230 protein-coding genes, 1 tRNA gene, 1 pseudogene and 1 riboswitch (1 of these 233 running past the window's edge) are annotated in these 219257 nt (G+C 71.7%); of the genes and pseudogenes, 109 read left to right on the top strand and 123 right to left on the bottom strand.

Annotated features, from left to right (window positions below):
• A protein-coding gene (locus tag AC5WRL_RS08615) for a cytochrome P450 family protein (protein ID WP_496087760.1) crosses the window boundary here: on the top strand, window positions 1-525 show its final stretch. 735 nt of this gene lie to the left of the window's left edge; only the last 525 of its 1260 coding nucleotides appear in the window; the start codon falls outside the window, past its left edge; it ends in the stop codon at window positions 523-525.
• Between the two features lie 237 nt (window positions 526-762).
• Window positions 763-1881 (top strand): phosphoserine transaminase, encoded by a 1119-nt coding sequence (gene serC / locus AC5WRL_RS08610; RefSeq protein ID WP_496087759.1) that lies wholly within the window; start codon window positions 763-765, stop codon window positions 1879-1881.
• Between the two features lie 38 nt (window positions 1882-1919).
• Here the strand turns inward: serC and AC5WRL_RS08605 are convergent, their stop codons facing one another.
• Window positions 1920-2312 carry a hypothetical protein gene (locus tag AC5WRL_RS08605; RefSeq protein ID WP_496087758.1) on the bottom strand — a complete coding sequence of 131 codons (393 nt, stop codon included), beginning with the start codon at window positions 2310-2312 and terminating at the stop codon, window positions 1920-1922.
• Between the two features lie 480 nt (window positions 2313-2792).
• On the opposite strand from AC5WRL_RS08605, the gene AC5WRL_RS08600 reads away from it, so the two are divergent.
• The 4 genes from AC5WRL_RS08600 (at window position 2793) to AC5WRL_RS08585 (ending at window position 6534) form a co-directional block, all read left to right on the top strand.
• Complete coding sequence (locus AC5WRL_RS08600) at window positions 2793-3680, top strand: helix-turn-helix domain-containing protein (RefSeq protein ID WP_496087757.1); 888 nt, start codon at window positions 2793-2795, stop codon at window positions 3678-3680.
• A gap of 6 nt (window positions 3681-3686) precedes the next feature.
• Window positions 3687-3878 carry a DUF397 domain-containing protein gene (locus AC5WRL_RS08595; RefSeq protein ID WP_496087756.1) on the top strand — a complete coding sequence of 64 codons (192 nt, stop codon included), beginning with the start codon at window positions 3687-3689 and terminating at the stop codon, window positions 3876-3878.
• A complete protein-coding gene (locus tag AC5WRL_RS08590) occupies window positions 3875-4411 on the top strand; it encodes a UTRA domain-containing protein (protein WP_496087755.1) in 537 nt (178 codons plus the stop codon). The genes AC5WRL_RS08595 and AC5WRL_RS08590 overlap by 4 nt, the downstream gene beginning before the upstream one ends.
• Before the next feature lie 425 nt (window positions 4412-4836).
• Complete coding sequence (locus tag AC5WRL_RS08585; protein ID WP_496087754.1) at window positions 4837-6534, top strand: ATP-binding cassette domain-containing protein; 1698 nt, start codon at window positions 4837-4839, stop codon at window positions 6532-6534.
• A gap of 258 nt (window positions 6535-6792) precedes the next feature.
• Here AC5WRL_RS08585 and AC5WRL_RS08580 read toward each other — a convergent pair whose 3' ends face one another.
• The 4 genes from AC5WRL_RS08580 to AC5WRL_RS08565 are packed head-to-tail and all read right to left on the bottom strand — an operon-like array spanning window position 6793 to window position 9243.
• Window positions 6793-7200, bottom strand: a complete 408-nt coding sequence (locus tag AC5WRL_RS08580; RefSeq protein ID WP_496088000.1) for a lasso peptide biosynthesis B2 protein — start codon at window positions 7198-7200, stop codon at window positions 6793-6795.
• A 2-nt stretch (window positions 7201-7202) separates the two neighbouring features.
• Window positions 7203-7508, bottom strand: a complete 306-nt coding sequence (locus tag AC5WRL_RS08575) for a PqqD family protein (protein ID WP_496087753.1) — start codon at window positions 7506-7508, stop codon at window positions 7203-7205.
• A complete protein-coding gene (locus tag AC5WRL_RS08570) occupies window positions 7502-7948 on the bottom strand; it encodes an asparagine synthase-related protein (RefSeq protein ID WP_496087752.1) in 447 nt (148 codons plus the stop codon). Before AC5WRL_RS08570 ends, AC5WRL_RS08575 begins: the two co-directional genes overlap by 7 nt.
• Window positions 7915-9243: an asparagine synthase-related protein gene (locus AC5WRL_RS08565; protein WP_496087751.1), complete on the bottom strand. Its 1329-nt coding sequence runs from the start codon at window positions 9241-9243 to the stop codon at window positions 7915-7917. Before AC5WRL_RS08565 ends, AC5WRL_RS08570 begins: the two co-directional genes overlap by 34 nt.
• Window positions 9244-9718: 475 nt before the next feature.
• On the opposite strand from AC5WRL_RS08565, the gene AC5WRL_RS08560 reads away from it, so the two are divergent.
• The 3 genes from AC5WRL_RS08560 (at window position 9719) to AC5WRL_RS08550 (ending at window position 13408) form a co-directional block, all read left to right on the top strand.
• Entirely contained in the window at window positions 9719-11113 is a 1395-nt protein-coding gene (locus AC5WRL_RS08560; RefSeq protein WP_496087750.1) for an NsdA family TPR-like regulatory protein, read from the top strand.
• Between the two features lie 286 nt (window positions 11114-11399).
• A complete protein-coding gene (locus AC5WRL_RS08555) occupies window positions 11400-12527 on the top strand; it encodes an NAD(P)/FAD-dependent oxidoreductase (RefSeq protein ID WP_496087999.1) in 1128 nt (375 codons plus the stop codon).
• Window positions 12524-13408, top strand: coding sequence for an RNA polymerase sigma-70 factor (locus AC5WRL_RS08550; RefSeq protein ID WP_496087749.1), 885 nt, complete (start codon window positions 12524-12526; stop codon window positions 13406-13408). The genes AC5WRL_RS08555 and AC5WRL_RS08550 overlap by 4 nt, the downstream gene beginning before the upstream one ends.
• Before the next feature lie 52 nt (window positions 13409-13460).
• On the opposite strand, the gene gap is transcribed toward AC5WRL_RS08550, so the two are convergent.
• The 4 genes from gap to AC5WRL_RS08530 all read right to left on the bottom strand — a co-directional run bounded on the left by gap (window position 13461) and on the right by AC5WRL_RS08530 (window position 17309).
• Window positions 13461-14459: a type I glyceraldehyde-3-phosphate dehydrogenase gene (gene gap / locus AC5WRL_RS08545; RefSeq protein WP_496087748.1), complete on the bottom strand. Its 999-nt coding sequence runs from the start codon at window positions 14457-14459 to the stop codon at window positions 13461-13463.
• A gap of 94 nt (window positions 14460-14553) precedes the next feature.
• Window positions 14554-15510 carry a GlxA family transcriptional regulator gene (locus AC5WRL_RS08540; RefSeq protein ID WP_496087747.1) on the bottom strand — a complete coding sequence of 319 codons (957 nt, stop codon included), beginning with the start codon at window positions 15508-15510 and terminating at the stop codon, window positions 14554-14556.
• A gap of 27 nt (window positions 15511-15537) precedes the next feature.
• A complete protein-coding gene (locus tag AC5WRL_RS08535) occupies window positions 15538-16353 on the bottom strand; it encodes an ABC transporter permease (RefSeq protein ID WP_496087746.1) in 816 nt (271 codons plus the stop codon).
• Window positions 16350-17309: an ATP-binding cassette domain-containing protein gene (locus tag AC5WRL_RS08530; protein WP_496087745.1), complete on the bottom strand. Its 960-nt coding sequence runs from the start codon at window positions 17307-17309 to the stop codon at window positions 16350-16352. The genes AC5WRL_RS08535 and AC5WRL_RS08530 overlap by 4 nt, the downstream gene beginning before the upstream one ends.
• 84 nt (window positions 17310-17393) lie before the next feature.
• Between AC5WRL_RS08530 and AC5WRL_RS08525 the strand changes: the two genes are divergently transcribed.
• On the top strand, window positions 17394-18197 hold the full coding sequence (locus tag AC5WRL_RS08525) for a TetR/AcrR family transcriptional regulator (protein ID WP_496087744.1): 804 nt from the start codon (window positions 17394-17396) through the stop codon (window positions 18195-18197).
• On the opposite strand, the gene AC5WRL_RS08520 is transcribed toward AC5WRL_RS08525, so the two are convergent.
• Window positions 18172-19260 (bottom strand): hypothetical protein, encoded by a 1089-nt coding sequence (locus AC5WRL_RS08520; protein ID WP_496087743.1) that lies wholly within the window; start codon window positions 19258-19260, stop codon window positions 18172-18174. The genes AC5WRL_RS08525 and AC5WRL_RS08520 overlap by 26 nt on opposite strands.
• A 72-nt stretch (window positions 19261-19332) precedes the next feature.
• On the opposite strand from AC5WRL_RS08520, the gene AC5WRL_RS08515 reads away from it, so the two are divergent.
• Window positions 19333-20331 carry an aldo/keto reductase gene (locus AC5WRL_RS08515; RefSeq protein WP_496087742.1) on the top strand — a complete coding sequence of 333 codons (999 nt, stop codon included), beginning with the start codon at window positions 19333-19335 and terminating at the stop codon, window positions 20329-20331.
• A 121-nt stretch (window positions 20332-20452) separates the two neighbouring features.
• On the opposite strand, the gene thpR is transcribed toward AC5WRL_RS08515, so the two are convergent.
• The gene (thpR, locus tag AC5WRL_RS08510) at window positions 20453-21022 is read right to left on the bottom strand and encodes an RNA 2',3'-cyclic phosphodiesterase (RefSeq protein WP_496087741.1); all 570 of its coding nucleotides are present in this window, start codon (window positions 21020-21022) and stop codon (window positions 20453-20455) included.
• Window positions 21023-21056: 34 nt separating this feature from the next.
• Here thpR and AC5WRL_RS08505 point away from each other — a divergent pair, with 34 nt between their 5' ends.
• Window positions 21057-21560 carry a GNAT family N-acetyltransferase gene (locus AC5WRL_RS08505; protein ID WP_496087740.1) on the top strand — a complete coding sequence of 168 codons (504 nt, stop codon included), beginning with the start codon at window positions 21057-21059 and terminating at the stop codon, window positions 21558-21560.
• A gap of 43 nt (window positions 21561-21603) precedes the next feature.
• Here AC5WRL_RS08505 and AC5WRL_RS08500 read toward each other — a convergent pair whose 3' ends face one another.
• On the bottom strand, window positions 21604-22941 hold the full coding sequence (locus AC5WRL_RS08500) for an MFS transporter (protein WP_496087739.1): 1338 nt from the start codon (window positions 22939-22941) through the stop codon (window positions 21604-21606).
• Between the two features lie 96 nt (window positions 22942-23037).
• Window positions 23038-23490, bottom strand: coding sequence for a MarR family winged helix-turn-helix transcriptional regulator (locus AC5WRL_RS08495; RefSeq protein ID WP_496087738.1), 453 nt, complete (start codon window positions 23488-23490; stop codon window positions 23038-23040).
• Window positions 23491-23769: 279 nt separating this feature from the next.
• On the opposite strand from AC5WRL_RS08495, the gene AC5WRL_RS08490 reads away from it, so the two are divergent.
• Window positions 23770-24084 (top strand): DUF2530 domain-containing protein, encoded by a 315-nt coding sequence (locus AC5WRL_RS08490; RefSeq protein WP_496087737.1) that lies wholly within the window; start codon window positions 23770-23772, stop codon window positions 24082-24084.
• 12 nt (window positions 24085-24096) lie between these two features.
• The gene (locus AC5WRL_RS08485) at window positions 24097-26655 is read left to right on the top strand and encodes an HAD-IC family P-type ATPase (protein WP_496087736.1); all 2559 of its coding nucleotides are present in this window, start codon (window positions 24097-24099) and stop codon (window positions 26653-26655) included.
• 228 nt (window positions 26656-26883) lie between these two features.
• Here the strand turns inward: AC5WRL_RS08485 and AC5WRL_RS08480 are convergent, their stop codons facing one another.
• The 3 genes from AC5WRL_RS08480 to AC5WRL_RS08470 all read right to left on the bottom strand — a co-directional run bounded on the left by AC5WRL_RS08480 (window position 26884) and on the right by AC5WRL_RS08470 (window position 32340).
• Window positions 26884-27753 (bottom strand): endo alpha-1,4 polygalactosaminidase, encoded by an 870-nt coding sequence (locus tag AC5WRL_RS08480; protein WP_496087735.1) that lies wholly within the window; start codon window positions 27751-27753, stop codon window positions 26884-26886.
• Window positions 27753-30935, bottom strand: a complete 3183-nt coding sequence (locus AC5WRL_RS08475; protein ID WP_496087734.1) for a sacsin N-terminal ATP-binding-like domain-containing protein — start codon at window positions 30933-30935, stop codon at window positions 27753-27755. Before AC5WRL_RS08475 ends, AC5WRL_RS08480 begins: the two co-directional genes overlap by 1 nt.
• 610 nt (window positions 30936-31545) lie before the next feature.
• Window positions 31546-32340, bottom strand: a complete 795-nt coding sequence (locus tag AC5WRL_RS08470) for a DUF3027 domain-containing protein (protein ID WP_496087733.1) — start codon at window positions 32338-32340, stop codon at window positions 31546-31548.
• Between the two features lie 225 nt (window positions 32341-32565).
• Between AC5WRL_RS08470 and AC5WRL_RS08465 the strand changes: the two genes are divergently transcribed.
• Genes AC5WRL_RS08465 through AC5WRL_RS08450 form a run of 4 tightly spaced genes read left to right on the top strand, consistent with a single transcriptional unit; the run spans window position 32566 to window position 36233 of the window.
• Window positions 32566-33987, top strand: coding sequence for an MFS transporter (locus AC5WRL_RS08465; protein WP_496087732.1), 1422 nt, complete (start codon window positions 32566-32568; stop codon window positions 33985-33987).
• 26 nt (window positions 33988-34013) lie between these two features.
• Window positions 34014-34592 (top strand): DUF2771 domain-containing protein, encoded by a 579-nt coding sequence (locus AC5WRL_RS08460; protein WP_496087731.1) that lies wholly within the window; start codon window positions 34014-34016, stop codon window positions 34590-34592.
• Window positions 34593-34599: 7 nt separating this feature from the next.
• A complete protein-coding gene (locus AC5WRL_RS08455; protein WP_496087730.1) occupies window positions 34600-35373 on the top strand; it encodes a futalosine hydrolase in 774 nt (257 codons plus the stop codon).
• A complete protein-coding gene (locus AC5WRL_RS08450; RefSeq protein ID WP_496087729.1) occupies window positions 35370-36233 on the top strand; it encodes a 1,4-dihydroxy-6-naphtoate synthase in 864 nt (287 codons plus the stop codon). The genes AC5WRL_RS08455 and AC5WRL_RS08450 overlap by 4 nt, the downstream gene beginning before the upstream one ends.
• Before the next feature lie 22 nt (window positions 36234-36255).
• Here AC5WRL_RS08450 and AC5WRL_RS08445 read toward each other — a convergent pair whose 3' ends face one another.
• Window positions 36256-36639 (bottom strand): cold-shock protein, encoded by a 384-nt coding sequence (locus tag AC5WRL_RS08445; RefSeq protein WP_496087728.1) that lies wholly within the window; start codon window positions 36637-36639, stop codon window positions 36256-36258.
• 218 nt (window positions 36640-36857) lie between these two features.
• Between AC5WRL_RS08445 and AC5WRL_RS08440 the strand changes: the two genes are divergently transcribed.
• Window positions 36858-37133: a hypothetical protein gene (locus AC5WRL_RS08440; protein WP_496087727.1), complete on the top strand. Its 276-nt coding sequence runs from the start codon at window positions 36858-36860 to the stop codon at window positions 37131-37133.
• On the opposite strand, the gene AC5WRL_RS08435 is transcribed toward AC5WRL_RS08440, so the two are convergent.
• Window positions 37115-37726, bottom strand: coding sequence for an HAD family hydrolase (locus AC5WRL_RS08435; protein ID WP_496087726.1), 612 nt, complete (start codon window positions 37724-37726; stop codon window positions 37115-37117). The genes AC5WRL_RS08440 and AC5WRL_RS08435 overlap by 19 nt on opposite strands.
• A 77-nt stretch (window positions 37727-37803) precedes the next feature.
• Between AC5WRL_RS08435 and AC5WRL_RS08430 the strand changes: the two genes are divergently transcribed.
• Window positions 37804-39126: a Cmx/CmrA family chloramphenicol efflux MFS transporter gene (locus AC5WRL_RS08430; RefSeq protein ID WP_496087725.1), complete on the top strand. Its 1323-nt coding sequence runs from the start codon at window positions 37804-37806 to the stop codon at window positions 39124-39126.
• Here AC5WRL_RS08430 and AC5WRL_RS08425 read toward each other — a convergent pair.
• Window positions 39087-39698, bottom strand: a complete 612-nt coding sequence (locus AC5WRL_RS08425; RefSeq protein ID WP_496087724.1) for an HD domain-containing protein — start codon at window positions 39696-39698, stop codon at window positions 39087-39089. The two genes, AC5WRL_RS08430 and AC5WRL_RS08425, sit on opposite strands and share 40 nt — an antisense overlap.
• A 276-nt stretch (window positions 39699-39974) precedes the next feature.
• Between AC5WRL_RS08425 and AC5WRL_RS08420 the strand changes: the two genes are divergently transcribed.
• Entirely contained in the window at window positions 39975-40736 is a 762-nt protein-coding gene (locus AC5WRL_RS08420; RefSeq protein WP_496087723.1) for a copper homeostasis protein CutC, read from the top strand.
• A 32-nt stretch (window positions 40737-40768) separates the two neighbouring features.
• Window positions 40769-40936 carry a hypothetical protein gene (locus AC5WRL_RS08415; RefSeq protein ID WP_496087722.1) on the top strand — a complete coding sequence of 56 codons (168 nt, stop codon included), beginning with the start codon at window positions 40769-40771 and terminating at the stop codon, window positions 40934-40936.
• Between the two features lie 31 nt (window positions 40937-40967).
• On the opposite strand, the gene AC5WRL_RS08410 is transcribed toward AC5WRL_RS08415, so the two are convergent.
• Entirely contained in the window at window positions 40968-41612 is a 645-nt protein-coding gene (locus AC5WRL_RS08410; protein ID WP_496087721.1) for an NAD(P)-dependent oxidoreductase, read from the bottom strand.
• A 57-nt stretch (window positions 41613-41669) separates the two neighbouring features.
• On the opposite strand from AC5WRL_RS08410, the gene AC5WRL_RS08405 reads away from it, so the two are divergent.
• From AC5WRL_RS08405 to AC5WRL_RS08395, 3 genes are read left to right on the top strand one after another with little or no spacing between them, the layout of a single operon-like run.
• Window positions 41670-42068 (top strand): winged helix-turn-helix transcriptional regulator, encoded by a 399-nt coding sequence (locus AC5WRL_RS08405; RefSeq protein WP_496087720.1) that lies wholly within the window; start codon window positions 41670-41672, stop codon window positions 42066-42068.
• 53 nt (window positions 42069-42121) lie between these two features.
• Window positions 42122-42244, top strand: a complete 123-nt coding sequence (locus AC5WRL_RS08400; protein ID WP_496087719.1) for a hypothetical protein — start codon at window positions 42122-42124, stop codon at window positions 42242-42244.
• Window positions 42241-42510, top strand: coding sequence for a type II toxin-antitoxin system RelE family toxin (locus AC5WRL_RS08395; RefSeq protein WP_496087718.1), 270 nt, complete (start codon window positions 42241-42243; stop codon window positions 42508-42510). The genes AC5WRL_RS08400 and AC5WRL_RS08395 overlap by 4 nt, the downstream gene beginning before the upstream one ends.
• A 26-nt stretch (window positions 42511-42536) precedes the next feature.
• Here the strand turns inward: AC5WRL_RS08395 and AC5WRL_RS08390 are convergent, their stop codons facing one another.
• Window positions 42537-43088 carry a helix-turn-helix domain-containing protein gene (locus AC5WRL_RS08390; RefSeq protein ID WP_496087717.1) on the bottom strand — a complete coding sequence of 184 codons (552 nt, stop codon included), beginning with the start codon at window positions 43086-43088 and terminating at the stop codon, window positions 42537-42539.
• Window positions 43089-43172: 84 nt separating this feature from the next.
• On the opposite strand from AC5WRL_RS08390, the gene AC5WRL_RS08385 reads away from it, so the two are divergent.
• Both AC5WRL_RS08385 and AC5WRL_RS08380 read left to right on the top strand, forming a co-directional pair.
• The gene (locus tag AC5WRL_RS08385; RefSeq protein WP_496087716.1) at window positions 43173-43892 is read left to right on the top strand and encodes an AzlC family ABC transporter permease; all 720 of its coding nucleotides are present in this window, start codon (window positions 43173-43175) and stop codon (window positions 43890-43892) included.
• A 7-nt stretch (window positions 43893-43899) separates the two neighbouring features.
• A complete protein-coding gene (locus tag AC5WRL_RS08380; protein ID WP_496087715.1) occupies window positions 43900-44211 on the top strand; it encodes an AzlD domain-containing protein in 312 nt (103 codons plus the stop codon).
• Here AC5WRL_RS08380 and AC5WRL_RS08375 read toward each other — a convergent pair.
• From AC5WRL_RS08375 to AC5WRL_RS08365, 3 genes are all read right to left on the bottom strand, one after another.
• The gene (locus AC5WRL_RS08375) at window positions 44092-44556 is read right to left on the bottom strand and encodes a hypothetical protein (protein ID WP_496087714.1); all 465 of its coding nucleotides are present in this window, start codon (window positions 44554-44556) and stop codon (window positions 44092-44094) included. The genes AC5WRL_RS08380 and AC5WRL_RS08375 overlap by 120 nt on opposite strands.
• A gap of 44 nt (window positions 44557-44600) precedes the next feature.
• Window positions 44601-46679: a HelD family protein gene (locus AC5WRL_RS08370; RefSeq protein WP_496087713.1), complete on the bottom strand. Its 2079-nt coding sequence runs from the start codon at window positions 46677-46679 to the stop codon at window positions 44601-44603.
• Window positions 46680-47092: 413 nt separating this feature from the next.
• Window positions 47093-48751 (bottom strand): DNA repair helicase XPB, encoded by a 1659-nt coding sequence (locus tag AC5WRL_RS08365; protein WP_496087712.1) that lies wholly within the window; start codon window positions 48749-48751, stop codon window positions 47093-47095.
• A 147-nt stretch (window positions 48752-48898) separates the two neighbouring features.
• Between AC5WRL_RS08365 and AC5WRL_RS08360 the strand changes: the two genes are divergently transcribed.
• Entirely contained in the window at window positions 48899-50302 is a 1404-nt protein-coding gene (locus AC5WRL_RS08360; protein ID WP_496087711.1) for an AAA family ATPase, read from the top strand.
• A 99-nt stretch (window positions 50303-50401) separates the two neighbouring features.
• Here the strand turns inward: AC5WRL_RS08360 and AC5WRL_RS08355 are convergent, their stop codons facing one another.
• Both AC5WRL_RS08355 and AC5WRL_RS08350 read right to left on the bottom strand, forming a co-directional pair.
• Window positions 50402-51355: an aminoglycoside phosphotransferase family protein gene (locus AC5WRL_RS08355; RefSeq protein WP_496087710.1), complete on the bottom strand. Its 954-nt coding sequence runs from the start codon at window positions 51353-51355 to the stop codon at window positions 50402-50404.
• An 8-nt stretch (window positions 51356-51363) separates the two neighbouring features.
• Window positions 51364-53823 (bottom strand): helicase-associated domain-containing protein, encoded by a 2460-nt coding sequence (locus AC5WRL_RS08350; RefSeq protein WP_496087709.1) that lies wholly within the window; start codon window positions 53821-53823, stop codon window positions 51364-51366.
• 171 nt (window positions 53824-53994) lie between these two features.
• Here AC5WRL_RS08350 and AC5WRL_RS08345 point away from each other — a divergent pair, with 171 nt between their 5' ends.
• Together AC5WRL_RS08345 and AC5WRL_RS08340 are read left to right on the top strand one after the other, a co-directional pair.
• Entirely contained in the window at window positions 53995-54837 is an 843-nt protein-coding gene (locus AC5WRL_RS08345) for a helix-turn-helix domain-containing protein (protein WP_496087708.1), read from the top strand.
• Window positions 54834-55070 (top strand): DUF397 domain-containing protein, encoded by a 237-nt coding sequence (locus AC5WRL_RS08340; RefSeq protein ID WP_496087707.1) that lies wholly within the window; start codon window positions 54834-54836, stop codon window positions 55068-55070. Before AC5WRL_RS08345 ends, AC5WRL_RS08340 begins: the two co-directional genes overlap by 4 nt.
• Here the strand turns inward: AC5WRL_RS08340 and pstB (AC5WRL_RS08335) are convergent.
• From pstB (AC5WRL_RS08335) to pstB (AC5WRL_RS08310), 6 genes are all read right to left on the bottom strand, one after another.
• Complete coding sequence (gene pstB, locus AC5WRL_RS08335; RefSeq protein WP_496087706.1) at window positions 55051-55824, bottom strand: phosphate ABC transporter ATP-binding protein PstB; 774 nt, start codon at window positions 55822-55824, stop codon at window positions 55051-55053. The two genes, AC5WRL_RS08340 and pstB (AC5WRL_RS08335), sit on opposite strands and share 20 nt — an antisense overlap.
• Before the next feature lie 20 nt (window positions 55825-55844).
• A complete protein-coding gene (gene pstA / locus AC5WRL_RS08330) occupies window positions 55845-56789 on the bottom strand; it encodes a phosphate ABC transporter permease PstA (protein ID WP_496087705.1) in 945 nt (314 codons plus the stop codon).
• Window positions 56786-57769, bottom strand: a complete 984-nt coding sequence (gene pstC, locus AC5WRL_RS08325; RefSeq protein ID WP_496087704.1) for a phosphate ABC transporter permease subunit PstC — start codon at window positions 57767-57769, stop codon at window positions 56786-56788. Before pstC (AC5WRL_RS08325) ends, pstA (AC5WRL_RS08330) begins: the two co-directional genes overlap by 4 nt.
• 121 nt (window positions 57770-57890) lie before the next feature.
• Window positions 57891-58994, bottom strand: a complete 1104-nt coding sequence (gene pstS / locus AC5WRL_RS08320; RefSeq protein ID WP_496087703.1) for a phosphate ABC transporter substrate-binding protein PstS — start codon at window positions 58992-58994, stop codon at window positions 57891-57893.
• 177 nt (window positions 58995-59171) lie between these two features.
• Window positions 59172-59846, bottom strand: a complete 675-nt coding sequence (locus tag AC5WRL_RS08315) for a response regulator transcription factor (protein WP_496087998.1) — start codon at window positions 59844-59846, stop codon at window positions 59172-59174.
• Window positions 59847-59919: 73 nt separating this feature from the next.
• A complete protein-coding gene (gene pstB / locus AC5WRL_RS08310; protein ID WP_496087702.1) occupies window positions 59920-60696 on the bottom strand; it encodes a phosphate ABC transporter ATP-binding protein PstB in 777 nt (258 codons plus the stop codon).
• 170 nt (window positions 60697-60866) lie between these two features.
• Between pstB (AC5WRL_RS08310) and AC5WRL_RS08305 the strand changes: the two genes are divergently transcribed.
• A complete protein-coding gene (locus AC5WRL_RS08305) occupies window positions 60867-61892 on the top strand; it encodes a hypothetical protein (RefSeq protein ID WP_496087701.1) in 1026 nt (341 codons plus the stop codon).
• Window positions 61893-61938: 46 nt separating this feature from the next.
• Here AC5WRL_RS08305 and AC5WRL_RS08300 read toward each other — a convergent pair whose 3' ends face one another.
• A complete protein-coding gene (locus AC5WRL_RS08300) occupies window positions 61939-62607 on the bottom strand; it encodes a TetR/AcrR family transcriptional regulator (RefSeq protein WP_496087700.1) in 669 nt (222 codons plus the stop codon).
• Window positions 62608-62672: 65 nt separating this feature from the next.
• On the opposite strand from AC5WRL_RS08300, the gene AC5WRL_RS08295 reads away from it, so the two are divergent.
• A complete protein-coding gene (locus tag AC5WRL_RS08295) occupies window positions 62673-63293 on the top strand; it encodes a class I SAM-dependent methyltransferase (RefSeq protein ID WP_496087699.1) in 621 nt (206 codons plus the stop codon).
• Here AC5WRL_RS08295 and AC5WRL_RS08290 read toward each other — a convergent pair.
• Window positions 63268-63564, bottom strand: coding sequence for a DUF4031 domain-containing protein (locus AC5WRL_RS08290; protein ID WP_496087698.1), 297 nt, complete (start codon window positions 63562-63564; stop codon window positions 63268-63270). The two genes, AC5WRL_RS08295 and AC5WRL_RS08290, sit on opposite strands and share 26 nt — an antisense overlap.
• Window positions 63561-63932: a DUF8819 family protein gene (locus AC5WRL_RS08285; protein WP_496087697.1), complete on the bottom strand. Its 372-nt coding sequence runs from the start codon at window positions 63930-63932 to the stop codon at window positions 63561-63563. The genes AC5WRL_RS08290 and AC5WRL_RS08285 overlap by 4 nt, the downstream gene beginning before the upstream one ends.
• Window positions 63933-64007: 75 nt before the next feature.
• Here AC5WRL_RS08285 and AC5WRL_RS08280 point away from each other — a divergent pair, with 75 nt between their 5' ends.
• Complete coding sequence (locus tag AC5WRL_RS08280) at window positions 64008-64958, top strand: MurR/RpiR family transcriptional regulator (protein ID WP_496087696.1); 951 nt, start codon at window positions 64008-64010, stop codon at window positions 64956-64958.
• Window positions 64959-65040: 82 nt separating this feature from the next.
• A complete protein-coding gene (gene murQ, locus AC5WRL_RS08275; RefSeq protein WP_496087695.1) occupies window positions 65041-65976 on the top strand; it encodes an N-acetylmuramic acid 6-phosphate etherase in 936 nt (311 codons plus the stop codon).
• 9 nt (window positions 65977-65985) lie between these two features.
• On the opposite strand, the gene AC5WRL_RS08270 is transcribed toward murQ, so the two are convergent.
• A complete protein-coding gene (locus tag AC5WRL_RS08270) occupies window positions 65986-66639 on the bottom strand; it encodes a TetR/AcrR family transcriptional regulator (protein ID WP_496087694.1) in 654 nt (217 codons plus the stop codon).
• A gap of 122 nt (window positions 66640-66761) precedes the next feature.
• Here AC5WRL_RS08270 and AC5WRL_RS08265 point away from each other — a divergent pair, with 122 nt between their 5' ends.
• Window positions 66762-67157 (top strand): Dabb family protein, encoded by a 396-nt coding sequence (locus AC5WRL_RS08265; protein WP_496087693.1) that lies wholly within the window; start codon window positions 66762-66764, stop codon window positions 67155-67157.
• A 108-nt stretch (window positions 67158-67265) separates the two neighbouring features.
• On the opposite strand, the gene groL is transcribed toward AC5WRL_RS08265, so the two are convergent.
• The 4 genes from groL to thrC form a co-directional block, all read right to left on the bottom strand.
• Window positions 67266-68891, bottom strand: a complete 1626-nt coding sequence (gene groL, locus AC5WRL_RS08260; protein ID WP_496087692.1) for a chaperonin GroEL — start codon at window positions 68889-68891, stop codon at window positions 67266-67268.
• Between the two features lie 365 nt (window positions 68892-69256).
• Window positions 69257-69460 carry a cold-shock protein gene (locus AC5WRL_RS08255; RefSeq protein WP_362961383.1) on the bottom strand — a complete coding sequence of 68 codons (204 nt, stop codon included), beginning with the start codon at window positions 69458-69460 and terminating at the stop codon, window positions 69257-69259.
• Window positions 69461-69871: 411 nt separating this feature from the next.
• Window positions 69872-70150 (bottom strand): MoaD/ThiS family protein, encoded by a 279-nt coding sequence (locus tag AC5WRL_RS08250; RefSeq protein ID WP_496087691.1) that lies wholly within the window; start codon window positions 70148-70150, stop codon window positions 69872-69874.
• The gene (gene thrC / locus AC5WRL_RS08245; RefSeq protein WP_496087690.1) at window positions 70147-71457 is read right to left on the bottom strand and encodes a threonine synthase; all 1311 of its coding nucleotides are present in this window, start codon (window positions 71455-71457) and stop codon (window positions 70147-70149) included. The genes AC5WRL_RS08250 and thrC overlap by 4 nt, the downstream gene beginning before the upstream one ends.
• Before the next feature lie 16 nt (window positions 71458-71473).
• A riboswitch (SAM riboswitch) is annotated at window positions 71474-71613 on the bottom strand.
• A 264-nt stretch (window positions 71614-71877) separates the two neighbouring features.
• Here thrC and AC5WRL_RS08240 point away from each other — a divergent pair.
• Both AC5WRL_RS08240 and AC5WRL_RS08235 read left to right on the top strand, forming a co-directional pair.
• A complete protein-coding gene (locus AC5WRL_RS08240; RefSeq protein ID WP_496087689.1) occupies window positions 71878-72846 on the top strand; it encodes a glucosyl-3-phosphoglycerate synthase in 969 nt (322 codons plus the stop codon).
• Window positions 72847-73070: 224 nt separating this feature from the next.
• The gene (locus tag AC5WRL_RS08235) at window positions 73071-74567 is read left to right on the top strand and encodes an alpha,alpha-trehalose-phosphate synthase (UDP-forming) (RefSeq protein WP_496087688.1); all 1497 of its coding nucleotides are present in this window, start codon (window positions 73071-73073) and stop codon (window positions 74565-74567) included.
• 27 nt (window positions 74568-74594) lie between these two features.
• On the opposite strand, the gene AC5WRL_RS08230 is transcribed toward AC5WRL_RS08235, so the two are convergent.
• The 5 genes from AC5WRL_RS08230 to AC5WRL_RS08210 all read right to left on the bottom strand — a co-directional run bounded on the left by AC5WRL_RS08230 (window position 74595) and on the right by AC5WRL_RS08210 (window position 79202).
• Complete coding sequence (locus AC5WRL_RS08230) at window positions 74595-75890, bottom strand: serine hydrolase domain-containing protein (RefSeq protein ID WP_496087687.1); 1296 nt, start codon at window positions 75888-75890, stop codon at window positions 74595-74597.
• Between the two features lie 131 nt (window positions 75891-76021).
• Entirely contained in the window at window positions 76022-76900 is an 879-nt protein-coding gene (gene otsB, locus AC5WRL_RS08225; RefSeq protein ID WP_496087686.1) for a trehalose-phosphatase, read from the bottom strand.
• Between the two features lie 27 nt (window positions 76901-76927).
• The gene (locus AC5WRL_RS08220) at window positions 76928-77173 is read right to left on the bottom strand and encodes a DUF3263 domain-containing protein (RefSeq protein WP_496087997.1); all 246 of its coding nucleotides are present in this window, start codon (window positions 77171-77173) and stop codon (window positions 76928-76930) included.
• A gap of 56 nt (window positions 77174-77229) precedes the next feature.
• The gene (locus AC5WRL_RS08215) at window positions 77230-78501 is read right to left on the bottom strand and encodes an ABC transporter substrate-binding protein (RefSeq protein ID WP_496087685.1); all 1272 of its coding nucleotides are present in this window, start codon (window positions 78499-78501) and stop codon (window positions 77230-77232) included.
• Between the two features lie 227 nt (window positions 78502-78728).
• Complete coding sequence (locus AC5WRL_RS08210) at window positions 78729-79202, bottom strand: hypothetical protein (protein ID WP_496087684.1); 474 nt, start codon at window positions 79200-79202, stop codon at window positions 78729-78731.
• Window positions 79203-79341: 139 nt separating this feature from the next.
• Between AC5WRL_RS08210 and AC5WRL_RS08205 the strand changes: the two genes are divergently transcribed.
• Complete coding sequence (locus tag AC5WRL_RS08205) at window positions 79342-80343, top strand: ROK family protein (protein ID WP_496087683.1); 1002 nt, start codon at window positions 79342-79344, stop codon at window positions 80341-80343.
• Window positions 80327-81481, top strand: a complete 1155-nt coding sequence (gene nagA, locus AC5WRL_RS08200) for an N-acetylglucosamine-6-phosphate deacetylase (protein WP_496087682.1) — start codon at window positions 80327-80329, stop codon at window positions 81479-81481. Before AC5WRL_RS08205 ends, nagA begins: the two co-directional genes overlap by 17 nt.
• A gap of 109 nt (window positions 81482-81590) precedes the next feature.
• On the opposite strand, the gene AC5WRL_RS08195 is transcribed toward nagA, so the two are convergent.
• Window positions 81591-82571 (bottom strand): carbohydrate-binding protein, encoded by a 981-nt coding sequence (locus tag AC5WRL_RS08195; RefSeq protein ID WP_496087681.1) that lies wholly within the window; start codon window positions 82569-82571, stop codon window positions 81591-81593.
• 102 nt (window positions 82572-82673) lie between these two features.
• The gene (gene cdgB / locus AC5WRL_RS08190; RefSeq protein WP_496087680.1) at window positions 82674-84320 is read right to left on the bottom strand and encodes a diguanylate cyclase CdgB; all 1647 of its coding nucleotides are present in this window, start codon (window positions 84318-84320) and stop codon (window positions 82674-82676) included.
• A gap of 286 nt (window positions 84321-84606) precedes the next feature.
• Here cdgB and AC5WRL_RS08185 point away from each other — a divergent pair, with 286 nt between their 5' ends.
• Entirely contained in the window at window positions 84607-85107 is a 501-nt protein-coding gene (locus tag AC5WRL_RS08185; RefSeq protein ID WP_496087679.1) for a flavin reductase family protein, read from the top strand.
• 194 nt (window positions 85108-85301) lie between these two features.
• On the opposite strand, the gene arfB is transcribed toward AC5WRL_RS08185, so the two are convergent.
• Complete coding sequence (gene arfB / locus AC5WRL_RS08180) at window positions 85302-85745, bottom strand: alternative ribosome rescue aminoacyl-tRNA hydrolase ArfB (RefSeq protein WP_496087678.1); 444 nt, start codon at window positions 85743-85745, stop codon at window positions 85302-85304.
• A 145-nt stretch (window positions 85746-85890) separates the two neighbouring features.
• Here arfB and AC5WRL_RS08175 point away from each other — a divergent pair, with 145 nt between their 5' ends.
• Window positions 85891-86466 carry a TerD family protein gene (locus AC5WRL_RS08175; RefSeq protein WP_496087677.1) on the top strand — a complete coding sequence of 192 codons (576 nt, stop codon included), beginning with the start codon at window positions 85891-85893 and terminating at the stop codon, window positions 86464-86466.
• Window positions 86467-86574: 108 nt separating this feature from the next.
• Here the strand turns inward: AC5WRL_RS08175 and AC5WRL_RS08170 are convergent, their stop codons facing one another.
• Together AC5WRL_RS08170 and AC5WRL_RS08165 are read right to left on the bottom strand one after the other, a co-directional pair.
• On the bottom strand, window positions 86575-87249 hold the full coding sequence (locus AC5WRL_RS08170) for a Uma2 family endonuclease (protein WP_496087676.1): 675 nt from the start codon (window positions 87247-87249) through the stop codon (window positions 86575-86577).
• 88 nt (window positions 87250-87337) lie between these two features.
• Entirely contained in the window at window positions 87338-87943 is a 606-nt protein-coding gene (locus AC5WRL_RS08165) for a Uma2 family endonuclease (protein ID WP_496087675.1), read from the bottom strand.
• A gap of 143 nt (window positions 87944-88086) precedes the next feature.
• Between AC5WRL_RS08165 and AC5WRL_RS08160 the strand changes: the two genes are divergently transcribed.
• A complete protein-coding gene (locus AC5WRL_RS08160) occupies window positions 88087-89079 on the top strand; it encodes a zinc-binding dehydrogenase (protein ID WP_496087674.1) in 993 nt (330 codons plus the stop codon).
• A 25-nt stretch (window positions 89080-89104) separates the two neighbouring features.
• Here AC5WRL_RS08160 and AC5WRL_RS08155 read toward each other — a convergent pair whose 3' ends face one another.
• On the bottom strand, window positions 89105-89533 hold the full coding sequence (locus tag AC5WRL_RS08155) for a MarR family winged helix-turn-helix transcriptional regulator (protein WP_496087996.1): 429 nt from the start codon (window positions 89531-89533) through the stop codon (window positions 89105-89107).
• A gap of 169 nt (window positions 89534-89702) precedes the next feature.
• Between AC5WRL_RS08155 and AC5WRL_RS08150 the strand changes: the two genes are divergently transcribed.
• Entirely contained in the window at window positions 89703-90092 is a 390-nt protein-coding gene (locus AC5WRL_RS08150; protein ID WP_496087673.1) for a cupin domain-containing protein, read from the top strand.
• 31 nt (window positions 90093-90123) lie between these two features.
• Here AC5WRL_RS08150 and AC5WRL_RS08145 read toward each other — a convergent pair whose 3' ends face one another.
• The 3 genes from AC5WRL_RS08145 to AC5WRL_RS08135 form a co-directional block, all read right to left on the bottom strand.
• Window positions 90124-90369 carry a type II toxin-antitoxin system RelE family toxin gene (locus AC5WRL_RS08145; protein WP_496087672.1) on the bottom strand — a complete coding sequence of 82 codons (246 nt, stop codon included), beginning with the start codon at window positions 90367-90369 and terminating at the stop codon, window positions 90124-90126.
• The gene (locus AC5WRL_RS08140) at window positions 90366-90626 is read right to left on the bottom strand and encodes a type II toxin-antitoxin system Phd/YefM family antitoxin (RefSeq protein ID WP_496087671.1); all 261 of its coding nucleotides are present in this window, start codon (window positions 90624-90626) and stop codon (window positions 90366-90368) included. Before AC5WRL_RS08140 ends, AC5WRL_RS08145 begins: the two co-directional genes overlap by 4 nt.
• A gap of 80 nt (window positions 90627-90706) precedes the next feature.
• Complete coding sequence (locus tag AC5WRL_RS08135) at window positions 90707-92875, bottom strand: alpha-galactosidase (RefSeq protein WP_496087670.1); 2169 nt, start codon at window positions 92873-92875, stop codon at window positions 90707-90709.
• A gap of 70 nt (window positions 92876-92945) precedes the next feature.
• Here AC5WRL_RS08135 and AC5WRL_RS08130 point away from each other — a divergent pair, with 70 nt between their 5' ends.
• On the top strand, window positions 92946-93203 hold the full coding sequence (locus tag AC5WRL_RS08130) for a hypothetical protein (RefSeq protein WP_496087669.1): 258 nt from the start codon (window positions 92946-92948) through the stop codon (window positions 93201-93203).
• A gap of 4 nt (window positions 93204-93207) precedes the next feature.
• Here AC5WRL_RS08130 and AC5WRL_RS08125 read toward each other — a convergent pair whose 3' ends face one another.
• Window positions 93208-93702: a GNAT family N-acetyltransferase gene (locus AC5WRL_RS08125; RefSeq protein ID WP_496087668.1), complete on the bottom strand. Its 495-nt coding sequence runs from the start codon at window positions 93700-93702 to the stop codon at window positions 93208-93210.
• Window positions 93703-93775: 73 nt separating this feature from the next.
• Here AC5WRL_RS08125 and AC5WRL_RS08120 point away from each other — a divergent pair, with 73 nt between their 5' ends.
• Window positions 93776-94369, top strand: coding sequence for a TetR/AcrR family transcriptional regulator (locus AC5WRL_RS08120; protein WP_496087667.1), 594 nt, complete (start codon window positions 93776-93778; stop codon window positions 94367-94369).
• A gap of 7 nt (window positions 94370-94376) precedes the next feature.
• Here AC5WRL_RS08120 and AC5WRL_RS08115 read toward each other — a convergent pair whose 3' ends face one another.
• Together AC5WRL_RS08115 and AC5WRL_RS08110 are read right to left on the bottom strand one after the other, a co-directional pair.
• Entirely contained in the window at window positions 94377-94565 is a 189-nt protein-coding gene (locus AC5WRL_RS08115) for a DUF397 domain-containing protein (protein ID WP_496087666.1), read from the bottom strand.
• Window positions 94555-95391 (bottom strand): helix-turn-helix domain-containing protein, encoded by an 837-nt coding sequence (locus AC5WRL_RS08110; protein ID WP_496087665.1) that lies wholly within the window; start codon window positions 95389-95391, stop codon window positions 94555-94557. Before AC5WRL_RS08110 ends, AC5WRL_RS08115 begins: the two co-directional genes overlap by 11 nt.
• 117 nt (window positions 95392-95508) lie before the next feature.
• On the opposite strand from AC5WRL_RS08110, the gene AC5WRL_RS08105 reads away from it, so the two are divergent.
• The 3 genes from AC5WRL_RS08105 to AC5WRL_RS08095 are packed head-to-tail and all read left to right on the top strand — an operon-like array spanning window position 95509 to window position 96172.
• Complete coding sequence (locus AC5WRL_RS08105) at window positions 95509-95757, top strand: hypothetical protein (RefSeq protein WP_496087664.1); 249 nt, start codon at window positions 95509-95511, stop codon at window positions 95755-95757.
• On the top strand, window positions 95754-95936 hold the full coding sequence (locus AC5WRL_RS08100) for a hypothetical protein (protein ID WP_496087663.1): 183 nt from the start codon (window positions 95754-95756) through the stop codon (window positions 95934-95936). The genes AC5WRL_RS08105 and AC5WRL_RS08100 overlap by 4 nt, the downstream gene beginning before the upstream one ends.
• Window positions 95933-96172, top strand: coding sequence for a DUF7848 domain-containing protein (locus AC5WRL_RS08095; RefSeq protein WP_496087662.1), 240 nt, complete (start codon window positions 95933-95935; stop codon window positions 96170-96172). Before AC5WRL_RS08100 ends, AC5WRL_RS08095 begins: the two co-directional genes overlap by 4 nt.
• Before the next feature lie 41 nt (window positions 96173-96213).
• Here AC5WRL_RS08095 and AC5WRL_RS08090 read toward each other — a convergent pair.
• A tRNA-Thr gene (locus tag AC5WRL_RS08090) sits at window positions 96214-96290 on the bottom strand.
• A 179-nt stretch (window positions 96291-96469) separates the two neighbouring features.
• On the opposite strand from AC5WRL_RS08090, the gene AC5WRL_RS08085 reads away from it, so the two are divergent.
• Both AC5WRL_RS08085 and AC5WRL_RS08080 read left to right on the top strand, forming a co-directional pair.
• Entirely contained in the window at window positions 96470-97840 is a 1371-nt protein-coding gene (locus AC5WRL_RS08085) for an RNA-guided endonuclease InsQ/TnpB family protein (RefSeq protein WP_496087661.1), read from the top strand.
• Between the two features lie 288 nt (window positions 97841-98128).
• The gene (locus AC5WRL_RS08080; protein ID WP_496087660.1) at window positions 98129-98515 is read left to right on the top strand and encodes a twin-arginine translocation signal domain-containing protein; all 387 of its coding nucleotides are present in this window, start codon (window positions 98129-98131) and stop codon (window positions 98513-98515) included.
• Between the two features lie 71 nt (window positions 98516-98586).
• Here the strand turns inward: AC5WRL_RS08080 and AC5WRL_RS08075 are convergent, their stop codons facing one another.
• Complete coding sequence (locus AC5WRL_RS08075; protein WP_496087659.1) at window positions 98587-99111, bottom strand: NlpC/P60 family protein; 525 nt, start codon at window positions 99109-99111, stop codon at window positions 98587-98589.
• Window positions 99112-99193: 82 nt separating this feature from the next.
• Entirely contained in the window at window positions 99194-99682 is a 489-nt protein-coding gene (locus AC5WRL_RS08070; protein WP_496087658.1) for a MarR family winged helix-turn-helix transcriptional regulator, read from the bottom strand.
• A 144-nt stretch (window positions 99683-99826) separates the two neighbouring features.
• Between AC5WRL_RS08070 and AC5WRL_RS08065 the strand changes: the two genes are divergently transcribed.
• The 8 genes from AC5WRL_RS08065 to AC5WRL_RS08030 all read left to right on the top strand — a co-directional run bounded on the left by AC5WRL_RS08065 (window position 99827) and on the right by AC5WRL_RS08030 (window position 108314).
• The gene (locus tag AC5WRL_RS08065; protein ID WP_496087657.1) at window positions 99827-101257 is read left to right on the top strand and encodes an MFS transporter; all 1431 of its coding nucleotides are present in this window, start codon (window positions 99827-99829) and stop codon (window positions 101255-101257) included.
• Window positions 101254-102084 (top strand): NmrA family NAD(P)-binding protein, encoded by an 831-nt coding sequence (locus AC5WRL_RS08060; protein ID WP_496087656.1) that lies wholly within the window; start codon window positions 101254-101256, stop codon window positions 102082-102084. Before AC5WRL_RS08065 ends, AC5WRL_RS08060 begins: the two co-directional genes overlap by 4 nt.
• 91 nt (window positions 102085-102175) lie before the next feature.
• Window positions 102176-102835 carry a hypothetical protein gene (locus AC5WRL_RS08055; RefSeq protein WP_496087655.1) on the top strand — a complete coding sequence of 220 codons (660 nt, stop codon included), beginning with the start codon at window positions 102176-102178 and terminating at the stop codon, window positions 102833-102835.
• Between the two features lie 19 nt (window positions 102836-102854).
• Window positions 102855-103946: a hypothetical protein gene (locus AC5WRL_RS08050; RefSeq protein WP_496087654.1), complete on the top strand. Its 1092-nt coding sequence runs from the start codon at window positions 102855-102857 to the stop codon at window positions 103944-103946.
• A 187-nt stretch (window positions 103947-104133) separates the two neighbouring features.
• The gene (locus AC5WRL_RS08045; protein WP_496087653.1) at window positions 104134-105258 is read left to right on the top strand and encodes an ABC transporter ATP-binding protein; all 1125 of its coding nucleotides are present in this window, start codon (window positions 104134-104136) and stop codon (window positions 105256-105258) included.
• A 202-nt stretch (window positions 105259-105460) separates the two neighbouring features.
• Window positions 105461-105895 (top strand): hypothetical protein, encoded by a 435-nt coding sequence (locus AC5WRL_RS08040; protein WP_496087652.1) that lies wholly within the window; start codon window positions 105461-105463, stop codon window positions 105893-105895.
• Between the two features lie 44 nt (window positions 105896-105939).
• Window positions 105940-106662: a nucleotidyltransferase family protein gene (locus AC5WRL_RS08035; protein WP_496087651.1), complete on the top strand. Its 723-nt coding sequence runs from the start codon at window positions 105940-105942 to the stop codon at window positions 106660-106662.
• A 56-nt stretch (window positions 106663-106718) separates the two neighbouring features.
• Entirely contained in the window at window positions 106719-108314 is a 1596-nt protein-coding gene (locus AC5WRL_RS08030) for a HEAT repeat domain-containing protein (RefSeq protein WP_496087650.1), read from the top strand.
• A 225-nt stretch (window positions 108315-108539) separates the two neighbouring features.
• On the opposite strand, the gene AC5WRL_RS08025 is transcribed toward AC5WRL_RS08030, so the two are convergent.
• The 8 genes from AC5WRL_RS08025 to AC5WRL_RS07990 all read right to left on the bottom strand — a co-directional run bounded on the left by AC5WRL_RS08025 (window position 108540) and on the right by AC5WRL_RS07990 (window position 116351).
• Entirely contained in the window at window positions 108540-109505 is a 966-nt protein-coding gene (locus AC5WRL_RS08025) for an alpha/beta fold hydrolase (protein ID WP_496087649.1), read from the bottom strand.
• A gap of 242 nt (window positions 109506-109747) precedes the next feature.
• A complete protein-coding gene (locus tag AC5WRL_RS08020) occupies window positions 109748-111268 on the bottom strand; it encodes a DoxX family protein (RefSeq protein WP_496087648.1) in 1521 nt (506 codons plus the stop codon).
• A 116-nt stretch (window positions 111269-111384) separates the two neighbouring features.
• Window positions 111385-112323 (bottom strand): 23S rRNA (guanosine(2251)-2'-O)-methyltransferase RlmB, encoded by a 939-nt coding sequence (gene rlmB / locus AC5WRL_RS08015; RefSeq protein ID WP_496087647.1) that lies wholly within the window; start codon window positions 112321-112323, stop codon window positions 111385-111387.
• 50 nt (window positions 112324-112373) lie between these two features.
• Window positions 112374-113765: a cysteine--tRNA ligase gene (gene cysS / locus AC5WRL_RS08010; RefSeq protein ID WP_496087646.1), complete on the bottom strand. Its 1392-nt coding sequence runs from the start codon at window positions 113763-113765 to the stop codon at window positions 112374-112376.
• A gap of 86 nt (window positions 113766-113851) precedes the next feature.
• A complete protein-coding gene (locus tag AC5WRL_RS08005) occupies window positions 113852-114256 on the bottom strand; it encodes a PPOX class F420-dependent oxidoreductase (protein ID WP_496087645.1) in 405 nt (134 codons plus the stop codon).
• Window positions 114257-114346: 90 nt separating this feature from the next.
• Entirely contained in the window at window positions 114347-114859 is a 513-nt protein-coding gene (gene ispF / locus AC5WRL_RS08000; protein ID WP_496087644.1) for a 2-C-methyl-D-erythritol 2,4-cyclodiphosphate synthase, read from the bottom strand.
• Window positions 114849-115613, bottom strand: a complete 765-nt coding sequence (gene ispD, locus AC5WRL_RS07995) for a 2-C-methyl-D-erythritol 4-phosphate cytidylyltransferase (protein ID WP_496087995.1) — start codon at window positions 115611-115613, stop codon at window positions 114849-114851. The genes ispF and ispD overlap by 11 nt, the downstream gene beginning before the upstream one ends.
• Before the next feature lie 255 nt (window positions 115614-115868).
• Entirely contained in the window at window positions 115869-116351 is a 483-nt protein-coding gene (locus tag AC5WRL_RS07990; protein ID WP_030729628.1) for a CarD family transcriptional regulator, read from the bottom strand.
• Between the two features lie 494 nt (window positions 116352-116845).
• Here AC5WRL_RS07990 and AC5WRL_RS07985 point away from each other — a divergent pair, with 494 nt between their 5' ends.
• Complete coding sequence (locus tag AC5WRL_RS07985) at window positions 116846-117556, top strand: DUF461 domain-containing protein (RefSeq protein WP_496087643.1); 711 nt, start codon at window positions 116846-116848, stop codon at window positions 117554-117556.
• A gap of 84 nt (window positions 117557-117640) precedes the next feature.
• On the opposite strand, the gene phoP is transcribed toward AC5WRL_RS07985, so the two are convergent.
• Window positions 117641-118312 carry a two-component system response regulator PhoP gene (gene phoP / locus AC5WRL_RS07980; RefSeq protein WP_019431776.1) on the bottom strand — a complete coding sequence of 224 codons (672 nt, stop codon included), beginning with the start codon at window positions 118310-118312 and terminating at the stop codon, window positions 117641-117643.
• Between the two features lie 5 nt (window positions 118313-118317).
• Window positions 118318-119637, bottom strand: a complete 1320-nt coding sequence (phoR, locus tag AC5WRL_RS07975) for a two-component system sensor histidine kinase PhoR (protein ID WP_496087642.1) — start codon at window positions 119635-119637, stop codon at window positions 118318-118320.
• Between the two features lie 215 nt (window positions 119638-119852).
• On the opposite strand from phoR, the gene phoU reads away from it, so the two are divergent.
• Window positions 119853-120530, top strand: coding sequence for a phosphate signaling complex protein PhoU (phoU, locus tag AC5WRL_RS07970; protein WP_496087641.1), 678 nt, complete (start codon window positions 119853-119855; stop codon window positions 120528-120530).
• 597 nt (window positions 120531-121127) lie between these two features.
• On the opposite strand, the gene AC5WRL_RS07965 is transcribed toward phoU, so the two are convergent.
• Both AC5WRL_RS07965 and AC5WRL_RS07960 read right to left on the bottom strand, forming a co-directional pair.
• Complete coding sequence (locus AC5WRL_RS07965; protein ID WP_496087640.1) at window positions 121128-122513, bottom strand: sensor histidine kinase; 1386 nt, start codon at window positions 122511-122513, stop codon at window positions 121128-121130.
• Window positions 122514-122568: 55 nt separating this feature from the next.
• Complete coding sequence (locus tag AC5WRL_RS07960; protein ID WP_496087639.1) at window positions 122569-123333, bottom strand: phosphoglyceromutase; 765 nt, start codon at window positions 123331-123333, stop codon at window positions 122569-122571.
• An 82-nt stretch (window positions 123334-123415) separates the two neighbouring features.
• Between AC5WRL_RS07960 and AC5WRL_RS07955 the strand changes: the two genes are divergently transcribed.
• From AC5WRL_RS07955 to AC5WRL_RS07945, 3 genes are all read left to right on the top strand, one after another.
• Window positions 123416-126091, top strand: coding sequence for a SpoIIE family protein phosphatase (locus AC5WRL_RS07955; protein WP_496087638.1), 2676 nt, complete (start codon window positions 123416-123418; stop codon window positions 126089-126091).
• A gap of 21 nt (window positions 126092-126112) precedes the next feature.
• On the top strand, window positions 126113-126487 hold the full coding sequence (locus AC5WRL_RS07950; RefSeq protein WP_496087637.1) for an RNA-binding S4 domain-containing protein: 375 nt from the start codon (window positions 126113-126115) through the stop codon (window positions 126485-126487).
• Between the two features lie 227 nt (window positions 126488-126714).
• On the top strand, window positions 126715-126984 hold the full coding sequence (locus AC5WRL_RS07945; protein WP_496087636.1) for an XRE family transcriptional regulator: 270 nt from the start codon (window positions 126715-126717) through the stop codon (window positions 126982-126984).
• Between the two features lie 114 nt (window positions 126985-127098).
• On the opposite strand, the gene AC5WRL_RS07940 is transcribed toward AC5WRL_RS07945, so the two are convergent.
• On the bottom strand, window positions 127099-127755 hold the full coding sequence (locus tag AC5WRL_RS07940; protein ID WP_496087635.1) for a hydrolase: 657 nt from the start codon (window positions 127753-127755) through the stop codon (window positions 127099-127101).
• A 176-nt stretch (window positions 127756-127931) separates the two neighbouring features.
• Here AC5WRL_RS07940 and AC5WRL_RS07935 point away from each other — a divergent pair, with 176 nt between their 5' ends.
• Complete coding sequence (locus AC5WRL_RS07935) at window positions 127932-128396, top strand: MarR family winged helix-turn-helix transcriptional regulator (RefSeq protein ID WP_496087634.1); 465 nt, start codon at window positions 127932-127934, stop codon at window positions 128394-128396.
• A gap of 97 nt (window positions 128397-128493) precedes the next feature.
• Here AC5WRL_RS07935 and AC5WRL_RS07930 read toward each other — a convergent pair whose 3' ends face one another.
• From AC5WRL_RS07930 to mshA, 7 genes are all read right to left on the bottom strand, one after another.
• The gene (locus AC5WRL_RS07930) at window positions 128494-129117 is read right to left on the bottom strand and encodes a DUF5753 domain-containing protein (RefSeq protein ID WP_496087633.1); all 624 of its coding nucleotides are present in this window, start codon (window positions 129115-129117) and stop codon (window positions 128494-128496) included.
• A gap of 79 nt (window positions 129118-129196) precedes the next feature.
• Window positions 129197-130330, bottom strand: coding sequence for a methyltransferase domain-containing protein (locus tag AC5WRL_RS07925; RefSeq protein ID WP_496087632.1), 1134 nt, complete (start codon window positions 130328-130330; stop codon window positions 129197-129199).
• A 5-nt stretch (window positions 130331-130335) separates the two neighbouring features.
• Window positions 130336-130470: a hypothetical protein gene (locus AC5WRL_RS07920; protein ID WP_496087631.1), complete on the bottom strand. Its 135-nt coding sequence runs from the start codon at window positions 130468-130470 to the stop codon at window positions 130336-130338.
• 106 nt (window positions 130471-130576) lie between these two features.
• Window positions 130577-131425 (bottom strand): helix-turn-helix domain-containing protein, encoded by an 849-nt coding sequence (locus tag AC5WRL_RS07915; RefSeq protein WP_496087630.1) that lies wholly within the window; start codon window positions 131423-131425, stop codon window positions 130577-130579.
• Complete coding sequence (locus tag AC5WRL_RS07910) at window positions 131422-132162, bottom strand: DUF6879 family protein (RefSeq protein ID WP_496087629.1); 741 nt, start codon at window positions 132160-132162, stop codon at window positions 131422-131424. The genes AC5WRL_RS07915 and AC5WRL_RS07910 overlap by 4 nt, the downstream gene beginning before the upstream one ends.
• Window positions 132163-132328: 166 nt before the next feature.
• Window positions 132329-132808 carry a type III secretion system chaperone family protein gene (locus tag AC5WRL_RS07905; protein WP_496087628.1) on the bottom strand — a complete coding sequence of 160 codons (480 nt, stop codon included), beginning with the start codon at window positions 132806-132808 and terminating at the stop codon, window positions 132329-132331.
• Window positions 132801-134057, bottom strand: a complete 1257-nt coding sequence (gene mshA / locus AC5WRL_RS07900; RefSeq protein WP_496087994.1) for a D-inositol-3-phosphate glycosyltransferase — start codon at window positions 134055-134057, stop codon at window positions 132801-132803. Before mshA ends, AC5WRL_RS07905 begins: the two co-directional genes overlap by 8 nt.
• 138 nt (window positions 134058-134195) lie before the next feature.
• Here mshA and AC5WRL_RS07895 point away from each other — a divergent pair, with 138 nt between their 5' ends.
• Window positions 134196-134987, top strand: coding sequence for a class I SAM-dependent methyltransferase (locus tag AC5WRL_RS07895; protein WP_496087627.1), 792 nt, complete (start codon window positions 134196-134198; stop codon window positions 134985-134987).
• Window positions 134988-135086: 99 nt separating this feature from the next.
• Here AC5WRL_RS07895 and AC5WRL_RS07890 read toward each other — a convergent pair whose 3' ends face one another.
• The 4 genes from AC5WRL_RS07890 to mshD form a co-directional block, all read right to left on the bottom strand.
• Window positions 135087-136256 carry a hypothetical protein gene (locus tag AC5WRL_RS07890; RefSeq protein WP_496087626.1) on the bottom strand — a complete coding sequence of 390 codons (1170 nt, stop codon included), beginning with the start codon at window positions 136254-136256 and terminating at the stop codon, window positions 135087-135089.
• Between the two features lie 393 nt (window positions 136257-136649).
• Entirely contained in the window at window positions 136650-137096 is a 447-nt protein-coding gene (locus AC5WRL_RS07885) for an NUDIX hydrolase (RefSeq protein ID WP_496087625.1), read from the bottom strand.
• Window positions 137080-139413 (bottom strand): RNA degradosome polyphosphate kinase, encoded by a 2334-nt coding sequence (locus AC5WRL_RS07880; RefSeq protein WP_496087624.1) that lies wholly within the window; start codon window positions 139411-139413, stop codon window positions 137080-137082. The genes AC5WRL_RS07885 and AC5WRL_RS07880 overlap by 17 nt, the downstream gene beginning before the upstream one ends.
• A 72-nt stretch (window positions 139414-139485) precedes the next feature.
• Window positions 139486-140382 (bottom strand): mycothiol synthase, encoded by an 897-nt coding sequence (gene mshD, locus AC5WRL_RS07875; RefSeq protein ID WP_496087623.1) that lies wholly within the window; start codon window positions 140380-140382, stop codon window positions 139486-139488.
• Window positions 140383-140602: 220 nt separating this feature from the next.
• On the opposite strand from mshD, the gene AC5WRL_RS07870 reads away from it, so the two are divergent.
• Window positions 140603-142450: a bifunctional metallophosphatase/5'-nucleotidase gene (locus AC5WRL_RS07870; protein ID WP_496087622.1), complete on the top strand. Its 1848-nt coding sequence runs from the start codon at window positions 140603-140605 to the stop codon at window positions 142448-142450.
• Here AC5WRL_RS07870 and AC5WRL_RS07865 read toward each other — a convergent pair.
• Together AC5WRL_RS07865 and AC5WRL_RS07860 are read right to left on the bottom strand one after the other, a co-directional pair.
• Window positions 142440-143144 (bottom strand): 4'-phosphopantetheinyl transferase family protein, encoded by a 705-nt coding sequence (locus tag AC5WRL_RS07865; RefSeq protein WP_496087993.1) that lies wholly within the window; start codon window positions 143142-143144, stop codon window positions 142440-142442. The genes AC5WRL_RS07870 and AC5WRL_RS07865 overlap by 11 nt on opposite strands.
• A gap of 5 nt (window positions 143145-143149) precedes the next feature.
• Window positions 143150-143971 (bottom strand): metallophosphoesterase family protein, encoded by an 822-nt coding sequence (locus AC5WRL_RS07860; protein ID WP_496087621.1) that lies wholly within the window; start codon window positions 143969-143971, stop codon window positions 143150-143152.
• Window positions 143972-144042: 71 nt separating this feature from the next.
• Between AC5WRL_RS07860 and soxR the strand changes: the two genes are divergently transcribed.
• Complete coding sequence (soxR, locus tag AC5WRL_RS07855) at window positions 144043-144540, top strand: redox-sensitive transcriptional activator SoxR (protein WP_496087620.1); 498 nt, start codon at window positions 144043-144045, stop codon at window positions 144538-144540.
• 9 nt (window positions 144541-144549) lie between these two features.
• On the opposite strand, the gene AC5WRL_RS07850 is transcribed toward soxR, so the two are convergent.
• The 6 genes from AC5WRL_RS07850 to AC5WRL_RS07825 all read right to left on the bottom strand — a co-directional run bounded on the left by AC5WRL_RS07850 (window position 144550) and on the right by AC5WRL_RS07825 (window position 150352).
• On the bottom strand, window positions 144550-145974 hold the full coding sequence (locus tag AC5WRL_RS07850) for a HAMP domain-containing sensor histidine kinase (RefSeq protein ID WP_496087619.1): 1425 nt from the start codon (window positions 145972-145974) through the stop codon (window positions 144550-144552).
• A complete protein-coding gene (locus AC5WRL_RS07845; RefSeq protein ID WP_496087618.1) occupies window positions 145971-146717 on the bottom strand; it encodes a response regulator transcription factor in 747 nt (248 codons plus the stop codon). The genes AC5WRL_RS07850 and AC5WRL_RS07845 overlap by 4 nt, the downstream gene beginning before the upstream one ends.
• 16 nt (window positions 146718-146733) lie before the next feature.
• Window positions 146734-147747, bottom strand: coding sequence for a S1C family serine protease (locus AC5WRL_RS07840; RefSeq protein ID WP_496087617.1), 1014 nt, complete (start codon window positions 147745-147747; stop codon window positions 146734-146736).
• Window positions 147748-147811: 64 nt separating this feature from the next.
• Window positions 147812-148399, bottom strand: coding sequence for a Uma2 family endonuclease (locus AC5WRL_RS07835; RefSeq protein ID WP_496087616.1), 588 nt, complete (start codon window positions 148397-148399; stop codon window positions 147812-147814).
• Window positions 148400-148497: 98 nt separating this feature from the next.
• Window positions 148498-149535, bottom strand: a complete 1038-nt coding sequence (locus AC5WRL_RS07830) for a LacI family DNA-binding transcriptional regulator (RefSeq protein WP_496087615.1) — start codon at window positions 149533-149535, stop codon at window positions 148498-148500.
• Window positions 149536-149599: 64 nt separating this feature from the next.
• Window positions 149600-150352: a response regulator transcription factor gene (locus tag AC5WRL_RS07825; RefSeq protein WP_496087614.1), complete on the bottom strand. Its 753-nt coding sequence runs from the start codon at window positions 150350-150352 to the stop codon at window positions 149600-149602.
• 224 nt (window positions 150353-150576) lie between these two features.
• Here AC5WRL_RS07825 and AC5WRL_RS07820 point away from each other — a divergent pair, with 224 nt between their 5' ends.
• The 8 genes from AC5WRL_RS07820 to AC5WRL_RS07785 all read left to right on the top strand — a co-directional run bounded on the left by AC5WRL_RS07820 (window position 150577) and on the right by AC5WRL_RS07785 (window position 155991).
• The gene (locus AC5WRL_RS07820; RefSeq protein ID WP_496087613.1) at window positions 150577-150843 is read left to right on the top strand and encodes a MoaD/ThiS family protein; all 267 of its coding nucleotides are present in this window, start codon (window positions 150577-150579) and stop codon (window positions 150841-150843) included.
• A gap of 44 nt (window positions 150844-150887) precedes the next feature.
• A complete protein-coding gene (locus AC5WRL_RS07815) occupies window positions 150888-151697 on the top strand; it encodes a hypothetical protein (RefSeq protein ID WP_496087612.1) in 810 nt (269 codons plus the stop codon).
• A gap of 104 nt (window positions 151698-151801) precedes the next feature.
• Window positions 151802-152524 (top strand): LmeA family phospholipid-binding protein, encoded by a 723-nt coding sequence (locus AC5WRL_RS07810; protein ID WP_496087611.1) that lies wholly within the window; start codon window positions 151802-151804, stop codon window positions 152522-152524.
• A gap of 91 nt (window positions 152525-152615) precedes the next feature.
• A complete protein-coding gene (locus AC5WRL_RS07805; protein ID WP_496087610.1) occupies window positions 152616-152717 on the top strand; it encodes a putative leader peptide in 102 nt (33 codons plus the stop codon).
• A 147-nt stretch (window positions 152718-152864) separates the two neighbouring features.
• Window positions 152865-153704, top strand: a complete 840-nt coding sequence (locus AC5WRL_RS07800; RefSeq protein ID WP_496087609.1) for a sulfurtransferase — start codon at window positions 152865-152867, stop codon at window positions 153702-153704.
• Window positions 153705-153730: 26 nt separating this feature from the next.
• The gene (locus AC5WRL_RS07795; RefSeq protein WP_496087608.1) at window positions 153731-154018 is read left to right on the top strand and encodes a DUF1416 domain-containing protein; all 288 of its coding nucleotides are present in this window, start codon (window positions 153731-153733) and stop codon (window positions 154016-154018) included.
• Between the two features lie 519 nt (window positions 154019-154537).
• Window positions 154538-155101 carry a heme-binding beta-barrel domain-containing protein gene (locus AC5WRL_RS07790; protein ID WP_496087607.1) on the top strand — a complete coding sequence of 188 codons (564 nt, stop codon included), beginning with the start codon at window positions 154538-154540 and terminating at the stop codon, window positions 155099-155101.
• Window positions 155102-155286: 185 nt separating this feature from the next.
• Entirely contained in the window at window positions 155287-155991 is a 705-nt protein-coding gene (locus AC5WRL_RS07785) for a hypothetical protein (RefSeq protein WP_496087606.1), read from the top strand.
• Window positions 155992-156001: 10 nt separating this feature from the next.
• On the opposite strand, the gene AC5WRL_RS07780 is transcribed toward AC5WRL_RS07785, so the two are convergent.
• Complete coding sequence (locus AC5WRL_RS07780) at window positions 156002-156754, bottom strand: SDR family oxidoreductase (RefSeq protein WP_496087605.1); 753 nt, start codon at window positions 156752-156754, stop codon at window positions 156002-156004.
• A gap of 171 nt (window positions 156755-156925) precedes the next feature.
• Here AC5WRL_RS07780 and AC5WRL_RS07775 point away from each other — a divergent pair, with 171 nt between their 5' ends.
• Entirely contained in the window at window positions 156926-157396 is a 471-nt protein-coding gene (locus AC5WRL_RS07775; RefSeq protein WP_496087604.1) for a Fur family transcriptional regulator, read from the top strand.
• A gap of 9 nt (window positions 157397-157405) precedes the next feature.
• The gene (gene ygfZ / locus AC5WRL_RS07770; protein WP_496087603.1) at window positions 157406-158377 is read left to right on the top strand and encodes a CAF17-like 4Fe-4S cluster assembly/insertion protein YgfZ; all 972 of its coding nucleotides are present in this window, start codon (window positions 157406-157408) and stop codon (window positions 158375-158377) included.
• Window positions 158378-158382: 5 nt separating this feature from the next.
• Here ygfZ and AC5WRL_RS07765 read toward each other — a convergent pair whose 3' ends face one another.
• Entirely contained in the window at window positions 158383-159012 is a 630-nt protein-coding gene (locus AC5WRL_RS07765; protein WP_496087602.1) for a DUF4232 domain-containing protein, read from the bottom strand.
• Window positions 159012-159437: a D-aminoacyl-tRNA deacylase gene (gene dtd / locus AC5WRL_RS07760; RefSeq protein WP_496087992.1), complete on the bottom strand. Its 426-nt coding sequence runs from the start codon at window positions 159435-159437 to the stop codon at window positions 159012-159014. Before dtd ends, AC5WRL_RS07765 begins: the two co-directional genes overlap by 1 nt.
• Before the next feature lie 152 nt (window positions 159438-159589).
• Between dtd and AC5WRL_RS07755 the strand changes: the two genes are divergently transcribed.
• The 3 genes from AC5WRL_RS07755 to AC5WRL_RS07745 all read left to right on the top strand — a co-directional run bounded on the left by AC5WRL_RS07755 (window position 159590) and on the right by AC5WRL_RS07745 (window position 161950).
• Window positions 159590-160204 carry an RsiG family protein gene (locus AC5WRL_RS07755; protein WP_496087601.1) on the top strand — a complete coding sequence of 205 codons (615 nt, stop codon included), beginning with the start codon at window positions 159590-159592 and terminating at the stop codon, window positions 160202-160204.
• Window positions 160205-160332: 128 nt separating this feature from the next.
• Window positions 160333-160656, top strand: coding sequence for a hypothetical protein (locus AC5WRL_RS07750; protein WP_496087600.1), 324 nt, complete (start codon window positions 160333-160335; stop codon window positions 160654-160656).
• A gap of 46 nt (window positions 160657-160702) precedes the next feature.
• Window positions 160703-161950 (top strand): GNAT family N-acetyltransferase, encoded by a 1248-nt coding sequence (locus AC5WRL_RS07745; RefSeq protein ID WP_496087599.1) that lies wholly within the window; start codon window positions 160703-160705, stop codon window positions 161948-161950.
• Window positions 161951-161988: 38 nt separating this feature from the next.
• Here AC5WRL_RS07745 and AC5WRL_RS07740 read toward each other — a convergent pair whose 3' ends face one another.
• Window positions 161989-162174, bottom strand: a complete 186-nt coding sequence (locus tag AC5WRL_RS07740; RefSeq protein WP_496087598.1) for a hypothetical protein — start codon at window positions 162172-162174, stop codon at window positions 161989-161991.
• 164 nt (window positions 162175-162338) lie between these two features.
• Here AC5WRL_RS07740 and AC5WRL_RS07735 point away from each other — a divergent pair, with 164 nt between their 5' ends.
• From AC5WRL_RS07735 to AC5WRL_RS07725, 3 genes and pseudogenes are all read left to right on the top strand, one after another.
• Window positions 162339-163187 carry a winged helix-turn-helix domain-containing protein gene (locus AC5WRL_RS07735; protein ID WP_496087597.1) on the top strand — a complete coding sequence of 283 codons (849 nt, stop codon included), beginning with the start codon at window positions 162339-162341 and terminating at the stop codon, window positions 163185-163187.
• A complete protein-coding gene (locus AC5WRL_RS07730) occupies window positions 163188-163880 on the top strand; it encodes an HAD family hydrolase (protein ID WP_496087596.1) in 693 nt (230 codons plus the stop codon).
• 83 nt (window positions 163881-163963) lie between these two features.
• Window positions 163964-164707, top strand: a pseudogene (locus AC5WRL_RS07725) (aminoglycoside phosphotransferase family protein); the annotation flags it as partial.
• Window positions 164708-164996: 289 nt separating this feature from the next.
• Here the strand turns inward: AC5WRL_RS07725 and AC5WRL_RS07720 are convergent.
• From AC5WRL_RS07720 to AC5WRL_RS07705, 4 genes are all read right to left on the bottom strand, one after another.
• A complete protein-coding gene (locus tag AC5WRL_RS07720; protein WP_496087595.1) occupies window positions 164997-167165 on the bottom strand; it encodes an MMPL family transporter in 2169 nt (722 codons plus the stop codon).
• A 54-nt stretch (window positions 167166-167219) separates the two neighbouring features.
• Complete coding sequence (locus AC5WRL_RS07715; protein ID WP_496087594.1) at window positions 167220-167999, bottom strand: cytochrome d ubiquinol oxidase subunit II; 780 nt, start codon at window positions 167997-167999, stop codon at window positions 167220-167222.
• A gap of 118 nt (window positions 168000-168117) precedes the next feature.
• Complete coding sequence (locus AC5WRL_RS07710; RefSeq protein WP_496087593.1) at window positions 168118-168783, bottom strand: response regulator; 666 nt, start codon at window positions 168781-168783, stop codon at window positions 168118-168120.
• Window positions 168780-169982, bottom strand: coding sequence for a sensor histidine kinase (locus AC5WRL_RS07705; protein ID WP_496087592.1), 1203 nt, complete (start codon window positions 169980-169982; stop codon window positions 168780-168782). Before AC5WRL_RS07705 ends, AC5WRL_RS07710 begins: the two co-directional genes overlap by 4 nt.
• A gap of 68 nt (window positions 169983-170050) precedes the next feature.
• Here AC5WRL_RS07705 and AC5WRL_RS07700 point away from each other — a divergent pair, with 68 nt between their 5' ends.
• Entirely contained in the window at window positions 170051-170461 is a 411-nt protein-coding gene (locus tag AC5WRL_RS07700) for an ankyrin repeat domain-containing protein (RefSeq protein WP_496087591.1), read from the top strand.
• A gap of 4 nt (window positions 170462-170465) precedes the next feature.
• On the opposite strand, the gene AC5WRL_RS07695 is transcribed toward AC5WRL_RS07700, so the two are convergent.
• Window positions 170466-171305, bottom strand: a complete 840-nt coding sequence (locus tag AC5WRL_RS07695; RefSeq protein ID WP_496087590.1) for a MerR family transcriptional regulator — start codon at window positions 171303-171305, stop codon at window positions 170466-170468.
• A gap of 126 nt (window positions 171306-171431) precedes the next feature.
• On the opposite strand from AC5WRL_RS07695, the gene AC5WRL_RS07690 reads away from it, so the two are divergent.
• Window positions 171432-172034, top strand: coding sequence for a TetR/AcrR family transcriptional regulator (locus tag AC5WRL_RS07690; RefSeq protein ID WP_496087589.1), 603 nt, complete (start codon window positions 171432-171434; stop codon window positions 172032-172034).
• Between the two features lies 1 nt (window position 172035).
• On the opposite strand, the gene AC5WRL_RS07685 is transcribed toward AC5WRL_RS07690, so the two are convergent.
• Window positions 172036-174090, bottom strand: coding sequence for an NAD(+) synthase (locus AC5WRL_RS07685; RefSeq protein WP_496087588.1), 2055 nt, complete (start codon window positions 174088-174090; stop codon window positions 172036-172038).
• A gap of 174 nt (window positions 174091-174264) precedes the next feature.
• On the opposite strand from AC5WRL_RS07685, the gene AC5WRL_RS07680 reads away from it, so the two are divergent.
• The 8 genes from AC5WRL_RS07680 to AC5WRL_RS07645 all read left to right on the top strand — a co-directional run bounded on the left by AC5WRL_RS07680 (window position 174265) and on the right by AC5WRL_RS07645 (window position 187706).
• The gene (locus tag AC5WRL_RS07680) at window positions 174265-174645 is read left to right on the top strand and encodes a helix-turn-helix domain-containing protein (protein ID WP_496087587.1); all 381 of its coding nucleotides are present in this window, start codon (window positions 174265-174267) and stop codon (window positions 174643-174645) included.
• Window positions 174642-175019: a hypothetical protein gene (locus AC5WRL_RS07675; protein ID WP_496087586.1), complete on the top strand. Its 378-nt coding sequence runs from the start codon at window positions 174642-174644 to the stop codon at window positions 175017-175019. Before AC5WRL_RS07680 ends, AC5WRL_RS07675 begins: the two co-directional genes overlap by 4 nt.
• 83 nt (window positions 175020-175102) lie before the next feature.
• Entirely contained in the window at window positions 175103-175444 is a 342-nt protein-coding gene (locus AC5WRL_RS07670; protein ID WP_496087991.1) for a DUF2516 family protein, read from the top strand.
• Between the two features lie 104 nt (window positions 175445-175548).
• A complete protein-coding gene (locus AC5WRL_RS07665; RefSeq protein ID WP_496087585.1) occupies window positions 175549-176169 on the top strand; it encodes a DUF47 domain-containing protein in 621 nt (206 codons plus the stop codon).
• Between the two features lie 5 nt (window positions 176170-176174).
• Complete coding sequence (locus AC5WRL_RS07660; protein ID WP_496087584.1) at window positions 176175-177173, top strand: inorganic phosphate transporter; 999 nt, start codon at window positions 176175-176177, stop codon at window positions 177171-177173.
• A 226-nt stretch (window positions 177174-177399) separates the two neighbouring features.
• The gene (locus AC5WRL_RS07655) at window positions 177400-180675 is read left to right on the top strand and encodes a S8 family peptidase (protein WP_496087990.1); all 3276 of its coding nucleotides are present in this window, start codon (window positions 177400-177402) and stop codon (window positions 180673-180675) included.
• A gap of 277 nt (window positions 180676-180952) precedes the next feature.
• Window positions 180953-184264: a S8 family peptidase gene (locus AC5WRL_RS07650; RefSeq protein ID WP_496087583.1), complete on the top strand. Its 3312-nt coding sequence runs from the start codon at window positions 180953-180955 to the stop codon at window positions 184262-184264.
• A 118-nt stretch (window positions 184265-184382) separates the two neighbouring features.
• Window positions 184383-187706, top strand: coding sequence for a S8 family peptidase (locus AC5WRL_RS07645; RefSeq protein WP_496087582.1), 3324 nt, complete (start codon window positions 184383-184385; stop codon window positions 187704-187706).
• A gap of 74 nt (window positions 187707-187780) precedes the next feature.
• Here AC5WRL_RS07645 and pstB (AC5WRL_RS07640) read toward each other — a convergent pair whose 3' ends face one another.
• The 4 genes from pstB (AC5WRL_RS07640) to pstS (AC5WRL_RS07625) all read right to left on the bottom strand — a co-directional run bounded on the left by pstB (AC5WRL_RS07640) (window position 187781) and on the right by pstS (AC5WRL_RS07625) (window position 191939).
• The gene (gene pstB / locus AC5WRL_RS07640; protein WP_496087581.1) at window positions 187781-188557 is read right to left on the bottom strand and encodes a phosphate ABC transporter ATP-binding protein PstB; all 777 of its coding nucleotides are present in this window, start codon (window positions 188555-188557) and stop codon (window positions 187781-187783) included.
• Window positions 188558-188587: 30 nt separating this feature from the next.
• Window positions 188588-189670, bottom strand: a complete 1083-nt coding sequence (gene pstA / locus AC5WRL_RS07635; RefSeq protein ID WP_496087580.1) for a phosphate ABC transporter permease PstA — start codon at window positions 189668-189670, stop codon at window positions 188588-188590.
• Window positions 189671-189776: 106 nt separating this feature from the next.
• Window positions 189777-190730: a phosphate ABC transporter permease subunit PstC gene (pstC, locus tag AC5WRL_RS07630; RefSeq protein WP_496087579.1), complete on the bottom strand. Its 954-nt coding sequence runs from the start codon at window positions 190728-190730 to the stop codon at window positions 189777-189779.
• A 108-nt stretch (window positions 190731-190838) separates the two neighbouring features.
• Window positions 190839-191939, bottom strand: a complete 1101-nt coding sequence (pstS, locus tag AC5WRL_RS07625; protein ID WP_496087578.1) for a phosphate ABC transporter substrate-binding protein PstS — start codon at window positions 191937-191939, stop codon at window positions 190839-190841.
• Window positions 191940-192180: 241 nt separating this feature from the next.
• Between pstS (AC5WRL_RS07625) and AC5WRL_RS07620 the strand changes: the two genes are divergently transcribed.
• A complete protein-coding gene (locus tag AC5WRL_RS07620; protein ID WP_496087577.1) occupies window positions 192181-192522 on the top strand; it encodes a metal-sensitive transcriptional regulator in 342 nt (113 codons plus the stop codon).
• A 47-nt stretch (window positions 192523-192569) separates the two neighbouring features.
• Here the strand turns inward: AC5WRL_RS07620 and AC5WRL_RS07615 are convergent, their stop codons facing one another.
• On the bottom strand, window positions 192570-193370 hold the full coding sequence (locus AC5WRL_RS07615; protein WP_496087576.1) for a hypothetical protein: 801 nt from the start codon (window positions 193368-193370) through the stop codon (window positions 192570-192572).
• Window positions 193371-193413: 43 nt separating this feature from the next.
• Here AC5WRL_RS07615 and AC5WRL_RS07610 point away from each other — a divergent pair, with 43 nt between their 5' ends.
• Entirely contained in the window at window positions 193414-193587 is a 174-nt protein-coding gene (locus tag AC5WRL_RS07610) for a hypothetical protein (protein WP_496087575.1), read from the top strand.
• 63 nt (window positions 193588-193650) lie between these two features.
• Here the strand turns inward: AC5WRL_RS07610 and AC5WRL_RS07605 are convergent, their stop codons facing one another.
• Together AC5WRL_RS07605 and AC5WRL_RS07600 are read right to left on the bottom strand one after the other, a co-directional pair.
• On the bottom strand, window positions 193651-194397 hold the full coding sequence (locus tag AC5WRL_RS07605; RefSeq protein WP_496087574.1) for a phosphatase PAP2 family protein: 747 nt from the start codon (window positions 194395-194397) through the stop codon (window positions 193651-193653).
• Between the two features lie 171 nt (window positions 194398-194568).
• On the bottom strand, window positions 194569-195552 hold the full coding sequence (locus AC5WRL_RS07600; RefSeq protein WP_496087989.1) for a C40 family peptidase: 984 nt from the start codon (window positions 195550-195552) through the stop codon (window positions 194569-194571).
• A 151-nt stretch (window positions 195553-195703) separates the two neighbouring features.
• Between AC5WRL_RS07600 and AC5WRL_RS07595 the strand changes: the two genes are divergently transcribed.
• From AC5WRL_RS07595 to AC5WRL_RS07580, 4 genes are read left to right on the top strand one after another with little or no spacing between them, the layout of a single operon-like run.
• Window positions 195704-196012: a DUF8827 family protein gene (locus tag AC5WRL_RS07595; protein WP_019431847.1), complete on the top strand. Its 309-nt coding sequence runs from the start codon at window positions 195704-195706 to the stop codon at window positions 196010-196012.
• Window positions 196013-196017: 5 nt separating this feature from the next.
• Window positions 196018-197013: a Vgb family protein gene (locus tag AC5WRL_RS07590; RefSeq protein ID WP_496087573.1), complete on the top strand. Its 996-nt coding sequence runs from the start codon at window positions 196018-196020 to the stop codon at window positions 197011-197013.
• Window positions 197014-197066: 53 nt separating this feature from the next.
• Window positions 197067-197399 carry an alpha/beta hydrolase gene (locus AC5WRL_RS07585; RefSeq protein ID WP_496087572.1) on the top strand — a complete coding sequence of 111 codons (333 nt, stop codon included), beginning with the start codon at window positions 197067-197069 and terminating at the stop codon, window positions 197397-197399.
• 55 nt (window positions 197400-197454) lie between these two features.
• The gene (locus AC5WRL_RS07580) at window positions 197455-197991 is read left to right on the top strand and encodes a hypothetical protein (RefSeq protein WP_496087571.1); all 537 of its coding nucleotides are present in this window, start codon (window positions 197455-197457) and stop codon (window positions 197989-197991) included.
• A 19-nt stretch (window positions 197992-198010) separates the two neighbouring features.
• On the opposite strand, the gene AC5WRL_RS07575 is transcribed toward AC5WRL_RS07580, so the two are convergent.
• The 5 genes from AC5WRL_RS07575 to AC5WRL_RS07555 all read right to left on the bottom strand — a co-directional run bounded on the left by AC5WRL_RS07575 (window position 198011) and on the right by AC5WRL_RS07555 (window position 199918).
• Window positions 198011-198697: a pentapeptide repeat-containing protein gene (locus AC5WRL_RS07575; protein ID WP_496087570.1), complete on the bottom strand. Its 687-nt coding sequence runs from the start codon at window positions 198695-198697 to the stop codon at window positions 198011-198013.
• 38 nt (window positions 198698-198735) lie between these two features.
• Window positions 198736-198846, bottom strand: coding sequence for a multiple cyclophane-containing RiPP AmcA (gene amcA / locus AC5WRL_RS07570; protein WP_496087569.1), 111 nt, complete (start codon window positions 198844-198846; stop codon window positions 198736-198738).
• A 75-nt stretch (window positions 198847-198921) separates the two neighbouring features.
• Window positions 198922-199314: a hypothetical protein gene (locus AC5WRL_RS07565; RefSeq protein WP_496087568.1), complete on the bottom strand. Its 393-nt coding sequence runs from the start codon at window positions 199312-199314 to the stop codon at window positions 198922-198924.
• A 5-nt stretch (window positions 199315-199319) separates the two neighbouring features.
• Window positions 199320-199529, bottom strand: a complete 210-nt coding sequence (locus AC5WRL_RS07560; RefSeq protein ID WP_496087567.1) for a hypothetical protein — start codon at window positions 199527-199529, stop codon at window positions 199320-199322.
• Window positions 199526-199918: a hypothetical protein gene (locus AC5WRL_RS07555; protein ID WP_496087566.1), complete on the bottom strand. Its 393-nt coding sequence runs from the start codon at window positions 199916-199918 to the stop codon at window positions 199526-199528. The genes AC5WRL_RS07560 and AC5WRL_RS07555 overlap by 4 nt, the downstream gene beginning before the upstream one ends.
• Window positions 199919-200024: 106 nt before the next feature.
• On the opposite strand from AC5WRL_RS07555, the gene AC5WRL_RS07550 reads away from it, so the two are divergent.
• From AC5WRL_RS07550 to AC5WRL_RS07535, 4 genes are all read left to right on the top strand, one after another.
• Window positions 200025-200861 carry a helix-turn-helix domain-containing protein gene (locus AC5WRL_RS07550; protein ID WP_496087565.1) on the top strand — a complete coding sequence of 279 codons (837 nt, stop codon included), beginning with the start codon at window positions 200025-200027 and terminating at the stop codon, window positions 200859-200861.
• Complete coding sequence (locus AC5WRL_RS07545; protein ID WP_496087564.1) at window positions 200858-201049, top strand: DUF397 domain-containing protein; 192 nt, start codon at window positions 200858-200860, stop codon at window positions 201047-201049. Before AC5WRL_RS07550 ends, AC5WRL_RS07545 begins: the two co-directional genes overlap by 4 nt.
• Window positions 201050-201065: 16 nt before the next feature.
• Window positions 201066-201257 carry a DUF397 domain-containing protein gene (locus tag AC5WRL_RS07540; protein WP_496087563.1) on the top strand — a complete coding sequence of 64 codons (192 nt, stop codon included), beginning with the start codon at window positions 201066-201068 and terminating at the stop codon, window positions 201255-201257.
• A 366-nt stretch (window positions 201258-201623) separates the two neighbouring features.
• On the top strand, window positions 201624-201857 hold the full coding sequence (locus AC5WRL_RS07535; protein WP_496087562.1) for a DUF397 domain-containing protein: 234 nt from the start codon (window positions 201624-201626) through the stop codon (window positions 201855-201857).
• On the opposite strand, the gene mqnP is transcribed toward AC5WRL_RS07535, so the two are convergent.
• Window positions 201854-202771: a menaquinone biosynthesis prenyltransferase MqnP gene (gene mqnP, locus AC5WRL_RS07530; protein ID WP_496087988.1), complete on the bottom strand. Its 918-nt coding sequence runs from the start codon at window positions 202769-202771 to the stop codon at window positions 201854-201856. The genes AC5WRL_RS07535 and mqnP overlap by 4 nt on opposite strands.
• Before the next feature lie 5 nt (window positions 202772-202776).
• Window positions 202777-204228 (bottom strand): menaquinone biosynthesis decarboxylase, encoded by a 1452-nt coding sequence (locus AC5WRL_RS07525; protein WP_496087561.1) that lies wholly within the window; start codon window positions 204226-204228, stop codon window positions 202777-202779.
• An 85-nt stretch (window positions 204229-204313) separates the two neighbouring features.
• On the opposite strand from AC5WRL_RS07525, the gene AC5WRL_RS07520 reads away from it, so the two are divergent.
• Complete coding sequence (locus AC5WRL_RS07520) at window positions 204314-204757, top strand: PLD nuclease N-terminal domain-containing protein (RefSeq protein WP_496087560.1); 444 nt, start codon at window positions 204314-204316, stop codon at window positions 204755-204757.
• 22 nt (window positions 204758-204779) lie between these two features.
• Here the strand turns inward: AC5WRL_RS07520 and ccsB are convergent, their stop codons facing one another.
• From ccsB to hemL, 6 genes are all read right to left on the bottom strand, one after another.
• The gene (gene ccsB, locus AC5WRL_RS07515) at window positions 204780-205919 is read right to left on the bottom strand and encodes a c-type cytochrome biogenesis protein CcsB (RefSeq protein WP_496087559.1); all 1140 of its coding nucleotides are present in this window, start codon (window positions 205917-205919) and stop codon (window positions 204780-204782) included.
• On the bottom strand, window positions 205916-207694 hold the full coding sequence (gene resB, locus AC5WRL_RS07510) for a cytochrome c biogenesis protein ResB (protein ID WP_496087558.1): 1779 nt from the start codon (window positions 207692-207694) through the stop codon (window positions 205916-205918). Before resB ends, ccsB begins: the two co-directional genes overlap by 4 nt.
• A 5-nt stretch (window positions 207695-207699) precedes the next feature.
• Entirely contained in the window at window positions 207700-208470 is a 771-nt protein-coding gene (locus AC5WRL_RS07505) for a cytochrome c biogenesis CcdA family protein (protein WP_496087557.1), read from the bottom strand.
• A gap of 7 nt (window positions 208471-208477) precedes the next feature.
• Window positions 208478-209089, bottom strand: a complete 612-nt coding sequence (locus AC5WRL_RS07500) for a TlpA family protein disulfide reductase (protein ID WP_496087556.1) — start codon at window positions 209087-209089, stop codon at window positions 208478-208480.
• Between the two features lie 99 nt (window positions 209090-209188).
• Window positions 209189-209842 (bottom strand): histidine phosphatase family protein, encoded by a 654-nt coding sequence (locus AC5WRL_RS07495; protein ID WP_496087987.1) that lies wholly within the window; start codon window positions 209840-209842, stop codon window positions 209189-209191.
• 77 nt (window positions 209843-209919) lie between these two features.
• Window positions 209920-211263, bottom strand: a complete 1344-nt coding sequence (gene hemL / locus AC5WRL_RS07490) for a glutamate-1-semialdehyde 2,1-aminomutase (RefSeq protein ID WP_496087555.1) — start codon at window positions 211261-211263, stop codon at window positions 209920-209922.
• 120 nt (window positions 211264-211383) lie between these two features.
• Between hemL and AC5WRL_RS07485 the strand changes: the two genes are divergently transcribed.
• The 4 genes from AC5WRL_RS07485 to AC5WRL_RS07470 all read left to right on the top strand — a co-directional run bounded on the left by AC5WRL_RS07485 (window position 211384) and on the right by AC5WRL_RS07470 (window position 215191).
• Window positions 211384-211995: a hypothetical protein gene (locus tag AC5WRL_RS07485; RefSeq protein ID WP_496087554.1), complete on the top strand. Its 612-nt coding sequence runs from the start codon at window positions 211384-211386 to the stop codon at window positions 211993-211995.
• Window positions 211996-212107: 112 nt separating this feature from the next.
• Window positions 212108-212944 carry a hypothetical protein gene (locus AC5WRL_RS07480; RefSeq protein WP_496087553.1) on the top strand — a complete coding sequence of 279 codons (837 nt, stop codon included), beginning with the start codon at window positions 212108-212110 and terminating at the stop codon, window positions 212942-212944.
• An 82-nt stretch (window positions 212945-213026) separates the two neighbouring features.
• A complete protein-coding gene (locus AC5WRL_RS07475; RefSeq protein ID WP_496087552.1) occupies window positions 213027-213785 on the top strand; it encodes a DUF3558 domain-containing protein in 759 nt (252 codons plus the stop codon).
• Window positions 213786-213868: 83 nt separating this feature from the next.
• A complete protein-coding gene (locus tag AC5WRL_RS07470) occupies window positions 213869-215191 on the top strand; it encodes a DUF2637 domain-containing protein (protein ID WP_496087551.1) in 1323 nt (440 codons plus the stop codon).
• 59 nt (window positions 215192-215250) lie between these two features.
• Here AC5WRL_RS07470 and lysS read toward each other — a convergent pair whose 3' ends face one another.
• Entirely contained in the window at window positions 215251-216987 is a 1737-nt protein-coding gene (lysS, locus tag AC5WRL_RS07465) for a lysine--tRNA ligase (protein WP_496087550.1), read from the bottom strand.
• 121 nt (window positions 216988-217108) lie between these two features.
• Between lysS and argS the strand changes: the two genes are divergently transcribed.
• Window positions 217109-218872 (top strand): arginine--tRNA ligase, encoded by a 1764-nt coding sequence (argS, locus tag AC5WRL_RS07460; protein WP_496087549.1) that lies wholly within the window; start codon window positions 217109-217111, stop codon window positions 218870-218872.
• Window positions 218873-219257: the final 385 nt, after the last annotated feature.

Below are 219257 nucleotides of genomic sequence, written 5' to 3'. Positions count from 1 at the left end.
GTGATCATCGCCGCCGGGCACGAGACCACCATCTCGCTGCTGCTCCAGGCGGTGCGCGGGCTGCTCACCCACCCCGAGCAGCTGGCGCTGGCCGTCTCCGGCGAGATCGGCTGGGACGCGGTGGTGGAGGAGGCGCTGCGCTGGTCGCCGCCCATCACGCATGTACTCATGCGGTTCGCGGCCGAGGATGTGGAGATCGGCGGCACGGTGATCGAGAAGGGCGAGGGCCTGGTGCTCTCGCTCGGGCCGATGGGCATGGACGAGGCGCAGTTCGGGCCCACGGCACGCGAGTTCGACATCACGCGGGAGCAGCCGATCCGGCATCTGTCGTTCGGGCACGGCACGCATGTGTGCCCGGGCGCGCCGCTGTCGCGGCTTGAGGCGGAGCTGGCGCTGCCGGCGCTGTTCGAGCGGTTCCCGGACATGACGCTGGCGGTGCCGGCCGAGGAGCTGCGCAACAACCCGTCGGTGACGCAGAACGATCTGGCGGCGCTGCCGGTGCTGCTGTCGAAGCGGAGCGACTGAACCGATCGGGTCCGGCCCGGGACCGTCCCGGGTCCGGCCCGGGTCCGGCCCGGGTCCGGCCCGGGGTCGCCTCGGGGCCGTCAACCCGCCGCGTACCGCCCTCACCCCCGCGACCTGCGGCGGTGAGGGTGGAACGCGCGCGTACGAGGGCTCGCGGACCGTCCGCCTGATGAGGATTTCCGTCTCACCGGACGGACATGGTTCGGAGCCGCCCCCCGGACGGACTACGCTCCGTTCGTGGCCGACATCGAGATTCCCGCTGACATCAAGCCCGCCGACGGCCGGTTCGGCGCTGGCCCCTCAAAGGTGCGCACCGAGGCGCTGAACGCCCTGGCGGCGACCGGCAGCTCGCTGCTGGGCACCTCACACCGGCAGGCTCCGGTGAAGCGCCTGGTGGGGCGCGTACGGGAGGGCGTGAGCGAGCTGTTCTCGCTCCCCGAGGGGTACGAGGTGGTGCTCGGCAACGGCGGCTCCACCGCCTTCTGGGACATCGCCACGCACGGGCTGATCGAGGCGAAGTCGCAGCATCTGTCGTTCGGCGAGTTCTCGTCGAAGTTCGCCAAGGCGGCGCGGCTCGCGCCGTGGCTGGACGAGCCGACCGTGATCAGTTCCCAGCCCGGTACGCACCCGGCGCCGCGAGCGGAGCGGGGCGCGGACGCGTACGCGCTGACCCACAACGAGACCTCGACGGGGGTCGCGGCGCCGATCCGCCGGGTGGCGGGGGCGGACGAGGGTTCGCTGGTGCTGGTCGACGCCACCTCGGGCGCGGGCGGGCTGCCGGTGGACATCGCCGAGACGGACGTCTACTACTTCGCGCCGCAGAAATCGTTCGCGGCGGACGGCGGCCTGTGGCTGGCGGTGTTCTCGCCGGCCGCGCTGGAGCGCGCCGAGCGGATCGCGGCCTCCGGCCGGCACATTCCGGAGTTCTTCTCGCTGCCGACCGCGATCGACAACTCGCGCAAGGACCAGACGTACAACACCCCGGCGCTGGCCACGCTGTTCCTGCTCGCCGAGCAGCTGGAGTGGATCAACGGCCAGGGCGGCCTGGCCTGGTCCACCGCCCGCACCGCCGACTCGGCGGGCCGGCTGTACGGCTGGGCGGACAAGTCGGACCACGCGACCCCGTTCGTGACCGACCCGGCGCAGCGCTCGCAGGTCATCGGCACCATCGACTTCGCAGACGGCATCGACGCGGCGGCGATCGCCAAGGCGCTGCGGGCCAACGGCATCGTGGACACGGAGCCGTACCGCAAGCTGGGCCGCAACCAGCTGCGGATCGCGATGTTCCCGGCCATCGACCCGGCGGACGTCGAGGCCCTGACGGCGTGCGTCGACTACGTGATCGAACGCCTCTGAAGGCACGAGGGCCCGCGAACCGCGGGCCCTCGTACGCATCAACCCCCACCCCGCCCGACGACGACCCGATGCCACAACCGTCCGAGGGCGGTCCGGGGCCGCCGGTACCGGCCACGCCGGTACGTGATGGGGGCGGGCCGGTCCGGTTCGTCGGCCGCGATGTACAGCGGAATACGGATCCCGGAGCCATCGGTGGGCGCGTCCAGCATGGCCTCGGCGTAGTCGATGATCGTGTGGTGCAACCGGTCCACGCACGGCTCGCAGACGTAGAGCTGCGCGTAGTGCCCGGTCGTTGAGGCCGACCCCAGCCACAGCACCCAGGTGTGCCGGTTCCCGCACCACAACCAGCAGCGCCCGAGCACCCATTCCGACCCATCACCCGGCCGGGGCGGCAGCGGCCGGGTGTCGGCCCAGGTGAGGTTCAAGGTCACCGCCCCCGCCGCCGACAGGCCCGCCCGGGCGGCTCGCTCACCCGGGTAGCGGTGATCCGCGACCGCGCGTGCAACGTCAGGGCCTCCCCCGTGGCGAACTCCAACCGCCGCCCACCCCGGGTCGTGACGATCAGATCCACGACGGTGAACGACCGCCCACCCACCTGGACCACGTCACCGACCAACACGGTATCGGCCGTGATCTCCACCGCCCGGTGCCAGTTGATCACGCCCCCGCCTCCGGCCGCGTATACCCAATCGCCACCAACCAGTCCCGCGCGGCGGCAATCACGACGGCGGCCTCATCAACCGCCTCCTCCGGCGGCGAGTCCGACGTCGGAACGCAGTCGGGCGGTTCGGACCGGTCGGGAGTAACGGTGCTCATGGGGGTCACCTGCCACTACTAGGCCCCGAGCTGCCCGGGGCGATGTGCATCTTTCCGTAACCACACCACCACAGAACGCCTATACTGGGGAGGACTTGAGCAAGGACCCGCAAGTCACGCTTGCGCCCGCCTGGCGCCGTTGGCTTGCATCAGTGGAGGTCACGGGCTTGAACGAGGAAGCAGCAGATGAGTACTTGACCCCGGCTCAGCGATTCGGCAGGGAAGTCAGAGAGGTGCGGCTGGGCCGCAAGCTGACGCAGAAGAACCTGGGCCTTGGCACCGGGTACTCCGAGGGGTACGTCAGCAAGGTGGAAGCGGGCAAACAACAGCCCAGCACCGATTTCATCTCCGGGTGCGACAAGGTATTCGCCACCGGGAGGCTCTTCAGCCGACTGCACGCCAGCCTCCAAGAGGGTGGCTCGCCGAGCTGGTTCGAGCCATATCTGGCCCTTGAGCGCCGCGCCCTTTGGATACTGGACTACTCGGTTTCGTGCGTCATGGGGTTGCTGCAAACCGAGGACTACGCGCGGGCGATCTTTCGCGCGGGGCATCCTCGCACGGATCCGGCGGTGATTGAGGGCAAGGTCGAGGCACGGATGCGCCGACGCCAGGTACTCGACTCGGCAGACCTCACGGTCTGGGCGGTCCTGAACGAAGGGTGCCTGCACACCACCGTGGGGGGAGACACCGTGATGCGGGGCCAGCTCGACCATCTGGTCGACGTGGCATCCCGCCCCAACGTCGACTTGCAAGTACTGCCGTTCACAGCGGGTGCGGCTGCCGCCCATACGCTCTCGTTCACGCTGCTGGGGTTCGCTGACTCCCAGCCCGTACTTTGGACGGACGACGCCAACGGTGGCAGGCTCTTTCAGACGGCATCAACGGTCCAGTTCCAGCAGGCTACCTATGATCGCCTGCGAGCACACGCGCTACCACCGGACGAGTCACTGGCCCTGATTCGAACGGCACGAATGAAGGAGTAACGGTCCATGACCGACCTCACCACGGCACAGTGGGTCACGTCGTCCTACAGCGGGTCGAACGGCGGACAGTGCGTGGAAGTGGCGCGCGTGGGCAGCCTAGTTGCGGCGCGGGACACCAAGCGGGCGGGCGCCGGGCCCGTACTCGTCGTCCCGGCCACCGCGTGGGCGGCCTTCGTCACGGATCTGCGCCGTTGGTGAGTGACGGGCAGTGGGTGCATCTGTCCGCGCCCTATGTGGGGGCTCAGGGGGCGGGCGATGTCTGGGCCCAGCAGGCTGCGACTCAGGGGCGCAGCGGGACGCAGCGCATTGTGTGGGCTGGGGAAGCCGCCGCGCCGGATGACGTGGCCGGGGCGCTCGGCCTCGTGGCCGGGACGACCGTTGTCGCGCGGCATCGGGAGATCCTCCTGGACGGGCGTGCCGTCGAGCTGACGCGGACGTACTACCCGGTGGGCATCGCGCGCGGGACCGGGCTGGCTGGGACCCGCAAGATCCGCGGGGGCGCCGTCGCGCTCCTCGCGGAGCTCGGGTATGCCGCCCATCTGGTGCGGGAGGAGGTTCTGGCCCGGATGCCGGACGAGGCGGAGCGTGCTGCCCTGGAGCTGGGGCCGCGTGATCCCGTTCTGCGGCTGATGCGGCAGACGCTGGACGTCGACGGCCACCCGTTCCAGGTGGATGTGTCGGTCTTCGCCGCTCCCACCCAGCGGCTGCGCTACGAGATGCGGGTCGGGTGACGCTCCCGCCCGCGACGTGAGGTGGGTCACAACTTGTCGCGCGGTGCCGGCGGGCGGTGTCTTGTGCCTGAATACGCCGCGCGATCGCCAAGCACATCATGCGGGTGCAAGCGAACCCATCGCGTTCTTTTCACCGGCTTGAGTGATGGATGTTGACGACATCATCGCTCTGAACTGCGCATATACCCATGCCGCCGGAGGAATTGCGTTGTCGGCCCTGGGGCATCGACTGCCTCATTGGGCAGATGAGCACATCGAAGACTTCACCATCGGTCCGGCCGGGGGCCGTCCCGGAGATGGTTCTTGCCCCTGGCCGTCAGGCGCAGGCCGACGAAGGGCTGACGACGTGGGGCCTGGCGCGGCGGGTGCCAACCACGGTGCTACAGGCGGCTCGGCTGGGTTGGCGTACCGACCGGGCGGCGGTCATGGCGGTGGGCGCTGCGCAGGTCGCCGGTGCGGTGTGTACGGCCATCGCCCTGGCGGCCACCGCTGTCGTGCTGGGCACGGTGTTCGCCGGTGATGGCGTGGCGGAGGGGCTGCGCGGCGCGACCGTTGCGCTGATGACGGCGGCGGCGGGCACCGTCGGCCGGTACCTGGCGGAGGCGGGCGCGGCGGCGGCCGTGGCGCGGCTGGCACCGACCGTGGTGCGGGAGGCGGACCTGGCGGTGATCCGGGCGTCCACGGCGGCGGAGCTGGTGGCGCACGAGAACCCGGATTTCGCCGACGCGCACGACGCGGCGGCGGACGGCGCGCACGCCACCGGGGATCTGATCGAGGATGCGCAAGCACTCACTGCGGCCGGTGCGCAGTTGGTCGCCGCTGCGGCGGTGGTCACGGTGCTGCATCCGGTGTTGCTGCCGCTGCTGCTGGCGGCGGTGGCGCCCCGGGCGTGGGGGGCGGTACGGGCGGCCCGGATCGGACACGCAACGCACCGCCGGACGGTCGCCGACCGCCGGTTGCGGCAGACGTTCCGCGACTACACCACGGACCGGGGAACAGCTGATGAAGTACGGGCAGGGACGATGGCCCCGTACCTGACGGAGCAGTACGCGGGTATCTCTCGACGCCTGGAGCGGGAGCAGTTGGCGGCGGCGCGGCGGGCGCTGCTGGTGCGGGGCGCCGGGGATTCGGTGGCAGCGGCGGCGATGGTGGCGTGTTGGGCGGCCCTGGTCATGCTGGCTGTCACTGGGCACATCGCGGGGGCTGCTGCCGGGGCGGCCGCGCTGGCTGTACGAACGGCCGCGGCCGGGCTTGCGGCCGGTGTTCGGGCGGCGGCCGGACTGTTCCGTACTTCGCTGTCCCTGGCCGACTGGAGTGGGTTCCTGGCGACGGCGGACCGGTTCGCGGCGCGGCGCGGCACGGCCCGCGTGGCGGAGGCCGGGCCGGGTGTCATCACGGTGCGGGGGGCGTCGTTCGCCTATCCGGGGGCCGGTCGCCCGGCGTTGGACAACATTGGTCTGACGATCCAGCGCGGTGAGGTGATCGCGCTGGTGGGCGAGAACGGCTCGGGAAAGTCCACGCTGGCCCGCCTGCTCACCGGGCTGTACCTGCCCACAAAGGGGACGGTCGCCTGGGACGGTGTGGATCTGGCGGGCGCTGACCCGGACTCGGTGATGGCCCGGGTGTCGATCGTGCCGCAGGACTACACCCGCTGGCCGCTGGCCGCAAGGGAGAACATCAGCCTGGGTCAGCCCCGTCCTGGTGGGGATGAGGCGGTGCACGCCGCTGCGGTGGCGGCCGGCGCCGATGCCGTCATCGCGTCCCTGCCCCATGGGCTGGATACCTCGCTGGCGCGCAGTTGGTGGGGCGGCCACGATCTGAGCGGTGGACAGTGGCAGCGCATCGCGATCGCCCGCGCGTTCCACCGGGACGCCCCGGTTCTGGTGATGGACGAGCCCACGGCCGCGCTGGATGCGCGGGCGGAGCACGCGGTGTTCTCCCGATTGCGGGAACTGGCCGAGGGACGTACCACGGTGTTCATCACGCACCGGCTCGCGAACACTCGCTTGGCGGATCGCATCATCGTGCTGGAGTCGGGCAGCATCGTGCAGGAGGGCCGGTTCGAGGAACTGACTGTCAGCCCGGGGCCGTTCGCGGAGATGCTGAAACTCCAGGAGGGCTGAGCGGGCCCGCAGGCGGTTGGTGCCCGCCCCCGGTTCCGTCGGGGGCGGGCGCCAACCTTTGTTTCACACCTGCGCGTTGCAGTTGGCACAGCGGCGTTCGCCGCTGGGGTGCTCCACGATCAGCGGGTTGTCGCAGCATTCACCCATGACGGTTTACCTCCTTTCACGTGGTGGTCGCGGCGCCGCCGGCGGACGTGCCGGGGGCGTCCTGGCGCGCGGTGCTCGCAGTTCCCGCGCGGGAGTTTTCGGCGGGGGAGGTCACACGGTCAGCACGGTGATCCAGGGCTGGTCCGCGGCGCCCTGTTCGTCCCGGCCGGCCACTGCGCCAGGTGTCTCGGTCCAGGCGTGTGCGGCGTGGGGAAGGAAGCGGGCGCCGAGAACCCAGCGGGCCCGACAGCCGGTGAGGGCACAGGCCAGGACCGTGGCCAGGGACGTCTCCAGACAGGCGATCCGGCCGGGCCACCACGGGGGCCGTACCTGGATTACCGCCGCATGCAGGGCGGTCAGCCTGGTAGGGGACGCGTCGGGGAGGCGGGCGGCCAGGCGCACCAGGCGGATCCGCCGGCGCAGCGGGACGTGTCCGGCCAGCAGCGCGAGGGCCAGCGCGGGTAGGGCGACCAGGCGCCAGCGCAGCGGGGCCCGTTCGGCGGGGGCGGGGACCATCATGCTCACCGCGACCACCCCTGCCAGCGCCGGCGCCGGTGGCGCGGTGCGGTCTGCGACTCGGCCAGCAGGCCGCCCGCCGTCAGTCCCGCGACGAAACGGGCGATGGTGTCGTGGACATCGGCCAGGTCGAGGCCGGCCGGTACGGCGATCTCCTCCGCCAGCCCGGCGAGGTCACTGCGGGCGATGACCGCCCGCCAGATGCGGGACCCGTCCTGGTCGAGCATCACCCAACGGCCGGTGGGCACATGCAGGATGGCGGTGCCTTCGTCGGTGGAGGCGTGGTGAACGCCGGGTGCGGGAGTCAGCATGGCAGCTCCCGTGCCCGGGGTGGGGCGGTGGGCGCCTGGAGCCACCAACAAGTGACGAGCAAGTGGTGCAGCGCGGCCAGTCCGGTAGCCCGACGTCCGGCGGCGGTGGCGTCGAGGTCGGCGATGGCGGCGGCCGGATCGATCAGCCCGGCTTCCGCGAGCGGCGACGCGGTGATCAGGTCGTGGAGAAGGAGCCGGTGTGCGCGGAGTCCGGCGATGCGGTGTGGGGTGAACGATCCTTTCGAGCGTCGGCCGGTCAGCCAGGACGGCAGGGACGGAACACCGGCGGCAAGGAGGGGTTTGTAGCTGGTGGTGCTCAGACGTTCGATGCCGGGGATGGCGAACGCCGCCCGAACCACGGTGTTGTCGAGGTACGGGTGCACCGGACGGATGCCGAGGGCAGCCATCAACGGTGCCTCGGCGCGGGTGTCGGCACCCACGGTCGCAGGGCCGACCACTCGTCGAACGTGTCGGCGCGAACCTCTTGAGCCCCCGCAGCCGCGTTGCCCAGCATGGCGGCAATGGCCTGGCGGCCATCCCTCGTCAACCACCGCGTACCGGCACCGAACTGCACCCATGACCATCCCGGGGCCACCGGCGACAGAGCCGAGTTGGTGAGAGCGGCGGCGGCGTCGGCCAGAGCCTGCGGATAACCCATGCTCGCCTGGTGTTTGATGTGCCGCCACACCACGCCCGGAGCGGTTCTCCGAAGGCGCGCGGCGGCGACCACCACCCGGTGCGCCCGGCGGCGCTGCCCGGCCTGAACCATGGCGACCCAGCAGGCGGAAGAGCCATCGAGGACGATGTCACCACCGTGCCCCGTAAGGTGGCAGCGCAGCCCCGCCACCGGCGCAAGGTAGGCGGCATCCATTGCGGCGTTCGCGAACTCCAGTGCCGGCTCGTCCCCGGCCGGAGCCCCGGCCGGGAAGCCGAAGGACAGCGCCCGCGCGGAACCAGCGGCCACCCGGTGCTCCACCGAGGCGTGTCGGGCCACCCGTTCGGCGAACTCGGTGTCTTCCCGGCCGGTATAGGTATCGCGGTAGGTGACAGCGCGCACTTCGCTATGGGGCGCGGCCAGCAGCACCGCGGTGGAGGAGTCCAGCCCCCCGGAGAGGTCGGCACCGATCGGGCCCTCGCCGCAGGCCCGCAGGGCAACAGCTTGGGTAAGGGCACGGCCGAACGGCGCGGCTCCGGTGGCCATGGACCGCTCGGTGAGGGGCCCTGTGACGTCCACCAGGCGCGCCGGCCGGCCGGGGGTCAGCAGTAGCCCGGTGCCGCCAGGGACAGCTCGCACCCCGGCGTGCGGGGACCGGTGCGGCCAATGGTGGGCGCCGACCGCGATGCGGGCGGCCAACAGCGGCAGGTCCACGGTGCCCCCGGCATGACCGGCGAGCAGGCCCGGACGGGTCGCCCACCGCACCCTTCCGTCCCGGCCCCGGGCATAGAAAATACCGCGATCACCAGCGAGGTCACCACAGACCAGCCGTTCATCTTCCCGGTCCGCGATCACCCAGTAGGAACCGGCCCACTGCGTCAGATCGCGCCAGCGTCCCGCACGCACGGCTTCCAGCCCCGCCCGCAGCCGCACCTCATCTGCGGCACACAGGCCGGCGACCGTCAGGCGCGCTCCGATGGCTTCGACGGTCCGCACGTTTACCCTTCCGGCTGCTACCCGTTGCGCGGGAACCGCGTCCGGGAAGGTGCCGGCCAACCACTCGGTTTTCTCGTTGCGCATCTGTGACCCCTCCTTCGTCCGTTGTCGCTGGTGGGACCGGGGTCCGGGCAGAATGCCCGGACCCCGGTGGAGCACAGACCTCACCGGGTGAGGTGTGAGGTCACTTCGAGGATTCGAAGTAGTTCGACTTGTCGGAGTCGTTGAAGTTCTGCCGGCCCAGCGTCAGCTGGTCGGCGTCGTGCTCGGTGACGGTCGGGGCGAAGATCTTGTTCTCCATCTCGGGCTCCTTCGGAGTCTGTCCTCCAGCTCGGTGGCCGGCCGCATTCATCACACCGCCGGATACGGTCGCGATCACAGACACCGCCCGGGCGCGAAAGGTCGCGCTGTCATCCGCCACCGCCGGTCGCGCGCCGCCGCGAAGCAGCCCGCTCAGCGTCGCGAATCGTTGCGAACGGGCGTGCACCCATCACCGATCGACGGCGACGGCCATATCCTGGACTGTCGGAGAACCGTGCACCCAGAGAGGGGCCCGCCCATGGCGGACCGCGGCCGGAACGACGCATTCGCCCACTGGGTGGCCCGTGCTCAGGCCAGCTACTCGGAACTGGCCACCGAGCTACGACGTACCGCTGAGCGGGCCGGCCACCGCGACATCACCCCGGGCAAGTCCCGAGTCGGGCGGTGGATCAACGAGGGGGAGCAGCCACGCCCGCCGCTCCCGGAGCTACTGGCGGCCACCCTCACCCGGATGTGCCGTCTGCCCCGACCGCTCACCCCCGCCGATCTCGGGTTCACCCAGCAACCCCGCACTCCCGTGCCCTCTGGTGGCTGGCTTCCCCATGCCGTCGTAGCGTCCATCCTCACCACGACCCGGAGTGACGCCGTGACCGACGACGACACACCCAGCAGCACCCCGCTGTTGACCGCCCGCGAACTGCGCGACGCCGTACAGCCCTGGCTCCACCTGCCCGATCCCGACCTGCCACCACCCGCTCACGCAGGCCGGATCGGCATGTCTGATGTGGTGGCCATCCAGCGCACCACCGACGCATTCCGCACGCTCGACAACGCGCACGGAGGCGGCCTGTCGCGACGGGCGGTGGTAGGCCAGCTCCACCACGTCACCGAGTTACTGCACCAGGGCCGGACGACCGACGAGGTCGGGCGCTTCCTCTTCGTCGCTGTCGCCGACCTCGCATCCGTCGCCGGGTGGATGACCCACGATGTCGGACGTCACGCCGAAGCCCAGAACTACATGCTGCTCGGCCTCCAGGCCGCGAAGTCCGCCGGGCCGGCCGGTGCTGGCATCGCCGGCCATCTCCTCAACTGTCTGTCCCGTCAGGCCAATCACCTGGGTCGCCACGAGGACGCCCTCGATCTGGTACAAGCCGCCCAGTACGGCACCCGGAAACTGCCACCCGGCCGACTGCGCGCGCTGCTGTCCACCCTCGAAGCCCGATGCCAGGCGACCCTCGGCCAACTGCCGGAAGCCCGCCGCTCTCTGGCCTCCGCCGACGACGCCCTGGCGGCCGACGATACCGACAGCACCCCGACATGGGCCCGCTGGTTCGACCGTGCAGAGCACGGTGTCACCGTGGGCGTGTGCGAACTCATCGCCTCCGGCCACGATCCGAGCCGCGCCACTCATGCCGTGCGGCAGATCAGCAACGGCACCGCCCACCGCCCGGCCGATCGCACCCGTTCCCGGGCCTTCGACCAGGTCGCACTGGCGCGAGCACATATCCGTACCGGCGAACTGGAAGCTGTCGGTCTGGCAACCGCTACTGCCCTTGACCTGTTCGGTCATGTCACGTCCGCCAGGGTCGCCGACCGGCTCCGCGAGCTGGATGGTGAACTCGCTGGTGCTGCGAGCACGCGATGGGGCAAAGATACTCGGGAGCGCATCCATACCGCCCTCGCCAGACCATGAGGACCGGCTGAGCGAGCCGGCCCGTTCTGCGGCTGATGCGGCAGACGCTGGACGTCGACGGCCACCCGTTCCAGGTGGATGTGTCGGTCTTCGCCGCTCCCACCCAGCGGCTGCGCTACGAGATGCGGGTCGGGTGACGCTCCCGCCCGCGAAGTGAGGTGGGTCACAGCTTGTCACGGGGGATCGGTGGGCGGTGTCTTGTGCCTGAATCCGATGGGATGAGGGAGAGACCGTGACTGGGAAGAGCGTCAAGGTGGTCGTGATCGGCGGCGGGTATGCCGGGGTCATGGCGGCGAATCGGCTGATGCGGCGGGATGGGGTGGGGGTGACCCTGGTCAATCCGCGGGCCGGCTTCGTGGAGCGGATTCGGCTGCATCAGTTGGTGGGTGGGTCCGATGACGCCGTCGTGGAGTACCGGGAGGTGCTGCGGGAGGGGGTTGAGCTGGTGGTTGACAGCGTCAGCCGGATTGACGCTCCAGCGCGCTCCCTGGCGCTGGTGTCCGGTGGCAGCGTGGGGTACGACTATCTCGTGTATGCCGTGGGGAGTGGCAGCGCCGACCCGGGGGTGCCGGGGGCGGCCGAGTTCGGGTATCCGATCGCTGATCTCGAACAAGCGCGGCGGCTGCGGGGCGTTCTCGGTGCCGCGTCCGCCTCCGCCGCCGTCACCGTGGTGGGGGCCGGGCCCACCGGGATCGAGACCGCCGCCGAGCTGGCGGAGGCGGGCCGGGCCGTCACCCTGGTCTGCGGCGGGGTGCTCGGCCCGTACCTGCATGCCCGGGGCCGGCGTTCGGTCGGCAGGCGGCTGGCCAAGCTCGGGGTGACCGTCGTCGAGGGCCCCGGCACGAAGGTGACGGCCGTGGCGCGCGACGCCGTGCGGCTCGCCGACGGCCGCGAGGTGCCGGGCGAGGTGACCGTCTGGACCGCCGGGTTCGGCGTGCCGGACCTGGCCGCCCGCAGCGGCCTGACCACCGACGCGCTGGGCCGGCTGCTCACCGACGAGACGCTGACCAGCGTGGACGACGACCGCATTGTCGCCGCCGGCGACTCGGCCGCGCCCTCCGGCCTGCCGCTGCGGATGAGCTGTCAGGCCGCGATGCCGCTGGGCGCGCGGGCGGCCGACACCGTGCTCAGCCGGATCGCGGGCGAGGAGCCGGCGCCGCTGAACCAGGTGTTCGCCGGCCAGTGCATCAGCCTGGGCCGCCGGGCCGGGATCTTCCAGTTCGCGCACAGGTACGACGTGGCGCTGTGGTTCCACCTCGCCGGCCGTCCCGGCGCGAGGCTCAAGGAGGTGGTGTGCCGGGGCACCGTCAGGCATCTCGCCGACGAGGCGGGCGACCCCGGCTCGTACCGGCTGCACCGCGTCTCGGGTGGTCCCCGGCGCGGGGAGCTGCTGGCGGGCGGCCGGCGGTCGTGAACGATCCGGCGACGGAGACGTTCGTCGCGCACCGCAATCTGCTCTTCACCGTCGCGTACGAGCTGCTGGGCTCGGCGGCCGACGCCGAGGACGTACTCCAGGAGACCTGGCTGCGCTGGGTCAAGGTCGATCTGGCGCAGGTCCAGGACCGGCGCGCCTATCTGGTGCGGATCACCACCCGGCAGTCGCTCAACCGGCTGCGGGCGGCGAGCCGGCGGCGGGAGGCGTACGTCGGGTCGTGGCTGCCGGAGCCGATGCTCACGGCGCCGGACGTGGCCGAGGATGTCGAGCTGGCCGAGAGTGTGTCGATGGCGATGCTGCTGGTCATGGAGACGCTGTCGCCGACCGAGCGGGCCGTGTTCGTCCTGCGCGAGGTCTTCGAGGTCGGTTACGACGAGATCGCCGCCGCCGTGGGCAGGACCCCGGCGGCCGTCCGGCAGATCGCCCGCCGGGCGCGGCTGCACGTCGATGCCCGGCGACCCCGCAAGGTGGTCTCGCAGCGCGAGGCGCGGGCGGCGCTGGAGTCGTTCCAGCGGGTGCTGGAGTCCGGCGACCCGCAGGACCTGCTCGACGTACTCGCCCCGGAGGTTGTCCTGATGGCGGACGGCGGCGGCGTCAAGCGGGCGGTGCTGCGGCCGGTGGCCGGCGCCGCGAAGGTGGCCCAGCTCCTGGTCGGCGGGCTCAGCAAGAACAAACTGCCGTTGACGGTGGCCCCGACCGTGGTGAACGGTGCCCCGGCGCTGCTCGTCCACCTGGCCGGGGAGTTGGACGGCGTCATGGCGATCCGGGTCGAGGACGCCCGGATCACCGGTCTCTACTACGTTCGCAACCCGGCCAAACTCGGCCATGTCGCCGCCGGGACCCCGCTCACGCTGCGCTGAGCGCCGGTGGCGGGGTCCGGTCGGCCGGTCGGCCGGTCGGCCGGTCGGCTTCTCAGCCGGCGGCGAGGAGTTCCAGCGTGTCGATCACGCGGTTCGAGAAGCCCCACTCGTTGTCGTACCAGGCGACCACCTTGATGTGCCGCCCGTCGACCCGGGTGAGGGCCGAGTCGAAGATCGACGAGGCGGGGTTGCCGGTGATGTCGGACGACACGAGCGCGTCCTCCGAGTACTCAAGGACCCCGGCGAGCGGCCCGTCCGCCGCCGCGCGGTAGGCCGCCAGTACGTCCTCGCGCGTCACGTCGCGGGCGACGGTGGTGTTGAGTTCGACGATCGAGCCGACCGGCACGGGTACCCGGATGGAGTCGCCGGACAGCTTGCCGTCGAGGTTCGGCAGCACCAGGCCGATCGCCTTGGCGGCGCCGGTCGTGGTCGGCACGATGTTGACGCCGGCGGCGCGGGCCCGGCGGGCGTCGCGGTGCGGGCCGTCCTGGAGGTTCTGCTCCTGCGTGTACGCGTGCACCGTCGTCATGAACCCGTGCTCGATACCGGCGAGCCGGTCGAGGACCAGGGCGAGCGGCGCGAGCGCGTTGGTGGTGCAGGAGGCGTTCGAGACGATGGTGTGCAGGTCCGGGTCGTAGGCGTCGGTGTTGACCCCGAACGCGAGCGTGACGTCGGCGCCGTCCGACGGCGCGCTGACGAGTACCTTCCGCGCGCCCGCGTCGAGGTGCGCCCGGGCGGCCTTGGCCGAGGTGAAGCGGCCGGTGGCCTCCAGGACGACGTCGACGCCGAGTTCGGCCCACGGCAGCTGCGCGGGGTCGCGTTCGGCCAGTACGGTGATCCGCCGGCCGTCCACGACGAGGGTGTTCCCGTCGACGGTCACCGGGCGGCCGAGCCGGCCGGCCGTGCTGTCGAAGGCGAGCAGCCGGGCGAGGGCGGCGGGCTCCGTCAGGTCGTTGACGGCGACGATCTCCAGGGCGCTGTCGCGCTCCAGCAGCGCGCGCAGCACGTTGCGTCCGATGCGGCCGAATCCATTGATGGCGATGCGAGTCATGAGTGGGGTCCCTTCCCTTCGCCACCAGGGTCACTCGCCGCCGTCGCCGCTGACAGTGGCGGGATCGCCATGGTTCACAAGGATTTCGCCATCGCTACTCGCCCCGGGTGAAGGTGCGCCGGTACTCGCTCGGCGTGGTGCCCAGGATGCGCTGGAAGTGCAGCCGCAGATTGGCGCCGGTGCCGAGCCCGACGTCGGCGGCGATCTGTTCCACGGCGCGCTGCGAGCGCTCCAGCAGTTCGCGGGCGAGGTCGACGCGGGCGCGCATCACCCACTGCATCGGCGTGTAGCCGGTCTCCTCGACGAACCGCCGGGAGAACGTACGCGGCGACACCTCCGCCTGCCGCGCCAGCGTCTCCAGGGTGAGCGGTTCGCCGAGCCGGTGCAGCGCCCACTCGCGGGTGGCGGCGAACCGCTCGCCCAGCGGCTCGGGGACGCCGCGCGGCACGTACTGGGCCTGGCCGCCGCTGCGGTAGGGGGCGGCGACCAGCCGCCGGGCGGCGTGGTTGGACGCGGCCACGCCGAGGTCGCCGCGCAGGATGTGCAGGCACAGGTCGATGCCGGAGGCGGCGCCGGCCGAGGTGAGCACGCTGCCCTCGTCGACGAACAGCACGTTCTCGTCGACCCGGACCAGCGGATACCGGGCGGCCAGCGCCCGCGTGTAGTGCCAGTGCGTGGTGGCGCGCCGGCCGTCGAGCAGGCCCGTGGCGGCGAGCGCGAAGGCGCCCGTGGAGATGGCGGCGAGCCGCGCGCCCCGGTCGTGGGCGGCGATCAGCGCCTCGACGACGGCCGGCGGCGGGTCCTCGCGGTCCGGGAACCGGTAGCCGGGGACGAAGACGATGTCGGCCCAGGCGAGCGCGCCGAGGCCGTGGGCGACGTCGTAGGCGAGGCCGTCGCCGCCGGCCACCAGCCCGGGTGCCGCCCCGCACACCCGGACCTCGTACGGCATGCTCGCGCGGGTGGTGAAGACCTGCGCGGGGATGCCGACATCGAGCGGCTTGGCGCCGTCGAGCACCAGAACGGCGACGCGATGCGGGCGGGAGGGCGGCACAGGACGAGGTTACGCGCGCGCCCGCCGTCAGCGGGACAGGTGCTGGTAGGTGCGGACGGCCAGCGGGAGGACGACCGCCGTGAGCAGCAGGGGCCAGACCACGGACATCAGCAGGGCGTGGGTCTCGATCCAGCTGCCGCCGCTGGGGGCCGGGTTGCCGAAGAGTTCGCGGATGGCGCCGGCGGTGGAGGAGACCGGGTTCCACATCGCGATGGCGCCCAGCCAGTCCGGCATCAGGGAGGGCGGGGTGAACACCGAGGAGATCATCCCGACGGGGAAGGCGACGGCGAACAGGTTGCCGGCCGCCTCCACGCTGGGGGACAGCAGGCCGAGCAGGACGCCGACCCAGATCAGCGCGAACCGCAGCAGGAGCAGCAGCCCGAAGGCGGCGACGGTGGCGGGGAGGCCGCCGTCCGGGCGCCAGCCGATGGCGAGGGCGATGAGGGCGAGGACCATCAGGTCGAGCGCGGCGTGCAGGACGTCGGAGACGCCGCGTCCGGTGACGACGGCGGAGGGCGCCATCGGCATGGAGCGGAACCGGTCGATGATGCCCTTGTCCTTCTCCACGGCGACCGCCACGGCGGTGTTCATGAAGCCGAAGGCCATGGTCATGGCGAACATGCCGGGCATGGCGTACGAGACGTAGTCCGCGCCGCCGCCGACGTCCATGGCGCTGCCGAAGACGTACACGTACAGCAGCACGGAGACGATGGGGAAGCCCAGCTGCCAGGCGATGACGGACGGCTGCCGCACGATGTGGGACAGCTCGCGCCGCACCAGGGTCCAGCAGTCGCGGACGGCCCACAGGGCGCGGGGGCCGGTGGTGTCGGTGGTGGTGCTCATGCGGCGTTGGTCTCCTTCTGATCCTGGCCGTCGGTGAGCCGCAGATACACCTCGTCGAGGGTGGGGCGGCGCAGGCCGATGTCGGTGACGGTGATGCCCCGGTCCTGGAGGGTGCGGGCCACCTCGGTGAGGGCGGCCACCCCGTCGCGTACGGGGGCGGTGACGCTGAGCCGCTCGGCGTCCGCTTCGGGCTCGGCGCCGGTACGGGCCAGGGCCTCGATCGCGGCGGGCAGGTCGCCGGGGGTGGCCACCACGACCTCAAGGCGGTCGCCGCCGAAGGCGCGTTTGAGGCCGGCCGGGGTGTCCTCGGTGATCTTGCGGCCGTCCTTCATGACGACGATCCGGTCGGAGAGCCGGTCGGCCTCGTCCAGGTAGTGGGTGGTGAGCAGCACGGTGGTGCCGGTGGCGGTGAGCAGGCGGACGGCGTCCCACACCTCGCCCCGGCCGCGCGGGTCGAGTCCGGTGGTGGGCTCGTCGAGGAAGAGCACCTGGGGCGCCAGCACGAGGGAGGCGGCCAGGTCGAGGCGGCGGCGCATGCCGCCGCTGTAGGTCTTGGCGGGGCGGTCGGCGGACTCGGTGAGGCTGAACTGTTCGAGCAGTTCCTCCGTACGCCGACGGGCCGCCGTCGCGTCGAGGTGGTACAGGCGGGCGAACATCCGCAGGTTCTGCCGGGCGGAGAGGATCTCGTCCACGGCGGGGTGCTGGCCGGTGAGCCCGATGCGGCGGCGGACGGCGCGCGGGTCGCGGCGTACGTCGAGGCCGGCGACCTCGGCGCGCCCGGCGTCGGGGCGCAGCAGGGTGGTGAGGATGCGGACGGCGGTGGTCTTGCCCGCCCCGTTGGGGCCGAGCAGTCCGCAGACGGTGCCGCGCGGCACGGTCAGGTCGAGGCCGTCCAGGGCGGGCCTGCCCTGCTTGCCGAATGTTTTGCGCAGTCCTTCCGCGCGGATGGCGACCATGATTCCCCCTTTACTGGGTACAGTGTACGCACAATAGCGTACGCCGTACCCAGTAAGGGGGGCAGTGATTAAATGGGCCTCACCATGAGCACGGCACACAGCGGCGGCAGCGAAGAGATCACGCGCAGCCTGCGCCTGATGTGGGAGGGCCGCGAGGTTCCCAACCGGGGGCCACGCCCCGGACTCACCCTCGACGGCATCGTCACCGCCGCCATCGAACTCGCCGACCGCGACGGGCTCACCGCCCTGTCCATGCGCAAGGTCGCCGCCGAACTCGGCGTCGGCGCCATGAGCCTGTACCGCTACGTCCCCGGCAAGGAAGAACTGCTCGACCTGATGCTCGACCGGGTCAACGGCCCCGGCCCGGACCAGGACATGAGCCAGGACATGAGCCAGGACATGAGCCAGGACATGGAGCCCGCCCCCGGCACCGGCTGGCGCGAACGCCTCGAACAGGTCGCCCGCGACTCGTACACCACCTACCTGCGGCACCCCTGGCTGCTCCAGGTCAACCAGTCACGGCCGCTGCTGGGCCCCAACGCCCTGCTCGGTTTCGAGTTCGCCCTCACCGGGCTGCGCGGCCTGCCACTCACCGGCCAGGAGAAGATCGCGGTCATCTCCACCCTCGACTCGTACGTCACCGGGCTCGCCCGCGCCCACGTGCTGGCGCGCCAACTGTCCGAGCAGACCGGCATGACGGACCAGGAGTTCTGGGACACCCAGGCGCCGCTCATGGACACCGCGCTGCGCTCCGGGTCCTACCCGGAGGTGTTCGCGCTCGACGCGGACAGCTTCGAGATCAGCGGCGACGAGATCTTCGCCTTCGGCCTGGCCCGGGTCCTGGACGGCCTGGCCGCCTACATCACCCGTCGGACCGACGCCGGCTGAACAGCAGCCTGCGCAGCGCCACCACCAGCAACGTACCGGCGGCGAAGCCCACCAGCAGGCGGGTGAAGGTGTCCGACTCCTCCACCGTCTCCACGGGGGTGCCGCTCCCCGCCGGGTCGTTGCCCTGGGCCGGGGGTACGTCCGCCGGCTCCTGGTCCGCCTCCTGGTCCGCCTCCTCGTCCGCCTCCGCGTCCCCCGCGTCCCCCTCCTCCCGGAGGCTGTCCGGCAGCAGTTCCCCCTTCAGCTCCACCGGCACCACCTCGCTGCGCACCCCCTCCGAGCCGTACATCAGATACCGCCCGTCCGGCGTGAACGTCACCGACTCCCCCTGCGGCTGCACCGGAATGATCAGCTGCCGGTTGACCTGCTCGCCGAGCCCGTCCTCCGTCCACCGGTACATCCGGGCGGTGAAGTAGCCGCGCAGCACCAGCCGGCTGCCGTCCGGCGAGAACGCCCCGTCCGTCATCCACAGATCGATGTCCGCGACCCGCTCGAAGAGGTTCACCCCGGTCGTCGACAGCGTCTCGGGCCCCGCGTACAGCGCGCCCGGCTCCTTGCGCTTCTTGCTGGCGATGTAGACCCGCCCCGTCTGCGGATGCACCATGAGCGACTCCGCGTCACGCGGCCCGTCGTCGTACCGCACCCGGTAGATGTCCGGCACCACCGTCGCGTCCGCCAGCACCGCCGGCTCGGGCACCCGGTAGATCCACACCTCCTCCCAGCCGCCGTCGAAGTTGTCCCCGATGTCCCCGACATACAGCGCGCCGTCCGGGCCGAAGTGGATCGCCTCCACATCGCGCATCGTGGCGCCCTGGAGGGTGAGGGTGGCCACGGTCTGCCCGGTGGTCCCGTCCACGGCGTAGATCTGCGGGCCGTACCCGCTGTCGTTGTGCGTCCAGTACACGCCCGGGTGCTGCCGGCTGGCCGCCAGGCCGCTGGACTCCGCGATCCGTTCGTCCTCGATGGTGAACGCCCGCGGCGGCTCGTACCCCTCGGGCTCCCCCGGCGCCCCCGCCAGCAGGACCGCGCTCATCACCCCGGCAGCCGTACCCCAGACCGTCATGCGCCCAAGACTGCCAGAACATCCCCGGCTCATCCTTGCCTGGAGCGTGCTCGAAGGCGTTGAGTAGCGATCATGAAGTACACACAGCTGGGCCGCACCGGCCTCAAGGTCAGCCGTCTCGTGCTGGGCACCATGAACTTCGGCCCGTACACCGATGAAGCGGGCTCGCACGCCATCATGGACGCCGCGCTGGACAACGGGATCAACTTCTTCGACACGGCCAATGTGTACGGATGGGGCGAGAACAAGGGCCGCACCGAGGAGATCGTCGGCTCCTGGTTCGGGCTCGGCGGCGGCCGGCGCGAGAAGACCGTGCTGGCCACCAAGGTGTACGGCTCGATGAGCGCCGAGGGCGACCCGTGGCCCAACGAGGACCGGCTGTCCGCCCTCAACATCCGGCGCGCCGTCGACGCCAGCCTCAAGCGGCTCAACACCGACCACATCGACCTCTACCAGTTCCACCACGTGGACCGGCACACCCCGTGGGAGGAGATCTGGCAGGCCATGGACGTCCTCGTCCAGCAGGGCAAGATCCTGTACGCCGGCTCCAGCAACCACGCCGGCTGGCACATCGCGCAGGCCAACGAGACCGCCGCGCGGCGCGGTTCGCTCGGCCTGGTCAGCGAACAGTGCCTGTACAACCTGATCGAGCGGCGCGCCGAGATGGAGGTGATCCCGGCCGCCGAAAGCTACGGCCTGGGCGTGATCCCGTGGTCCCCGCTGGGCGGCGGGCTGCTGGGCGGCGCGCTGCGCAAGGAGCGCGAGGGCGGCGGGGCGCGCAGTACGGGCGCGGGCCGGGCCGCCGACGCGCTGGCCGATCCGGCGCGGCGGGCGCAGGTGCAGGCGTACGAGGATCTGCTGGCCGAGCAGGGTCTGGACCCGGGCGAGGTGGGGCTGGCCTGGCTGCTGACCCGGCCCGCCGTCACCGGTCCGATCGTCGGCCCGCGGGTGCCGGAGCAGTTGGAGTCGGCGGTGCGGGCGGTGGAGCTTGAGCTGAGCGCGGAGCTGCTGGCGAAGCTGGACGAGATCTTCCCGGGCCCCGGCCCGTCGCCGGAAGCCTTCGCCTGGTAGCTCCCGGGGCGTCCGTCGCTCAGCCGAAGATCGCGGACAGGGCCACCACGGCCAGGATGAGGACGAGCGCGCCGCTGACGATGCGGGTTCTGGTCTTGGTGTTCACGCGCTCCAAGGTAGCTCAGCCGCCGGCGGCGCCGCCCAGCGGCCAGGACGCCTCGATGGTGTAGCGGGAGCCGTCCGGGCCGCTCTCGCTGCGGACCAGGGCCAGCCGGCCGGCGGGCCACGGGCGGCCCTCGAAGGCGGCCAGCCGTGCGGCGTACGGGGCCAGCGGGGTCCGTACCGGGCCGCGCCGGCTGAGGGCGACGGTCAGGTGGGGTACGTACTCGGGGTGCTCGCCGGGCAGCAGGCCCATGCCACGTCCGGTGTCGGCGGTGGCCGCCGCCAGCCCGGCCAGCGCCTCGGTGTCGCCGGCCACCCCGGCCCACAGGGCCCGGTCCCCGAACCGGCCGCCGCCGGCCAGCGACAGCGCGAACCCGGGGCGGCCGGCGGCCACCGCCGCGAGGCGCTGCCGCAGTTCGGGGACGAGTTCGTCGGGGGTCTCGCCGTAGAAGGCCAGCGTGACGTGCCACCCCGCCACCGGGGTCCAGCGCAGGCCGGCGCCGGCTTCGGCCCGCCGCAGCGCGCGCACCTCCGCCGCCAGGTCCTGTACCGCCTCGTCCGCCGGGAACAGCGCGGTGAAAAGCCTCATGGGTCGGGTTTCCCCCCTGGTTAGGATCGGCGGCATGAAGATCCGATCGGGTGGCAGTGACGATATTCCCCTGATACTCGGCATGCTGGACAGCGCCGTGGAGTGGCTGGCGGCGCGCGGGCGGACCGGGCAGTGGGGCAGCGAGCCGTGGTCGGCGCGGCCCAAGGCGGTGGCCCGGGTCGGGGAGATCGTGGCCCAGGGCGCGCCGTGGATCGCCGAGATCGACGGGGAGCCGGCCGGGTCGCTGACGCTCACCCCGGGCCCGACCCCGTACATCGCGCCCGTGGACGAGCCGGAGGTGTACGTCCATCTGCTGGTGACCGACCGGCGCTTCGCGGGGCACGGGGTGGGCGCGGCGCTGCTGGCGCACGCCGTGGCCGAGGCGCGGCGGCAGGACATCTCGCTGCTGCGCGTGGACTGCTACGCGGGGGACGACGGGCGGCTGGTCGAGTACTACCGCTCGCAGGGTTTTGAGCTGGTGGAGCACTTCACCGCCAACGGCGACTGGCCGGGCGCGCTGCTGGCCCAGCGGGTCTGATCCGGTCCGCGCGCGGGGGTGCCGCCCCCACGCGCGGGCCGGCTCAGGCCGTGGTCGTCAGCGGCTGCGGGTCGCGCGGGACCAGCGCCACCGCGCGCCGCCCGGCCCGCAGGTCGATGCGCAGCCGCAGGCCGCCGATTCTGGCCAGCACCAGCGCCAGCGCCGCCGAGGCCAGCAGGCAGACCGCGCCGCCGGTGGCCATGCCGACGCGGGGGCCGAAGGTGTCGGTCACCCAGCCCACCACCGGGGCCCCGATCGGGGTGCCGCCCATGAACACCATCATGAACAGGCTGATCACCCGGCCGCGCATCTCGGGGTCGCTGTTGAGCTGGATACCGGCGTTGGCCGTGACCTGGAAGCTCATCGCCACCAGCCCCAGCGGGATCATGAACATGGCGTACACCCAGAAGAACGGGGCCGCCGACGCCAGCATCAGCAGCACCGAGAACACCGCCGCCGCCCCGAAGGTGAACCGCATCCGCCGGCTGCCGCGCCGGGCGGCCAGCAGCGCGCCGATCACCGAGCCGCCGCCCATCAGGGAGTTCAGCAGGCCGTAGCTGCCGGCCCCGGCGTCGAAGACGCCGTCCGTGAAGGCGATGGCCCACACCGGGAAGTTGAACCCGAAGGTGCCGATGAAGCCGACCAGGACGATCGGCCACAGCAGTTCGGGGCGGCTGCCCACGTACCGCAGGCCCTCGCGCAGTTGCCCCTTCTTGCGCGGGGCGCGGCGCGGCGGGCTCAGCTCGGCGGTGCGCATCAGCAGCAGGCCGACGATGGGGGCGGCGAACGACAGGCCGTTGAAGATGAACGCCCAGCCACCCCCGACCGCCGTGATCATCACACCGGCGACGGCGGGGCCGATGAGCCGGGCGGAGTGGAAGTTGGCGGAGTTCAGGGAGACGGCGTTGGGCAGCAGGCGCGGGCCGACCATGTCGGCCACGAAGGTCTGCCGGGTGGGGTTGTCGACCACCGTGACGACGCCGACGACGAAGGCCAGCGCGTACACGTGGTACACGTTCACGTGCCCGCTGATGGTCAGTGCGCCGAGCAGCAGTCCGGTGAGGCCGAGGGAGGACTGCGTGACGAACAGCAGCCGCCGCTTGTCGAAGCGGTCGGCGAGGACTCCGCCGTAGAGGCCGAACATCAGCATCGGCAGGAATTGCAGCGCGGTGGTGATGCCGACGGCGGCGGCGGATCCGGTCAGCTCGTGCACGAGCCAGTCCTGGGCGATGCGCTGCATCCAGGTGCCGATGTTCGATATCGAGGACCCGAAGAAGAACATCCGGTAGTTGCGGACGGCCAGCGAGCTGAACGTGCTGAGTGGGGTGTCGTGGGGGTCGGTCGGTGCGGGTGCGGAGTCTGCTCCGGGTCCCGAACTCAAGAGAACACTCCTTTGTGCGGTGTTGCGGGTATTACGGGTCGTGCGGATCGTGCCGGTCGTGCGGCGGCCCCGTACCCGAGGGGTACGGGGCCGGGGCTACAGGTGCGCGAGCTTGTGCAGTACGGGGGCGGCCTCGCGCAGCACCGCCCACTCCTCCTCGTCCAGCTCTTCGGCGAGCTGGGTGAGCCAGGCGTTGCGCTGGCCGCGGCTCGCCTCCAGCACCGCCTCGGCCTCGTCGGTGGCGGCGACCAGCTTCTGCCGCCGGTCCTCGGGGTGCGGCTCCAGGCGGACCAGGCCGCGGTCCACGAGCAGCGCGATGATGCGGGTCATGGACGGCGGCTGGACGTGTTCCTTGCGGGCCAGCTCGCCGGGGGTCATCGATCCGCAGCGGGCGAGGGTGCCGAGCGCCGACATCTCGGCGAGGCTGAGGGTGCGGTCCACGCGCAGGTGGCGCAGCCGGCGGGAGAGCCGCAGGACGGCGATGCGCAGGGTGTTGACCGCTTCGGCATCGTCGGCGCGGTCGGCGGCGGCCGGCGTCACGTTGGGCATGTACACCACCATAGCTCATTAGCTTGCCTAACGAAATATACCCGCACGCCACGCCGCCGCGCACCCGGAATACCGCCCAAGCTCACCCTTTCGAGTGAGGGAACAGCGAAACCCTTGCGCCCCCGCCACGTCCTGGGGTCCGCCGCACCGAAGGCCGTACGGAACTCCGCACGGTTCGCAACGGCTCTCCGCATCCCGCCCTGTCACCGGCCCCGGTTACGCTGAGAAGCGCCACCTCGGGGACGGCACCGGAACGGGATTGGACGGGAAGGCAGCGGCATGCGGCTGGGCAATTGGACCGACGGCAAACGGGTGGCACCGGAGCCCCTGGAGGGCAATGTGGTGGCGACCATCGCGGTCGGCACCATCATCTGGGCCGCCCTCTTCGTGGTCCAGGTCCCCTTCTACGGCTGGTTCAGCGACCACGATCACACGTGGTGGGTGTGGACCTGCCTGGCCGGAGCCGGTCTCGGACTGCTGGGGCTGTGGATCGTACGGCGGCGCGAAGCCGCCCTGTACGCTGCCCGGAACAGCGGCGGGGACACGTCCGGACCCTCCGCCGACGGCGGGCCCAGTGAGCAGCCCGCCCCTTAGAGGACGGAAGCCATGAGTCAAGGGGCAGGCGGGGGCCGTACTCCCGTCACGCGTATCGCGGACGGCGAGCCGGGGGGCGACAGCGCGGGGGACGGCCGGGCCACCGGTCTCACCACCGCCGAGGTCGCCGAGCGGGTCGCACGCGGCGAGGTCAACGACGTACCGGTACGGGCGTCCCGATCCGTCGCCGAGATCGTCCGCGGCAATGTATTCACACTCTTCAACGGCATCATGGGCGTGCTGTTCGCCGTCATCCTGGTGGTCGGGCCGCTCAAGGACGGCCTGTTCGGCTTCGTCGTCCTCTTCAACGCGCTGATCGGCATCGTCCAGGAGCTGCGCGCCAAGAAGACCCTCGACAGCCTGGCCGTCATCGGCGAGGCCAAGCCCGCCGTGCGGCGCGACGGCCGCTCCCAGGAGATCCCCACCGGCGACATCGTGCTGGGCGACCTCATCGAGCTGGGCCCCGGCGACAAGGTCGTGGTCGACGGCGTCGTCACCGAGGCCGAGGGCCTGGAGATCGACGAGTCGCTGCTGACCGGCGAGGCCGACCCGGTGGTCAAGCAGCCGGGCGATGCCGTGATGTCCGGCAGCTTCGTGGTGGCCGGCGGCGGCGCGTTCACCGCCACCAAGGTGGGACGGCAGGCGTACGCGGCCCAGCTGGCCGAGGAGGCGTCCCGCTTCACGCTGGTCAACTCCGAGCTGCGCAACGGCATCGGCAAGATCCTCAAGTTCTGCATCATGCTGATGATCCCGGCCTCCATCGGCCTGATGATCAGCCAGCTGCTGGTGGAGCGGGCCGACACCTTCGAGGCGATCCGCCGCACCGTCGCCGGCATCGTGGTGATGGTGCCCGAGGGTCTGGTGCTGATCACCTCGGTCGCCTTCGCCATCGGCGTGATCCGGCTGGGGCAGAAGCAGTGCCTGGTGCAGGAGCTGCCCGCCATCGAGGGCCTGGCCCGGGTGGACGTGGTCTGCCTGGACAAGACCGGCACCCTCACCGAGGGCGGCATGGACGTCACCGACCTGCGCGTCCTCGGTGACGGCGGTACGGGCGGCGCGGGCGGCGCGGGCGGCCCGGACGGCCCGGACGGCCCGGACGGCCCGGACGGCCCGGACGGCCCGGACGGCCCGGACGAGGCGTACGTGCGGAAGGTCCTCGCCACGCTCGGCGCCAGCGACTCACGCCCCAACGCCTCCCTCGCCGCGATCATCGACGCCTACCCGGCGGGCTCCGCCGGGGACGGCTGGGGCCACGGCGAGACGCTGCCGTTCTCCTCCGCCCGCAAGTACAGCGGCGCCGAGCTGACCGAGCCGGGCGGCGCCCGGCACACCTGGCTGCTGGGCGCCCCCGATGTGCTGCTGCCGCCCGGCGACCCGCAGCTCGCCGCCGTCGACGAGCTGAACACCCAGGGCCTGCGGGTCCTGCTGCTGGCCCGCGCGGACGGCCCGCTGGAGACCGTACGGGCCTCGGCCGCACCCGAGTCGCTCACCCCGGCCGCGCTGGTGATCCTGGAGCAGCGGCTGCGCCGCGAGGCGCCGGACACGCTGCGGTACTTCGCCGAGCAGGGCGTGGACGCCAAGGTGATCTCCGGCGACAACGCGGTGTCGGTGGGCGCGGTGGCCGGCAAGCTCGGGCTGCGCGGCGCGGACGCCCCGGTGGACGCCCGGCAGCTGCCGGACGACCGGGAGCGGATGGCCGAGGCCGTCGAGAGCGGCGCGGTGTTCGGCCGGGTCTCCCCGCAGCAGAAGCGGGAGATGGTCGGCGCGCTCCAGTCCAAGGGCCACAACGTGGCGATGACGGGCGACGGCGTCAACGACGTACTGGCCCTCAAGGACGCCGACATCGGCGTGTCGATGGGGTCGGGCTCGGAGGCCACCCGGGCGGTGGCGCAGATCGTGCTGCTGAACAACAGCTTCGCGACGCTGCCGGACGTGGTGGCCGAGGGCCGCCGAGTGATCGGCAACATCGAGCGGGTCGCCAACCTCTTCCTGACGAAGACGGTCTACTCGGTGTTCATGGCGTTCGCGGTGATCGCGGCCCAGGTGCCCTACCCCTTCCTGCCGCGCCACTCGACGCTGCTGTCGGCGCTGACCATCGGTATCCCGGCGTTCTTCCTGGCGCTGGCGCCGAACAAGGAGCGGGCCCGGCCGTACTTCGTGCGCAGGGTGCTGCGGCTGGCGATCCCCTTCGGCCTGCTGGCGGGCGCGGCCACCTTCGGCACGTATCTGCTGGCGCGGGCCCACTACGGCGGGACCGAGGCCACCCGCGAGGCGGAGACCAGCGCGGCGACGCTGACGCTGTTCCTGATCGCGCTGTGGGTGCTGGCGATCATCGCCCGGCCGCTGACGTGGTGGCGGGTCGGCCTGATCGCCACCATGGCCACCGGCTTCGTCCTGGCGATCAGCGTCCCGTTCGCGCAGGACTTCTTCGAACTGCGCCTGGTGGGCACCCAGCTGCCGCTGACAGCCGTCGGCATGGCGGTGGCGGCGGGCGTGATCCTGGAAGTGGTGGCCCGGATCGCCCCGAAGAAGGTCCCCGACCTTCCGCCATCGGTGACGGCGACCACCTGAGCCGGCCCCGTACCAGCGGCTCACCCCCGTGGCCCGCACCGGCATCCGCCGGTGCGGGCCACGGCCGTTGTGCCCCCGGACCCCGGACCCCGGACCCCGGACCCCGGACCCCGGGCCCCGGCCCCGGCCCCGGACTCCCCGACGCTCCAACTCCCCGACCGTCGCACCGCTGCCCCCGGCCGTCGCGGGTGACGGCCGGGGGCAGCGGCAGGAGCGAGTGACCGCGGGTCAGCAGGTCTGGCGCCAGGCGTCCAGGTCCCAGTTCTTCAGCAGCGAGCTGAAGCCCAGCGGCTGGGTGATCGGGCAGAACTGGGCCGTCGTCATCTCGTACTCGACATGGAAGACCGCCTTGCCGGCCTCGATGAACGGGGTCATCTTGCCGCACTCGCGGTAGTAGGCGCACTCCTCGTTGACCGCGAAGTCGAAGTGGTCGACCAGCTGCGGGACCTGGTCCACGGCGTTCTTCAGGCCGACCGACAGGCCCCGCTCATGGGCCAGGTCGGCGATCATCCGGTTGTACGCGAGCTGGTGGTCCTTCGTCAGCGGGAAGCCGGGGTTGTTGATGTAGCCGTCCATGTTGTCCGGCTCCACGGCGTCGAAGCCCTTCGCCGCGCACATGTCGAAGCGGGCCCCCATCAGCGGGCGCAGCACGTCCAGCTGGCGGATGTCCAGCCACTGCTCGCCGTCCCAGCCGTCCAGCGGGTTGCCCAGCACGCTGCGGGGGAAGTCCGCGGCGTCGGGGCGCCAGTCCTCCCAGGACCCGACGCTGATGTAACAGATGACCTTGCGGCCCTGGCCGTGCAGCGTGTTCACGACCGAGGCGGAGTTGTCGAAGCCGTCGATGTCGTAGACGGGGACGTTCACCGAGGTGTCCACCCGGCCGGTGAGCTGCCACTGCCAGTCGGTGCCCGGGGCCGGGGTCCAGAACTCCGCCGTCTGCGGGCTCGTCTCCGCGCTCGTCTCCCCCTCGTCGGTCTGCGGGGCCCGCGGCGTGCGGTCCTCGTTCGCGGTCGCCGTCGAGCAGGCGCCCAGCATCAGCAGCGCGGCGGCCGAGGCGGCCAGTGCGGTGAGCGGCTTGCGGGATATCCATCGGCGCATCAGTCGAACCACCTTGCGGTCGCCAATTCATCGGAACGGGACGGATCTTCCAGCAGGGCGGCGAGCTCGAAGCGGCGCTGCCACTGGCCGGTGGCCCAGGAGAGTCCGGCCGCCAGCCCTTCGACGGTGGAGGCGTGCACCAGGGTGTCCGTCCCCTCCGTCGGGTAGCGCCACGTCACTTCCGTGCCATCGATCACCAGTTCATTGTGTTCGACATAGGTGCGCGGTGTCTCCGGCCCCAGGAGGGTTTGCGCCACTTCCGGAACCTCCCGTTCCGCTCCGCCCTCCGGCGGGCGCGCGGTCAGCACCGCGCTCAATGCGGGCACATCCAGCACCGCCGCCAGCGCGGCAGCCCTGGCCGGCGGCACCGGCAGCAGCGCCCGTCCGGTCGCCAGCGGCAGCAGATCGGGCGCGTCCGCCACCACCGCGTCGGCGGCGTGCACCACTTGCGGTACGTCGTCCACCACCGCCCGCAGCTCCTCCGGCAGCGTCACCTCGTCCGGATCCAGCTCCGCCAGCAGGGCGTAAAGCCGCACCAACCGGGCGGCCGTGACCGTACTCTCCGGATCCGCCAGCCGGGCCAGCAGCTCGGCGGCGCCACCCGGCTCGCCCAGCAGCGCCCGGGCGGTGGTCCGTACCCCCAGCGCGCGCAGGATCTCCTCGTCCGCGTCCGCCACCTGGGCCGCCTCGTACAGGCCGGCCAGCAGCGGATCGGCGTCGGCGGCCCGCAGCCCCGCCGGACGGCGCCCGTCCAGCACCGGCGCGCCGCGCAGCCACCACGCGGTGTACGGACGGGCCGTGGTCACCGTGCCGTCCGGCAGCCGGATCTGTACGGGCGCGGTCAGCGCCTCCCGCCACGGCTGCCGCGACAGCAGCTGAAGCGCCTGCGGCCAGCATGCCTCGTCGATCAGCTCCAGATCGCGGACCGCGACCAGCTCCAGCGCGACCGGCGGCAGATCGGTGTCGGGCAGCGCGTCCAGCACGTCCTCGCACCACACATCGACGGCGTCCAGCACGCCCGCGTCGTCCGGCTCGGGGAAGTCGGTGTCGCGCGGCTCCAGCTCGTCCGGGTCCAGCACCACATCGGTGGCCCGTACCAGCGCGAACGTCGCCTGCACCCCCACGGCGGTCAGCGGCTGCTCACCCCAGCGGGCGGCCAGCTCCGCGTCGCAGGCGGCCAGCTCGCCGGGGCGGATCAGCCGCTGGAACGCGCTGTCCGGATACACCAGCTCGCCGGCCGGGGCCAGTTCGCCGTCCTCGTCGCGCAGCGCCAGCGCCGCCAGCCACGGCTCATCGCCCGGCGCCAGATCGGCGTCCCGCACCAGCGACAGCACCAGCTCGGCCAGCTCGGTGGCGGGCAGCGCGTCCTCGTGCCACAGGTCGAAGTCGGCGGAGGCCGCGACCGCGCCGCGCACCTGCGAGGTGCCGAGCACCGCGCGCGGCGTCGCCGGGTTGGCCCCGAGCTTCTCCAGCAGCGGATGCGCCGCGTCCGGGTGCGTGATCCGCAGCCCGAGCCGGCCCAGCCCGGCCGCCTCCGTACCCGGCACCGGCAGCAGTACGCGGCGCGGGCCGATCGTCGTACGGCCGTCGGCAAGCGGCACCGGCAGCCCGGACAGCAGCTCCGGGTCCACCCCCGCGAGTGAGTCGTACAGCCGCCACCACCAGGCGGCCGGGCGCTCGACGCCGGCCAGCCGGTCGATCATCTCGCCCAGCGGGACCCGGCTCACCTCCAGGATGCGCAGCTCGGCGCGGCGCTCAAGACCGGCCGGCAGCAGGGTGGGGAACAGCTCGGCGAGCACGGCGACGGTGTCGGCGCCGGCCCGCTCCAGCAGCTCCGCCTGGTCGGGGCGCAGCGCCTCGGGCGGCGCCTGCGCACCGTCCTCCCCCGCCGGCTCGGGCGCCACGGCGAGCGGCAGGAACGCGGTGCCCGGCAGCCGCTCCAGCAGCAGGGCGCGCAGCGCGCCGTCCAGTTCGCCGCGCGCCAGCGGCCCGGGGACGAGGTCGAGGATGCCGGCGGTCACCGGGCGCCAGTCGGCGAGCAGTTCGGCGTACAGATCGGCGGCGCGGTGCAGCAGATGGTCCGTCAGCGGGCCGGGCGCGACGTGGCGGCGGGTGGGTTCGAGCGGGAACGTGGCGATGAGCAGGGCCGGCAGGCCCAGCGCCTCGTCGGTGGGGGTCGGTGCGTGCAGCACCGGCGGGCTGACCGGCGGCGCCGGGGCGCCCTCGGCGTCGACGGGCACGGCCCAGGTGACGGCCCAGCGCGGCCGGTGCCGCTCCTCGATCGGCCGGTCGGCGAGCAGTTCGGGGGCGGCCTCGCCCTCGGCGGTCGCCACCCGCCAGCGGGTGGAGCGCACCGCGCTGCCGGCCGGACCCGGCTCCTCGGTGATCTGGGTGTACGGGCCGAACTGCCGGTGGGTGAGGGTGCGGGTGCCGCCGGGGGTCTCCACCGTGATCTCGGTGAGGCCGGGGAGCGCGAGCAGCAGGGTGTCGTCGACGGCGTCCAGCAGCCGGATGACCAGATCCTCGGCGGCGGCGTCGCGCAGCGGCAGCACGACGGCGGTGTCGTACCCCTCGGGCACGGCGGCGGTCAGGGGGTCGTCGGCGGCGGCGGAGAGCGGGAACGGCAGCCGCAGCAGCGGCACGGCATGCCGCCCGCCGGCCCGCTGCGCCAGCTCGTCGGCCAGCTCGGGGTTGCCCTCGGCGGCCTCGGCGGCAAGCGCGCCGGCGTCGGCGAGCGACCAGCGCACGCCACGGGCCCGCCCGGCCGCGTCCTCCGGGCCCACGCTCACGATGGCGGGGGTGTCGCTGACGGCCAGCACGGCGGCGAAGCCGACACCGAACCGGCCCACCGTCGCGGCCGTACCGGTGTCACGCTTGGCGGAGGCCCGCAGCGTGGACAGCGAGGCGACACCGGCGGTGTCCAGCGGATCGCCGGTGTTGGCGGCGACCAGCACCCCGTCCCGCACCCCGAGCCGCAGCCGGCCGGTCGCGCCGGAACGGGCGGCGGCGTCGGCGGCGTTCTGCGCCAGCTCGACCACCACCCGGTCGCGGTAGCCACCCCGGGCCAGATCCTCCTCGGCGTTGGCGTCCTCCCGGAACCGCGCCGGGGACGCGCTCCAGGCGCTCAGTACGGTCTGCCGCAGCCGTCCGGTCTCGAACGGGTCGTCGTGGGTCTCGGTCACGGGCTGACAGTACCGGGACACACCGACACCCCGAGCCGGTAGCCCACAACCCACCAACCCGACCCAACTGACTCCCACCACCCACCCCCTGCACGAAACCGGCCATGGGCGGGGGCGGCCGGCCGTACGTCGCGCACGTCTCCGCCGAGGCGGACCAGGCCCGGGGCGGCCACCGCGACCGGCCGGCGGCGAGCCGACGCGGCACGCCACCGCCACCGCCACCGCCACCGCCACCGCCACCGCCAAACGGAACACCGGTAGGGCAGCAACCGCGAGCCGGTCCGGCGTCGGCCTCGCCGCCGGACGGAGGCGGCAGCGGCAGCGGCGAAAGCACCGGCCGCACCACCCCAGCACGCCGGGGCACGGACGGCGCCGCCGAGCGGCGGCTGCTCTGGCCCGCCACCCGGACCCAGGACCCGAGCGGTTCCGGCGCCGAGCCTGGCGGCGTCGGCGCGCGACCGCCGCAAGCCGCAGGCACGGTGGCGAAAGTTCCGGCCGCTCCGGCCTGTGCACGCTCGCGGTGGCCGGGGGGGGTCGCTGACCGCCAGACCGCCGACACCTCGCCCGCGGCCGGGCGGGGGACCCGGCAGTGGGTTGGTGGGTCAGGGGGTCAGAGGGGGTCCGCCGTCATGTGGTCGATCACGGGTTGGGGGGCGGGGGGCGGGGTGGGGACCACGGCCGCTTCGGAGTGGGCGCCGCAGCCGTAGGACAGGGCCACCACGCGGCCGTCCGCCGGCGAGAACTCATTGCCGCACACGCCGAACGAGCGGCGCAGCGAGCCCGCCACCGGCACCAGGAAGCCGCAGGTCACACAGGAGGCGGGCGCCGCCTGGGCCATCGCGGTGCGCGGCCCGAAGTGCTCCTCCCAGCGCTCCGCCGCCTCGCTCAGCCCGAGCCGGGACAGCACCCGGGGCCGGGCCATGCCCAGCTCCAGCGCCACCGAGGCGATGCTGGCCCGCTCCGGCAGCGGCTGCCCGTCCTCCGGCGGCGCCACCGCCTGCTCCACGGCCTCGGCCTCTTCGACCGGCTCGGGCACGTACCCGGGCTCCAGGCGCGGATCGTCCGCCTCGGCCGGCAGCAGATCGCCGGGGCCCAGGTCGCCCGGGCGCAGCCGTTCGCTCCAGGGCACCCACTCGGGTGCCAGCAGCGAGGCGGGGCCCGGGGTGAGGGCCACCTCGTCGACCGTGACGTTCTTCGCCCGCGAGGCGCGGGCCAGCGTCACCGACCACCGCCAGCCCCGGTAACCCAGGTCCAGGCTTTCGAACAGATGGGTGACCAGGCGGTCGCCTTCGGCCACCGCCCCCAGATAGGGTCCGAGCGGCTGCGGACGAGCCGCCTCCGCCGCCGCGTCGCGGGCCATTTCCACGGCCTCCGCGCACAGCCGGTCGGGGGTACGGCTTCGCATCCCGGCACTCACAAGAATCGACCCTCCTACGCCGTTGATCGGTGCGGGCGCCTGAAGGCGGACGGAGCTGACGGAGCGGGCCCGGACAAGAGGTCCGGCCGCTGCGACGTCGTACTGTTCGAGACTAGGCGCACCGTCTGACCACGCTACCGCACGGGTTACACCCGGGGCGCGTGGGCCGCGAGCCTGGGTGCGCGGGGGCGCTCAGGCCGTAGGCTGCTGTCCGTGGGCGCCGCCAGCACCTCGGATGCAAAGACCACGGCCACGACCGGGACCGGCTCCGGTCGTATCGCCCGTACCGTCCGGGCGGCCGGGCGTGCCCTGCGCAGGCCCCCGGCGGCGGTCGCGCGCCGGGTCAGAAAGGCCACCCACGCGCAGGGCGCGGGCGAGTCGGGCCTGGGCAAGCTGATCGAACTGCACGCCGTGCACTCGGCCGGCGACATGCTCATCACGATGGCCCTGGCCTCCACCATTTTCTTCTCCGTGCCCACCGGCGAGGCCCGGGGCCGGGTGGCGCTGTACCTGGCGGTCACCATGGCGCCGTTCGTGCTGCTGGCGCCCGTCATCGGCCCGCTGCTCGACCGGGTCCCGCACGGCCGGCGCGCCGCGATGGCGGCGGCGCTGCTGGTACGGGGCGTACTGGCCCTGGTGATCGCGGGCGCGGTGACCTCCGGGGCGAGCCTGGAGCTGTATCCGGCGGCGCTGGGCGTGATGGTGGCGTCCAAGGCGTACAACATCGTGCGGGCGGCGGTCGTACCCCGGCTGTTGCCCAGCCAGATCTCGCTGGTGAAGGCGAACGCCCGGATCACCCTCACCGGGCTGGTCTCGGCCGGGGCGGCGGCGCCGGTGGGGCTCGGGCTGCATCTGCTGGGCGAGCGCTGGCCGCTGTACGCGGCGTTCGTGATCACGGTGGCGGGCGCGGTGATGTCGTTCCGGCTGCCGCACAAGGTGGACCTGGCGCGCGGGGAGCGCACCGTACATCTGGCGGAGCTGGCCCGCTCGCGCGCGGAGCGGGCCGAGCGCACCAAGGACAGCGGGAGTGTCCGCAGACGGCTCTCCCCCGGCATGGACACGCCCGTGCTGAAGGCGCTGGTGGCGAACTCCTCGCTGCGCTGCCTGACCGGCTTTCTGCTGTTCTTCCTGGCGTTTCTGCTGCGCGAGCACGGCCTGTCCGGACTGTCCCCCGCCGTCTCGCTGAGCCTGGTGGGCGTGGCGGCCGGGGCGGGGAACGGCCTGGGCAATGTGCTGGGCTCGTGGCTGCGCGACCGGGCTCCGGAGGCCATCCTGGTGATGATGATGGTGCTGGCGCTGGCCTCGACGGTGGCGGCGGCACTCGCGTACGGGGCGGCGACGGTGACAGCGGTCAGCGCGGTGGCAGGAATCTGCCAGGCCATGGGCAAGTTGTCACTGGACGCGATCATTCAGCGCGATGTACCGGAAGTGGTACGTACCTCCACCTTCGCCCGTTCCGAGACGATGGTGCAGATGTCGTGGGTGGTGGGCGGTGCCATCGCGATGGCGCTGCCGCTCAACGGCACCCTCGGCATGGCGGTGGCCGCCGCGCTGGTGGTGGCCGGGGTGGTGCCGACCATGGGCAGCCTGCTCGCCACCGCCCGGCGCGGCACCCCGCACCCGCGCGTCAGGTGACCGGGGCTGACCGGTAATCTGCCCGCATGACTGCGATCTCCACGAGCCGGGGCCGACGGGCCATTCGTACCGCTGCCACCGTCGGCGCCGTGTCGCTGGGCCTCGTCGTCCTGTCGGCCTGTGAGAAGCCGACGCCCAACGCGCACTTCACGCTCAACTCCCACACCACCTCCCCGGAGGCGGCGGGCGACTGCTACGGGCACGGGGAGACGCTGGGCGCCGAGCAGGCGGAGAAGTGCCTGACGGCCGCCACCGACGTACCGGTCTTCGGCTATCACACCGGGGACGAGTTCCGGATCGGCGTGGACCCGAAGGTGGCCAAGTCGGGCTGGCTGCTGTTCGTCAACGACCAGCCGATCGAGTACCAGCGGTACACCAAGACCTACCGGACGCTCTCCGGCGATCTGCTGTGGTCGCTGTCCCAGAACGCGTTGCAGCAGTCGGGGGACGGCACGCTGCGGGTGTCGGTCGCCGAGGTGACCGAGGACTTCAGCCTGGAGAAGCTGACCGCCATCGCCCAGGCCGAGGGGCAGGAAGCGGTGCAGACGGCGCTGTACGGCAGCGTCAAGGGCGTGTGGAACGCCCAGCTGAGCCCCGAGGACTGAGTCCGCCGTGTTCCGGGTGCTGGTGGTGACGGCCGTGGCCGCCGAGCGGGAGGCGGTGCTGCGGGCGGTACGTGACGCGGGTACGGGTACGGGTTCCGCCACGGATGCCGCCGCCGGTTCCGGTGACCGGTACGAGGTGATCGCCGCCGGCGCCGGTCCCGCCGCCGCCGCTGCCGCGACGGCCTTCGCGCTCGCCGGCCCCGCCCCGTACGACCTGGTGATCTCGGCCGGCATCGGCGGCGGCTTCGCCCCGCGCGCCCGCGTCGGCGACACCGTGGTGGCCTCCCGGATCCTCGCCGCCGACCTGGGCGCGCAGACCCCGGGCGACGACGCGGCGGACGGCTTCACCGACCTGGGCACCCTCGGCTTCGGCACCGCCAGCCACGAGGTGGCCGCGCGCCTGGCGCCGGCCGTGGCCACCGCGCTCGGCGCGGTGTACGGCCCGGTGCTCACCGTCTCCACCGCGACCGGCACGGCCACCCGCGCCGCCGAACTGACCCGCCGCCACCCGGGCGCCGCCGCCGAGGCGATGGAGGGCTTCGGCGTCGCCGAGGCCGCCGCCCGGGCCGGAGTCCCGGTCCTGGAGATCCGCACCGTCTCCAACACCGTCGGCCCGCGCGACCGGGCCGCCTGGCGGATCGGGGAGGCGCTGGGCGCGCTCACCGAGGCGTTTGCCAGGATGGCACCGGTCCTGGACCTGGACGCGGACCCGGACGTGGACCTGGACGCGAACCTCCCTGCGGAAGACGGCCGGCCGGCAGAACGGAGCACCGCACCATGACGGACGCCACGACGGACACCCTGACCCTCCGCCACTCCCCCTGCCCCAACGACACCTTCGTCTTCCACGCCTGGTCGCACGGCCGGGTGCCCGGCGCGCCGCCGGTGGCCGTGGACTTCGCCGACATCGACATCACCAACGGCCTCGCCGAACGCGGCGAGGGCGAACTGCTGAAGGTGTCCTACGCCGTGCTGCCGTGGGTGCTGGAGGAGTACGCGCTGCTGGCGTGCGGCGGGGCGCTGGGCCGGGGCTGCGGCCCCCTGGTGCTGACCCGCGAGCCCGGCGAGTCGCTGGTCGGCAGGACCGTGGCCGTACCGAGCGAGCGCTCCACCGCGTACCTGCTGTTCCGGCTGTGGGCGGCGGCGAGCGTGCCGGCGCCCGGCATCGGTGAGATCCGGGTGCTGCCGTTCCACGAGATCATGCCGGCGGTCAGGGACGGCGTCGTGGACGCCGGCCTGGTCATCCACGAGGCGCGGTTCACGTACCAGAACTACGGGCTGCACAAGCTCGCCGACATGGGCGAGTTCTGGGAGTCCACCACCGGGCACCCCATCCCGCTGGGCGCGATCATCGGCAAGCGGTCACTGGGCACCGAGCGGCTGGCGGCCATCAGCGACGCCATCCGCGCCTCCGTCCGGCAGGCGTGGGCCGACCCGGCGGCGTCCCGGGAGTATGTCCTGGCGCACTCCCAGGAGATGGACCCGGCCGTGGCGGATCAGCACATCGCGCTGTACGTGAACGACTTCACCGCCGACCTCGGCGAGGCCGGCCACGCGGCGGTACGGGAACTGCTGACACGGGCGGCCGGTCAGGGTCTGGTACCGCCGGTGGCGGCGGAGCTGCTGCTTCCCCCGGCGTGACACGCGCGGGGGTGGACGGGCGTCAGACGTCGAGCTGATCGGCGACCGCGCGCAGCATGCCGGCGATCTTCCGGCCGCCCTCCTTGTCCGGGTACCGGCCGCGCTCCAACTGCTGGGTGACGTTCTCCAGCAGGGTGGTCAGATCCTGCACGATCGAGGCCAGCTCATCGGGCTTGCGGCGCTGCTGCGCGGCGACCGAGGGAACCGGGTCCAGGACGACCACCGACAGCGCCTGATCCCCGCGCTGCCCGGCGACCACCCCGAACTCGACGCGCTGCCCCGGCTTCAGGCTGTCGACGCCATTGGGCAGGGCTGAGGAATGGACGAAGACATCAGCGCCGTCGTCGCGGGAGAGGAAGCCGAAGCCCTTCTCGCTGTTGAACCACTTGACCTTGCCGGTAGGCACGTGTCCTCGTCCTCGCACTCGTCAGCCGGAACCATCACCATGCGGCGGGCCCCCAAGGACCCGCTTCCCCAAGGCTAATCGCCCGGGCGCCCCTGGCAAGAGGCCACCGGCGCACGTCCCGTACCCACTGTTCCCGCCATTCCCATGCTCGCACCCTTCGCGATCAAGGTGAATGGCTTTTCTTGCCAGAAGGCGGGGTCACACTTCACCCTGGAGGGGTGAGCGGCTCAAATGACAACACCCTCGATCGTGGGGATCTGCTGGTACGGATCGGCGGCGTGGTCTTCGCCGTGGGCGCGGTCGCGACCCTGATCACCTTCATTCCCCTGTTCGCCGGAACGGAACCCTTTCCCACGGCCGCGTACGCGGTGTCGATGCTGATGGGCGTAGGGTTCGCCATCGCCGCCGCCGGGCTGCTGCGCTCGATGGCCCAGCAGCGCCGCCGGGACCGGGCGGTGGCGGCATCGGCGGCGGGTCAATCGGTGATTCCGTAACCGGCCAGCCAGTCCGGGAAGTGCGTCAGATCCGGCAGTACGGTGCCGGCCCCGGCCGCCGTCAGCTCGGCGGCGTCGCAGGGCCCGGTGGCCACCGCCACCGAGTGCGCGCCGGCCGCCGCCGCGCCCCGGACGTCCCCCACGTGGTCGCCGACGTACACGGTGGCGGCGTGCTCGCGCAGCGCGGCGGCCTTCTGCTCGGCCCACAGATCGCCGATGACCGCGTCGGGGCGCAGTCCCAGCTCTTCGAGGTGGAGTACGGCGTTGGGCCGGTACTTGGCGGTGACCACGATGGCCCGGCCGCCGCGCGCGTGGACGGCGGCGATGGCACGGGCGGCGCCCGGCATGGCGGGGGTGGCGCCGACGGCGTAGTCGCGGTACATGGTGCGGTAGCGGTCCGCGGCCTGGGGGATGTGCTCGGCGGGGAACCAGTGGGCCAGTTCCTCCTCCAGCGGCGGCCCGAGCCGGGTGACGGCGAGCGCGGCGTCGATGGCGACGCCGGTCTCGGCCGCCAGCGCCTCATAGGTGGCGCGGATCCCCGGCCGGGAGTCGATGAGGGTCATGTCGAGATCGAATCCAACGGTCAGTGCCATGTGCCCAGTGTGCCGGTACCTGACAACGAGCGGCGTGGCCCGGATCACTGCGGCCTCCCGGAATGCGGAGAACGACCATGACTGTTGGCCCTCCCGTGCCCGAAACCGCTGATGCCTCGCGATCCACGCCGTCCACCGCCCCGTCCACCGCCCCGTCCACCTCGCCGTCCCGTACCCGGCTGCCCACCGCCGTCATCATCCTGGGGGTGGCCGTGTTCGCGCTCGGCACCTCGGAGTTCATGCTGTCCGGGCTGCTGCCGGAGGTGGCCGACGACCTGGAGGTGTCGATCCCGACCGCCGGGCTGCTGATATCGGCGTTCGCGATCGGGATGGTGGTCGGCGCGCCGGTGCTGGCGGTGGCCACGCAGCGGCTGCCGCGCCGGGTGACGCTCATCGGGCTGCTGGCGGCGTTCGGCATCGGCCATGTGGTGGGGGCGCTCGCGACCGGGTACGCGCTGCTGTTCGTCTCCCGGGTGGTGAGCGCGCTGGCGTGCGCCGGGTTCTGGGCGGTGGGCGCGGCCGTGGCGATCTCCCTGGTGCCGGTGGACGCCCGGGCCCGGGCCATGGCCGTGATGATCGGCGGACTGAGCATCGCCAACATCGCCGGGGTGCCGGGCGGGGCGTTCCTGGGCCAGCACCTGGGCTGGCGGTCCTCGTTCTGGGCGGTGACCCTGATGACGGCGATCGCGCTGGTGGGCGTGGTGCTGTTCGTCCCGAAGGACCGGAAGACGGCGGGGGGAGAAGAGACCGTACGCCCACGGCTGCGCGAGGAACTGCGCGTCTACCGGGACGGCGCGGTGCTGCTGGCGATGGCCACCACCGTGCTGTTCGCGGCCGGCACGTTCTGCCTCTTCTCCTACCTGGCGCCGCTGCTGACCGACGTGACCGGGTTGAGCGAGTCCTGGGTGCCGGGCGTACTGGCGCTGTACGGGGCGGGCGCGCTGGTCGGCACCGTGATCGGCGGCCGGGTGGCCGACGCCCACATGTTCGGCACCCTGTACGCGGGGCTCGGCGGGGCGGCGGCCGTCCTGGCGGTGCTGGCGCTGACCGCGCAGTTCGCGGTGGCGGCGGTGCTGCTGGCCGGGCTGCTGGGCTTCGCGTCGTTCCTGTGCGCGCCGGCGCTGAACGCCCGGATCTTCAACGTCGCCGAGGGCGCCCCGACCCTGGCGGGCGCGACGGCCACCTCGTCGTTCAACACCGGCAACACGCTCGGCCCGTGGGTCGGCGGCCTGGTCATCAACGCCGGGTTCGGCTACACGTGGACCGCCTGGGTCGGCGCGGTGATCGCCCTGGGCGGGCTGGGCCTGGCGTTCGCGCAGTCCAGGCTGACGGTACGGCGCTCGCGCGTCGTCGCCAGCGGTCAGTGCGTCAGCAGCGAGAGCTCCGCCGTCACGTTGTAGCGGGCGGTGGCCTCCCAGTGGGCCGCGCCGTGCGGGGTGTGGAAGAGCCGGGGCCGGGACAGCAGCCGCTCCAGCACATCGGCGCGGCCGGTACGGAACGCGGCGTCCGGCACGAAGCCGTACTCCTGGCGGACCTCGGCCGCGTAGGCGGCGTACGCGGCGGGCGGACCGGCCAGCACGCCGAGGTCGGCGTCGCACAGCGCGGCACCGCTGGTGTCGCCGGGGGCCGGGTCGTGGGTGGCGGTGAGCCGTACCAGCCGCGCCACCTCGGCGGTACGGTCGCCGGCCGGCAGCCGGTCCTCGGCGAGGACGGCGCTGGCCTCCTCGTTGCGGGCGGCGTCGCGCGGGTCGTACACGGCGTCGTGGAACCAGGCGGCCAGCTCGACGGCGACCGGATCGGCCGCGTACGCCCCGGCCCCCAGCTCATCGAGCCGCACCAGCACGGCGCGCAGATGCGCGACCGTGTGATAGCTGCGCTGCGGCTCCCGCCACCGCCCCAGCAACTCGCGGCCAAGGGCGGCCGGTCCGGGGAAGCGTTCGATCAGCGCGCTGTCGTCGACGTCATCACTCACCCGGGCATTGTGCCCGGAACGAGCCCACCGTTCACGGCCCGCCGCCACGCCGGTGGCGCCACCGCAGCGTCCGGGCGACTCCGTGGCAGTCCCCGTGGCAGCCCCGTGGCAGCCCCGTGGCCGAAGCGGGTGGCCGGGACCCGGGGCCGGTGACCGTCCGGGACATCGCGTCCGGTTGCCCGGCATGCCGGCCGGGTTCGGGGAGCGAAGCGTCGGCGACAAACGCCTGTACGTCTTCTCGCATCGCGGCACCCCGACCGGGGAAGGGGTTCAGCCATGTCCAGGCCGCTTCTCGAAGTCATCGCGCTCACCGCACAGGACGCCGTCGCCGCGCAGGAGGGCGGGGCGGACCGGGTGGAGCTGGTGACCGGGATGGAGTGGGACGGGCTCACCCCGGCGCCGGAGACGGTGGCCGCCGTGCGGGCGGCGACCTCGCTGCCGGTACGGGTGATGCTGCGGGCCGGCGCCGGGTTCGGTGCCGGGAGCGCGGCCGGCCTCGACCGGCTGTGCGAGGCGGCCGGACGGCTGCGGGCGGCCGGGGCACAGGAGTTCGTCCTGGGCTTCCTGGGCCCGGCCGGGGATGTCGATCTGGGCGCCGTACGCACGGTGGTACGAGAACTGGCGGGCGCGCCGTGGACGTTCCACCGCGCGCTCGACCACGCCGCCGACCGGGCGGCGGCGTGGCGGGCGCTGAGCGGACTCCCCGGCCTGGACACGGTTCTGACCGCCGGCGCGCCGACGGGAGTGCCCGACGGCCTCCCGGTGCTGCGCGGCGAGGCCGCGCTGGGTACCGGCCGTGAGGCCGGGGACGGCCGGGCCGTGGGGTCCAACCCGACCCGGCCCCGGCTGATGGTGGGAGGCGGCCTACGGCTGGGTCATCTCCCGGCGCTGCGCACCGCCGGCGTCGACGCCTTCCACATCGGCACGGCGGCTCGGCCCGGCGGCAGCTGGACCGCACCGGTGTCGACGGCAGCGGTACGGTCCTGGCACCGCGCCCTGACGGAGGCACCGGCACAGGCGGCCCGGTTTGAGGGGTAGGGGCGGGGGCGGGGGCGTCCTAGACTCGGGGCATGTCCGTACTTGAACAGATAGGCGCCTGGGGTCTGCTCGCGGGCGGCGCGATGCTGCTGACCGCGACCTTCCTCAACCGCACCGACCAGCGCGGCCCCAAGCTCAAGCAGGGTGGCATCGCGGTGGCCGCGATGGCCATCGGGGCGCTGGTTCTGCTCAACGGCTGACGGCCAACGGCTGACGGTCAACGGTCAGCCGTCAACGGCTGATCGCCAGATGCGTACGGCGGTGCGCCGGCCGCTCGGCCTCGTCCAGGAGTGCGACGGCGAAGTCGGGGTACGGGATCAGGTTCGCGGGATCGGCGACCGCCCCGGTGGCGTACGACTGTCCGCCGCGCCGGCCGGCGCCGTGGTCGAAGTCGCCGGCCGGGCTGACATACAGCCAGTCGACGCCGCCGGTGTCCGCCTTGAGCACGTCGAGCCCGGCCCGGTGCGCCAGAGCGAACGGCCGGTACCCGGCCGGGAACCCGGGCCCGTCCAGGACCGGCACGCCGGTCACCGGGTCCGGCAGCAGCGCGGCAAGCCCGGCCACCACGAGCCGCCGCGTCCCGGCCGCCGCCAGCAGTGCCCGCGCGGCGGCCGGGAAGAACGCGGCCGGGTCCGTGCCCGCCCCGTACACCGCCGCCGTGGAGATCACCGCGTCCTGGCCGGCCACCAGCCGCACCACATCGTCCGCCGCGCCGACATCACCGGCGACCACCTCCACGCCCTCGCCGGCCGGCCCCGGGTACCGGCCCGGGTCGCGTACCACCGCCCGTACCTGGTGCCCGCGCCGCCGCGCCTCGGCGACCGCCGTCCGTCCGGCCCGGCCGCCCGCTCCGAAGATCACTGTCGTCATTGCCATGCCGGGGACCGTAGCGGGGCCGCCGGTCACCCCCGGGAAACCGGCTACGTTGGCAGCATGGCCGCCGCCCCGAGGGAACCCCTGCCCGCCGATCTGTTCGACGAGCTGTGCCCGTCCGGCCTGGTGCCGATCCGGTTCGGCGACAAGTGGTCCCCGCTGATCGTCCGCTGTCTGGAGGGCGGCCCGCGCCGGTTCTCCGAACTGCGGGTGCCGCTGCGCCGGGTCAGCCCGAAGGTCCTCACCCGGACCCTGCGCGCGCTGGAACGCGACGGGCTCGTGTCCCGCACGGTCTTCCCCACGACCACCCCGACCCCGCACGTGGAGTACGCCCTGACCCCGCTGGGCCGCTCCCTCCTGGCCCCGATGACGGCGGCGTACGCCTGGGCGGCGGACCACCTGGACGAACTTCTCGACGCCCGCGAGTCCTACGAACGGAACCGGACGCCTCAGGGTTGATCCTTCTTCCGCCACCCACATCCGTGTACACACCAGCGCGTACGTTCAGCGGCATGAATGATTCCTTCAGCATCCGAGAGGCCGGAGCCCATCACGGGGACGACACGGTCAGCATGGGTGAGCTGCTGGCCGACCTCTTCGGCGGGGAAGAAGGCAAGGGAACCGCAACAGCATGACGTACGCGTTCCGCTTCACCACCGCGGCGCAAAGGCAGTTGCGCGACATCGGCCAACCCACCGCCATGCGCATTCCGGCCGCCCTCACCGTGCTGGGAGACGACCCCTACAGCCAGGACGCCGACATCAAGAAGCTGAGTGGCCACGAAGGTCTCTACCGTCTTCGAGTCGGCGCCTACCGCGTTGCCTACAGCGTCGACAATGGAGAGCTGGTCGTTCTCGTCGTCAAGGTCGGTAGTCGTCGCGAGGTATACCGCGGGCTGTAGCCGATGCGGCCGAGCGATTCCGTCGCTCAGATGTGTTCCATCACCATCACCGCCGAGGTGTCGGGGGCGAGGGCGCGGAAGGTGTGGGGGGCGTCGCCGGGGTAGGTGATGTAGTCGCCGGGGTGGAGTTCCTCGGGGGCGTCGGCGGGGCCGATCAGGGCGTGGCCGGTGGCCAGGACGGCGTGTTCGACGGTGCCGGGCATGTGCGGGTCCGAGATCCGGGGTTCGCCGGGCTGGATGACGATGCGGTAGATGTCGCGGCGGGCGCCGGGCGGGCAGGTGGCGAGGACGACGGCGGTGTAGTCGGCGTGTTCGGCGCGGGTGGCGGGGCCCTCGCCGGCCCGGACGATCCGGGTGGTGGGGCGGGGCGGGTCGACGAGGTGGCTGAACGGTACGCCCAGTGCCACGCCCAGCGCCCACAGCGTCTCGACGCTGGGGTTGCCGGTGCCGTTCTCCAGCTGGGAGAGGGTGGATTTGGCGATGCCGGCGCGCCGGGCGACCTCGGTGAGGGACAGGCCGGTGCGGGTGCGTTCGCGGCGGATGGCGGCTGCGATCGTGCCGATGAGGTCCACTGTCATCCCGTCGTCCGCTCCTGCCGTTCGGTGTGAGCTGCTTCTCGTTCGTCTTGACGAACGCCCCCGCGATTGTTCACTCTACTGGACATGCCTTCGATATGGCGAACACTCGATCGCGACACCCGGCGCGCCATCGTGCTGCTCTGCGTCGCCTACGCCCTCATCGCCGCCTCCTTCGGGGCCATCGCCGTCACCGGCGGCCTCCCCCTGTGGGTGCCGGTCGTCATGTCCCTCACCGTGTTCGCCGGGGCCGCCCAGTTCGCCACCGTGGGGGTGGTGTTCGCCGGCGGCGGGCCGGTGGCCGCCGTCGTGGCCGGCCTCGTCCTCAACGCCCGGCTGCTGCCGTTCGGCTTCGCCGTCGCCGACAGCTTCGGCTCCCGCTGGTGGTCCCGGCTGATCGGCGCGCACACCCTCACCGACGCCTCGGTCGGCCTCGTCATGGCGCACCGGGACCCGGCCCGCCGGCGGGCCGCGTTCTGGGCCGGGAACGCCGCCGTCTTCGTCACCTGGAACGCCTTCGTCGCCCTCGGCGCCCTCGCCGGCGACCGCATCGGCGACACCGACGCGCTGGGCCTGGACGCCGCGCTGCCGACCATCCTGCTCGCCCTGGTACTGCCCGCCCTCACCGGGCGCGGCGCCCCGGAACGTACCCGCCGCCGCGCAGCGCTGCTCGGCGCGGCGCTCGCGGTCACCGCCACGCCGCTGCTGCCCGCCGGGGTGCCGGTGCTGCTCGCGCTCGCCGCGCTGCCCCTCACCCGCGTCCGCACCCGCACCCGCACCCGCACCCGCACCCGGAAGGACCACTGAGCCACCGATGCTGCCGCTCACCGCCATCGCCGTCCTCGCCGCCGGCACGCTCGCGTTCCGGCTCGCCGGGCCACTGCTGCACCAGCGCCTCACCCCCGGCGAACGCACCCGCGAACTGCTCTCCGACGCCGCCACCATCCTGCTGATCGCCCTCGCCGCCACCGCCGCGCTCACCGAGGGCGCGGGCGCGGCCGGCTGGTCACGCCCCGCCGGGGTGCTGGTCGGCGCCACCCTCGCCGTACGCCGCGCCCCGCTGCCCGTCACCGTCATCGCGGCGGCCGGCACCACCGCCGTACTGCGGCTGTGCGGTCTGCCCTGACCCAGGCCCCGGCCTTGCCCCCGGCCCCGGCAGGCGCCGCTCCCGCCGGCGGAGCCACGCCTCCCGGGCCCTGCCGCACAACCGGCCCACCAGCCAGGCGTTCAGCGCCTGGGCCACCAGCATCGACGGCACCAGGAAATCCCCCCACACGCCGTCCGCCACCGATCCGCCCACCGCCGTGACCAGGACGATCCACGGCATCGACAGCGCCATCAGCAGCATCCCGGGGAGCAGTTGGGCGTTTCCCTCGTTCGCCAGCGTCCACGCCCAGGCGGGCAGCAGCACCACCACGACGAACACCGCCGTCACCGCGTTCGCCACCTGTCCCGGACTCGTCCGCGCCATGTCCCCGCCTCCTCGGATCACCCCGGGGGGACGCCGGCTGCGGGCTACCGGTTCCCCGCGCCCGCCGCCAGCTCCCGCGGCAGCGGCGTCGCGTGGGTGATCGTCAGGCCGGAGACCGCGCGGGTCAGGGAGACGTACAGGCGGCGCAGGCCGGTGCGTTCATCCGGTTCGCCGTCGACCACCGCCGCCGGTTCGTCCAGCACCACATAGTCGTACTCCAGGCCCTTCGCCAGCGACGCCGGCACCAGCGTCAGCCGCGCCGACGCCGAGGTCTCCTGGCCCGGCGTCAGATGCGCGAGCCCGGCGGCCGTCAGCGCGGCCGACAGCGCCGGGATCCGGGCGTCCGCCGCGATCAGACCCACCGAACCCTCCCGGGTCAGCGCCTCCCGGCACGCCGCCACCGCCGCCCCGTCCAGCTCCGCCACCGGCACCTCCCGGATGATCAGCGAGCCCTCCGAGTCCCGGATCGACGTCGCCTCCGACAGCTCCGGCGCGATCGCCGGCAGCAGCCGCGACGCGTACGCGATCACCTTCCTCGGCACCCGGAACCCCTGCGTCAGCTCCTCCACCACCGCCTCCGGCTTGCCCAGATGCGCCAGCGCCTGCGCCCACCCCGACGTCGCCCACGGCGTGGTCCCCTGCGCGATGTCCCCGAGCACCGTCACCGAACCCGTGCTGCACCGGCGCCCCACCGCCCGGTACTGCATCGGCGACAGATCCTGCGCCTCGTCCAGCACCACATGCCCCAGCGACCCGGTCCGCTCGATCAGATCGCGCGCCTCGTCGATCAGTACGGCGTCGGCAGCCGACCAGCGCGCCGACTTCACGCCGCGCGCCGGGCGCTCCCACAGCAGATGCTTCCGCTCCTCCTCGGTCAGCACGCCGTCGGCCGCCGCCGCCAGGAACTCGGCGTCCGACAGCAGCCGCAGCACCAGCTTCACCGGATCGACCTGCGGCCACACCTCGTTGACGACGGCCTTGACGGCCGGGGTACGGGCCACCGCGTTCTGCACCCGGTCGTCCGGCGCCTCGCCGGCGGCCTCCATCCGTACCAGCACCGCGTGCGCGATCCGCTGCGGCAGCGCGTCGCGGGCCGCCCCGTACCGGATGTCGCGCTCGCGCAGCTCCGCCACGATCGCGGCGATCTCGTCGACCGGCACCCGCCAGCGCCGCGAGCCGCGCACCACCACCACGCCCTCGGCGGGCGCTGGGCGCACCCCGGCGCGCACCGCGCGGCGCAGCACCGTCGCCATCCGGGCGTCGCCCTTCAGCCGCGCCGTTTCGGACGGGTCGGTACCGCGGATCTCGATGCCGCCGCCGGTCACCAGGTCATCGACGGTGGCCTGCTTCACCGCCAGCTCGCCCAGCGCGGGCAGCACCTGCTCGATGTAGCGCAGGAAGGAACGGTTCGGGCCGATCACCAGGGTGCCGCTGCGGGCGAGCCGGTCACGGTAGGCGTACAGCAGGTACGCGACCCGGTGCAGGCCGACCGCCGTCTTCCCGGTGCCGGGCGCCCCCTGCACGCATACGGAGCCGGTCAGCCCGGCCCGTACGATCTCGTCCTGCTCGGGCTGGATGGTGGCCACGATGTCGCGCATCGGGCCCACGCGCGGCTTCTCGATCTCGCGCTGGAGCAGGGCGCTGGAGCGCTCGGCCTCCGCCGGGTCGGTGAGGTGCTCGTCCTCGTAGGCGGTCAGCTCGCCGCCGTCGTAGCCGAAGCGGCGGCGCAGCGCGACATCCTGCGGGTCCTTCTTCGAGGCGCCGTAGTAGGGGCGGGAGGCGGGGGCGCGCCAGTCGATGACCATGGGGTCGCCGTCGGCGTCGTGCACGTGGCGGCGGCCGATGTAGAAGCGGCGGCCGGTCTCGTCGCCGCTCTCGCCCAGGTCGTGCTCGTAGTCGACGCGGCCGAAGAAGAGCGGGGTGTGGGCCAGGTCGGCGAGGGACTTGATGCGCAGCTCCAGCTCGGCGGCGAGCACTTCGGCGTTGACCCAGTTCGCCGTGACGTCGGAGATGTCCAGGGCCTCGGCGTCGGCGCGCATGCCGCGCAGCGCGTCGCGGGAGGCGGCGAGGTGGGCGCGTTCGGCGTCCAGGGGGGACGACGGGGACGACTGGTCCGCGGGCATGGCGAAGCCTCCGGGAAACATGGGCGGTGGGTGAACGGGGGCGCCGGCCGGTTACCGTGCGGCCGGCTCCACTCCCGACCGGGAGGGAGGCAGACGCAGCACCCTAGGCGCGGCCCGCCGCGAACGCAAACCCTTTACCGGACCCCGGAGGCGCTCCGGGGGCGCCCCTTAAGGGGACACAGTCGGACATTAGGTCGAAAGACCGATGACGTACCCCTGTGACCGGGCGCACGCTGGACCCATGAGTACCACAACGGTTCACGGAACCCACGGGGCCTCCGCCACCGGGCCCCTGCCGCACCCCAGGCACCGCCTGGGGAACGCGCTGCGCGCCACCCGGGTGTGGCTCGGCTCGGCGTTCGAGGTGGTGCTGCTGGGCCGCGTCGACACCGACGCGGGCGTCGTGCGGCCCCTCAGACACCATCCGGCTCAGGGGATTCCCGCAGCTCGCCGGCGTCCATGATCCGGTAGGCGTACCCCTGCTCGGCGAGGAACCGCTGCCGATGGGCGGCGAAGTCCTGGTCGATGGTGTCCCGGGCCACCACCGAGTAGAAGCGGGCCTCGTGCCCGTCCGCCTTCGGACGCAGCACGCGCCCGAGCCGCTGCGCCTCCTCCTGACGCGACCCGAACGTCCCCGACACCTGGATCGCGACCGTCGCCTCCGGCAGGTCGATGGAGAAGTTCGCGACCTTGGAGACCACCAGCACGCTCAGCTCGCCCTGCCGGAACGCCTCGAACAGCTTCTCGCGCTGCGCGTTGCTGGTCTCGCCCTTGATCACCGGGGCGCCGAGCGCCTCTCCCAGCTCGTCCAGCTGGTCGATGTACTGGCCGATGACCAGGGTCTGCTGGCCGGCATGGCGCCGCACCAGCGCCTCGGTGACGCGCCGCTTGGAGTCGGTGGTGGCGCAGAAACGGTACTTCTCCTCGGCCTCCGCCATCGCGTACGCCAGCCGCTCCGCCTCGGTCAGATCGACCCGTACCTCCACACAGTCCGCCGGTGCGATGTATCCCTGCGCCTCGATCTCCTTCCACGGCGCGTCGAACCGCTTCGGGCCGATCAGCGAGAACACATCCGACTCCCGGCCGTCCTCGCGCACCAGCGTCGCGGTCAGCCCCAGCCGGCGCCGCGCCTGGAGATCGGCGGTGAACTTGAACACCGGCGCCGGCAGCAGATGCACCTCGTCATAGATCACCAGGCCCCAGTCCCGGGAGTCGAACAGCTCCAGATGCGGGTAGACGCCCTTCCGCTTCACCGTCAGCACCTGGTACGTGGCGATGGTGACCGGCCGGATCTCCTTGCGGGTGCCGCTGTACTCACCGATCTCGTCCTCGGTCAGCGACGTACGGCGCACCAGCTCCGCCTTCCACTGCCGGGCCGAGACGGTGTTGGTGACCAGGATCAGCGTGGTGGACTTGGCGGTCGCCATCGCCCCGGCGCCCACCAGGGTCTTCCCGGCGCCGCACGGCAGCACCACCACCCCGGACCCGCCGTGCCAGAACCCGTCCACCGCCTGCCGCTGGTACGGACGCAGGCTCCAGCCGTCCTCCGCCAGGTCAATGGGGTGCGCCTCGCCGTCCACATACCCGGCCAGATCCTCGGCCGGCCAGCCCAGCCGCAGCAGCGCCTGCTTGATCTGCCCCCGCTCCGAGGGGTGCACCGCCACCTGATCGGCGTCGATCCGCGCCCCGACCAGCGGCTTCACCCGCTTGGAGCGAAGGATCTCCTCCAGCACCGGCCGGTCGGTGCTCTGGAGCACCAGACCGTGCGTGGGGTGCTTGAGCAGCGTGAGCCGCCCGTACCGCGCCATGGTCTCGGCGACATCGACCAGCAGCGACTGCGGCACGGGATAGCGCGAGTAGGTGACGAGGGCGTCCACGACCTGCTCGGCGTCATGCCCGGCCGCCCGGGCGTTCCACAGGCCCAGCGGGGTCACCCGGTAGGTGTGAATGTGCTCCGGCGCCCGCTCCAGCTCGGCGAACGGCGCGATGGCCCGCCGGCACGCCTCGGCCTGCTCGTGATCCACCTCAAGCAGCAACGTCTTGTCACTCTGCACAATGAGCGGCCCACCCACGCGGCGTACCTCCGTCTTCCCTAGGCCAAGCTTCCAGTGTGCAGCATGGGCTCGGGGGCGCGGCGGTCTGAGATGAGAAGAGCCGCATCGAAAGGGTGAAGGCACTGGATCTTGCCGTTTGGGTGGCGGATACCCAGGGAGGTCGCGGTGCTCCTGCGCTTCCAGGTGACCAACCACGCGTCACTGCGCGATGAGCAAGAACTGTCACTGATCGCGAATGACGCCCATCCAGAGCGGGCGGAGTTCGAAGTACCGAGCTCCCCGTACCGGACCGTGCCGGTAGCGGCCGTCTACGGTCCGAACGCGTCCGGGAAGTCCAACGCCCTGGACGCGATCGTGTGGATGCGCTTCGCCGTACTTTCTTCCTTCCGCCGCTGGGACCCGGCCGGCGGCATCCCCCGCCGGCCCTTCGCGCTCCGACCCGATCCCGAAGCATTTCCCAGCACTTTTGAGATGGATTTCATCGCTGCGGGAACCAGGTACGAATTCGGCTTCACCCTCGATGACGAGCGCATCATCGAAGAATGGCTCTTCGCTTTTCCCGAAGGAAGACGCCGCAAGCTCTATATCCGGAAGGCAGACGAGGCCGAGCCCATCAGCTTCGGCCGATCGCTGGTCGGCCGACCCAAAACCATCGCCCGGCTGCTGCGCCCCAACAGCCTCTATCTCTCTGTCGCGGCGGCTCAGGGGCATGATCTGCTGGGCGCCCTGCACCGGTGGTTCCGCGACGGCCTGCGCTCGGCCTCCGACCAAGATTTCGCCGACCGACTCGATTACACGATGGAGCTGTACCGGCGCCGGGAGTCCGATACCGGCAAGGACATCGGACCGGCACTGACGGCGTTGCTTCGCTTCGCCGACCTGGGAGTGGCGGGACTGCGCGTCCAGGACCAGGACGAGGAAGTCAAAGAGGAACACGGACGCGTCGCGGCGGCGGTGCGGGAGGCCCTGGGCAAGCGAGTCCATGTCGGCGGGGTCCCCCGCCACCGCGTCCAGGTGGAACATCGCACGGCGGACGGATTGTTCGGACTGGAGATCGACGAGGAGTCCAGCGGCACCCGCACCTGGATCGGCATGCTCGGACCCGTTCTGACGGCGCTTGCCGAAGGCAGCGTCCTGTGCGTCGACGAACTCGACGCACGACTGCATCCGTATCTCGCCGACGCACTGGTCGGCCTGTTCCAGAACCCGGACTCCAACCGGCACGGAGCGCAGCTGATTTTCAGTACCCACGAGACATCACTGCTCGGCCACACGGCTCGCACCGAGCTGTTCCGTGATCAGATCTGGTTCACCGAGAAGGACTCGGCAACCAGCACCACCCGGCTGTTTCCCATAACTGACTTCTATGTGCGCGACTCAGCCACCAAGGACAACCTGGAAAAGCGCTACCTGTCAGGGCGATATGGCGCATTGCCCTTCCTCGATGAGGATCTGCTGAGTCAGCTGACAGCCCAACTTTCGCACGGAGGGGCACGTGGGGCGGGGAAAGTCTCTGAAGCGCAAGCAGGCTCAGGTTCCGGAGCAGCGCAGAATCCTCATCTACTGTGAAGGGGAACGCACGGAGGATCAGTATTTCAAGGGCCTTCGTGCGCCGGGCTGAGCGGGGTTACTACCCTTTGGTCCGGGCGCCATACCGACGGTGCGTGTTCAGTCGAGGCGCCGCAGGGCGTCGTAAATCATGACGTGCTCCGGGTACGGGGCGGTGCCGCCCTCCTCGACCGTCCAGACGCCGTTCTGGAGGATGCGGGCCAGGGTCCAGGCGCGGGAGCGGGGGCGGTCCAGGGAGGCCACCTCGGTCATCAGGTCGAAGCGGCGGCGGACCGCGCGCATGGGGTGTCCCCTGCTCGAAGAGCCTGGGGAAGGATCGGGGGCGGCGGTGATCTCGGCGAAGCGGTTGGTCAGGGCCGGGAGGAGTTCGAAGCCGGGGTCGCCGGTCAGCGGCTTGGGGTCGATCGCCAGCCAGGGCTCGCGCTCGCCGGCCAGGACGTTCTCGTAGTGCAGGTCCCAGTGCAGCAGCGCGTCGCCCGGCTCCGGCAGGACCTCGCGCAGGGCCGCCGCGCAGTCCTCGTACATCGCCCGATGGGCCGCGTCGGCCAGCTTCGGCAGGACCGCCGGGACCCGGTCAAGCAGCCGGGCGCCAATGTCGGCGAGGGAGCGCAGGCCGGGCGGGGGCGGGGCGGTGACCAGGCGGGCCAGCAGCTGGGAGAGCGTCTCCAGGGCGGCCAGATCATCAGGGATGCCGGCCAGGGAGCGCGGGGCCGCTCGCTCCAGCAGCATGGAGCCGGTCGGCGGGTCGTGCGCCAGCAGTTGTACGGCGCCCCCGCCGTCCCACGCGGCCAGGGCGAGCGGCTCGCCCACCGTCTCCTCGTCCACCGGCTGAAGCTTCAGCACCGCCGGGCGGCCGTCCGCGACCCGGGTCACCGGCAGCACCAGCGCGCACATGCCGTGCGCCGCCGGGCCGTCCGGGCGCAGGTCCCAGCGCTCCAGCAGCCCGGTGGCGAGCCGGGGCAGGCCCGCGATCCACGCCGCGCCCCGCTCGCCGTGGTAGGTGGCGTAATTGGCCACCAGCCCGCCCGGCACCTCGATCGGCGTCATCCGCATGCGGCCCGCTACCCCTCCGGGAGTTCCGCCGTGCCGGTGATGCGGTGCAGCGGGTACGTGCGGACCTCCTCCGCCGTGTGGTCGAAGGCCGTCACGAAGCCGCCCTCCACCCGGACCGGGGCCAGCACCTGCTGGGTGGCGATGCCGTCCGCCCCGACGTAGCCGATGCGCACCAGGGAGTTGGTGAGCGCCGCCGCCTGGAGGACCGCCAGGGTGTCGGCGGAAGAGGTACGCGGCAGCGCGCCGGCCGGGGTCGGCACGGTGAGCCGCCCGCCCGTAGTGGCACTGGCCGCCGTCTCCGTCGCATCCGCCCGGTCGCCCGCGCGGATGGCGCGTACCGCCGCCGCCAGCAGCCGGTCGTCGGCGGCCGGCGGGCCGTCGGGGACGGGTTCGGGCGCGGTGCGCGGCGGGGTGCGGTGGGCGGCGGTCGCCAGGGTCAGCACGGCGCCCTCGGCGGACTCGGCGGCCGGGGCGAAGCCCAGCTCGCGCAGCCGGGCGAGCAGGATCTCGGGGGGCGCGTCGGAGATCAGCACGGTGGGGGCGATGCGGCGCAGCCGCAGCTGCTCGGCGCGGCGGTCGGCGAGCAGCTGGGTGAGCAGCGGCTCGTCCTCGCAGCGCAGATAGCCGGCGGCCACCCCGACCCGCACCTGGCCGTGCCGGCGCGCCATGTCGTCGATGAGGTAGCGCAGGGGCTGCGGCACCGGGGTGCGGGAGTGGTCGGCGAGGAAGGTGTGGAGGGCGGCGGGGGTCAGGCCGGCGTCCAGGGCGCGGCGTACCGAGCCGGGGGTGAAGCGGTAGACGGTCGCGCCGCCCTTGGACTCGATGTCGGCGGCCAGCGCCATGGTCTGTGCGGGCTCGCGCCGCAAGGGTCCGGGGGCGACGGCGGTCAGATCGGCCTGGAGGAGGAAGTGGTCGAGCTGTTCGGGGAGGAGCGGCGCCAGCCGTCGCGCCGCTTCGGCGATGGCGGCGACGGCGGAGGCGGTGTCTGCGGGCTCGGCGGGTGCCGTGGTGTCCGTGGCGTCCAGGAGGGCGCGGGCGAAGGTGGTCAGGGCGCCTCGGCCGGTGATGCCGAGGAGTTCGGCCTCCGTCAGGGCCGCCTCGCACAGTGCCTCGCGGGTCTCCGCCGGGAGGCGGCGGGGCAGTTGCCAGGCCAGGGTGTCGTGGATGGCGGCCGGCTCCGGGGCGGTGCCGGGCGGCAGGGCGGCGAGCAGGGCCAGCACCCGGTGCCGCAGCTCCGCCGCCGGGCCGCGGTCCAGGCCGGGGCCGAGCGCCGACAGCGGGCGGCCCTTGCCGTCCCGGCCGCCGATCAGGCCCGGGACCCGGGTGCCCGTCAGCCACACGGCCGCCAGCCGCGCCCAGCGCAGTTGCTCGCTCTCCGCCGCCCACGCGTCGTACCCGGGGGTCGGCGCGTACCGCTCGTCGGCCGCGCCGTCGCCCGCCACCAGGCCGGCCGCGTAGGCCAGCTCGGTCCAGAACGCGGCCTGCGGCTCGGGGACGTCCAAAGCCACCGCCGTACGTTTCAGGTCCCGCACCCCCACGCCGCCGGTGCGCAGCACCAGCGGGGGGTCGGCGGCCCAGCCGGTCAGCAGGTCCTCCAGCAGGCCAAGCGCGCCCTGGGCCACGCCCGCGCCCGCCGCGTCGACCGAGCCGGGTTCGTACGCCGCGCGCGCCGTCACCACCGGCGGCTGGGGGCGCAGTTCGCGATGCGCGCGCCCGCCGCGCAGCCGCAGCGCCACCTCGCGCGGCAGCACCACCGTGCCGGGCTGGGTCGGCAGCAGCAGCCCCCGGTCCAGCAGCCAGCGCAGCTGCGGCCCGGGGCGGGCCGAGACCTCCCCGTACGGCGGCCCCCACGCGAGCCGGTCCAGTGCCTCCAGCGCGCCGTGCGGCGCGTCCGCCAGCAGCCGCGCGAACCGCTCCTCGTCCCCGAACAGCTCGGTGAGCGCCACCACGGCGCTCACCGCGTCGCCGGTGCCGGGCAGCCCGGCGCCGGTCAGCAGTTCCTGCACCCGGCGCGGCGAGATGCCCGCCGACGCCTCGGCGACCGTCGGGCCGAGGCCCGTCGTGCCCGGCCGGGCGGCGGTGGGCGCCAGCAGCTCCTGCGCGGTGCGCACCAGCCGCGGCTCGCCGTCCGCGCCCCACAGCAGGGCGCGCCCGCGCAGCTCGGCCAGCGCGCGCGGCAGCTCGCGCTCCCCGCCCGGCAGCAGCGCGGCCAGCGTGTCGTACGGGCACGGCTGCGGGGCGACGGCCAGCGCCTCCGCCACCTGGAGCGTGAACGCGTCCAGCCGGTCCAGGGCCCGCACCACCGAGGCGCGGGTGCCGGCCCGGGTGGCCAGTTGCGAGACGTCGCCGGGGAGCGGGGAGAGCAGATCGGTGCGGGCGCGCAGCAGCCCGGTCAGCTCCTCGTCGCTGCGCGCGCGCAGCTCCTCGGCCAGGGTGCGCGGCCCGCGCGGTCGCTGCTCAGTGGTCATCCAGCCCACGGTACCGGTCGCGCCCCGCCACGGACAGGAAACAGCCACAGATCACCCCATAGCCCGCCGGGGTACCTGTACCCCTGTGCATGCAAGTGGACTCAGGGAGTAATGGGGCGGCAAACTCAGCCACAGCGCCAGCGATCAACAAGACAAGACCGGAGAACCACCATGCCGCCGAGGGAGCGTCCCACCGCCCGGCAAGCCCGCCTGGGAGCCGAACTGCGCAAGCTGCGGGAACGCGCGGGCCGCACGGCCCGGGAAACCGCCGCCATGCTCGGCACCGACCAGGGCAAGATCAGCCACATCGAATCGGGCCGGATCGGCGTCAGCGAAGAACGCATCCGCAAGCTCGCCGGCTACTACGGCTCCACCGACACCGCCCTGCTCGACGCCCTGAGCGCGATCGCCCGCGAGCACCGCGGCCAGCACTGGTGGGACTCCTACCGCACCATCCTGCCGCCCCGCTTCCTGGACCTGGCCGAGCTGGAATACCACAGCGTCCGGATGCGCATCCTGCACACCGTCAATGTCCCCGGACTGCTCCAGACCGAGGAGTACATCCGCGCCGTCAACGGCAACACCCCGGCCGACGAGGTGGAACCGTACGTCGAGTACCGGCTGCGCCGTCAGTCCGTCCTCGACGGCCCCGACCCCGCCCCGTTCGACGTCGTGCTGCACGAGGCGGCGCTGCGCATGCGGTTCGGTGGCCGGCAGGTGGTGCGCACCCAGCTGGAGCACCTGATGAAGGCGTCCGAACTCCCCCACATCACCCTGCGGGTGATCCCGTTCACCAATGAACGCTTCTACGAGGCCACCCAGCCGCTGCTGTACGCGCAGGGGGTGGTCCCGCAGCTGGACACGGTGCAGATGGACACCCCGATCGGCGGAATCCTGCTCACCGCCGACCACCAGCTGGAGGGATACCGGAAGTTCTTCGACGACGCCGACGACTTCACCCTCAGCCCCGCCGAGTCACGTTCGCTGATCCATCACATCGCCCGCGAGCTGTGACCGCCCGCTGGCAGAAGTCGTCGTACTCGTCGGGGGGCGGCGGGGGCGGCGAGAACTGCGTCGAGCTGGCCCGGCTGCCCGGCGGGCGCCTGCTGCTGCGGGAAAGCACCGGGCCCGGGACCGTACTCGCCGGTTCCCGGGCCCGGGTGGCGGCGCTGCTCGCCGCCGTCAAGCGGCAGGAACGATTCGCCGCCCCGCCGCACCGCGCCGGCCTCAGCCGAACCGGCCGCTGATGTAGTCCTCGGTACGCGTGCTGCCCGGGTTGTTGAAGATCTTCTCCGTGCTGTCGTACTCCACCAGCGCACCCGTACGCATCCCCTGCTCGTCGTCGATGTCGACGCTGAAGAACGCCGTCATCTCCGAGACCCGCGCCGCCTGCTGCATGTTGTGCGTGACGATCACGATGCTGTACGAGCTGACCAGCTCCCGGATCAGATCCTCGATCTTGAGCGTGGCGATCGGGTCCAGCGCCGAACACGGCTCGTCCATCAGCAGCACATCCGGCTGCACGGCGATCGCCCGCGCGATGCACAGCCGCTGCTGCTGACCGCCCGACAGCGCCGTACCCGGGTCGTTCAGCTTGTCCTTCACCTCGTCCCACAGCGCGACCCCGCGCAGCGACTCCTCCACCAGCTGGTCGAGGTCGCCCTTGAAGCCGTTCAGCCGCGGCCCGAACGCCACGTTCTCGTAGATCGACTTGGGGAACGGGTTCGGCCGCTGGAACACCATCCCGATCCGGCGCCGCACCTCCGCCGCGTCCACCTCGGGGCCGTAGATGTCCTCACCGTTGTAGACGATCTTCCCGGTGACGGTGGCGTCCATCAGGTCGTTCATCCGGTTCAGGCAGCGCAGCACCGTGGACTTGCCGCAGCCCGAGGGGCCGATCAGCGCGGTGACCTTGTTGCGCGGGATCTCCAGGCTGATGTCCTTGACGGCCGTGAAGCCCCCGTAGGCCACGCCGAGTCCCTGTATGTCGAACACCGACATGTCTGCTTCCATCCCCTTCATCACTTCAGCTTGCTGGCCTTGGAGCCCAGCCAGCGGGCCAGCACCACCAGCACCAGCACCAGCACGAACAGCGACAGCGCGCCGCCCCACGCCCGCTCGATGCCGGCCTCGAACTGCTGCCGCGCGCCCCGGTAGATCTGGAGCGGCACCGCGCCCTGCGCGCCCTCGAAGTAGCTGCTCACCAGGTACTGCGAGCCCAGGATCGTCATGATCAGCGGCGCGGTCTCACCGGCGCCCCGCGCCACCGCCAGCATCGAGCCGGTGGCGAGCCCCGGCGCGGCGGCCGGCAGCACGGTCGTCAGGACCGTACGGGACTTGGAGGCGCCCAGCGCGTACGAGGCGTTGCGCCACTCGTCCGGAACCAGCTTGAGCATCTCCTCGGACGACCGCGCCACGATCGGCAGCATGATGATCGAGATGGCGACCGAACCGGCGAAGGCGTTGAAGCCCTGCCCCAGGCCGCCGGTGGAGGAGACCAGGAAGCCGTACACGAACAGACCGACGAAGATGGAGGGGATGCCCGTCATCACATCGGTGAAGAACCGGATCAGGTTGGACAGCCGCCGCCCGGCGCGGGTCTCGCTGCCGTACTCCACCACATAGATCGCGGTGGCCAGGCCCAGCGGGACGGACATCAGGATCGCGCCGCCCATGACGTACGCGGTGCCGACGAAGCCGGCCCGGTAGCCGCCCTCCTGCCGGTAGCTGGGCTCGTCGGAGGTGAAGAAGTCCCAGTGGATGGCGCCGGCGCCGCGGCTGGTGACCTCGAAGATGATCAGGATGAGGGGGACCACGGCGACCGCCATGGCGAGGGTGAGCACGCCGATGGCGATACGGTTCTTCACCCCGCGCGCGTTGGCGTTGCCCTGCTTCACCAGCAGGCTGCGGTGGCCCGTGGACGTCGTCCCGGCCGTGGTGCCCGTGGTCGTGGTGTCGGTGCTCATACGGCGGCGTCCCCCGAGACTCGGCCGATCCGCCACACCAGCAGTCGGGCCCCGATGTTGATGATCATGGTGAACAGGAACAGCACCACACCGATCGCCATGAGCGCCTTGGTGGTCTCCGGCGTCGCCTCACCGAACCGGGCGGCGATGTGCGCGGCCATCGAGTCACCGGCCGACAGCAGCGAGCCGTCCCAGTTCTTGGTGGAGCCGATCAGCATCATCACGGCCACCGTCTCGCCCACCGCCCGGCCGAGGCCCAGCATGGAGGCGGCCACGATCCCGGAGAAGCTGGAGGGCAGCACCACCTTGCGCATCACCTCGAAGCGGGTGGCGCCCAGCGCGTACGCGGCGTGCTGCTGGTCGACCGGGTTCACGGCGATGACCTCGCGGACGATCGCGGTGATGATCGGCAGGATCATGATCGCCAGCACGATGCCGGCCGCGAGGTAGCTGGAGCCGAACACCGGCCCCTCGAAGGGCTTCCAGCCGAAGATGTTCAGCCAGCCCAGCGAGGACTCCAGCCACTCAAGGAAGGGGCGCAGCACATTCGGCAGCAGCCAGAAGAAGCCCCACATGCCGAAGATGATGCTGGGCACGGCGGCCAGCATCTCCACGGAGTACGACAGCGGGTTGCGCAGCCGCTTGGGTGCCAGCTGGTTGATGTAGAAGGCGACGCACAGCGCGAGCGGCAGGGCGATCACGATGGCGATCAGCGCGGTGACCATGGTGCCGTAGATGAACGGCCAGGCCCCGTACGTACCCGTGAAGTCGCTTCCGGTGCGGCTGGTGCCGGCCAGCCACTGGTCGCCGGTCAGAAAGCTGAAGAAGCCCTGGTACTGGAAGATGGGCCAGGCGTCATTGGTCGTTCTGATGACCATCCCGGCGAGGATGACGAAGACGCTGGCGCCGGCGAGGGTCACGAACCAGCGGAACGCCGGGTCGGCTATCCGCTTTCGTTGACGGGACAGTGTGGCCGACATCGTTGCTGCTGCTCCTGTCTGCTGCCACGGGGACGCGGGTACGGGGAATGCCCGGGGCGGATTGGTTACCGCCCCGGGCGGCGGGGGGACTGGGGGGAGGGGTGACCGGAGGTCAGCGCGCTCAGCCCTGGCTGTTGATCAGGTCGATCTGCGACTGCACCCGGGTCTTGAGGTCGGCACCCAGCGGGGCGTAGCCCAGCTCCAGGGCGAGCGCGTCCGCGTCGTCGGTCAGCGTCCAGGACCAGAAGTCCTTGATGATGTCGGCGGTCGCCTGGTCGTAGCCGCAGGTGTAGGCCAGGATGAAGTTGGTGCCGGCGATCGGGTAACCGGCGCCGCCCACCCCGTTGATGGTGAACTGGAAGGTGTCCGGGATGTCGGCCTCCTCGGAGGCGGCCGTGGTGGCCTCCAGGGTCGGCGCGATGGCCTCACCGTCGGCGTTGACCACCTTGGCGGTGGGCAGGCCCAGCTCCAGCGCGTACGACTGGTTCACGTAGCCGATGCCGCCGGGGTTCTGCGAGATCTGCTGCGAGACACCCTCGTTGCCCTCGCCGCCGATGGTGTCACCGGACCACTCGATCTCCTTGCCCTCGCCGTACTTGTCGGCCCAGGCGGGAACCTCGGTGTTGAGGTAGTGGGAGAAGACGAAGGTGGTGCCGGAGCTGTCGGAGCGGTGCACCGGCAGGATGTTCTCGTCCGGCAGGTCCACGCCGGGGTTCAGCTCGGCGATCGCCGGGTCGTTGAAGTTGGTGATCTCGCGGTCGTAGATCTTGGCGATCACGTCCGAGGTCAGCACCAGGCCGTCGAGGGCCTCGTCGTTGAAGGCGATGGCCACGGAACCGAAGACCACCGGGAACTGCACGGCCGGGCAGCCGCGGGCGGCCTCGGCCTCGGCGAGGGCCTCATCGCTCAGGAACTCCTCGGAGGAGCCGAAGTCGATGGACTGCCCGATGAACTGCTCCACACCGGTACCGGAGCCGACGCTCTGGTAGTTGACGGTGACGCCGGACTTGTCGCCCTGGTAGGCGGCTATCCAGTCCTGGAACACGGTGGCGGGGAACGACGCGCCCGCGCCGGTCACCGTGCCGGACAGCGAGGAACCGGTGTCGGTCCCCTTGTCGCCGCCCTTGTCACCGCTGTTGCTGTTGTCGTCGCCGCCGCCGCACGCGGTCAGGGCCAGGGCGGACACCGCGACGATCGCCGCGGTCTTGGCGCGCCAGTTGCGCATGGCCTTGCTCCTTTGACTTTGAATGTCTCGGGGAGAACGTAGGAGCGTGCGGCGAAGGCGTGCGGTCCGGAAGGTGAACAGAAAGATAGGTTCGGCGGAACCGGCAGTTTCACAAAGAGAGCTGAAATCGTTAAGAAACGCGTCACCTGGCGGAACCGCCGGGACCGCCGAAGGGAGCTAGGCGAACTGCCCGGGCGGCACCAGCCGGTAGCCGACGCCGCGCACCGTCTGGATGATCTCCGGGTGGTGCGGGTCATCGCCCAGCCGCTCCCGCAGCCGCCGAATGTGAACAGTGATCGTATTCGACCGGCTGGCGCCGTCGCCCCACAGCTCGGCGCGGATCCGGTCCCGGGTGATGACCTTCTCGGCGTGCAGCATGAGCAGATGCAGCAGCTGGAACTCGCGCAGCGGCAGCCGCGCGGTGACCACGCCGTGCATGCGGACCTCGTACGTACCCGGGTCCAGGGTCAGCGGCCCGCACACCAGCGGCTGGTCCCAGCCGCCGCGCTGGCCGCGGTCGGACAGGCTCAGCAACTGGGCGACCTCGCGCGGCCGGTACGGGCGCGCCACGCACGCGCTGGCGCCGGCCGCCAGGGCGGGGCCGACCTGGTCGGTGTCCTCCGGGCTGACCCCGAGGACCACCGGGATGGACAGCCGGCGGCGCACCATCCTGGTGACGGTGGCGCCGTCGATCAGCGGCAGCCCGGCGGACACCAGCAGCACGTCGGGGCGGCGCAGTCCGGCCTCCAGCAGCGCGGTGGCGCCGTCGGCGCAGTGCACCACGGACACCTGATACTTCGCCAGCTGGGCGGTCAGGCCCTGCCGGATACGCTCGTCGGCGTCCGCGAGCAGTACCAGCGGATTGATGCCGAGCGAGATTCCGGGAACGGAATCCTCCTCCTGTGGCGGGGGATTGTCCGATCGGTTATCCGAAGCGCCCTGAGATGTAATCCTCGGTACGCTGGTCAGCGGGCCGGTTGAAGATTTTCTCGGTCGCGTCGTACTCAACCAGGCGCCCATGGCGTACCCCCTCGCTGTCGGTGTCGGCAGTGAAGAACGCGGTGCGGTCGGAGACCCGGGCGGCCTGCTGCATATTGTGCGTGACGATCACCAGGGTGAATTCGTCCGCGAGTTTCTGCATCAGGTCCTCGATCTTCGCCGTGGCGATGGGATCGAGCGCCGAACAGGGCTCGTCCATCAGCACCACATCCGGCTGGACCGCGACCGCCCGGGCTATGCACAGGCGCTGCTGCTGGCCACCGGAGAGCGCGTGCCCGCTGCTGGACAGCTTGTCCTTGACCTCGTCCCACAGGGCGGCGCTGGTGAGCGCGGCCTCGACCCGGTCGTCCAGTTCGCTGCGGCTGATCCGGCCGGCGCCGAAGCGCAGACCGTAGGCGACATTGTCGTAGATCGACTTGGGGAACGGGTTGGGCTTCTGGAACACCATCCCGATCCGCCGCCTGACCTCGATGGAATCGACGTCGTCCGCGTAGAGATCGCTGCCGCGGTAGGCGACCTTGCCGGAGACGGACGCCCCCTGCACCAGATCGTTCATCCGGTTGAGGCAGCGCAGCACGGTGGACTTGCCGCAGCCGGACGGGCCGATGAGGGCGGTGATCTCGCGTTCGTGGATGTCCATGGAGACGTCCCGTACGGCGCGGTGCGTACCGTACGACACATTCACCCCACCCAGCTCGAACACGACGGGGGCACCCTCGGTGGGGCGGCGCCCGCCGTGGGGGGATAGGGGTGTCGCAAGACCTGTCGCCATGGTTCACATGTAACGAGGCGTGGGTAGCCGGTTGCGGGGTGTCTGGTGAACCCTTGATGAACAGCGGCGAAGGCATAGGTGCTGCCGCTACCATCGGGGCCGTGGGGATCGAAGGCGAACAGCTGGTACTCGACTATCTGAGCAAGGTGGGCGACCTGGCCCACACCACCAGCATGTCCGCGGCCGAACGGGCGGCGCTGGTGGGGCGGTTGCGCGCGGAGATCGGTCAGCAGCGGTCCCGGGTGGAGGGCGAGGAGTCCCGCTCGGACGTCAAGCGGATCCTGCGCGGGATGGGGCGCCCGGAGGACGTGGTCGCGGGCGCGACGGGTGACGGGACGGTGACGGCGCCGGCGGTACGGGCGGCGGCTGCCGCTGCGGTACCGGCTCCGGCACCGCGGGCCCCGGAGAGGGCCGGGAGGCCGGCCCGCTTCACCTTCCGCAAGCCCAAGCCCAAGCCCGAGCCCGGGCCCGAGGCGGAGGCGCCCGCCGCGCCCGCCGGGCCGCAGGCGCCGGATGAAGAACCCCCGGACCTGACGGAGCAGCCCAGACCCCCCGAGCCGTACTGGCCGGACGGCCAGATCGGCGCGTTCGTCGGCGGCATCGAGGTCCCCGAGATGCTGCGCCCCCCGGTGGAGGCGCGCGCGGACCTGAAACCCGCCCCGGCCCAGGCCCAGGCACCGGCGGTGGAGGCCCCCGCGCCGGAGGCGGCACCGGCCGCCCCGGAAACCCCCGCCCCGCCCAAGGGCTGGCGCCGCGCCAACGCCGCGATCCGGGGCACCAACCGCCACATGGGCGGACCGGTCGAGCTGATCGGCGCCGTGCTGCTGGTGGCGGGGGCCGCCCTGACCGAGCTGGTCACGCTGGCGATCGGCTGGCTGCTGGCGTACTGGGCGCCCCGGCTGTCCCGCCGCGAGGCCCAGTGGATCACCTTCGGCGGCCCCGGCCTGGTCTTCGGCGGCTATCTCGGCTGGCTGTTCGGCCGGGTCAATGAGTACTGGGGCGAGCCGCTGACCGACACCACGGCCGGCGACCAGCTCTCCGACACCTGGCCGGTCCTCCTGCGCCTGTCGGCGGTGGCCTCGGCCGCCCTCCTGGTCTGGCGCGCCCGCCGCCCCCGCCCGCAGTGACCCGGCCCGCTCCGCGCTGAGCCGGCCCGCTCCGCGCTGAGCCGCCCTACCCGCGCCCGGTGCAGAGCTGGGCGGTCAGCGCCTCGCGGGCCCACTCCTCCCAGTCGTCGGGCGACCAGCCCCGGTCGCGCACATAGACCAGATACAGCTCGGGGCTGAGCAGCCCGTACAGCAGGTCGGCGGCGCGCTCGGTGCCGACGCCGGGCCGGGCGTCGGGCTTGGCGGTCAGCGCCCGCGCCGCGGCGTGCTGCACCGTGTAGCGCTGGTCGGGGCCGGTGGGCCACTGCGCGGCGATCTCCGGATCGGTGGCAGCGGCGGCGGCGATCATCGGCATGATCGGGCCGACCCGGCCGAGAATGTCGCGCACCCCCCGTACGTGGGCGCGCAGTTGTCCGGCGGCGGTGGGCTCGGCGCACGCGGCGCGGAACCAGTCGCGGTCCATCGTGGCGACCGGTTCGGCGTCGCCGGCGATGGAGGTGTCGACGACGTCCTTGAACAGGGTGCGTTTGTTGCGGAACACGAAGTAGACGGTCTGTACGGCGACCCCCGCGCGGTCCGCGACCTCCTGAAGGCTGGTCGCCCCGTACCCCTGCGCGAGGAAGAGGTCGCGCGCCGCCGCGATGACCTTCTCGCGGGTGCGGCGCGAGCGTTCGGCCCGTTTGTCCGGGCGCTTGGGGTGGGGGTGGTGTCCGTCGGATCCCTTGACCGCATCCATGTGAAGAGACTATCTCTAGAGTCAGTCACTAGAGTCTGACTCTAAATTCATTCATGGAGGCGGCGATGACAGAGATCAGGACAGCGGTGGAACTCGACCAGGAGGCGGCCGTACGCCGCGAGCTGGAGGACTACTACCGGGCGGGCAAGCCGCCGTGGGACACCGGCGTCACCCCGCCCGAGCTGGTGGCCCTGATCGAGGGGCCCGGCGCGCTCCCCCCGGGCCGGGCCCTCGAACTCGGCTGCGGCACCGGGACCAACGCCGTCTATCTGGCCCGGCACGGCTGGCAGGTGGCGGCCGTCGATCTGGTCGACCGCGCGGTCCGGCAGGCCCGGGAGAAGGCCGTGGCGGCCGGGGCGGACATCACCGTGCTGTGCGGGGACGCCACCCGGCTCGCCGAGACGGGCCTGCCCGGCCCGTACGACCTCTTCTTCGACCTCAGCTGCTACTGCGGCATCCCGCCGCACCGGCGCGACGCGTACGCCACCGGCCTCACCGAGCGCGCGGCGCCCGGCGCGCGGCTGCTGATGTTCGGGTACGGGCCCGAGGCGTGGGACGACCCGATCTCCGGCGCCACCGCGGACGAACTCCGCACCCGGTTCACCGGGTGGCGGCTGACCGATGTGACACCCGGCACCAACCCGGTCCCGACCTTCTGGTTCACCCTGGAGCGGACCCGGGCGTAGCCGGCGGCGGCCGGCGCCGCTTGGGGCGGCGCAGGCCGGCTTCGCGGAGGTGGCGCAGCAGTTCCTTGCTGCCCACCTCCAGCGCGCCGAGGCGCACCGCCTCGGCATGACGCTCGGCGGGAATGTCGTAGTGATCCCCGTCGAACGCCTTCGGCGGGGCGCCCAGCCGGGCGGCGAAGGCGTGCAGTTCCTCGTACGAGACGTCGCTGATCAGGTGGGACCACATCCGGCCGTGGCCCGGCCAGTCCGGCGGATCGATGTAGAGCGTCACCCGGTACCGGCCTCGGCCAGCCCGCCCAGCGGCGCCACCGTGCGGCCGGTCGCCCCGCACACCCAGTGCGGATCTTCGGACAGCTCCGGCGCCAGGTCAAGGGCGTGGTGATCCTCGCAGAACGGGCACACCGGCCAGCGCCCCGCCGCGCCGTGCGCGTCCAGCAGGGCGTCCTGGACGTCCTGGGCGAGCAGCCCGGGCAGGTACGCGGCGCCCTGCGGCCACTGTTCGCACCACCACCGCCGGTGTTCCATCGCCGTCTCCAGCGCGGAGACCTCGGCCGGCCCGGCGGCGTCACAGGCCGCCAGATCGGCGAGTACCAGCGCGCGGCCCCGGTGAATGGCCCCTTCCGGCGTCTCGTGGTTCATACGCACTATTGGAGCACTCCCAAGGCTTGACGCGACAACTCCTACGAAAATATGTTTCACCCTGTGAGGAATGCGATGAAGGAAAATTTCGTCCGCCGGCCCGGCCGGCCGCGCCCCGTCGCCGTCGCACCGCCGCGCCCCGCTCCCCCGGAACCGGCCGCCCTGGCCGCCAAGGTCCGGACGATGACCCCGTCCATGACGCGTTCCATGCAGCGGGTCGCCGAAACCGTCGCCTCCGACCCGGCCGGCTGCGCGGCGCTCACCGTCACCGGGCTCGCCGAACGCACCGGCACCTCCGAGGCCACCGTGGTCCGTACCGCCCGGATGCTCGGCTACCCCGGCTACCGCGATCTGCGGCTCGCCCTCGCCGGCCTCGCCGCCCAGCAGGCATCGGGCGCCGCGCCCGCCGTCACCGCCGACATCTCGGTCGACGACCCGCTCAGCGACGTGGTCGCCAAGCTCACCCAGGACGAGCGGCAGACCCTCACCGACACCGCAGGGGCGCTCGACCTCGCCCAGCTGGAGGCCACCGTCACCGCGCTGGCCGCCGCCCGCCGCGTCGATGTGTACGGCATCGGCGCCTCCTCCCTCGTCGCCCAGGACCTCGCCCAGAAACTGCTGCGCATCGGCCTGGTGGCCCACGCGCACGCCGACCCACACCTGGCGGTCACGGGGGCCGTCCAGCTGCGGGCCGGCGATGTCGCGGTCGCCATCACCCACTCCGGCCGGACCGTGGATGTCATCGAGCCGCTTCAGGCGGCCTTCGACCACGGCGCCACCACGGTCGCCATCACCGGACGGCCGGACGGCGAGGTCACCCAGTACGCCGACCACGTCCTGACCACCTCCACCGGCCGCGAGAGCGAGCTGCGCCCGGCGGCGATGTCCAGCCGCACCAGCCAGCTGCTGGTGGTCGACTGTCTGTTCGTCGGCGTGGCGCAGCGTACGTACGAGACCGCCGCGCCCGCGCTGCACGCAAGCTATGAGGCGCTGGCGCACCGGCACTCGCCGGCCCGCGAACGCTGACCCGCGCCGTACCCCTCCACGCCCCACGCCCCTCCACGCCCCTCCTCCCCCGTACCCGCACCGCCCAGAGAGCCGCACCTCCATGTCCATCAGTCCTTATGGTGAGCTGCGTTCCGAACTCGATGGTCTGACCACCGAGGCATACCGCGCGGATCTCGCCGAGATCGACCAGCTCTCCACGCTCGACATCGCCCGCACCATGAACCACGAGGACGCCGGGGTGCCCGGCGCCGTCGAGGCCGAACTCCCCAAGATCTCCGCCGCGATCGACGCCGCCGCGCAGCGGCTGGCGCGCGGCGGGCGGCTGCTCTACCTGGGCGCCGGCACGGCCGGCCGGCTCGGGGTGCTGGACGCCAGCGAGTGTCCGCCGACGTTCAACACCGATCCCTCCCAGGTGGTCGGGCTGATCGCCGGCGGCCCGGGCGCGATGGTGACGGCGGTGGAGGGCGCCGAGGACAGCAAGGCGCTGGCCGCCGAGGACCTGCGGCGGCGCGGGGTGACGGCGGACGACGTGGTGGTCGGCATCTCGGCATCGGGGCGTACGCCGTACGCGGTGGGCGCCGTGGAGTACGCCCGGGAGCGCGGCGCGCTGACCATCGGCCTGTCGTGCAACGCGCGTTCGCCGCTGGCGGCGGCGGCCGAGCACGGCATCGAGGTGGTGGTGGGGCCCGAGCTGATCTCCGGCTCCACCCGGCTGAAGGCGGGCACGGCGCAGAAGCTGGTGCTGAACATGATCTCGACGATCAGCATGATCCGGCTCGGCAAGACCTACGGCAATCTGATGGTGGATGTGCGCGCCTCGAACGAGAAGCTGCGGGCCCGTTCGCGGCGGATCGTGCATCTGGCGACCGGGGCGCCCGATCCGGTGATCGAGTCGGCGCTGCTGGCGACCGACGGCGAGGTGAAGCACGCGATCCTCACCATCCTCGGCAAGGTGGACGCGCCCACCGCCGACCGGCTGCTGACGGAGTCCCAGGGCCGGCTGCGCGCGGCCCTGACGGCGGCGGCCAAGGACTGACGCCGCCCCTTACCCGGGCTGCTCCGGCCGCTCCGGTCCGTACGCCCGCAGAAAGGTGTCGACGGCGGCGTCCGCGACGGCGTGCTGCTCGGCCTCGGGGAGCGCGCGGACGCCCAGCCGGGAGCGGGCGTCGAGCGGTCCGGTGAGCAGTGCGAGGAAGTGCTCGGCGGCCTGCGCCGGGTCGCAGGGGCGCAGCCGGCCGGCGAGGGTCAGCCGGGCGAAGCGGTCGGCGAGCCCTTCGCCGAGACGGTGGGAGGTACGGTCCTGTACCTCCTCGGCGAGGTCGGGCAGCGCGGTGATCTGGGTGAGGCTGAGCCGGCGCAGCGCGCGGGCGCGCTCCTCGCAGCAGGCCCGGGCCAGCAGCCGGGCGACCTGTTCGAGGGTGGGGCGCAGTTCGGGGCCGGGGTCGCGCAGCCGGTCGATGACGGCGAGGTTCTCACTCATGACGGCGTCGGCCACGGCGAGCAGCGCGTGCCGGAACAGATTCTCCTTGTCGTGCAAGTGGTTGTAGACGGTCGGCTTGGCGACCCCCGCCTCCTGCGCGATCTCCTTGACACAGCTCTGGGCATATCCCTGGCGGGCGAAGACGGCGAAGGCGGCGGCCAGGATGGCCTGCCGCTTGTCGATGCGCCCGTGTGCGGCGGCGGTGCTGGTTCCGGTCACGGGCGCCAGCCTACCGCCCTGCCCTACCTGACCGTCCGAGCAATTGAACTCGTAGGTTCATTTTTTCAAACCAACTGGTACGCTCCGGGGAAACGCCGGCCCGCACCCCCGGAAGGGGCGCCATGTTTGTTCACGTACTGCGATTCGCCTTCAAGGACAGCAGCACCGAGGAGGAGAAGGAGCGGGCCCTGACCCTGCTGCGCCGCACCGCCGCCCTGGACTCCGTGTCGTTCTCGGCCGTCGGGCAGGATCTCGGCGACCCCGCCGAGGGCTTCACCCACGCCTTCACCGTGGCGATCGAGGATCTGGCGGCGCTGGAGCGCTACATGCACGACCCGGAACATCTGGCCGGCGACCCGGAGATCCTGCCCCATCTGGCGCGGCTGGCCCGGGTGGATCTGTCCGACGACCCCGACCCGGGTCTCGGCGCCAAGCTGGTGGAGCTGCACGAGGCCAAGCTCGCGAAGTACCCCGAGTGGGCCGCGCTGCTGGACAGCGTCCCGGACGTCCGGGTCTGACGGGCCGTCCGTACCCGCTCAACGGCCGAGGGCGGCACCCGGGACCGTGAGGTCCCGGGTGCCGCCCTCGGCGCTACGGCTGTTGTGCCTGGTCGAGCGGGGCAGAACTCAGAAGTCCATGCCGCCCATGCCACCGGTCGGGTCGCCGGCCGGGGCCGCCGCCTTCTCCGGACGGTCCGCGATGACAGCCTCGGTGGTGAGGAACAGCGCCGCGATGGAGGCGGCGTTCTGGAGCGCGGAACGGGTGACCTTGGTCGGGTCGGGAATCCCGGCCGCCAGCAGGTCCACGTACTCGCCGGTCGCGGCGTTCAGACCGTGACCCTGCGGCAGGTTGCGGACCTTCTCGACCACGACGCCGCCCTCAAGGCCGGCGTTGACCGCGATCTGCTTCAGCGGGGCCTCCAGGGCGAGCTTGACGGCGGCAGCGCCGGTCGCCTCGTCACCCTCCAGGTCCAGCTTGTCCAGCGCGGAGGACGCCTGGAGCAGGGCCACGCCGCCACCGGCGACGATGCCCTCCTCGACGGCGGCCTTCGCGTTGCGCACCGCGTCCTCGATGCGGTGCTTGCGCTCCTTCAGCTCCACCTCGGTGGCGGCACCGGCCTTGATGACGGCCACGCCGCCGGCCAGCTTCGCGAGGCGCTCCTGGAGCTTCTCGCGGTCGTAGTCCGAGTCGGAGTTCTCGATCTCGGCGCGGATCTGGTTGACCCGGCCCTGGACCTGGTCGCTGTCGCCCGCACCGTCGACGATGGTGGTCTCGTCCTTGGTGATGACGACCTTGCGGGCGCGGCCCAGCAGGTCGAGACCGGCGGTCTCCAGCTTGAGGCCGACCTCCTCGGAGATGACCTGGCCACCGGTGAGGATGGCGATGTCGGTCAGCATGGCCTTGCGGCGGTCACCGAAGCCGGGCGCCTTGACGGCGACGGACTTGAAGGTGCCACGGATCTTGTTGACGACCAGCGTGGACAGGGCCTCGCCCTCGACGTCCTCGGCGATGATCAGCAGCGGCTTGCCGGCCTGCATGACCTTCTCCAGCAGCGGAAGGAGGTCCTTCACATTGCCGATCTTGGAGTTGGCGATGAGGATGTACGGGTCCTCAAGCTCGGCCTCCATCCGCTCCATGTCGGTGGCGAAGTAGGCGGAGATGTAGCCCTTGTCGAAGCGCATGCCCTCGGTGAGCTCCAGCTCAAGCCCGAAGGTCTGCGACTCCTCGACGGTGATGACGCCTTCCTTGCCGACCTTGTCCATGGCCTCGGCGATCAGCTCGCCGATCTGGGTGTCGCCGGCGGAGATGGAGGCGGTGGAGGCGATCTGCTCCTTGGTCTCGACCTCCTTGGCCTGACCCAGCAGCGCCTCGGAGACCTTCTCGACGGCCGCCTCGATGCCCCGCTTCAGGGCCATCGGGTTGGCGCCGGCGGCGACGTTGCGCAGCCCCTCGCGAACCAGGGCCTGAGCCAGCACGGTGGCGGTGGTCGTACCGTCACCCGCGACGTCGTCGGTCTTCTTGGCGACCTCCTTGACCAGCTCGGCGCCGATCTTCTCGTAGGGGTCCTCCAGCTCGATCTCCTTGGCGATGGAGACACCGTCGTTGGTGATCGTGGGGGCGCCCCACTTCTTCTCCAGAACGACGTTGCGGCCCTTGGGACCGAGCGTGACCTTGACGGCGTCGGCGAGCTGGTTCATCCCGCGCTCAAGGCCGCGCCGCGCCTCCTCGTTGAACGCGATGATCTTGGCCATGTGAAGGGGTCCTCCCAGATAACGGGGTGGATTGCTCCGAGGACCGCGCCGGCGCCCGCGACGGACGGCCGTACGCCCAGCGGTTCCTTGCCCCGCCTGGCTCACGACCTCACCGAACCGGTCTCTTCTGTCACTCTCACCCTCAGAGTGCTAACGCAATGATTAGCACTCTCCCCTTGAGAGTGCAAGCAGTCCGCCCGCAGGGCGTCCTTGCGGGGCGGTGGTCGGGCGACGGGACGGGCGCAAGCGCCTTGGCGTTGTCGCAGGTGGCAGGGGGCGCACGTGCCGGGGCCCGCACCCATGCGCTGATACGCGCTGGGTGCGGGCCCCGGTTCGCCGGCTGCGGTGGTAGTACGGTCGGCGCTTCAGACGGTCACCCGGACCATGTCGGCCTGGGGCCCCTTCTGTCCCTGCGAGATCTCGAACTCGACCCGCTGCCCCTCTTCCAGGGTGCGGTAACCGTCCATCTGAATCGCGCTGTAGTGGACGAACACATCCGCACCACCGTCTACCGCGATGAAGCCGTATCCCTTCTCCGCGTTGAACCACTTGACGGTGCCCTGAGCCATTCCAAACTCCCCATGTTGCTGGCCCTTTCGCGAGACCGCACTTCGCGGGCCCGGGTCAGACCGGAACGCGTCGACCGCCGCTGAATGTATCTGGACGGACGCCCTGTGCAACAGGCCATTGAGCAGAGAATTATTGGAGCGCCCAAACGGGCAAATTGCGCAAAATAGAGTAAAGCTGAATCTTTCTCGCCCGCCTTATCGCGCCAATCCGGCAATTGGTGCAGCGAATTTCCGCGCGTTTTCGTCGAGAAGTGTCGCGAATTCATATGCGGCTGGCATCGGACGGGCCAGCACGGCGCGTGACCCACTCTATCGCCCCGGAAACGCCCAACCGCCCCGAAGCGGGCAGCTCCGGGGCGGTTGTTGAAAATGTGATGAAGCGTGGACCGGGGTGACCGGGGTGGAGTGCCGTCAGCAGCCTCCGGCCACCGCCGGAATGATGGAGACGCCCGCCCCGTCCGGCGTGGCGGTGTCCAGGCCCTCGGCGAAGCGCACGTCGTCGTCGTTGACATACACATTCACAAAACGCCGCAGTCTGCCCTCGTCGTCCAGCACCCGGGCGGCGATCCCCTGGTGGTTGCTCTCCAGATCGGCGAGTACGTCGCGCAGCGTGCCGCCGTCGGCGGAAACCTCCGACTTGCCGTCGGTGTACGTGCGCAGGATGGTCGGGATTCGGACAGTCACACTCATGCGAGGCCAGCCTCTCGGAAAGCGTCCAGATTCGGGCGGATGATGGCGGTGGGTCCGGTGGTCGGCGCCACCGCGTCCAGGGTCTTCAGGCCGTCGCCGGTATTCAGTACGACCGTGGTGAGTTCCGGATCCAGTTGCCCGGATTCGATCAGCTTGCGGGTCACGCCCACCGTCACGCCGCCCGCCGTCTCGGCGAAAATGCCCTCGGTGCGGGCGAGCAGCTTGATGGCGTCCACGATCTGCGCGTCGGTCACGTCCTCGACCGCGCCGCCGGTGCGCCGGGCGATGTCCAGGACGTAGGGGCCGTCGGCCGGGTTGCCGATGGCCAGGGACTTGGCGATGGTGTCCGGCTTCACCGGCCGCACCACATCGTGCCCGGCCTTGAACGCCTGGGAGACCGGGGAGCAGCCCTCGGCCTGGGCCCCGAAGATCTTGTAGGGCTTCTCCTCGACCAGGCCGGTCGCGATCAGCTCCTTGAGCCCCTTGTCGATCTTGGTCAGCTGGGATCCGGAGGCGATCGGGATCACGAGCTGGTCCGGCAGCCGCCACCCCAGCTGTTCGGCGATCTCGAAGGCCAGGGTCTTGGAGCCCTCGCCGTAGTAGGGGCGCAGATTGACGTTGACGAAGCCCCAGCCCTCGCCGGCCGGGTCACCGATCAGTTCGCTGCAGAACCGGTTGACGTCGTCGTAGGTGCCCTCGATGCCGACCAGCTCGCCGCCGTAGACGGCGGCCATCACGATCTTCCCCTGCTCCAGGTCGTGCGGGATGAAGACGCAGGAGCGGAATCCGGCCCGGGCGGCGGCGGCGCCCACCGCACCGGCCAGATTGCCGGTGGAGGAGCAGGACAGGGTGGTGAAGCCGAAGGCGCGGGCGGCCTCCACGGCGTTGGCGACCACCCGGTCCTTGAAGGAGTGGGTGGGGTTCCCCGAGTCGTCCTTCACATACAGCTCGCCGGTGTGGCCCAGGGCGGCGGCCAGCCGGTCGGCCTTGACGAGGGGGGTGTCGCCCGGGTTCAGATTGGGCTTGGAGGCGACATCGGCCGGCACCGGCAGCAGCGGGGCGTAGCGCCAGATGCTGTGCGGTCCGGCCTCGATGGCGGCTCGTAGCGCTTCGGGGTCGCCGGTCGGCAGATCGTACGCGATTTCGAGTGGGCCGAAACAGGCTTCGCAGGCGAAGATCGGGCTGAGCGGGAACCGTTCCCCGCACTCCCGGCAGGAGAGCGCCACGGCGGGGCCGAGATCCACGGGGGATCCGGTGGCGCCGGCCGGCGCGGTGGGGGTGGAGGTGTGCGATGACAGCACAGGCATGGGTACGAGGCCCTTCTCCTCATCTTCCCCATGGCGGATTTCGCCACAGGACGGAATTGGCACCTTCCCCACCGGGAGCCTCGCATCGGTTACGAGACCGGCGGAAGGGTTGCCGGGGCTTCAACGGGCCGTTCCCTCTGCCCCTCTGGATGAGCGGTATTCGATTGTGTTCGCTTGACCGCGCAGCGTCCCCGATATGCGGAGGACACCTGCACTGTTCGAGACTGTAACGGACGCCCCGGACAATGGCTCGGGCCGTCCGATCCGCGAGACGAAGAGACGATGAGGAGACAGACATATTCTCGCCCGGACTGGGCACCACCGATAAGGGCCAAATCCTTCCATTGGTGATGGTCCCGATAGATCCGACCTACCTGACCTACCCGACTTATACGGTCGAAGCGAACAGGAGCGACATTCGTGCTGGAAGAGGCTGAGGAGTGGCTGAGCCGCCGGTCCTGGACTGCCGCTGACCGCTCGCTACGACGGCTGCTGGACGCGAAAGCCGCGGCCGGCCCGGCGGGCAGCGTCAGCGTCGTGCTTCCCGCGCTGAACGAGGAAGCGACCGTCGGCACCATCGTGGAAGCGCTACGCCGCGACCTGATGGAAACCGTCCCCCTGATCGACGAGCTGATGGTGGTGGACTCCGGGTCCACCGACCGCACCGGAGAGGTCGCCGCCGCGGCGGGGGCCAAGGTCGTCCACCGCGACGAGATCCTGCCCCGCATGCCCACCGTGCCCGGCAAGGGCGAGGTGCTGTGGCGCTCCCTCATGGCCACCAGCGGCGAGATCATCTGTTACGTGGACGCCGACCTGCGGGAGTTCGACTCCCGGTTCGTCTCCGGCATCCTCGGGCCACTGCTCACCGAGCCCGACGTGCACCTGGTCAAGGCCATGTACGACCGCCCGCTGGGCGACGCCCCGTCCGGCGCCCACCAGGGCGGCCGGGTCACCGAGCTGGTGGCGCGCCCGCTGCTCAACCTGCACTGGCCGCAGCTGGCCGGCGTCGTCCAGCCACTGGGCGGCGAGTACGCGGCCCGGCGCACCCTGCTCGAACAGCTGCCCTTCCCCGTCGGGTACGGGGTCGAGCTGGGCCTGCTCGTCGACACCCTGCACCTGGCCGGGCTGAACGCGGTCGGCCAGGTGGACGTCGGGGTGCGCAAGCACCGCCACCAGGACGGCCAGGCCCTGGGCCGGATGGCGGCGGCGATCATGCGCACCGCCCAGAGCCGGCTGCCGGGCCACGGGCCCGTCCCCGTACAGCAGGGCATCATGCAGTTCGAACGGCTGGCGGAAGGCGGCTTCTCCCCGCTCACCCACACGATCCACACCGAGGAACGCCCCCCGATGTCGACCATCCCGGAATACACGGCCCGCCAGGCCGCGTAGCCCCTGCCGGGCCGGAAAGGGCCGCGCCCGCACGGCGTGCGGGCGCGCCGGGGGTGAAGCCCCGGAGCCGGACCCGCCCGGGGCCGGGGCGTGGGCACACACCCGCGCCCCGGCTCCGCCCAGCGGGCCGGGAGCGGAGCACGGTCCCGGCCGGCGGAGGGCGGACACGCCGGGGGTGACCGGCGGCACGTTTGTGCGGGGGGCCGGGTGGCTAGGGTCGGGGCATGGGCGTTGCAGCAGCCTCCGAGGCATCTGAGGCATCCGAGGCACCTCCGGTTCTGGTCGCGTCCAACCGTGGCCCCGTCAGCTACACGCTCGCCGCCGACGGCAGCCTCACCCCCCGGCGCGGCGGCGGCGGAATGGTCTCCGGTCTTTCCGCCCTCGGCTCGGCCGCCGGCACCTGGGTGTGCGCGGCGCTCGGCCCCGCCGACCGCGAGGCCGCCACCCGGGCCGGCGCCGGCACCCTCGACCCCGCCGACACCGGCGGCCAGTCGGTACGGATGCTGGACATCCCCCCGGACATCTTCGACGCCGCCTACAACGGCATCGCCAACTCCGTGCTGTGGTTCGTCCATCACCTGCTCTACCAGACCCCGCTGGAGCCGGTGTACGACGCCGCGTTCGAGGCTCAGTGGGGCGGCTACGAGACGTACAACGCCGCCTTCGCCGACGCCCTCGCGGCCGAGGCAGCGCCGGGCGCGAGCGTCCTGGTGCAGGACTACCACCTGGCCCTCGTCCCCGCGCTGTTGCGCGAACGCCGCCCCGACCTGCGGATCGGGCACTTCTCGCACACCCCCTGGGCGCCCCCGGACCTCTACCGGGTGCTGCCCGACGCCGTCGCCCGGCAGGTGCTGCTCGGCATCCTGGGTGCCGACCGCGCCGCGTTCCTGACCCGGCGCTGGGCCCGTGCCTTCGCGGACTGCTGCGCCGAACTGCTCGGCGCCGAGGTACGGGAGGTGCCGGAGGCCGGCACCGGCGCGGACGCCTTCACCGTCACGTACGGCGGCCGTACCACCCGGATCGGCGTCCACGGGCTGGGCGCGGACGGCGACTTCCTGCGCGAGCGCGCCCACCGGCCCGATGTCGACGAGCGGCTGGCCGCGCTCCGTACCCAGGTCGGGGACCGCGCCACCATCGTGCGCGTGGACCGCACCGAGCTGTCCAAGAACATCATCCGCGGGCTCCTCGCCTACCGGCGGCTGCTCACCGAACACCCCCAGTGGCTGGGCCGGGTGGTGCAGGTGGCCTTCGCCTACCCCTCCCGCCAGGACCTGGCCGTCTACCGCGACTACACCGCCGAGGTGTCCCGGGTCGCCGAGGGCATCAACGCCGAGTTCGGCCGGGGCGACTGGACCCCGGTGGTGCTGCACGTCAAGGACGACTTCGCCCGCTCACTCGCCGCCTACCGGATGGCGGACGTGGCCCTGGTCAATCCGATCCGCGACGGCATGAACCTGGTCGCCAAGGAGATCCCGCTGATCTCCGAGCAAGGCTGCGCGCTGGTGCTGTCCCGGGAGGCGGGCGCCGCCGCCGAACTCGGCGCGGACGCCCTGCTCGTCAACCCCTACGACATCGCCGGCACCGCCGAGGCCCTGCACCGCGCGCTCACCATGGACCCGGCCGAACGGCGGTCCCGGGCCGGCCGGCTGGCCGCCGCCGCCACCGCGCTGACCCCGCGCGACTGGTTCCTGGCCCAGGTCGAGGCCCTGCGCACGCCCTGACCCGGGCGCCCTGGCCATCGCGACCCGTCAGTTCTTCGTGCCGCACACCGCCCGGTTCACCAGGTCGATGCCCGCCTGGAACTGTTCATGCGCCTTGTCCTGGTCGTCCAGCCACAGGGTGTACTCGGCCGCCGCCGCCGAATAGCGGCCGTCCACGCTCACCCCGGCCTCCGAGACGCTGCCGAACGAGGTGCCGCCGTGGAACCACAGCCCACCGTCCGCGCAGCGGTCCGCCGACGCGCCGTCCACCGGACGCCACGCGAGGCCCAACCCGTACCCGGCCCCCGGCGCGAAGTCCTCGGCGGGCACGGTCTGCTTCATCAGCTCCAGGGTGCCGGGCTCCAGCAGTTCGCCGCCCAGCAGCGCCCGCAGGAAGGCGTTCATGTCCCCGGTGGTGCTGATGATGGCGCCGTCCGCCCCGGCGTCCGCCATGAGCGAGGTGTCGGTCAGCTCCTCCCGGCCCGGGAACTGCATGTATCCGGTGGCCGTGGGCTGCGGAACATACGCGGAGGTACCCGGGGTGAGCGTGTGCCGCAGCCCCAGCGGCTCGATGATCCGCTCGTGCACCTCCTGCTCCCACGGGTGCCCGGTCAGCTTCTCGATGATCATCCCGGCGAGGATGTAGTTGGTGTTGGAGTACGACCACCGGGTCTCGCCCCGCGGGTCGCCGGCGTCCGGCAGCCAGCCCGGCGCCTCGGTCATCGCCAGCGCCACCTTCTCCTCGGCGCTGCTGGTGCCGAAGCGGGTCTCGCGGTAGTTCTCCGGGGTGAACTGATCCAGGTCGGAGAGGAAGAGAATGTCCGTGTAGTTGGCGAGGCCGCTGGTGTGCCGCAGCAGATTGGTGACGGTGATCCGACCGCCGTCGTTGCCGTTGCCGGTGACCACGCCCGGCAGCAGTTCCTCCACCGTGTCGTCGAGCGACAGCTTGCCCTCGTCCACCAGTTGGAGCGTCACCACGGAGACGAAGGTCTTGGTGTCCGAACCGATCCGGTAGTACGCGTTCTTCGGCACCTCGCCCTGCCGCTCCAGATCATCGACCCCGGCCCGGGCGGTCCGGTGCCGGCCGGCCGCGTCGACCGACTCCGCCGTGACCCCGGTGGCCCCGGCCGCGACCACGGCCTCCGCGTCCCGCTGGAGCCGGCCGCCGTCGCCGTCGCCGTGCTGCTCGGCGGCCCCGGCCATCGCCCCGCCGCCCGGCGCCAGCAGCGCCACGGCGGCGATCGCCCCGAGCCCGGTGGCGGCGAGCCCCGCCCGGGTCCACACCGTCCGCCGGGACGTCCCGCTGTTGCTCCTGCCACTGCCGCCGTTGAACACCGCACCCATCTCCCGACTCCGTTCCGTGAAGGTCACTGCACCAAACGTTACCGAGGGTCACTGACATTCACGAGCCGGAAGGCCCCCCGACCGGGGGTGGGGCCAGCCCCACCCCCGTCCCCCGGCCGGCTGACCGTACGTCAGCCGATCGCCGCCGCAAGGGCGGACAGCAGCGCCGCCACCCCGCCGGGGCCGTCCACCGTCAGATCGGTGACCGCCGCCAGCTCCGCGACCTCCGTACTGCCGCTGCACAGCCGCACCCCGGGGACGCCCTCCTCGCGGAGCTTGGCCACCGCGTCGAAGGCCGCCAGATCGCCGAGATCGTCGCCCCCGTACAGCACCGCCGAGGCGCCGGTCCCGGCCGCCAGCCGGGTCAGCGCCGCGCCCTTGTCGGTCCCGGGCGGCCGTAGCTCCAGTACGAACCGCCCCGGCTCCAGCGCCAGCCCCAGCCGCGCCGCCAGCCCGGTCAGCGGCTCGCGCAGCGCGGCGAACGTCCCGGCCGGGTCCGGGGCCGTGCGGGTGTGCACCGCCAGGGCGTTGCCCTTGTCCTCCAGCAGCACGCCGGGGCCGGCCCGTTCCACCAGCGCCGTCAGTTCGGTACGCGCCGCCGTGATGCCCGGGTGCGGCGGTGGGGTGCGCAGTTCGCCGGTCGCCGCGTCCCAGCGCTCCGCGCCGTACGCGCCCAGCACGGTGAGCCCCGCCAGCTCCGGGTGGCCGGCGAAGCCCCCGAGCCGTACCGCCACCTCGGCCGGGCGGCCGGTGATGATCGCCAGCACCCCGATCCGGGGGGCGAGGCGGGCCAGCGCGGGCAGCGCGTCCGGGTGTGCGTACGCCCGCGCCGGGTCGTCCACGATCGGCGCCAGCGTGCCGTCGAAATCCAGCGCCACCAGCGCGCGCTCCGGGCGCGCGAGCAGCGCCGCGAGCCCGGAGCGGCCGGCCTCGGTCACCGGCTCCGGCAGCCCGGAGGAAGAAGAGGAAGGGGAGGAAGAAGGGGAGGGAGATCCAGGAGGAGTGCCCATGGCGGTGACCCTACCCAGCGGGCGCCCCTATCTGCCCGCGCGCCGCGAATCCCGCGACCGGCGCAGCCGGTTGACCGTCACCGGGTCGTGGGCCAGCGCCCGCGCATCGTCCAGCAGCGCGTTGAGCAGTTGGAAGTAGCGGGTCGGGGAGATCCCCAGCCGCTCCCGGATCGCCCGGTCGCGGGCACCCTTCTCCGCCCAGCCCTGCCGGGCGAAGGCCAGCACCGCCAGCTCCCGCTCGGTCAGCCCCGACGGCTCCGACGGCCCCGACAGCTCCGCGTCCGTACCCCGTTCACCACTCACCCGGGCATTTTATCCCCTTATGAACGCTACGCCGCCTCCCGGTCGGCCTCCTCCGCCTGTCCCTGGAGGTCCGCGAGAATCCCCGGCACATCGCTGCCCGGCTCCACCGTCGCCCCGATCCCCTGTGCGACCAGCGTGCCGACCCGCCCCCACGACACCTTGCCCACCGGGAAGAACGTGGCCGTCGGCAGCGCGTCGAGGAACGGCGTCAGCCGCTCCCCCGCCTCGCCCTGCTCCTCCACGTCCTGCATCTCCTGCGAGGCCGGCGTCGTCACCGGCAGCAGCTCCCAGCGCTGCGAGAAGGAGTTGACGTTCTCCGAGGTGAACACGTACTTCAAGAACGTGCTGATCTGGTCCCGGTGCCCGTTCTCATTGAACGCCATCAGCCACGACGCCTCCCCCAGCGTGGTGGTCGCCGGCGCCTCCGATCCGGGCAGTTCGGTTATCCCGTACGAGACCCCGCCCCGGTCCGCCTGGCGCATCAGCACCGGGTCGGCGAACAGCATGCCCACCGAGCCGGCCGCGAAGTCCGAGTACGCCTGGAGCCGGGTGGTGGAGCCCGGCGCCCTCTCGCCCGTCAGGCCCGGACCCACCAGCTCGTCGCGCAGCCAGTTGAAGGTGGTCGCGTTCATCGGCGAATTGATCGTGTAGCCGCCGGCGTTGTCGGTCAGCCCGCCCCCGCCGCTGACCATCCACATCAGGGCCTCGCCCGCCGCGTCGTCGTGACCGAGCGGCAGCGCGAACGGCACCGGAACCCCCGTGGTACGCAGCGCCGTCGCCGCCTCCAGCAGCTCCTCCCAGGTCTCCGGCGGCGACTTCGGGTCCAGGCCGGCGTCCTCGAACAGGTCCTTGTTGTAGAAGAGCCGCCCGATCCGCGCCGCGAACGGCATGCCGTACTGCACCCGGCGCATCTCGCCCGCGATCGCCAGCGAGGGAACGAAGTCGGCGAGCTGGGATATCGGCAGGAGTTCATCCGCCTTGTACAGCTTGCCGGCCGCGGCGAAATCCGCGAAGGCGCCGATCTGGGCGATATCGGGGGCTTTTCCCTCGGCCACCATTCTGGCGACCTCGGCATTGGCGTCCTGCCAGCGCAACGTGTCGACATTGATGATGATCTCCGGGTGCTCCAGCCGGAAGTCCGCGACCAGTTCATTCCAGTAGCGCTGCGAGCTGCCGGTGTCGGACGCCTCCCCGTACTCGGCCGCCACCAGCCTCAGCACCGTCTCCGAACTGCCGGAGTCATCGCCCCCGCACGCGGTCGCCGAAAGGCCGACGGCCCCGGTCAGACCGGCCGTCATTCCCAAGAACTTCCGACGTCGCACCGTCACAACCCCTTTGTCCAGAAATCATTTGCGCCCCGTTGCATCGCACACCGCGACCGACTCGACATCGGCCACGCGCGATTATCAGAGTCTGCCTTGCGGCACCGTGATCACGACCGTCACCATCGGTATCGCTTTCACAACAGCTCTGCCCCCGGGGAGGTTTGACGGGTGCACAATTCGGGGAGAGGGCGCGGGTCGTCTCAACTGCCCGCCGAGCGGCACAGATCGAGCACACCCGGGTCGAGCATGTCCTTCCCCAGCTCACACGCCTGGGTCAGGGACGGCGGTACGCGGCCAGCGTCGCCGTCCGGTTGCGGACTCCCCCCGACTCCCGGCCGCAGCCCCCCGTCCGCCGTCTCCTGCGGTGCGGCCGGCCCGGAAGGCACGGGCGGCACGGGCGGCACAGGCGGGGCCGGCGAGGGCTCGGGCACCGGATGCGGGTGCGGCTCACCCGCCGGTGCCGGTGCCGGTTCCTCCGGCAGGCCGTCCCAGGCGGCCGGCGCCGCCGACTCCCCCTCCGGCGCGGCCACTTCCGCCTCCTCCGCCTCACAGGACGCCGGCCGCTCCGCCGCCGGCCCGGCGCAGGCGTCCGGGTCCCCGCCCCCCGGATGCACCGACACGCACCCCGCACAACTCAGCGACACCAGACACCCCAGCACTACCGCGATGCTCATCCTCATGCCCTCCCAACGCCCCACCCCCACCGGAGCGGACGGCCGGAAGGTCCCGTATCACCCCGCGGGAGCAACCCGTTCGCCCCCAGGGGGGACAGGTGGACTAGACCTCTTGCCGCCGCCGGGTGAGACTGGGCCCGTGACCAGTGATCACGACGACGGCTACGTCCTCGCCCTCGATGTCGGCGGCACCGGCCTCAAAGGCGCCCTGATCGGCCCCGAACGGCACCGCGCCCGATACCAGGCACACCGCCCCACCCGGCGCGCCGAAGGCCCCGACGCGGTCGTCGCCGGCGTACTCGACTTCGCCCGCGAGCTGTACGACACCGGACGCGACCGCTACGGCGCGCCCCCGCTCGCCGCCGGCGTCGTCCTCCCCGGCATCCTCGACGAGATCACCGGCACCGCCGTCTACGCCGCCAACCTCGGCTGGCGCGACGTCCCCCTGCGCCGCCTGCTGAGCGAACGTCTGCACGGCATCGACGTACAACTCGGCCACGACGTACGCACCGGCGGCCTCGCCGAGGCCCGGCTGGGCGCCGGGGCCAAGGCCGGCAGCGGGCGGTTCTTCTTCGTCTCGCTCGGCACCGGCATCGCCTGCGCCATCAGCATCGACGGCCGGATGGAGTCCGGCGCCCACGGCGGGGCCGGCGAGATCGGGCATGTCGTCGTACGGCCCGGCGGCGAACGGTGCGGCTGCGGACAGCACGGCTGCCTGGAGACCCTGGCCTCCGCCGCCGCCGTCACCCGCGCCTGGGCCGCCGCGAGCGGCGACCCCGCCGCCACCGCCGCCGACGCCGCGCGCGCCGTCGCCGCCGGCGACCCGGCCGCCCGCGCCGTGTGGCACACCGCCGTCGACGCGCTCGCCGACGGGCTGCTCACCGGGGTCAGCCTGCTCGACCCGGAGCTGATCATCGTCGGCGGCGGACTCGCCGAGGCCGGCGACACCCTGCTCACCCCGCTGCGCGCCGCGCTCGCCCGCAAGGCGGCGGCCTTCCACCGGCTGCCGCCCCTGGAGCCGGCCGCCCTGGGGGACGCCGCCGGCCGCCTGGGCGCGGGACTTCTCGCCTGGGACGCCGTCACCGGCGCCGCCGCCGGCCCCCACCCCCCGAAAGGCCGCCACCATGACCACCAGCACTGAGCCCCGCACCACGCTGACCGGCGCCCACGTCGTACGGCCCACCGGCGTCGACCGGGGCGGGCGGGTGACGGTGCACGGCTCCCGTATCGCCGCCGACACCGGAGATGGAGACGAGACCGCCGACAGCCACGACCTGACCGGGCACTGGATCGTCCCCGGCTTCATCGACATCCATGTGCACGGCGGCGGCGGCGCCTCCTTCTCGGCGGGCACCGCCGAAGAGGCCCTGACCGCCATCGACACCCACCGGCGGCACGGCACCACCACGCTGCTCGCCTCCACCGTCACCGGCACCCTCGACGACCTCGCCCGACAGGCCGGCGCGCTGTCCGAACTCGTCGAACAGGGCGACCTCGCCGGCCTGCACTTCGAAGGCCCCTTCATCTCCCCCGACCGCTGCGGCGCCCACGACCCGGCGCTGCTGCGCGCCCCCGAACCCGCCGCCGTACGCCGCCTGCTGGACGCCGCGCGCGGCACCGCCCGCATGATGACCCTGGCGCCGGAGCTGCCCGGCGGCATCGAGGCGGTACGGCTGCTCGCCGAGCGCGGCGCGATCGCCGCCATCGGGCACACCGACGCCTCGTACGACACCACCCGGGCCGCCGTCGAGGCGGGCGCCAGGGCCGCGACCCACCTCTTCAACGCCATGCCGCCACTGGGCCACCGCGCCCCGGGGCCGGTGGCCGCGCTGCTGGAGGACGACCGGGTCACCGTCGAACTCGTCAACGACGGCACCCATCTGCACCCCTCGGCGCTGCGCCTCGCGCTGCGCGCGGCCGGCCCGGACCGGGTGGCGTTCATCACCGACGCGATGGGCGCGGCCGGTATGGGCGACGGGAGCTACCCGCTGGGCCCGCTGCGGGTGGAGGTGGCGGACGGCGTGGCCCGGCTGCCGGACGGCACGATCGCCGGCTCGACGCTGACCCTGGACCACGCGCTGCGCCGGGCGGTCACGGTGGACGGCCAGCCGATCGAACACGCGGTCCGCGCCCTGTCCGCCACCCCGGCGCGGCTGCTGGGCATCGCGGACCGGACCGGCACCATCGAGGAGGGCAAGGACGCGGACCTGGTGGTCCTGGACGCGGACTTCACGGTGGTGGGGGTGATGCGCCGGGGCGAGTGGCTGGTGAAGCCGTGAGGCAATGAAAGAAGGCCGCCCGGGGTGGGGGGTGGCGGCCGTACAGGAAGTGCGTGGGGGTGTGGCGTGGCGCGGGGCGAGGCGGGGCGGGGATCCGGCGGGGGTCAGGTCAGTCGGTGACCTGCTCCTCGGTGATCCACAGCTGGTCGATGTACACGTCGCAGCTGTCGCCCGAGGTGCAGCCGATGTGGAAGGTGTTCTCGCCCTTCTCCAGGTCCACCAGCTTCCAGGTGCGCGTCCACCGCTGGTCCGGGCCGGCCGAGTCCTCGACGTAGTCCGCGTTCCAGTCCTTCATCTCGATCTTGTCGTTGCGGATGTCGGAGTTGACCGCGAAGCTCATCGACTGGTCACCGCCGACCACGGTGTATCCGATATTGAAGTAGTACCGCCCCGGCGCGCCGTCGTAGTCGACCGTCCAGGTCACCGTCGCGTTGTGGTTGTTCATGCCGCCGACGTAGGCGCCGCTGCCCGACCGGGCGCCGCCGATGTTGGACTCCAGGACCGCGCCGCTGCTCAGCTGCGCGTCGGTGGTGAGGTCGGCGGTCAGCGGCAGCAGGCCGTCCGGGTCGCCGTCCTCGTCCTCGTTCTCGTCGCCCGGGTCCTCGTCGTCCGGGTTCTCGTCGTCGCTGTTGTCGCCGGTCGGGGACGGGGTCTGGTCCTCGCCCTGGCTCTGGTCCTGGTCGTCCTTGTTGCCGTCGCTGAAGAGGACCGCCGCGCCGACGCCGACGACCACCGCCGCCACCACCGCGATGGCGACGATCAGCAGACTGTTGCGCTTCGGCGGCCCCTGGTCGCCGCGCCCCCGGCCGTGACCGCCGTGGCCGCCGCCCCCGTAGGAGCCGCCGCCCTGGGTCTCGGGCGCCGCGTAGTACGCGTCCTGCTGACCGTGGCCGTTCCCCTGGCCCTGGCCCTGGTTGCGCTGGCCGGCGAAGGTACGCTCCCCGACCGGGCGCACCTGGTGGTACGACGGCGGCGGCTGCGGAGCCTGCGGCTGCCCAGCCCCGCCCTGCCCGCCCTCGGGGCGATAGAGGTACCCGAACGGGTCGTCACCCTGCTCAGGCGTACCTCTGCCCTGGCTCCCCGCACTCATCGACCGCGCTCCTTACCCTTACCTGTCACTGCTGGTGTGCCCCGCCCTGGTACATACGGGCGCGAGCCTACCCCGTTCGGGGGACAGCGCCGCCCTGTCGGCTCAGCCCGCCCGGCGGCGGCCCTGTGACCTGGACCGTTTCTCGATGTACATCCGCTGGTCGGCCGATTCCAGGATCTCGGCCGTGGTCATGCCGCACGAGGCCCAGCCGATGCCGAAACTCGCCCCGACCCGTACCGCGCGGCCCTCCACCCGGATGGGCGGGATGATCGCGTTGCGCAGCCGGACCGCCAGGTCGGAGGCGTCCTCGGTACCCAGCCCCTCCGCCAGCACCACGAACTCGTCGCCGCCGAGCCGGGCCACGGTGTCGTTGTCCCGTACACCGCGCTCCAGCCGCCGGGCGACCTCCACCAGCACCGCGTCACCGCAGACGTGCCCGAAGCGGTCGTTGATGGACTTGAAGCCGTCCAGATCGCAGAAGAGCACGGCCAGGCCCTTGCCGTCGGCGTCCGGCGACTCGGGGGACCTGATGTGCTCATGGTCGTAGCCGGCCCGCACCGGCCCCGCACCGCCACTGCCGCCGCCCGCGCCGCCGTCGAAGGCGTCCGCGGCGGCCTGCGCCGGACTCGCCGCCCGCCCGTGCCGGCCGCGGCGGCGGTCCGCCGCCGGCGGCGGCTGCTCGCATATCCGCTCACCGAGGCGGGCGCGGAGTTCGGCGCTGTTGGGCAGCCCGGTGAGGGAGTCGTGGCTGGCCCGGTGGGCGAGCGCCAGCTCGTGCCGTTTTCGCTCCTCGATGTCCTCCACGTGGGTGAGCAGCATCCGGGCGCCCTCGGCGGCGTCGGCGACCACCGAGTTGCGCAGGCTGACCCACACATAGCTGCCGTCGCGGCGCGCCAGGCGCAGTTCGGCGCGCCCGCCCTCGGCGGAGGTGCGCAGCAGGACACCGGTGTCCTCGGGGTGGACGAGGTCGGCGAACCCGTAGCGGCGCAGGACCACCGCCGAGCGGCCCAGCAGCCGGCACAGGGCGTCGTTCACGCGCAGCAGCCGGCCGTGCTCGTCGCCGCCGACCTCGGCTATGGCCATGCCGCTGGGCGCGTACTCGAACGCCTGCCTGAAGCTTTCCTCACTGGCGCGCAGGGCTTGCTGCTCGCGCTCCAGCCGGACCAGGGCGCGCTGCATATTGCCACGCAGACGCGCGTTGCTCAGGGCGATGGCGGCCTGGCTGGCGTACATCTGGAGCGCTTCGCAGCCCCAGGTGCCGGGGCGGCGGCCGTTGCGCGGTTTGTCGACGGTGAGGACGGCGAGGAGTTCGCCGTCGGGTGCGTGCATCGGGGCGAAGAGGCGGTCCATGGGGTGCCACTCGTCCGGGTAGCGGGGGGCGGGTCCTGTGGTGTGCCACTGCGGTACGTCGTCCTGGTCGAGGACCCAGCCCTCGGTGTACGGGATGAAGCGCAGTTCGCCCCAGCGCTCGCCCATGGTGAGCCGGCGTTCCCAGGATTCGCGGGAACCGGCGCGGCCGGCCACCTCCGCCTCGACGGCGGCGCTGCCGGCGACGGCGGCGACGACGAGGTCGCCGTCAGGTCTGACCGAGTTGACCGCCGCCAGTTCGAAGCCGACGGCTTCGACGACCCCGTTGGCGATGGTCTGAAGGGTGTCGGCCACGCTGCGGGCGGTGCTGAGCTTCGCGAGGACGCGGTGCAGCTCTCGCAGCGAGGCGAGTCGAACGTATGGCTCCGTCTCCGTTTCCATCACTCCCCCGAACGACCCGAATGCACGTGCAGATACACAGGCCACTGAATCACAGGGAGCTGCCCACTAGGTACACAGGGTCAGCGATAAGTCGTCTGCTGTGATTCAAGTCACACTGCGGAAAGGCTCGGTCGCACGATGTAGGACGCGGGCCCGCCCGTTCTGGTTCTCGGGCCCGATACCGCCTGCCGCCGCGCGCCGTTAGCGTGTCGGAGTGCGCCTCCCCACCGAGTATTCGCAGACACCACATCCGGCATCGGGCCCGCGCGTCCCCCATCCTGAAGGGGTGAGCGACGACGAGTTCCGGGGCGCGATGGCCAGGCTCGCCGCCGGCGTGGTCCTGGTGACCGCCCACGACGCCGAGGACGGACCGCACGGCGCGCCCGCCGGTATGACCGCCACCGCCTTCATGTCCGTCTCCCTGGACCCGCCACTGGTGCTGGTGAGTGTACGGACCGGGTCCCGCATCGACGAACTGTTGGAGCGTCAGCCCCTGTGGGCCGCCTCGCTGCTGGCGGAGGGCGAACGCGTCATAGCAGGCCGGTTCGCGATGAAGGGCCGGCTCAGCGACCGGCTGCTCTTCCAGGAAGTACCGCACAGGCTGGGCGAGATCAGCGGGGCGCCGCTGCTGACCGGGGCGCTGGCCACGGTGGAGTGCCGTACCGAACAGCGGGTGCCGGCCGGCGACCACACCCTGGTGGTGGCCCGGGTGCTGTCGGTGGGCCTGCCCGCGGTGGAGGGCGGCCCGCTCACGTACTACAAGGGCCGCTACCGCCACCTGGCCTGATCGGCCGGCCGATCAGGCGGGTGCGGCCGGTCCGGCGGGGGCGGTCGGCGGGTGCGGCCGGTCAGGCGGGTGCGGCCGGCGGGTGCGGCCGGCCGATCAGGCGGGTGCGGCCGGTCCGGCGGGGGCGGTCGGCGGGTGCGGCCGGTCAGGCGGGTGCGGCCGGTCCGGCGGGGGCGGTCGGCGGGTGCGGCCGGTCAGTCCCAGCCCTGCCGCCCGGAACGCCCGCGCTTCACATCCCCGCGCTGCTTCTTCTCCCGCAGCCGCCGCTCATTGATGCCCTTGGGAATCCTGGTCGCGCGGCGCGGCGCACGCGGCGGGGCGGTCACCTCGGCGAGCAGCCCGGCCATCCGCAGCGCGGCGGTCTGCCGGTTCCGCCACTGCGAGCGGTGCTCGGCGGCCCGGACGACCAGCACCCGGCCGCCGTCCGTCAGCCGCCCGCGCTCGGCCAGCTCGCGCAGCGCCCGCTCCTTCCAGACCGGGGGCAGGGCCTCGGTGGCAGCGAGATCGAACACCAGCTCGACCTGGCTGTCGGTGGTGTTGACGTGCTGACCGCCGGGCCCGGAGGATCGGGAAAAACGCCAGCGGAGCTCGGCCTCGGGCAGGAGGACCGAGCCACGGATGACATAGGGACCGGACATGTGTCCATGGTCCTACGGGCCCCCGGGGGCGCGCATCCCACTTTCCGGTGGAACCCGCGGACCCCCCGTCATCGTTGGGGGTGGTGTGGGTGCCTACCCGCAATCGGGCAACCGATCAACCAAGCAGGATTAAAGGGGATTCTCCATGGGTGTGAGCCTGACCAAGGGCGGCAATGTCTCGCTGACCAAGGAGGCTCCGGGTCTGACGGCCGTCACGGTCGGCCTCGGCTGGGACGTCCGCACCACCACCGGTGCCGACTTCGACCTCGACGCGAGCGCGCTGGCGGTGAACGCCGCGGGGAAGATCGTGTCGGACCAGCACTTCGTCTTCTACAACAACCTGACCTCGCCCGATGGCGCCATCCAGCACGCCGGCGACAACCTGACGGGCAGCGGCGACGGCGACGACGAGACGATCAACGTCAACCTGGGCGCCCTGAGCGCCGACGTCGACAAGGTCGTCTTCCCCGTCTCCATCCACGACGCCGACAACCGCGGCCAGAACTTCGGCCAGGTCCGTGGCGCCTACATCCGCGTCACCAACCAGACCGGCGAAACCGAGATCGCCCGCTACGACCTGACCGAGGACGCCTCCACCGAGACCGCGATGGTCTTCGGCGAGCTGTACCGCAACGGCACCGAGTGGAAGTTCCGCGCGGTCGGCCAGGGCTACGCCTCCGGCCTCGCCGGCATCGCCCAGGACTTCGGCGTCAACGTCTGAGCCGACACCCCTGACCGCCACAGGAAGACCCCCCGACGTCACGTCGGGGGGTCTTGTCCGTGCACGGCCCCGGCGGGCCGGCCGGCCCCCCGGCCCGGTCGGCGCCGTTCAGAACTCCGAGGTGTCCAGGTCGAACCCGAAGGGTTCGGGGAGTGACAGGATCTCGCCCATCGAAACCGCGGTGATCTCGTGATGCTCGCCGTCCGCGGGTTCGCTGTACAGCGTCACCGTGCTCTTCTCCCGGTCGATCAGGAGATAGCGGGGGATCTCCCCGCGGGCATAACTGCGGAGCTTCTTTCCCCGGTCCTTCTCACCGGTGGACGGCGAAGTGACCTCGCAGACCAGCAGCACTGGCGCGGGATCGTGGTAATGCTCCGGATTCTTGAACACCTTTCTGGGCGCGACCACCAGATCCGGGATGACCCGATCGGTGAAAGTCCCACCCGGGATGGAGAATCCCAAGCCAGTACTCAAGCGCAGTTCCCTGTCCTTGCGCTGTGCCAGCTGCTCCAGCAGCTCGCTCACGATCTCCTCGTGATCACCATTCGCCGGCGGCATGGTGTGGATGTCCCCCTCGATCATTTCCACACGCCACCCTTCGGGAAGGGCAGCGTCCAGGTCGTCGAAGGTGGTCTCCATCAGCGCGGCTGTCTGCTCCGCAGCGGACAGCTCCTGAAATGGCGTCCCGGGCCTACTCTCCACCTTCGGCTCAGCCTCGGGCTCGGGTTCAACAGCCTGATCGGCACAGGTGCGGTGATCGCGCTCGGGGAGAGTCACGGTCACGGCGTACCTCCTTCTCGCTGAACGCAACCCCGGCAGCGTAGAACTGCCCACCGACAGCCGAGACGGGAACGACCACCCGAAGGTGTGATCACCAGGTGTTCGGTGTGACCGGGGCCGGGAAGACGGAGGTGTCGATCGTCGCGTTCAGGGGAGCGGGGAGGGTGAGTTTCTCGCCGAAGGGGACCGAGTTCTTCTGGATGTAGCGGGCTCCGGAGGGCTGGGTGAAGAGCATCGTCGAGCGGTAGTGGCGGTCCACCAGCAGGTACGCCGGCAGGCCCGCGCGGGCGTACGCGCGGACCTTCTCCACCCGGTCCACATTGCCGGTCGCCTTCATCGTCACCTCCGCCACCAGCAGCGGCGGCGCCCCCGCGTCCGTCCCGGACGTCAGCACCAGGTCCGGCCGCACCCGCCCCGGCAGCTCCCCCTCGCCGGCGCCATCGCCGGCCAGTTCCAGCACCGCCACCGGTCCCACCCCCGAGCGGACCACCAGGTCCGGCCGCCGGGCGCCGAGCTGGGCCGCCAGGGACGCCACGATCTCCGCGTGTCCGGCGTCCTCCTGCGGGGTCACCCGCACATGGCCGTCCACCAGCTCCACCCGCCATCCACCGGGCGCCACGGCCGCCATCGCCGCGTACCCGTCCAGCGCCGTCGCGGTCGCCTTCGCCGCTGCCACTCCCGCCGTACCCACGTTCATGCCCTCGACCATCCCAGCGCGCCCCGGCGTGCCGACAGACCGCACCGGCGATGATCACCCGAAGGTGTGAGCTTGACCTCAAGTCCCCTTGAAGTTGCACCTTGGGATCGCAGTGCTCCCCGCCGAAAGGACATCGCCCCCGCATGCACGCCATCCGGCTCCACACCTACGGCCCGCCCGAGAACCTGCGCTACGAGGAGGTGCCCGACCCCACCCCAGGACCCGGCCAGGTCCGGATCGCCGTCGCCGCCGCCGGCGTCCACCTCGTCGACACGGTCATCCGCTCCGCGCCCCTGCCCAACTGGCCCGCCCCGGAGCTGCCCACCATCCCGGGCCGCGAGGTCGCCGGCACCGTGGACGCGGTCGGCGAGGGTGTGGACCCCGCCTGGCTCGGCCGCCGCGTCGCCGCCCACCTCGGCATGGTCCCCGGCGGCTACGCCGAACTCGCCGTCACCACCACCGACCGGCTGCATCCCCTGCCCGACGCCCTCCCCGCCGACCAGGCCGTCGCCATGACGGGCACCGGCCGGATGACCATGGGCATCCTCCGCTTCGCCACCATCACCCACGAGGACACCGTGCTGGTCCTGGCCGCGGCCGGCGGCATCGGCGCGCTGCTCGTGCAGTACGCCCGGCACCAGGGCGCCACCGTCATCGGCGCGGCCGGCGGCCCGGCGAAGGCCGGGACCGTCGCCTCGCTCGGCGCGGACCTGGCCCTGGACTACAACCAGCCGGACTGGGCTGACCGAATCCGTACGGCGTACGGCGACCGCCCCGTCACCCGCGTGTTCGAGGGGGTGGGCGGCGCGTACGCCCGTACCACCATCACCCTCCTCGCGCCCGGCGGCGCGCATCTGTCGTACGGGTACGCGTCCGGCGCCGGCGATCTGCTGATCCTCCCGGAGGAGGAGCAGCGCCGCCTCGGCATCACTTCCGAGGGGACCCTCGGCCCGGCGCTGGCGGCGAAGATCGGCGGCATGGAGAACATCCGGGTGCTGGAGGAGGAGTCGCTCCAGTACGCGGCGGACGGCGTGCTGACCCCGCTGGTGCAGAGCTACCCCCTCGCCGAGGCGGCCCGGGCCCACCACGACCTGGAGACCCGCGCCACCATCGGCAAGGTGGTCCTCGTCCCGTAGCCGGCTCGGCCCGGCCCGGCCTCGGCTACCAGACCGGCCGCAGCGGCGGGAGGGCCGGGCCGCCGGGGTTCAGGGTGCGGATGAGGGCGGCCAGTTCGGCCCGCAGGACGGACAGGTCGGCCGCGCCGGAACGTTCGGCCAGCTCGGCCTCCAGCTCGTGCAGGACGCGGCCGGCCACGGCGAGATGCCGGTGCGCGGCATCGGTGAGAACGACCAGCTTGCGCCGCCCGCCGGCCGGGTGCGGGCGGCGGGCGGCGTACCCGCGCCGTTCGAGGTCGTCGACGAGCTGCCCGGCGGCCTGCTTGGTCACTCCGAGCCGTTCGGCGAGTTCGCTGCTGGTGCTGCCGCCGTGGCGCAGCGCTTGGAAGGCCATGCCGTGGATGGGCCGCAGGTCCGGGTAGCCGGCCTCGGCCACCCGTGCGTTGAAGTCGGCCAGGAGGAGCTGGAAGGCCATGCCGAGCAGGAAGGTGAGTTCCAGGCCGGGGAGCTGGTCGTCGTGGTGGTCTTGGTGGTCGTGGCGGTCGTGGTGCACGGGTCCATGGTGACACGTTCAAGTAAAGCTGCTTTACTCACTGGGCGACCAGCGGCAGCAAAGAGCAAGCAGCAGCAGAAGGAGCACCACCATGCGCCCGCACGTCATCACCCCCACCCCCGACCGCACCATCACCACCCCGGCCGCCGTCATGACCCCGCTCGCCACCCCCAGCGCCGGCAGCACCGAACTGTCCACCTGGCACGTCGAGATGAAGCCCGACACCACCGGCCCCGAGCACGCCGTCGACCGCGAACAGATCTGGACCGTCACCGCCGGCACCCTGGAGATCACCACCACGACGGACGCCGCTCCGCTCCGGGTGACGGCCGGCCAGACCCTCCTGCTGCCGGCCGGCCTCATGCGGCGGATCCGTACGACGGGCGGCGCCGGGGCACAGGCCCTGGTGGCCATGCCCGCCGGAGGCAAGGCCACCGTCCCCGACTCCCCCGACCCGCGCCCGCTCCCCTGGGCCGAGTAGGCCGGAAAGGCCGGGCCCGGGGAGGCCGGGGTCAGTTCACGCGGCCCATGTGGATAACGGTCACGCGTACGTGTCTGTCGCTGATCTCGTACATCACGCGGTAGACCCCCACGTGAATGCGCAAGAGGTCAGCACTGCCGAACGCGCCGCTGGGCCGTGGATCATGCGCCAGATGATCGACGGCTGCGAAGACCTGGCTCACACCCTCAGGATCGGACTTGGCGAGCCGCTCCGCCTTCGCCAGCGCCTCCGGTTCCCAGATGACCTGGTAGCTCACGTGGCGTCCTCGCCGAAAACCCGGCGGAATGCCTCGTCGTGCGGTACGCCGAGCGATTCACCGGCAGCCCGCCGTTCGCGGTAGGCGGCCAGCGCCCGCATCTCCTCCAGTTCCAGCGCGTCAGCCGGGCTGATCAGTATGGCGACCGTGTGCCCCTGCTCCGTCAGGGCAACCGGCTCCCGCGAGGCGTGGACCTCGCGAGCGATGTCCCCGAGCCGGGCGCGAGCTTCCCCGAGCGAGTACGTGATGTCAGCCATGCGAGTCACCCTACAGACCAGCCGCGGCAGCCGGGCGGTGTTCACTCAATGCCACCCGGCACTCGACATCCCCACCGGCGTCAGCCCACCCGGACCGCCTCCACCAGGACCAGCCGCTCCGGGTGCAGCGTCGGGGCCTGGACGCCGACCGCGTCCAGGACGCGGCCCGGCAGCGTCACCCCGCCCTCGTCGCCCCACCACGGCAGCGGCGTCCACGACGACACCCCCGCCGCGTCCCCGGGCGCCAGCGGCGCGACCCGGTACTCCGCCGCCGGGTCAAGACCCGGCAACCGCACCCGCCCCACCGGCGACGTCACACTCGTCGCCGTCTGCACCAGCGCGTACACCGCCCGCGACCCGTCCCCGGCCACCACACCGTGCACCCACAGCGCCGGATCGGGATGGTCCCCGCGCACCACCACCCCGCCGTGCAGCAGCCCCCGCAGCCGCTTGTACAGCACGATCCACTCCGCCAGCTCCGCCCGGTCCGCCGCGCTCGCCCGCGTCAGATCCCACTCGATCCCGAAGTGCCCGAACAGCGCCGTACCCGCCCGGAAGTCAAGCCGGTGCACCCGCCCCGTGGTGTGCGCCTGCGGCGCCCCCACATGGGACCCCATCAGTTCGGGCGGCAGCAGCAGCCCCGTCCAGCGCTGGATCTGCTGCCGCTCCAGGGCGTCGATGCAGTCGCTCGTCCACACCCGGTCGGTACGCTCCAGCACCCCCAGATCGACCCGCCCGCCGCCGGAGGAACACGACTCGATCTCCAGCCCGGGATGCCGTGCCCGCAACTCGTCCAGCAGCCGGTACGTGGCCAGCGTCTGCTCGCGCACCCCCGCCCGGCCGCCGGCCGCGCTGTGACCGGCGTCGATGAGATCCCGGTTGTGGTCCCACTTCAGGTACGTGAGGGCGTACTCGCCGACGAGCGCGTCGAGCCGCTCCAGGATGTAGGCGTACGCCGCCGGATGCCCCAGGTCCAGCACCTGCTGGCGGCGCGACAGCGGCGGCTGCCGGTCGCCGGTGGCCAGGACCCACTCGGGGTGCGCCCGCGCCAAATCCGAGTCGGGGTTGATCATCTCCGGCTCGACCCACAGCCCGAACTCCATGCCGAGCCCGCGTACGTACTCCGCCAGCGGGTGCAGCCCGTCCGGCCACACCTCCTCGTCCACGTACCAGTCGCCGAGCCCGGCGTCGTCGTTCCGCCGCCCCCGGAACCACCCGTCGTCCAGCACGAACCGCTCCACCCCGACCGAGGCCCCCAGCTCCGCCAGCTCCTTCAGCCGGCCCAGCTCGTGGTCGAAGTACACCGCCTCCCACACGTTCAGCGTGACCGGGCGGTTGTCGGTACGGGGGTGGCTCTCCCGTCCGCGCAGATAGCGGTGGAACCGGCCGGCCAGCTCGTCGAGCCCCGAGCCGCCGTAACTCCCGTACACCCACGGCGTCACATACTCCGCGCCGGGCGCGCTCAGCGTCACCTCGCCCGCCAGCAGCAGTTCGCCGCCGCCCAGCAGCGAGACGCCCTGGTTGGTGCGCTCGGCGAGCGAGCGCTGGTTGCCGCTCCACGCCACATGCAGCCCCCACACCTCCCCGGACCTGAACCCGAACGCCGCCGTCCCCGCCACCTGCACGGTCGCCGCGTCGGTGCCGGTCCGGCCGCGCCGGTTCTCCCGCAGGTGCGTGCCGAGCGTGAACGCGTGCCGCTGCGGGCTGCGTTCGCGCAGATGCCGGCCGGTGAGGGTGAGCAGTTCGGTGGCCCGGTCGGGCACGGGGAGGGTGAGCAGCACCCCGGAGAGGGTGTACGGGGCGGCGGCGGCCGGGTCCTGGGCAAGATTGGTGACGGTGGCCCGCTGCCGTACGAGGCCGGACTCCGTCAGCTCCACCTCAAGCCGCAGCCCGAGCCCGGCGTGCGCGTCCTCGGCTTCGACGGTGGCGGACCGCTCGCCTTCGGACCGGACGGAGGTGACGGCGAAGGCGGTGGAGAAGTCCGCCCCGGCCCGGTGCCCGGTCAGGCCGGGGGTGCCGAGCCAGCCGGCCGACTGCTCGGGAAGCAGGGCCACCGGAACCGTCTCGTCCGTACTGTTCGGCGCGATCGGCGGCACCTGCGCCCGTACGAGCGCGGCCAGCGCCGCCTGCGACAGCTCGCCCAGATCGGCGCCCCAGTGCACGGCGCGGGGCAGTGTGCTGCCGGTGCAGTTCAGCACCAGGCTGACCCCGGCGGCCCGGAGGTGAACAATGGTCCCGTCGCGTCGCATCTGCGGCCTCTGTTTGATTGATCGAACATGTTGAGACGTGTGCGATATTTCTACCTGGAGGACAGCCTCGATGACCACCCCGTATGCCAGCGAATCCACCACCAACCCGGAACGCTGCAACTGGTGCGAGGGTGAGGGCGCACGCCCCTACACCTGGGCCTACGTCCCCGGCAACGACCCCTTCCGCTTCCAGGACGCCGTCACCCACACCCGCATGGGCAACTGCCGCAACTGCCGGGGCACCGGCCTCTACAACGCCCACCACGACCCGACGATCCCGGCCGACGAGCGCGAGGCCGGGGACGAGGCGGACGAAGCGGACGACTGAGCGGCTACGCGAGGTCGAGGGCCCAGTTCTGGCCCACCAGATCGTGGCCGAAGCTGTGGTGCGGCTCCTCGTCGATGAGGACGAAGCCACGGTGCTCGTAAATCCTGCGCGCCGCCACCAGCACGTCGTTGGTCCACAGCGTCACCCGCCGGTAGCCCGCCGCGCGGGCGAAAGCCAGGCACTCGTCCACCAGCAGGCCACCGACACCCAGGCCCCTGGCCTCCGGCGCGACCAGCAGAATCCGCAGCTTGGCCACCCCCGGCTCCTCGCCCGCGACCAGGAACACACAGCCGGACCGGGCGCCGTCCACCTCCGCGATCCAGCCCGCCTCGGCGGCGGGGTCGTGGTGCGCCGCGTAGTCGGCCACGATCCTGGCCACCAGCGCCTCGAAGTCCGTGGTCCAGCCGAACTGCCGGCTGTAGACCTCGCCGTGGGCCATCACCACCCAGCCCAGATCCCCCGGACGATCCGCCCGGCGCACAACGACGTTCGACGACATGGTCAACCCTCCGTATCGGAGTGGACACACTCCACTACTGACACAGTCGTGTCAGTACGGCTAGGCTAGAACCGTGCCCCCCAAAACGCCAACCCCCTCCCCCCGCCACACCGAGCTGCTCGAAGCCGCGTACCAGTACGCCCTCACCCACGGCCTCAACGACCTCTCCCTGCGCCCGCTGGCCGAGGCCATCGGCAGCAGTACGCGGGTGCTGATGTTCCTCTTCGGCAACAAGGACGGCCTGGTACGAGCCCTCCTCGCCCGCGCCCGCGAGGACGAACTCGCCGCCCTGAACCACCTCAGCCAAACCGGCGAACCCATCGGCCTGGCAGCCGCAGCCGACCAGATCTGGACCTGGCTCGCCGCCGACGAACACCGCCCCCTGCTGCGCCTGTGGACGGAGGCGTACGCCCGCTCCCTCGTCGAACCCAACGGCCCCTGGGCCGGCTTCGCCCACGCCACGGTGACCGACTGGCTCAACGTCCTCGCCGCCTGCCAGCCCGCGCCGGAGCGCGACAGCGACGAGGGCACCACGGCCCGCACCCTGACCCTGGCGGTCCTGCGCGGCGCCCTCCTCGACCTCCTGGCCACGAACGACGCCGCCCGCACAACCGCCGCTGTAGGGCGGCAGTTCACCCTGCTGGGAGGCAAGACGGCAGCAGGGTGAGAGCGGTTCAGCGCGTGGCCTTCAACCCATCGACGAAGACCGCCCAGGCGGCGACCGGGAAGACCACGACGGGGCCGGATGGGGACTTGGAGTCACGGACCGGGAGTACGGAGGGGTGGCTGACGGCCACCTCAACACAGTTGCCGTCTTGCTGACCGCTGTAGCTCGACTTACGCCAGGTGCACTCAAGGGGCATTTCTGTACTCTTCCGCTACGGAATCGAGCAGGGCGAGGGATTCCTCCGGAGGCATGGCCGCCGCCCGGCCCAGCTCGAAGAGCGTCTGGCAGAACCGGACCCTTTCCGGATCATCCGTAAAGTGCCCCACGTTGATGCCCTCAGCGTAGGCCACATCGTGGCCGCCATCGAAGCTCATGATGAGCAACAAGCCCTCCATAAGGGCATGTACGCCCACTGAGAACGGCAGCACTTGGACCAGGATGCGGCCGCGCCGGCCCAGCGCGCTGATGTGGTCCAGTTGCTCCGCCATGACCGCAGCGCCACCCACCGGCCGACGGATCACCGCCTCGTCCAGGATCAACCACAGGGACGGCCCCTGCGGGTCCTCCAGATACCGGCCCCGGCCCATCCGGCGCGCGACCCTGACCTCGTTCCGCTCGTCGTCCCGGCGGACCTGGCCGCTCTGATACACAGCGCGGGCATAGGCGGGAATCTGAAGCACACCCGGCACCAGGCTCGGTGCGTACTCGCAAATCGCCGTCGCCTTCTGCTCGATCTCCAGCACCGGCGCGAAGTAGTTGAAGACACGGGACGTTTCCCAGATCTCCCGCATCCGGCGGAACAGCTCGTCATCCATCCCCAGGATCTGGTCCAGCCGTTGCGCGTCCTCCAGGCTCGGCTTGCGGCGTCCGCGCTCGAAATGAGCGATGTTCCCCGGCGAGCAGAGCATCAGCTTCGCCAGCGCCTCTTGAGTCAGCCCGGCGCGCTCACGCCTGATCCGCAAAAGTTCGCCGTAGAGCTGGCTCGCGGTCTGCTCGGACTCCGGCTGATCCTTGTCGTTCACGACGCAACACGTCCTTCCCTACAGCTCTTTCGTTGGGCGCGGACCCCTGGTGCATCGTAGAAGGGGCCAGCCACGCTGTGTGGGTAAACAACCGCAAGTGGTGAGAAAGGCCCACCCATGAGCACAGCACCCAACCCGCCCACCACAGCCGAAAGGCTGGCGATCGCCGAACGCGTCCGTACGGCCGAACAGGTGGTGAACGAGGTCCGTGAGGCGATGACGGCGGTCGGGGTGATCCTGCCGTCCCTCCGGATCGACCTCCCCTCCTGCTCGGGCGACGCGAAGCGTCCCCTCGTCGAACTCGGCCGCTGCAACCTCGACATGGCGCGCAAGCTCGCCGCCGTACTGCGGGGGTGCGAGCGGTGAGTGAGTCCGCAGGACTGATGCCGCCCCGCCGCAAGGCGACCCTCACGGCCAAGCTGAAGGCGCAGGCGCAGGCGAAGCGGCGCGACCCGGACCGCCGGCCCCGGCTGTCCGAACTGCTCGCCCAGGCCAACGCCATCAGCGCCGCCAACCGGCGCGGCAAGGGAGGCGCCGAGGCATGACCCGTGCCGTACTGCGCTTCATGCGCTGGGTCAGCGAACCCAACCGCGAGCCCGACGCCGCACCGCTCACCCACCGGATGCGCTGCGACCGGTGCGGGGCGCGTTCGCAGCGGACGGTGGTCTTCGGCGAGGCCCAGGACTGGCAGCTCGCCCACGCGGCGCGAAACCCCAGCCACCTGACGTACACCGAGACCCTGACACGGCCCTGGCGCGCCTGGATGAACGGCACCGCGTAACGGAAAAGGCCCTCCGGAACCATCCGGAGGGCCTGCCCTGCTGGAGCCGCCTGTCGGATTCGAACCGACGACTTTCATATTACAAGTATGACGCTCTAACCATCTGAGCTAAGGCGGCAATACCCCACTTCAACCCATGAGGCGCAGACAGCCTACCTCGCTTCCTTGATCTCCGGGCAGCCCCAATGCGCACGCCCTTCCGATATGAGATGACTTACGTGATATTCCTGCTTTGCGTAACCCATTCAGCCCAGTCTCGTTCACCAGTGCAGAGACGATTCGGGGAGGCCAGGCCACATGACGCAACCGGCGAGCGTGACCGGGCTCCGCGCCAAGGCCGTGAAGCGCGACAGCGTGGGGATCCCGTCCCCGCGCCGCAGTTCCCCCGAGGCGCGGGGCGAGCAGCCGCGCCGTGCCCGGAAGCGGGCGGCGGGGCCGGAGGCGACGCGGGAGCGGGCGTATCGGTTTCGCTGTTATCCGACCCAGAAACAGGAAGAGCAGTTGGTGCGGACCTTTGGCGCGTGCCGATGGGTCTACAACGAGGGGCTGCGGCTGCGGCAGGAGGCATGGAAGCGGCATCGGGTGTCGCTGTCCTATCCGGAGACGTGCCGCGCGCTGACGGGGTGGCGGAACGCCGACGGGACAGCGTGGCTGAAGGATGTGTCGGCGACGGTGTTGCAGCAGTCGTTGCGGCATCTTGCCCATGCTTACGACCAGTTCTTCCGGGGGCTTTGGCGGTATCCGAAGCCCAAGAGGAAGGGCCGCTGTCCGGATTCGGCGACCTATGTGGGGACGGGCTTCCGATGGCGTGAGTCGATGGAGCGGCCCGGGATCGGGATGCTGACGTTGGCGAAGCATGCGGAGCCGTTGGAGGTGCGGTGGTCGCGGGGGCTGCCCACCGGCGCGTACCCGGTGAAGGTGACGGTGTCGCGTGACCGGGCGGGGAGATTCTTCGTCTGTCTGCTGGTGGAGGAGGAGATCGAGCCGTTGCCGGTACTGCCCGGGGTGAAGGCGGTGGGGATTGATCTGGGGCTTACGTCCCTGGTGACGCTGGACGATGGGCGGAAGGTTGACCATCCGCGTCTGTTGCGCGGGCGATTGGAGCGGCGGGGGCGGCTGCAACGTGAGCTGCACCGGCGGAAGCCGGGGTCTCGGAACCGGGAGAAGACGCGTCGCAGGATGGCCCGGGTACACGCGGGAATCTCCGACACACGGGCGGATGTACTGCACAAGCTGACAACTCACCTCGTGCACGAGAACCAAGTGCTCGTGGTGGAGGATCTGCCGGTCCAGAATCTGTCACGCGCGGGGCGCGGGCGAGGCAAGCGTGGCCTGAACCGGGCGATCCGGGACGCCGGCTGGGGAACGATCCTGCGACAGTTGACGTACAAGGCGGAGTGGTACGGGCGGACGGTCGTGGTGGTTGACCGGTTCTTTCCCTCCACTCGGATCTGTTCGGCGTGCGGATGTGTCGCTGAGCGACTCGATGTGCCGGTGCGGGCGTGGGGTTGCGGTTCGTGCGGTGTCACGCACGACCGGGATGTCAACGCGGCACGGAATCTGCGACAGGAAGGGCTGCGGCTGTACGGGGCGATGGCCGAGGCTCTGCCGCCGGGGAAACGGATGCCGGGTGTGATCCGCGCGGCGAATGTCGGGCCGTCTGCCTGAACCTGCTGGACGGACCGATGGACCGTCGGCCGTAAGGCCTGTGGAGCTCGTGTAAGCCCAGTCGTGGGGTTCCTTGAGGGCCTCGCGGGTGGCTGTGGGCGGTGAAGCAGGAACCTGTGCTCGCGAGGGCAGGGTCTGGTCAAAAGTGCGGTGCTCTGCCTGAGCCAGGTCAGGGCTGCGGGCCGGAAGACGATGTGCACGGAGGGGCATAGGTTCGTCACATTGTGCATATGATCTCACCGAAGTTTCGTTGCACGACAGGCACGACCAGAGATCAGGGAGAGTGATGTGTCCAGGATTTCCAGGCGTTCGCTGATCGGGTACTCGGGAACGGCGGCGGCGGGGGCGGTGCTCGGCACCGCTGGGGTGGCGCAGGCGGCGCAGGCCGCGGAAGCGGCGGAGGGGCAGGGGACGGGGATGGCTGACGGGCCGGCGGCGGAGGCGGAGGCGCAGGTGGCGGCAGCGGCGTTCAACCCGGGGACGACGTTCAGCGGGGGTGTCCAGCACTCCAATGGGGAGGGTTCGCTGTACATCACCTTCAGTGTCGCGATCAGCGAGGCACCGGAGAACATCACGGCGCTGGAGATCGCCAACACGCTCAATGCCTTTGCCGCTTCCCGTGGCTGGTCGCCGATCACCTTCTACGGGACCCCGCCGCCGGCCGCGCTGAACTGACCTGACCCGACCTGTACGGAGACTGACCCCATGCGGGGCGGCAGTCGGCCCCGGCCGGCTGCCGCCCCGGTTCAGTTTCCGGGGGTGAAGCGGGCGTTCTGGTCGTCGAGGGCGGCGGCCGGGGCGTCGGTGGTCCAGGTCTTGGGGCGGGCGCCGCGCAGGAAGCGGGCCGCCGGTGCCCAGCCGGCCCGGCGCGGGGGGTCCCAGCCGGGGGGCGGGGTGAGCGTCTCCACCTGGTCGGCGGGGTCGGTGCGGACGCGGTCCCAGGCGTGGATGACGCGGCCGTCGCCGAGGGCGATGCCGACGTGGCCCCAGTTGCGGCGGGTGCCGAAGAGTTCGCCGACGCTGTCGTAGAAGACGAACGCGCCGCGCGGCGGCGGGCCGGTACGGGTGGTGGCCTCGTACAGCGTGGCGGACTCGTGGGCGGTGTCGCCGCCGAAGAGTTCGAGGTGGTTGGCGCGTTCGTAGGCGTCCTCGACGAAGGCGAGGCAGCGCGTGCGGTAGTCGGTGGAACCGAGGTGACTCTCGGCCCAGGCGATGGCGTTGTCGGCGAGGCGGCTCGGATCGGCGCCCACCTCATCGTCGTTGTGGTCCATCCGGCGATGGTGCGGCCACGTCCGACCGGCGCGCCAGGGGTTTTCCGCCGCTACGGCAGCGGGAAAAAGCGGCGGCGGACGGTCACTTGGTGGCGGTCCGTTCGGTCGCGAGCTGGTGGTCGAGGACTTTGGCCATCAGGTGGGTGAGCTGGGCGCGTTCGGTGGGGGTGAGGGGGGCCAGGAGGGTGTCCTGCATCGCGGCGATGTCCTCGGCGACGGTTTCGAGGCGGCGGCGGCCGGCCTCGGTGAGGGTGATGACGTTGCGGCGGCGGTCGGCGGGGTCGGGGGTGCGGTCCACGAGGCCGGCGGCGGCGAGGTCGTTGATGGTCTCGACCACGTAGCTGGTGTCGATCCCGGAGCAGCGGGCGAGCTGTGCCTGGCTGACGGCGCCGCGTTCTTCCAGGGCGGCGAGCAGCGGGAATTCGTAGCGTCGGCCGCCGGTGGCGGCCCGGGCGTCCCGTACGAGGTGGTGGACGCGGGTGGCGGTCTGGGTGATGAGCCAGCTGGGCGTGGCGCGCAACCGGGCGGGGGGCTTCATGCCGGTGGTGCCGGGGCCGGTGCTGGTGTCCATGGGGGGACTTTACCGCCCATCCCTCATTCGTTGGCCTGGCCAATGATGAGTGCTACGGTGAACCCGCCCGCAATCGTTGGTTCAGCCAACGTTGCCGTGGCCCATTATTCACCGTTGCCCTTTCCGCGAGGAGCCGAAGCCACCATGCGTGCGCCACCCACCCACCCCACCAGCACCGCCCCCACCACCACCCGCCGCTGGTGGGCCCTGATCGCCGTCGCCGCCGGCCAGCTGATGATCGCGGCCGACGCGACGATCATGAACATCTCGCTGCCCACCGTGCAGCGCTCCCTCGACCTCACCGACACCGAACGCCAGTGGGTCATCACCGTCTTCGCCCTCGCCTACGGCGGCCTGCTGCTCCTCGGCGGCCGGCTCGGCGATCTCCTCGGGCGCAGACGCGCCCTGCTGATCGGCCTCGGCGGGTTCGCCGCCGCCTCCCTGCTGGGCGGTCTCGCCGTCAACGCGCCGATGATCCTCGCCTCCCGCGCCGCCCAGGGCGTCTTCGGCGCGCTCTTCACCCCCGCCGTCCTCGCCCTCCTCGGCACCACCTTCACCGCGCCCGGCGAACGGGCCAAGGCGTTCGGGATCTACGGCACGGTGATGGGCAGCAGTTCCGGCGTCGGGCTGATCCTCGGCGGCGCGCTCACCGACTGGGCCGGCTGGCGCTGGAGCCTGCTGGTCGCCGTGCCCATCGCGGCGGCCTCGGCGGCCGGTATCGCGTACACGGTGCGGGACGGCAGCGCGCCGCCGCGCCGCCCACTGGATGTCACCGGCGCCGTGCTGGTGAGCGGCGGACTCATGGCGCTCGTCCTCGCGCTCACCCACTCCTCCCTCCCGGCCGGCGCCACGGGGGCCGCCCTCCTCGTCGCCTTCGTCCTCCATCAACTGCGCGCCACCCACCCCCTGCTGCCGCCGCGCATCCCCTGGCACCGGCGGCGCGGCGGCGCGTACCTCGCCGTGCTGTTCATGGCGATCGGCAACTTCGCCGCGTTCTTCCTGCTGACCTTCTACCTCCAGAACGTCCTGGAGTACGGGCCGCTGCGCGCCGGCGCCGCCTTCCTCCCGTACACGGCGGCGATCGTGCTCGGCGTCCGGCTGGCCCGCCGGCTGGTCGAGCAGGCCCCGGTGCGGGGCCTGCTGACCACCGGGCTGCTCGCCACCGCCGGCGGCCTGACGCTGCTCGGGCAGCTGACCACCGGCAGCGGGTACGTCACCCACGTGCTGCCCGCCGTCGTACTGCTGGGCCTGGGCAACGCCTGGGTGCTGGTGCCCGCCAACAGCACCGCCACCTTGGACATGGGGCCGGACGCCGGGGTCGCCGGCGCGACCGTCATGACCTCCATGCAGGTGGGGTCCTCGGTCGGGGTGGCGCTGCTCGGGTCGTACGCCGCGTCCGCCTCGGCCGGTTACCACCGCGCCGCCCACCCCGGCACCGCCGAGCTGGCGGCCCGGGCCGCCGTCCACGGCTACGCGAGCGCCGCCCTCCTCGGGGCGGGGCTGCTCGCGCTCGCCGCCGTCACCGTCTTTCTCACCATCGGGGCTCAGCCCCGCGTCAGGAGCACAGCATCATGATCCTTGTCACCGGAGCCACCGGAAACGTCGGCCGCAATGTCGCCCGCCGGCTGCTCGCGGCGGGCGAGCGGGTCCGCGTCCTCACCCGGGACCCCGCGCATCCCGCGCTGCCGGACGGGGTGGAGGCCGTACGCGGCGACTTCACCGACCCGGACAGCCTGCCCGCCGCGCTGCGCGGCGTGGAGCGGGTGTTTCTGTTCCCGGTGTTCGGGCGGCTCGCGCCCGTCCTCGCCGCGGCGGTACGGGCCGGGTCCGTCCGGCATGTGGTGATGCTCTCCTCGGGGGCCGCCGTGCCGCCCGCCCGGGGCTGGATCGGGAAGGTGCACGAGGAGTGCGAGGCGGCGGTGATCGGCTCCGGGCTGCCGTGGTCGTTCGTGCGGCCCTTCGCGTTCATGGCGAACGATCTGGCCTGGGGCCCGGAGGTGGCCGCCGAGGGCGTGGTGCGGGCGCCGTACGGGGATTCGGCGTTCGCGCCGGTCGACGAGCGGGACATCGCGGCGGTGGCCGTGCACGCGCTGCGCGGCGGGCGTCCGGGCACCGCGTACCGGCTGACCGGGCCGCAGTCGCTGACGCCGCGCGAGCGGGCGGCGGTCATCGCCCGGGTGACGGGGCGGCCGGTGCGGTTCGAGGAGCTGGGGCGGGAGGAGGCGCTGGGCCGGCTGAGCGGGGGCATGCCCGCCGAGGCGGCCTCGTTCATGCTGGATTCGCTGGCCGCCGCCGTGGGCCGGGTGGCGGAGGTGGCGCCGGCGGAGGCGGCGCTGCTGGGCGGCCGGGAGGCGTACCGGTACGAGGAGTGGGTGGCGCACCACGCGGACCGTTTCCAGTAGCGCGGTGCGGTGCGGTCCCGTCGTTTCACCCCACCTTGTGCGAACATATGTTCGAGACGAGGCGAGGGATCGAAACGTACGGAGTGTGACCATGACTCAGCCCAGCTGCTACCTCCTGGAGTTCTCGGTCGGTCCCGGCGGCGCCCGCAAGGGCGACATCTACGCCGCCGGGACCCTGACCGCCGCCCGGCAGGCGTTCGAGGAGACCGACCACCTCGACCCGTACCTCCTCCTGTGGTACGGCGCCTGCCTGCGGCTGTGGATCGTCCGGCACGGCACCGTCGTGGGCGGCGTCGACCTGCTGCCGTACGTCCGCGCCACCGACCCGGCGTACGACGCCACCGTCCGCGAACTCATGCTCGGCAAGGACGAATGGGTCGGCGCGGTGATGGCGGACATCGACGACGTCCTCGCCGAGCACGGCTGGGACATGCTCGGCGCGCTCCCGCTCCTGGACCGCGTCTTCGCCCTGCGCCGGCGCGGCGGCCCGGCGGCGGAGGCGCAGGAGCGGCGCGCCATCGCCGCCGCCGAGAACGGGGACCTGCCGCTGCCGCCCAGCGGCACCCCGGTGGCCGGGCTGTGGCTGGACTGGGCGGCGCTCGCCCGCGACGTGCCCGCGCTGGACGGGCCGGTGCTGACCGAGGGGCCGGTCACCGTCGCCCTGGGCCCGGCCATCCCGCGTGACCCCGACAGCTATCTGCGGGTCGGATTCGGCAACGAACTCGTCACCGGGGCAAACAATTTGGAGTAATCCCGGGAAGAATGGCCGCATGACCGACGGCAGTGGCAGACGCGCGGAAGAGGAGGCGGCCGAGGAGAGAGCCAGGCTCGCCGAGGACATCATCACGCTCGGCGAACTCCTCGGCCGGCACCCGTTCTCCCCCGGACAGCCCGGCGCCACGCAGGCGATGAAGAACGACTTCATCGCGGCGCTGGACGCGTACGACACCGCGAGCAGGACCGCCGACAGCGATCCGCAGCGCGCCGCGCGCGCCGTGGACGACGCCCTGCACGCGCTCGCCTCCCTCGACGCCCGGACCGCAGGCGATCCGCTGCCGCACCGGCTGCCGCTGTGCTACTTCGACCCCCGGCACGGGCGCGCCACCCGCAAGATCAAGTGGAAGCCGCCGGGCGGCGCCAAGCGGCGGATAGCGGTCTGCGCGGCCGACGCCGTACGGCTGATGGAGGAAAACCGCCCGATCACCCCCCGCCCCCAGCGGGAGCCGGCCCCCGAGCCGGCCCCGAAGCCGGCCCCCGAGCCGCCCCCGGCCCCCGTACCGCGCGCAGCGCCGCACGCCGCACCGCCGCTCGGTCCCGGGGAGCGGGTACGGCTGCGCGACCGCCACAGCAAGGAAAACCTCGCCTGGGGCATCGGTTTCGCCTCCTACGGGGTCTACGCCCTGCTGCTGATCCTGCTCGGCGCGGCCGACCTGGCCATGATGGGCTTCTTCGCGATCATCATGGCCGGCACCATCACCGGCATCAGCGGCGCGGGCGCCTGGCTCACATTCCACCCGCTGTACTGCGTCGTCCGGCGCGGCGGCGGCCGGGTGCGGGCCCGCTATCTGCGCACCGAGCCGCCGAGCGGCCACAAGGGCAGCCAGTGGGGTCATGTCTACGGATACACCGACGCCAGGGGCAGGCAGTGGACGTACCGGCGCGACGCCGCCGACAGCCAGGTACGTCCGCTCGCCGAGCGGACGCTGTGGCTGGCCCCCGGCTCGCGGAACGGCCTGTACCGCTACACCTTCCCGTACTGGGCCGTGCCGGTGCTGCTGCTGTGCCCGCCGCTGGCCTTCGCCGGGGGCACCGTCCTGCTCATCGTCTGTCCGGGCTTTCTGCTGGCCGCCATCTTCTTCTGATGCCGACCGCCACTCCTCTGATCAGCACATTGTCCGGACGCCACCACGCAGTTTTTCGCACCGGAGCCGTGACAAAGGCGGCCCCTTCGCGTTAGGTTCGCCATGCGTTCACCAGGGACGGTGGACGTGGCGCCTTCCTACTCGGATCGTCCGGCACGTTCCTGCCGGTAGAAGGAGAGAACAGAACATGGCTTCGGTTACGTACGACAAGGCGACCCGGATTTATCCGGGCGGGGAGAAGCCCGCCGTCGACGCGCTGGACATCGAGATCGCGGACGGCGAGTTCCTCGTCCTCGTCGGCCCGTCCGGCTGTGGCAAGTCCACCTCCCTGCGGATGCTGGCCGGCCTGGAGGACGTCAACGGCGGCGCGATCCGCATCGGCGACCGCGACGTCACCCACCTGCCGCCGAAGGACCGGGACATCGCCATGGTGTTCCAGAACTACGCGCTGTACCCGCACATGACCGTCGCGCAGAACATGGGCTTCGCGCTCAAGATCGCCGGCGTCAACAAGACCGACATCCGCACCAAGGTCGAGGAAGCCGCCAAGATCCTCGACCTCACCGAGTACCTGGAGCGCAAGCCCAAGGCGCTCTCCGGTGGTCAGCGCCAGCGCGTCGCGATGGGCCGCGCCATCGTGCGTGAGCCGCAGGTCTTCCTCATGGACGAGCCGCTGTCGAACCTCGACGCCAAGCTCCGCGTCCAGACCCGTACCCAGATCGCCAGCCTCCAGCGCCGGCTGGGCGTCACCACGGTGTACGTCACCCACGACCAGGTCGAGGCCCTCACCATGGGCGACCGGGTCGCGGTCCTCAAGGACGGGCTGCTCCAGCAGGTCGACTCGCCGCGCAACATGTACGACAAGCCGGCCAACCTCTTCGTCGCGGGCTTCATCGGCTCCCCCGCCATGAACCTGATCGAGGTGCCGATCACCGACGGCGGCGTCAAGTTCGGCAACAGCGTCGTCCCGGTGGAGCGCGCCGCGCTCACCGAGGCGCAGAAGCAGGGCGACACCCGCGTGGTCGTCGGCTGCCGCCCCGAGCACTTCGACATCGTCAACGGCGAGGGCGGCACCCTGGAGAAGGCGGACGCCGGCAAGGCGGCCGGCCTGGCCGTCACCGTCAACGTCGTCGAGGAGCTGGGCGCCGACGGTTACGTGTACGGCACCGCCGAGGTCGGCGGCGAGACCAAGGACCTGGTGATCCGGGTCGGCGGCCGGGAGATTCCGGAGAAGGGCGCCAAGCTGCACGTGGTCCCCCGCGCGGGTGAGACCCACGTCTTCGCGGTCAGCTCCGGGGCGCGCCTCACGTAATACTCCCCCCTTTCGTGGCCATGGGGCCGCGCATTCCGTACCCCGTACGGAATGCGCGGCCCTTCGCGCGTCAATGGGGAATTCGAAAACAGCAAAACACGGTCACTCTTGAGAGTGACCAGCTGCCATCAAACCGCTACTCCTCGCTACGATCGCTGAGCCCGTCCAATCCATCCGTCGTCTCGCGAGGAAGACACCACCAGTGAATCTGGCTGTACGCCGCATCGGCAGAAGTCTCGCCATCGTCCTTCCCGTTGTCCTGGTGCTCTCCGGAACCCTGGCCATCAGCCAGGTGCCCTGGGCGTCCACCCCGTCCGAGGCACTGCTGCTGCCCGCCTCCGCCGAGGCCGACGCCAAGACCGGCGCCACCACCCGGGACACGGACGCGTCCGCCCCCGAGGCGATCCTCCAGGAACACCTCATCGCCACCCTCCGCAAGGAGGACCCGGGCGTCGCGCTCACCGCGCTCCAGGAGGCCGTCGACCGGCAGCCGTCCCTCGCCGGGCACTGCATGGACATCGCACGGGCACTGGGCCGGGCCGCCGTCGAGAAGTACGGCAGCGCGCTGCGCGCCCAGGAGCACGCCCGCCCGGTGTGCGACACCTCCTTCGCCACCGGCGTCATGGAGTTCGGCTGAGGACACCCCGAACGCCGAGAGAGGCATCCCGTAGGCTGCGGGACATGACTGTTGCCCCGCAGCCCACGCAGGCGGTGGTCCTGGCCGGCGGCCAGGGTTCCCGGCTGCGGCCCTATACCGATGACCGGCCCAAGGCGATGGTGGAGATCCCCGGCACGGGGACCCCGATCATCGGGCACCAGCTGCGCTGGCTCGCCGCCGAGGGCGTCACCGACGCCGTGATCTCCTGCGGACATCTCGCCGAAGTCCTCCAGGAATGGCTGGAGAAGGCCGAACTGCCGCTGCGGGTCTCCACCGTCGTGGAGACCGAGCCGCTGGGCCGCGGCGGCGGACTGAAGTACGCGGCAGCCGCGCTCCCCCGCCCCGGCGAGGCGTGGTACGCGACGAACGGCGACATCTGGACCAGCTTCTCGCTGCGCGACATGGCCGCCTTCCACGCCGAGCGGGACGCCACGGCGACACTGGCGCTGGCCCGGCCACGCATCCCGTGGGGGGTGGTGGAGACCGACGAGTTCGGGCACGTACTGGACTTCATCGAGGCCCCGCCCTCCCCGTACCTGGTCAACGCGGGCATCTACGTCTTCGCCCCCGAGTTCACCGCGCTGCTGCCCGACCGGGGCGACCACGAGCGGATGACCTTCCCCCGGCTGGCCCGCGCCCGCCGGCTGGCCGGCTTCGACCTGCCGCAGGGCACGTTCTGGCGGGCCATCGACACCGTGAAGGACCTGCGCGAGGCCGCCCGCGAACTGGACGCGCGCGAACGCTGATTGCCGGACCGGACTGCCGGACCGGATTGTCAGACCCGGCTGGCAGGCTTGCCGCCATGCTGGAGCGACTGGACACGGCCGGCTGGAGCCGGCTCACGCACGCGTACGGGTACGCCGGGGATGTGCCGGGGCAGCTGAGGGCGCTGACCGCCACCGACCCGGCAGACCGGGCGGCGGCCCTCGACGCGCTGTACGGCAACATCTTCCACCAGGGCACGCGGTACGAGGCCAGCGCGACCGCTGTGCCCTTCCTGCTGGAGCTGGCCGCCGACCCCGGTACGCCGGAGCGTGCCGACGTGCTGTGGCTGCTGGCGGCGCTGGCCATCGGCTACGACGACCCGTACGTCCCTGATGGCTTCCCCGTCGCCGAGCTGCGCGAGGCGGCCCGGGGCGGAGCGGAGTTGGCGGCGGCTGCCCGGGACTTCGTACCGGACGGCGCCGACGCCGGCGACGAGGACGAGCCCGTCCGGTACCTCTACGAGGAGTCGCTGGAGGCGGCCGACCTCAACCGCCTGGGCGCCCACACAGAGTTGATGGTCTACGAAGCGGTCCGAGCCGGCCTGCCGGCCATCCGCACCCTGCTGGCAGAAGCCCAAGCCGACCGCGCGGGTGCGGGTGCGGGTCCGGACGGGGATGCAAGAGCTGTTGCCGGAGACCACGCGAAGGCCGGTGCCGGGTCCGACCCGGAGGACAACACCAAGGCCCGCACAAGTGCCGGTACCGGCGCAAGGAGCGACACCGACGCGCGTGAGGACGCCGGCGCCGTTACGGCAGACAACCCCGACCCGAAGGACAGCAGCGAAACCCGTACGAGTGCTGGGGCCGGTGCGCAGAGCGACACCGACGCGCGTGAGGACGCCGGCGCCGTTACGGCGGACAAGGCCGACCCGGAGGACAACACCTCGGCCCGCGCGGGTGCCGGTGCCGGTGCCGGGGGTGGTGCTGGTGTGCGGGGCGCGGACGGCGCCGGTGAGCCGGATCTGCGGCGGGCCGCCGGGTATCTGCTCGCCTGGTTTCCCGAGGACGCGGCGGAGTCCGTTCCGGTGCTGCTGCACGTGGCGCGCACCGACCAGGACGCCGCCACGGCCGCCATCGCCCTGGTGGCCCTGGGCCTGCTCGGCGCCCGCGACGCGGCGCCGGTGTTGGAGTCCGCGCTCGCGGACCCCCGGGACGTGGTGCGCTGGGGCGCCGCCACGGCGCTGGCCCGGCTGCGCGGACCGGCCGCCGGGGGCCGGGCCATCGGCGAGCTGCGGTCCTGGCTGGCCAGGGACGGCGGCCCGATCCGCGACATCCCCTTCCTCGACGGCGATCTGCGCGGCTGCGCCGCCCAGTCGCTGCGCGCGCTCGCCGACCCCGAGGCGGACGCCGCCACGTTCGCCGGCCTGCTGGAGCAACTGCCGAAGCTGTCCGGGCCACCGGCGCTCGCCGTCCTGAACGCCGCCCTGACCGTGGCCTTCCCGGACGGGCCGATACCCCCGGGCACACCCTTCGGCGAACTGACCGCCCGACAGCGCCAACTGGTCCGTCTGCTGGCCGGCACCCCTGGGTGCTGGCTGATCGGCGATGCCCACTTCGCCAACTTCGGCCTCATGGTGGCCTCCTGCGGACTCCCCGGCTCCCAGGAACAACTGGCGGCCTACACGGCCGACTGAACCCGCCGCGCCCCAGCGCGTAAGCGACCGGGGCCGGCCGGCCAACCGGCCAACCGGCCGAACGACGCGCGACCAGCGGCAGCCCCTCCCACGGACAGAACGCGCCGGGTGCGGTCGGCCGACCGCACCGTGCGCAGCCCGCGCGCACGCACCTCCCCGGACGGTCCCGCCACGCCCAGCCGGCCGAACGGCGCGCGGCGCCGGGGGCGGGGGCGGGGCGGGCGGCTAGCCCGCCGGCCGTAGTCCGTGCAGCCAGTTCACCAGCAAACCGTTGACTTCCGCCGGGCGTTCCTGCTGGACCCAGTGGCCGGTGGCCGGCAGCAGATGGGAGGAGACCAGCCCGGGCAGCGTGGTGGGGAAGGCGTCGATGGCGTCGGCCAGCCACCGGGTGGAGATGTCCTGGGCGCCGGCGATGAACAGCGACGGCTGCCGGAGTGGTGCGCCGTGCCAGGCCGCCAGATCCTCCCAGTCACGGTCCATGTTCCGGTACCGGTTGAGCCCACCGGTGACCCCGGTGCGCTCGAACTCGCCGGCGTAGAAGTCGAGATCGGCCTCGCTCAGCCACGCCGGGCGCGGCCCGGCCGGGAACCGGTCCGCCATCCGCGCGCCGGGCGGTACGAAGAACAGGGCGCCGTCGTTCTCCGCCCCGGTCATCCCGGCGTAGCAACCCGCCAGCCAGCCCCGCACATCGGGCTCGATCTCCGCCTCGGCGCGCCCAGGACGCTGGAAGTAGCTGACGTAGAACTCCTCCTCGCCGCCCATCGCCGCGAACGCGTCGCTCGGCCGGGTCCCGCCGCGCGGGCTGTAGGGCACGCTCAGCAGGCCCACCGCCGTGAACACGTCGGGCCGCAGCAGCGCCGAGTGGGCGGCGATCGCCGAGCCCCAGTCGTGGCCGACGATGACGGCGGTGCGCTCGCCCAGCGCCGCCACCACCCCGGTGTTGTCGGCGACATGGGCCAGCATGCGGTACGCGTCCACCGCCGCCGGCTTGCCGGACCGGCCGTAGCCCCGTACATCGATGGCGACCGCCCGATACCCGGCCGCGGCCAGCGCGGGCAGCTGGTGGCGCCAGGAGTACCAGGACTCGGGAAAGCCGTGCACCAGCAACACCAGCGGTCCACTGCCCTGCTCCACACAGTGAATCCGGCCACCGGGCACCTCGACGGTGCGATGAATGGGCTGCTCGGACATGGCTGCTGCTCCCTGTGGTCGGCGCCGTCTGTCACCGGCCATGCTCCGCCGTCCGGCGACCCGTCCCAAGGAACGTTGCCGGTCCGGCAAGTCGCCGGACCGGCACACCACCGACCGGCACACCACCCCCCGCCCCATACGGCCCCGGCCCCCGCCGCGCGTGGGGGGAACGCGCGGCAGGGGCCGGGGAGGGGGTGGGGGTGGGGCCGGGCGAGGTCAGCCGCCGCTGCCGAGTACGCCACCTAACCGAGCAGCCCTCCGATCGGATCCAGGCTGCTGCGATTGCCATCACCCCCCTCATCGGCGGGAGGGCTGTCGCTCTCCGCCGAGGGTTCACCGCCGTCGCCACCCGGGGACGGCATCTGCTCGGGGGTGCTGTTCTGGGCGGGCGGGGCGGCCGGCGGGGCCGCCGGGGACTGCGGGGCGGGGACCGTCTGCTCGCTGCGCGGCGGCTGGTCCTCCACCGTCAGCCCCTGCTGCTCGGCGGACTCGCCCGCCGCGGCCTCGTCCTCGCCCGGCTGCCCGGGCGCCGCCTCGTCGTCCCCGCTGCTGCCCGCGCTCTCCTCCGGCTCCCCGGCGGCGGTCTCCTCGTCCGCCTCCTCGGCCTCCTCCTCGATGTCCAGCACCTGGCCCGGCAGATGGTTGCGCGGCGGCTGGCCCGGCTCGGGCAGCCGCGCGATCTGCGAGGACCGCACCGCACCGCCCAGCATCGAGCCGATCAGCAGCGCCAGGCCGACCAGCACGGTGGCCAGCACCGCCCCGCGCCGCAGCACCCGGCGGCGCAGCTCGCTCAGCGGGGCGCGCGGCCCCAGCGTGCGCCACGCCTCGCCCGCCAGCCGCGCGTCCAGCGAGTACACGGGGGCGCCCGCGATGATCAGCGGGCTCCAGGCGGCGAGCAGGATGATGTCGGGGGTGTCGTACACGGGGCCGCTGCGCCAGGCCACGGTCACCAGCAGCGCCAGCGACAGCGCCGCGCCGAAGGCGGCGGCGCACCGCTGCCACAGGCCGAAGATGGTCAGGACCCCGACCATGATCTGGATGAAGGCGACGGTGAGGCCGGCGGCCACCGGGTGGTTGAGCGCCCAGCCGTGCAGCGGCGCGGCCACCGCCCACGGCTCCAGCGAGCCGAGCCAGGTGACCATCGAGCCGCGTTCGCCGCCGTCGAAGTACACCGGGTCGGTGATCTTGGTCATCCCGGCCGAGATGGTGATGAAGCCGAGCAGGAAGCGCAGCGGCAGCAGCACCACGCCGAGGTCGAGCCGGCGGTCGGGCTTGTACGCCTGCCGGCCGTCCGCCGCCCGCCCGACCGTGACCGGCTTGTCGTCCGCCGCCGGGCCGCCGGCACCGAACGCCCGGGGTTCGGCGTCGATGATCGGCGACAGCAGCTGGGTCTCCTCGGCGCCGCGCCGCGGCACCGGCACCGCGCCCAGCACCGCCGGATCGAGCCGGGGCAGCACCTGGGTGGCCACCCCGTCCGGCTCCGGTGCGAGCTGCCGGCGCGGGGCGGGGGTACGGACAGCGCTCGCCAGCAGCGAACTCATGCCCGCCCCCCCGGCGCCGCCCGCTCCGGCCAGGACAACGGGGCGGCGCCCCGACAGCGGGGGCGAGGCGGCGAGCTCCACCCGGAAACTCGCGTGGTTCACGATGACTTGAGCGGGATCGCACGGCACCTTCACCGTGGAGAGCAACGGCTGCTCGTCCTCGAAGAAACCGCGCGGCGTCCCCCCAGCGGGTGGGCGGTGTGTTCTGGTGTCCACACTCATCTAACCGAGTGACAGAGGTTTAAGACACTGCCTTGACGCGACGAAGTGTCCGCGACCCGTCAAGCGACCGCCAAGTACCCCTCGGACCACCGGCGATGGGCGGCACCGGCAGAGCCTCAGCTCCGCGCGCGGGCCGCCTCGTACAGCACGATCCCCGCCGCCACACCGGCGTTCAGCGACTCCGCGGTGCCCGGCATCGGAATCCGCACCCGTACGTCGCACACCTCGCTCACCAGCCGCGACATGCCCTTGCCCTCGCTGCCGATGACGATCACCACCGGGCCGTCCAGCACATCGAGATCGGCCAGCTCCGCCTCGCCGTCCGCCGCGAGGCCGACGACCTGGATGCCGGCCTTCTGGTACGCCTGGAGCGCCCGGGTCAGATTGGTGGCGCGGGCCACCGGCGTACGCGCCGCCGTACCCGCCGACGTCTTCCACGCCCCGGCGCTCATCCCGGCCGCGCGCCGCTCCGGCACCACCACACCGTGCCCGCCGAACGCCGTCACCGAACGCACCACCGCGCCCAGGTTACGGGGGTCGGTCACCCCGTCCAGCGCCACGATCAGCGGACGCTCGTGCTTGTCGTACGCGCCGGCCGGCAGATCGTCCGGGTGCGCGTACTCGTACGCCGGCACCTGGAGCACCATGCCCTGGTGGTTGAGCCCGTTCGTCATCCGGTCCAGCTCGGCGCGCGGCGCCTCCAGCAGATGGATGCCGCCGCGCTCCATGGCGACCTTGACCGCCTCGGTGACCCGGTCGTCGCTGTCGATGAACTGCTGCACGTACAGCGTGGTGGCGGGCACCCCGCCGACCAGCGCCTCCAGCACCGGGTTACGGCCCACCACCATCTCGGAGGAGGGCCGGCGCCGGGCCTGGGCCGGCTTGTTCGACTGCTTGCGGGCCTTGAGCGCGGCGGCCCGCTGCTTGGCGTGCCCCTTGCGCATCTCGGCGGGCGGGGTGGGGCCCTTGCCCTTCAGCGCGCGGCGGCGCTGGCCGCCGCTGCCGACCTGGGCGCCCTTCTTGTTGGACGTGCGGCGGTTGGGATTGCCTGCCATGGGTTACGTTCCTCAAATACTGCGTGATGGACGGTGTCGGCCGGGCGCGCTCAGCCCAGCTCCCACCGGGGTCCGTTGGGGGTGTCCTCGATGACCAGACCTGCGGCGGTCAGCTCGTCGCGGATCGCGTCGGCGGTGCCGTAGTCCTTGCGTTCGCGGGCCGCCGTGCGCTGCGCGAGGACCAGCCGCACCAGCGAGTCGACGATGCCGGTCAGCTCCTCGCCCCGGTCGCCGCCGCCGTGCCACCCGGAATCCAGCGGATCCATGCCCAGCACACCCAGCATCGCACGGACCTGCCCGGCCAGCGAAGCCACCGACTCCTTGTCCCCCTCGGCCAGCGCCGCGTTGCCCTGCCGCACCGTGGTGTGCACGGCGGCCATGGCCTGCGGTACGCCCAGGTCCTCGTCCAGCGCGGCGGCGAACTCCTGCGGTACGGCGGCGGCCGGGGCGATCTCGCCGAGCTGCTCGCCCGCCCGGTGCAGGAAGCCCTCGATCCGGGAGAACGCGGCGTCCGCCTCCGCCAGCGCGCCCTCGCTGTACTCGATGGTCGAGCGGTAGTGCGGGGTGCCCAGGTAGTAGCGCAGCACGATGGGCCGCCAGCGCTTGATCATCTCCGAGGCGAGCACCGAGTTGCCGAGCGACTTGCTCATCTTCTCGCCGCTCATCGTCACCCAGGCGTTGTGCGCCCAGTACGCGGCGAACGCGTCGCCGTACGCCTGGGACTGGGCGATCTCGTTCTCGTGGTGCGGGAAGACCAGATCGATGCCGCCGCCGTGGATGTCGAAGGCGGCGCCGAGGTACTTGTGCGCCATCGCCGAGCACTCCAGGTGCCAGCCGGGGCGGCCGGGGCCCCACGGGCTCTCCCAGCTGGGCTCGCCGGGCTTGGCGGCCTTCCACATCGCGAAGTCGCGCGGGTCGCGCTTGCCGGTCTCGCCCTCGCCGGAGGGCTGGAGCAGCTGGTCGAGGTCCTGGTTGGAGAGCCCGAGATAGCCCGGGAAGCTGCGCACGTCGAAGTAGACGTTGCCGTCCGCCGCGTAGGCGTGACCCTTGCCGATCAGCACCCGCATCATCTCGGTCATCTCCGGGATGTGGCCGGTGGCGCGCGGCTCGTAGGTGGGCGGCAGGCAGCCCAGCGCGTCGTACGCGTCGTTGAACGCCCGCTCGTTGGCGTAGCCGATCGCCCACCACGGCACGCCCGACTCGGCGCTCTTGGCGATGATCTTGTCGTCGATGTCCGTCACATTGCGGATGAACGTGACGTCATAGCCGCGGTAGGCGAACCAGCGGCGCATGATGTCGAAGTTGAGGCCCGAGCGGATGTGCCCGATGTGCGGTGCGGCCTGCACGGTGGCGCCACACAGGTAGATCGAGACGCACCCGGGGACGAGCGGGGTGAAATCACGGATCTGCCGGGCGTCGGTGTCGTACAGGCGAAGAGTCACGCGTCCAGAGTAGTGGGCACCCGGCACGCCCCGCGCCGGTTGGCGCGGGGCGAGGGGGATCGTTACCGGGTCAGGTCATCGCGGGCTCAGACCCGGCCGACGACCTTGCGCGCGGTGACGCGGACCACGACCCGCTCGGCGTCGTCGGCCGAGGCGGGGTTGAACTCGGCGTAGGGCTTGCCGGTGTACTTCAGGGACAGCTCGTTGATCAGCTCCTGGCCGCCCTCGGTGCTGAGGGTGGCGGTGCCACGGATCTCCGCGTACGTGTACGGGTTGTCGAACGGCTGCACCTGGACGGTGACCCGGGGGTCGCGGCTGAGGTTCTTCTCCTTCTGCCGGCCGACGGTGGTGGAGATCAGCACGTCGTCACCGTCGCGGCTGACCCACACCGGCGACAACTGGGGGCTGCCGTCGGGCTGGATGGTGGCGATGGTGACGAAGACCGGGCCGTCGAGGATTTCCTTGAGCTTGTCGGAGAGTTCCGCGGACACGCTGGCTCCTTTGCCTGTTGCGGGAGTTGGTAGCTGGGGCGAAACAGTGCGCCCTGCCACCGTAGTCCCGGCCGGGCCCGGCGGAGCGGATCAGCGGGCGAAGAGCAGGGCCGTGGCGATCGCCGCCAGGCCCTCGCCGCGCCCGGTGAGGCCGAGCCCGTCCGTGGTGGTCCCGGACACCGACACCGGCGCGCCGATGGCGTCGGACAGCGCGCGCTGGGCCGCCGCGCGCCGGGTGCCGATCTTGGGCCGTACCCCGATCACCTGGACCGCCACATTGCCGATGGTGAAGCCCTCGGCGCGGACGATCCGGGCCGCCTCGCCCAGCAGCCGCGCCCCGGAGGCCCCGGCCCACTCGGGACGCCCGGTGCCGAAGTGCGCGCCGAGGTCGCCGACGCCGGCGGCGGAGAACAGCGCGTCGCAGGCGGCGTGCGCGGCCACGTCGCCGTCCGAGTCGCCGGCCAGGCCGGCCCCGGCGTCCGGCCAGTGCAGCCCGGCGCACCACAGCTCGCGGCCCTCCTCGAAGGGGTGCACGTCCGTGCCGACGCCGATCCGCGGGACCGGTACGGGTACGGGTACGGGGGTGGGGGTCTCAGTAGCCATCGGTGATCCTTCTGCGGGCGAGCACGGCCTCGGCGAGGACGAGATCGAGCGGGCGGGTGACCTTGAACGCCTCCTCGTGGCCGGGCACCAGCACCACCGGGAGGCCGAGCCGCTCGACCATCCCCGCGTCGTCGCTGGCGCCTTCCGCGCCACCGGACCCGGCGAGGCGCCGGTGGGCGTCAAGCAGCGCGTCGGGCGCGAAGCCCTGCGGGGTCTGGACGGCGCGCAGCAGCGAGCGGTCCGGGGTGCCGGTGACCGGCTCGGGGGCGCCCTCGCGCCCGGGGGCGGCGATCTGCTTGATGGTGTCGGTGACCGGCAGGGCCGGCACCACGGCGGGCGCCCCGGCCCGTACGGCGGCGGCGACCGCCTCCACGGTGTCCACCGGGACCAGCGGGCGGGCGGCGTCGTGCACCAGCACCACATCGGCGCCGGGCGGCAGCGCGGCCAGGCCGAGCCGTACCGACTCCTGGCGGGTGTCGCCGCCGGGCACCACCTTGATGTGGACGGGGCGCGGGGGCGGATGCTCGTCGAGCAGGGCGCGTACGCCCTCGGCGCCATCGGGCGGCGCCACCACGATCACGGTGGCGACGGAGCGGGCGGCGGCCATGGCGCGGACGGCGTGCACGAGGATCGGCACCCCGTTCAGCAGCCGCAGGGCCTTGGGAATCCCGGGGCCCAGCCGTACGCCGCGCCCGGCGGCGGGGATGATGACGGCCGTGTGGGGGACGCCGGGGACGGGGGCGATGTCTGACATTGGCACCGTGAGAGGTTTGTTTCCAGGGTGGGAGTGGGTATGGCCACAGCGTGCCGGGCATGACCCGATCGGACCCTTCCGTGACACATCCGGTCGAGTCAGTCGCCGGCCCGGCACACCGCTTGGGGAACGATCCGATCCGTACGTGCCACACATGCCGCAGCGCCCGCTCGGCAGGGGGACTGCCTTCGGGCGCTGGGGCAAGCGGACCCTTGAACCGTGAACCGGATCAAGGGGTACGGGCTGGGGTGATGGTCAGGACGCGAGGACCTCGTCGAGCAGGCTTTCGGCCTTGTCCTCGTTGGTGCTCTCGGCGAGCGCGAGCTCGCTGACGAGGATCTGCCGGGCCTTGGCCAGCATGCGCTTCTCGCCGGCGGACAGTCCGCGCTCACGCTCACGGCGCCACAGGTCACGTACGACCTCGGCGACCTTGATGACATCTCCGGAGGCCAGCTTCTCCAGATTCGCCTTGTAGCGACGGGACCAGTTGGTGGGCTCTTCGGCGTACGGTGCGCGCAGCACCTCGAAGACCCGGTCCAGACCTTCCTGTCCCACGACATCGCGCACACCGACGAGCTCGGCATTGTCGGCCGGTACGCGCACTTCGAGGTCACCCTGGGCGACCTTCAGAACCAAGTAGAGCTTGTCTACGCCTTTAATCTGGCGAGTTTCGATAGCCTCGATCAACGCGGCCCCGTGATGGGGATAGACCACGGTGTCGCCAACCTTGAACGTCATGTGACAGGTACCCCTTCCGTGGCTTTCCAGGGTAACACGGCTGCGCACCCTTCTGAATGACGTTTTCGCAGGTCAGGCCATATCTCGGGGGTTGACAAGCGCGCCTTCGGCATGCTGCGAGAGGTGCGCTGGGGCGGGTATCCGCAGGTGGGAGCGGGGTTTCGCGCCCCTTGAACAATGCGCCCCGATACGGAAAGAACTTCGCGAAGGACCAGAAAGCTGTCCGTTTTGTCACAGTTGGAAGAAAGCGTTCGGGCACAGTCTCGTACGTCGAAGAATTGATCAGCACATTCTCCCGTAACACTCCCGTGATCCCCCTTCACATTCATACCGGGATCATGACCGGATTCACTCCGGCGGGCGGTCGCGGACGGTGGGCGGGGCGGGTGAGGGCGGCGCGCGGGCGGTCGGTAGGCTTACCCCGCTGATTTTGATCAACCGGACCGGACGACCTGGCTGGTCCGCCGAAGCTCGTCCGAGGAGATGCCGCCGCCGTGAGCAGCAGCCTTCGACGCGGCGCCGTCGCCGCCGTCTTCGCGTTTTCCACCGTCGTGGCGCTCAGCGCCTGTGGGGCCGGCTTCAAGGCCGAGACCCAGGAGATCAAGCCCGACAACGCGTCGGCGCAGGTCGACAACATCAAGGTCCAGAACGTCAACGTGATCCTGCCCGACGGACCGGACGGCCCGGCCGGGGTCAGCGCGCGGCTGTTCAACGAGGGCACCGAGCCGCAGGTGCTGGAATCCATCACGCTGCCCGGCTCGGGGGTGGTGGTCGAACTGACCCCCGCCGAGGGCGAGACCCAGGTCGTGGTGCCGGCCCGTGGCTCGGTGGCGCTGGGCGGCGAGGGCAACCCGGCCGCGTTCATCGCCGACCCGGCCGCCGCGTCGATCGCGCTGGGCAACGCGCAGCAGCTGGTCTTCCTGCTGAGCGACACGGGAGCGATCGAGCTGGCCGCTACCGTGGTGCCGGCCACGGACAACTGGGCGCACTACGCGGACTGGGGCCCGACCCCGCAGGCCGTCCCGGCCGACGAGGAGCCGGCCGGCGCGGACGCGGACGCCGATGCGGATGCGGATGCGGAGGGTGACGCCGACGCGGACGCCGACGCCGGCACCGAAGGGACGGTCGAGGGCGCCACGGACGGGGCGAACGGCGACGGCACCGAAGCGGGCGACGAGGGCAGCACCGGGGTCACCACCCCGTAAGCACAGCCACGCACACGGCGGCGGGGCACCCTTCCCGGAAGGGTGCCCCGCCGCCGTACGTACGCTCCGCCGGACCAGGCGGGCTCAGGGCTCGAACTTGTAGCCGAGCCCGCGGACCGTCACCAGGTAGCGCGGGGCTCCCGGGTCCGGCTCGATCTTCGCGCGCAGCCGCTTGACGTGGACGTCCAGCGTCTTGGTGTCCCCGACGTAGTCGGCGCCCCAGACGCGGTCGATCAGCTGCATCCGGGTGAGCACCCGGCCGGCGTTGCGCAGCAGCATCGCCAGCAGGTCGAACTCCTTCAGCGGCAGATCCACCTTGCGGCCGTCCACCGTCACCACGTGGCGGTCCACGTCCATCCGGACCGGGCCCGCCTCCAGGGCGGCCGGGCTCTCCTCCTCCGATTCCCCGCGCCGGCGCAGCACCGCGCGGATGCGCGCCACCAGCTCGCGGGAGGAGAACGGCTTGGTGACGTAGTCGTCGGCCCCTATTTCCAGGCCGACGACCTTGTCGATCTCACTGTCCTTGGCGGTGACCATGATCACCGGGACATTGGACCGGCCGCGCAACTGGCGGCATACCTCCGTACCGGGCAGCCCCGGCAGCATGAGGTCGAGCAGGACCAGATCGGCGCCGTTGCGCTCGAACTCGTCCAGCCCATCGGGGCCCGTGGCCGCCGTGGCGACCTCGAAGCCTTCCTTGCGAAGCATGTACGACAAGGCGTCGCTGAACGACTCCTCGTCCTCTACTACGAGCACTCGGGTCACGGGAGTGCCTCCCGGGCAGGATCGTTGGTGCGGGTGGCCGCCGGCTCGCTCTCGCCCGCCGGAGCGGGGAATTCGGCCGGTTTGTGCAGAGTGCCGGACAGTCCGCCGGTGCCCTCGCGGGCGGCCGTACGGGCCTGCTGGCGCTCTTGTGCGCTGCCGGGTTCCGGCAGCCGCAGAGTGAACGTGGAGCCCTGTCCTTCAGCGCTCCACACCAGGACCTCCCCGCCGTGCGAGGCGGCCACGTGTTTGACGATCGAGAGCCCCAGGCCCGTACCCCCGGTGGCGCGGGAGCGGGCGGGGTCCACCCGGTAGAAGCGTTCGAAGATGCGCTCCTTGTCGGTCTCCGGGATGCCGATGCCCTGGTCGGTGACGGAGATCTCGATCAGATCCCCCTGCCGGGTCCGGTTGCGGGCACCGGCGATGGCGACCCGGGTGTGCGGCGGGCTGTAGTTGACCGCGTTCTCGACGAGGTTGCCGAGCGCGGCGGCCAGCTTGCCACGGTTGCCCCACACCGCGAGCCCCGAGGTACCACCGGACGCCATGGTGATCCACTTGGTGCCCGCCTGCTGGCGGCAGCGGTCCATGGCCTCGGTGACGAGTTCGTCGACGGGCACCAGCTCGGCGTGGGTGAGCGGGTCGTCGTCCTGCACCCGGGAGAGGTCGATCAGCTCCTGGACGAGGTTGGTGAGCCGGGTCGCCTCGTGCTGCATCCGGCCGGCGAAGCGGGTGACGGCCTCGGGGTCGTCGGCGGCGTCGCGTACGGCCTCGGAGAGCAGGGACAGCGCCCCGGCGGGGGTCTTCAGCTCGTGGCTGACGTTGGCGACGAAGTCGCGGCGCACCGCCTCGATGCGGCGGGCCTCGGTGAGGTCCTCGACCAGCAGCAGCACCAGGCGCGAGCCCAGCGGGGCGGAGCGGGCGGAGACGGCGAGCACGTCCGGGCGGCCCAGTCCCTTGCCGGCGCGCTGCGGCAGGTCCAGTTCGAGCTGCCTTATCTCGCCGTCCCTGCGGGTCTGCCGGGCCATGGCGAGCATCGGCTCGACGGAGAGCCGGCCGCCGCGCACCAGGCCGAGGGCGTACGCGGCGGAGCTGGCCTTGAGGACCGCGTCGGACTCGTCGAGGACGACGGCGGAGGAGCGCAGCACGGACAGTACGGTGTCCACGCCGGGGGGCAGGGTGGGGGCGTCGGGGGCCGGGTGGGCGCCGCGCGGTGGGCGCGTACGCTCGCGCTCACTGATACGGAAGGCCAGCATGGCGATGACGCCGGTGCTGAGCCCGGCGATCGCAGCCACTGCGGCGACCGCCGCGTTCACGTCCATATCCTCAGGTTATGCGGGGCTTGACCGTGAACCACAGGGATGGATGAAGATGCTCGTCGGCAGTCCCGCGAGTGTTCACCTTCGTGACAGCTCGGGTTCACTCGGCGGGGTCGGATCCGCCGCCTTGCGGGCGGAGTGTGGCAAGGCAGGACACGTACACCCGTACACCCGTTCATCTAGGCTCGGGCAGTCGTCCGAGGGAGGACTAATCAGTCATGCGTGACGCTTATCACGAGGAACTGGACGCGATCAGCGACACGCTGGTCGAGATGGCGCGGCTGGCGGGCTCGGCGATCGGGCGGGCCACCACGGCGATGCTGGACGCGGATCTGAAGCTCGCGGAGAGCGTGATCGACGCGGACGACCGCATCGATGAGATGCAGCGGGAGCTGGAGAACGGCGCGATCGCGCTGCTGGCGCGGCAGCAGCCGGTGGCCACGGATCTGCGGATCGTGGTGACCTCGCTGCGGATGAGCGCGGACCTGGAGCGCTGCGGGGACCTGGCCGAGCATGTGGCGAAGGTGGCCCGGCTGCGGTTCCCGGACTCGGCGGTGCCGCGCGACCTGACGGCGACCATCCTGGAGATGGGGCAGCTGGCGCAGCGGCTGATGGCGAAGGCGACCGAGGTGCTGCTGACCAAGGACGTCGAGCTGGCGATGCAGCTGGAGCAGGACGACGACGAGATGGACACGCTGCACCGCACGCTGTTCCGGCACCTGATGGATGACCGCTGGCAGCACGGGGTGGAGACGGCGGTGGATGTGACGCTGCTGGGCCGTTACTACGAGCGGTTCGCCGACCACGCGGTGTCGATCGCGCGGCGCGTGGTGTACCTGGTGACGGGTGAGCACGCGGACGAGTTCGAGCCGGAGCCGGAGCCCGAGACGGCGTGAGGTGGGGCGCGGGGAGCATGGGGGCGCTCGCGGTTGCGCCCCCTGCGCCCCGTTGACGGCCGGGCGGCGGCGGGTTTCCCATGGAGGGGCACGGGTGTGTGTGGAGGAATTCTGCTGCCCAGGAGGCAATCCATGGCGAACCGTCCCGCGACTCTTCCGATAACCACCGCCGCCTGTTCGTGCGGCTCCGGCTGCTCCTGCGGCTGTCAGAACGGTGGCTCCTGCCAGTGCGGCGGGGGCTGCTGACAGCCGCGCTCCGGCGCTGCCGCGTGCCGCGCTGGTGAGCCGCTGAGCCGGCACCGTTGACCCCGGTGTGGGGCCCGAAGGTTTCCTTCGGGCCCCACACCGGGGTCGTGCTGTGAGGGGCCCATCCGGGGGCGCCGGCCCAGGGGCCGGGTCAGGGGCCGGGTCAGGGGCCGGGTCAGTCGGCCGCCTTCCAGGGCCACCGCGACGGGGCCCACGGCTCCACCGGGCCCGCACCACCGAGGAACACGGGGCGGCGGCAACCAGGGGCGGAGGACCCACCCGCGGTGGCGCACGGGGGGCGAGGCGGGTATCGGGGTCGGCCAGGCCCGCCCGGGAGCGGAGAGGGCCGGGCTACTGGGGCGGCGGCCAGGGGAGTTTGGCGACGAGTTCGAAGGCCCCGTTGGCCGTGCCGTGCAGCAGGGTGCCGCCGTCCAGGGCGATCCGTTCCTCCAGGCCGGTCAGGCCCGCCCCGGCGCCCGGGATCTTCTCACCGTCGGCTCCACTGCCGCCGGCGCCGCCGCCTGCGCCGGCGCCCGTGCCCGCCCCCGTGCTGATCGGGAGCGGGTTGCGGATCCGTACCGTGAGCCCTTGCCCCGGGGCGCCGACCAGGGTCACGGTGATCAGCGCGCCGGGCGCGTGCTTGCGGGCGTTGGTCAGGCCCTCCTGCACCACCCGGTAGACGGTGCGCTGCGCCTGGTCGCGCAGCGCGTCGGCGGCGCCGGGCGCGTACTTCTGGTCGAGGACCACCCGCTGGCCGGCGGCGGTGGCCTCGGCGACCAGCTCGCCTATCTCGGCGATCCGCGGCTGCGGCCGGCCGCCGCCGGCCGCGCCGGCGCCCCGGGCGGTGAGCGTGCCGGAGGCGCCGGACGCGCCGGCCTCGGTGCCGCCGCGCAGCACGGTCAGTACGTCGCGCAGCTCTTCCAGCGCCTGATGGGCGTTGTCGCGGATGACCTGGGCGCTCTCGCTCACCTCGGTCTCGGTGAGCGGCTTGGCGCCCTCGGTGGCGGAGCGGCCGGTGCGGTACGCGAGGGCGCCGGCGTGCACGGACAGCAGCGAGATGCGGTGCGCCAGCACATCGTGCATCTCGCGGGCGATGGCCTCGCGCTCGGTGCGGCGGGCGTCGGCGAGCCGGCGGGCGTGTTCGGCGCGTTCCCGGCCGGCGTCCTGGCGCAGCCGCAGGACCAGCTGCCGGCGGGCACGGGTGGCGGTGCCCCAGGCGAAGAAGGTGGCCAGGTAGGCGACGGTGAAGATGCCGTCGCCCCAGCTGTTGTTCTCCTCCGGGAGGGAGCACAGGACGAAGTAGGGGATGCCGACCGCGATGTACAGGGCGAGGACCGCCAGGGCGCGCCGGGTGGGCAGCCGCAGCGCGGTGCCGAGCATGACGGCGCCCACCGCGCCGAAGGCGCTGGCGGAGACCGCGCTGATGGGTGCCACCAGGAGCGCGACGCCGAGCGGGTAGCGGCGGCGTACCCACAGGGCGCAGCAGGCGGCCAGGCCGAGCGGCGGGTCGATGGCGCGTATCCAGTGCGGGATGTGTTCTTGGTGGGGCAGCATCCCGTAGGTCATCAGCAGCCACATGCCGAGCGCCCAGCCGAAGACGGTGAGGTCGACGGCCCAGTCGCGCGGGGTGCGTTGGGGGACGGCGCCGTCGGCGGCGTCGGTCAGCATGTCGCCGGGGAGCAGCCAGCGCTGCGGCCGGGTGAACCGGCCGCTGACGCCGGCCGCTGTCTCGGTCATGTCATCGAGCGTATGCGACCGGCGCCGCGACCGGCCCCAGATTCGTACGGGCGTACTACTTCTTGGCCTTGCCCTGGTTCTTCACGGCCTCGATGGCGGCGCTCGCGGCGGCCGGGTCGAGGTAGCTGCCGCCCGGGGTGACCGGGCGGAAGTCGGCGTCCAGCTCGTAGAGCAGCGGGATGCCGGTGGGGATGTTCAGGCCGACGATGTCGGCGTCGGAGATGCCGTCGAGGTGCTTGACCAGGGCGCGCAGGCTGTTGCCGTGCGCGGTGACCAGCACGGTGCGGCCGGCGGCGAGGTCGGGGACGATGCCGTCGTACCAGTACGGCAGCATCCGCTCGACGACGTCCTTGAGGCACTCGGTGTCCGGGCGCACGTCGGAGGGGATGTGGCCGTAGCGCGGGTCGTCGGACTGCGACCACTCGGCGCCGGCGGCCAGCGGCGGCGGCGGGGTGTCGTACGAGCGGCGCCACTGGGTGAACTGCTCCTCGCCGAACTCGGCGAGGGTGGCGGCCTTGTCCTTGCCCTGGAGCGCGCCGTAGTGCCGCTCGTTCAGCCGCCAGGAGCGGGCGACCGGAATCCAGCCGCGGTCCGCGGCGTCGAGGGCGAGGTTGGCGGTGCGGATGGCCCGCTTGAGGAGGGAGGTGTGCAGGACATCGGGGAGCAGCCCGGCGTCCTTCAGCAGCTCGCCGCCGCGGACCGCCTCCTTCTCGCCCTTCTCGGTGAGGTTGACGTCCACCCAGCCGGTGAACAGGTTCTTCGCGTTCCAGTCACTCTCGCCGTGGCGGAGCAGGATCAGCTTGTACGGTGCGTCGGCCATGCTCCGAGCGTAGACGGCGGCCGGACCGGGGCGGCTTGTGGGGGTGAGCCGCATCTTTCCCATATTGGTGCAAAGTGGAGTAATGACGGCATTCCCCCGGCTCACAGGTCACGGACGGCTGGCGGCGGTACGGTCCGCGCTGGGCGTCCGCAGCATCGTCGGGCAGATGTTCCTGCTCCAGGTGGTGACCGTCCTGCTGCTGGTCACGGCCGCCTCCACCACCATCTACATCCAGATGGACCGCAACCAGCGCGCCGCCGCGTACAACCGCAGCCTGGCCGTCGCCACCACCTTCGCCAACTCCCCCGGCCTGGTCGACGCGCTGCGCTCCCCCGACCCCACCGCGATCCTCCAGCCGCGCGCCGAGGCGGTGCGTACACAGGTCAACGTGGCCGCCCTCGTCGTCACCAACACCGCCGGCATCCGCTACACCCACACCGACCCGTCCCTGATCGGCAAGCACTTCGTCGGCGACGTGGAGACCGCGCTCACCGGCAGGACCGTGCAGGAGTCACTGACCGCGCCGCTCGGCCCTGCGGTGCAGACCATCGTGCCGGTGCGCGACGACAGCGGCGCGGTGATCGGCGCGGTGGCCTGCGGAATCCAGATCGACCAGGTCACGGTGAACTTCTCCGCCCGGGTGCCGCTGCTGGCCGGCGCGGTGGGCGCCGTACTGCTGGCCCTCGCCGGCACGGCGCTGATCAGCCGGCGGCTGCTGCGGCAGACCCGCGGCCTCGGGCCCAGCGAGATCACCCGGTTGTACGAGAACCATGACGCGGTGTTGCGCGCCGTACGGGAGGGGGTGGTGATCCTCGACGCGAACCAGCGGCTGCTCCTGGCCAACGAGGAGGCGGTACGGCTGCTCGACCTGCCCGCCGACGCCCAGGGCCGGCCCGTCACCGAACTCGGCCTCGCCCCCGGCACCGCCGAACTCCTCTCCTCCGGCCGCGAGGCCACCGACGAGGTGCACCGCTTCGGCGGCCGGCTGCTCGCCGTCAACCACCGCCAGATGGACCGGCACGGCGGCCGGCCCGGCTCCGTCACCACCCTGCGGGACTCCACCGAACTGAGCGTGGTGGCGGGGCGCGCCGAAGCCGCCCAGCAGCGGCTGCGGCTGCTGTACGAGGCCAGCGTGCGCATCGGCACCACCCTGGAGGTGGTGCGCACGGCCGAAGAACTCACCGAGGTGGGGGTCCCCGAATTCGCCGACTACATCACCGTCGATCTGGTCGAGCAGGTCCTGCGCGGCGGCGAGCCGTCCGCCAGCGGCACCCGGATGCGGCGCGCCGCCACCCGCGGCGTACGCGATGACCACCCGCTGTACGTGACCGGCGGCGGCGTCACCCTCGACACCACTTCGGACGAGGTGCGCCGGCTGCTGCTCGGCCACCCCTCGGCCGAACGCGACCTGGCCGGCACCACCTGGTGGCGGGCCGCCGACCCGCGGCACGCGCGGGAACTCATCGAATTCGGCATCCACGCGCTGATCTCCGCGCCGCTGCACGCGCGCGGCGTGGTGCTGGGCGTCGTCAACTTCTGGCGGGCGGGGGAATCCCCCTCGTTCACGGAGGAGGACCTGTCACTCGCCGAGGAACTGGCGGCGCGTACGGCGGTGTGCGTGGACAACGCGCGCCGCTACGCGCGCGAGCACGCCATGGCGGTGACCCTGCAACGCAGCCTGCTGCCCAGCGGACTGCCGCGCCAGAACGCCCTGGAGGCGGCGTCACGCTATCTGCCGGCCCAGGCGGGGGTCGGCGGCGACTGGTTCGACGTCATCCCGCTGTCCGGGGCCCGGGTCGCGCTGGTCGTCGGCGACGTCGTCGGGCACGGGCTGCACGCGGCGGCCACCATGGGCCGGCTGCGTACCGCCGTGCACAACTTCTCGGCGCTCGACCTCACCCCCGACGAACTGCTGGGGCGGCTCGACGAACTGGCCACCCGGATCGACGAGGACGAGGCGGCGGAGGACGGCAGCAGCGCCATCACCGGCGCGACCTGCCTGTACGCGATCTACGACCCGGTCGACGGCAGCTGCGTGATGGCCAGGGCCGGCCATCTGCCGCCGGCCCTGGTGCTGCCGGACGGCACGGTGCGCTTCGCGGACCTGCCGGCCGCGCCACCGCTGGGCGTGAGCGGAGTCCCGTTCGAGACGGCGCGCTTCGAGCTGCCGGAGGGCAGCCGCCTGGCGCTGTACACCGACGGCCTGGTGGAGAGCCGTACCCGCGACATCGACGACGGCCTCGAACGCCTGCGGGCGGCGCTGGCCGCCGCCGGCCCGGCCCCGGAACAGACCTGCGACACCGTACTGGAACGCCTGCTGCCCGCCCGCCCCGCCGACGACGTGGCACTGCTGGTGGCCCGCACCCGCAAACTCCGGGCCGACCAGGTCGCCAGCTGGGACGTGGCCGCCAACCCCACGGCGGTGGCCCCGCTGCGGGCGGCGGTCAGCCGGCAGCTGGCGGACTGGCGGCTGGAGGACACGGCGTTCATCACCGAGCTGATCCTGAGCGAACTCATCACCAACGCCATCCGGCACGCGGCAGGACCCATCGGCGTACGGCTGCTGCGCGACCGCGCCCTGATCTGCGAGGTGTCCGACAGCAGCAGCACCTCACCGCACGTGCGGAACGCCGCGGACACGGACGAGGGCGGCCGTGGCCTGTTCCTGGTCTCGCAGTACGCCGACCGCTGGGGCACCCGGTACACCCCCGAGGGCAAGGTCATCTGGGCGGAACAGCGGCTGCCGGAAGAGGGGTGAGTGCGGGCTAGGCTCGGTGGCATGGAGACGCAGGGCACGGTGAGAGTGGACGTGTGGATCTGGTCGGTACGGCTGGCCAAGACCCGCTCCACGGCGGCGGCGGCGTGCAAGGCCGGCCATGTCCGCATCAACGGCGACCGGGCGAAGCCGGCCCAGCCGGTGAAGCCGGGCGACGAGGTACGGCTGCGCCAGGACGGCCGCGAACGGATCGTGGAGGTCTCCCAGCTCATCCGCAAGCGGGTCGGCGCCCCGGTGGCGGTGACCTGCTACGTGGACAACAGCCCGCCGCCCCCACCGCGCGAGGCGGTGGCCCCAGCGGGACTGCGCGACCGGGGCACCGGCCGCCCCACCAAACGCGACCGCAGAGAGATGGACCGCCTGCGCGGACCGTCCTGACCTGGCCGGACGGACTCCGCGGAGGTCAATGCCTGCATGGATATGCCGATCGTGGCTCCATGGGAAGTGGTGCTGGTCGCGGAAGTCTCGACGTGGTTCGAGGAACGGATGAACACCGCACCGACGGGGAAAGCGCGGAGCGGGTGGAAGACGTATTCATGAGCACCGCAAGTCGGGAAGAGACCAGACGCACAGCTCACGAGGCTCGCGCAGCGGCCGGGCCGCCCGTGCGGACGGCCACGGAGCAGCGGGCCGCGATGGAGCGGCTCATCGCGGAAGTCCGGGCACACGAACTCGCCGAGATCCGGCGGGATCAGGACCTTGCACAGCGGGCGGTCGCGACAGCCATGGGAGTGTCCGCGCCTCGGGTCCCGGCGATCGAGCACGGCGAGATCGACCGTACCGAACCGGCGACGCTCCGCTCCTGCGTGGAAGCGCTCGGCGGACGCCTGCGGGTGGCCGCGGACTTCGGCGACGCGGAGTACACGGTCGCCTGATGTTCGACGGCGGCTTCTCCATCGGCTCCTGAGCCTCGTCCCCTCCTGACGGTGTCCCCGGCGGCGCACGGAACGCGTGTCGCCGGGGACACCGGTCAGTGGGTGGCGGGCGGGTCAGGCGCCGCTTCGGGTCTGACCGGCGAGGAGCTGCGTCTCCCAGGCGAAGGCCACACCGGTGGCGCCGGTGTGCGCCAGCATGATCTCGGTGGTGCCCGGAATGGTCTTCTCACGGGCCCAGTCGCGCTGCCACTCGCTCATCACCGCCATCCAGGTGATCGGGACCACGCCCGCCCCGATCATGCGCCGCACGGCCATGTCGTGGGCCTCCTTCGACGTGCCGCCCGAGGCATCGGTGACGGCGAAGACCTCGAAGCCCTCGCCCGCCGCCTGGATCGCCGGCATCGCCACGCAGACCTCCGTCCACAGGCCGGCGATGATCAGCTTCTTGCGCCCCGTCGCCTTGACGGCGTCGACGACGCGCTCGTCCTCCCAGGTGTTGATGAACGTCCTGTTGATCGGCTTCTGCTCCGGGAACACCTCCTGGATCCCCTGGAGGAGAAGACCGCCGCGCTCCTCCAGCACGGTCGTGAGGATGGTCGGGACGTCGAACACCTTGGCGGCCTTGGCGAGGCCGACGGCGTTGTTGACGACCATCGCCGGTTCGTGGCTGTTCAGGTTGGCGAGCTGGAAGGGCTGGTGGTCGATCAGCACGAGGACGCTCTCCTCGGGCGTCAGCAGCGCGTCGAGTCCGGCCTTCTTCTCGGTGCTCATGGATTCGCTCCCTCTCCGGGGCATTTAGTTGACGTGTCAACCAACTTAGCCGGGAAGTTGTTGATGCGTCAACTATCTCTGGAAGCCGTCGGGTTGCCCACGTCCGGGCAAGCGGGGAGCCGCCGGCGGCGTCCACCGGATGGAAGAGGCGGTACCGCCGTCATTACGCTCATGCCATGAACGCCACGCCTCGCTGGCTGACCCCGGAGCAGAAGGCCGCCTGGGACAGCTTCATCCGCATGCAGGAGAAGCTGATCGGAAGGCTCTCCCGCCGGGTCCAGGAGGACTCCGGCATGTCCCCCTCCGACTACATCGTGCTGGCCAAACTCACCGAGGCCGGCGGGCGGATGCGCCTGATGGACCTGACCAAGCTGGTGGAGTGGGAGAAGAGCCGCACCTCCCACCAGGTCGCGCGGATGACGAAACGCGGACTGGTGGCCAAGGAGGAATGCCCCGACGACGGACGCGGAGCGTTCGTCGTCGCCACCCCGGCCGGCCACCGGGCGATCGAGGACGCCGCCCCCACCCACGTCGAACACGTCCGCCGGCTGTTCATCGACGCCCTCACCCAGGAAGAACTCGACACCCTCGCCCGAATCTCGAACCGCGTCCTCGCCCACCTGGAACAGCAACCCGACTGACCACGCGGCCAACCGCGTTGCTCATCGGCGGTGCCGGTGGCCGGTTACGGGGCGTCCAGCACATTGAGGACCACATCCGCGCAGGGCTGAGAACCACTCAATCCCACGCCGCGGCAGCGGAGGCCAGCAACCGGCGGGCGTCCTCGCCGTATGCCGCACCGGCTGCCAGCGTGTCGAACACCTTGCGGTAGAGCGCCACTTCCTCGGGAAGAGTCAGGCACATCTCCCCGCTGTACAGCTCGAAGAAGACCCGGTCGTCCAGGATCGAGAAGTCGTGGGAGAGCAACACCTGCTGTTCCTCCCGCAGCGGAACAATGCCCAAGGTGAACGTCGGCAGCGTGGTCGCCGAGACGAGGCGCTCGATCTGGGCGCGCATCACGGGGGCCGGGGCGACGCCGTGGTGCAGGGCCCCTTCGAAGAGCAGCACATGCCGCCGGCCGGCGCTCGGCTGATCGAGAATGCGCTGTCGGTCCATGCGCGCCGCCACCGCCTCCTCGACATCGGTGGCACTCTGCAACAGCTGCGAACACCGCGTCAGAATGGCCCGCGCGTAATCGGGGGTCTGCAACAGGCCGGGAACACAACTCAACTGGAAGGACCGCGTGGTCCTGGTCGCCACCTCGATCTCACCCCAGGAGCGCTGCAAGGCCGCATACCCCGCGCCCAGTTGGCTGGGCCAATCCACATAGCGACCGGGCTCTCGCGCCGCCGGACTCACCATGCCGCTGCTCCTTCGCCTCTTCCCGCACCATGCACATCTGACTGCCCGGCGCCCGGAGAATCCTCCGGAGGCCGGGCCATTACGCCGGCCCCGTACGGTGGAGAATGTGCTGCTCGTCGCGGAGCCAGACGAGTTGTTCTTCCCCGGTGATCGTGATGCCGAACTCGTACAGCGTGGGTCGGCCCTCGTCCCGCCACCAGGACAGCACGCGGCCCGCCTCGGCGAACAGATCGCGCCGTCCATAGCGATACAGCCGTTCCCCGACCGCCGACGCCCATGAGGTCTGGTCCGCCGACATCAGGAACCAGCCGTCCACCTGCGGCACGGCTTCCACTCCGGGCAGCAGCACGCTGAGCGCGAACCGGGCGTCGCCGGATGAGAGGTCGGCCAGCCCCGAATCGCCTTGCGACACCTCGGCATCCTGGTAGGTGGCGTCCCAGATGCCCCCCAGGTCAGCGGTACGGCCGAAGCGCTGGCCACGCATCGGCATGAACGCCTCGCGGCCGTGGAACCAGCCCCGGGCGCTGCCGTCCTCCCGCACCCGCAGCCAGATGAGCCCGAAGCCTCTGGCGTTGGGCAGCCAGGGGGCGACGATCTCGCCGCCTGCCTTGACCTGCCTCAGCCAGGCGGGCGGAACCCTCCGCACCGAGGCCGTTGACATCAGCCGGTCGTACGGGGCGCGGTCCGGATACCCCGCCTCACCGTTGCCGCACACGACCAGCGGTTGGTGCCCGGCCGCCTTGAGTCGTTTCCCGGCGAGATCCGCGAGCACGGGATCGATCTCAACGGTGACGACCCCATCCGCGCCCACCCGCTCACAGAGCAGTGCCGCGTTGTATCCCGTGCCGGTACCCAGCTCCAGGACACTGTGGCCGGGCTGGGGGTCCAGGGAGGCCAGCATGTTGAGCACCACTTCGGCGGAACTCATGGAACTGGTTGCCCTGCTGCCCGTACCGTCCTCGGCCGGGCCGCCGTCGTCCACCTGTGTGATCAGGGGTTCGGTCGCGTGGTAGACCAGTTCGGCCCAACGCTCAGAGTCTTCGCGTCGGTTCAACGGCCGCCAACGGCGGTCGGACCACGTCCACACGGTGTCGGGGGCGAATCGCTCGCGCGGAACACGCTCGAACACCAGCCGCAGCCACTCCTCACGGAAGTACCCGCCCTCAGCCAGCGAATCGGTGAGCCGCCGGCGCAGCGCATCAGAATCGGGCAAGGTCATCACTTCTTGCCCGGGTCCTTCCTGTGCTGCCCGCCACCGGGCTTTTCCACATCGGTGGGAACCCGGTGATCGCCATCGCCGGGCGGACCCTGCGGCTTCGGGTCCTGCGTCTGCGGCTTGTCGTGCTTGCCCATGGCGTGCATCCCTCCAGTCGGTCACACGCGGCACCATTTCGGCTGCCGTCTGTGACCATGGTTGCGCGCGGAGGAATGGGACGTCCAGGAAATTTCTACGGATTTCTCAAGCCCAGGATGCGGCGGCCACGGTGAGGAGACCGCGAGCGTCGGAGTCGTACAGCGCGCTGGCCGCGAGCACGTCGAACACCTTCCGGTACAGGGTCACTTCCTCGGGATGGCCCAGGCGCAACTCAGCGCTGACGATCTCCACCGTGACGAGTTGATCGTCGAAGATGCAGAAATTGTGGACCGGTGAAACCGGAAGCCGTTTGCCCAAGGGGATGACGCCCAGCCGCAAGGAGGGCAGCGTCGTCGCCGAGACGAGGCGGTCGATCTGTGCGCGCATCACGGGGGTCGGGGCCAGCCCGTAGCGCACGACCGATTCGGAGACCACGATGTGCCGCTTCTGGCGGCCGGGCTCGTAGAGCACCCTCTGCCGGTCCATCCGTGCGGCCACCGCCGCCTCGGTATCACGGGGGCCGTTGAAGTTCGCCGCGTGCTCCAGAAAACGCGCCTTGGCGTAGTCAGGGGTCTGGAGCAGCCCGGGAACCCAGCACGATTCGAAGGAGCGAATGGTCCGGGCCGCCGCTTCCGTGTCTTTCCAGGCACGCTGGACCGCTGCGTGCCCCTGCCGCAGTTGCTGCTGCCAGTCCGCGTATCGGCGGTCCAGATCGCGCAGCAGGATCAGCAGCTCTTCGGCTGCGTGCGGCTCGTCGCAGGCGGCTGTCCACCGTCTGACGTCGCCTTCAGTGGGCGTTTGCCTCCCCAACTGAATCTTGGAGACCTTGCTGGGCGGCCAGCCAAGCCGCCCAGCAAGGGTCCGGCCGTCCAGACCGGCCGCCTCGCGGAGGGCACGCAGGCGCCCGCCAAGCTCCTGCCTGGCTTCATGGACGCCTCTGGGTGCCGGACTCAACGAGGTGGATGCTCCTTCACGAACTCTTCGTAGGCAACCGCGTGCTGGAAGGCGGCGTCAAGCCACCGCGCGTGCTCGACGACGACGGCGGGATCCGTGATGATCTCCGCCCCCAGCAACTGCGCTTCGGGGGTGAAGTGCAGAACAGCCAGGGTATGCGAATCGAACAGCCAGAAGTCCTTGTCCGGCAGGGCCGCGAGGTTCGCCGTCTTCCGGTCGAGATACCGGATGTCCTCCCCAGCTGCGGTGTTCTCCTGGGCGAGGAACAACTCGAACCGAAGATAGTCCGTCAGCTCGGGCGGGACGACCCGGACCCGGCTCACGGTCCTGCCCTGTCCCGTCTGGCTTCGCATGGTCTCCAGCCACGGCTCGAACCAGTGCAGGTCGTCGATCTGACCACCGGCCAGGAACTGGTCGAAGGGCTCCCGCTCGTTCTCGATGTCGTAGTGCGTGCGGGTCTCCAGCCGCCGGGCTGTGTACTTGAAGTCCCGGAAAAGGGCCGAGAACGCCTCGCCCTTCACCAGTTCGGACGGGTCGGGCGCCGGCCTCGGGGAGAACCGCTCCAGCAGTTCCCGGGGAACTTCCACCAGTTCCTCGTTATCTGCCAGGTGCCGGGCGCCCTCGTACGCCTCGTCCTGTCGGTCGATCTTCCAGCCCTGGGCCACAACCGTGCCCCGGTCGGTCTCATAGACGGCAGGGCATCCGCCGCCACCGCTGTTGGTGCCGCCGAATGTCAACCTCAGCGCGTTCTCCTCTTGTTGAGAAATTTCTCTCAGTTTCTTTCCCGCTCCAGCGCCTCCAACCCTGGCACCCCGCACCGCCGAAGCACCACGGCGCACAGGGGGCGCGAACAGCAGCGCCCGGGACGAAGACCGGGCGCTGGTGGTGGAGAGGGACCTGCGGTCAGTCCTCCGGGAGGAGGTGGGTGAAGGCCGAAAGGTTGTGGGTGGGTTCGCCTCTGGAGACGCGCCAGGCGTGTTCCTTGCGGATGGCCGTCGCGAAGCCCAGCTCCAGGAGGGTGTTGAACGCGCCGTCCGCCGTTTCCAGGACCACGCCCAGCAGGCGGTCCAGCTCCGGCGCCGTCGCCGCGGACAGCGGAAGGCGGGCGGTCAGGTAGATGTCGCCCAGCCGGTCGAGGGCGTAGGACACCCCGTACAGCCGGGCGTTGCGTTCCAGCAGCCAGCGGTGGACCGCCTCGTGGTTCTCGTCGGGGCGGCGGATCACGAACGCGTTGACCGACAGCGCGTGCCGGCCGAGCCGCAGTGAGCAGGTCGTCGTCAGTTTGCGGGTGCCGGGCAGCGACACCACGTAGTGGCCGCGTTCCGGGCTTTCCCACTCCACGCCGAGGTCGTTCAGCGTGCGCGCGATCGTGTCCTCAGCCATGCGCCGATCGTAGGGCGAAGCGGTGCGACTCGGTTGCCGCCCGGTACACCGACACCGTGCCGGCCGCCGTCGCCGCCCAGCCGAAGCGGCAGGCGTGCAGCGCCGCCGCCCGGCCCAGCCGGGCCGACAGCAGCGGATCGGCCGCGAACCGGCCCAGCGCGTTCGCGTAGTGCACCGGGTCGTGGCCCTCGATCAGCAAACCCGTCGCCTCGTCCCGCACCACCACCGGCAGCCCACCCACCGCCGCCGCGATCACCGGGGTGCCGGACGCCTGGGCCTCCACCGCGACCAGCCCGAACGACTCGCTGTACGACGGCATCACCAGCACGCTCGCCGCCCGGTACCAGTCGGCCAGCTCCTCCTGCGCCACCGGCGGATGGAAGCGGACGAAGTCCGTCAGGGCCAGCCGGTCGGCCAGTTTCCGCAGCCGCTCGGGGCGGGCCAGGCCGGTGCCGGACGGGCCGCCCACGATCGGGACCACCAGGCGGCCCGGCGCGGCCAGCGACGGGTCGCGGTCCAGCAGCTCCCGCACCGCGTACAGCAGCAGGTCCGGCGCCTTCAGCGGCTGGATCCGCCCCACGAACAGCGGGATCAGGGCGTCGGGCGGCAGCCCCAGCCTGGCCCGCGCCGCCGCCCGCCCGTCCGCCGGGCGGAACACGTCCAGGTTGACGCCCGGGTGCACCACCGCCGTACGCATCGGGTCGGCGTCGTAGTGCCGCACCAGTTCGGCGGCCTCCTCCGCCGTGTTGGCGATCAGCCGGTCCGCCGCCCGTACGATCTGGGTCTCGCCGATCACCCGCGCCGCCGGTTCCGGGCTGTCGCCGGCCGCCAGCGCCGCGTTCTTCACCTTCGCCATGGTGTGCATGGCGTGCACCAGCGGCACGCCCCACCGTTCGGCGACCAGCCAGCCGACCTGGCCCGACAGCCAGTAGTGCGAGTGCACGAGATCGAAGTACCCGGGCCGCTCCCCCGCCCAGATCTGCGTCACCCCGTGCGTGAACGCGCACATCTGGGCCGGCAGCTCCTCCTTGCTCAGCCCCTCGTACGGGCCGGCGTCCACATGCCGTACGAGCACCCCGGCCGCCAGTTCCACCGTTGGGGGGAGTCCGCCCGTGGTGGCGCGGGTGAAGATCTCCACCTCCGTGCCGAGCGCCGCCAGCTGCTTGGACAGCTCGACGATGTACACATTCATCCCGCCCGCGTCACCGGTGCCCGGCTGATGCAGCGGAGAGGTGTGAACGCTGAGCATCGCCACCCGGCGCGGTCGGTGCCCCACTGCGTCTCCTGACGGGCCGAGAGCGGAAAACGGACGTCTCCCCCACACCAGTGTGCCCAACCGGCCGGGAGCGGCACGCGCCGGGTACGACCGATCCGTACACTCGCCGGTATGCCTGAGGGAACGGTCACCCGGGGGACGACCCATCCCCATCGGTTGCGGCGGATGGACCGCTGGGTCGGCCATGCGCACGGCGCCGCGCTGCGGGCCGCCCCGGTCGCGCCGGTCGCCGTCGATCTGGGGTACGGGGCCGCGCCGTGGACCGCCGTCGAGTTGCTGGGGCGGCTGCGGCGGGTACGGGGTGACGTCCGGGTGGTGGGGGTCGAGATCGACCCGGAGCGGGTGGCCGCCGCGCGGCCGTACGAGCGGGACGGGCTGTCCTTCGTACGCGGCGGGTTCGAGGTGCCGCTGCCCGGCGGGGAACGGCCGCTGCTGATCCGGGCCGCCAACGTGCTGCGGCAGTACCCCGAGGAGCGGGTCGAGGAGGTGTGGGAGCGGCTGTGCGGGCGGCTGGCGCCGGGCGGGCTGCTGGTGGAGGGCACCTGCGACGAGCTGGGGCGCCGCCATGTGTGGGTGGCGCTGGGGCCCGGCGGGCCGCGTACCGTCACCTTCGCCGCCCGGCTGGCGAACCTGCGCACCCCCTCCGATCTCGCCGAGCGGCTGCCCAAGGTGCTCATCCACCGCAATGTGCCGGGCGAGGCCGTCCACCGGTTTCTCACCGACTTCGACCGCGCCTGGGCCGCCGCCGCCCCGTACGCTCCGCTCGGTGCCCGGCAGCGCTGGGTCACCGCCGTACGCGGCCTCGCCGCCGCCGGCTGGCCGCTGGCCGATGATGTACGGCGCTGGCGGCAGGGCGAGGTCACGGTGCGCTGGGCGGCCGTGGCCCCCAGTGGTCGCGGCTGAGGCCGGCCTCCTCCGCGCCCCGCCGGGCGGTTCCGGTGCCGGAGCCGGACCCGAGGCCGGCGGGTGGCCGCCGGGACGCGGCGGTCTCCGCGGTGATGTTCATCGGTGGTTCTCGTCCTTCCCGGTGCCGCCGAAAGCGGTGGGGTGGCCCGGGTCCGGCCCCGGTGGCCGCCGGGGCGGGGGCGCGAACAGCCGGGGGCGGCCCCGCGTCTCCTGCGGAAAGCGGAAGGCGCCGGCCGCCTCCGCCACGTCCACCAGCTCGCTGAGCACCCGTTCGACCGGCTGGAGCGGGCGCGGTACGTCCTGCTGGTAGAGGCCGGCCAGCCACTGCCGGCCGAGGGTGGTGAGGTCGTGCCATGCCGCGTCGGCCTCCGCGCCCCACGGGGTCAGCACCGAGGTGGCCCGGGGGTCGGGGTCCAGGGTCCGCGCCAGCAGCCCGGCCAGCCGCTCCGGTACGGAGCCGGCCGCCGCGACCGCGATCCGCATCCGGTAGGCGTGCGCGCCGTACCGGGCGCGGGCCGCCGCGTACCGGCGCGCCGCCTCGGCGGCGAACGGTTCGGGTTCCAGGGGGCTGCCGAGGGCCGGGCCGGCGGGCCGGGGCCGGGGCCGGGACAGCAGCAGATAGCGCTCGACCAGGTCCTGGAGGGCTGCCTGGAAGGCGGGGGTGTCCGCCGGGTACGGCTCCAGGGACACGCTCACCAGGGTGGGCCGCCCGGCCCGCGCCAGTTCCTCCCAGACCGGGGCCCAGGAGGCGGCCCGGCCCGCGCCACCGTCACCGTCACCGCCGTCACCACCCCCCAGGCCGGGGAAGTCCACCCCGCAGCTGAGTCCCGCGTCGCGCCGGGTCAGCCACGCCCACCGGGGCCGCTTGCGTATCTCCGCGATCCCGGGCCGGCCCGGCGCCGGCGGTGCCATGCCCGGCGGGGTGAGCGCGGCGCGCAACCCCGCCTCGTCCAGCGGCTCAGCCCTCACCTGCCGGGGCACCTCCAGCAGCCGCTCACCGAGCCGGGCGGCGGCGCGCGGCGCCTGGTCGGGGCCGGCCGCGTAACTCCGGCCCAGCAGCGTGACGGTGAGCGGCCCGGGCCCCAGGCAGCGGATCTCGAACCGCTGCGGGGACCCGCTCCACCGCTCGGCCAGCCACCGCTCCGCGCGCCGGACGGTCTCGGCCGGCCGCCACTCCCGCGGCACGTCTGGGTAGCCGCCGGTGTCGGGCGGCGGCGCGGGCCACAGCCGGCAGCCCACCCAGCCCCAGCCGCCGGAGGTCAGCACGGCGCCCCGGTAGCTCATCCCCGTCGCGGGGGGAAGGCCGGCGGCGGGCCGTGCCGGAAGCCATCCGCCCCGAACAGCCCTTCCCGGCGCGCCGGACGCACGGCCTCGCGCATCGCCCGGGGGCGTTCGGCGGGCATCATCCGTCGCCCGGCGCCGTGGTGGCCGCCCGCGTCGCGCCGGGTGCGCCACGCGCCACATCGTCCGGCCCGGGCAGCGGCGCGCCCGCGCCCGGAGGGTGCTGGTACGGTCCCGGCCCCATGTATCCCGCCCCCCTGGCTGGTCCGTGCTACCGGCGGCATGGTTCCACAGAACGGAGCGGCGGGGAAGACGTTCCGTGAGTGGCCCGCGCCGCAGCGTCATATGCCGGCGCCGCCGGGTCACCTGGTCGCCGGGTCACAGGGCGTCCAGCGCCGCCTCCAGCAGCGGGCGGTCCTGGGCGTGGGTCAGCTGGGTACGGGCCTGGTCCGGGGGCAGCCACAGCAGGCGGTCCACCTCGTCGTTCGGGGAGAACCGGCCGCCGACCGCCTCGCCCGTCCAGTACCGGACCTCCTTGGGCCGGCCGCGCACCACATAGCGCGCGGTGGGCAGCGGGGCGCCCAGCACGCAGATCATGCCGGTCTCCTCCAGCACCTCACGCAGCGCCGCGTCCTCCGGTTCCTCCCCCGGGTGCAGCTTGCCCTTGGGGTGCGACCAGTCGTCGTAGCGCGGGCGGTGTACGAGGGCGACCTCGACCTCGCCCGCCGGCCGGCCGGCCGCACCGGCCGCGTACCGCCACAGCACGCAGCCCGCCGCGCGCACCGTCTCCTCGCCCGCCCCCTCGGCCTCAGCTGTTCGTTCCACGGCGTCTCCTTCGTGCCTCGATCTGCATCTCCTGCACATTGCGCAGCGGCCGGCCGTCCGTGCCGGTCCAGTGCCGCGTCCACTTCCCGTCCGGGCCGAGCCACCAGGACGCGGTGGTGTCGGCGGTGCCGGTGGCCAGCAGCCGGGTCAGGGTCGAGCGGTGCGCCGGGTCGGTGACCCGCACCAGCACCTCGATGCGGCGGTCCAGGTTGCGGTGCATCAGGTCGGCGCTGCCCAGCCACACCTCGCTCTCGCCGCCCGCCGCGAACGCGTACACCCGCGAGTGCTCCAGGAAGCGGCCCAGCACGCTGCGCACCCGGATCGTCTCGGACAGGCCGGGCACCCCGGGGCGCAGGGCGCAGATGCCGCGCACCCAGATGTCGACCGGGACGCCCTCCTGCGAGGCGCGGTACAGGGCGTCGATGATCGCCTCGTCCACGATGGCGTTGGTCTTGATCCGGATGGAGGCCGGGCGGCCGGCCCGGTGGTGGGCTATCTCGCGGCCGATGCGGGCCAGCAGCCCGTCGCGCAGCGAGCGCGGGGCGACCAGCAGCCGGCGGTACGTCTCGCGGCGGGAGTAGCCGGAGAGCCGGTTGAAGAGGTCGGAGAGGTCGGCGCCGACCTCGGCGTCGGCGGTGAGCAGCCCCAGGTCCTCATAGAGCCGGGCGGTCTTGGGGTGGTAGTTGCCGGTGCCGACGTGGGCGTAGCGGCGCAGCGTCTCGCCCTCCTGGCGGACCACCAGGGACAGCTTGCAGTGCGTCTTCAGGCCGACCAGCCCGTACACGACGTGGCAGCCGGCCTCCTCCAGCTTGCGCGCCCATTTGATGTTGGCGTGCTCGTCGAAGCGGGCCTTGATCTCGACCAGCACCAGCACCTGCTTGCCGGATTCGGCGGCGTCGATGAGGGCGTCGACGATCGGGGAGTCGCCCGAGGTGCGGTAGAGGGTCTGCTTGATGGCGAGCACGTCCGGGTCGGCGGCGGCCTGTTCCAGGAACGCCTGGACGGAGGTGGAGAACGAGTCGTACGGGTGGTGCAGCAGCACGTCGCGTTCGCGCAGCACGCCGAAGATGTCGGGGGCGGACGCGGATTCCACCTCGGCGAGTTCGCGGTGGGTGCCGGCCACGAACTTGGGGTACTTCAGCTCGGGCCGCTCCAGGGAGGCGATGTCGCCGAGCCCGGTGAGGTCGAGCGGCCCGGGCAGGGTGTACACCTCCTCGTCGCGTATCTTCAGCTCGCGCACCAGCAGCCGCAGCACGCCGGGGTCGATGGACTCCTCGGCCTCCAGGCGCACCGGCGGGCCGAAGCGGCGGCGCAGGAGTTCCTTCTCCAGGGCCTGGAGGAGGTTCTCGGTGTCGTCCTCCTCGACCTCCAGGTCCTCGTTGCGGGTGACCCGGAAGACGTGGTGGGCGAGCACCTCCATGCCGGGGAAGAGGTCCTCCAGGTGGGCGGCGATGACGTCCTCGACGGGGACGAAGCGCTGCTTGGAGGCTTCGAGGAAACGATCCAGCAGCGGCGGGACCTTGACCCGGGCGAAGTGCTTGTGGCCGGTGGCCGGGTTGCGCACCTCGACCGCGAGGTTGAGGGACAGGCCCGAGATGTACGGGAACGGGTGCGCCGGGTCGACGGCGAGCGGGGTGAGGACGGGGAAGATCCGCTGCCGGAAGAGGGTGAACAGCTGGGTCTGTTCGGCCTCGGTGAGGTCGGGCCAGCGCAGCAGATGGATGCCTTCGGCGGCGAGCGCGGGGGCGACGGAGCGCTGGTAGCACTCGGCCTGCCGGGCCATGAGTTCGCGCGAGCGGCTCCAGATGTCCGCCAGCACCTCGCCGGGCAGCTGGCCGGTACGGGAGCGGGTGGCGACGCCGGTGGCGATCCGGCGCTTGAGGCCGGCGACGCGCACCATGAAGAACTCGTCGAGGTTGCTGGCGAAGATGCTCAGGAAGTTGGCGCGTTCCAGCAGCGGGGTGCCGGGGTCCTCGGCGAGTTCGAGGACGCGTTCGTTGAAGGCCAGCCAGCTGCGTTCGCGGTCCAGGAAGCGGTGCTCGGGCAGCGGGGCGGTCGCCGAGTCGGTCACGGTGGCGGGCGCGGCGGCCGGGGCCGCCGAGGCGCCCAGGACGGCGGGGGGCGGCAGCGTGTGGTCGGGTGCCGGCTGCGGGTGGGGCTCCGGTTCCGCTTCCGCTTCCGGTACGGGCTCGGGTCCGGGCCCCGGCTCGCTCTCCACCGCCGCCGCTGCCGCGGTCGCCGCCCTGGCCGCCGCCGCGGTCCCGGTCACGTCCGTGCCGACCCGTACGCCCCGTACTCCCCGCACATCCTGACTCATGCCCCCATTCTCCCGCCAAGAGTGCGAACAGAGCACGTCAGCGGCATGACCGGAAGGTAGCCGGGATGCGGATCAGGTTTCGGTGCGGTACATGAGGTCGGTCTCATGGGTCTGGAAGCCCAGGCCCTCGTACACCCGCAACGCCGCCGTGTTGTCGGCGTCGACGTACAGCATCGCGGTGGGCAGTGCCCGGTCGGCGGCCAGATAGCGCAGGCCGATCAGGGTGAGCGCCTTGCCCAGGCCGAGGTTCTGGGCGTCCGGGGCGACCCCGACGACGTACACCTCGCCCAGCGACTCGGCGCTGTGCACCTTCGTCCAGTGGAAGCCGAGCAGCCGGTCGCCGCGCACGGCCAGAAAGAACCCGGATGGGTCGAACCAGGGCTCTTTCTTCCGGGCGTCCAGGTCCACCTGGGTGAGGCCGCCCTGTTCGGGGTGGTGCGCGAAGGCCGCCGCGTTCAGCGCCAGCCAGGCGGCGTCGTCCTGTCCCGGCACGAAGCCGCGGACCGTCACCCCTTCGGGGAGTACCGGATCGACGTCGCGCAGTCCCCCCAGCGGGCGACGCAGTTGCCGCAGCTCGCGGAAGAGGGTCAGTCCGAGCACCTGCGCCAGATGCCGGGCGGCGGGGTGGCCGCCGTGTGCCCACAGCCGCAGCCGGTGCCCCGACTCGTCCAGCAGGGCCTCGCCGAGCAGCCGGCCGTGCCGCAGGCCGCGGTGGTCGGGGTGCACCACCAGCTCGCCGGAGGGGGCCTCCACCGGGTCGGTGCCGTCCAGTTGGGCGTAGCCGACGAGTTGGCCGTGGTGCCGCATGAGCAGGTGTTTCACCCCGGTGCGTTGGCCGCCGCGCAGCAGCAGCCTGCCCTGTTCTGACACGGCGCTCTGCCCGTCGGTACGGGCTGCCGCGTCGATCAGCCGCTCGGCTTCGCGCAGCTGGGGGCCCGTCACCTCATCGACCACGATGACGTCACTCATGACGAAGACTCTATGCCCATATCGCCCGAACCCTTCATCCGCTTGTTACCCGCGGCCCCCTGACACGCTACGCGCGTAGCCGTAGGCTGCCGTCGCACTGTCATGTCATCTCCCTGAAATATGTCCCCTTTTGTCCGAAGCGGCTGAACCGGGACCCCAACCGGTCGCCGCCCCCTCCTTCTTGCTTGTCCCCTGATTCCACGAGAGGCAATCTCCGCTGATGCGCAGCTCCGCAACCCGGCGTTCCCGCCGATTCAGACTGACGGCGGGGGCGATCACCCTCGCCGCCGCCGGCGCCCTCGCCATCGGGGTACCGGCCGCCCAGGCCGGTACCGGCAATGGAAACGGCAACGGCAACGGCCCCGCCAACAGCTCCAGCAATGGCAATGGCAATGGCAACGGCAAGGGCCCCGCCATCGACCTCCAGATCCTGGCGATCAACGACCTGCACGGCGCCCTCGAACCCCCGGACGGCTCCAACGGCGAGGTCACCCACCGCCACGAGGACGGCACCACCGAGCAGCTCAAGGCCGGCGGAGTCGAATACCTGGCCACCGCGCTGCGCGACGCCCGCAAGGGCAACCAGCGCTCGGTGACCGTCGCCGCCGGTGACCTCGTCGGCGCCACCCCGCTGCTGTCCGGCCTCTTCCACGACGAGCCCACCATCGAGGCCCTCAACAAGCTCGGCATGGACGTCGCCGGCGTCGGCAACCACGAGTTCGACGAGGGCTGGGAGGAGCTCAAGCGCCTCCAGGACGGCGGCTGCCACCCGGTGGACGGCTGTTACACCGAGGGCCGCACCTTCGAGGGCTCCGACTTCCCCTACCTCGCCGCCAACGTGGTCGACGAGAACACCGGCAAGCCGATCCTGGCCCCGTACAGCATCCAGAACGTCAAGGGCGTCAAGGTCGGGTTCATCGGCGTCACCCTGGAGGGGACCGCCAACATCGTCACCCAGGCCGGCATCGAGGGCCTGGAGTTCCTCGACGAGGCCGAGACCATCAACCGCTACACCGCCGAGCTGGAGTCCAAGGGCGTCAACGCGATCGTCGCGCTGATCCACGAGGGCGGCTACCCGGCCGACCCCGCCTACAACGCCGACTGTGACGCGGGCGCCGACGGCATCTCCGGCCCGATCGTGGAGATCGCGCAGCAGATCGACTCGAACGTCGACGCGCTGGTCACCGGTCACACCCACCAGCCGTACGTGTGCACCATCCCCGACCCGGACGGCAACCCCCGCCTGGTCACCTCCGCCGCCTCCAACGGCCGGCTGTTCACCGAGCTGAACATGAAGTACGACCCGCGCACCAAGGACATCGTGCGCACCTCCGTCGAGGGCACCAACCGGGTCGTCACCCGCGACCAGAAGCCGGCCCGCGACCTCACCCGGCTCATCAAGGACTGGAACGACCTGGCCGCCCCGGTCGCCAACGCCCCGATCGGCTACATCTCCGAGGACATCAAGGGCCGCGGCGCCGGCACCCTGGAGTTCCCGCTCGGCAACCTGATCGCCGACGCCCAGCTGGCGCACGCCGTCCAGCTGGAGGGCGCCGCCGATCTCGCCCTGATGAACCCCGGCGGGGTACGGGCCGACCTGGTCTACGCCGCCTCGGGCAAGGAGGGCGACGGCGTGGTGACGTACGGCGAGGGCTTCACCGTCCAGCCGTTCTCCAACACCGTCAACCTGCTGAGCGTCACCGGCGAGCAGCTGCTTCAGGTGCTGCGTGAGCAGGTCAGCGGCCCGAACGCCGCCGCGCCCAAGATCCTCCAGCCCTCCGAGGGGTTCAACTACACCCTGGACATGACCCGGTCCGGCGCCGACCGGATCGTGGCGGACTCGGTGCGGCTGAACGGCGAGCCGATCGACCCGTCCCGCACCTACCGGATCGCGGTCAACTCCTTCCTGGCGGGCGGCGGCGACGGCTTCCCGACCCTGGCGCAGGGCACCGAGCCGCGCGTCGGCAATGACGACATGAAGGTGCTCGCGGACTATCTGCTGGCCAACTCGTCGGCCCAGAGCCCGCTGGCGGCACCGGCGGCCAACCGGATCACCGTCATCCAGTAACGGCGATCCCATCGGCTGGTACGGGGCGCGGACGCGGCACGGCGATCGCCGTCAGCAGCAGCCCGTCCCGTACCAGCCACCGCCCGTGAAAGCGCGGCACGGTCACCCCGTCCACCACCGGCCCGGGCACCAGCAGTTCGGCGGTGAACGTCCCGGCGTCCGGATCGAACGCCACCCGCGCCTCCTCGAAGCCCAGCCAGCGGCCGGTCAGCGGGAACCACGCCTTGTAGACGCTCTCCTTCGCGCTGAACAGCAGCCGCTCCCAGCGCACCCGGGGATGCCCGGCCGCCAGCTTCGCCAGCGACTCGCGCTCCTGCGGCAGCGACACCAGCTCCAGCACCCCGCGGTCGCGCAGCGGCTCGTGCGGTTCGGCGTCCAGGCCGAGCGCGGCCAGCGCCCCGCCGGTACGGGCCACCGCCGCCGCCCGGTACCCGTCGCAGTGCGTCATCGAGCCCAGGAACCCCGGCGGCCACAGCGGCGCCCCGCGCTCCCCCGGCAGCAGCGGCACCCGTGGCCCTCCGATCCGCTCCAGGGCGGTACGGGCGCAGCCGCGCACCGTGGCGAACTCCCGGCGGCGCTTGTCCACCGCCCGCGCCACCACCGCCTCCTCGGCCGGAAACAGCTCCGGCGGCTGCGCCGGGTCCCCGAACGCCTCGACCGCGCTCACCGGCGGCGGCAGCAGTTCCCCGATCAGGCCGCTCACGCGCGGATCACCACCGGCCGGCCCGGCGTCCCGCCGCGCGGGCGCCACTCGCGGGGATAGCCCAGCGACACCTCGTGGTGCGGCACCCCCTCCCGGGTGATGCGGCGCGGGATGTGCAGATGCCCGTAGACGACGGCGGCGGCCCGGAACCGTACCGGCCAGTCATCGGTCGCCTCCGTCCCGCACCACAGCGCGAACTCGGGGTAGCGCAGCACCCGGGTGGGCTGCCGGATGAGCGGATGGTGGTTGATGAGCACGGTCGGCAGCCCGTCGGGCAGCGCCGCCAGCCGCTCCTCGGTGGACTCCAGCCGGGCCTGGCACCACGCCTGCCGGCTCGGATACGGGTCGGGGTGCAGCAGATACTCGTCCGTGCACACCACCCCGGCGGCCTCCGCCACCGCGAGCGCCTCGGCGGCGGTCCGGGTGCCGGCGGGCCGGAAGGTGTAGTCGTACAGCAGGAACAGCGGCGCGACGGCGACCGGCCCGCGCTCGCCCTGCCAGATGGCGTACGGGTCCTCGGGGGTGAGCACCCCCAGGCTCCGGCACAGCTCCACCAGCCGCTCGTACCGGCGCTCGCCGCGCAGTTGTACGGGGTCGGCGGCCGGCGTCCACAGCTCGTGGTTGCCGGGCGTCCACACCACCTGGGCGAAGCGGGACGCGAGCAGCGTCAGCGCCCACTCGATGTCCGAGAACGTCTCCCCCACGTCCCCGGCGACCAGCAGCCAGTCGTCGTCCGACTCGGGCCGCAGCTCCTCGGTGATCTTGCGATTCTCCTCATAGGCCACATGCAGATCGCTGATGGCCAGCAGTCTCCCCATGGGCACAGTCCTCCCCACCGGGAGCCACCGGCGAAACGCAAACCTCAATCAAGATTGAGCTATTGCGTACGATGGCGTACGTGCCTCCCACCATCACCAAAGAACTCACCATCGGGCAGCTCGCCGAACGCAGCGGAGTCGCCGCCTCCGCCCTGCGCTTCTACGAGGAGCAGCGCCTCATCACCAGCCGCCGCACCACCGGCAACCAGCGCCGCTACCACCGCGACACGCTGCGCCGGGTCGCGTTCATCAAGGTCTCGCAGAACGTCGGCATGCCCCTGACCGCGATCCGCGACGCCCTGCACGAACTGCCCGAGGGCCGCACCCCCACCAAGGAGGACTGGGCCAGGCTCTCCGAGTTCTGGCAGGCCGACCTCAACGCCCGGATCTGGCAGCTCACCCGGATCAGGGACGACCTGACCGACTGCATCGGCTGCGGCTGCCTCTCCCTGGACAGCTGCGCGCTGGCCAACCCGTACGACGTGTGCGGGCAGCGCGGCTCCGGGCCGGTGCGGCTGCTGGAGAACGCCCCACAGGGCGCCCCCGGCTGCGGCACCCGCTGCTCATAAGGACCGGACCTATAAGGAGGAAGGCGGCGGGGTCGGGGCACCGGGGAGGCGGAGCACCGCCTCCGTACCGCCGCCCGGGGGCGGTGCCGGGCGCAGCGCGATGTCGCCGCCGCACTCGCGCACCGTACGCGCCACGATCGACAGACCGAGCCCGGACCCCGGCAGGCCGCGCGCGCCCGGCGAACGCCAGAACCGCTCGAAGACATGCGGCAGCTCATCGGGCGGAATCCCGGGGCCGTGGTCGCGGATCCGCAGCAGCCCGCCGCGCAGCGACACCTCCACCACCTCGCCGTCGCCGCTGAACTTCACCGCGTTGTCGAGCAGATTGACCAGCGCCCGCTCCAGCGCGGACGGCTCGGCCCGGACGAACCACGGCTCCAGCTCCGCGTCGATCGCGAGACCGCGCGCCCGCCCGCGCAGCCGCACCCGGTCCACCGCCCGGCGCGCCACCTCGTGCAGCCCCACCACCTCAAGCCGGCCGCCCTGCCCGGCGGGCTTCTCGGGGCGGGACAGCTCCTGGAGGTCACCGATGAGCGCGGCCAGCTCGGTCAGCTGATCGGTCACCGACTCCAGCAGCCGCCGCCGGTCCTCGGGCGGCAGCGGGCGGCCGGTCTGCTCGCTGCGCACCAGCAGCTCGATGTTGGTGCGCAGCGAGGTCAGCGGGGTGCGCAGCTCGTGGCCCGCGTCGGCGATCAGCTGCTGCTGAAGCTCGCGGGAGGAGGCGAGGGCGGCCGTCATGGAGTTGAAGGCGGCCGACAGCCGGGCGATCTCGTCGTCGCCGGCCACCGGGATGCGGGTGGTGAGGTCCTCGGTACGGGCCACATGCTCGGCGGCGGCCGTCAGCCGGTCCACCGGCCGCAGCCCGGTCCTGGCCAGCACCACCCCGGCTCCGGCGGCGGTGACCGCACCGGCGGCGGCGACCAGCGAGAGCACGACGACGAGCGAGCGCAGCGGATCGGTGACCTCGTTGAGGGGGCGGGCCACGGAGATGGCGCCGTTGGTGCCGTCCAGTGGCCGGGTCAGTACCCGATAGGTGATCCCGTCCGAACCGGACGCGTTGTGGAAGGACTCGGGGGTGCGGCGCGCCGCGACTGCGGTGTCGGCCGGCGAGACCTTGAGGGTGGCCGCGCCGGAGATGATGCAGCTGGAGCCGTCCGGCACCACCACCTGGATGATGGCGTCGAACGGGACGGGGACGCCCGCCGGCACATCGGCGGCGTCCGCGTAGCACTGGCCGGTGTTCACCCGTTGGGCGATGTCTATCGGATTGGCACGGTTGTCGCGCAGGGCGTCGTCGATGGAGCGCATGAGCTGGTCGCGCACCAGGAACCACGACACGATCGCGCAGGCCGCCACCGCCACCGCGACGGCGGCGGCCGTCAGCAGGGCCAGCCGGGTGCGCAGCGACGGGCCGCGCGGCCGGCCGTTCCTCATGCGGCGTCCCGCAGGACGTATCCGACGCCGCGCACCGTGTGCACCAGGCGCGGCTCGCCGCCGGCCTCGGTCTTGCGGCGCAGATACATGATGTACACGTCGAGGGAGTTGGACGACGGCTCGTAGTCGAAGCCCCATACGGCGTGCAGGATCTGCTCGCGGGTGAGGACCTGGCGGGGGTGGGTGAGGAAGAGTTCCAGCAGGGTGTACTCGGTACGGGTCAGCTCCACGGACCGGTCCCCGCGCCGTACCTCCCGGGTGGTGGGGTCCATCCGCAGCTCGCCGAAGGTGAGCAGGCCGGCGTCCGGGGCGGGGGCGGCGCCGTGGCCGTCCCCGCCGGCGGTGCCCTGGCCGGCGCCGGTGCCGCCGTAGCCGCTGCGGCGCAGCAGGGCGCGCAGCCGGGCCAGCAGCTCATCGAGTTCGAAGGGCTTGACGAGGTAGTCGTCCGCCCCGGCGTCGAGGCCGCTGACCCGGTCGCCGATCGTGTCGCGGGCGGTCAGCATCAAGATGGGCACCCGGTCCCCGGCGGCGCGCAGCCGCCGGGCGGCCGTGAGCCCGTCCATGCGGGGCATGAGCACATCCAGGACGATGGCGTCCGGGTGATAGCGCTCGGCCGTGGCGAGGGCGTCCAGGCCGTCGACGGCGGTCTCGGTCGCGTACCCCTCGAAGGCGAGGGAGCGCTGCAAGGCATCCCGTACGGCCGGCTCGTCGTCGACGATCAGCACCCGCGAACCATCACTCATGTGCGTCAGTCTCGCATCAGACGTTGTTGGACGAACCGGAGCCGGAGCCGGAGCCGGAGCCGGACTCCAGCTGGCTGAGCACGCTCTTCACCGTGTTGACGGGGATGGCGAAGCCGAGCCCGGCGCTGCCGGAGTCGGCGGAGGCGCTGTACATGGCGGAGTTGATGCCGATGACCTCGCCGTTCATGTTGACGAGGGCACCGCCGGAGTTGCCGGGGTTGAGGGAGGCGTCGGTCTGGATCGCCTGGTAGGTGGTGGTCGTGTCGGTGCCGAGGTCGCCGTTGTAGCGCCCGCCGCCGAACTCGAAGGGCCACTGCTGTTGCTGCTGTTGCTGGGAGCTGTCGCCCGTGCTGACGGTGACGTCCCGGTTGAGCGCGGAGACGATTCCGCTGGTGACGGTGCCGGACAGCCCCTCGGGTGAGCCGATGGCGACCACCTGGTCACCCACGGCCACCGCGTCGGAGTCGCCGAGCTTGGCGGCGGTGAGCCCGGAGACGTTCTGGGCCTGGATGACGGCGAGATCGGTGTCCGGGTCGGTGCCGGTGACGGTCGCGGTGGCGGTGGAGCCGTCGCTGAAGGTGACCTGCACCTGGTCGGCGCCGGAGACCACGTGGTTGTTGGTGAGGATCTCCCCGTCGGAGGAGAGGATCACCCCGGAGCCGGTGGCGGTCCCGGTGGAGATCTCCACGACGGACGGTGACACGGCGGCGGCCACGGAGGCGACGGAGCCATCGGTGTGGACGGAGACATTGGTGCCGCTGACACTGGAGCCGGTCCCGGCGGCGACCGGCACCGCGTCCCCGAGCAGCGCGGCGGTCCCGCCCCCCACCCCGGCCGCGACGACGGCCACGGCGGCCAGCAGAGCGACGGTCCTCCCGGCCCGGCGGCGGCCCCCACGGTGCGAAGCCGGCGCAGCCGGCGAAGCACCCCCGTCAGCCGCACCGTCGGCCGCGCCGTCCGGCGCGCGATCGGGCTGCGGAGGGTACGAGTAGAACGGCTGATTCCCCTGATTCCCCTGGTTTTCGCTCATGCACCGAGACTGCGCCCGCAAGATGAGAAGAGCCTGAGAGCCGCCTCAGAGTTCCCCTGTGTTTTCAGCTGGGGAAGTCGCTGCTGTCCAGGGAGCAGTCGAACGGCTCGGGCAGGGGGATCGGATCGCCGAACTTACCGGTCCACAGCTCCTGGTACACGCTCTTCTGAGGCTCCCCGAACAGGATGATCACGGGCCCTCCCGACGCTACGCGATCCACCAGCAGATAGAGCGGGACACCGGCCCGGGCATACCCGGCGAGCTTCTGAACACGATCAGTGCTCGCGTTGCTTCGCGAGGTGACCTCCACCACCAGTGCGGCGTCTCCCGCCTGGGTTTCCTTCTGCCCGTCCAGCATCAGGGCTTCCGGCAGCACCACCAGGTCGGGCTGGAAGACGCCCGAGCGCAGCGGAATCCTCACATCGACGTTCTGGTACACATCCCAACCATCGGGAAGCACCGGAAACAGCCTCCGGTGCAGCTTGGTGACGATATAGGTGTGCGGCTTCGACGGTGCGGGCGACATGACGATGGACCCCTCGATGATCTCCGCCTTCCAGCCCGGGGGAACATCCATCGTTTCCCAGGTCCTGAGGAGTTCATCCCAGGTCTCTCCCCGCAGGTACGGGGGTTCAACGGCAGGCACACTCACAGCGGACTCCTTACATTGCCGGCACCAACTCCAGCATGCCCGGAGCACCCGAACCAGGTCCACCGACCCACTTCACCCGAACGTATGACCGTGGGCCATCAGGGTGACGGCAGTGGGGGTTCCGGGGCGCAGCCGCAGGAGTGGCGGATCTTCAGGGTCGACGCGAACTGACGGTGCCGCTCCAGCGCCGGGCCGTCCTGGTCGTTGATCGCCAGGTCCACCGCCGCCCGCGCCATGCCCACCCGGTCGGAGCCGACCGTGGTCAGCGGCGGGTCGGTCAGGGCCGCTTCCTTCACATCGTCGAAGCCGGCCACCGCCAGCTCGGCCGGCACCTCGATGCGCAGCTCCCGGGCCGCCCGCAGCACGCCGATCGCCTGGTCGTCGGTGGCGCACACCAGCGCGGGCGGGCGGTCGGGGCCCGACAGCAGGTCCAGGGCCACCCGGTAGGCGTCGTAGCGGTTGTACGGGGCCTGGAACAGCCGGCCCTCCGTCGACAGGCCCGCCTCGTCCATCGCCCGGCGCCAGCCGGTGACGTGGTCGGTGACCGGGTCGCCGGACTCCGGGGTGGACGCCACCCCGCCCAGGCAGGCCACGTACGGGTGCCCGTGGTCCAGCAGATGCCGGGTGAGCCGCTGGGCGCCGCCGATGTCGTCCAGCACCACCGTCACGTCGTCGATCGCGTCGGGCCGCCGGTGCAGCAGCACCACCCGCGCGTCCCAGGCGTCGATCTCGGCCGCCGCGTGCTCACTGGGACCGGAGCTGATGAGGATCAGCCCCGAGACCCGCATGCCCAGGAACGCCCGCAGATAGTGCACCTCGCGCTCGTCCAGATAGTCGGAGTTGCCGACCAGCACCATCTTTCCCCGCTCGGCCGCGGCCTGTTCCACCGCGTGGGCCATCTCCGCGAAGAACGCCTGCCGGGCGTCCGGCACGATCAGTCCTATGAGGTCGGTGCGTTGCGAGGCCATCGCCTGCGCCACCCGGTCCGGGCGGTACCCGAGCTCCTTGATCGCCGCGAGCACCCGCTCGCGCGTACCGGCCGCGACGGGGCGCGGTCCGTTGTTGATGACATAGCTCACGACCGCGGTCGACGTACCCGCCAGTCGCGCCACATCGTCCCGCGTCACCTTGGCCACCGGGGCAGTCTACGCGCGCAACCGCCCCCGGAACACAGGTCCCAGGGGCGGAAGATGATCCAACTCAGGCGCGCCGGGCGGCTTCCTTGATGAGCTGCTCGGCCTCGCGGGTCACCGCGCGCGCGTGCTCGTCGGCCGGCTTCTCCTTCTCCGGGACGACGAAGCGGTAACCGACGTTGCGCACCGTGCCGATGAGCGATTCGTGCTCGGGGCCGAGCTTGGCGCGCAGCCGCCGCACATGGACGTCCACGGTGCGGGTGCCGCCGAAGTAGTCGTAGCCCCACACCTCCTGGAGCAGCTGGGCGCGGGTGAAGACCCGGCCCGGGTGCTGTGCCAGGTACTTCAGCAGCTCGAACTCCTTGAAGGTGAGGTCCAGGACCCGGCCCTTGAGCTTGGCGCTGTAGGTGGCCTCGTCGACCGACAGGTCGCCGTTGCGGATCTCCATGGGGCTGTCGTCGCTGGTGAGCTGGCGGCGGCCGGTGGCCAGCCGCAGCCGGGCCTCGACCTCGGCCGGTCCCGCGGTGTCCAGCATCACGTCGTCCACGCCCCAGTCGGCGGTGACGGCGGCGAGCCCGCCCTCGGTGACGATGAGCAGCAGCGGGCAGCCGGGGCCGGTGGAGCGCAGCAGCTGGCACAGGGAGCGGACCTGGGGGAGATCCTTGCGGCCGTCCACGAGGATGACGTCGGCGGTCGGGGCGTCCACCAGGGCGGGGCCTTCGGCGGGGGCCACGCGTACGTTGTGCAGCAGCAGCTCAAGGGCGGGGAGTACTTGCGAGGACGGCTGGAGGGCGTTGGTCAGCAGAAGCAGGGAACTCATCGGGAGGCGTTCCTTCCTCGGTCCTGGCAGCGGGCTGGGCTGGGCTACGGACGATTCGAGCGGCTCTGCCCTGAAAGCACGAAAGGACCCGGGATGGCGTCATCGCCCGGATCCTTTACTTGCCGAGCAGCATAACCGAAACAGTTCATCTGGCGCAGGGGCCGTCTTAAGGAGCGGGACGGGCAGGCGCCATCATGGTGCGACAGCTACTCAGGAGGACGTTGATGGCGAGCGGCACCATCCGGTACTGGGCGGCGGCGAAGTCCGCGGCCGGTACGGCGGAGGAGAGGTACGAGGCCGCCACCCTGGCCGGGGCGCTGGCGGGGGCGCTGGCGCGGCACGCCGCCCGGCCGGAGTTCGCGCGGGTGCTGACCCGCTGCTCCTTCCTGGTGAACGGCGAGCAGGTGGGACGGCGCGCCCATGACAGCGTGGAGCTTCCGGAGGGCGGGACCGTCGAGGTGCTGCCGCCGTTCGCGGGGGGCGCCCAGTGAGCGACCCGCACCGGGCACCCGTCCATCCGTACGAAAATAGCGCCGTGAGTGAGATCTCTGACCCCACCCAAGCCCGTACCGCCGGCGCCGCGAGCGCGGCAAGCGCCTCGCACCGGGCCACCTCGCCGATCATCCCGCCCGGGATTCAGCCGGCCGTGCTGACCGCCGCGCTGGCGGCCCTGTTCGCCGTCACCGCCCCGCACGGGCAGTGGGCGCTGCTGGGGCCGGTCATCGTGCTCCAGGCGGTCACCGCCGCCGGCTGGTTCCGGCTGAACGGGATGTGGCCGGCCAGGCAGGGCATCCTGCTGGCGTTCGCGGGCGGCCTGGCGGCCGACGCCGCGCTGCTGGCCACCTCGCGCGAGCACGGCATCACGGCCATGACCGGCACACTGGGCGCCTGGTTCCTGCTGGTGGTGCTGCTTCAGCTGCGGCACCGCGGCGGCGGTGACGAGCGGCTGGACTCGCTGACCGCGACCGCCGCCTCCACCCTGCTGACGGTGGTGGCGGCCGGGCATCTGGCGGCGGTGGAGTTCTCCTCCACGGCGGTCGTGGTGGCCTCGGCGGCGGTCGCGGTGGCGGCGCTGGCGCGCGGGGTGGTGACGGCGGCGTTCGTGGCGCCGGTGTTCGCGTTCGCGCTGGCCACCGCGGCCGGGGCGGGCGCCGCGCAGCTGGCGGACCTCGATCTGTGGAAGGGCGCGGCGCTGGGCGCGGCGGCCGGGGCGTGCGCGCTGGCCGGGCTGCGGGTGGCCAGTTACGACTTCCCCTCCCGCTTCGTGCACTTCACCGCCGGGGTGGCACTGCCCCTGACGGCGGCGGCCCCGGCGGTGTACCCGCTGGCCAGGGCGTTGTTGTAACGGAGCTGCTGCAAGGCGCCGCCCGCGCCGCCGCGAAACGGAACCCCGGGTTACGCTCGCGGCAGACCGGACACCTCATGGGGGAAATCGTCCCAATGCGCGCCTTGCGAATATCTGTGATCCTGCTCGTCGTCCTCGGCGTGCTCTTCACCGTGGCCGACCGGCTCGCGGTGTCCTACGCCGAGGACGAGGTCGCGTCCCGGGCCCAGAGCTCGCTGGGCCTGGCCGAGACCCCGGACGTCTCGATCACGGGCTTCCCCTTCCTGACCCAGATCCTCGGCAAGAACCTCAGCCGGGTCGATGTCGGGGTCAGCTCCTATCCGGCCCAGGTGGACGGCACCGCCATCACCGTGGAGCAGCTGGACATCGAGCTGCGCGATCTCAAGCTGGGCTCCAACTTCTCGACCGCCACCGCGCGGCGCGCGGACGGCTCCGGCCTGATCACGTACGCGGAGCTGACCCGCGCGTACGGCGAGCTGCTCGGCTCGGACAGTACGGGCCTGGGGGTCTCCTTCGGGCCGGCCGAGGACGGGCGGCTGCTGATCACGCTCCAGGCGTCCGTCATGGGGCAGCGCATCAATGTCGGCGACGTGCCGGGGGACATCACCCTGGACGGGAACCGGGTGCGGGTCGATGTCGACAAGAGCGCCCTGCCGGACCTGCCGGGCCCGGTCAAGGAGCAGGTGGAGGCGCTGATCGACGAGCAGGCGGGGGTGGAGCGCTCCATCACCGGGCTGCCCGACGGACTCAGCCTCGACTCGGTGACCCCGGGCCAGGACGGCCTGGAGCTGGCCGTCAGCGGCGACCAGCTGCGGCTGGTCGGCTGACCCGACGGGTACGCCCATATAGCGGACATCACCGTCTCAGCATCCGGAAGCCCCGTGACAGGGCGGGGGCCGTATCCGTACGATCACGGACATGATGCGTCAGGCTGCGGGCACCCCCACCGGGGGACTCACCAAGCGGCGGGCAGTGGACCTCTGCCGCGTCGCCGCCATGCTCTGTCGCCGCGCCGGCTGACAGCCGCGCCTTCCCCGTACCGCCCCGCACCCCCTCCGTACCGCCGCACCCGGCGCGCTTCCGGCGCGCCCGGCCGCGCGGGTACGCGTCCGGTCGCGGTTTCCGGTACGACTCCCCCCTGCTCACCACAGCCGAAGGAGAACGAGCATGAGCCGCAGTGACGTCCTGGTGGACGCCGACTGGGTCCAGCAGCACATCGACGACGCCGGCGTCGTGATCGTCGAGGTGGACGAGGACACCTCCGCCTACGAGAAGAACCACATCAAGAACGCCATCCGGATCGACTGGAAGCAGGAGCTCCAGGACCCGGTGCGGCGCGACTTCGTCGACCGGGCCGGCTTCGAGAAGCTGCTGTCCGCCAAGGGCATCGGCAACGACGACACCGTGGTGCTGTACGGCGGCAACAACAACTGGTTCGCGGCGTACGCGTACTGGTACTTCAAGCTGTACGGCCACGGCGACGTCAAGCTGCTGGACGGCGGTCGCAAGAAGTGGGAGCTGGACTCCCGCGACCTGGTGGCCGAGGTGCCGGTGCGCGAGGCCACCGAGTACCGGGCGCAGGAGCAGGACCTGTCCATCCGCGCCTTCCGCGACGAGGTCGTGGCGGCGATCGGCGCCCAGAACCTGGTGGACGTGCGCTCCCCCGACGAGTTCAGCGGCAAGCTGCTGGCGCCGGCCCACCTGCCGCAGGAGCAGTCGCAGGTGGCCGGGCACGTACCGTCCGCCCGCAACATCCCGTGGTCGAAGTCCGCGAACGACGACGGCACGTTCCGTTCCGACGAGGAACTGACGGAGCTGTACGAGGGCGAGGGCGTCGACCTGGCCAAGGACACCATCGCGTACTGCCGCATCGGTGAGCGCTCCGCGCACACCTGGTTCGTGCTGCACGAGCTGCTGGGCCAGCAGAACGTCAAGAACTACGACGGCTCGTGGACCGAGTACGGCTCCCTGGTGGGCGTCCCGGTCGAGACCGGCCCCGCGAAGTAACAGGTCACAAGAGGAGAACGAAGAACATGTGCGGAGCGAAGTCCGGCGGCCCCGACGCCGCCGCCACGGCGGGCCAGACAACCATCCAGGGGGTGGTCACCCGTGACGGGGTCCCGGTGAGCGGGTACGTCCGACTGCTGGACGGCACCGGCGAGTTCACGGCGGAGGTGCCGACGTCGGCCACCGGCCAGTTCCGCTTCTTCGCGGCCGAGGGCACCTGGACCGTACGCGCGCTGGTCCCCGGCGCGAGTGCGGACCGTACCGTGGTGCTGGCCGAGCGCGGCGCCCTGGCCGAGGTCGCCATCGCCCTGTGACACGGGCGGTACATGCAAAGACCGCGCCCCTGACGGTTGTCGCCGGAGGGGGCGCGGTCTTCGGGTATCAGGGGGTTCGGATTCCTTGGACTCCGGTGTCGATGTCGTTTTCAAGATCAGCGGCAGGGTCGGTCAGCTCACCGTCCCGCAGTTACCACAGACCCAGTCGCCCGCGGGTCCCTGGTGCATATTGCCGCCACAATTCGGACAATTCATGATCACATCCTCTCCACGTCGTTAGACGCACGAGCCGCCGAACCCGTTCAGTCCGACGTGATCACAAAACGGTCAATGGGCCCGGCACACCGCGAAGCAAGCCGCCGGACCGGCTGGCCTACCTCACTCGGCTTCCCCTCCCAGGGGCCAGCTAGACTCGGCAGAGCACCGTATTTTTCCCGCCGACGCACTAGGAGCCCCCGTGCTTGAGGCATTCTTCATCACCCTGATGGTTCTGGTCGGCGTCGGTACCGCGGCGTTCACCGGCCTGGTCGTGAAGAAGCTCTACCAGGGCCAGCGCTGATGATCGAGATCCCCTCGGACCTGCACCCCGATCTGGTCCCGCTGGTCTTCCTGCTCGGCGACTGGACCGGCGCGGGCGTGGCCGAATTCCCCGGCGAGGAGCCCACCAACTTCGGCCAGGAAGTCACCTTCTCGCACGACGGCCGGGACTTCCTGGAGTACGCCTCGCACACCTGGCAGCTCGACGAGCAGGGCGAGAAGGTCCGCCCGCTGGAGTCCGAGCACGGCTTCTGGCGGGTGACCGGCGACCGCAAGGTCGAGGCGGTCCTGATCCGCCAGGACGGCACCGCCGAGGTCTGGTACGGCGAGCTGGCGGACGGCAAGCCGCGCATCGACCTGGCGACCGACGCGATCGCGCGTACCGCCTCCGCGGGCCCGTACACGGCCGGCAAGCGGCTCTACGGCTACGTCAACAGCGATCTGATGTGGGTCGGCGAGAAGGCCACCCCCGAGGTGCCGCTGCGCCCGTACATGTCGGCGCATCTGAAGAAGGTCGTGGACCCGCGCACCTGGGCCAAGGACCTCAAGGACCTCCCGGACGACGGCATCGCCTTCTTCCGCTGACCACACCCTCGGGCCGGGGCCCGGCCCCGGGCCCGGACAGCCCAATGCCCCCGGCCGCTCGCGCGGCACCGGGGGCACACAGGTAAAGCCTTGCCTCGGGCGGCATGTCAGTCAGAGGCGGACCCGAGGCTCACCCCTCGAACGTACCACGGGGGGCGGGGCCCGACCAGGAGACCTGAACAGCGATGACCCAGGACCCGCCCGGGCCACCCGGGCCACCCGGGCCACCCGCCTGGATGACACAGGCGTTCTCGCGGCCCCGGCTGGCCGGCTATCTGAGGGCCACCGACGGTGACCCGGAGCAGGCCGAGCGCCTGTACTGGTGGAACGTCGAAGCGTCCGCCGCGCTGTACGGGCCGCTGCACTGCGTGGAGATATCGTTACGCAACGCACTGCACCAGGAACTGCGGAGCACGTACGGACGGCCCGACTGGTGGCAGGTCGCACCGCTGAACGACGGCGGACGCCGGCTCACCCGCGAGGCCGGCCGCAAGGGCCGGCGGCGCGGCCCCGGGCCCGTCCCGCCGGACCATGTGGTCGCCGAGCTGAACTTCGGCTTCTGGGTCTCGCTGCTCAGCAAGGGCGGCAAGGGCGGCCAGTACGACCGGCTGCTGTGGGTGCCGACACTGCGCAAGGCGTTCCCGCACTACGCGGGGCGCCGCGACGAACTGCACGGCACACTCGACGCGCTGCGGCTGCTGCGCAACCGGGTGATGCACCACGAGCCGATACACCACCGCGATCTCGCCCACGACCACCGGATGATCTACCGCGTACTGGGCTGGATCAGCGCGGAAGCGGCCAAGGAGATACAGCCCCTGGACCGCTTCCCCGCCATCCTGACCCACCGCACCCCCACCTGCGCGGGCACCCGCGACCCCCGTTTCTGACCCGGTGCGGTCAGAGCGTGCGCAGGGCGCCGCCGTCGACCGGGATGACCGATCCGGTGAGGTAGGAGGCCGCCGGGGAGAGCGCGAAGGCCGCGACCCGGCCGAACTCGGCGGGGTCGCCGTAGCGGCCCAGCGGAATGCCGGCCAGCGCCGCCGCGCGCCCGTCCGGGAACGCCGCGTCCAGCTGCGTCATCCGGTCGGTGGCGATCCGGCCCGGCAGCAGCCCGAGGACCCGCACCCCGCGCGGCCCGAACTCGTCCGCCATGTCCTTGGCGACCATCGCCAGCCCCGGCCGCAGCCCGTTGGAGATGCCCAGGCCGCCGATCGGCGAGCGCACCGAGGTGGACAGCACCAGCCCGATCGCGCCCTCACCGGTCAGCGCGCCGGCGAACGTACGGGCCCCGCGCACCGAGCCGAGGAAGACCGACTCGAAGGCGGTACGCCACTGCTCGTCCGTGGCCGAGGCCGCGGTGCCGGGGGGCGGGCCGCCGACCGAGATCAGGGCGCCGTCGAGCCGCCCGTACCGCTCCAGCGCCGCCGCGACCAGCCGCTCGGCGGCGTCGGCGTCGGCGAGATCGGCGGCCAGCCCACTGGCCCGCTCCGGCGCGGCCAGCCGCGCCACCGCCGCCTCCACGTTCGCCGCGTCCCGCGACGCCAGCACCACCCTGGCGCCGTCCGCGACCAGCGCGGCGGCCGTGGCGTACCCCAGGCCCTTGCTGCCTCCGGTGACGACATAGACGCGATCCGTCAGTCCCAGATCCATCGCGGTGATTCCTCCCAAGAACCATGAGCCTTATGCCGGTTTGACACGCCCTGCGGCAGGGTGGTCACCGCCTCCCCGCACGGGGGCCCGCCGATCCCCTCCGGCCCGCCTCCGTGCGGAGGCGCTAACGCGCGACCCTACGCCCCCGCCGATTCCTCTTACACTGGCCTCGTGGTGAGCACCGACTGGCAGACCTCGCTCCGCGATCGTGGATACCGGCTGACGCCGCAGCGCCAGCTGGTGCTGGAGGCGGTGGACAAACTGGAGCACTCCACCCCCGAGGACATCCTCACCGAGGTGCGGCGCACGGCCGGCGGGGTCAACATCTCCACGGTCTACCGCACGCTGGAGCTCCTGGAGGAGCTGGGTCTGGTCTCCCACGCGCACCTGGGGCACGGGGCGCCCACGTACCACCTGGCGGAGCGGCACCACCATCTGCATCTGATGTGCCGGGACTGCGGCACCGTACTGGAGGCCGATCTGGAGGTGGCCGAGCCGTTCGCGGCGCAGCTGCGCGAGGGGTTCGGCTTCGAGACCGATCTGCGGCACTTCGCGATCTTCGGCCGCTGCGCGCCGTGCGCGGCCCGGAGGGCGGCGGGCCCGGACGCCCCGGACGGCCCGGACGGTTCCGCCGCGCCGTAGGCTGGCGGCATGTCGTACGCCAGCCCTTTGCTGTCCCTGCCCGGCGCGGTCGCGGCGGACGCCCCCGATGCCGGGGTCGCCGCGCACTACGGTGATCTCTTCCGTGAGCAACGGGCGCTGGACCGCGGCCAGGGGTTCGTGGATCTGTCGCACCGCGAGGTGATCGCGGTCACCGGCGCGGACCGGCTGGGCTGGCTGCATCTGCTGCTGACCCAGCATGTGTCCGAGCTGCCGGCCGGGCAGGCCACGGAGGCGCTGATCCTGTCCGCGAAGGGGCACATCGAGCACGCCCTGTATCTGGTGGACGACGGCTCCACGACGTGGCTGCACACCGAGCCGGGCAGCCGGGCGGCGCTGATCGGCTATCTGGAGTCGATGAAGTTCTTCTACCGGGCGGAAGTCGCCGACCGCACCGATGAGTTCGCGGTGGTGTTCCTGCCGGCGGGTTCGATCGCCGAGGTCCCGGCGCCGTGGGTGGTGCGCGAGACGCCGTACGGGCGGGATGTGTTCGTACCGCGCGGCGATCTCGACCGGTTCGCGGCGGACGCGGGCCCGGCGGCCGGGGTGCTGGCGTACGAGGCGCTGCGGGTGGCCGGGCACCGGCCACGGCTGGGCCGGGAGACGGATCACCGGACGATCCCGCACGAGCTGGGCTGGCTGGACAGCGCGGTGCATCTGCACAAGGGCTGCTACCGGGGCCAGGAGACGGTGGCCCGGGTGCAGAACCTGGGCAGGCCGCCGCGCCGGCTGGTGTTCCTGCACCTGGACGGCAGCGAGGTGAAGATCCCCGAGCACGGCGCCCCGGTACGACTGGCGGCGGACGGCGCGGAGGGCCGGCAGCTGGGCTTCGTCACCACCTCGGCCCGGCACCACGAGCTGGGCCCGATCGCGCTGGCCCTGGTGAAGCGCAACGTCCCGGCGGACGCGCCCCTGCTGGCCGGGGACACCCCGGCGGCGCAGGAGACGATCGTCGAGCCGTAGTTCGCTCAGGGCTGGGGTGCTTCCGGTTCGGGCTCCCGCCAGGGGCTGATGCCCAGGCGGCCGGTGGTGCCGAGGTCCACGCTGTGGGTGAGGGCGATGCGCTGGGCGGCGGTGCGGTCGTCGGGGCTGATGGTGAGACGTTCGCCGTTGGCGACGGTCCGGGTCAGGTCGTCGACGGTGTTGCGCCAGACCAGCCCGGAGATGGCGTACTCGCCGGGCTGGAGCGTGATCGGCTGCGGGGTTTCGTCGAAGTCGGGGACCCCGGTGGTGATGCCGCCGCTGCCGTGGAAGGTCTTGACGGCGTACGGGTCGCCGTCCTCGTCCAGCACCTGCACGGTGGGGTAGCCGTGCACGTCGTACGGTTCGGTGCCGCAGTTGGTCAGCCGCAGGCCCATGGTCCGCAGGCCCATCGCCGCGTCCCCGGAGTCCTCGGTGATCCGGACGCCGGACTCGGGGCACTCGGGGCGCTCGGGTTCCGGGAGCGGGGGCCGGGGTGGGGCCGCGGCGTCGCCGTCCACCGGTTCCGGCGCGGGGGCGGGGGTGGCCGGCTCGGTGCCGCAGCCGGCCAGCAGCAGCACGGCGAGCACGGGGACCGCGAGGCGTATCGGGTGGACCGGGTGGATCGGGTGGCGCATCAGACCTCCAGCAGAACCGTGAACGGTCCGTCATTCGTGAGATCGACCCGCATTTTCGCGCCGAACTGGCCCGTCTCGACGTGCGCTCCCAGCGCGCGCAGATGAGCGCACAACCCCTCGACAAGTGGCTCCGCCACCTCCCCCGGGGCGGCGGCGTTCCACGTGGGCCGTCTGCCCTTCCGAGCGTCACCGTAGAGTGTGAATTGCGAAACAATCAACAACGGAGCGCCCACATCCGAACAGGACTTCTCACCATCCAGCACACGGAGCGTCCACAGCTTGTTGGCGAGCCGCGCCGCGTGGGCGTCGGTGTCCTCGTGGGTGGCGCCCACCAGCACACACAGTCCTTGGCCAACGATTTCGCCGACCGTCTCGCCGTCCACGGTGACGCGCGCCCCGTCGACCCTCTGCACCACTGCTCGCATGACGGCCATCATGCCGGAACGTTCCCTCGCACTGATTGGCGGCCGGATGCGTGCGAAGACGCTGCGCCGGGTGGGTACACAGTGACACGATGCGTGGCACGGGGTACGTACCGCGCCAGCACACCGAAATGGGGATGAGGGGACAATTCCGCATGATCACACCGGGTCCTGCCGGTCAGCCCACCGCTGCCACCACCACCGTCGCCAATACCACCGCGCCCGCCCGGTGGGGCAGCGGCCCACGCGAGCACGCCCCCGACCGCGCGCCGGACCGCGCGCCCGCGCACTCCCTGGCGGGGCTGCGCCGGCTGCGGTTGCCCGAGCTGCGTGAGCTGCGCCGCCAGGCGCAGCGCGAGGAGGCCGATCTCAGCTTTGTGCGCCGACTGCTCCAGGGCCGGATCGACATCCTGGAGGCGGAGCGGCGCCGGCGGCTCGACCCGGAGTCGGAGCTGCTGGACCGGCTGCCGCAGATCCTGGCGGACAGCCCCTCCCCGCACCGGTCCTCGGCCCGCCATGTGACGGTGGGCCCGCCGGCCGGGGCGGAGTACCAGGAGCTGGCGGAGGAGATGCTGGCGGAGGTGGAGCTGTCGGATCTGCTGGCCCGCACGGACGACGAACTGCACGACGCGTTGGGCCGGCTCGCCCGCTACGAGGCCCAGGTCTCCCGCCGCCGCCAGACCCTCCAGCGCACGGCGGACGGGTGCAGCGGCGAGATCGCCCGCCGCTACCGGGAGGGCGAGGCCCAGGTCGACGACCTCCTCGCCTGACCCGCGGCGGCGGCGCGGGTGACGGCGACGGATCCTGTTTGACAGAGGTGAAATTCGGGCGATCTTCTGATCCGTTTCATTGCCGAAGAAACGGATCTGCACTCCCCCATCACGGATAACCTGGACGGGTGACCGAGTACATGGAAGACAACGTGCGACACCTGGAGCCCTCCTCACTCGTGCGGCGGGTGGAGAAACTGGAGGCGTTCGAGTCGGAGCAGCGCGTCAACAACGCAGTGCTCCTTGAGTCTCAGACCTCCATGCGCCGGGAGATGAAGGCCGGCTTCGCCGAGGTGAAGCAGCAGTTCGCCGAGGTGAAGCAGCAGTTCGTCAAAGTGGATCAGCAGTTCGCCGAGGTGAATCTGCGGCTCGACAAGATGGAGCGGCAGATGCAGACCAACCACGAGGGGATCATGAGCATCCTCACCGAGCTGGTCGGCAGGCGCGTCTGAGGAAAATCCTTGGCCAGGGGCTCGGCCGCCCGGTTAGCCTCGGGGCATGGCCCTGAACACCCGTTTTGTCCGCGACAACGATGCCGATATCGACGCCTGGAACCGCGCCATCATGCTCGGCTTCCAGCATCCGTTCCACTTGTCCGAGGACGAGCTGCGGCTGCGTCGCGAGAAGCAGGAGTACCACCGGGCGCGCGGGGTGTTCGACGGGGAGCTGTGTGTCGCCACTTTCAAGAGCTTCGATCAGGAGCTGACCCTCCCCGGCGGCGCGGTCGCCGGGGTCAATGCCGTGACCGCCGTGACGGTCACCGCCACCCACCGCCGGCGGGGCCTGCTGAGTCAGCTCATGGGCGCGGACCTCGCCGAGGCGAAGGAGCGCGGGGCGCTCGCCGCCACCCTCATCGCCGCCGAGTACCGGATTTATGGCCGATTCGGATACGGTCCGGCGGCCTCGCTCGCCAACTTCACCGTCAAGGGGCCGCGCTCCGGGCTCGGCTCGCGCTGGTCCCCGCCCGAGGAGGGCGGCACCGTCGCGTACGTCGACGGCGCCGAGGTGCGCAAGATCGGCCCGGAGCTGCACGACCGGTTCCGGCGCGGTCAGGCGGGGGCGATCGACCGCAAGCCGCTGTTCTGGGAGAAGTTCACCGGTGAGGTGCGGTTCGGCCATGACACCTGGGAGGACGCGTTCTATGTGCTCTACCGGGACGGCGCCGGGGTGCCGCAGGGGCTGCTGAAGTACACCTCGGACAAGAAGTGGGACGGCGAGCTGCCGGACAACACCCTCACCGTGCACGGGCTGATCGCCGCCACCACGGCCGCGCAGCGCGCCCTGTGGGAGTTTCTGCTGTCCATCGACTGGGTCACCACGCTGCGCGCCGATCAGCGGGGCCCGGACGATCTGCTGCCGCTACTGCTGCCCGACCCGCGGGCCGCCGTGCTGACCGCGCAGAGCGACTTCCTGTGGCTGCGCCCGCTGGATGTGCCGGCCCTGCTGACGGCCCGTTCGTACGCCACCACCGGTGAGCTGGTGCTGGAGGTACGCGATCCGCTGGGGCTGGCCGGCGGGCGGTTCGCGCTGACCGTGTCCCCGGCGGGCGCGGAGTGCGTGCCGACCACGCGCAGCGCCGAGCTGACCCTGGGGGTGGGGGAGTTGGCGACGCTGCTGATGGGTGAGGGGTCCGCCGTGCGGCTGGCCGCCGCCGGGCTGATCGAGGAGGAGTCGCCGGGGGCCGCGTTCCGGGCGGGTGCCCTGCTGGCGGCGGGGGCGCGCCCCTGGTGTCCGGACGGTTTCTGAGCCCTTCCGGGCTCAGGTCCGGGCGCCAGGGGCGCCACTCACAGCGTGTTCAGTCCCAGCATCACCAGCACCGTGATTCCGACACAGGTGCAGGTGAAGTTGCGCTTGCGCAGCCCGGTCCGCAGGATCAGCAACCCGATCACGCCCGGAAGCCCGAACTGAATCTCCACTGCCTGATCGACCACGATGGCGAAGGCAGCGGCGATGATGGTTGAAACGATCATGTTCCCTCCCTCACGTCGACACATCGGCGACAACTGGCAGTTTTCTTTTTGATAGTTGGTGGAGTTGGCGACCAACTCTAAGATGGTTATCCCCAGTTGGTCGAACTGGCCAAACTCTTTCGCGCCAACCTTCCGTACCCGATGTCAAGTTGTAAGGTGTCCGCGTGAGCGAGGAGATCGCCCCAGAACGCATCGCCGAGGCCCTGCGCAGCCGGATACGCTCCGGCGAACTGCCCCGGAACTCCCGGCTGCCCACCCAGGCCGCCCTCGCCGAGGAGTTCGGCGTCAACCGTGGCATCGTCCGCCAGGTCCTGGCCGTACTCGAACGCGACGGCTTTCTCAGCGCCCGTGGCCGGGGGGCGCCCGCCGTGGTCTCCGCCCCGGTCTCCGACACTCCGCGCCCGGCCGGCGTCGAGGTCGCCGACCGGATCGCCCTCGCCTTTCAGGCCGAACGGGTGACCATCGACTCCTTCACGCTCACCACCGAAACCCTCAGCTCCGCCCTCGCCGGGCCGCTGATAGCGATCTCGGCCGGTGAGCTCAAGCCACGCTCCATCACGGTGCGCGTGCTGCTGCCCTCCTGGGACGCCCCGCTCGCCTTCCCCCGGCTGGTCACCGACCCCGCCGACCCGCGCCCCATCGCCCGGCTGCGCGAACTCACCCGCACCTTCTCCACCTCACTGCGCCACCAGCTCAACTCCCTCGCCGAGATGCATCTCGTCCCCGAGGTCAGCGTGGAACTGCGCACCATCGCCGTCACCCCGCTGCACAAGCTCTATCTCCTCAACGGCACCGAAGCCCTCACCGCGCACTACACCGTGGTGCCGCGCACCGTGGAGTACGAGAAGGAACAGCTGGAGATCTACGACGTTCTGGGCCTGTCCTCCAAGATCTTTCGCTACTCGTCCGACAAGGACAGCCGCGATGAGCAGGAGGCCGCCTACGTCACCGAGTCCCGTGCCTGGTTCGAGTCCCTCTGGTCAACGATCTCGGAACCACTCACACTCGGTTAGATGAGGAGACTTCTCAGTAACGCCCACTGTGTTCTCTTCGACTTCGACGGACCCATCTGCCGCCTGTTCGCCGCCCGGCCCGCCGATGCCATCGCCCACCGACTGCGGGCGCTGGCCGTGGAGCTGGGCGCCGCCTCACTGCTGACCCCGCAGTTACGCGCCTCCCCCGACCCGCAGCAGGTACTGCGGGTCATCGCCCATCACCACCCCTCCCCCACCGTGGTCCAGCGGATGGAGGCGGCCCTCACCCGCGAGGAGATCTCCGCCGCCGCCACCGCCGCCCCCACCCCGTACGCCGCCCCGCTGATCGCCGCACTGTCCACCCGGGGCCGCCAGGTGGCCATCGTCACCAACAACTCCCCGCTGGCCGCGGAGTTCTATCTGCGCCGCCAGCAGCTGTCCGGATATGTGGGTGGCCGGGTGCACGGCCGGACCCGCGACATCACGCTGCTCAAACCGCACCCCGACTCCGTACTGCGCGCCCTGCGCTCCACAGGTACCCCGGCCGGACGGGCGCTGATGATCGGGGACACCAGTACGGATCTGGCCGCCGCCCGCTCCGCCGGAGTGGAGTTTCTCGGCTACGCGCTGGACGACGCGCAGGCCGTGGCCTTCCGCCGGGCGGGCGCCGATTATGTCACCCGCTCCCTGGAGCATGTCCTGACTGCGCTTATTGCCCCAACTCACGGGTGATTTGAGTGCTTTGCCTCATGTCATGAGGCTCTGGGGGCGTACGGTGCTGCTACCTCGCGACCGTACAGCTCTCGGAGCCGATCATGACGAGACCAACAATGCCCCTGCTCGGTGGTCACCACCGGGTCTGGCACGTGCTCAGCCCGCAAGGCCAACTGGCCGGATTGGGCCGGTTGAAGGCCGGCCGGCCGCGTCCGGGCGTGGCGCACTTCGATCCACGATGCTTCACCGCGGAGGAGGACGTACTGATCGAACTGTCCCTGCTCGGCATGGACCACATCCCGCCCGTGCACCACGTGGGCGAGGACGGGCTGCGCGTCCACGGCTACATCGAGGGGGAAACCCTCTCCCGCCCGCACCCCCCGGGCACCCCGCTGCCGGAGCCGCACCTGGCCCGGCTGATGGGCCTGTTCGGGCAGCTGGCGGCGATCGGCCCCAGCGCGCTCGAACTCGTCCACCGCTGCCCGCCCGCCCGCCGGCCCCGTACCAGCCGGGAGTTCCTGCGCCGGCTGATCGGCTTCACCCGCACCCGGGTGTACGCGGTCCACCGGCCCGAGCTGCACCGGCTGTTCGCCGCCCTGCGGATTGACGGCGGGGCGGTGCTCGGCCCGAACGGGGTACTGGCCCGGGAGGCGGACCAGCTCACCGACCGGCCGTTCTGCCTGCTCCACGGCGATCTGCACCGCGACAATCTCATCATCGGGGAGGCGGATGGGGAGTTGTGGACCATCGACTGGGAACTCGCCCTGCTCGGCGACCCCGTCTACGATCTCGCGACCCATCTGCATCTCATGGGCTATCCGGCCGGCTGGCAGCGCGGGCTGACCCACCGCTGGTCGGCGGCGGTCGAGGCAGCGCTGCCGGGCGGCGCGGCCTCGGTGTCCAGGGACCTGCCACGCTATCTGGCGTACAAACGCGTGCAGTCGGTCTTCACCGACGTCGTACGACAAGCGCAGATAGTACGGTCCACGCCCGCCGCCGACCTCCCCGAACAACTCGAACGCACGGCCGGAACGGTCAACACCGTGCTGAGACGGGCCGCCAAACCGCTGGGGCTGGGCCGGGTGCCCAGCCCCAGCGCTGTAGAGGCCGCCTATGCCGGATACGCGGCGCTGGTCAGGAGTTCTGGTGCTGCGGCCGGGGCCGGCGTGGCGGCTGGTGCTTCTCCAGTTCCACCGCCGGCAGCAGGCGGGCCAGGCCGGCCGGCAGCCACCATGCGTGGCGGCCCAGCAGGCGCATGGCCGCCGGCACGATGAGGCACCTGATGACCACGGCGTCCAGGAAGATCGCCACGGCCATCCCGAACCCGAACTGCTGGAGCATCCGGTCCGCGCTCAGCATGAACGCGGAGAACACCACGATCATGATGGCGCCCGCCGCCGTAATGACCGCCCCGGTGTGCGCCAGCCCCTCCCGGACCGCCGCCCGGTGGTCCCCGGTGCGCTTCCACTCCTCGTGGATGCGGGAGATGAGGAAGATCTCGTAGTCCATGGAAAGACCGAAGACGATGGCGAAGATCAGCACCGGGATGAACGCCTCGATCGGGCCCGGCTCGAAGCCCAGCAGGCCGTGCTGGAAGACCAGGGTGACCGCGCCCAGCGCGGCCCCGATGGACAGCAGATTCAGCAGCGCCGCCTTGAGCGGGATGAGGAGGGAGCGGAAGACCACCATCAGCAGAAGCACCGAGAGACCGACCACGATCGCCACGAACAGCGGCATCCGCTCGGCGACCGTGTCGGAGAAGTCCTCGACGGCGGCCGTCGCGCCGCCGACGAGGTAAGTGGCGCCGGTCCGTTCGGCCAGCCCCGGCAGCACATCGGCGCGCAGCGCCGCCACCAGCTCGGAGGTCGCCTCGTCCTGCGGCGCGGAGGCGGGGAAGACGATCACCGTGGCGACATCGCCGCCGGCGGTCGGGATCGGCTCGGTGGTGGCGGCGACCCCGGGGGTGTCGGCCAGCAGCGCGGACGCCTCGCCGGCGGCGGCCGTCCCCGTACCGTCCGGCGCCTGCGCGACCACGATCAGCGGGCCGTTGAAGCCCGGGCCGAAGCCCTGCGACAGCAGGTCGTACGCCTCCCGGCTGGTGGACCCGGCCGGGTCGTTGCCGGCGTCGGCGAAGCCCAGCCGCAGCTGCGCGGCCGGCAGCGCCAGCGCGCCGAGCGCCGCCACCGACACCAGCAGCACCGCGACCGGGCGGCGCTGTACGGCGGCACCCCAGCGGCGCCAGCCCGCGCCGGTGGCCGCCTTGCCCTTGGCGGCGCGCCTGGCCGCCCGGGCCGGGAACTGGCGGGCGAAACGGGCGCCGAAGAGCGCCAGCAGCGCCGGGAGCAGGGTGAGCGAGGCGATCATGGTGACCAGCACGGTGAGCGCCACGCCCAGCGCCATGCCCTGGAGCGAGCCCAGGCCCAGCGCCACCAGGCCGAGCAGCGCCAGGATGACGGTGCAGCCGGCGAAGAAGACGGTGCGGCCGGCCGCGTCCAGCGCGGTACGGCTCGCCTGCTCGGGCCCGGCGCCGGCGACGAGTTCGGAACGGTAGCGGGCGAAGATCAGCAGCGCGTAGTCGATCCCGACGCCCAGGCCGACCAGCATCATCACGTACGGGGTGTAGTCGGCGATGGTGAAGAAGTGCGAGGCGAGCACGATCACCGCCATGGTGCTGCCGACCGCGAAGACCGCCGTGATGACCGGGAGTCCGGCGGCGACGACGGTGCCGAACATGAACACCAGGATGACCAGCGCCGCCAGGATGCCCGCCCCCTCGGCGCCGCCGCCGTCCTCCTCGGCGAGCTGTCGGGCGGCGTCCCCGCCCAGCTCGACGCGCAGCCCGGCACCGGCGGCGGCGGTGGCCGTGTCGTGGATGCGCCGGGTGTCGGCCGGCGCCAGCTGCTCGGACTTCACCTCCAGGACGACGGTGGCGTAGCCGATGGTGCCGTCGGCCGACAGCGCGGCCCCGCCGTCCCCGTACGGGCCGCGCACCTGGGCCACCCCGGGCAGCGGGGCGACCTCGGCCAGCATGGCCTCGACCCGGTCGCGGACGGCGGGTGCGGACAGGCCGGCCGGGTCCTGGAGGACGATCTCCAGGGTGTCGCCGGCCTGGACGGAGCCGTGTTCGGTGAGCAGTTCCAGCGCGCGCTGCGACTCGGTGCCCGGGATGGAGTGGTCCTGCCGGTAGTCGTCGCCGGCCACCGAGGCGCCGGTCCACAGGCCCGCCAGAACGAGAACCCACACGATGAGGGCGGTCCAGCGGTGCCGGTGGGAGAACCCGGCGAGCCGTTCAAAGACGGTCATGGTCCATCTCTTTCTCATGCGATTCGATATGAAGACGCGTGACATAGGAAGGGGTCAGAAGGAGAAGGGCGGGCGGCGGTTGGGGGCGCGCGGCGCGCGGCGCCACTGCCGCCACTGGGCGGCGAGCAGCACGAGGAGGAGGACGGTCAGCGCCGGCACCAGCAGCGCGAGCACCGGGATGCTCGCGGCGTGCTCGCGCAGCGGCCGGGCGGCCCCGGCCGCCACCCCGGCCAGCGGCGGCAGCGCCGCCAGGACGAACCCGGTCAGCGCGAACGTCTGCCGCCCGCCCCTGGCACCCGCCAGCTGCCGGGCCCGCCGGCCGGGCTCGCCGGTCAGCCGCAGCGCCCCGAACCCCAGGCCGTGCGCGGCGAACAGCAGCGCCACGGCGGCGACGGTCGCCGCACGCACCCCGCCCGTACCGCCGAGCAGTTCCGCCAGCGCCCAGCCCCAGCCGGCCACCGCCGCCCAGCTGCCGGCGCAGACCAGGACGTCCGGCAGCGCCCGGCCGCCGCGCCCCGGGCGGGGCAGCCGCCGCCACAGCCCGGCGTCGCGCACCACCCAGCCGGCGAGCACCGGCAGCAGGTCGGTGAGCGCCTGCTGGGCCAGGGCGGGGAAGCAGCCGAAGAACGCCCCGGCGGCGGCCAGCGGCCACGCCCCGCCGCCCAGCACGTACGGGGCGAGGGCGGCGGCGATCCGGTCGCGGTCGGCGCGGTTCCGCCCCAGCAGCGGCAGCAGCATGCCCAGGCCAAGGCCGGCGCCGGCCGGCGCGAAGCAGCCGGCGGTGAAGACGCCGAGCAGGCCGATGGCGAGGAGTTCGAGGCTGGGGAGGTCCACGCCCCTACGGTCGCGGCAGGGTGTGGGCGGGCGCGTCGGCCCGTGGCGTACACCCGGGGTACGGCCCTGGTGCCGGACGGCGCCGGGCGCGTACCCCGGTGGTGGTACTGGGGCTGTCCTAGGAGAGCCAGCCCGGGGTGATCACGCCGGACTCGTAGGCGAGCACCACCAGCTGGGCGCGGTCGCGGACCGCCAGCTTGGTCATGACGCGCGAGACATGGGTCTTGGCGGTGGAGGGGCTGAGCACCAGCCGGCCGGCGATCTCGTCGTTGGTGAGGCCGGCGCCGACCAGGGCGAGGACCTCGCGTTCGCGCGGGGTGAGGGCGTTCAGCCGCGGGCCGGGGTCGGGCTGCTTGACGCGGCCGGCGAACTCGGCGATGAGGCGGCGGGTGATGGCGGGGGCGATCAGCGCGTCGCCCCGGGCGCACACCCGTACGGCGTGCAGCAGTTCGGCCGGCTCGGTGTCCTTGACGAGAAACCCGGAGGCGCCGGCCCGCAGCGCCCCGTACACGTAGTCGTCCATGTCGAAGGTGGTGAGGATGACGACCCTGACGCCGTCCAGCCGGGGGTCGGCGACGATGTCCCCGGTGGCGGCGAGGCCGTCGCGGTCCGGCATCCGGATGTCCATCAGCACCACGTCGGGCCGCAGTTCGCGGGCCAGCCGCACCGCCTGGTGGCCGTCGCCGGCCTCGCCGACCACCTCGATGTCGTCCTCGTCGTCCAGGATCGAGCGGAAGCCGGCCCGGACCAGCCGCTGGTCGTCGGCGAGAACGATCCGGATCATGCGTGTCCTTCGAGGGCGGTGGGCCGGTGGTGGGTGGTCAGCGGCAGCCGGGCGGTGACCCGGAAGCCGGAGTCAGTATGACCGGCGGTCAGTTCGCCGCCCAGCGCGCGAGCGCGTTCCCGCATCCCGCCGATGCCGGTGCCCGGCTCCTCCGGGCCGTGGCCCGGGCCGCCGTTCCCGCCGTTCCCGCCGTTCCCGCCGTTCCCGTCGTCCTCGACGCCGATCAACAGCGCGCCGTCCGCGTACCGCACCTCGATCAGCACCGTGGTGGCCCCCGCCGCGTGCCGGGTGATGTTGGTCAGTGACTCCTGCACGATCCGGTACGCGGCCAGCGACACACTCGGCCCCACGCCGGTACCCGACGCACTGCCGTCCTCGGTGCGGACCGTGACCGTCAGACCGGTGGCACGGGCCCGTTCGGCGAGTTCGCCGAGCCGGTCGATCCCGGGGGTGGGCGAGGTCGGCGCGCCGCCCGGTTCCTCGTCGGCCTGACGCAGCATGCCGAGTGTGCCGCGCAGTTCGCGCAGCGCGTCCTTGCTGGTGTCCCGGACGAATTCGAGCGCCTGCGTCAGCTCCGCCGTCTGCCCCGGCCGTTTGGCGCTGCGGTGCAGGGCGGCGCCGGCCTGCACATTGATCAGCGAGATGCTGTGGCCGAGCACGTCATGGATCTCGCGGGCGATCCGCAGCCGCTCGGCGACCGCGGCGCGCTGTTCGCTCTCCCGCTGGTAGGCGTGGCGTACCCGCATGGCGTGGCCGAAGGCGATCACGGCGAGGAACCAGCCCTCGAACAGCACCATCGACATGTTGTCGACATGCCGCTGGCCGGCGTCCGAGGCGACGAACTCGCCGTAGGTGATGGCCAGCATCGAGGTGACGGCGAGGGTGATCGCGGCGACGACATGGCCGGCCCGGGACATGGTGTAGACGGCGAGGACGAACGCGACGCCCGGCGTCACCCCGTCGAGGGAGGACATCGGGTAGTAGACGCCCGCCGCGATCATGGTGAGCAGGCCGACCGGGATGGGCCGGCGGTGCCGGAAGCCGAGCAGCGCCCAGGCGGCGGCGCCCAGCAGCCAGGTCGCGAGCAGCACGACCGGGGTCGCCTCGGCGCGCCGCAGCGCGAACACGACGGTGTCGAGGACCAGGGGCAGCCCGGCGAGGAGCATCACCCGGTCCATCCGGTACATCGGCGGGGTCATGACCGCCAGAGTACGTAGGCTGGAGCCCCCGGCCCACCCGCTCTTCCCGTCCCCAGGAGGCATTTCGCATGACGTCCCCAGAGAGCCACGAGCCCGCGCACGATCCCGAGGTGCTCCAGCTCGCGGCGAAGATCTTCGATCTCGCCCGGGACGGGGACACGGCCACGGTGGCCGCGTACGTGGACGCGGGCGTGCCGCCGAATCTCAGCAATGACAAGGGCGACACCCTGCTGATGCTGGCCGCGTACCACGGGCACGCGGACACGGTGCGGGTGCTGCTGGAGCGCGGCGCCGACCCCGGCCGGGCCAATGACCGGGGTCAGACGCCGCTGGCGGGCGCGGTGTTCAAGGGCGAGACGGAGGTGGTCCGCACGCTGGTGTCGGCGGGCGCCGACCCGGCGGCCGGCCGGCCGTCGGCCATCGACACGGCCCGGATGTTCGCCAAGACGGAGCTGCTGGAGCTGTTCGGCGCGCGGTGACGACCTAGGAGACGCGTTCCACCGGCTCCTGGAGTTCGGTCACCCAGTCGCTCTGGTCGCCGGGCGGGCACTGGAGGTACAGCTCGCGGGCGTGTCCGGTGGAGGCGTAGCCGTGCTGTTCGATCCAGCGGGCCAGCGTCTGGAGGGTGGGCAGCAGCTCCGCCATCGGGCCGTGGTGGACGATGGTGGCGGCGGTTTCGACCGGCGGTACGTCGACGATGGCGATGCCGTGGGCGCGGGCCCCGGGGTGGTCGGTGTCGGCCGCGATCCGGAGCCCGGCGTGCACGGTGACGGCCTCGCTGTCCTGGATCGGCTCGTAGCGGGCGATCCCCGGCCCGGTGGGGGTGATGCCGGCCCGGTCGAGCAGCTGGGTCAGCCGCTCGTACAGCGGCCCGATGACCGGGCCGATCGCCTCCGGGGAGGCGCTGTCGGCGATCGCGGTGAGTTCGGCGACGCGGGCGCCGGGGATCTTCTTGATGACGACGTCGTGGGTGGGCATGTGCCCCTCGCTCTCGATGATGCGGAGCCTCGCCTCGACCCCGGCCAGCCGGCGCGCGTCGGCCTCGATGGCCGCCGCCAGTTCGGCGCGGCGCAGCCGCAGCATGCCGCGCAGCTCGGTGCCGCTCACCCGCTCGTCGAGGATCTCCCCGACCTGCTGGAGTGAGAAGCCGAGCCCCTTGAGCGCGACGATGCGGTTGAGCCGGGCCAGCTGCCCGGCCTCGTACCAGCGGTAGCCGGTGTACGGGTCGGTGCGGGCGGGCCGGAGCAGGCCGAGGGCGTCGTAGTGGCGCAGCATGCGCACCGACACCCGGCCGTAGCGGGCGAAGTCTCCGATACTGATCATGACGTCTCCTACGACATCGTCTCCCACCGTGTCAGGGTCAAGGCGGGCGCGGCGTCATCCACGGCTTCATCCACGGCTTCATCCACGGCTTCATTCGTTGCTCATTTCCGTGCAAGTATGTCCGCCATGACGCAGCGCGCCCATGCCCGGGCCAACCGGGCCCGCATCCTGGAGACCGCCCGGCGGGAGCTGAGCACCAACCCGGAGGCCACGATCGATGAGATCGCCCGGGCGGCCGGGGTCGTACGGCGCACCCTGTACGGGCACTTCACCGGCCGGGCGGCGCTGCTGGACGCGCTGGCGGTGGAGGCGGCGGACGCGATCCGTACCGCCCTGGACGCCGCGCTGACCCGCCCGGCCGCCTCCCCCGCGCACCGGATGGCGCATCTGACCACCGGGCTGTGGCAGATCGGCGACCGCTACCGGATGCTGCTGTCGCTGGCCCGCAACGCCCTGGGCGAGCACCGGGTGGCGGAGATCCTGGAGCCGATCCGGGCGGCCGACGCGGAGGTGCTGGCGGCGGGTCAGGAAGCCGGGCTCTTCCAGCGGCATCTCCCGGCCCAGGTGCTGGCCGCCGCGATCGAGGGGCTGACGCTGTCGCTGCTGGAGAGCCTGGGCACCAAGCGGTGGGTCGAGGCGGACAGCGCCCGCCGGGCGGCGGTCGCGGTGCTGATCGCGGCGGGCTGCGCGGCGGCGGACGCCGAACGGGTGGTACGGGAAGCCGCCTGAGCTACCCGGTCGGCTTCCCGTCGTCGTCCCAGCGGCCCAGGTCGCGCAGCCAGGCGTCCGCCGTGCTGTCGGAGGGGGCGCGCCAGTCGCCGCGCGGCGAGAGGGAGCCGCCGGCCAGCACCTTCGGGCCGTTGGGCATCGCGGAGCGCTTGAACTGGGCGAAGCCGAAGAAACGCCGGGCGAAGACGTCCAGCCAGCGCCGGATCTCGGGGAGGTCGTACGCCACCCGCTTGGCCTCGGGGAACATCGGCGGCCAGCCGCCGGCCGCCGGGTCGTGCCAGGCGTGCCAGGCGAGGAAGGCGATCTTCGAGGGGCGGAAGCCGTACCGCAGGATGTGGAAGAGCGTGAAGTCGTGCAGCGCGTACGGGCCGATCTTCGACTCGGTGGACTGAAGCTCCTCGCCCGGTACCAGCTCGGGGCTGATCTCGGTGTCGAGGATCGCGGTCAGCGTCTCGTTGGTCTCGGCGCCGAACTGGTCGGTGCTGATGACCCAGCGGATGAGGTGCTGGATGAGCGTCTTGGGCACGCCGGAGTTGACGTTGTAGTGGCTCATCTGGTCGCCGACGCCGTACGTGGACCAGCCCAGCGCCAGCTCGGAGAGGTCGCCGGTGCCGAGCACGATGCCGCCGCGCTGGTTGGCCAGCCGGAAGAGGTAGTCGGTGCGCAGCCCGGCCTGCACATTCTCGAAGGTGATGTCGTAGACGGGCTCGCCGGCCGCGAACGGATGGCCCAGCTCGGTGAGCATCAGGCGGGCGGTGGGGGTGATGTCGAGTTCGGCGGGGGTGATGCCGAGGGCGCGCATCAGGGCGTGGGCGTTGGCCTTGGTGTGGTCGCCGGTGGCGAAGCCGGGGAGGGTGAAGCCGAGGATGTCGGAGCGCGGGCGGCCGGCCCGGTCCATGGCGCGGGCGGCGACGATCAGCGCGTGGGTGGAGTCGAGGCCGCCGGAGACGCCGATGACGATCTTGGGGTCGCCGATCGCGGCGAGCCGCCGCTGGAGGCCGGCCACCTGGATGTTGTACGCCTCGTAGCAGTCCTGGGCGAGGCGGTCGGGGTCGGCGGGGACGAAGGGGAAGCGCTCCACCCTGCGGCGCAGCCCGAGGTCGGTGCCGGTGGGCGCGTCCAGCCGGAAGGACACCCGCCGGTAGCCGGCGGTGCGGGCGGCGTGGGTGCGGCGGTTGTCGTCGAAGGTACCCATCCGCTGCCGCTCCTGGCGCAGCAGGTCGAGGTCGAGGTCGGCGACCGCGTACTGGTCGCGCTGCGGGAACCGCTCGCTCTCGGCGAGCAGCGCGCCGTTCTCGTAGATCATGGTCTGCCCGTCCCAGGCCAGATCGGTGGTGGACTCGCCCAGGCCGGCCGCCGCGTAGACGTAGCCGGCGAGGCAGCGGGCGGACGCGGAGCGGCACAGCAGCCGGCGGTCCTCGGCGCGGCCGACGGTGATGGGGGAGCCGGAGAGGTTGAGCAGGACGGTGGCGCCGGCGAGGGCGGCCTCGGCGCTGGGGGGCACCGGGACCCACATGTCCTCGCAGATCTCGGCGTGCAGGACGAGGCCGGGGAGGTCTTCGGCGGCGAACAGCAGGTCGGTGCCGAAGGGGACGGTCGCGCCGGCGGCCCGGATCGTACCGCCGCGCTCGTCGTCGCCGGAGGCGATCTGCCGGCGCTCGTAGAACTCGCGGTAGTTCGGCGGGTACGACTTGGGGGCGACGCCCAGGATCCGGCCGCGGTGCACGAGGACGGCGCAGTTGTAGATCCGGTGCCGGTGCCGCAGCGGGGCCCCGACGACGAGGACGGGGAGCAGATCGGCGGACCCGGCGACCACCGTTTCGAGGGCGGTCTCGACCTCGTCGAGCAGCGGGTCCTGGAGCAGCAGGTCCTCGATGGAGTAGCCGGAGAGCCCCAGCTCGGGAAAGACGGCGACGGCCACCCCGTCCCGGTCGCACTGCCGGGCCTGCCGCAGGATCGCCTCGGCGTTGGCGGGCGGGTCGGCGATGGCGGCATGCCCGGTGCAGGCGGCGACCCGGGCGAACCCGTGCTGGTAGATCGACCGGAAGTCGGCCATACGAGGAGCCCCTTTTCCCACGACAAGCTTCCTTTCGCATCGTAAGCGTTGACCTGCACAAACGACCGGCCGGCCGGTGCGGCGGGGATACCCCTTCGATCGACGGCGAGCGCGGGCGAAACTTCTGTTAGCAAATCGCTTGCAGAAGTTAGCAGCGTGGTGCACCCTGGGGATATGGCCTCACTCGGGGAGTTTCTGCGGGAGCAGCGGCGGCAGGCGAAGTTGTCGCTGCGGCAGCTCGCGGATGTGGCCGGGGTGTCGAACCCCTACCTCAGCCAGATCGAGCGCGGGCTGCGCAAGCCCAGCGCCGAGATCTTGCAGCAGATCGCCAAGGGGCTGCGGATCTCCGCCGAGACGCTTTACGTCCAGGCCGGGATCCTCGACGCCGACGCCGTGAAGGAGCAGGCGACCGGCGGTGGGGTGCCCGCGGCGGTGCTCGCCGATCCGGAGCTCTCCGACGAACAGAAGCAGGCGCTGCTACAGATCTACACCTCGTTCCGCAACGACCGGAGCAGGCAGGACAAGGACAAGGACAAGGAGACGGAGAAGCCATGACCATCACCGACGAGATCCGCAGGACCGTGACCAGCGCGACGTACGCCGCCGCCGGCACCGCCGATCTGGCGGCCGAGAAGCTGCGGGAGCTGCGTACCCACGCCCCCGAGCTGCGCGAGCAGGCGCAGAGCACCTTCCGGGTGTACGCGGCGAAGGCCAAGGAGACCTACGGCGAGCTGACCGAGCGCGGCAAGGGCGCCGTGGACACCTGGCGTGCGGAGCGGGCCGCCGCGCAGCAGGAGCAGGAGGAGCCGGAGCAGGACGCCCCGCAGGTGATCGTGGAGCGGGCGGAGCCCGAGGCCGCCGCGATCAGCAAGGAGGAGGACGGCGCCGAAGGGGACGTCCGGGAGGACAAAACGCCCCCGCAGGCTTGAGGTGACGTTCAGCACTACGCGTCCGGCACCGCGCCCGGTAGCGTGGAGGTGACCGGATGACGCGGACCATGGTGGTGGACGGCATGTTGATGAGCGGGTTCTACTCCCTGTGGGGACTGATCGGCATCGCGCTGACGGTGCTGTGCATCTACGCACTGGTGCACGCGGCGCTGCAACGCGAGGACGCGTATCGGGCCGCGGGCAAGCAGACCAAGGGGTTCTGGCTGATCATCCTGGGCCTGGCGGTCGCGGTGCAGCTGTTCCCGGTGGGGCTGTTCCTGCTGAATCTGGCCGGTCTGGTGGCCGCCATCGTCTACGTCGTGGATGTGAAGCCCGCCATCGCCGCCGTCAGCGGGCGCGGCGGCCGGGGCGGTGGCTGGAGCAGCAGCGACGGGCCGTATGGTCCGTACAACGGAAACCGCTGATCGGCGCCCAAGAGGTAACGAGTCCGGTCGGATGGTTAGCCGTGGCTGGAATCAGCACTTAGCATCGTCGGGTACACCCGTCGATGAACCCCAGAGGAACTCCAGTGCGATTTCGCCTGACGCCCCGGGAGACGAGCTTCTACGACCTGTTCGCCATCTCGGCCGACAATGTCCTCAGTGGCTCAAAACTGCTGATGGAGCTGCTGGCCGCCGAGCCCGCCACGCGCGTAGAAATCGCCGACCGGATGCGCGCGGCGGAGCACGCCGGGGATGACGCGACCCACGCGATCTTCCACCAGCTGAACTCCTCGTTCATCACCCCGTTCGACCGCGAGGACATCTACCGGCTGGCCTCCCGGCTCGACGACATCATGGACTTCATGGAGGAGGCCGTCGATCTCGTCGTCCTCTATGAGCTGGAGGAGCTTCCCAAGGGGGTCGAGCAGCAGATCGAGGTGCTGCACCGGGCCGCCGAGCTGACCGCCGAGGCGATGCCGCATCTGCGCACCATGGAGCACCTCAACGAGTACTGGATCGAGGTCAACCGGCTGGAGAACCAGGCCGACCAGATCCACCGCAAGCTGCTCGCCCACCTCTTCAACGGCACGTACGAGGCCATAGAGGTCATGAAGCTCAAGCAGGTCGTGGACGTCCTTGAGGAAGCGGCCGACGCCTTCGAGGCCGTCGCCAACACGGTGGAGACCATCGTGGTCAAGGAGTCCTGACCCACGTGGACACGTTCGCCCTCATCATCGTCATCGGCGCGGCGCTCTTCTTCACCTACACCAACGGGTTCCACGACTCGGCGAACGCCATCGCCACCTCCATCTCCACCCGGGCGCTGACCCCGCGCGTCGCGCTGGGCATGGCCGCCGTGATGAATCTGGCCGGCGCGTTCCTGGGCAGCGGCGTGGCCCACACGGTGAGCAAGGGACTGATCGACACCCCCACCGGCAAGCAGGGCATGATCATCCTGTTCGCGGGGCTGCTCGGGGCGATCACCTGGAACATGATCTCCTGGTACTTCGGGCTGCCGTCGTCCTCCTCGCACGCCCTGTTCGGCGGGCTCATCGGGGCGGCGCTGGCCGGGGCGAGCACCGTGTACTGGGACGGCGTGCTGTTCAAGATCGTCATCCCGATGTTCGCCTCCCCCCTCATCGGCCTGCTGCTGGGCTATCTGGTGATGGTCGCCATCCTGTGGCTCTTCCGGCGCGCCAACCCGCACCGGGCGCAGCGCGGCTTCCGGATAGCGCAGACCGTGTCGGCCGCCGGGATGGCGCTGGGGCACGGTCTCCAGGACGCGCAGAAGACCATGGGCGTGGTCTTCATGGCGCTGGTGATCGCCGATGTCGAGACGGAGGGCGGCTCGATCCCGGTGTGGGTGAAGATCGCCTGCGCCGGCATGCTGTCGCTGGGTACGTACGCGGGTGGCTGGCGGATCATGCGCACGCTGGGCCGCCGGATCATCGAGCTGGACCCGCCGCGCGGGTTCGCCGCCGAGACCACCGCCGCCTCGGTGCTGTACTCGGCTTCCTACATCTTCAACGCGCCGATCTCCACGACCCATGTGATCACCTCGGCGATCATGGGCGCGGGGGCCACCAAGCGGGTCAGCGCGGTGCGCTGGGGGGTGGCCAAGTCGATCGTGGCGGGGTGGTTCATCACGATGCCGGCGGCCGGCGGGGTGGCGGCGATCACGTACTGGGTGATCCATCTTTTCTTCGGCTGAACTCCGTTCATAGTCGGCCGGAAACGGGACAACCACGAAACTTCCTCACAGCCTCTGCACATTTCCTCCATGAACCGCCGTCTCGGAGCCCCACCGGCCCGGACATGATCTGGGCGACGCGGGGGGCAGCGGACGCCCTCCGCCATCGGTGCACAACCGACATGTGGGGGCAAAATTGCGGAAGAAATTCCATCGTTCCCTTGCGGCCGGAGCCATCGCCGTGGCGATGGCGGCGGGCGCGGCCCTTCCGGCCGTGGCCGCCCCGGGCGGCGGCAACGGGGGCAGTGACCTCAGCGGGGCCGGCTCCGCGAGCAGCGCCGGCGATGTCCAGGTCACCCTCATCACGGGCGACCGGGTCATCGTCGACCGGGACGGCAACGCCAAGGGTCTGATACGCGGCGCGGGCCGCGAATCCATACCCGTCCAGCAGCTCACCATCGACGGCCAGTCCTACGTCATCCCGGCCGACGCCCGCTCACTCATCCGGGCCGGCTCCCTCGACCAGCGGCTGTTCAACGTCAGCCAGCTGGCCACCGAGCGCTACCAGCGGGCCGGCGGACTGCCGCTGATCGTCACCTACACCGGCAACGCCCGGCAGCAGGACACCGCCGCCGCGCTGCTCGCCGACGCCGCACCCGACGGCGCCCAGGACCGTACCGTCCTGGACTCCCTCAACGGCGAGGCGTTCACCGTCACCGCCGAGGAGACCAGCAGCCTGTGGGACGCGCTCACCCGCCCCGCCGGCGGTGACGGGTTCACCCTGGCCGCCACCCCGGGCATCGCCACCATCGCGCTGGACGGCGTGGCGAAGAAGAACCTCGCCGAATCCGTACCGCAGATCGGCGCCCCGCAGGCGTGGGAGGCCGGCTACGACGGCGAGGGCATCACCGTCGCCGTCGTCGACACCGGCGTCAGCGACCAGCACCCCGACCTGGCCGGCGGCAAGGTCATCGCCTCGCAGAACTTCGCCACCGACGCGGCCGACGACGTCGACCGCGACGGTCACGGCACCCACGTCGCCTCCACGGTGGCGGGCACCGGCGCGCACTCCGGCGGCACGTACACCGGGGTCGCGCCCGGCGCCGACATCATCGCCGCCAAGGTGCTCGACGACGACGGCTACGGCTGGGAGTCGGACATCGTCGCCGGGATGGAGTGGGCGGTCGAACAGGGCGCCGACATCGTCTCCCTGAGCCTGGGCGGCCTGGCAGGACCGGAGATCGACCCGATGGAGGAAGCCGTCAACCGGCTCTCCGCCACCTCCGACGCGCTGTTCGTCATCGCGGCCGGCAACGAGGGCCCCGGCGCCGGCACCATCGGCACCCCGGGCACCGCCGACGCCGCGCTCACCATCGGCGCCGTCGACAAGTCCGACGAACTCGCCTGGTTCTCCTCCATCGGCCCGCGCACCCGCGACGGCGCGCTCAAGCCCGATGTCACCGCCCCCGGCGTCGACATCGGCGCGGCCGGCGCCCCGGGCGCCGCGATCTGGGACTACGGCCGACCGGTCGCGGACGGCTACGTCTCCATCTCCGGCACCTCGATGGCCACCCCGCACGTCTCCGGCACGGCGGCGCTGCTCAAGCAGAAGCACCCCGACTGGACCGGCGAGCAGCTCAAGGCGGCCCTCACCGGCTCCACCGTCGGCGGCGAGGGGCTGACCGCCTTCCAGCAGGGCTCGGGACGGGTCAATGTGCCCTCCGCGCTGGACGTGACGGTCATCGCCGAAACCACCTCGCTCAGCTTCGGCACCGTCCCCTTCCCGCACGAGGACGCCGACCCGGTGGTCCGCGAGCTGACCTACCGCAACCTGGGTGACACGGACATCACCCTCGACCTGTCCACCGAGACGCTGGACCCCGAGGGCAACGCCGCGCCCGACGGTGCCTTCACCCTCTCCGCCGACCAGGTCACGGTCCCGGCGGGCGGCACCGCCACCGTCGAGGCCACCGCCGACACCTCGCACGGCGGCGACCTCTACGGCGTCTACAGCCTGTACGTCACGGCGAGCGGCGGGGACCAGTCGGTCCGCACCGCCGGCGCCGTCGACCGCGAGGCCGAGAAGTTCGACGTCAATCTCGACGTCATCGGCCGCGACGGCAGCGCCAGTGCCTACTACTGGGGCGACCTGTTCGACCTGAACACCGGCGACTGGTACGACCTGTACGACGGCATCCGGGTCCCCGAGGGCGACTACGCCGTGGCCGTCGCCGTACTCGAACCGGACGCGGACGACGAGTGGATCGACGGCGCCGACTGGCTGCTGAACCCCGATGTGCGGGTGACCGGGGACACCACCCTCACCTTCGACGCCCGGGACGCCGAGGAGGTCGTGTACGCCTCCCCGGACGACGCCGCCGAACAGACCGATCTCATCATCGGCTTCCAGCTGCACACCTCCGAGCAGTCCTTCAACTCCGCCTGGTCGGCCGGTGACCTGCCCCAGGGCTTCGGCTCCGCGCAGCTGGGCGACCCCGCCGAGGGCACCGAGCTGTTCGGCAACGCCTCCACCGTCTGGGAGCGGGGCGACACCGAGTACCACGGCTACGACTTCCGGCCCGAGGGCTTCTACACCGGTCTCGACCGGCGGATGAAGACCGAGGACCTCGCGGAGATCGACACCCGGCAGGGCTCCCCGGTCCCCGGCGAGATGGGGTCGCTGTTCACCTTCCCCGAGAAGATGGGCTTCGCCACCAGCTACACCAAGGAACTGCCGCGTACCACCCAGGTGTTCGTCGAGACGACCAGCACCGACTGGTCGCAGGATCTGTGGCTGGTCGATCTGAACGCTTCGTACTTCACCGAGAGCCGCTGGTACGAAGCCGGCCAGACCTACCGGGAGACCTTCAACACCGGGGTGTTCGGGCCGATCCTCGACCTGGACTACACCGGCGTGTTCCGGGAGGGCGACGTCCTGTACGGCCGGCTCGTCCCCTTCGCGGACGGCGGCGGCCACCTCGGCGGCACCCCGTACGACGAGGCGAGCGCCCGTACCGTGCTGTACCGGAACGGCGAGGAGTACGCGGTCTACAACGACATACTGGACTTCGCGTACTTCGAACTCCCGGCGGACGAGGCCGAGTACCGGCTGGTGACCAACGTCAGCCGGGACCCGGAGCTGTTCCCGGTGACGACCGAGGTCACCACCTCCCACACCTTCACCTCGGCCTCCGCCGGTGACGACGAGTTCACCCGGCTGCCCATCTCCGGGGTCCGTTACGCGCCGGAGCTGGCGCTGGACTCCACCGCCCCGGCCGGGAAGAAGTCCTTCCAGGTCCCGTTCACCGTGCAGGGCCCGGCGGCGGACGGCTACGGCGCGTCGGTGAAGATCTCCTACTCCACCGATGGCGGCGAGAACTGGAAGAACGCGCCGATCGCCTACGGCGCGGCGAAGGTCGACAACCCGAAGTCCGGCGGCTCGGTGTCGCTGCGCGCCGAGATCACCGACGGCGAGGGCAACACCGCCGTCCAGACCATCATCGACGCCTACCGCACCGCCTGATCCACCGCCTGATCCGCGGTCTGATCCGCGGTCTGATCCGTACGGCGGCCCGTCGCACTCCGGTGCGGCGGGCCGCCCGGCACGTACAGAGGTCTCCCGGCCACCATCGATCGGCCACAGCCGAAAACGACGCAATCCACCAAAAAACGCACGCGATCTTCACTCCACAGCCATAACCCCCGGCCGTCCGGCCTTCCGCACCGGACATGATCCGGGCGGCTCGACGCGCGGGCGTACGCCTGCCGCGACGGTTCACCACCTATCTGTGGGAGCAGACTTGCCGAAGAGATTCCATCGACCCCTCACGGCCGGAGCCATCGCGGTGGCCATGGCCGCCGGGCTCGCCGTAACCGCCGCCGCCGCACCCGGCGACCCCGGCCCCGGGACCGGCGGCCCCGCCGCCGGCCCCGCCGCAGTGCACGACCTGACCCTCATCACCGGCGACCGGGTCCTGGTCGACGGCGAGGGCACGTACCGCGGGCTGATACCCGCCGAGGGCCGGGAGTCCATACCCGTCCAGCGGCTCACCCTGGACGGCGAGACCCTGGTCATCCCGGCCGACGCCCGCTCCCTGATCCAGGCCGGAACCCTGGACGAGCGGCTGTTCAACATCACCCGGCTGGCCGCCGAGCGCTACCGCGCACTCGACGGACTGCCGCTGATCGTCACCTACGGCGGCAGCGCCCGGCAGCAGGAGACCGCCGCCACGCTGCTCGCCGACACCGCCGAGGACGCGGCCCACGACCGTACCCCGCTCGACTCCATCAACGGCGAGGCGTTCACCGTCACCGCCGAGGAGACCAGCAGCCTGTGGGACGCCCTGACCCGGCCCACCGGCGAGGGCGACGGCGCGTTCCGGCTCGCCGCCACCCCCGGCATCGCCACCGTCGCGCTCGACGGCGTGGCCCACAAGAGCCTGACCGAATCCGTACCGCAGATCGGCGCCCCGCAGGCGTGGGAGGCCGGCTACGACGGCGCGGGCGTGAAGATCGCCATCCTGGACACCGGGGTCAGCGAGGAACACGCCGACCTGGGCGGCGGCAAGGTCATCGCCGCCGAGGACTTCGCCGAGAGCGGCCACACCGGCGACCTCGACGGGCACGGCACGCATGTCGCCTCCACCGCCGCCGGTACCGGAGCCCACGCCGACGGCAGGTTCACCGGGGTGGCGCCGGGGGCCGACATCATCAACGCCAAGGTGCTGAACGACTTCGGCGGCGGCTGGGAATCCGGCGTCATCGCCGGCATGGAGTGGGCGGTCGAACAGGGCGCCGACATCGTCTCCATGAGCCTGGGCGGCACCGCCGGGAACACGATCAACCCGATGGAGGAGGCCGTCAACCGGCTCTCCGCCACCTCCGACGCCCTGTTCGTCGTCGCGGCCGGCAACTCGGGCCCGTCCGCCGGCACCATCAACACCCCCGGTACGGCGGACGCCGCCCTCACCATCGGCGCCGTCGACAAGGACGACAACCTCGCCGGCTTCTCCGGCACCGGCCCGCGCACCCGCGACGGCGCGCTCAAGCCCGATGTCACCGCCCCCGGCGTCGACATCGGCGCCGCCGGCGCGCCCGGGGCAGCGATCTGGAAGTACGGCGACTTCGTCGAGGACGGCTACGTCGCCATCTCCGGCACCTCGATGGCCACCCCGCACGTCTCCGGCGCCGCCGCGCTGCTCAAGCAGAAGCACCCCGACTGGAGCGGCGAGCAGCTCAAGGCCGCCCTCACCGGCTCCACCGTCGGCAACCCGGAGCTGTCCGCGACCCAGCAGGGCTCGGGGCGCATCGACGTACCTTCCGCCCTCGATGTGTCGGTCATCGCCGAGACCACCTCGCTCAGCTTCGGCACCGTCCCCTACCCGCACGAGGACGCCGACCCGGTCACCCGCGAGCTGACCTACCGCAACCTCGGCGACAGCGACATCACCCTCGACCTGTCCACCGAGACGCTCGACCCCGAGGGCAACGCGGCGCCCGCCGGGCTGTTCACCCTCTCCGCCGACCAGGTCACCGTCCCCGCCGGCGGCACCGCCACCGTCGAGGTCACCGCCGACACCGCGCGGGGCACCGCGTTCGGCATCCACAGCCTGTACATCACCGCCACCGGCGACGGCCAGTCCGTCCGCACCGCCGGCGCCGTCGACCGTGAGGCGGAGCGCTTCGAGGTCACCATCGACGCCCGCGACCAGGGCGGCGAGGAGTTCGGGGTGTGGGACGGCTACCTCGTCGACCTGAACACCGGCTACTTCGCGTGGCTGGACTCCGAGGAGGCCCCCAGCGTCCGGCTCCCGCAGGGCCGTTACGTGGTGAACATCAACATGTACGACGGCGACGAGGCGCTGTACTGGCTGATGCACCCCTCGCTGACCGTCGATGAGCCGTTGACGCTCCCCGCGCACGCCACCGACACGGCGGAGATCGCCATCACCGCGCCCGACCCGGCCGCCACCCGGCAGGATCAGGCGCTGGTGTACCGGCTCGTCGAGGACGGCGCGAGCGACGAGTTCTACGCCTCCTGGTACCTGCCCGGCTGGGAGGGCTCCTTCCACACCGCTCAGCTCGCCGACCCGGCGGACGACTGGCGGATCGAGAGCTACCTGACCACCGGGCTCTCCAACGGGGACACCGACTACAACACCTTCGACGAGAACCTTGACGGCTTCTTCACCGGGCTGAGCCGGGAGATGAAGGAATCGGATCTCGCCGAGGCGGTCACCCACATCGGTTCGCCGGCCGGCGCCGACCGGGGCGAGCTGTTCACCTGGCCCTACGTGGCGGGCGGCGAGCCGATCGGCCGCGAGATCAGCCTGCCCGGCACCCGGCGGGTGTTCATGGAGGGCGACCTCGGCTGGGTCCAGCAACTGTGGGTGGAGGAACCCGGGTTCGCCACGGTCATCGCCCGCGACCTGCCGGCCGCCCCCGGCGCGACGTACGAACGCACCTACAACATCGGCGTGTTCAGCCCCTCGCTGACCGGCTACTGGGGCGGCCTGTACCGCGACGGTGACGCGCTCATTGGCTCCCTCTACCCGTTGAGCGACGGGGCCGGGAACGAGGGCGGCGGCGAGTACGACACCGAGTACACCGTGCTCTACCGCGACGGCGTGGAGTACGTGCGGGTCGACTCGGCGTTCGACAGCATCTGGCCCTCGCTCGTCCTGCCGGCCGGCGAGGCGGAGTACCGCCTGGTCACCGGCGTCAGCCGGGATCCGCGGCAGTACCCGGTCGGTACGGAGATCACCGCCGATCTCACCTTCCGCTCCGCCCGCACCACCCAGGTGGAGACGCTGCCCATCAGCGTCGTCCGGTTCTCCCCCGAACTGGCGCTGGATTCCACCGCGCCGGCCGGCGAGAGCCTTGTCGTACCGCTGGTGATCCAGGGCGCGGCGCTGGACAACGGGGTGGACTCACTCACCGTCGAGGTGTCCTTCGACGGCGGCGCGAGCTGGAGTGGGAGCGCCGTCGAGGACGGCACGATCACCGTCGACAATCCGGCGGCCGGCGGCACCGTGTCACTGCGCGCGGCACTGACCGACGGCGACGGCAATGCCGTCACCATCACCGTCATCGACGCCTACCGCACCGCCTGATCACACATCACCTGATCACGTACACGACATCCACACCACGACGGGCGGCCCGCCGGGGCAACGGTTCCAGCGGGCCGCTCGTCTCACCGTTGATCACCCCCTTTGTACTGGAGGACAGTTGTCCAAGAAGCTTCCGCGCGGCCTGGCCGCCGGCGCGATCGCGGTGGCCATGGCCGCCGGGCTCGCCGTGTCGGCCGGGGCCGCGCCCGGCGACCCCGGCTCGGGAGCCGGCGGCGCCACCGCCGGCTCCGCCGGGCTGCACGACCTCATCCTCATCACCGGCGACCGGGTCCTGGTCGACGGCGAGGGTACGTTCCGCGGCCTGATCCCCGCTGCGGGCCGGGAGTCCATACCGGTCCAGACGCTCTCGCTGGGCGGCGAGACGCTCGTCATCCCGCGCGACGCGCAGTCGCTCATCGCCGCCGGGACGCTCGACCAGCGGCTGTTCAACGTCACCAGGCTCGCCGACGAGCGCTACCGCGAACTCGGCGGCCTGCCGCTGGTCGTCGGGTACGGCGGCAACGCCCGGCAGCAGGACACCGCCGCCGCGCTGCTGGCGGACGCCGCACCCGACGGCGCCCAGGACCGTACCGTCCTGGAATCCCTCAACGCTGAGGCGTTCACCGTCACCGCCGAGGAGACCGGCGGCCTGTGGGAGGCGCTGACCCGGCCGGACGGCGGTGACGCCTTCACGCTGGCCGCCACCCCGGGCATCGCCACCATCGCCCTGGACGGCGTGGTGCACAAGAGCCTGGCCGAGTCCGTACCGCAGATCGGCGCCCCGCAGGCGTGGGAGGCCGGCTACGACGGCACCGGCGTGAAGATCGCCGTCGTCGACACCGGCGTCAGCGACGAACACCCGGACCTGGCCGGCGTCAAGGTGACCGCCGCCGAGAACTTCTCGGACGCGGCCGACGCCGTCGACCGCGACGGCCACGGCACCCACGTCGCCTCCACCGCCGCCGGCACCGGCGCGCACTCGGACGGCGCCTACACCGGGGTCGCGCCGGGCGCCGAGCTGATCAGCGCCAAGGTGCTGGACGACGACGGCTACGGCTGGGAGTCGGGCATCATCGCCGGGATGGAGTGGGCGGTCGAACAGGGCGCCGACATCGTCTCCCTGAGCCTGGGCGGAACCGCCGGCCCGCAGATCGACGTGATGGAGGAGGCCGTCAACCAGCTCTCCGCCTCCTCGGACGCGCTGTTCGTCGTCGCGGCCGGCAACTCCGGGCCGCACCCCGGCACGATCGGCACCCCGGGCACCGCCGACGCCGCCCTGACCGTCGGCGCGGTCGACAAGTCCGACCGCCTCGCCGGCTTCTCCTCCATCGGCCCGCGCACCCGCGACGGCGGCCTCAAGCCCGATGTCACCGCCCCCGGCGTGGACATCGGCGCGGCCGGCGCGCCCGGGGCGGCGATCTGGGACTACGGCCGCCCGGTCGCGGACGGCTACGTCTCCATCTCGGGCACGTCGATGGCCACCCCGCACGTGTCGGGCGCGGCGGCGCTGCTCAAGCAGCAGCACCCCGACTGGACCGGGCAGCAGATCAAGGCCGCGCTGACCGCCTCCACCGTCGGCGGCCAGGGGCTGACCGCCTATCAGCAGGGCTCGGGCCGCGTCAATGTGCCCTCCGCGCTGGACGTGACGGTCATCGCCGAGACCACCTCGCTGCACTTCGGCGCGGTGCCCTTCCCGCACGAGGACGCCGACCCGGTCACCCGCGAGCTGACCTACCGCAACCTCGGCGACACGGACATCACCCTGGACCTGTCGGTGGAGAGCGTCGACCCGCAGGGCGACCCGGCCCCCGAGGGCACCTTCACCCTCGGCGCCGACCGGGTCACCGTCCCGGCCGGCGGCACCGCCACCGTCGAGGTCACCGCCGACACCTCGCACGGTGACAGCTACGGCGCCTACAGCGCGTACATCACCGCCACCGGCGACGGGCAGTCCGTGCGCACCGCGGGCGCCGTCGACCGCGAACCCGAGAAGCACGAGCTGACCCTCGATGTCCGCGACGCGCACGACGAGGTGGCGGACGAGTGGACCGGGTTCCTCGTCGACATGCGGACCTACGACTTCACCTTCCTCGACTCCGCGGACGGCAACACCATCCGGGTGCCCGAGGGCCGGTACACGGTGAATGTCTCGCTCGACGACCCGGCGGCCGACGCCCAGTACTGGATGATGGCCCCGGCCCTGGCCGTGGACGCCCCGACCACCCTGGCGGCGCACGCCACCGCCACCGAGGAGATCGCGTTCACCACCCAGGACCCGGACGCCGCCGTGGCCGACCTGATCGCGTCCTACCTGGTCGCCGCGCCGGGCGACGAGTTCGGCCTGAACGCGTCGGTGTTCAACTCCGGTGACCAGGCCCTGTACACCGCCCAGCTCATCGACGCCCCGCGCGGCTGGCACCTGACCGGCCGGGCGAGCGCCATGCTGCTGAACGGCGACACCGAGTACCACACGTACAACCAGCTCGACGGGCGGTTCTACACCGGGCTGCGCCGGGATCTCGACGAGCGGGAGCTGGCCGAGATCGTCACCCACCTCGGCTCGCCGACCCCCGGCGGCGGTGCGGTCGGCGCGCTGTTCACCTGGCCCTCGGTGGGCGGCGCGGAGGTGTTCGGCGTGGTGACGGAGCTGCCGGGCACCCGCCGGGTGTTCGTGGCGGAGGACGGCCTGGGCTGGAACCAGCAGCTGTGGCAGTTCGAGCCGGGTACCTCCTCGCACCAGCAGGACGACATTCCGGTGTCCGCGGGCGAGACGTACGAGCACACCTTCAACACCGGTGTCTTCGGTCCCTCCCTCGACACCTGGGGCACCGGCCTGTACCGCAGCGGCAACCAGCTCAGCGGCTCCATCGCCCTGCCGTCCGACGCCGGGGGGCACCGCGCGTACACCGGGTCCACCGAGGAGAGCACCGTGCTCTACGTGGACGGCGAGGAGCACGCCCGTGCCGATGTGATCATCGATGAGGCGCCGTACGGTCTGTTCACCATGGTGAGCCGGCGGGCCGAGTACCGCCTGGTGACCAGCCTCAGCCGGGACCCGCAGGAGTACGGGGTCGGTACGCGGATCACCGCCGACTTCAGCTTTGTCTCGGCGCGCAGCACCGACGAGGAGGAACCGCGGCTGCCCATCAGCGTCGTCCGGTTCGCCCCCGAGCTGGCGCTGGATTCCACCGCGCCGGCCGGCGAGAGCCTTGTCGTACCGCTGGTGATCCAGGGCGCGGCGCTGGACAATGGGGTGGACTCGCTCTCGGTCGAGGTGTCCTTCGACGGCGGCGCGAGCTGGAGTGGGAGCGCCGTCGAGGACGGCGCGATCACCGTCGACAATCCGGCGGCCGGCGGCACCGTGTCACTGCGCGCGGCGCTGACGGACGGCGACGGCAATGCCGTCACCATCACCGTCATCGACGCGTACCGCACCGCCTGACGGGAAGAGGAAAGACCTGAGCGGCCCGCCCGGCTGGGGGCGGGCCGCTCAGCCATGTCCGGGCGAGGCCGGGCTCAGCCGAAGCGCCCGGAGATGTAGTCCTCGGTGGCGCGGACGGTGGGGTTGGAGAAGATCCGCTCGGTGTCGCCGATCTCGATGAGCTTGCCGGGCTGGCCGACGGCGGCGAGGTTGAAGAAGGCGGTACGGTCCGACACCCGGGCCGCCTGCTGCATGTTGTGGGTGACGATCACGATGGTGAAGGTCGACTTCAGCTGCCCGATGAGGTCTTCGATGGCGAGGGTGGAGATCGGGTCGAGCGCGGAGCACGGCTCGTCCATCAGCAGCACCTCGGGCTCGACGGCGGTGGCGCGGGCGATGCACAGCCGCTGCTGCTGGCCGCCGGAGAGCCCGGAGCCCGGCTTGGTCAGGCGGTCCTTGACCTCGTTCCACAGGTTGGCGCCGCGCAGGTTCTTCTCCACGATGTCGTCCAGCTCGGACTTGCGGTACGAGCCGTTCAGCCGCAGGCCGGCCGCCACGTTGTCGTAGATGGACATGGTGGGGAACGGGTTGGGCCGCTGGAAGACCATGCCGATGGTGCGGCGTACCGACACCGGATCGACGCCGGGACCGTACAGATCCTCGTCGTCCAGCAGCACCTTGCCCTCCACCCGGCCGCCGGGGGTGACCTCGTGCATCCGGTTGAGGGTGCGCAGGAACGTGGACTTGCCGCAGCCGGAGGGGCCGATGAACGCGGTCACCGACTTGGGTTCGACATGCATGGAGATGTCGTCGATCGCCTTGTGGGCGCCGTAGTACGCGGTCAGGCCGGTGACATCGATGCGCTTGGCCATGGGGGTACCTCCTTACTCACAGGTGGCCGGTCAGCGGCCGGTCTTCGGGGCCTTCCAGCGGGCGATGGCCCGGGCGGCGAGGTTGAGGATCATGATGAACGCGATCAGGACGAGGGCGGCGGCCCAGGCCCGGTCGTAGCCGGACTGGGTGCCGACCGCCCACTGTTCGTACACGAACAGCGGCAGCGAGGACTGGGCGCCCTCGAAGGGGTTGCCGTTGATCATGTTGTTGCCGAAGACCAGCAGGATGATCGGGGCGGTCTCACCGGCGATCCGGGCCAGGGCGAGCATGATGCCGGTGGTGATGCCGCCGATCGCGGTGGGCAGCACCACCTTGAGGATGGTGCGCCACTTGGGGATACCGAGGGCCAGCGATGCCTCGCGCAGTTCGTTGGGGACGAGCTTGAGCATCTCCTCGGTGGAGCGGACGACGATCGGCATCATCAGGATGGACAGGGCGAGGGCGCCGGCGAAGCCGGAGTAGCCGAAGCCCAGCATCATGATCCACAGCGAGAGGACGAACAGGCCGGCCACGATGGAGGGGATGCCGGTCATCACGTCCACGAAGAAGGTGATGGCGCGGGCGAGCCGTCCTGAGCCGTACTCGACCAGGTAGACGGCGGTGAGCAGGCCGAGCGGGATGGCGATGACGGAGGCGAGCAGCACCTGCTCGACGGTGCCGAGCAGCGCGTGGTAGACGCCGCCGCCGTCCTGCCAGCTGAGCACGCCGTTCATGGAGTGGGTGAGGAAGTACCAGCTGACGCCGGGGATGCCGCGCGCGATGGTCTCCCACAGGAGGGAGGCGAGCGGGATGACGGCGATGAGGAAGCTGGTCCACACCAGGGAGGCGGCGAGCCGGTCGACGGCCTGGCGGCGGCCCTCGACGGCCGAGGTGAGGGCGAAGCCGCCGATGACGAAGACGGCGGCGGCGATCAGGCCCCACTGGAGGCGGCTGTCGAGGCCGGCGACGAGTCCGGTGGCGGTGCCGATGGCGGCCGAGGCGAGCAGCAGCGCGCCGCGTGACCAGGCGGGCAGCCGGGGCTGCCGCAGGGTGGTGGGGCGTACGGAGGGCCGCGGCGGCTCCTCGACGAGGGTGGTCTGGCTGTTGGTCATGCTCCGGCCCTTTGATTCGCGTCTCCGCCCGCGCCGCGATCTGCGGGCTTCGCTGTCAGCTGCGTCTGCGTCTGCGTCTGCGGCGCGTCGGCCGCGCGTGCGTCGCTCATGAGGCCCCCGAGTACTCCTTGCGGCGCGCGATGATGAGCCGGGCGGCGCCGTTGACCAGCAGGGTGAGGACGAACAGCACCAGGCCGGAGGCGATGAGGGCGTCGCGGCCCATGGAGCCGGCCTCCTTGAACTGGCTGGCGATGTTCTGGGCGAAGGTGCCGCCGCCGGACTCCAGCAGGCTGGCGTTGATGAGGAAGCTGGGCGACAGGACGGTGGCCACGGCCATGGTCTCGCCGAGGGCGCGGCCCAGGCCGAGCATGGAGGCACTGATGATTCCGGAGCGGCCGAAGGGCAGCACGGTCATCCTGATCACCTCCCAGCGGGTGGCGCCGAGGGCGAGGGCGGCTTCCTCGTGGGCCTTGGGGGTCTGTTTGAAGACCTCGCGGGTGACGCTGGTGATGATCGGCAGGATCATGATCGCCAGCAGGATGCCGACCGTCATCAGGGAGCGGGCCGGGGTGCCGTTGTAGGCGAAGATCCCGGTCCAGCCGAAGAACTGGTTGAGCCAGTCGAAGAGGCCGGTCATGTGGGGGACGAGGAAGAGCGCGCCCCACAGGCCGTAGATGATGCTGGGGACGGCGGCCAGCAGATCGACCACGTAGCCGATCGGGCCGGCGAGGCGGCGCGGCGCGTAGTGCGAGATGAACAGCGCGATCCCTATGGCCACCGGGACGGCGAGCGCCATCGCGATGACGGAGGAGACCACGGTGCCGAAGAGCAGCACCGCGATGCCGAAGACGGGGGGTGAGGCGTTGGCGTCCCACTGGAAGGTGGTGAGGAAGTTGCCCTCGTTGTGGGCGATGGCGACGGCCGCGCGGATGCTGAGGAAGACGGCGATGGCCGCCATGATCACCAGGAGGGTGATCCCCGATCCCTTGGAGAGGTTGCTGAAGACCCGGTCACCGAGGCGCACCGTGTTCTTCTGGGGGGCGGCGGCGGGCATTCCCATGAGTTTTCCGCTCATATCAGCTCAGATATTGACTCAGAAGTAAGGACGGCGGCGGCGGCGTGGTGGGCGGCGGCGGTGACGGCGGTGACGATGGCGGCGGTGTTCACGTCAGGACATCCCGGCCACGCGGTCGCGGACCTGCCCGATGATCTGGTCCGGGATCGGCGCGTAGTCGATCTCGGCGAGTGCGCCCTGTCCCTCGTCGCCGGCGGCGTAGCCGAGGAAGGCCCGGGTCAGATCGAGCGTGCCGGGGTTGTTTCCCTTGTCGCAGATGATCTCGTAGGTGACCAGAACGATCGGGTAGGCGCCCGGTTCGCGCGTTGCGTAGTCAAGTTCGAGCGCGAGGTCGCCGTCGGTGCCTACGACCTGTCCGGCGGCGATGGCGGCTGAGGCGTTCTCCACGGAGACCGCGACCGGCTCGGGCGCGCCGGTGTCGATGGCCACCGTGCTGATGTTGTTCTGGTGCGCGTACGACAGTTCGAAGTACGCGATCGCCCCGGCGTTCTGCTGCACCATGCCGACCAGGCCGGAGGAGCCGTCGGCGGCCTGGCCGCCCTTCCCGCTCCAGTTCTTGTCGGGCTCGTAGGGCCATTGCTCGGGGGCCGAGCCGTGCAGGTACTTGGTGAGGTTGTCGGTGGTGCCCGAGCCGTCCGAGCGGTGGAACGCGGTGATCGGCAGGCTGGGCAGCGTGACGCCCGGGTTGAGCGCGGCGATCGCCGGGTCGTCCCAGCGGGTGATGGCGGAGTCGAAGATCCGCGCCAGGGTCGGGGCGTCCAGGACGAGGTCGTTCACGCCGGGCAGGTTGTAGCCGATCGCGATCGGCCCGGCCGCCATCGGCAGGTGAATGGCCTGCCCGCCGTCCCGGCACACCGCGCGGGAGGCGGCCAGCTCCTCGTCGCTCATGAGGGAGTCGGAGCCGGCGAAGGCGGTGCGGCCCTGGAGAAACTCCTGGATGCCGGCGCCGGAGCCGGTCGCCTTGTAGTTGATCTGGCTGCCGTCACAATTCGCCTGGTAGGTGTTCACCCAGACCTCCATGGCGTTGGCCTGTGCGCTGGAGCCGGAGGCGAGCAGCGAGCCGCTGGGCCCGCAGGCGATGTGGTCGGCGGAGAAGTCCACCGCGCCGGGCAGCCCGGAGTTGTCATCGGTACCGCAGGCGGCAGTGAGGAGCAGAGCGCTGGAGACCAGGGCAGCTGCGGCGCCAAGCTTCACTGTCGTTAGTTCCTTCCGGGAGACGTCCGAGACCGAAAGTAGGCAGAGCAGATGAAGCGACTGAAGGTCATAAGTGAACAGAAAATGAACCCCACAGGGCAGCCCGGTAGACCGGACGCCACCACATGTCACCCGGGAGGTGCACGATACTGCCAGGCAGACGGCACATTCGTTACGCTATACCCATCGGGGGTATGGCGCGCAGATCCGCAGATCCGCAGGTCCGCAGGGAAGGACGATCATGACCACCACCGAGGAGACGCCCGTACCGGCCGGACCGGCCACCCCGGCCACCGCGGGCCCGCACGGCTACAGCAAGGACAAGGACGCCCACCTCAAACGCCTGCGCCGCATCGAAGGACAGATCCGCGGCCTCCAGCGCATGGTCGACGAGGACGTCTACTGCATCGACATACTCACCCAGGTCTCCGCCTCCACCAAGGCGCTCCAGTCCTTCGCGCTCCAGCTGCTCGAAGAACACCTGCGGCACTGCGTCGCCCACGCCGCCCAGGAGGGCGGCCCCGAGATCGACGCCAAGGTCGCCGAGGCCACCGCGGCCATCGCCCGCCTGCTGCGCACGTAACCGGGGCCGGCTCCACGGTTCACCTACGGCGTCACCCGAACGTCACCTCAGCCGACCGCACCCGCGTAGATGTCCTCCGGCACCGGCAGCGTCACCACCACCGGCGTGCCGAAGCCGGAGAACTCCACCGTCGAGGCCACATCGATCCCCTCGGGACCGGCCCCGCTCCCCAGGCTGAACTGATGCCGGATCTTGCGCGGCAGCCCGTCCACCCCCAGATACACGTCGAACGGCACCACCGTGTCCGCGAACCCCGCCAGCGCCGCCGTCAGCTGCTCCCCCGCCGGACCCGACGCCTCCCGCGCCGCCACCACCAGATCCGCCACCCCCCGGAAGTGCCGCACCCACTCCCCGCCCAGCTCGAACCCGGGCAGCTCCCGTACGCTCACCACGCCGCGCAGCAGCTCGGCCGCCAGCAGCGGCTCGGTGGCGCCGTTCGCCACCAGATTGCCGTCCGTGAGCGTGGTGACATCCAGCCGCACCCACTTGTCGGGCGGCACCCCCGCGCCCCGGTTCTTCATGTACAGCGCACCCGGGGTGAACACCTCCGTCAACGGCGGCGCCGCCCCGGCCGGCACCTCAAGCGGCAGCGTCACCCGCAGTTCACCGGAGCGGGTCACAAAGTCGTAGCCACCCTCACCGCGGATCGTCACCCGAGTGCCGCCCGAGGCCATCTCCATCGCCGTCGCCACCAGCGAGCTGCCCGCGTCCGCCAGCGCCGCCGGCACCTGCCGCACCGTCTCCCGCGCCTGCCGCGCCCCAGCCTCTTCCCCGGCCGCCGCGCCGGTCCCCGTGCACCCGCAGACCGCGAGCAGCAGGGCGGCCAGCGAGGCGATTCTGCCCACCATGGCCTGCCTAACGATGGCGACCGCCACTCGTTACCGTGGAGAGGTGCACGAAGCGAGCGAGAACGGTGATCCGATGACGCACGAGGTCACCCTCCAGGAACGCGGACCGTTCATCGCCCCCAGATGCAGCTGCGGCTGGTACGGCCCCGCCCGCCGTTCCCGCCCGCTGGCCCGCGACGAGGCCGCCGCCCACACGGAAACGGCCCGCCCCGCCTGAGAACAGACGGAACGGGCCGGAGGAAAAGAGCACCGGGCGCCCGGCGAACGATCAACGAAGGACCTAGGAGGTGGCAACCCCACGCCGGGCCCGCGCCCGGTGCCGGCCACCGCCGTCGTCCCCGCCCTGCTCGCCGTCACCACCGGCCGGCTCACCCGGCTCGCCGGCCCCGCCGTCCCGGTCCCGGTCCGGCCGCATGTCCTCACCCACCGCGATCCAGCCGAACACCCGGGTACCGGCCAGCACCCGCACCAGCGGGGTCAGCGCGTACAGCGCCAGCGGCGACAGCAGCAGCGCCACCGCCGTGGCCAGCGCGAAACCGCCCAGCACATCGGTGGGGTAGTGCACCCCGGTGAACACCCGGCCCACGCCCTGCACGATGGCGAGCGCGATCGCCGCGATACCGATCTTGCGGTGCACCAGCAGCAGCCCCACCGCGATCGCCATCGCCCCGGCGGAGTGATCGCTCACGAACGACCAGCCGGTCTTCCCCTCCACCAGCACATGCAGATCGGGATGGTCGATGAACGGTCTGGGCCGCGCCACGAAACTGCTGATCGGCTGGTTGATCAGATACGACACCCCGGCCGCGCCCAGCGCCCACGACACCCCGGCCACCGCCTGCGCGGAGCCGGGCCGGGACCGTACCAGGAACCAGGTGCCCAGCACCGCCAGCACCAGGCCGATCGCGAAGCCGTACTCCACGAGGAACGTCACGGCATCGGACACCCAGCCCGGCAGGCTGTCGGCGTAGCCGTTGATCTTGTAGAGCAGATCGACATCGATGTCAGGGTTGTCGAGTCCAGCCATGTGCCGTTACGGCCCCTTCATCATGTCGTCGTGGGGTGGGGGGAGGGACGCCCGCGTACCCGTCCAGGAAACGCCATGTTCCGCGCCCGGAGTTCCGATGTCCCCGAAAGAGCACCACAGCGTTACCGAAGAGAGACGCCCGTCAAGTGACGGAACGCAACCGGAAGACTACTACCCGGCAGTGGGCCGCGTCGCGCCGAAATAATCGGCCGAATCGATGGGGTCGAAGCGGATCTCGGCGCCAGTGTACGGGGCGTCGATCATGTAGCCGCCCCCTACATAGATGCCCACATGGTGGATGCTGCGGGAGTCGGTCAGGTCGTTCGCGAAGAACACCAGGTCCCCGGGAAGCAGCTCATCACGCTCCGGATGGGGCCCGGCCTCCCACTGGTCATTGGCGACCCGGGGCAGCTCTATCCCCACCGCCTCGTACGCCGCCTTCGTCAGCCCCGAGCAGTCGAACCGCCCGTCGTGCTCCGGAGTGCCGTTGCCGCCCCACAGATAAGGGGTACCGAGCTGATCCTGCGCGAAGTGCACCGCACCGGCCGCCAGCTCGGACGGCGCCAGCCGCTCCTGGTCCTCCGGCGGCGCGGCGAAACTCTCCTCCGCGCCCCGGATGATGCGCACGTAGTTCTGGGTCTCGGTGTACGGAGGGACGCCGCCGTACTGGATCACCGCGTACGGGCCGGCGTTGTAGGCGGCCAGCATGTTCTCGACCGGATCCCCCGGCACGTCGCGCACATAGGACGCGAGAGCGCAGTCGTAGGTGGCGGCGGACGGAATGGCGTCCTCCGGATCCCAGACGTCGGCGACCCCGTCCCCATTGGCGTCGATGCCGTGCACCGCCCACGTCGACGGGATGAACTGCGCTATGCCCTGCGCCTCGGCATGGCTCTGGGCGCGCGGGTTCCAGCCGCTCTCCTGGCTCAACTGGGCGGCGAGCAGCGCCGGCGACAGCTCGTCGCACAGATTGCCCCACTCCTGCACCAGAGCCTCGTACTCGGCGGGCACCGCGTTCTTGGCGAGCTTCCCGCCGTTCTTGCCGGCCCCGCCCACCATCCCGGCGGCGGCGCTGTACACCCCCACCACCAGCAGCGCCACGAACAACGCCAGGCCACCCAGCCCCAGCCCGGCGACCAGCGCCACCTTGCGCATCACCCACCGCTCCCCTCGATCTCCCCCAGTCTGCCCGCCGTTTCCCCGAACACAACCGGCGGGGACCGTACTTCGGACAGTGTGGCGTGGCACAATCGCAAGCGGAGAGCGAGTATCGAACAGCACAGAGCCAGTTGGGCGGTGAACCCGGATGTTCCTTGCGGCGGACTCAGAGGACATCACAGAACTCATCGGCGGTATCGCCCCGGACTGGGGGCCGTTCGCCACGGTGGGCGATGAGGCACGGACGATGATCCAGGTGATCATGGCGCTCGCCATCCTGATCTGCCTGGGCATCGCGATCTGGGGGGCGGCCAAGCAGCGGATCGGCTCCACCGCGATGCGGGACTCCTTCAGCGCGGAGCAGGGCAAGGGCCTCATCGTGGCCGGGCTGACCGGGGTGTTCATCATCGGTTCGCTGGGCACCTTGTTCACCATCATCTACGGCATGGCGGTCTAACCGCGATGCGCAGGGCGCTGGCGGTGGCGGCGGTCGTGGCCGTGGCCGCCCTGGCCACGGCCTGCGCGGGCGGCCCGGCGGCCAACCGGGCGGCCCAGGTGGCGCAGGTGCCGGGTCCGGGTGACGCTCCCACGAAAGAACCTGAAGGAGAGACGCCTTCGGAGGAAGAGCCCCCCGAAGATCCGGTAGTGGTGGCCCCGTCCGAGGGCACGGTGGCAATAGCGGAAACGATCACCGAGAACCTCCCCGACGACCTGCGCCGAGCGGCTCAACTCCCGGACGGCACGCTGCTGCTGACGGCGGAGACCGGCGGCACGGTCTACCAGGTGAACCCGGCGACGGGAGCCGTGACGGAGGCCGGCGAAGTGGAGAGCACCGCCGAAGAGACGACCATCGTCGACATAGCGGCCTCAGAGGCCGGCGTGTACATCGCCTACGAAGGCTCGGAGAACAACCGGATCTCCCGCTACACCTACGAGTCCGGCACCCTCCGCCCCGCCGGCTCCGCCGCCGCCCGCGATCTGCCGCGCGGCGCGGGCCTGATGGCGTTCGGCCCGGACGGCATGCTGTACGCGAGCACCGGCCCGGCCGGCGAGATCCTCCGCATCGACCCGGCCCGCCCCACCGCCACCACCCCCATCTCCACCGGCCACGCCGACCTGCGCGGCCTGGCCTGGGACCCGATGGGCCAGCTGTGGACGATCGACCCCGGCAACGGCACCACCACCGACGTCCTGCCCATCACCCCCGAGAACCCCCTCCCCCCGGCCGACACCACCGTCCCGGCCACCCAGGACCCCACCGACCTGACCCAGGTGGCCGGCTCGCTGTGGATGACCACGGAATCCGGCACCCTGTGGCGCTACCCCCTCCCCGGCGCCACCCCCGAGCCGTTCCTGACCAACGACCTGGGCCCCCTGCACGCCGTCCTCCCCACCCCGGACGGCGAGGACCTGTACCTCCTGACGTCCACGAGTCTGCTGCGGCTCACCGTCACCTGACCTCGCCCGACGGCGCGCCGCAGGGTGGGTCCCGGCACGGACCGTACGGGGGAGTGGCCAACACGACCGGCGACAACCATCTCACCGTGGTGGGCCACAGCTACGGCTCCACCATGGTGGGAGCGGCGGACAAGGGCGGAGATGGCCTGGGAGCCGACGACGTCATCGTCGTCGGCAGCCCGGGCATGAGCGTGAGCAAGGCGCGAGACCTGCACATCGACCCGGAACACCTGTGGGTCGGGATGGCGGACGACGACCCCATCCCCGCCATTTCAGCGAGCAGACGCTGGGTGTGGGCCCGCACAAGAGCTACTTCGGCGCACAGCAGATGTATGTCGATACATCGGGCCACAGCGGCTACTGGGACGAGGGAAGCGAGAGTTTGAAGAACATCGGTCTCGTCATCGCCGGTATGGAGCCAAGCATGGAGACGTCCCCCCGATGAGATACCTGTGGACCCGGAAGGGCCCCCTACGCAATCTGGTGGTCGCCACCGCGCTGGTCTTCACGTTGGGAGGATGTATGTCGAGCGGTATCAATGACCCACTTCCCCGGATGAGCCGGGAGGACGCCGAAGCCTGGGCCGCCCACTGGATCGACTCACTGGCGCGTACGGCGGGTGGAGACATCGCCGAGGAAACCAAGAAGATCAACTTCTTTGACTGCCTGGGAAAGAACGACGAGCTGGCCGAGGACGGACGGTTCGAGCACACCTACTCGGCTCGCGTCGTCCTCCCTCCCGAACAGCACGCGCAGGCCGTCCTGGACATCCGGGACACCCTGGTGGAGAAGGGGTTCGAGGTTCAGAGCTACCGCTCGGACCCGACGATGCGCCCGGCGAACCTGCTGGACACCCGGCACCCGCAGGACCGCCAATCGGTCACCGCCGCAGACTTCCCGGAGAACGAGAACCACCTCCTCCTCATCGTCTCCACCCCCTGCCTCCTCCCACCCGGCGTCGACCAGCAGCAGTTCTGACCCGGGGGCACGCGCCGGGTTACGTGTCATGGCGGACGTCACCGAAGGTGACGTCCAGTTCCGCCACGAGGGCCTCGGCCAGCTGCGGCAGCTGGGCCTGGTCGATGACGATCTGCCTGAGCGAGGAGAGGCCACGCAGCTGGGAAAGGTCGCTGCCCCGGAGGTCCAGGGCGCGGAGCTTGCCGCCGTCGAACTCGGTCAGCCGCAGATCGCAGTCATCCATCAGAGCGGCCCCCAGATCGGCGGCGGTGAAGACGGTCTCGCGCAGCGAGCACTCGGCGAAGATCGCCGGGCCAGCGGCCCGGACACGGGTGTACGTGCTGTAGTCGAGCTTGCAGTTCTCGAACAGGACGTTGTCGAGCGTGACGTCTTCGAGTGCGGCGCCGATGAGTTTGCAGTCACGGAACACGGCCCGGGAGATCTTGCTGTCGGTCCACCGCAAGGCGGACAGTTCGCAGCCCGTGAACTCCACCGAGTCGACGCGAAGCCTCTCCAGGCGGGTGCGCTGGGCCTTGAGGCCGGTGATCCGCCCGTCCATCAGGTGGGTGTCGGCCAGATCGAGATCCCGCAGGTCGGCGTCGGCGTAGTGGAACTCCGCCACCCGGCCACGGCCGCCCTCCAGCGTGGTGAGTTGGGAAAGGTAACGGCCCGGCCCATTCAGGTCGGGGAGTGTGACGCTCGTACGGCGGATGGTGCGGGTGTCCATCAACGGCCTTTCAGCAACGCGGTGATTCAGCAGCTCGGCTACTTCTTCTTGTTCCAGTTGTCCCATGTCGGGCGGTTGTCGAAGGGGGCCGGGCTCTTCGCCCAGTTGTCCCACGTAGGCCGGTTGTCCCACGCCGCTTCAACGATCACCGAGGGCGGGTAGTCGTGCGTTGGCCGTCAATTCCATGATGTGGAGTCTTGTTTCCTCGCCCCTGGGTGGCGTGTTCATGAGGGTGGACTTTCACGGGCGGTAATGAGGCGGTGCCACAGGTGGCCCAGTCGGGTGCGGGGGTGGCGGTGGCGGGTGCGGCGGTAGGTGAGGGGGGTGGGGCGTTGTGGGTCGTGGGGGCTTATGTACAGGGGCACCTTGATGCCGGTGGCGTCGGTCGGGGCGTCGAGCATGGCGTCGGCGTAGTCGATGATCGTGTGGTGGAGGCGGTTCACGCACGGCTCGCAGACGTAGAACTGCGCGTAGTGCCCCATGGTCGAAGCCGACCCCAGCCACAGCACCCAGGTGTGCCGGTTCCCGCACCACAGCCAGCAGCGGCCGAGCACCCATTCCGACCCGTCGCCCGGGCGGGGCGGTACGGGCCGGATGTCGGCCCAGGTCGGGTCCACGGCCGCTACCTGCCGCGCCGATGACGGGTACGGGTGGCCAGCAGGCGGGAACGCGCGTGCATCGTCAGGGCCTCCCCCGTGGCGAACTCCAGCCGCCGCCCGCCCCGAGTGGTCATCACCAGATCCGTGACCACCATCGAATGCCCGCCGATCAGGATCACATCACCGACCAGCACGGTATCGGCGGTGATCTCGACCACCTCCGGGATGCTCATCCCATCACCACCGAGGCCACACCCGCCAACTGCGGAACGGTCACCGGCCGCAGATCGGCGGCCGGCGCGTCCCGCTCGAACGACGGATCGTCGTACGCCCGCACCCGGATGAGCATCCCCGCCGTATACACGACGACCACCACGCGCTCATGCTCGGCACTCCACATCACCGCCCCCGGCGCCATGTGCTGCCGCGCCAGCCCACACACCAAGTCCGGCACCAGCCGCCGCACAATCCCCAACGACATCCGATGAACCGAAATCGTCGGCGACAGCCCGGGGTTGAGACTCACTTGCGTCACACAGACGCCCAACAAGGCCAGCACCTCGCGCAACTGATGAAGTTCCATCGGTTCGGGCCGATGTTCTAGCCGATCGGATGATGGCACGACCGCTCCTCTGCGTAGTGGAATAACTACCAGGAGGGTTCAGCGTGGACCACACGCGGGAACCAATCAACTTATCTGGCTTGCAAGAAAGGTTGGTGATGACCCGTTGAACCGCAAGGAGTTGAACCCGGACAGCAGCCCGCAAGCAGCATTCGGGGCGCGTATGCGCAGGTCACGGGAGGCACGTGGCTGGACGCAGGAAGAGCTCGCCGAACGGATGGGATATTCGAGCGCACATATCTCATCTGTCGAAACTGGGCGGAAGATTCCGACCTTGCGCCTTTCGCGCAGTGCGGACCGCGCCTTCGGCACGGCAGACACAGAAGAGACGTTTGAGCGCGAGTGGCGCGAGATCCGGCACGGCTCGCTGTTGGAGGGCTTCCCCGAGTACGTCGGGTACGAAGGCCGGGCGGCAGAGATTCGGTTGTACGAAGTCGGCGTCATCCCCGGCTTGCTCCAGACGCCGGAGTACGCGGCGGTCCTCGCGGGCAGTGCCGTGAAGCGGGGGGCCATCACCACCGAGCAGGCAGACGAGCGGGTCTCACTCGTCGCGGAGCGGCAAGCGGCACTGGACCGGACGCCACGACCCCTGGTCTTCGTAGTGCTGGACGAAGGCTGTATCCGTCGGCCCATGGGTGGACCCGCCGTCATGGAGGCTCAGCTGGCACGGTTGATCGAGTTCGCCGAGCTGCCCAACACGGTGCTACAGGTGGCCCCGTTCGCCATGGGAGAGCGCCGCCCGTTCAACCTGCCGCTGTACGTATTGACGATGGCAGACCGGTCGCTCATGTCATACGCCGAGTCCACCACCCGGGGCCATCTTGAGCGGGAAAGTACATTCATCCTGCCCATACTCACGGCCTACCATCAGCTACAGGCCGAAGCCCCCTCGCAGGCGGAGACTTTGGCGATCATCAACCAGGTACGAAAGGGCACCTCGTGACGACCGAATCCCCTCGTTGGTTCACGTCCTCTTACAGTGACAACGGAGGCGCCTGTGTGGAAGTCAGTGACAGCTTCGCCGCCTCCCACAGCGTGATCCCCGTCCGTGACTCGAAGCACCGCAACGGCCCCACGGTGGACTTCCCCGCTGCCTCATGGACCGCGTTCATCACCGACCTGAAGCAGTGACGGCGGAAGGCACCCCGTGATTACCGAAACCCCCCGTTGGTACACGTCCTCATACAGCGAGAACGGGGGCGCCTGTGTGGAAGTCAGCGACAGCTTCGCCGCCTCCCACAGCGTGATCCCCGTCCGTGACTCCAAGCACCGCAACGGCCCCGTGGTGGCGTTCCGCGCCCCCGCCTGGGCCGCGTTCATCACCGATCTGAAGCGGTGACCTCACAGCGCAGGGCCCGGCCGCCCCGGTCGTAGGCGGCCGGGCCCCGGCTTGGGGGCGTCGTGGCAGGGGGGAGAATCGGGCCATGGCGATATGCAGGAAGTGCGGTGCGGAGAAACGTCGTTGGCCCCGGTCCTGTCCCGCGTGCCGAGCGGGGGAGCACCGGGTGGCGGTGGCCGCGGAGGGAGCCGATATGGCCGTGTCGGTCGGGTTGTTCGGGTGGATCTGGCGGGGGGTTGTGTCCGCTGTGCGGCGGATCATCAACTTCTTCTGATCCGGTGACCGGCACCCGCCCGCCGTCGACCGGCGACCGCTCCGCCGGGTACGGTAAGCAGCGCTGATGTGACACACAGGAGGTGCCGCGCGATGGCGGAGATCCGCAATCTGGACCATCTCGACTGGATTCGGGCCGAGGTCGAGGACGGCAGTGACGAGCACTGCTTCGAGGTGGCCGCAGGGGAAGGCGACCTGATCCACATCCGGCAGACCGACGAGCCGGAGAAGGTGGTCACCACCACCCGCGCCAAGTGGGACGCGTTCTGCCTCGGGGTCCAGAACAACGAGTTCGACCACTTCGTCGAGGACGTCCCGCGCTCCTAGAGCACGGTCAGGCCGCGGGTCAGCAGGTCGGTCAGGGCGAAGACGAACAGGGCGATGCCCACGAAGCCGTTGACCGTGAAGAAGGCCCGGTTCAGGCGGGACAGGTCGTGCGGCTTCACCAGCGAGTGCTCGTAGACGAACGCGCCCGCCACCACCGCCAGGCCCGTCCACAGGAAGGGGCCCGCGCCGGTGGCCGCCGCGTACCAGATCAGCAGGGCCATCGTCACCGCGTGGCAGGCCCGCGCCGTGTACAGCGAGGCGGCGACGCCGAAGCGGGCGGGGAAGGACCGTACGCCCGTGGCCCGGTCCGTGGTGATGTCCTGGCAGGCGTAGATCAGGTCGAAGCCGCCGATCCAGATGCCCACCGCCAGGCCCAGCAGCACCGCGTCCCAGGACCAGCTGCCGGTGACCGCCAGCCAGGCGCCGACGGGGCCGGCCGCCTGGGCGAGGCCCAGGATGGCGTGCGGGAAGTCCGTGAAGCGCTTGCCGTAGGGGTAGACGACCATCGGGACGACCGCCAGCGGGGCCAGTGCCAGGCACAGGGGGTTGAGCAGTGCCGCCGCGCCCAGGAACAGTGCCAGGGTGATCGCCGCGCCGGTCCAGCCGGCCCGGACCGACAGGGCGCCGGTCACCATCTCGCGGCCCCTGGTACGCGGGTTCCGGGCGTCGATCTCGCGGTCGATGATGCGGTTGGCCGCCATCGCGAACGACCGCAGCCCCACCATCGCCGCCGTGACGAGGCCCAGCGTGCCCCACTCCACCCGCCGGCCCTCGCCGAGGAACATCGCCGTCAGCGAGGCGGTGTACGCGAAGGGGAGGGCGAAGACCGAGTGTTCGAACATCACCACGTTGAGGAACGCGCGCAGGCGTCCCGGCAGTACCGGCGGTGCGGGTTCGGCGGCGGCGGCTCCGATGGCGGTCACAGTCCGTACTCCTTCCAGCGGCGGTCCACCAGGGCCGCCGTATCCGGGTCCGAGAGCACCATCTGCGGCCAGCCGCCGTCGCGCGTGTAGCCCTCCTCGGGCCATTTCGCGGTGGCGTCGATGCCGGCCTTGCCGCCCCAGAACTGCTGGTACGAGGCGTGGTCCAGGTGGTCGACCGGGCCCTCGGTGAGCAGCAGATCCCGGGCGTAGTCCGTATTGCCCAGCGCCCGCCACGCCACCTCGTGCAGGTCGTGCACGTCGCAGTCGGCGTCGACCACGATGATCAGCTTGGTCAGGGACATCATGTGCGCCCCCCACACCGCCGACATCACCTTCTGCGCGTGTTTCGGGTACTTCTTGTCGATCGAGATGATCGCGCAGTTGTGGAAGCCGCCCGCCTCCGGCAGGTGGTAGTCCACGATGTCCGGGATGATGATCTTCAGCAGGGGGAGGAAGAACCGCTCCGTGGCCCGGCCCAGCGGCCCGTCCTCGGTCGGGGGCCGGCCCACCACGATCGACTGGAACACCGGCTTCTTCCGCATCGTCACACAGTCGATGGTCAGCGCCGGGAACGGCTCCTGCGGGGTGTAGAAGCCGGTGTGGTCCCCGAACGGGCCCTCCGGCAGCATCTGGCCCGGCTCAAGCCAGCCCTCCAGGACCACCTCGGCGTGCGCCGGCACCTGGAGCGGCACCGTCTGGCAGTCCACCATCTCCACCCGCTTGCCCTGCAAGAAGCCCGCGAACAGGTACTCGTCGATGTCGCCGGGCAGCGGCGCGGTCGAGGCGTACGTGACGGCCGGCGGGCAGCCGAAGGCGATCGCCACCGGCAGCCGCTCCCCGCGCCGCGCCGCCACCTGGTAGTGGTTGCGGCTGTCCTTGTGGATCTGCCAGTGCATGCCGATGGTGCGCTTGTCGTGCCGCTGGAGCCGGTACAGGCCCAGATTGCGCACCCCGCTGTCCGGGTCCTTGGTGTGGGTCAGGCCCAGGTTGAAGAACGAGCCGCCGTCCTCCGGCCAGGTGAACAGCGCGGGCAGCGCCTCCAGGTCGACGTCGTCGCCCTTGAGGACGACCTCCTGCACCGGGCCGGTCTTCACCTTCTTCGGCGGCACATGCGTCATCGCGCCGAGCTTCCCGAACGCCTCCCGCACCCCGGTGAAGCCGTGCGGCAGCTCCGGCTTCAGCAGCCCGCCGATCTTCTCGCTGATCTCGTCGTACGAGGACAGGCCGAGCGCCTTCAGCAGCCGGCGGTCCGTGCCGTACACGTTCATGGCCAGCGGCAGCGGCGAGCCCTTGACGTTCTCGAAGAGCAGCGCGGGGCCGCCGGCCTTGTTGACGCGGTCGGTGATCTCGCCCACTTCGAGGTACGGATCGACCTCCGCCTTCACCCGCTTCAGCTCCCCGTCCTTCTCCAGGGCCTTCAGCAGTGCGCGCAGGTCGTCGTATGCCATGCGCCTCAGTATTGCCGACGCATTACCCTGGCCTTAGTCAGGGGGCCCGCCCCGGCCCGGTCGACACTTCCCCAGGGGGACGATCATGCTCAGGGTACTGATGTATCTGGTACCGCTCGCCCTTGCCATCTATGCCCTGGTGGACTGCATCAGCACCAAGGACGAGGACGTCAAGCACCTTCCCAAGCTGGTCTGGATCCTGCTGATCGTCTTCGCCTGGATCATCGGGCCGGTCGCCTGGATCTTCGTCGGCCGTCAGCGCGGGGTGCCCGCCGGCGGGATGAGCGGCGGCGGTACGAACCTGGGCACCGGGCGGCGCTCGGGCGGCGGCTGGGTCGCGCCGGACGACAACCCGGACTTCCTGCGCTCGCTGAAGGACGAGAAGCAGCGCGAGGAGAACGCCAAGGACAAGGAACTCCTGGAGAGCTGGGAGGAGGACCTGCGGCGCCGCGAGGAGGACCTCCGCAAGGAGGACAAGAACTCCGACGAGAGCGGCGGCGGCAGCCCGCAGGATCCGCCCGCGAAGTGACGGCGCGCCGGCTCGTTCCGGCTCACAGCCCCGAGTACGAGTGCAGGCTGTTCACGAACATGTTCACGCCGTAGTAGTTGATCAGGTAGCACGCGAAGCCGGCGATGCCCAGGTAGGCGGCCTTGCGCCCCTTCCAGCCGACGGTGGCGCGCGCGTGCAGGTAGGCGGCGTAGGCGACCCAGGTGATGAACGCCCACACCTCCTTGGGGTCCCAGCCCCAGTAACGGCCCCAGGCGTTCTCGGCCCAGATCGCGCCCGCCACGATGGTGAAGGTCCACACCGGGAAGACGGCGGCGGTGATCCGGTAGGCGAACTTGTCCAGCGACACCGAGGACGGCAGCCGCTCCAGCACCGAGGTCGCCAGCCGCCCCGGGGTGCCGCCGCCCGCGAGCTTGTTCTCGTAGGAGTCGCGGAACAGGAACAGCACGGTGGACACCACCGCCATGTACATGAGCGCCCCGCAGGTGATGGCGAGCGCGACATGGATCCACAGCCAGATCGAGTCGAGCGCGGGCACCAGCTGGGTGCTCTGGGTGTACAGCACCGCGACCGCCAGGCCCAGGTCCAGCAGCACCGTGGTGACCAGCGGCAGACCGAGCCAGCGCACATCCTTCTTCGCCAGCAGGAAGAGCAGGTACGCGGCCACCACCGTCATCGAGAAGGCGGTGGAGAACTCGTACATGTTGGCCCACGGCGCCCGCTCCACCGCCACGGCCCGCACCAGCACGGCCGCGAAGTGCATCAGGAAGGCCAGAACCGTCAGTGAGACGGCGATCCGTCCGTACAGGTCGCCCTTCTCGTCCCCGCCGGCCGCGCCGGGACCGTCCGGGACGGCGTCGCGCCGCGGGCTCGCGGAGCGGGTGACGACGGCCGGCCGCTCCCGTACGTCGACGGCACCGCCCTTGCCGCGCACGGTCACGCTGACCGTGGGCGCGGCCTGCTGCGCCGGCACGGTCGCCGCGCCGTCCCCGGAGTCCCCGGAGTCCCCGGAGTCCGCGGAGTTCCCGGAGGTCAGGGCCGCCGCCGTACGGGCCACCTTGCTGCGGCTGCCGAACAGCCACTCCGCGATGTGCGCGACGAAGGCGAGGGTGTAGACGGCCATCGCCGTATAGATCAGATAGTTGCTGAAATCGGCGAGCTGCTCGCTCATGGCGAGGTTCATGCGCGCGCTCCTTGGGCGGGGTCTGTCTCGGAAGTCTCGGGGATCAGGGGGGCGTCCGGTTGCAGGGCGAGGGCGAGGTCCGCGAGTTCGTCGGGGATCTTCGCCGACTCGGTACGCCCCAGCGAGGCCAGTTCGACGACGGTACGGCCGGTGGCGGCGTCGCTGGTGGCCCGGACCCACACCCGGCGGCGCTGGAGCAGCAGCGACCCGGCCAGGCCGGCCACGGCGGCCAGCGCGCCGGTCAGCGCCCAGCCGTTGCCCGCCTTGGTGGTGATCTTGAAGGTGGCCCAGCGCTCGTACCGCTCGTAGGTGATGGTGCCCGCGCCGTCCGGCAGCTCCTTCGACTCGCCGGGCAGCAGGTCGAAGCGGAACGGCTCGCCGTCCTCGGCCGTGAACTGCTCCAGCTTGCGGGTGTTGAGCTGGTACACGTTCTGCGGGATGCCGGAGTCCAGGCCCAGATCGCCGTGGTAGGCGGTGAGGGTGAGCACCGGCAGATCGGGGTCGGGGAAGGTGGAGTGCGGGCCGCGCTCCGCGTCGATGTTGTAGCTGGGGTTGAAGAAGCCCTGGAAGCCCAGCTGCTCGGGGTCGCCGTTCGCGTCGAGGTAGTCGGTCACCTTCACCACCCCGGTGGAGGTCAGCGCGGCGTCCTGCGGCAGGAACGGCACCGGCCCGGAGAAGGCGGTACGGCCCTGGCCGTCGGTGACCGTGATGACCGGGGCGAAGCCGTGGCCCAGCAGATAGACCTTGGAGTCGCCGATGACGACCGGCTGGTTGGGCTGGACGGTGGCGTCGGTCTCGGTGCCGTCCGGCAGCCAGTAGGTGATGTCGGCGCGGAAGGTGGTGGGGGTGCCGAGGTCCGGGCCCTCGCGGGAGAACTCGGCGGTGAAGTCGTTCAGCGTGAACCCGAACTGATCCAGGTCGTGGTCCACGTCGAACATCGAGCCGGAGGAGAAGTCGTCGTACTGCGGCAGGGTGTTGGAGAAGCCGTCGCCGACCACCACCAGCTTGCCGCCCTCGGAGTAGAACAGCTGCCCGGTGCCGAAGGCGATCAGCAGCACGATGAGCGAGATGTGGAAGAGGAGGTTGCCGGCCTCGCGCAGATAGCCCTTCTCGGCGGCGACCGATCCGTCGGCCGGGGCGGGGGCGATACGGAACCACTTGCGCTTCAGCAGCCGCTGCGCCGCGTCCAGCACCTGCCGCGGCTCGGCGTCGCTGTGCCAGGTGGTGTACGCGGGCATCCGGTCCAGCCGGCGCGGGGCGCGCGGCGGCCGGCCGCGCAGCTGGCCGATGAACTGCCAGGTGCGCGGGACGATGCAGCCGATGAGCGAGACGAACAGCAGGAGGTAGATCGCCGAGAACCACACCGAGGTGTACACGTCGAACAGCTGGAGCCGTTCGTAGACGCCGCCCAGCGTCGGGTTGTCGGTCTTGAACTGCTCGACGAGGAGGGCGTTGGCATCGGTCTGCGGGATGAGCGAGCCGGGGATGGCGCCGAGCGCGAGCAGGAACAGCAGGATCAGCGCGACCCGCATGGAGGTCAGCTGGCGCCAGCTCCAGCGCGTCCAGCCGGCCGCCTCCCGGGCCAGCCAGCGTGCCGCACCGGCGGCGCCGGGGGCTCGTACCCCGCCGAACGACCCGGGGACGGCGGTGCCCGGGTCGGTGCCCGTGACCCGCGGGTCCGGCGCCGCCCCCTCCTCGTCCTGCGCCGGGGCGGTGGAGAGCCCGGCGCCGGCCGCGGCCTCGTCCGTAACGTTCGGGTTGTCGCTGGCAGCCATGGTGTTCAGATCCAAACGTCGAACTCGGACGACCACACCTGAAGGTCGTACACCAGCCGGTCCCAGGTACCGGTGAACAGCAGGACGCCGGTGGCGATCATCATCAGCCCGCCGATGCGCATGACCCACACATAGTGCCGTTTGAACCAGCCGAAGGCGCCCAGCGTCCGGCGGAAGAACAGCGCGGCGAGGATGAACGGGGCGCCCAGGCCCAGGCAGTAGAAGGCGGTGAGCAGCGCGCCGCGCCCGGCGGTGGCCTCGTTGAGGGCCAGGAACTGCACGGAGGCGAGGGTGGGGCCGATGCACGGGGTCCAGCCGATGCCGAACACCACGCCCAGGAACGGTGCCCCGGCAAGGCCGACACCGGGCTTGATCGGCAGCTTGAACTGCCGCCCGGACAGCCGGGGCAGCAGTCCCATGAACAGCAGGCCCATGATCACCATCAGCGCGCCGGCGATCTTGTTGAGGACCTCGCGGTGCTCCAGCAGGGTGCGGCCGAACTCGCCGAACAGCGCCCCGGTGGAGACGAAGACGGCGGTGAAGCCGAGGACGAACAGCAGCGTGCCCAGGAACATCCGGCCGCGCCGCGCGTCCTTGAGATCGGCGCCGCTCGCCCCGGTGACGTACGACAGATAGCCGGGCACCAGCGGCAGCACGCAGGGCGAGAAGAACGAGACGAGGCCGCCGAACAGCGCGACCGGTATGGCCAGCAGCAGGGCGCCGGTCAGTATCGTCTCGTTGGAGTCGGTGACGGCGGCGAGAGTGATCGCTTGCATGACCGGGTCACTTCTCGCTGATCTCGGCGAGCACCGGCGCTATGGCCGCGCGCAGTTCCTCCTCGGTCAGCGGCTTCAGCGCGCGGGCCGCGATATTGCCCTCCGGGTCGATGACCAGGGTGGAGGGGATCGCCTGCGGATTGAGGCTGCCCTTGGGGAATTGCAGCAGCAGCTTGCCGCTGGGGTCGTACAGACTGGGGTACGGTACGCCGAACCGCTCGTCGAACGAACGGGCGTTGGCGGCGTCCAGGTCGCGGGTGTTGATGCCGACGAAGTCCACGCCCTGATCGGCCAGGTCCTCGGCGACGGCCACCAGGTTGGGGGCCTCGGCGCGGCAGGGCGCGCACCACGAGCCCCACACGTTGACCACCAGGATCCGGCCCCGGTAGTCGGCCAGGTCGAGTTGCCCGCCCTCGGTGGTCTCGCCGCTCAGCTCCGGCAGCGGCTGCCGCTCACCGGCGGCGACATGGGTGATCTGGCCGGTGCCCTGCACCATGTTGCCGCCGGAGGGCCCGGCGGAGGCGCCGCCGCAGGCGGTGAGAACGGCGGCCAGGGACAGTACGGCGGCACCGGTCCCGAGGTGTCGTCGATGGCGCGGTGAGACGCGGCTCTCGATCATGTGAAAAGTTTCCCATGCGCCCCAGGGCGATCTTCCGCGCCCCCCTTGTCCCGAATCCGGCCGCGTTGAGCTGGGAAAACGTCGGGGGGCGGAAGCGGGCTACGCGCCGAAGCCCTTGCTCTGGCCCTTCTTCGGCTTGGCCTTGGTTCCGGCCCGCAGATGCTCGGGCACCAGCTCCAGCGCCGGCTCCGCGTACCGCACGGAGACGATCTTGTCCCCCTCGTACGTGAAGCTGGTCAGCGAGGCCAGCGTGCACTGCCGGTTGCGCGGGTCGTGCCACAGCCTGCGGTGCTCGACGTAGCTGCGCAGAATCCAGATCGGCAGCTGATGGCTGACGCACACCGCCTCGTGGCCGCGCGCGGCGTCCCGGGCGGCGTCGATGGCGCTCTTCATCCGCACCACCTGCTCGACGTACGGCTCGCCCCACGACGGCCGGAACGGGTTGCGCAGATGCTTCCAGTTGCCCGGGTGGCGCAGGGAGCCGTCGCCGACCCCGAAGCTCTTGCCCTGGAAGACGTTGGCGGCCTCGATCAGCCGCTCATCGGTGGCCACCGGCAGCCCGTGCGCCTCGGCGACCGGGGCGGCGGTCTCCTGGGCCCGCTCCAGCGGGGAGGCGACCACGTGCGTGATGTCGTGGCCGGCCAGCGACTCGGCGACCACCTCGGCCATCTTCAGGCCCAGGTCGGACAGGTGGTAGCCGGGCAGCCGCCCGTACAGCAGCCCGTCGGGGTTGTGCACCTCGCCGTGCCGCATCACATGGACGATGGTGCGCACTCTGTCGCTGCTGTCGTTGTTCTCGCTGCTCACTAGGTCATGCTCCAGATCGGTGGTCATGCGGTGGCGGTGGCGGTGGCGGTGTCGGTGGCCTCGGCGGCGGCCCGGGCGGCGGCCGGCAGCGCGTCGGCGATCCGCTCCAGGGCGCGGTCGTCGTGCGCCGTGGACACGAACCACGCCTCGAAGGCGGACGGCGGCAGATAGACGCCCTGCCGCAGCATGGCGTGGAAGAAGGCGGTGAACCGGAAGGTCTGCTGCCCGCGCGCGGCGGCGTAGTCGGTGACGGCGGCCTCGGTGAAGAAGACGGAGAACATGTTGCCCGCCGACTGGATGGTGTGCGGCACGCCTTCCTTGGCGAGCGCGCCGGCCACCAGGCCCCGTACCTTCGCGGCGGCGTCGTCCAGCACGGCGTAGGCGGCGTCGTCCAGCAGCCGCAGCTGGGCGAGCCCGGCGGCGGTGGCCACCGGGTTCCCCGACAGGGTGCCCGCCTGGTAGACCGGGCCGGCCGGGGCGAGGCGCTCCATGACGTCGGCGCGCCCGCCGAACGCGGCGGCCGGGAAGCCGCCGCCCATCACCTTGCCGAAGGTCAGCAGATCGGGTGTCACCCGATCCAGCCCGTACCACCCCTGGCGGCTGACCCGGAAGCCGGTCATCACCTCGTCCGAGATGTACAGCGCGCCGTGCTCGGCGCACAGGTCCTTCAGCCCCTGGTTGAAGCCGGGCAGCGGCGGCACCACGCCCATGTTGCCGGGGGACGCCTCGGTGATGACGCAGGCGATCTCGCCGGGGTGCCGCTCGAAGGCGGCGCGTACGGCGTCGAGGTCGTTGTACGGCAGCACCACCGTCTCGCCGGCGGCGGCGCCGGTGACGCCGGGGGTGTCGGGCAGCCCGAAGGTGGCGACCCCGGAACCGGCCTGGGCCAGCAGCGCGTCGACGTGGCCGTGGTAGCAGCCGGCGAACTTGATGATCTTCTCCCGGCCGGTGAAGCCCCTGGCCAGCCGGATCGCCGACATGGTGGCCTCGGTGCCGGAGGACACCAGTCGCACCCGCTCCACCGGGGGGATGCGGGCCACGATCTCCTCGGCCAGCGCCACCTCGCCCTCGGTGGGGGTGCCGAAGGAGGTGCCCTTGACCACCGCCGCCCGGACCGCCTCGACGACGGCCGGGTGGGCGTGGCCGAGGATCATCGGCCCCCAGGAGCACACCAGATCGACATACTCCAGGCCATCGGCGTCGGTGACGTACGGACCGGTACCGGATGCCATGAACCGGGGCACTCCGCCCACGGCGCCGAAGGCGCGCACCGGAGAGTTCACGCCGCCGGGGGTCACACTGGCTGCGCGGGAGAAGAGTGTCTGCGAAACTGGGGTGGCCTCAGAGGTGTGCGTCACGCGTTCCATGGTGGCAGAGCCCTCAGACAGCTGTGCGTTCGGGCGTTTCGCGAGCGCCTGTCGGGGGAGGTCCTTCTGAGACGATGATCGGGTTGCGCGGCGGGGACCGCGCCGAGGCGGGGCGGTGACATGCAGCGCGGAGGCGGACTGGGCGAGGGGGACCTCGGTCCCGAGCCTGCCCCACGCCCGCGCTCGCGCCGGGGCCGGCATCGCCGCAAGGGCGAGGGCGGCGGCCCGGCGGGCACCGGTATCCCGGGCGCCGCGGGCAGCGGCGGCGAGAGCGAGATCCGGCTCGGCAACGGCAGGCTGTCCGTGACGTACAAGTACTTCGGCGCCCCCGACGGCGCCACCGCCGCCCGGGTCCCGCTGTCGATGCGCCCGGAGGAGCTGGGCGGCGACGAGCTGGGCCAGGGCATGTTCACCCGCATCAAGCCCGAGACCATGGCCGCCATGGTGCTCACCGGCATCGAGGGCATACCCCTGCACCGGGTCCCGCCGCTTGAGCTGGTGGTGCTGCACCCGGACTACGCCGTGGTCAAGCTCCCCACCACCGCCGTGGACCCGCTGCGCGCCATCGGCGACGAGACGGTGGGCGCGGCGGCCTTCATCTGGTCCACGGTCCCCGACCGGCGCGGGCCCACCGACGCCTTCGGCGTCTACCGGCTGCTGAACGAGTGGCAGGACTTCTCCCGCCGGCTCCACGAGGCCGGCCACCAGCCGTACTGCCTGGTCTGGCCATAGCCCCACCCCCTCGCAAAGTCAGACAAACTATCTTATTGCGCCAACTGGGCGGGCGCCCGGCCGCACCTTGCGGTAGACATGTCTCCCTGACACCACCGTCCGGGAGGCAGCCATGCGACGCACCGCCCTCGCCGCCGTGGCCACCCTCACCACCGTGGCGCTCGGCGCGCTGGCCGCCGCGTGCAGCGGCCAGACCGGTACGGCGGGCGGCGGCGGTGGAGCCGGCCCCAGCGGCAGCGCCTCGGGCCCCGGGAAACCCGGACGGTACTCGGCGCTCCCCGAACCCTGCGGCTCCGTCAGCGACAGCACCCTGCGCCGGCTGCTGCCCGACGCCGCCGAGGCGGAGGCGTACCGGGGCACCCCCACCGTGACGTACGACACCGGCCGCCGGGGCGGCTGCACCTGGCTCGGCACCGACGCCGAGAGCGGCAACACCTTCCAGCTGACCGTCGACTTCGAGCGGGTCATCTCCTACGACCCGCAGGTCAGCGACAACGACCAGGCCGGACTCGACTTCACCGCCCGCGCCACCCGGGCCGGCCTGCCCGACCCGGACGCGCCGGACGCACCGGAGACACCGGACACCCCGGGCACGCCCGACGCATCGGCCACCGGCGGGCAACCGGCCCCGGACGGCCCGACCGGCGGCGCCGGCGGCGCGAGCACCGACAGCGACCCGGACACCACCGCCCCCACCGACAGCGACGGCAACCCCGTCCCCCGCGCCGTCAGCGGCATCGGCCACGACGCCTACCTCGACGACCGGCTCACCACCACCGCCAACGAGACCCGCCGTGACGTCACCCTGGCGTTCCGCAGCGCGAACGTCATCGCCACCGTCCGCTACGCCGAAACCACCACCGGCGGCGCGGCGCCCCCCGAGAGCGCCCCGCTCCAGGACGGCGCCCAGCGGGTGGGCCGGCACCTGGCGGGCGGGTTCGACGATTAGCACCCCCGGTGGGCCGAGGGCGTACCGTGCTGTGCGGCGGGCCGTCCCCAGCGCCCCCTGAATTAACGGAAGCGAAGAGATCATGCACCCCACCGCCACTCCCCGACGGGCCCTGCGGCGCACGCTGGCCTGGGCCGCCGTTCCGGCCCTGCTGATCGCCGGCTGCTCCTCCGCCCCCTCCGGTGACGACGGCAAGGACGACACCGCGGCCGGCGAGGAGCAGACCGCCCCCGAGCCCGAACCCGTACGGTTCACGGATCTGCCCAGCCCCTGCGCCACGATCAGCGAGGACACGATCGGCGAGATCGTCCCCAAGGCCGATCCCAAGGCCGGCTCGGCGCTCGCCTCGAACGACACCTCGATGACCGGCACCTGCCTGTGGACCGGGCTCAAGGAGTACCAGTTCCGTACGCTGACGGTGGCGCTGCGCCGCTTCGAGTCCGATCTGTCGCTGGGCAGCGGCGACGAGCGGGCACAGGGCTACGTCGCGCAACAGGTCGACGAGATCATGCTGGACCAGGCCAACAGCGACATCGGCAAGGAAGACCTGGCCGACACCGGCGACTCGGCGGTGACCCTCGCCTACCTCGCGGAGAACGACGACAAGGTGGACTCCCGCCAGCAGCGGGTCATCGTCCGTACCGGCAATGTGGTGGTGACGGTGGACTACTCGGGCACCGGCTTCGAGGGCGACGACCTGCCGGGTGCCAAGGGCATCAAGGAGCGCGCCGAGACGGCGGCTGCGGAGGCCGTGGAGCGGCTGAACGCGACGGCGGCTGCCGACGAGGGCGACAGCGCCGCCGACGAGGGCGCGGACACGGACAAGAAGGACGACGCGTAGCCGAGCCAAGCCAGTGGGTTCCGCGGTGTGCGAGTCTTGGGCCCGCGAGGGAACACCAGTTTCATCACGGGGGAGGCCCGCGGGTGGCCGCGATCAAGCTCACACGCTCACACCGCATCCTGGTCGGCATCATTCTGGCCGGGGCGGTCGTCATCGCCGCCATCGGCTTTGTCGGCTCGTACACCGCGGTCAAGGAACTCGCCGAGAAGAAAGGTTTCGGCGCGTTCTCGCCGTTCTTCCCCATCGGCATCGACGCCGGCATCGTCGTCCTGCTCGCCCTGGACCTGCTGCTGACCTGGCTGCGCATCCCGTTCCCCCTGCTGCGCCAGACCGCCTGGCTGCTCACCGCCGCCACCATCGCCTTCAACGGCGCGGCGGCCTGGGGCGACCCGCTGGCCGTCGGCATGCACGGGATCATCCCGATCCTCTTCGTCATCACCGTGGAGGCCGCCCGGCACGCGGTCGGCCGCATCGCCGACCTCACGGCGGACAAGCACATGGAGGGCGTCCGCATGTGGCGCTGGCTGCTCTCCCCCGTCCCCACCTTCCGGCTGTGGCGCCGGATGAAGCTGTGGGAACTGCGGTCCTACGAAGAGGTCATCACCATGGAACGGGACCGCCTGGTCTACCAGACCCGGCTGCGCGCCGAGTACGGCCGCGCCTGGCGCCGCCGGGCACCGGTGGAAGAACTCATGCCGCTCAAGCTGGCCCGCTTCGGCGTCCCGCTCTCGGAGAGCGCCGCCCTGCTCCCGGGGCCGGGGGAACGCCCCGAGACGGAACAGCGGCCCCGCACGCAGCAGCCGCCCCGGATTCCGCTCCCCGAACTGCCGGTGCTCCAGCCCCGCCCGGAGCGCGAGGAGTGGTACGAACCGAGGCCGCAGCCCGAGTCCGTACCCGAGCCGGAGGCGGCCCTGGCACCGGAGGCGGGCCGCGGCCCGGACGCGTACCCGAGCCAGAACGCGTACCCCGACCCCGACCCCCGTCCTGACCCCGGTCCTGACCCCGAGCCGGACCCGGAGCCGGATCTCGACCCGTACCCCGACGCGACGGTCCCGGTGGCCCCCGGCCGCCGCCGTACCCTCGGCCAGGCCCCCGCCCCCGGCCTGCTCCCCGCCCAGCGCAGCGGCACCGGCGGCGAGTTCACGGACGAGGAGACCCACCACCACGAACCCATCGACCTGCCGGCCGATCTGGCCGAGGACGAGCGCTACTACGCGGCGTACCACCAGTACGTCGTCGAGAACGACGGCTTCCCGACCCCCCGCCAGCTCTCCGTCATCCTCAACGAGCGCTTCAACGTCACCGACGCCGACGGCAATCTGCTCAGCGAGCAGCACGTGCGCAGCGTCATGCGCACCTACGGCTTCAAGGAGCGCTACAACGCCGCCATGGGCACCAGCGTGTAACGGCCGTCGGCCCCCGCGCCGAAGCGAGGGGGCCGACGCCGTACCACCAACGAAATCCGCTAACCGCCCAGCAGCAGCCGGACCCGGTCCGCCCCCACCGCCAGCAGCAGCGTGGGCAGCCGCGGCCCGGTCTCCTTGCCGACCAGCAGCCGGTAGAGCAGCGCGAAGAAGCCGCGCTGCGCCACCTTCAGCTCCGGAGTCGGCTTCGCGTCCGGGTCGAGCCCGGCCTGGATCTTCGGCACCCCGTACACCAGCGTCGTCAGACCGTCCAGCGACCAGTGGTCGGCGAGGCCGTCCCGCAGCAGCCGCAGCGACTCGCGCTGCGCCTCGTCCAGCGAGCCCAGCAGCTCGGCGTCGGGCTCGCGGCGCACCTGGGTGCGCGCCTCGGCGGGCATCTGGGTGGCCACCCAGTGCGCGGCCCGGTCGAGCCGCGGCCGGGTCTCGTCCAGGTCGGTCACCGGGTGCGCCGGGTCGAGTTCGCTCAGGATCCGCAGCGTCTGCTCGTCGTCGCCGGTGGTGATGTCCACCACCGAGGCCAGCATCCGGTACGGCAGCCGGCGCGGGGTGCCGGGCAGTTCGCCCGCCGCCGTGCCGATCGCCCGCCGGTACGCGGCCACGTCCGCCGGCTGGGCCGCGCCGTCGGCGACCTTCTTCGCCAGCGCGTCCCACTCGTCGTAGGTGCGCTGGATCTCGCCGTCGAAGGCGATCTTGAACGACTGGTTGGGCTTGCGGCGCGCGTACAGCCAGCGCAGCAGCGGCGCCTCCATGATCTCCAGCGCGTCGGCGGCGATCGGCACACCGCCCTTGGAGCTGGACATCTTCGCCATGCCGCTGATGCCGACGAAGGCGTACATCGGGCCGATGGGCTGCTTGGCGCCGAAGATCTCGGAGACCAGCTGCCCGCCGACGATCCACGAGGAGCCGGGCGAGTGGTGGTCCACACCCGAGGGCTCGAACACCACGCCCTCGTACGCCCAGCGCATCGGCCAGTCGACCTTCCACACCAGCTTGCCGTGGTCGAACGTGCTGAGCTTCACGGTCTCGCCGTGCCCGCACGCGTCGCAGCGGTACGTCAGCTCGGTGGTCTCGTCGTCGTACCCGGTGACCGTGGTCATGTCCCGCTCGCAGACGGTGCAGTACGGCTTGTACGGGTAGTACGCGCCGCTGCCCGCCGCGCTGCCGTCGTCCTCGGCGGCGGCGCCCGAGCCCTCGGCGGCGGCCAGTTCGGCCTCGTCGACGGGCTTCTGGGAGGACTTGGCGGCCGGCTTGGCCTTCTCCTTGGTCCGGTACCGCTCCAGCACGGCGTCGATCCGCCGCCGCTCACGCATCGCGAACAGAATCTGCTCGCGGTAGGTGCCCGAGGTGTACTGCTCGGTCTGGCTGATCGCCCGCACCTCGATGCCCAGCTCGGCCAGCGCCGTCAGCATCGGCGCCTTGAAGTGCTCGGCCCAGCTGCCGTACGGGCTGCCGGGCGGCGCCGGTACGGAGGTCAGCGGCTTGCCGATGTGCTCCGCCCAGGACGCGTCGACCCCGTCGACCCCGGCCGGCACCTTGCGGAACCGGTCGTAGTCGTCCCAGGAGAGCAGGTGTACGCACGCGATCCCGCGCCGCTTGATCTCGTCCGCCACCAGGTGCGGCACCATGACCTCGCGCAGATTGCCCAGGTGGATCGGCCCCGACGGGCTGAGGCCCGAGGCGCAGACAACGGGTTTGCCGGGCGCGCGCAGCTCCGCCTCGGCGATGACCTCGTCCGCGAGTCGGGAGACCCAGTCGGTCTCCGGGGTGGTCCGATCCACTGCTGAGCACTTCCTTCTTCCGAAATGGGGTGGCGGTCGCCGTGGGATACTGACGAGGATTCTCATCAATCCGCGGTGAATCCGCGAATCCATTGTCACCTACGGAACGGCTCACTCGCCCATGTCCTCGGTCCCGTCCCTCGCCTCCGTCGTCAACCAGCGGCTCACCGACGCCCTCCGGGCCACCCGCCCCGAGGCCGCCGACGCGGACCCGCTGCTGCGCCGGAGCGACCGGGCGGACTTCCAGGCGAACGGGATGCTGGCGCTGGCGAAGCGGCTGAAGTCCAACCCGAGAGAGCTGGCCGCGGCGGTGGTGGCCGAGGTCACCACGGACGGGCCGGTCAAGGACGTCGAGGTCTCCGGCCCCGGCTTCCTCAACATCACCGTCACCGACGAGGCGATCACCGCCAACCTCGCCGCGCGCGCCGCCGACGACCGGCTCGGGGTGCCGTACACCGAGCACCCGGGCACGATGATCATCGAGTACTCGCAGCCGAACGTGGCCAAGGAGATGCACGTCGGCCATCTGCGCTCCACGGTGATCGGTGACGCACTCGTGCGGCTGATGGAGCACCGGGGCGAGAAGGTCATCCGGCGCAACCACATCGGCGACTGGGGCACCCAGTTCGGGATGCTCATCCAGTATCTGATCGAGCACCCGGCCGAGTTGGAGCACGAGGGCGGTACGGGGTCGGGCAGCGCGGCGATCTCCCGGCTGAACCACCTCTACCGGGCCTCGCGGGCCGTCTTCGACTCGGACGCCGAGTTCAAGGAGCGGGCGCGGCGCCGGGTGGTGGAGCTCCAGGCGGGCGACCCGGAGACGCTGGCGCTGTGGCAGAAGATCGTCGATGAGTCGAAGCTGTACTTCAACGCGGTCTACGACCGGCTGGATGTGCTGCTGACGGACGACGACGTGGTCGGCGAGTCGGCCTACAACGCCGATCTGCCCACGCTCGCCGCCGAGTTGGAGGCATCGGGGGTGGCGGTCCGGTCGGACGGCGCGCTGTGCGTGTTCTTCGACGACATCAAGGGCCCGGACGACCGCCCCGTACCGCTGATCGTGCAGAAGGCGGACGGCGGCTTCGGCTACGCGGCCACCGACCTCGCCGCGATCCGCAACCGGGTGGGTGTGCTGGGCGCCGACACCATGCTCTACATCGTGGACGCGCGGCAGTCGCTGCACTTCAAGATGGTCTTCGAGACGGCCCGGCGGGCCGGCTGGCTGCCGGACGGGGTGGCGCACCACCTGCCGTTCGGGTCGGTGCTGGGGAAGGACGGCAAGCCGTTCAAGACCCGGGCGGGCGAGACGGTCCGGCTGATGGATCTGCTCGACGAGGCGGTGGAGCGGGCCGGGTCGGTCGTACGCGAGAAGGCGCCCGATCTTCCCGAGGCCGAAGTCGCCGAGCGGGCCACCCGGGTGGGCATCGGCGCGGTGAAGTACGCGGACCTGTCGACGTCCAGGTCGCGTGACTACATCTTCGATCTCGACCGGATGGTGTCGCTGAACGGCGACACGAGTGTCTATCTCCAGTACGCGTATGCGCGGATCCAGTCGATCCTGCGGCGCGGGCGCGAGCAGGGCATCACGCGTGCGGTGGCGCACCCGGAGCTGCCGCTGGCGCCGGCTGAGCGGGCGCTGGGGCTGCATCTGGACGAGTTCGCGCAGACGCTGGACGAGGTGGCGCGGCACTACGAGCCGCACCGGCTGGCGGGGTATCTGTACGCGCTGGCCTCGCACTACGCCACGTTCTACGAGAACTGCCCGGTGCTGAAGGCGGACACCCCGCAGACGGTGGAGAACCGGCTGCTGCTGTGCGAGCTGACGGCGCGCACGCTGCACCGGGGCATGTCGCTGCTGGGCATCGAGACGCCCGAGCGCCTGTAGCTCCTCTGATCGTTACGGATCGGGGGCGGTGGAAAGCTGCCAGAAACCTGGCGTTTCCCCGCCCCCTTTTTGGTTTGTGCTGCTGAATACCGCTTCGAAATAACGCCTGTTGTGTCGGCGCGTGACCGCTGCATGACATATACGTGACAAACACCTACACCCCCTTGCCGGTCTCCTCTGTCACGGCGAATGATTTCGGCTGAGCGCTCGCGGGTGTCATGCCCACGATCATCACGCTCGTACTGCATCGCCGTTCCCCCACCGCAGCACCTCTATGAGGAGGACCCCTCAGATGGCAGTGATGCGCAAGACCGTTCTTGCCACCGCCGCAGTTCTGGCGCTCGGCGTAGCCGTGGCCCTGCCCGCGCAGGCCAGTCCCGGCTCC

Source organism: Streptomyces sp. NTD107, assembly GCF_059510435.1.
Note: the sequence above shows the minus strand (reverse complement) of the source record. Positions and strands in the feature narration are given on the sequence as shown.

Bases quoted from the DNA above. Each gene is read 5' to 3' on its own strand.
- AC5WRL_RS08595 (WP_496087756.1), top strand. From the start codon at position 3,687: ATGACCGACCTCACCACGGCACAGTGGGTCACGTCGTCCTACAGCGGG.
- AC5WRL_RS08585 (WP_496087754.1), top strand. From the start codon at position 4,837: ATGGCGGTGGGCGCTGCGCAGGTCGCCGGTGCGGTGTGTACGGCCATC.
- AC5WRL_RS08580 (WP_496088000.1), bottom strand. From the start codon at position 7,200: ATGATGGTCCCCGCCCCCGCCGAACGGGCCCCGCTGCGCTGGCGCCTG.
- AC5WRL_RS08575 (WP_496087753.1), bottom strand. From the start codon at position 7,508: ATGCTGACTCCCGCACCCGGCGTTCACCACGCCTCCACCGACGAAGGC.
- AC5WRL_RS08565 (WP_496087751.1), bottom strand. From the start codon at position 9,243: ATGCGCAACGAGAAAACCGAGTGGTTGGCCGGCACCTTCCCGGACGCG.
- AC5WRL_RS08560 (WP_496087750.1), top strand. From the start codon at position 9,719: ATGGCGGACCGCGGCCGGAACGACGCATTCGCCCACTGGGTGGCCCGT.
- AC5WRL_RS08555 (WP_496087999.1), top strand. From the start codon at position 11,400: ATGGCGGCGAATCGGCTGATGCGGCGGGATGGGGTGGGGGTGACCCTG.
- gap (WP_496087748.1), bottom strand. From the start codon at position 14,459: ATGACTCGCATCGCCATCAATGGATTCGGCCGCATCGGACGCAACGTG.
- AC5WRL_RS08535 (WP_496087746.1), bottom strand. From the start codon at position 16,353: ATGAGCACCACCACCGACACCACCGGCCCCCGCGCCCTGTGGGCCGTC.
- AC5WRL_RS08530 (WP_496087745.1), bottom strand. From the start codon at position 17,309: ATGGTCGCCATCCGCGCGGAAGGACTGCGCAAAACATTCGGCAAGCAG.
- AC5WRL_RS08525 (WP_496087744.1), top strand. From the start codon at position 17,394: ATGAGCACGGCACACAGCGGCGGCAGCGAAGAGATCACGCGCAGCCTG.
- AC5WRL_RS08520 (WP_496087743.1), bottom strand. From the start codon at position 19,260: ATGACGGTCTGGGGTACGGCTGCCGGGGTGATGAGCGCGGTCCTGCTG.
- AC5WRL_RS08515 (WP_496087742.1), top strand. From the start codon at position 19,333: ATGAAGTACACACAGCTGGGCCGCACCGGCCTCAAGGTCAGCCGTCTC.
- thpR (WP_496087741.1), bottom strand. From the start codon at position 21,022: ATGAGGCTTTTCACCGCGCTGTTCCCGGCGGACGAGGCGGTACAGGAC.
- AC5WRL_RS08505 (WP_496087740.1), top strand. From the start codon at position 21,057: ATGAAGATCCGATCGGGTGGCAGTGACGATATTCCCCTGATACTCGGC.
- AC5WRL_RS08495 (WP_496087738.1), bottom strand. From the start codon at position 23,490: ATGCCCAACGTGACGCCGGCCGCCGCCGACCGCGCCGACGATGCCGAA.
- AC5WRL_RS08490 (WP_496087737.1), top strand. From the start codon at position 23,770: ATGCGGCTGGGCAATTGGACCGACGGCAAACGGGTGGCACCGGAGCCC.
- AC5WRL_RS08485 (WP_496087736.1), top strand. From the start codon at position 24,097: ATGAGTCAAGGGGCAGGCGGGGGCCGTACTCCCGTCACGCGTATCGCG.
- AC5WRL_RS08480 (WP_496087735.1), bottom strand. From the start codon at position 27,753: ATGCGCCGATGGATATCCCGCAAGCCGCTCACCGCACTGGCCGCCTCG.
- AC5WRL_RS08470 (WP_496087733.1), bottom strand. From the start codon at position 32,340: ATGCGAAGCCGTACCCCCGACCGGCTGTGCGCGGAGGCCGTGGAAATG.
- AC5WRL_RS08460 (WP_496087731.1), top strand. From the start codon at position 34,014: ATGACTGCGATCTCCACGAGCCGGGGCCGACGGGCCATTCGTACCGCT.
- AC5WRL_RS08450 (WP_496087729.1), top strand. From the start codon at position 35,370: ATGACGGACGCCACGACGGACACCCTGACCCTCCGCCACTCCCCCTGC.
- AC5WRL_RS08435 (WP_496087726.1), bottom strand. From the start codon at position 37,726: ATGGCACTGACCGTTGGATTCGATCTCGACATGACCCTCATCGACTCC.
- AC5WRL_RS08430 (WP_496087725.1), top strand. From the start codon at position 37,804: ATGACTGTTGGCCCTCCCGTGCCCGAAACCGCTGATGCCTCGCGATCC.
- AC5WRL_RS08420 (WP_496087723.1), top strand. From the start codon at position 39,975: ATGTCCAGGCCGCTTCTCGAAGTCATCGCGCTCACCGCACAGGACGCC.
- AC5WRL_RS08415 (WP_496087722.1), top strand. From the start codon at position 40,769: ATGTCCGTACTTGAACAGATAGGCGCCTGGGGTCTGCTCGCGGGCGGC.
- AC5WRL_RS08410 (WP_496087721.1), bottom strand. From the start codon at position 41,612: ATGGCAATGACGACAGTGATCTTCGGAGCGGGCGGCCGGGCCGGACGG.
- AC5WRL_RS08405 (WP_496087720.1), top strand. From the start codon at position 41,670: ATGGCCGCCGCCCCGAGGGAACCCCTGCCCGCCGATCTGTTCGACGAG.
- AC5WRL_RS08400 (WP_496087719.1), top strand. From the start codon at position 42,122: ATGAATGATTCCTTCAGCATCCGAGAGGCCGGAGCCCATCACGGGGAC.
- AC5WRL_RS08395 (WP_496087718.1), top strand. From the start codon at position 42,241: ATGACGTACGCGTTCCGCTTCACCACCGCGGCGCAAAGGCAGTTGCGC.
- AC5WRL_RS08390 (WP_496087717.1), bottom strand. From the start codon at position 43,088: ATGACAGTGGACCTCATCGGCACGATCGCAGCCGCCATCCGCCGCGAA.
- AC5WRL_RS08385 (WP_496087716.1), top strand. From the start codon at position 43,173: ATGCCTTCGATATGGCGAACACTCGATCGCGACACCCGGCGCGCCATC.
- AC5WRL_RS08380 (WP_496087715.1), top strand. From the start codon at position 43,900: ATGCTGCCGCTCACCGCCATCGCCGTCCTCGCCGCCGGCACGCTCGCG.
- AC5WRL_RS08375 (WP_496087714.1), bottom strand. From the start codon at position 44,556: ATGGCGCGGACGAGTCCGGGACAGGTGGCGAACGCGGTGACGGCGGTG.
- AC5WRL_RS08370 (WP_496087713.1), bottom strand. From the start codon at position 46,679: ATGCCCGCGGACCAGTCGTCCCCGTCGTCCCCCCTGGACGCCGAACGC.
- AC5WRL_RS08355 (WP_496087710.1), bottom strand. From the start codon at position 51,355: ATGCGGATGACGCCGATCGAGGTGCCGGGCGGGCTGGTGGCCAATTAC.
- AC5WRL_RS08350 (WP_496087709.1), bottom strand. From the start codon at position 53,823: ATGACCACTGAGCAGCGACCGCGCGGGCCGCGCACCCTGGCCGAGGAG.
- AC5WRL_RS08345 (WP_496087708.1), top strand. From the start codon at position 53,995: ATGCCGCCGAGGGAGCGTCCCACCGCCCGGCAAGCCCGCCTGGGAGCC.
- pstB (WP_496087706.1), bottom strand. From the start codon at position 55,824: ATGTCGGTGTTCGACATACAGGGACTCGGCGTGGCCTACGGGGGCTTC.
- pstA (WP_496087705.1), bottom strand. From the start codon at position 56,789: ATGAGCACCGACACCACGACCACGGGCACCACGGCCGGGACGACGTCC.
- pstC (WP_496087704.1), bottom strand. From the start codon at position 57,769: ATGTCGGCCACACTGTCCCGTCAACGAAAGCGGATAGCCGACCCGGCG.
- pstS (WP_496087703.1), bottom strand. From the start codon at position 58,994: ATGCGCAACTGGCGCGCCAAGACCGCGGCGATCGTCGCGGTGTCCGCC.
- AC5WRL_RS08300 (WP_496087700.1), bottom strand. From the start codon at position 62,607: ATGGATGCGGTCAAGGGATCCGACGGACACCACCCCCACCCCAAGCGC.
- AC5WRL_RS08295 (WP_496087699.1), top strand. From the start codon at position 62,673: ATGACAGAGATCAGGACAGCGGTGGAACTCGACCAGGAGGCGGCCGTA.
- AC5WRL_RS08285 (WP_496087697.1), bottom strand. From the start codon at position 63,932: ATGAACCACGAGACGCCGGAAGGGGCCATTCACCGGGGCCGCGCGCTG.
- AC5WRL_RS08280 (WP_496087696.1), top strand. From the start codon at position 64,008: ATGAAGGAAAATTTCGTCCGCCGGCCCGGCCGGCCGCGCCCCGTCGCC.
- murQ (WP_496087695.1), top strand. From the start codon at position 65,041: ATGTCCATCAGTCCTTATGGTGAGCTGCGTTCCGAACTCGATGGTCTG.
- AC5WRL_RS08265 (WP_496087693.1), top strand. From the start codon at position 66,762: ATGTTTGTTCACGTACTGCGATTCGCCTTCAAGGACAGCAGCACCGAG.
- groL (WP_496087692.1), bottom strand. From the start codon at position 68,891: ATGGCCAAGATCATCGCGTTCAACGAGGAGGCGCGGCGCGGCCTTGAG.
- AC5WRL_RS08255 (WP_362961383.1), bottom strand. From the start codon at position 69,460: ATGGCTCAGGGCACCGTCAAGTGGTTCAACGCGGAGAAGGGATACGGC.
- AC5WRL_RS08250 (WP_496087691.1), bottom strand. From the start codon at position 70,150: ATGAGTGTGACTGTCCGAATCCCGACCATCCTGCGCACGTACACCGAC.
- thrC (WP_496087690.1), bottom strand. From the start codon at position 71,457: ATGCCTGTGCTGTCATCGCACACCTCCACCCCCACCGCGCCGGCCGGC.
- AC5WRL_RS08235 (WP_496087688.1), top strand. From the start codon at position 73,071: ATGGGCGTTGCAGCAGCCTCCGAGGCATCTGAGGCATCCGAGGCACCT.
- AC5WRL_RS08230 (WP_496087687.1), bottom strand. From the start codon at position 75,890: ATGGGTGCGGTGTTCAACGGCGGCAGTGGCAGGAGCAACAGCGGGACG.
- otsB (WP_496087686.1), bottom strand. From the start codon at position 76,900: ATGGGCACTCCTCCTGGATCTCCCTCCCCTTCTTCCTCCCCTTCCTCT.
- AC5WRL_RS08215 (WP_496087685.1), bottom strand. From the start codon at position 78,501: ATGACGGCCGGTCTGACCGGGGCCGTCGGCCTTTCGGCGACCGCGTGC.
- AC5WRL_RS08210 (WP_496087684.1), bottom strand. From the start codon at position 79,202: ATGAGCATCGCGGTAGTGCTGGGGTGTCTGGTGTCGCTGAGTTGTGCG.
- nagA (WP_496087682.1), top strand. From the start codon at position 80,327: ATGACCACCAGCACTGAGCCCCGCACCACGCTGACCGGCGCCCACGTC.
- AC5WRL_RS08195 (WP_496087681.1), bottom strand. From the start codon at position 82,571: ATGAGTGCGGGGAGCCAGGGCAGAGGTACGCCTGAGCAGGGTGACGAC.
- cdgB (WP_496087680.1), bottom strand. From the start codon at position 84,320: ATGGAAACGGAGACGGAGCCATACGTTCGACTCGCCTCGCTGCGAGAG.
- arfB (WP_496087678.1), bottom strand. From the start codon at position 85,745: ATGTCCGGTCCCTATGTCATCCGTGGCTCGGTCCTCCTGCCCGAGGCC.
- AC5WRL_RS08175 (WP_496087677.1), top strand. From the start codon at position 85,891: ATGGGTGTGAGCCTGACCAAGGGCGGCAATGTCTCGCTGACCAAGGAG.
- AC5WRL_RS08165 (WP_496087675.1), bottom strand. From the start codon at position 87,943: ATGAACGTGGGTACGGCGGGAGTGGCAGCGGCGAAGGCGACCGCGACG.
- AC5WRL_RS08160 (WP_496087674.1), top strand. From the start codon at position 88,087: ATGCACGCCATCCGGCTCCACACCTACGGCCCGCCCGAGAACCTGCGC.
- AC5WRL_RS08155 (WP_496087996.1), bottom strand. From the start codon at position 89,533: ATGGCCTTCCAGCTCCTCCTGGCCGACTTCAACGCACGGGTGGCCGAG.
- AC5WRL_RS08150 (WP_496087673.1), top strand. From the start codon at position 89,703: ATGCGCCCGCACGTCATCACCCCCACCCCCGACCGCACCATCACCACC.
- AC5WRL_RS08140 (WP_496087671.1), bottom strand. From the start codon at position 90,626: ATGGCTGACATCACGTACTCGCTCGGGGAAGCTCGCGCCCGGCTCGGG.
- AC5WRL_RS08135 (WP_496087670.1), bottom strand. From the start codon at position 92,875: ATGCGACGCGACGGGACCATTGTTCACCTCCGGGCCGCCGGGGTCAGC.
- AC5WRL_RS08130 (WP_496087669.1), top strand. From the start codon at position 92,946: ATGACCACCCCGTATGCCAGCGAATCCACCACCAACCCGGAACGCTGC.
- AC5WRL_RS08125 (WP_496087668.1), bottom strand. From the start codon at position 93,702: ATGTCGTCGAACGTCGTTGTGCGCCGGGCGGATCGTCCGGGGGATCTG.
- AC5WRL_RS08115 (WP_496087666.1), bottom strand. From the start codon at position 94,565: ATGCCCCTTGAGTGCACCTGGCGTAAGTCGAGCTACAGCGGTCAGCAA.
- AC5WRL_RS08105 (WP_496087664.1), top strand. From the start codon at position 95,509: ATGAGCACAGCACCCAACCCGCCCACCACAGCCGAAAGGCTGGCGATC.
- AC5WRL_RS08095 (WP_496087662.1), top strand. From the start codon at position 95,933: ATGACCCGTGCCGTACTGCGCTTCATGCGCTGGGTCAGCGAACCCAAC.
- AC5WRL_RS08085 (WP_496087661.1), top strand. From the start codon at position 96,470: ATGACGCAACCGGCGAGCGTGACCGGGCTCCGCGCCAAGGCCGTGAAG.
- AC5WRL_RS08075 (WP_496087659.1), bottom strand. From the start codon at position 99,111: ATGGACCACAACGACGATGAGGTGGGCGCCGATCCGAGCCGCCTCGCC.
- AC5WRL_RS08070 (WP_496087658.1), bottom strand. From the start codon at position 99,682: ATGGACACCAGCACCGGCCCCGGCACCACCGGCATGAAGCCCCCCGCC.
- AC5WRL_RS08065 (WP_496087657.1), top strand. From the start codon at position 99,827: ATGCGTGCGCCACCCACCCACCCCACCAGCACCGCCCCCACCACCACC.
- AC5WRL_RS08060 (WP_496087656.1), top strand. From the start codon at position 101,254: ATGATCCTTGTCACCGGAGCCACCGGAAACGTCGGCCGCAATGTCGCC.
- AC5WRL_RS08055 (WP_496087655.1), top strand. From the start codon at position 102,176: ATGACTCAGCCCAGCTGCTACCTCCTGGAGTTCTCGGTCGGTCCCGGC.
- AC5WRL_RS08050 (WP_496087654.1), top strand. From the start codon at position 102,855: ATGACCGACGGCAGTGGCAGACGCGCGGAAGAGGAGGCGGCCGAGGAG.
- AC5WRL_RS08045 (WP_496087653.1), top strand. From the start codon at position 104,134: ATGGCTTCGGTTACGTACGACAAGGCGACCCGGATTTATCCGGGCGGG.
- AC5WRL_RS08035 (WP_496087651.1), top strand. From the start codon at position 105,940: ATGACTGTTGCCCCGCAGCCCACGCAGGCGGTGGTCCTGGCCGGCGGC.
- AC5WRL_RS08030 (WP_496087650.1), top strand. From the start codon at position 106,719: ATGCTGGAGCGACTGGACACGGCCGGCTGGAGCCGGCTCACGCACGCG.
- AC5WRL_RS08025 (WP_496087649.1), bottom strand. From the start codon at position 109,505: ATGTCCGAGCAGCCCATTCATCGCACCGTCGAGGTGCCCGGTGGCCGG.
- AC5WRL_RS08020 (WP_496087648.1), bottom strand. From the start codon at position 111,268: ATGAGTGTGGACACCAGAACACACCGCCCACCCGCTGGGGGGACGCCG.
- rlmB (WP_496087647.1), bottom strand. From the start codon at position 112,323: ATGGCAGGCAATCCCAACCGCCGCACGTCCAACAAGAAGGGCGCCCAG.
- ispF (WP_496087644.1), bottom strand. From the start codon at position 114,859: ATGGCTACTGAGACCCCCACCCCCGTACCCGTACCCGTACCGGTCCCG.
- ispD (WP_496087995.1), bottom strand. From the start codon at position 115,613: ATGTCAGACATCGCCCCCGTCCCCGGCGTCCCCCACACGGCCGTCATC.
- AC5WRL_RS07990 (WP_030729628.1), bottom strand. From the start codon at position 116,351: ATGACGTTCAAGGTTGGCGACACCGTGGTCTATCCCCATCACGGGGCC.
- phoR (WP_496087642.1), bottom strand. From the start codon at position 119,637: ATGGACGTGAACGCGGCGGTCGCCGCAGTGGCTGCGATCGCCGGGCTC.
- phoU (WP_496087641.1), top strand. From the start codon at position 119,853: ATGCGTGACGCTTATCACGAGGAACTGGACGCGATCAGCGACACGCTG.
- AC5WRL_RS07965 (WP_496087640.1), bottom strand. From the start codon at position 122,513: ATGACCGAGACAGCGGCCGGCGTCAGCGGCCGGTTCACCCGGCCGCAG.
- AC5WRL_RS07960 (WP_496087639.1), bottom strand. From the start codon at position 123,333: ATGGCCGACGCACCGTACAAGCTGATCCTGCTCCGCCACGGCGAGAGT.
- AC5WRL_RS07955 (WP_496087638.1), top strand. From the start codon at position 123,416: ATGACGGCATTCCCCCGGCTCACAGGTCACGGACGGCTGGCGGCGGTA.
- AC5WRL_RS07950 (WP_496087637.1), top strand. From the start codon at position 126,113: ATGGAGACGCAGGGCACGGTGAGAGTGGACGTGTGGATCTGGTCGGTA.
- AC5WRL_RS07940 (WP_496087635.1), bottom strand. From the start codon at position 127,755: ATGAGCACCGAGAAGAAGGCCGGACTCGACGCGCTGCTGACGCCCGAG.
- AC5WRL_RS07935 (WP_496087634.1), top strand. From the start codon at position 127,932: ATGAACGCCACGCCTCGCTGGCTGACCCCGGAGCAGAAGGCCGCCTGG.
- AC5WRL_RS07930 (WP_496087633.1), bottom strand. From the start codon at position 129,117: ATGGTGAGTCCGGCGGCGCGAGAGCCCGGTCGCTATGTGGATTGGCCC.
- AC5WRL_RS07920 (WP_496087631.1), bottom strand. From the start codon at position 130,470: ATGGGCAAGCACGACAAGCCGCAGACGCAGGACCCGAAGCCGCAGGGT.
- AC5WRL_RS07905 (WP_496087628.1), bottom strand. From the start codon at position 132,808: ATGGCTGAGGACACGATCGCGCGCACGCTGAACGACCTCGGCGTGGAG.
- mshA (WP_496087994.1), bottom strand. From the start codon at position 134,057: ATGCTCAGCGTTCACACCTCTCCGCTGCATCAGCCGGGCACCGGTGAC.
- AC5WRL_RS07895 (WP_496087627.1), top strand. From the start codon at position 134,196: ATGCCTGAGGGAACGGTCACCCGGGGGACGACCCATCCCCATCGGTTG.
- AC5WRL_RS07880 (WP_496087624.1), bottom strand. From the start codon at position 139,413: ATGAGTCAGGATGTGCGGGGAGTACGGGGCGTACGGGTCGGCACGGAC.
- mshD (WP_496087623.1), bottom strand. From the start codon at position 140,382: ATGAGTGACGTCATCGTGGTCGATGAGGTGACGGGCCCCCAGCTGCGC.
- AC5WRL_RS07870 (WP_496087622.1), top strand. From the start codon at position 140,603: ATGCGCAGCTCCGCAACCCGGCGTTCCCGCCGATTCAGACTGACGGCG.
- AC5WRL_RS07860 (WP_496087621.1), bottom strand. From the start codon at position 143,971: ATGGGGAGACTGCTGGCCATCAGCGATCTGCATGTGGCCTATGAGGAG.
- soxR (WP_496087620.1), top strand. From the start codon at position 144,043: ATGGCGTACGTGCCTCCCACCATCACCAAAGAACTCACCATCGGGCAG.
- AC5WRL_RS07850 (WP_496087619.1), bottom strand. From the start codon at position 145,974: ATGAGGAACGGCCGGCCGCGCGGCCCGTCGCTGCGCACCCGGCTGGCC.
- AC5WRL_RS07845 (WP_496087618.1), bottom strand. From the start codon at position 146,717: ATGAGTGATGGTTCGCGGGTGCTGATCGTCGACGACGAGCCGGCCGTA.
- AC5WRL_RS07840 (WP_496087617.1), bottom strand. From the start codon at position 147,747: ATGAGCGAAAACCAGGGGAATCAGGGGAATCAGCCGTTCTACTCGTAC.
- AC5WRL_RS07825 (WP_496087614.1), bottom strand. From the start codon at position 150,352: ATGAGTTCCCTGCTTCTGCTGACCAACGCCCTCCAGCCGTCCTCGCAA.
- AC5WRL_RS07820 (WP_496087613.1), top strand. From the start codon at position 150,577: ATGGCGAGCGGCACCATCCGGTACTGGGCGGCGGCGAAGTCCGCGGCC.
- AC5WRL_RS07805 (WP_496087610.1), top strand. From the start codon at position 152,616: ATGATGCGTCAGGCTGCGGGCACCCCCACCGGGGGACTCACCAAGCGG.
- AC5WRL_RS07800 (WP_496087609.1), top strand. From the start codon at position 152,865: ATGAGCCGCAGTGACGTCCTGGTGGACGCCGACTGGGTCCAGCAGCAC.
- AC5WRL_RS07795 (WP_496087608.1), top strand. From the start codon at position 153,731: ATGTGCGGAGCGAAGTCCGGCGGCCCCGACGCCGCCGCCACGGCGGGC.
- AC5WRL_RS07790 (WP_496087607.1), top strand. From the start codon at position 154,538: ATGATCGAGATCCCCTCGGACCTGCACCCCGATCTGGTCCCGCTGGTC.
- AC5WRL_RS07785 (WP_496087606.1), top strand. From the start codon at position 155,287: ATGACCCAGGACCCGCCCGGGCCACCCGGGCCACCCGGGCCACCCGCC.
- AC5WRL_RS07780 (WP_496087605.1), bottom strand. From the start codon at position 156,754: ATGGATCTGGGACTGACGGATCGCGTCTATGTCGTCACCGGAGGCAGC.
- ygfZ (WP_496087603.1), top strand. From the start codon at position 157,406: ATGTCGTACGCCAGCCCTTTGCTGTCCCTGCCCGGCGCGGTCGCGGCG.
- AC5WRL_RS07765 (WP_496087602.1), bottom strand. From the start codon at position 159,012: ATGCGCCACCCGATCCACCCGGTCCACCCGATACGCCTCGCGGTCCCC.
- dtd (WP_496087992.1), bottom strand. From the start codon at position 159,437: ATGCGAGCAGTGGTGCAGAGGGTCGACGGGGCGCGCGTCACCGTGGAC.
- AC5WRL_RS07755 (WP_496087601.1), top strand. From the start codon at position 159,590: ATGATCACACCGGGTCCTGCCGGTCAGCCCACCGCTGCCACCACCACC.
- AC5WRL_RS07745 (WP_496087599.1), top strand. From the start codon at position 160,703: ATGGCCCTGAACACCCGTTTTGTCCGCGACAACGATGCCGATATCGAC.
- AC5WRL_RS07740 (WP_496087598.1), bottom strand. From the start codon at position 162,174: ATGATCGTTTCAACCATCATCGCCGCTGCCTTCGCCATCGTGGTCGAT.
- AC5WRL_RS07730 (WP_496087596.1), top strand. From the start codon at position 163,188: ATGAGGAGACTTCTCAGTAACGCCCACTGTGTTCTCTTCGACTTCGAC.
- AC5WRL_RS07720 (WP_496087595.1), bottom strand. From the start codon at position 167,165: ATGACCGTCTTTGAACGGCTCGCCGGGTTCTCCCACCGGCACCGCTGG.
- AC5WRL_RS07710 (WP_496087593.1), bottom strand. From the start codon at position 168,783: ATGATCCGGATCGTTCTCGCCGACGACCAGCGGCTGGTCCGGGCCGGC.
- AC5WRL_RS07705 (WP_496087592.1), bottom strand. From the start codon at position 169,982: ATGACCCCGCCGATGTACCGGATGGACCGGGTGATGCTCCTCGCCGGG.
- AC5WRL_RS07700 (WP_496087591.1), top strand. From the start codon at position 170,051: ATGACGTCCCCAGAGAGCCACGAGCCCGCGCACGATCCCGAGGTGCTC.
- AC5WRL_RS07695 (WP_496087590.1), bottom strand. From the start codon at position 171,305: ATGATCAGTATCGGAGACTTCGCCCGCTACGGCCGGGTGTCGGTGCGC.
- AC5WRL_RS07690 (WP_496087589.1), top strand. From the start codon at position 171,432: ATGACGCAGCGCGCCCATGCCCGGGCCAACCGGGCCCGCATCCTGGAG.
- AC5WRL_RS07685 (WP_496087588.1), bottom strand. From the start codon at position 174,090: ATGGCCGACTTCCGGTCGATCTACCAGCACGGGTTCGCCCGGGTCGCC.
- AC5WRL_RS07680 (WP_496087587.1), top strand. From the start codon at position 174,265: ATGGCCTCACTCGGGGAGTTTCTGCGGGAGCAGCGGCGGCAGGCGAAG.
- AC5WRL_RS07675 (WP_496087586.1), top strand. From the start codon at position 174,642: ATGACCATCACCGACGAGATCCGCAGGACCGTGACCAGCGCGACGTAC.
- AC5WRL_RS07670 (WP_496087991.1), top strand. From the start codon at position 175,103: ATGTTGATGAGCGGGTTCTACTCCCTGTGGGGACTGATCGGCATCGCG.
- AC5WRL_RS07655 (WP_496087990.1), top strand. From the start codon at position 177,400: ATGGCGGCGGGCGCGGCCCTTCCGGCCGTGGCCGCCCCGGGCGGCGGC.
- pstB (WP_496087581.1), bottom strand. From the start codon at position 188,557: ATGGCCAAGCGCATCGATGTCACCGGCCTGACCGCGTACTACGGCGCC.
- pstA (WP_496087580.1), bottom strand. From the start codon at position 189,670: ATGACCAACAGCCAGACCACCCTCGTCGAGGAGCCGCCGCGGCCCTCC.
- pstC (WP_496087579.1), bottom strand. From the start codon at position 190,730: ATGGGAATGCCCGCCGCCGCCCCCCAGAAGAACACGGTGCGCCTCGGT.
- AC5WRL_RS07620 (WP_496087577.1), top strand. From the start codon at position 192,181: ATGACCACCACCGAGGAGACGCCCGTACCGGCCGGACCGGCCACCCCG.
- AC5WRL_RS07615 (WP_496087576.1), bottom strand. From the start codon at position 193,370: ATGGTGGGCAGAATCGCCTCGCTGGCCGCCCTGCTGCTCGCGGTCTGC.
- AC5WRL_RS07605 (WP_496087574.1), bottom strand. From the start codon at position 194,397: ATGGCTGGACTCGACAACCCTGACATCGATGTCGATCTGCTCTACAAG.
- AC5WRL_RS07600 (WP_496087989.1), bottom strand. From the start codon at position 195,552: ATGCGCAAGGTGGCGCTGGTCGCCGGGCTGGGGCTGGGTGGCCTGGCG.
- AC5WRL_RS07595 (WP_019431847.1), top strand. From the start codon at position 195,704: ATGTTCCTTGCGGCGGACTCAGAGGACATCACAGAACTCATCGGCGGT.
- AC5WRL_RS07590 (WP_496087573.1), top strand. From the start codon at position 196,018: ATGCGCAGGGCGCTGGCGGTGGCGGCGGTCGTGGCCGTGGCCGCCCTG.
- AC5WRL_RS07580 (WP_496087571.1), top strand. From the start codon at position 197,455: ATGAGATACCTGTGGACCCGGAAGGGCCCCCTACGCAATCTGGTGGTC.
- AC5WRL_RS07575 (WP_496087570.1), bottom strand. From the start codon at position 198,697: ATGGACACCCGCACCATCCGCCGTACGAGCGTCACACTCCCCGACCTG.
- AC5WRL_RS07560 (WP_496087567.1), bottom strand. From the start codon at position 199,529: ATGAGCATCCCGGAGGTGGTCGAGATCACCGCCGATACCGTGCTGGTC.
- AC5WRL_RS07535 (WP_496087562.1), top strand. From the start codon at position 201,624: ATGGCGGAGATCCGCAATCTGGACCATCTCGACTGGATTCGGGCCGAG.
- AC5WRL_RS07525 (WP_496087561.1), bottom strand. From the start codon at position 204,228: ATGGCATACGACGACCTGCGCGCACTGCTGAAGGCCCTGGAGAAGGAC.
- AC5WRL_RS07520 (WP_496087560.1), top strand. From the start codon at position 204,314: ATGCTCAGGGTACTGATGTATCTGGTACCGCTCGCCCTTGCCATCTAT.
- ccsB (WP_496087559.1), bottom strand. From the start codon at position 205,919: ATGAACCTCGCCATGAGCGAGCAGCTCGCCGATTTCAGCAACTATCTG.
- resB (WP_496087558.1), bottom strand. From the start codon at position 207,694: ATGGCTGCCAGCGACAACCCGAACGTTACGGACGAGGCCGCGGCCGGC.
- AC5WRL_RS07505 (WP_496087557.1), bottom strand. From the start codon at position 208,470: ATGCAAGCGATCACTCTCGCCGCCGTCACCGACTCCAACGAGACGATA.
- AC5WRL_RS07500 (WP_496087556.1), bottom strand. From the start codon at position 209,089: ATGATCGAGAGCCGCGTCTCACCGCGCCATCGACGACACCTCGGGACC.
- AC5WRL_RS07495 (WP_496087987.1), bottom strand. From the start codon at position 209,842: ATGCGGCACGGCGAGGTGCACAACCCCGACGGGCTGCTGTACGGGCGG.
- hemL (WP_496087555.1), bottom strand. From the start codon at position 211,263: ATGGAACGCGTGACGCACACCTCTGAGGCCACCCCAGTTTCGCAGACA.
- AC5WRL_RS07485 (WP_496087554.1), top strand. From the start codon at position 211,384: ATGCAGCGCGGAGGCGGACTGGGCGAGGGGGACCTCGGTCCCGAGCCT.
- AC5WRL_RS07480 (WP_496087553.1), top strand. From the start codon at position 212,108: ATGCGACGCACCGCCCTCGCCGCCGTGGCCACCCTCACCACCGTGGCG.
- AC5WRL_RS07475 (WP_496087552.1), top strand. From the start codon at position 213,027: ATGCACCCCACCGCCACTCCCCGACGGGCCCTGCGGCGCACGCTGGCC.
- argS (WP_496087549.1), top strand. From the start codon at position 217,109: ATGTCCTCGGTCCCGTCCCTCGCCTCCGTCGTCAACCAGCGGCTCACC.